Annotated in this window: 216 protein-coding genes, 2 tRNA genes and 4 pseudogenes (2 of these 222 running past the window's edge); 124 read left to right on the top strand and 98 right to left on the bottom strand. The window is 65.3% G+C overall.

Annotated elements, in window-relative coordinates:
* A protein-coding gene (upp, locus tag EH209_RS16455) for a uracil phosphoribosyltransferase (RefSeq protein WP_008893111.1) crosses the window boundary here: on the bottom strand, positions 1–98 show its 5' end (the start). Its footprint begins 580 nt before the window's first position; the window shows 98 of its 678 coding nt (coding positions 1–98); the start codon lies at positions 96–98; its stop codon lies off the left edge, out of view.
* 269 nt (positions 99–367) lie between these two features.
* On the opposite strand from upp, the gene EH209_RS25030 reads away from it, so the two are divergent.
* From EH209_RS25030 to EH209_RS24175, 9 genes are all read left to right on the top strand, one after another.
* On the top strand, positions 368–1,255 hold the full coding sequence (locus tag EH209_RS25030; RefSeq protein ID WP_343132692.1) for a hypothetical protein: 888 nt from the start codon (positions 368–370) through the stop codon (positions 1,253–1,255).
* Between the two features lie 71 nt (positions 1,256–1,326).
* Positions 1,327–2,049: a DUF5828 family protein gene (locus EH209_RS16445; RefSeq protein WP_126663943.1), complete on the top strand. Its 723-nt coding sequence runs from the start codon at positions 1,327–1,329 to the stop codon at positions 2,047–2,049.
* Positions 2,050–2,141: 92 nt separating this feature from the next.
* Positions 2,142–3,335: an inorganic phosphate transporter gene (locus tag EH209_RS16440; RefSeq protein WP_126663942.1), complete on the top strand. Its 1,194-nt coding sequence runs from the start codon at positions 2,142–2,144 to the stop codon at positions 3,333–3,335.
* A 48-nt stretch (positions 3,336–3,383) separates the two neighbouring features.
* Positions 3,384–4,115: a hypothetical protein gene (locus tag EH209_RS16435; protein WP_126663941.1), complete on the top strand. Its 732-nt coding sequence runs from the start codon at positions 3,384–3,386 to the stop codon at positions 4,113–4,115.
* Between the two features lie 48 nt (positions 4,116–4,163).
* Positions 4,164–4,319, top strand: a complete 156-nt coding sequence (locus tag EH209_RS24180; RefSeq protein WP_164722068.1) for a hypothetical protein — start codon at positions 4,164–4,166, stop codon at positions 4,317–4,319.
* 363 nt (positions 4,320–4,682) lie between these two features.
* Positions 4,683–6,842 (top strand): bacterio-opsin activator domain-containing protein, encoded by a 2,160-nt coding sequence (locus EH209_RS16430; RefSeq protein WP_126663940.1) that lies wholly within the window; start codon positions 4,683–4,685, stop codon positions 6,840–6,842.
* Positions 6,843–6,995: 153 nt separating this feature from the next.
* Positions 6,996–7,304, top strand: coding sequence for a HalOD1 output domain-containing protein (locus EH209_RS16425; RefSeq protein WP_126663939.1), 309 nt, complete (start codon positions 6,996–6,998; stop codon positions 7,302–7,304).
* A gap of 31 nt (positions 7,305–7,335) precedes the next feature.
* Positions 7,336–7,539, top strand: coding sequence for a DUF7576 family protein (locus EH209_RS16420; protein ID WP_126663938.1), 204 nt, complete (start codon positions 7,336–7,338; stop codon positions 7,537–7,539).
* Positions 7,540–7,578: 39 nt separating this feature from the next.
* A complete protein-coding gene (locus EH209_RS24175) occupies positions 7,579–7,725 on the top strand; it encodes a hypothetical protein (protein WP_164722067.1) in 147 nt (48 codons plus the stop codon).
* A 73-nt stretch (positions 7,726–7,798) separates the two neighbouring features.
* On the opposite strand, the gene EH209_RS16415 is transcribed toward EH209_RS24175, so the two are convergent.
* The gene (locus EH209_RS16415; protein ID WP_126663937.1) at positions 7,799–8,914 is read right to left on the bottom strand and encodes a methyltransferase domain-containing protein; all 1,116 of its coding nucleotides are present in this window, start codon (positions 8,912–8,914) and stop codon (positions 7,799–7,801) included.
* Positions 8,915–9,143: 229 nt separating this feature from the next.
* On the opposite strand from EH209_RS16415, the gene EH209_RS16410 reads away from it, so the two are divergent.
* Both EH209_RS16410 and EH209_RS16405 read left to right on the top strand, forming a co-directional pair.
* On the top strand, positions 9,144–9,704 hold the full coding sequence (locus EH209_RS16410; protein ID WP_005554970.1) for a TATA-box-binding protein: 561 nt from the start codon (positions 9,144–9,146) through the stop codon (positions 9,702–9,704).
* A gap of 427 nt (positions 9,705–10,131) precedes the next feature.
* Positions 10,132–10,587: a DUF7344 domain-containing protein gene (locus EH209_RS16405; protein ID WP_126663936.1), complete on the top strand. Its 456-nt coding sequence runs from the start codon at positions 10,132–10,134 to the stop codon at positions 10,585–10,587.
* 57 nt (positions 10,588–10,644) lie between these two features.
* Here the strand turns inward: EH209_RS16405 and hisG are convergent, their stop codons facing one another.
* On the bottom strand, positions 10,645–11,523 hold the full coding sequence (hisG, locus tag EH209_RS16400) for an ATP phosphoribosyltransferase (protein WP_126663935.1): 879 nt from the start codon (positions 11,521–11,523) through the stop codon (positions 10,645–10,647).
* Between the two features lie 134 nt (positions 11,524–11,657).
* On the opposite strand from hisG, the gene EH209_RS16395 reads away from it, so the two are divergent.
* Together EH209_RS16395 and merB are read left to right on the top strand one after the other, a co-directional pair.
* On the top strand, positions 11,658–13,925 hold the full coding sequence (locus tag EH209_RS16395) for a copper-translocating P-type ATPase (protein ID WP_211338375.1): 2,268 nt from the start codon (positions 11,658–11,660) through the stop codon (positions 13,923–13,925).
* 109 nt (positions 13,926–14,034) lie between these two features.
* Positions 14,035–14,670 carry an organomercurial lyase gene (gene merB / locus EH209_RS16390; RefSeq protein ID WP_126663934.1) on the top strand — a complete coding sequence of 212 codons (636 nt, stop codon included), beginning with the start codon at positions 14,035–14,037 and terminating at the stop codon, positions 14,668–14,670.
* A 40-nt stretch (positions 14,671–14,710) separates the two neighbouring features.
* Here merB and EH209_RS16385 read toward each other — a convergent pair whose 3' ends face one another.
* The gene (locus EH209_RS16385; protein WP_126663933.1) at positions 14,711–15,343 is read right to left on the bottom strand and encodes a helix-turn-helix domain-containing protein; all 633 of its coding nucleotides are present in this window, start codon (positions 15,341–15,343) and stop codon (positions 14,711–14,713) included.
* A gap of 170 nt (positions 15,344–15,513) precedes the next feature.
* On the opposite strand from EH209_RS16385, the gene EH209_RS16380 reads away from it, so the two are divergent.
* Positions 15,514–16,470, top strand: a complete 957-nt coding sequence (locus EH209_RS16380; RefSeq protein WP_126663932.1) for an ABC transporter ATP-binding protein — start codon at positions 15,514–15,516, stop codon at positions 16,468–16,470.
* Positions 16,467–17,363, top strand: a complete 897-nt coding sequence (locus EH209_RS16375; protein ID WP_126663931.1) for an ABC transporter permease subunit — start codon at positions 16,467–16,469, stop codon at positions 17,361–17,363. The genes EH209_RS16380 and EH209_RS16375 overlap by 4 nt, the downstream gene beginning before the upstream one ends.
* Before the next feature lie 46 nt (positions 17,364–17,409).
* On the opposite strand, the gene EH209_RS16370 is transcribed toward EH209_RS16375, so the two are convergent.
* Positions 17,410–17,607, bottom strand: coding sequence for a CopZ family metallochaperone (locus tag EH209_RS16370; RefSeq protein WP_126663930.1), 198 nt, complete (start codon positions 17,605–17,607; stop codon positions 17,410–17,412).
* A 126-nt stretch (positions 17,608–17,733) separates the two neighbouring features.
* On the opposite strand from EH209_RS16370, the gene EH209_RS16365 reads away from it, so the two are divergent.
* Both EH209_RS16365 and EH209_RS16360 read left to right on the top strand, forming a co-directional pair.
* Positions 17,734–18,324, top strand: coding sequence for an AsnC family transcriptional regulator (locus tag EH209_RS16365; protein WP_126663929.1), 591 nt, complete (start codon positions 17,734–17,736; stop codon positions 18,322–18,324).
* An 84-nt stretch (positions 18,325–18,408) separates the two neighbouring features.
* The gene (locus EH209_RS16360; RefSeq protein ID WP_126663928.1) at positions 18,409–21,006 is read left to right on the top strand and encodes a heavy metal translocating P-type ATPase; all 2,598 of its coding nucleotides are present in this window, start codon (positions 18,409–18,411) and stop codon (positions 21,004–21,006) included.
* Between the two features lie 329 nt (positions 21,007–21,335).
* Here the strand turns inward: EH209_RS16360 and EH209_RS16355 are convergent, their stop codons facing one another.
* Entirely contained in the window at positions 21,336–22,325 is a 990-nt protein-coding gene (locus tag EH209_RS16355; protein ID WP_126663927.1) for a stage II sporulation protein M, read from the bottom strand.
* A 128-nt stretch (positions 22,326–22,453) separates the two neighbouring features.
* Between EH209_RS16355 and EH209_RS16350 the strand changes: the two genes are divergently transcribed.
* The 3 genes from EH209_RS16350 (at position 22,454) to EH209_RS16340 (ending at position 26,468) form a co-directional block, all read left to right on the top strand.
* Positions 22,454–23,752: an amidohydrolase gene (locus EH209_RS16350; protein ID WP_126663926.1), complete on the top strand. Its 1,299-nt coding sequence runs from the start codon at positions 22,454–22,456 to the stop codon at positions 23,750–23,752.
* Positions 23,753–23,911: 159 nt separating this feature from the next.
* The gene (locus tag EH209_RS16345; protein ID WP_126663925.1) at positions 23,912–24,883 is read left to right on the top strand and encodes a hypothetical protein; all 972 of its coding nucleotides are present in this window, start codon (positions 23,912–23,914) and stop codon (positions 24,881–24,883) included.
* Positions 24,884–25,178: 295 nt separating this feature from the next.
* Positions 25,179–26,468: an adenosylhomocysteinase gene (locus EH209_RS16340; protein ID WP_126663924.1), complete on the top strand. Its 1,290-nt coding sequence runs from the start codon at positions 25,179–25,181 to the stop codon at positions 26,466–26,468.
* Positions 26,469–26,544: 76 nt separating this feature from the next.
* Here the strand turns inward: EH209_RS16340 and EH209_RS16335 are convergent, their stop codons facing one another.
* The 3 genes from EH209_RS16335 to EH209_RS16325 all read right to left on the bottom strand — a co-directional run bounded on the left by EH209_RS16335 (position 26,545) and on the right by EH209_RS16325 (position 28,745).
* Positions 26,545–27,357, bottom strand: coding sequence for a DUF7537 family lipoprotein (locus EH209_RS16335; protein ID WP_249038817.1), 813 nt, complete (start codon positions 27,355–27,357; stop codon positions 26,545–26,547).
* A 257-nt stretch (positions 27,358–27,614) separates the two neighbouring features.
* Positions 27,615–28,406, bottom strand: coding sequence for a PAS domain-containing protein (locus tag EH209_RS16330; protein ID WP_164722066.1), 792 nt, complete (start codon positions 28,404–28,406; stop codon positions 27,615–27,617).
* Positions 28,407–28,487: 81 nt separating this feature from the next.
* Positions 28,488–28,745 carry a HalOD1 output domain-containing protein gene (locus EH209_RS16325; protein WP_126663922.1) on the bottom strand — a complete coding sequence of 86 codons (258 nt, stop codon included), beginning with the start codon at positions 28,743–28,745 and terminating at the stop codon, positions 28,488–28,490.
* A 274-nt stretch (positions 28,746–29,019) separates the two neighbouring features.
* Here EH209_RS16325 and EH209_RS16320 point away from each other — a divergent pair, with 274 nt between their 5' ends.
* The 3 genes from EH209_RS16320 to hjc all read left to right on the top strand — a co-directional run bounded on the left by EH209_RS16320 (position 29,020) and on the right by hjc (position 35,687).
* Entirely contained in the window at positions 29,020–34,188 is a 5,169-nt protein-coding gene (locus tag EH209_RS16320) for a PAS domain S-box protein (RefSeq protein WP_126663921.1), read from the top strand.
* Between the two features lie 77 nt (positions 34,189–34,265).
* Positions 34,266–35,102: a CPBP family intramembrane glutamic endopeptidase gene (locus EH209_RS16315; RefSeq protein WP_126663920.1), complete on the top strand. Its 837-nt coding sequence runs from the start codon at positions 34,266–34,268 to the stop codon at positions 35,100–35,102.
* Between the two features lie 63 nt (positions 35,103–35,165).
* The gene (gene hjc / locus EH209_RS16310; protein ID WP_126663919.1) at positions 35,166–35,687 is read left to right on the top strand and encodes a Holliday junction resolvase Hjc; all 522 of its coding nucleotides are present in this window, start codon (positions 35,166–35,168) and stop codon (positions 35,685–35,687) included.
* A gap of 340 nt (positions 35,688–36,027) precedes the next feature.
* Here hjc and EH209_RS16305 read toward each other — a convergent pair whose 3' ends face one another.
* Complete coding sequence (locus EH209_RS16305; RefSeq protein WP_126663918.1) at positions 36,028–37,965, bottom strand: acyl-CoA dehydrogenase family protein; 1,938 nt, start codon at positions 37,963–37,965, stop codon at positions 36,028–36,030.
* A gap of 603 nt (positions 37,966–38,568) precedes the next feature.
* Between EH209_RS16305 and EH209_RS16300 the strand changes: the two genes are divergently transcribed.
* Positions 38,569–39,189 (top strand): hypothetical protein, encoded by a 621-nt coding sequence (locus EH209_RS16300; protein ID WP_211338374.1) that lies wholly within the window; start codon positions 38,569–38,571, stop codon positions 39,187–39,189.
* A gap of 1 nt (position 39,190) precedes the next feature.
* The gene (locus EH209_RS25130) at positions 39,191–39,514 is read left to right on the top strand and encodes a transcriptional regulator (protein WP_126663916.1); all 324 of its coding nucleotides are present in this window, start codon (positions 39,191–39,193) and stop codon (positions 39,512–39,514) included.
* Here the strand turns inward: EH209_RS25130 and EH209_RS16290 are convergent.
* From EH209_RS16290 to EH209_RS16280, 3 genes are all read right to left on the bottom strand, one after another.
* The gene (locus EH209_RS16290) at positions 39,494–39,853 is read right to left on the bottom strand and encodes a hypothetical protein (RefSeq protein ID WP_126663915.1); all 360 of its coding nucleotides are present in this window, start codon (positions 39,851–39,853) and stop codon (positions 39,494–39,496) included. The genes EH209_RS25130 and EH209_RS16290 overlap by 21 nt on opposite strands.
* A gap of 85 nt (positions 39,854–39,938) precedes the next feature.
* Positions 39,939–40,562: an SWIM zinc finger family protein gene (locus tag EH209_RS16285; RefSeq protein ID WP_126663914.1), complete on the bottom strand. Its 624-nt coding sequence runs from the start codon at positions 40,560–40,562 to the stop codon at positions 39,939–39,941.
* A gap of 154 nt (positions 40,563–40,716) precedes the next feature.
* On the bottom strand, positions 40,717–41,793 hold the full coding sequence (locus EH209_RS16280) for a right-handed parallel beta-helix repeat-containing protein (protein WP_126663913.1): 1,077 nt from the start codon (positions 41,791–41,793) through the stop codon (positions 40,717–40,719).
* A 359-nt stretch (positions 41,794–42,152) separates the two neighbouring features.
* On the opposite strand from EH209_RS16280, the gene EH209_RS16275 reads away from it, so the two are divergent.
* Both EH209_RS16275 and EH209_RS16270 read left to right on the top strand, forming a co-directional pair.
* Positions 42,153–42,422, top strand: coding sequence for a DUF7472 family protein (locus EH209_RS16275; RefSeq protein ID WP_126663912.1), 270 nt, complete (start codon positions 42,153–42,155; stop codon positions 42,420–42,422).
* Between the two features lie 43 nt (positions 42,423–42,465).
* Positions 42,466–42,849: a hypothetical protein gene (locus EH209_RS16270; protein WP_126663911.1), complete on the top strand. Its 384-nt coding sequence runs from the start codon at positions 42,466–42,468 to the stop codon at positions 42,847–42,849.
* Between the two features lie 7 nt (positions 42,850–42,856).
* Here EH209_RS16270 and priL read toward each other — a convergent pair whose 3' ends face one another.
* A complete protein-coding gene (priL, locus tag EH209_RS16265; protein WP_126663910.1) occupies positions 42,857–43,939 on the bottom strand; it encodes a DNA primase regulatory subunit PriL in 1,083 nt (360 codons plus the stop codon).
* A 171-nt stretch (positions 43,940–44,110) separates the two neighbouring features.
* Between priL and EH209_RS16260 the strand changes: the two genes are divergently transcribed.
* Positions 44,111–44,977 (top strand): alpha/beta fold hydrolase, encoded by an 867-nt coding sequence (locus tag EH209_RS16260; RefSeq protein WP_126663909.1) that lies wholly within the window; start codon positions 44,111–44,113, stop codon positions 44,975–44,977.
* 30 nt (positions 44,978–45,007) lie between these two features.
* On the opposite strand, the gene EH209_RS16255 is transcribed toward EH209_RS16260, so the two are convergent.
* The 5 genes from EH209_RS16255 to EH209_RS16235 all read right to left on the bottom strand — a co-directional run bounded on the left by EH209_RS16255 (position 45,008) and on the right by EH209_RS16235 (position 47,668).
* On the bottom strand, positions 45,008–45,325 hold the full coding sequence (locus tag EH209_RS16255) for a HalOD1 output domain-containing protein (RefSeq protein WP_126663908.1): 318 nt from the start codon (positions 45,323–45,325) through the stop codon (positions 45,008–45,010).
* A gap of 139 nt (positions 45,326–45,464) precedes the next feature.
* The gene (locus EH209_RS16250) at positions 45,465–46,208 is read right to left on the bottom strand and encodes a DNA polymerase sliding clamp (protein ID WP_008893069.1); all 744 of its coding nucleotides are present in this window, start codon (positions 46,206–46,208) and stop codon (positions 45,465–45,467) included.
* 86 nt (positions 46,209–46,294) lie between these two features.
* The gene (locus tag EH209_RS16245; protein ID WP_126663907.1) at positions 46,295–46,546 is read right to left on the bottom strand and encodes a PRC-barrel domain containing protein; all 252 of its coding nucleotides are present in this window, start codon (positions 46,544–46,546) and stop codon (positions 46,295–46,297) included.
* Between the two features lie 104 nt (positions 46,547–46,650).
* Positions 46,651–46,920, bottom strand: a complete 270-nt coding sequence (locus tag EH209_RS16240) for a hypothetical protein (RefSeq protein WP_126663906.1) — start codon at positions 46,918–46,920, stop codon at positions 46,651–46,653.
* Between the two features lie 103 nt (positions 46,921–47,023).
* Positions 47,024–47,668, bottom strand: coding sequence for a dienelactone hydrolase family protein (locus EH209_RS16235; RefSeq protein WP_126663905.1), 645 nt, complete (start codon positions 47,666–47,668; stop codon positions 47,024–47,026).
* Positions 47,669–47,873: 205 nt separating this feature from the next.
* Here EH209_RS16235 and EH209_RS16230 point away from each other — a divergent pair, with 205 nt between their 5' ends.
* Together EH209_RS16230 and EH209_RS16225 are read left to right on the top strand one after the other, a co-directional pair.
* Positions 47,874–48,512 (top strand): uracil-DNA glycosylase, encoded by a 639-nt coding sequence (locus EH209_RS16230; protein WP_126663904.1) that lies wholly within the window; start codon positions 47,874–47,876, stop codon positions 48,510–48,512.
* Between the two features lie 94 nt (positions 48,513–48,606).
* Entirely contained in the window at positions 48,607–49,296 is a 690-nt protein-coding gene (locus EH209_RS16225) for a hypothetical protein (RefSeq protein ID WP_126663903.1), read from the top strand.
* Here the strand turns inward: EH209_RS16225 and EH209_RS16220 are convergent, their stop codons facing one another.
* On the bottom strand, positions 49,297–49,542 hold the full coding sequence (locus tag EH209_RS16220; RefSeq protein WP_126663902.1) for a DUF7127 family protein: 246 nt from the start codon (positions 49,540–49,542) through the stop codon (positions 49,297–49,299).
* A 178-nt stretch (positions 49,543–49,720) separates the two neighbouring features.
* Here EH209_RS16220 and EH209_RS16215 point away from each other — a divergent pair, with 178 nt between their 5' ends.
* Positions 49,721–50,503: a 23S rRNA (uridine(2552)-2'-O)-methyltransferase gene (locus tag EH209_RS16215; RefSeq protein WP_126663901.1), complete on the top strand. Its 783-nt coding sequence runs from the start codon at positions 49,721–49,723 to the stop codon at positions 50,501–50,503.
* A 142-nt stretch (positions 50,504–50,645) separates the two neighbouring features.
* Here the strand turns inward: EH209_RS16215 and EH209_RS16210 are convergent, their stop codons facing one another.
* Positions 50,646–50,828: a ribbon-helix-helix domain-containing protein gene (locus EH209_RS16210; protein ID WP_126663900.1), complete on the bottom strand. Its 183-nt coding sequence runs from the start codon at positions 50,826–50,828 to the stop codon at positions 50,646–50,648.
* 59 nt (positions 50,829–50,887) lie between these two features.
* A complete protein-coding gene (locus tag EH209_RS16205; RefSeq protein ID WP_126663899.1) occupies positions 50,888–53,233 on the bottom strand; it encodes a twin-arginine translocase subunit TatC in 2,346 nt (781 codons plus the stop codon).
* A gap of 143 nt (positions 53,234–53,376) precedes the next feature.
* Between EH209_RS16205 and tatC the strand changes: the two genes are divergently transcribed.
* From tatC to EH209_RS16175, 6 genes are all read left to right on the top strand, one after another.
* A complete protein-coding gene (tatC, locus tag EH209_RS16200) occupies positions 53,377–54,351 on the top strand; it encodes a twin-arginine translocase subunit TatC (RefSeq protein ID WP_126663898.1) in 975 nt (324 codons plus the stop codon).
* Positions 54,352–54,766: 415 nt separating this feature from the next.
* Positions 54,767–56,890 (top strand): assimilatory nitrate reductase NasA, encoded by a 2,124-nt coding sequence (gene nasA / locus EH209_RS16195; protein ID WP_211338382.1) that lies wholly within the window; start codon positions 54,767–54,769, stop codon positions 56,888–56,890.
* A 30-nt stretch (positions 56,891–56,920) separates the two neighbouring features.
* Entirely contained in the window at positions 56,921–58,279 is a 1,359-nt protein-coding gene (locus EH209_RS16190; RefSeq protein WP_126663896.1) for an MFS transporter, read from the top strand.
* Between the two features lie 208 nt (positions 58,280–58,487).
* The gene (locus tag EH209_RS16185) at positions 58,488–58,943 is read left to right on the top strand and encodes a hypothetical protein (protein ID WP_126663895.1); all 456 of its coding nucleotides are present in this window, start codon (positions 58,488–58,490) and stop codon (positions 58,941–58,943) included.
* A 746-nt stretch (positions 58,944–59,689) separates the two neighbouring features.
* On the top strand, positions 59,690–61,459 hold the full coding sequence (locus EH209_RS16180; RefSeq protein ID WP_126663894.1) for a nitrite/sulfite reductase: 1,770 nt from the start codon (positions 59,690–59,692) through the stop codon (positions 61,457–61,459).
* A 129-nt stretch (positions 61,460–61,588) separates the two neighbouring features.
* Positions 61,589–62,254 (top strand): CPBP family intramembrane glutamic endopeptidase, encoded by a 666-nt coding sequence (locus tag EH209_RS16175; protein WP_126663893.1) that lies wholly within the window; start codon positions 61,589–61,591, stop codon positions 62,252–62,254.
* A gap of 37 nt (positions 62,255–62,291) precedes the next feature.
* On the opposite strand, the gene EH209_RS16170 is transcribed toward EH209_RS16175, so the two are convergent.
* The 4 genes from EH209_RS16170 to EH209_RS16155 form a co-directional block, all read right to left on the bottom strand.
* Positions 62,292–62,648: a hypothetical protein gene (locus EH209_RS16170; protein WP_126664252.1), complete on the bottom strand. Its 357-nt coding sequence runs from the start codon at positions 62,646–62,648 to the stop codon at positions 62,292–62,294.
* 249 nt (positions 62,649–62,897) lie between these two features.
* On the bottom strand, positions 62,898–63,800 hold the full coding sequence (gene larE, locus EH209_RS16165) for an ATP-dependent sacrificial sulfur transferase LarE (protein ID WP_126663892.1): 903 nt from the start codon (positions 63,798–63,800) through the stop codon (positions 62,898–62,900).
* Between the two features lie 75 nt (positions 63,801–63,875).
* Positions 63,876–64,850, bottom strand: a complete 975-nt coding sequence (locus EH209_RS16160; protein WP_126663891.1) for a Gfo/Idh/MocA family protein — start codon at positions 64,848–64,850, stop codon at positions 63,876–63,878.
* Between the two features lie 58 nt (positions 64,851–64,908).
* Complete coding sequence (locus EH209_RS16155; protein ID WP_126663890.1) at positions 64,909–65,691, bottom strand: hypothetical protein; 783 nt, start codon at positions 65,689–65,691, stop codon at positions 64,909–64,911.
* Positions 65,692–65,839: 148 nt separating this feature from the next.
* Here EH209_RS16155 and EH209_RS16150 point away from each other — a divergent pair, with 148 nt between their 5' ends.
* Positions 65,840–66,400 (top strand): DUF6789 family protein, encoded by a 561-nt coding sequence (locus EH209_RS16150; RefSeq protein ID WP_126663889.1) that lies wholly within the window; start codon positions 65,840–65,842, stop codon positions 66,398–66,400.
* A 52-nt stretch (positions 66,401–66,452) separates the two neighbouring features.
* Here EH209_RS16150 and EH209_RS16145 read toward each other — a convergent pair whose 3' ends face one another.
* Positions 66,453–67,550: a glutamate-cysteine ligase family protein gene (locus tag EH209_RS16145; protein WP_126663888.1), complete on the bottom strand. Its 1,098-nt coding sequence runs from the start codon at positions 67,548–67,550 to the stop codon at positions 66,453–66,455.
* Between the two features lie 29 nt (positions 67,551–67,579).
* The gene (locus EH209_RS24165; protein ID WP_164722064.1) at positions 67,580–67,720 is read right to left on the bottom strand and encodes a hypothetical protein; all 141 of its coding nucleotides are present in this window, start codon (positions 67,718–67,720) and stop codon (positions 67,580–67,582) included.
* 154 nt (positions 67,721–67,874) lie between these two features.
* Between EH209_RS24165 and EH209_RS16140 the strand changes: the two genes are divergently transcribed.
* Complete coding sequence (locus EH209_RS16140; protein WP_126663887.1) at positions 67,875–68,429, top strand: cupin domain-containing protein; 555 nt, start codon at positions 67,875–67,877, stop codon at positions 68,427–68,429.
* 11 nt (positions 68,430–68,440) lie between these two features.
* Here the strand turns inward: EH209_RS16140 and EH209_RS16135 are convergent, their stop codons facing one another.
* From EH209_RS16135 to EH209_RS16125, 3 genes are read right to left on the bottom strand one after another with little or no spacing between them, the layout of a single operon-like run.
* The gene (locus EH209_RS16135; RefSeq protein ID WP_126663886.1) at positions 68,441–68,944 is read right to left on the bottom strand and encodes a YciE/YciF ferroxidase family protein; all 504 of its coding nucleotides are present in this window, start codon (positions 68,942–68,944) and stop codon (positions 68,441–68,443) included.
* Positions 68,941–69,597: a YciE/YciF ferroxidase family protein gene (locus EH209_RS16130; RefSeq protein ID WP_126663885.1), complete on the bottom strand. Its 657-nt coding sequence runs from the start codon at positions 69,595–69,597 to the stop codon at positions 68,941–68,943. Before EH209_RS16130 ends, EH209_RS16135 begins: the two co-directional genes overlap by 4 nt.
* Positions 69,598–69,633: 36 nt before the next feature.
* The gene (locus EH209_RS16125) at positions 69,634–69,963 is read right to left on the bottom strand and encodes a DUF5789 family protein (protein ID WP_126663884.1); all 330 of its coding nucleotides are present in this window, start codon (positions 69,961–69,963) and stop codon (positions 69,634–69,636) included.
* A 261-nt stretch (positions 69,964–70,224) separates the two neighbouring features.
* Here EH209_RS16125 and EH209_RS16120 point away from each other — a divergent pair, with 261 nt between their 5' ends.
* Positions 70,225–72,552 (top strand): nitric-oxide reductase large subunit, encoded by a 2,328-nt coding sequence (locus tag EH209_RS16120; protein ID WP_126663883.1) that lies wholly within the window; start codon positions 70,225–70,227, stop codon positions 72,550–72,552.
* Positions 72,553–72,656: 104 nt separating this feature from the next.
* The gene (locus EH209_RS16115; protein WP_126663882.1) at positions 72,657–73,829 is read left to right on the top strand and encodes a sensor histidine kinase; all 1,173 of its coding nucleotides are present in this window, start codon (positions 72,657–72,659) and stop codon (positions 73,827–73,829) included.
* 71 nt (positions 73,830–73,900) lie between these two features.
* Here EH209_RS16115 and EH209_RS16110 read toward each other — a convergent pair whose 3' ends face one another.
* The 5 genes from EH209_RS16110 to hemB form a co-directional block, all read right to left on the bottom strand.
* Positions 73,901–74,575, bottom strand: coding sequence for a hypothetical protein (locus EH209_RS16110; RefSeq protein ID WP_126663881.1), 675 nt, complete (start codon positions 74,573–74,575; stop codon positions 73,901–73,903).
* A 141-nt stretch (positions 74,576–74,716) separates the two neighbouring features.
* Positions 74,717–76,063: a glutamate-1-semialdehyde 2,1-aminomutase gene (hemL, locus tag EH209_RS16105; protein ID WP_126663880.1), complete on the bottom strand. Its 1,347-nt coding sequence runs from the start codon at positions 76,061–76,063 to the stop codon at positions 74,717–74,719.
* 70 nt (positions 76,064–76,133) lie between these two features.
* Complete coding sequence (locus EH209_RS16100) at positions 76,134–76,709, bottom strand: PH domain-containing protein (protein ID WP_126663879.1); 576 nt, start codon at positions 76,707–76,709, stop codon at positions 76,134–76,136.
* Positions 76,710–77,066: 357 nt separating this feature from the next.
* Complete coding sequence (locus EH209_RS16095; protein ID WP_126663878.1) at positions 77,067–78,839, bottom strand: ammonium transporter; 1,773 nt, start codon at positions 78,837–78,839, stop codon at positions 77,067–77,069.
* A 500-nt stretch (positions 78,840–79,339) separates the two neighbouring features.
* The gene (gene hemB, locus EH209_RS16090) at positions 79,340–80,365 is read right to left on the bottom strand and encodes a porphobilinogen synthase (RefSeq protein ID WP_126663877.1); all 1,026 of its coding nucleotides are present in this window, start codon (positions 80,363–80,365) and stop codon (positions 79,340–79,342) included.
* A gap of 229 nt (positions 80,366–80,594) precedes the next feature.
* Here hemB and EH209_RS16085 point away from each other — a divergent pair, with 229 nt between their 5' ends.
* From EH209_RS16085 to EH209_RS16075, 4 genes are all read left to right on the top strand, one after another.
* Positions 80,595–81,767, top strand: a complete 1,173-nt coding sequence (locus EH209_RS16085; protein ID WP_126663876.1) for an MFS transporter — start codon at positions 80,595–80,597, stop codon at positions 81,765–81,767.
* Between the two features lie 124 nt (positions 81,768–81,891).
* On the top strand, positions 81,892–82,047 hold the full coding sequence (locus EH209_RS24160) for a hypothetical protein (protein WP_164722054.1): 156 nt from the start codon (positions 81,892–81,894) through the stop codon (positions 82,045–82,047).
* Positions 82,048–82,136: 89 nt separating this feature from the next.
* Positions 82,137–82,913, top strand: a complete 777-nt coding sequence (locus EH209_RS16080) for a TrmB family transcriptional regulator (RefSeq protein ID WP_126664251.1) — start codon at positions 82,137–82,139, stop codon at positions 82,911–82,913.
* A gap of 85 nt (positions 82,914–82,998) precedes the next feature.
* Positions 82,999–83,316, top strand: coding sequence for a 4Fe-4S dicluster domain-containing protein (locus EH209_RS16075; RefSeq protein WP_126663875.1), 318 nt, complete (start codon positions 82,999–83,001; stop codon positions 83,314–83,316).
* Between the two features lie 15 nt (positions 83,317–83,331).
* Here EH209_RS16075 and EH209_RS24155 read toward each other — a convergent pair whose 3' ends face one another.
* Together EH209_RS24155 and EH209_RS16070 are read right to left on the bottom strand one after the other, a co-directional pair.
* Entirely contained in the window at positions 83,332–83,496 is a 165-nt protein-coding gene (locus EH209_RS24155) for a DUF6757 family protein (protein ID WP_008893031.1), read from the bottom strand.
* A gap of 55 nt (positions 83,497–83,551) precedes the next feature.
* Positions 83,552–84,340 (bottom strand): PHP domain-containing protein, encoded by a 789-nt coding sequence (locus EH209_RS16070; RefSeq protein ID WP_126663874.1) that lies wholly within the window; start codon positions 84,338–84,340, stop codon positions 83,552–83,554.
* Between the two features lie 164 nt (positions 84,341–84,504).
* Between EH209_RS16070 and EH209_RS16065 the strand changes: the two genes are divergently transcribed.
* Complete coding sequence (locus EH209_RS16065) at positions 84,505–84,792, top strand: DUF5789 family protein (protein ID WP_008893029.1); 288 nt, start codon at positions 84,505–84,507, stop codon at positions 84,790–84,792.
* A gap of 330 nt (positions 84,793–85,122) precedes the next feature.
* Here the strand turns inward: EH209_RS16065 and EH209_RS16060 are convergent, their stop codons facing one another.
* Positions 85,123–86,187, bottom strand: a complete 1,065-nt coding sequence (locus EH209_RS16060) for a zinc-dependent alcohol dehydrogenase family protein (protein WP_126663873.1) — start codon at positions 86,185–86,187, stop codon at positions 85,123–85,125.
* A 126-nt stretch (positions 86,188–86,313) separates the two neighbouring features.
* On the bottom strand, positions 86,314–87,321 hold the full coding sequence (locus EH209_RS16055) for a DUF5784 family protein (RefSeq protein WP_126663872.1): 1,008 nt from the start codon (positions 87,319–87,321) through the stop codon (positions 86,314–86,316).
* Positions 87,322–87,422: 101 nt separating this feature from the next.
* Here EH209_RS16055 and EH209_RS24150 point away from each other — a divergent pair, with 101 nt between their 5' ends.
* A complete protein-coding gene (locus tag EH209_RS24150) occupies positions 87,423–87,596 on the top strand; it encodes a DUF5786 family protein (protein ID WP_164722063.1) in 174 nt (57 codons plus the stop codon).
* 108 nt (positions 87,597–87,704) lie between these two features.
* On the opposite strand, the gene EH209_RS16050 is transcribed toward EH209_RS24150, so the two are convergent.
* Positions 87,705–88,739 (bottom strand): YkgJ family cysteine cluster protein, encoded by a 1,035-nt coding sequence (locus EH209_RS16050; protein WP_126663871.1) that lies wholly within the window; start codon positions 88,737–88,739, stop codon positions 87,705–87,707.
* A gap of 80 nt (positions 88,740–88,819) precedes the next feature.
* On the opposite strand from EH209_RS16050, the gene EH209_RS16045 reads away from it, so the two are divergent.
* Both EH209_RS16045 and EH209_RS16040 read left to right on the top strand, forming a co-directional pair.
* Positions 88,820–89,065, top strand: coding sequence for a DUF7561 family protein (locus EH209_RS16045; RefSeq protein ID WP_126663870.1), 246 nt, complete (start codon positions 88,820–88,822; stop codon positions 89,063–89,065).
* A 417-nt stretch (positions 89,066–89,482) separates the two neighbouring features.
* On the top strand, positions 89,483–91,336 hold the full coding sequence (locus EH209_RS16040; RefSeq protein WP_126664250.1) for a helicase C-terminal domain-containing protein: 1,854 nt from the start codon (positions 89,483–89,485) through the stop codon (positions 91,334–91,336).
* Between the two features lie 259 nt (positions 91,337–91,595).
* Here EH209_RS16040 and EH209_RS16035 read toward each other — a convergent pair whose 3' ends face one another.
* The 4 genes from EH209_RS16035 to EH209_RS16020 form a co-directional block, all read right to left on the bottom strand.
* Positions 91,596–92,846, bottom strand: a complete 1,251-nt coding sequence (locus tag EH209_RS16035; protein WP_126663869.1) for a class I SAM-dependent methyltransferase — start codon at positions 92,844–92,846, stop codon at positions 91,596–91,598.
* Entirely contained in the window at positions 92,839–94,044 is a 1,206-nt protein-coding gene (locus EH209_RS16030) for a 60S ribosomal export protein NMD3 (protein ID WP_126663868.1), read from the bottom strand. Before EH209_RS16030 ends, EH209_RS16035 begins: the two co-directional genes overlap by 8 nt.
* A gap of 55 nt (positions 94,045–94,099) precedes the next feature.
* Positions 94,100–95,770: an outer membrane protein assembly factor BamB family protein gene (locus EH209_RS16025; RefSeq protein ID WP_126663867.1), complete on the bottom strand. Its 1,671-nt coding sequence runs from the start codon at positions 95,768–95,770 to the stop codon at positions 94,100–94,102.
* A 403-nt stretch (positions 95,771–96,173) separates the two neighbouring features.
* On the bottom strand, positions 96,174–96,935 hold the full coding sequence (locus tag EH209_RS16020) for a creatininase family protein (RefSeq protein WP_126663866.1): 762 nt from the start codon (positions 96,933–96,935) through the stop codon (positions 96,174–96,176).
* Between the two features lie 127 nt (positions 96,936–97,062).
* Between EH209_RS16020 and htpX the strand changes: the two genes are divergently transcribed.
* The 7 genes from htpX to radA all read left to right on the top strand — a co-directional run bounded on the left by htpX (position 97,063) and on the right by radA (position 104,976).
* Complete coding sequence (gene htpX / locus EH209_RS16015; protein ID WP_126663865.1) at positions 97,063–97,944, top strand: zinc metalloprotease HtpX; 882 nt, start codon at positions 97,063–97,065, stop codon at positions 97,942–97,944.
* Between the two features lie 139 nt (positions 97,945–98,083).
* The gene (locus EH209_RS16010) at positions 98,084–98,641 is read left to right on the top strand and encodes a metal-dependent hydrolase (protein WP_126663864.1); all 558 of its coding nucleotides are present in this window, start codon (positions 98,084–98,086) and stop codon (positions 98,639–98,641) included.
* 298 nt (positions 98,642–98,939) lie between these two features.
* Positions 98,940–99,725, top strand: coding sequence for a hypothetical protein (locus tag EH209_RS16005; protein WP_126663863.1), 786 nt, complete (start codon positions 98,940–98,942; stop codon positions 99,723–99,725).
* Between the two features lie 98 nt (positions 99,726–99,823).
* Positions 99,824–100,477: a PspA-associated protein PspAB gene (gene pspAB, locus EH209_RS16000; protein WP_126663862.1), complete on the top strand. Its 654-nt coding sequence runs from the start codon at positions 99,824–99,826 to the stop codon at positions 100,475–100,477.
* A 378-nt stretch (positions 100,478–100,855) separates the two neighbouring features.
* Positions 100,856–102,505, top strand: a complete 1,650-nt coding sequence (locus tag EH209_RS15995) for a GAF domain-containing sensor histidine kinase (protein WP_126663861.1) — start codon at positions 100,856–100,858, stop codon at positions 102,503–102,505.
* Positions 102,506–102,595: 90 nt separating this feature from the next.
* The gene (locus EH209_RS15990; protein WP_126663860.1) at positions 102,596–103,789 is read left to right on the top strand and encodes an outer membrane protein assembly factor BamB family protein; all 1,194 of its coding nucleotides are present in this window, start codon (positions 102,596–102,598) and stop codon (positions 103,787–103,789) included.
* Positions 103,790–103,944: 155 nt separating this feature from the next.
* Positions 103,945–104,976 carry a DNA repair and recombination protein RadA gene (gene radA, locus EH209_RS15985; RefSeq protein ID WP_126663859.1) on the top strand — a complete coding sequence of 344 codons (1,032 nt, stop codon included), beginning with the start codon at positions 103,945–103,947 and terminating at the stop codon, positions 104,974–104,976.
* A 37-nt stretch (positions 104,977–105,013) separates the two neighbouring features.
* Here the strand turns inward: radA and EH209_RS15980 are convergent, their stop codons facing one another.
* Positions 105,014–105,343 (bottom strand): HalOD1 output domain-containing protein, encoded by a 330-nt coding sequence (locus EH209_RS15980; RefSeq protein ID WP_126663858.1) that lies wholly within the window; start codon positions 105,341–105,343, stop codon positions 105,014–105,016.
* Positions 105,344–105,734: 391 nt separating this feature from the next.
* Here EH209_RS15980 and EH209_RS15975 point away from each other — a divergent pair, with 391 nt between their 5' ends.
* From EH209_RS15975 to EH209_RS15950, 6 genes are read left to right on the top strand one after another with little or no spacing between them, the layout of a single operon-like run.
* A complete protein-coding gene (locus EH209_RS15975) occupies positions 105,735–107,108 on the top strand; it encodes a diaminobutyrate--2-oxoglutarate transaminase (RefSeq protein ID WP_126663857.1) in 1,374 nt (457 codons plus the stop codon).
* Positions 107,105–108,688 carry a pyridoxal phosphate-dependent decarboxylase family protein gene (locus tag EH209_RS15970; RefSeq protein WP_126663856.1) on the top strand — a complete coding sequence of 528 codons (1,584 nt, stop codon included), beginning with the start codon at positions 107,105–107,107 and terminating at the stop codon, positions 108,686–108,688. Before EH209_RS15975 ends, EH209_RS15970 begins: the two co-directional genes overlap by 4 nt.
* On the top strand, positions 108,685–110,622 hold the full coding sequence (locus EH209_RS15965; RefSeq protein ID WP_126663855.1) for an IucA/IucC family protein: 1,938 nt from the start codon (positions 108,685–108,687) through the stop codon (positions 110,620–110,622). The genes EH209_RS15970 and EH209_RS15965 overlap by 4 nt, the downstream gene beginning before the upstream one ends.
* A complete protein-coding gene (locus EH209_RS15960; protein WP_126663854.1) occupies positions 110,619–111,296 on the top strand; it encodes a GNAT family N-acetyltransferase in 678 nt (225 codons plus the stop codon). The genes EH209_RS15965 and EH209_RS15960 overlap by 4 nt, the downstream gene beginning before the upstream one ends.
* A complete protein-coding gene (locus EH209_RS15955; protein WP_126663853.1) occupies positions 111,289–112,797 on the top strand; it encodes a lysine N(6)-hydroxylase/L-ornithine N(5)-oxygenase family protein in 1,509 nt (502 codons plus the stop codon). Before EH209_RS15960 ends, EH209_RS15955 begins: the two co-directional genes overlap by 8 nt.
* A 3-nt stretch (positions 112,798–112,800) precedes the next feature.
* The gene (locus EH209_RS15950) at positions 112,801–114,660 is read left to right on the top strand and encodes an IucA/IucC family protein (protein WP_126663852.1); all 1,860 of its coding nucleotides are present in this window, start codon (positions 112,801–112,803) and stop codon (positions 114,658–114,660) included.
* 42 nt (positions 114,661–114,702) lie between these two features.
* On the opposite strand, the gene EH209_RS15945 is transcribed toward EH209_RS15950, so the two are convergent.
* The 11 genes from EH209_RS15945 to EH209_RS15895 all read right to left on the bottom strand — a co-directional run bounded on the left by EH209_RS15945 (position 114,703) and on the right by EH209_RS15895 (position 124,510).
* Positions 114,703–115,539 carry a PHP domain-containing protein gene (locus EH209_RS15945; RefSeq protein WP_126663851.1) on the bottom strand — a complete coding sequence of 279 codons (837 nt, stop codon included), beginning with the start codon at positions 115,537–115,539 and terminating at the stop codon, positions 114,703–114,705.
* Positions 115,523–116,287, bottom strand: a complete 765-nt coding sequence (locus EH209_RS15940) for a 2-phosphosulfolactate phosphatase (RefSeq protein WP_126663850.1) — start codon at positions 116,285–116,287, stop codon at positions 115,523–115,525. Before EH209_RS15940 ends, EH209_RS15945 begins: the two co-directional genes overlap by 17 nt.
* A 98-nt stretch (positions 116,288–116,385) precedes the next feature.
* A complete protein-coding gene (locus EH209_RS15935) occupies positions 116,386–117,198 on the bottom strand; it encodes an energy-coupling factor transporter transmembrane component T family protein (RefSeq protein WP_126663849.1) in 813 nt (270 codons plus the stop codon).
* Positions 117,195–118,964 (bottom strand): ABC transporter ATP-binding protein, encoded by a 1,770-nt coding sequence (locus EH209_RS15930; RefSeq protein ID WP_126663848.1) that lies wholly within the window; start codon positions 118,962–118,964, stop codon positions 117,195–117,197. The genes EH209_RS15935 and EH209_RS15930 overlap by 4 nt, the downstream gene beginning before the upstream one ends.
* A 13-nt stretch (positions 118,965–118,977) precedes the next feature.
* Entirely contained in the window at positions 118,978–119,829 is an 852-nt protein-coding gene (locus EH209_RS15925) for a hypothetical protein (RefSeq protein WP_126663847.1), read from the bottom strand.
* A gap of 276 nt (positions 119,830–120,105) precedes the next feature.
* Positions 120,106–120,525 carry a Fe-S cluster assembly sulfur transfer protein SufU gene (gene sufU, locus EH209_RS15920; RefSeq protein WP_008893003.1) on the bottom strand — a complete coding sequence of 140 codons (420 nt, stop codon included), beginning with the start codon at positions 120,523–120,525 and terminating at the stop codon, positions 120,106–120,108.
* Between the two features lie 180 nt (positions 120,526–120,705).
* A complete protein-coding gene (locus EH209_RS15915) occupies positions 120,706–120,954 on the bottom strand; it encodes a hypothetical protein (RefSeq protein WP_126663846.1) in 249 nt (82 codons plus the stop codon).
* A gap of 127 nt (positions 120,955–121,081) precedes the next feature.
* Positions 121,082–121,717 (bottom strand): HD domain-containing protein, encoded by a 636-nt coding sequence (locus tag EH209_RS15910; RefSeq protein ID WP_126663845.1) that lies wholly within the window; start codon positions 121,715–121,717, stop codon positions 121,082–121,084.
* Positions 121,718–121,839: 122 nt separating this feature from the next.
* Entirely contained in the window at positions 121,840–122,295 is a 456-nt protein-coding gene (gene arsN2, locus EH209_RS15905) for an arsenic resistance N-acetyltransferase ArsN2 (protein ID WP_126663844.1), read from the bottom strand.
* A 57-nt stretch (positions 122,296–122,352) separates the two neighbouring features.
* Complete coding sequence (locus EH209_RS15900; protein WP_126663843.1) at positions 122,353–122,907, bottom strand: dihydrofolate reductase family protein; 555 nt, start codon at positions 122,905–122,907, stop codon at positions 122,353–122,355.
* Positions 122,908–123,265: 358 nt separating this feature from the next.
* Positions 123,266–124,510 carry an aminotransferase class V-fold PLP-dependent enzyme gene (locus tag EH209_RS15895; RefSeq protein WP_126663842.1) on the bottom strand — a complete coding sequence of 415 codons (1,245 nt, stop codon included), beginning with the start codon at positions 124,508–124,510 and terminating at the stop codon, positions 123,266–123,268.
* 429 nt (positions 124,511–124,939) lie between these two features.
* On the opposite strand from EH209_RS15895, the gene EH209_RS15890 reads away from it, so the two are divergent.
* Positions 124,940–125,917 (top strand): ABC transporter ATP-binding protein, encoded by a 978-nt coding sequence (locus EH209_RS15890; protein WP_126663841.1) that lies wholly within the window; start codon positions 124,940–124,942, stop codon positions 125,915–125,917.
* Complete coding sequence (locus tag EH209_RS15885; RefSeq protein ID WP_126663840.1) at positions 125,914–126,789, top strand: ABC transporter permease; 876 nt, start codon at positions 125,914–125,916, stop codon at positions 126,787–126,789. Before EH209_RS15890 ends, EH209_RS15885 begins: the two co-directional genes overlap by 4 nt.
* A gap of 504 nt (positions 126,790–127,293) precedes the next feature.
* On the opposite strand, the gene EH209_RS15880 is transcribed toward EH209_RS15885, so the two are convergent.
* Positions 127,294–127,593 (bottom strand): DUF424 domain-containing protein, encoded by a 300-nt coding sequence (locus tag EH209_RS15880; RefSeq protein WP_126663839.1) that lies wholly within the window; start codon positions 127,591–127,593, stop codon positions 127,294–127,296.
* A gap of 3 nt (positions 127,594–127,596) precedes the next feature.
* Entirely contained in the window at positions 127,597–128,493 is an 897-nt protein-coding gene (locus EH209_RS15875) for a tetratricopeptide repeat protein (RefSeq protein WP_126663838.1), read from the bottom strand.
* Between the two features lie 116 nt (positions 128,494–128,609).
* Between EH209_RS15875 and EH209_RS15870 the strand changes: the two genes are divergently transcribed.
* From EH209_RS15870 to EH209_RS15830, 9 genes are all read left to right on the top strand, one after another.
* Entirely contained in the window at positions 128,610–129,524 is a 915-nt protein-coding gene (locus tag EH209_RS15870; protein ID WP_126663837.1) for an ABC transporter ATP-binding protein, read from the top strand.
* The gene (locus EH209_RS15865; protein ID WP_126663836.1) at positions 129,524–130,348 is read left to right on the top strand and encodes an ABC transporter permease subunit; all 825 of its coding nucleotides are present in this window, start codon (positions 129,524–129,526) and stop codon (positions 130,346–130,348) included. The genes EH209_RS15870 and EH209_RS15865 overlap by 1 nt, the downstream gene beginning before the upstream one ends.
* 61 nt (positions 130,349–130,409) lie before the next feature.
* Positions 130,410–131,219 carry an ABC transporter permease subunit gene (locus tag EH209_RS15860; protein WP_126663835.1) on the top strand — a complete coding sequence of 270 codons (810 nt, stop codon included), beginning with the start codon at positions 130,410–130,412 and terminating at the stop codon, positions 131,217–131,219.
* A gap of 97 nt (positions 131,220–131,316) precedes the next feature.
* Positions 131,317–132,048, top strand: a complete 732-nt coding sequence (locus EH209_RS15855; protein ID WP_126663834.1) for a hypothetical protein — start codon at positions 131,317–131,319, stop codon at positions 132,046–132,048.
* Positions 132,049–132,169: 121 nt separating this feature from the next.
* Positions 132,170–132,727 (top strand): RNA 2',3'-cyclic phosphodiesterase, encoded by a 558-nt coding sequence (thpR, locus tag EH209_RS15850; protein ID WP_126663833.1) that lies wholly within the window; start codon positions 132,170–132,172, stop codon positions 132,725–132,727.
* Positions 132,728–132,894: 167 nt separating this feature from the next.
* Entirely contained in the window at positions 132,895–133,860 is a 966-nt protein-coding gene (locus EH209_RS15845; RefSeq protein ID WP_211338373.1) for a hypothetical protein, read from the top strand.
* Positions 133,861–133,938: 78 nt separating this feature from the next.
* Positions 133,939–134,091 (top strand): 50S ribosomal protein L39e, encoded by a 153-nt coding sequence (locus EH209_RS15840; RefSeq protein ID WP_004267621.1) that lies wholly within the window; start codon positions 133,939–133,941, stop codon positions 134,089–134,091.
* Between the two features lie 2 nt (positions 134,092–134,093).
* Positions 134,094–134,372 carry a 50S ribosomal protein L31e gene (locus tag EH209_RS15835; RefSeq protein ID WP_008892985.1) on the top strand — a complete coding sequence of 93 codons (279 nt, stop codon included), beginning with the start codon at positions 134,094–134,096 and terminating at the stop codon, positions 134,370–134,372.
* A gap of 2 nt (positions 134,373–134,374) precedes the next feature.
* Positions 134,375–135,040 (top strand): translation initiation factor IF-6, encoded by a 666-nt coding sequence (locus EH209_RS15830; RefSeq protein WP_126663832.1) that lies wholly within the window; start codon positions 134,375–134,377, stop codon positions 135,038–135,040.
* 334 nt (positions 135,041–135,374) lie between these two features.
* Here the strand turns inward: EH209_RS15830 and EH209_RS15825 are convergent, their stop codons facing one another.
* The gene (locus EH209_RS15825) at positions 135,375–135,686 is read right to left on the bottom strand and encodes an ASCH domain-containing protein (protein ID WP_126663831.1); all 312 of its coding nucleotides are present in this window, start codon (positions 135,684–135,686) and stop codon (positions 135,375–135,377) included.
* 134 nt (positions 135,687–135,820) lie between these two features.
* Between EH209_RS15825 and EH209_RS24145 the strand changes: the two genes are divergently transcribed.
* From EH209_RS24145 to EH209_RS15800, 6 genes are all read left to right on the top strand, one after another.
* The gene (locus EH209_RS24145; RefSeq protein ID WP_164722062.1) at positions 135,821–135,997 is read left to right on the top strand and encodes a hypothetical protein; all 177 of its coding nucleotides are present in this window, start codon (positions 135,821–135,823) and stop codon (positions 135,995–135,997) included.
* Positions 135,994–136,443: a prefoldin subunit alpha gene (pfdA, locus tag EH209_RS15820; RefSeq protein ID WP_126663830.1), complete on the top strand. Its 450-nt coding sequence runs from the start codon at positions 135,994–135,996 to the stop codon at positions 136,441–136,443. The genes EH209_RS24145 and pfdA overlap by 4 nt, the downstream gene beginning before the upstream one ends.
* Before the next feature lie 21 nt (positions 136,444–136,464).
* Entirely contained in the window at positions 136,465–138,045 is a 1,581-nt protein-coding gene (gene ftsY / locus EH209_RS15815; RefSeq protein WP_126663829.1) for a signal recognition particle-docking protein FtsY, read from the top strand.
* A 138-nt stretch (positions 138,046–138,183) separates the two neighbouring features.
* Positions 138,184–138,768, top strand: a complete 585-nt coding sequence (locus EH209_RS15810; RefSeq protein ID WP_229380225.1) for a hypothetical protein — start codon at positions 138,184–138,186, stop codon at positions 138,766–138,768.
* 283 nt (positions 138,769–139,051) lie between these two features.
* Positions 139,052–140,752 (top strand): nitrite/sulfite reductase, encoded by a 1,701-nt coding sequence (locus EH209_RS15805; RefSeq protein ID WP_126663828.1) that lies wholly within the window; start codon positions 139,052–139,054, stop codon positions 140,750–140,752.
* Positions 140,742–142,373 carry a Coenzyme F420 hydrogenase/dehydrogenase, beta subunit C-terminal domain gene (locus EH209_RS15800; RefSeq protein WP_126663827.1) on the top strand — a complete coding sequence of 544 codons (1,632 nt, stop codon included), beginning with the start codon at positions 140,742–140,744 and terminating at the stop codon, positions 142,371–142,373. The genes EH209_RS15805 and EH209_RS15800 overlap by 11 nt, the downstream gene beginning before the upstream one ends.
* 41 nt (positions 142,374–142,414) lie before the next feature.
* On the opposite strand, the gene EH209_RS15795 is transcribed toward EH209_RS15800, so the two are convergent.
* Positions 142,415–142,852, bottom strand: a complete 438-nt coding sequence (locus tag EH209_RS15795) for a hypothetical protein (protein WP_126663826.1) — start codon at positions 142,850–142,852, stop codon at positions 142,415–142,417.
* Positions 142,853–142,957: 105 nt separating this feature from the next.
* Between EH209_RS15795 and EH209_RS15790 the strand changes: the two genes are divergently transcribed.
* Complete coding sequence (locus EH209_RS15790; protein WP_126663825.1) at positions 142,958–143,677, top strand: phosphatase PAP2 family protein; 720 nt, start codon at positions 142,958–142,960, stop codon at positions 143,675–143,677.
* 19 nt (positions 143,678–143,696) lie between these two features.
* On the opposite strand, the gene EH209_RS15785 is transcribed toward EH209_RS15790, so the two are convergent.
* Positions 143,697–144,656 carry an AEC family transporter gene (locus tag EH209_RS15785; RefSeq protein WP_126663824.1) on the bottom strand — a complete coding sequence of 320 codons (960 nt, stop codon included), beginning with the start codon at positions 144,654–144,656 and terminating at the stop codon, positions 143,697–143,699.
* A gap of 411 nt (positions 144,657–145,067) precedes the next feature.
* Here EH209_RS15785 and EH209_RS15780 point away from each other — a divergent pair, with 411 nt between their 5' ends.
* The 4 genes from EH209_RS15780 (at position 145,068) to EH209_RS15765 (ending at position 147,673) form a co-directional block, all read left to right on the top strand.
* Positions 145,068–145,667 carry a GNAT family N-acetyltransferase gene (locus tag EH209_RS15780; RefSeq protein WP_126663823.1) on the top strand — a complete coding sequence of 200 codons (600 nt, stop codon included), beginning with the start codon at positions 145,068–145,070 and terminating at the stop codon, positions 145,665–145,667.
* Positions 145,668–145,825: 158 nt separating this feature from the next.
* Complete coding sequence (gene thiE / locus EH209_RS15775) at positions 145,826–146,494, top strand: thiamine phosphate synthase (RefSeq protein WP_126663822.1); 669 nt, start codon at positions 145,826–145,828, stop codon at positions 146,492–146,494.
* Positions 146,487–147,326, top strand: a complete 840-nt coding sequence (gene thiM / locus EH209_RS15770) for a hydroxyethylthiazole kinase (RefSeq protein WP_126663821.1) — start codon at positions 146,487–146,489, stop codon at positions 147,324–147,326. Before thiE ends, thiM begins: the two co-directional genes overlap by 8 nt.
* Positions 147,327–147,400: 74 nt before the next feature.
* A complete protein-coding gene (locus tag EH209_RS15765; protein WP_126663820.1) occupies positions 147,401–147,673 on the top strand; it encodes a DUF7553 family protein in 273 nt (90 codons plus the stop codon).
* A 71-nt stretch (positions 147,674–147,744) separates the two neighbouring features.
* Here EH209_RS15765 and EH209_RS15760 read toward each other — a convergent pair whose 3' ends face one another.
* Complete coding sequence (locus tag EH209_RS15760) at positions 147,745–148,380, bottom strand: rubrerythrin family protein (protein ID WP_126663819.1); 636 nt, start codon at positions 148,378–148,380, stop codon at positions 147,745–147,747.
* 186 nt (positions 148,381–148,566) lie between these two features.
* Between EH209_RS15760 and EH209_RS15755 the strand changes: the two genes are divergently transcribed.
* Entirely contained in the window at positions 148,567–149,763 is a 1,197-nt protein-coding gene (locus EH209_RS15755; protein ID WP_126663818.1) for a polysaccharide deacetylase family protein, read from the top strand.
* Between the two features lie 137 nt (positions 149,764–149,900).
* Positions 149,901–150,347: a DUF2391 family protein gene (locus tag EH209_RS15750; RefSeq protein WP_126663817.1), complete on the top strand. Its 447-nt coding sequence runs from the start codon at positions 149,901–149,903 to the stop codon at positions 150,345–150,347.
* A gap of 104 nt (positions 150,348–150,451) precedes the next feature.
* Here the strand turns inward: EH209_RS15750 and EH209_RS15745 are convergent, their stop codons facing one another.
* Positions 150,452–151,309, bottom strand: coding sequence for a sulfurtransferase (locus tag EH209_RS15745; RefSeq protein WP_126663816.1), 858 nt, complete (start codon positions 151,307–151,309; stop codon positions 150,452–150,454).
* A 281-nt stretch (positions 151,310–151,590) separates the two neighbouring features.
* On the opposite strand from EH209_RS15745, the gene EH209_RS15740 reads away from it, so the two are divergent.
* Positions 151,591–152,385, top strand: a complete 795-nt coding sequence (locus EH209_RS15740) for a sulfurtransferase (RefSeq protein ID WP_126663815.1) — start codon at positions 151,591–151,593, stop codon at positions 152,383–152,385.
* A 419-nt stretch (positions 152,386–152,804) separates the two neighbouring features.
* On the top strand, positions 152,805–154,673 hold the full coding sequence (gene asnB / locus EH209_RS15735; protein ID WP_126663814.1) for an asparagine synthase (glutamine-hydrolyzing): 1,869 nt from the start codon (positions 152,805–152,807) through the stop codon (positions 154,671–154,673).
* Positions 154,674–154,733: 60 nt separating this feature from the next.
* On the opposite strand, the gene EH209_RS15730 is transcribed toward asnB, so the two are convergent.
* From EH209_RS15730 to EH209_RS15720, 3 genes are all read right to left on the bottom strand, one after another.
* The gene (locus tag EH209_RS15730) at positions 154,734–156,299 is read right to left on the bottom strand and encodes a sensor histidine kinase (RefSeq protein WP_126663813.1); all 1,566 of its coding nucleotides are present in this window, start codon (positions 156,297–156,299) and stop codon (positions 154,734–154,736) included.
* A gap of 31 nt (positions 156,300–156,330) precedes the next feature.
* Positions 156,331–157,770, bottom strand: coding sequence for a dihydrolipoyl dehydrogenase (locus tag EH209_RS15725; protein WP_126663812.1), 1,440 nt, complete (start codon positions 157,768–157,770; stop codon positions 156,331–156,333).
* Between the two features lie 297 nt (positions 157,771–158,067).
* Complete coding sequence (locus tag EH209_RS15720) at positions 158,068–158,706, bottom strand: PaaI family thioesterase (RefSeq protein WP_211338372.1); 639 nt, start codon at positions 158,704–158,706, stop codon at positions 158,068–158,070.
* Positions 158,707–158,771: 65 nt separating this feature from the next.
* On the opposite strand from EH209_RS15720, the gene EH209_RS15715 reads away from it, so the two are divergent.
* Positions 158,772–159,530, top strand: coding sequence for a helix-turn-helix domain-containing protein (locus tag EH209_RS15715; protein WP_126663811.1), 759 nt, complete (start codon positions 158,772–158,774; stop codon positions 159,528–159,530).
* A 142-nt stretch (positions 159,531–159,672) separates the two neighbouring features.
* Here the strand turns inward: EH209_RS15715 and EH209_RS15710 are convergent, their stop codons facing one another.
* The gene (locus EH209_RS15710; RefSeq protein ID WP_126663810.1) at positions 159,673–160,227 is read right to left on the bottom strand and encodes a hypothetical protein; all 555 of its coding nucleotides are present in this window, start codon (positions 160,225–160,227) and stop codon (positions 159,673–159,675) included.
* A 164-nt stretch (positions 160,228–160,391) separates the two neighbouring features.
* Positions 160,392–160,613, bottom strand: coding sequence for a type II toxin-antitoxin system HicB family antitoxin (locus tag EH209_RS15705; protein ID WP_126663809.1), 222 nt, complete (start codon positions 160,611–160,613; stop codon positions 160,392–160,394).
* A 146-nt stretch (positions 160,614–160,759) separates the two neighbouring features.
* Here EH209_RS15705 and EH209_RS15700 point away from each other — a divergent pair, with 146 nt between their 5' ends.
* A complete protein-coding gene (locus EH209_RS15700; protein WP_126663808.1) occupies positions 160,760–162,151 on the top strand; it encodes a signal recognition particle protein Srp54 in 1,392 nt (463 codons plus the stop codon).
* Positions 162,152–162,278: 127 nt separating this feature from the next.
* Positions 162,279–163,292, top strand: a complete 1,014-nt coding sequence (locus EH209_RS15695) for a hypothetical protein (protein ID WP_126663807.1) — start codon at positions 162,279–162,281, stop codon at positions 163,290–163,292.
* Positions 163,293–163,432: 140 nt separating this feature from the next.
* On the opposite strand, the gene EH209_RS15690 is transcribed toward EH209_RS15695, so the two are convergent.
* Positions 163,433–164,365, bottom strand: a complete 933-nt coding sequence (locus tag EH209_RS15690) for a CBS domain-containing protein (protein ID WP_126663806.1) — start codon at positions 164,363–164,365, stop codon at positions 163,433–163,435.
* A gap of 114 nt (positions 164,366–164,479) precedes the next feature.
* Between EH209_RS15690 and EH209_RS15685 the strand changes: the two genes are divergently transcribed.
* Entirely contained in the window at positions 164,480–164,830 is a 351-nt protein-coding gene (locus tag EH209_RS15685) for a hypothetical protein (RefSeq protein ID WP_126663805.1), read from the top strand.
* 64 nt (positions 164,831–164,894) lie between these two features.
* Here the strand turns inward: EH209_RS15685 and EH209_RS15680 are convergent, their stop codons facing one another.
* Together EH209_RS15680 and EH209_RS15675 are read right to left on the bottom strand one after the other, a co-directional pair.
* Positions 164,895–165,308 (bottom strand): RNA-binding domain-containing protein, encoded by a 414-nt coding sequence (locus EH209_RS15680; RefSeq protein WP_126663804.1) that lies wholly within the window; start codon positions 165,306–165,308, stop codon positions 164,895–164,897.
* Entirely contained in the window at positions 165,305–165,901 is a 597-nt protein-coding gene (locus EH209_RS15675) for an AAA family ATPase (RefSeq protein WP_126663803.1), read from the bottom strand. Before EH209_RS15675 ends, EH209_RS15680 begins: the two co-directional genes overlap by 4 nt.
* Before the next feature lie 363 nt (positions 165,902–166,264).
* On the opposite strand from EH209_RS15675, the gene EH209_RS15670 reads away from it, so the two are divergent.
* The 3 genes from EH209_RS15670 (at position 166,265) to EH209_RS15650 (ending at position 169,302) form a co-directional block, all read left to right on the top strand.
* Positions 166,265–166,648: a hypothetical protein gene (locus EH209_RS15670; protein ID WP_126663802.1), complete on the top strand. Its 384-nt coding sequence runs from the start codon at positions 166,265–166,267 to the stop codon at positions 166,646–166,648.
* 339 nt (positions 166,649–166,987) lie between these two features.
* A tRNA-Arg gene (locus tag EH209_RS15660) sits at positions 166,988–167,062 on the top strand.
* 1,001 nt (positions 167,063–168,063) lie between these two features.
* Complete coding sequence (locus EH209_RS15650) at positions 168,064–169,302, top strand: C45 family autoproteolytic acyltransferase/hydolase (RefSeq protein WP_126663801.1); 1,239 nt, start codon at positions 168,064–168,066, stop codon at positions 169,300–169,302.
* 155 nt (positions 169,303–169,457) lie between these two features.
* Here the strand turns inward: EH209_RS15650 and EH209_RS15645 are convergent, their stop codons facing one another.
* Together EH209_RS15645 and EH209_RS15640 are read right to left on the bottom strand one after the other, a co-directional pair.
* On the bottom strand, positions 169,458–171,338 hold the full coding sequence (locus tag EH209_RS15645; RefSeq protein ID WP_126663800.1) for an MEDS domain-containing protein: 1,881 nt from the start codon (positions 171,336–171,338) through the stop codon (positions 169,458–169,460).
* Positions 171,339–171,604: 266 nt separating this feature from the next.
* Positions 171,605–172,696: a glutamate-cysteine ligase family protein gene (locus EH209_RS15640; protein ID WP_126663799.1), complete on the bottom strand. Its 1,092-nt coding sequence runs from the start codon at positions 172,694–172,696 to the stop codon at positions 171,605–171,607.
* A gap of 407 nt (positions 172,697–173,103) precedes the next feature.
* Between EH209_RS15640 and EH209_RS15635 the strand changes: the two genes are divergently transcribed.
* The 4 genes from EH209_RS15635 (at position 173,104) to EH209_RS15620 (ending at position 175,778) form a co-directional block, all read left to right on the top strand.
* On the top strand, positions 173,104–173,874 hold the full coding sequence (locus EH209_RS15635; RefSeq protein WP_126663798.1) for an FAD-dependent oxidoreductase: 771 nt from the start codon (positions 173,104–173,106) through the stop codon (positions 173,872–173,874).
* A 5-nt stretch (positions 173,875–173,879) separates the two neighbouring features.
* Positions 173,880–174,500 carry a VOC family protein gene (locus tag EH209_RS15630; protein WP_126663797.1) on the top strand — a complete coding sequence of 207 codons (621 nt, stop codon included), beginning with the start codon at positions 173,880–173,882 and terminating at the stop codon, positions 174,498–174,500.
* Positions 174,497–175,162: an alpha/beta hydrolase gene (locus EH209_RS15625; protein WP_126663796.1), complete on the top strand. Its 666-nt coding sequence runs from the start codon at positions 174,497–174,499 to the stop codon at positions 175,160–175,162. The genes EH209_RS15630 and EH209_RS15625 overlap by 4 nt, the downstream gene beginning before the upstream one ends.
* 106 nt (positions 175,163–175,268) lie before the next feature.
* Complete coding sequence (locus EH209_RS15620) at positions 175,269–175,778, top strand: hypothetical protein (RefSeq protein WP_126663795.1); 510 nt, start codon at positions 175,269–175,271, stop codon at positions 175,776–175,778.
* A gap of 16 nt (positions 175,779–175,794) precedes the next feature.
* On the opposite strand, the gene EH209_RS15615 is transcribed toward EH209_RS15620, so the two are convergent.
* The 5 genes from EH209_RS15615 to EH209_RS24980 all read right to left on the bottom strand — a co-directional run bounded on the left by EH209_RS15615 (position 175,795) and on the right by EH209_RS24980 (position 179,425).
* Positions 175,795–176,211: a universal stress protein gene (locus EH209_RS15615; RefSeq protein ID WP_126663794.1), complete on the bottom strand. Its 417-nt coding sequence runs from the start codon at positions 176,209–176,211 to the stop codon at positions 175,795–175,797.
* Between the two features lie 128 nt (positions 176,212–176,339).
* The gene (locus EH209_RS15610; RefSeq protein ID WP_126663793.1) at positions 176,340–177,518 is read right to left on the bottom strand and encodes an inorganic phosphate transporter; all 1,179 of its coding nucleotides are present in this window, start codon (positions 177,516–177,518) and stop codon (positions 176,340–176,342) included.
* Between the two features lie 224 nt (positions 177,519–177,742).
* Positions 177,743–178,837 (bottom strand): aminopeptidase, encoded by a 1,095-nt coding sequence (locus EH209_RS15605; RefSeq protein WP_126663792.1) that lies wholly within the window; start codon positions 178,835–178,837, stop codon positions 177,743–177,745.
* An 87-nt stretch (positions 178,838–178,924) separates the two neighbouring features.
* Positions 178,925–179,152 carry a hypothetical protein gene (locus EH209_RS15600; protein WP_126663791.1) on the bottom strand — a complete coding sequence of 76 codons (228 nt, stop codon included), beginning with the start codon at positions 179,150–179,152 and terminating at the stop codon, positions 178,925–178,927.
* A gap of 147 nt (positions 179,153–179,299) precedes the next feature.
* Complete coding sequence (locus EH209_RS24980; protein WP_267878314.1) at positions 179,300–179,425, bottom strand: DUF7859 family protein; 126 nt, start codon at positions 179,423–179,425, stop codon at positions 179,300–179,302.
* 144 nt (positions 179,426–179,569) lie between these two features.
* Between EH209_RS24980 and EH209_RS15595 the strand changes: the two genes are divergently transcribed.
* On the top strand, positions 179,570–179,770 hold the full coding sequence (locus EH209_RS15595; RefSeq protein ID WP_126663790.1) for a hypothetical protein: 201 nt from the start codon (positions 179,570–179,572) through the stop codon (positions 179,768–179,770).
* 285 nt (positions 179,771–180,055) lie between these two features.
* Here EH209_RS15595 and EH209_RS25260 read toward each other — a convergent pair.
* Positions 180,056–180,274 (bottom strand): annotated as a pseudogene (locus tag EH209_RS25260) (DUF7857 domain-containing protein); the annotation flags it as partial.
* A 131-nt stretch (positions 180,275–180,405) separates the two neighbouring features.
* On the opposite strand from EH209_RS25260, the gene EH209_RS15585 reads away from it, so the two are divergent.
* Together EH209_RS15585 and EH209_RS15580 are read left to right on the top strand one after the other, a co-directional pair.
* Complete coding sequence (locus tag EH209_RS15585) at positions 180,406–181,419, top strand: type II glyceraldehyde-3-phosphate dehydrogenase (RefSeq protein WP_126663789.1); 1,014 nt, start codon at positions 180,406–180,408, stop codon at positions 181,417–181,419.
* A gap of 109 nt (positions 181,420–181,528) precedes the next feature.
* Complete coding sequence (locus EH209_RS15580; RefSeq protein ID WP_012941512.1) at positions 181,529–181,930, top strand: Hsp20/alpha crystallin family protein; 402 nt, start codon at positions 181,529–181,531, stop codon at positions 181,928–181,930.
* 30 nt (positions 181,931–181,960) lie between these two features.
* Here EH209_RS15580 and EH209_RS15575 read toward each other — a convergent pair whose 3' ends face one another.
* The 3 genes from EH209_RS15575 to EH209_RS15565 form a co-directional block, all read right to left on the bottom strand.
* On the bottom strand, positions 181,961–182,833 hold the full coding sequence (locus EH209_RS15575) for an ATP-grasp domain-containing protein (protein WP_126663788.1): 873 nt from the start codon (positions 182,831–182,833) through the stop codon (positions 181,961–181,963).
* A 279-nt stretch (positions 182,834–183,112) separates the two neighbouring features.
* Complete coding sequence (locus tag EH209_RS15570; RefSeq protein ID WP_126663787.1) at positions 183,113–183,643, bottom strand: 50S ribosomal protein L16; 531 nt, start codon at positions 183,641–183,643, stop codon at positions 183,113–183,115.
* 245 nt (positions 183,644–183,888) lie between these two features.
* On the bottom strand, positions 183,889–184,119 hold the full coding sequence (locus EH209_RS15565) for a MarR family transcriptional regulator (RefSeq protein ID WP_126663786.1): 231 nt from the start codon (positions 184,117–184,119) through the stop codon (positions 183,889–183,891).
* Positions 184,120–184,678: 559 nt separating this feature from the next.
* Between EH209_RS15565 and EH209_RS15560 the strand changes: the two genes are divergently transcribed.
* The 3 genes from EH209_RS15560 (at position 184,679) to EH209_RS15550 (ending at position 187,842) form a co-directional block, all read left to right on the top strand.
* Positions 184,679–185,857, top strand: a complete 1,179-nt coding sequence (locus EH209_RS15560; RefSeq protein WP_126663785.1) for a CBS domain-containing protein — start codon at positions 184,679–184,681, stop codon at positions 185,855–185,857.
* Between the two features lie 156 nt (positions 185,858–186,013).
* Positions 186,014–187,039, top strand: a complete 1,026-nt coding sequence (locus tag EH209_RS15555; RefSeq protein ID WP_126663784.1) for an ABC transporter ATP-binding protein — start codon at positions 186,014–186,016, stop codon at positions 187,037–187,039.
* Entirely contained in the window at positions 187,039–187,842 is an 804-nt protein-coding gene (locus EH209_RS15550; RefSeq protein ID WP_126663783.1) for an ABC transporter permease, read from the top strand. The genes EH209_RS15555 and EH209_RS15550 overlap by 1 nt, the downstream gene beginning before the upstream one ends.
* Positions 187,843–188,141: 299 nt before the next feature.
* On the opposite strand, the gene EH209_RS15540 is transcribed toward EH209_RS15550, so the two are convergent.
* Together EH209_RS15540 and EH209_RS15535 are read right to left on the bottom strand one after the other, a co-directional pair.
* Positions 188,142–188,948 carry an alpha/beta hydrolase gene (locus EH209_RS15540; protein ID WP_126663782.1) on the bottom strand — a complete coding sequence of 269 codons (807 nt, stop codon included), beginning with the start codon at positions 188,946–188,948 and terminating at the stop codon, positions 188,142–188,144.
* 112 nt (positions 188,949–189,060) lie between these two features.
* A complete protein-coding gene (locus EH209_RS15535) occupies positions 189,061–190,077 on the bottom strand; it encodes an NADP-dependent oxidoreductase (RefSeq protein ID WP_126663781.1) in 1,017 nt (338 codons plus the stop codon).
* 143 nt (positions 190,078–190,220) lie between these two features.
* Between EH209_RS15535 and EH209_RS15530 the strand changes: the two genes are divergently transcribed.
* Positions 190,221–190,925 (top strand): carbonic anhydrase, encoded by a 705-nt coding sequence (locus EH209_RS15530; protein ID WP_126663780.1) that lies wholly within the window; start codon positions 190,221–190,223, stop codon positions 190,923–190,925.
* A gap of 279 nt (positions 190,926–191,204) precedes the next feature.
* Here the strand turns inward: EH209_RS15530 and EH209_RS15525 are convergent, their stop codons facing one another.
* From EH209_RS15525 to EH209_RS15505, 5 genes are all read right to left on the bottom strand, one after another.
* Positions 191,205–191,546 (bottom strand): hypothetical protein, encoded by a 342-nt coding sequence (locus tag EH209_RS15525; protein ID WP_126663779.1) that lies wholly within the window; start codon positions 191,544–191,546, stop codon positions 191,205–191,207.
* Between the two features lie 88 nt (positions 191,547–191,634).
* The gene (locus tag EH209_RS15520; protein ID WP_126663778.1) at positions 191,635–192,495 is read right to left on the bottom strand and encodes a hypothetical protein; all 861 of its coding nucleotides are present in this window, start codon (positions 192,493–192,495) and stop codon (positions 191,635–191,637) included.
* Positions 192,496–192,753: 258 nt separating this feature from the next.
* Positions 192,754–195,279 (bottom strand): DUF2309 domain-containing protein, encoded by a 2,526-nt coding sequence (locus tag EH209_RS15515; RefSeq protein WP_126663777.1) that lies wholly within the window; start codon positions 195,277–195,279, stop codon positions 192,754–192,756.
* A complete protein-coding gene (locus tag EH209_RS15510) occupies positions 195,269–196,768 on the bottom strand; it encodes a proton-conducting transporter transmembrane domain-containing protein (RefSeq protein WP_126663776.1) in 1,500 nt (499 codons plus the stop codon). The genes EH209_RS15515 and EH209_RS15510 overlap by 11 nt, the downstream gene beginning before the upstream one ends.
* A gap of 304 nt (positions 196,769–197,072) precedes the next feature.
* On the bottom strand, positions 197,073–197,537 hold the full coding sequence (locus tag EH209_RS15505) for an Lrp/AsnC family transcriptional regulator (RefSeq protein ID WP_008892919.1): 465 nt from the start codon (positions 197,535–197,537) through the stop codon (positions 197,073–197,075).
* 239 nt (positions 197,538–197,776) lie between these two features.
* Here EH209_RS15505 and EH209_RS15500 point away from each other — a divergent pair, with 239 nt between their 5' ends.
* The 7 genes from EH209_RS15500 to EH209_RS15470 all read left to right on the top strand — a co-directional run bounded on the left by EH209_RS15500 (position 197,777) and on the right by EH209_RS15470 (position 203,377).
* Positions 197,777–197,995, top strand: coding sequence for a hypothetical protein (locus tag EH209_RS15500; protein WP_126663775.1), 219 nt, complete (start codon positions 197,777–197,779; stop codon positions 197,993–197,995).
* Positions 197,996–198,106: 111 nt separating this feature from the next.
* The gene (locus EH209_RS15495; protein WP_007259363.1) at positions 198,107–198,301 is read left to right on the top strand and encodes a cold-shock protein; all 195 of its coding nucleotides are present in this window, start codon (positions 198,107–198,109) and stop codon (positions 198,299–198,301) included.
* 324 nt (positions 198,302–198,625) lie between these two features.
* Positions 198,626–198,991, top strand: a complete 366-nt coding sequence (locus EH209_RS15490) for a cupin domain-containing protein (RefSeq protein ID WP_126663774.1) — start codon at positions 198,626–198,628, stop codon at positions 198,989–198,991.
* A gap of 86 nt (positions 198,992–199,077) precedes the next feature.
* Positions 199,078–200,187, top strand: a complete 1,110-nt coding sequence (locus EH209_RS15485) for a FecCD family ABC transporter permease (RefSeq protein ID WP_126663773.1) — start codon at positions 199,078–199,080, stop codon at positions 200,185–200,187.
* Positions 200,187–201,038: an ABC transporter ATP-binding protein gene (locus tag EH209_RS15480; RefSeq protein WP_126663772.1), complete on the top strand. Its 852-nt coding sequence runs from the start codon at positions 200,187–200,189 to the stop codon at positions 201,036–201,038. Before EH209_RS15485 ends, EH209_RS15480 begins: the two co-directional genes overlap by 1 nt.
* Before the next feature lie 41 nt (positions 201,039–201,079).
* Positions 201,080–202,186, top strand: coding sequence for an ABC transporter substrate-binding protein (locus EH209_RS15475; protein WP_126663771.1), 1,107 nt, complete (start codon positions 201,080–201,082; stop codon positions 202,184–202,186).
* A gap of 87 nt (positions 202,187–202,273) precedes the next feature.
* Positions 202,274–203,377: an ABC transporter substrate-binding protein gene (locus tag EH209_RS15470; protein WP_126663770.1), complete on the top strand. Its 1,104-nt coding sequence runs from the start codon at positions 202,274–202,276 to the stop codon at positions 203,375–203,377.
* On the opposite strand, the pseudogene EH209_RS15465 reads toward EH209_RS15470, so the two are convergent.
* Positions 203,374–204,129, bottom strand: a pseudogene (locus tag EH209_RS15465) (hypothetical protein); the annotation flags it as partial. The gene EH209_RS15470 and the pseudogene EH209_RS15465 overlap by 4 nt on opposite strands.
* 370 nt (positions 204,130–204,499) lie before the next feature.
* Between EH209_RS15465 and EH209_RS15460 the strand changes: the two are divergent.
* Positions 204,500–206,566 (top strand): DEAD/DEAH box helicase, encoded by a 2,067-nt coding sequence (locus EH209_RS15460; protein ID WP_126663769.1) that lies wholly within the window; start codon positions 204,500–204,502, stop codon positions 206,564–206,566.
* 137 nt (positions 206,567–206,703) lie between these two features.
* Positions 206,704–207,408: a DUF7504 family protein gene (locus EH209_RS15455; RefSeq protein ID WP_126663768.1), complete on the top strand. Its 705-nt coding sequence runs from the start codon at positions 206,704–206,706 to the stop codon at positions 207,406–207,408.
* A 56-nt stretch (positions 207,409–207,464) separates the two neighbouring features.
* Here the strand turns inward: EH209_RS15455 and EH209_RS15450 are convergent, their stop codons facing one another.
* Complete coding sequence (locus EH209_RS15450; protein ID WP_008892908.1) at positions 207,465–207,719, bottom strand: hypothetical protein; 255 nt, start codon at positions 207,717–207,719, stop codon at positions 207,465–207,467.
* A gap of 85 nt (positions 207,720–207,804) precedes the next feature.
* Between EH209_RS15450 and EH209_RS15445 the strand changes: the two genes are divergently transcribed.
* The 4 genes from EH209_RS15445 to EH209_RS15430 all read left to right on the top strand — a co-directional run bounded on the left by EH209_RS15445 (position 207,805) and on the right by EH209_RS15430 (position 212,720).
* Positions 207,805–207,877, top strand: a tRNA-Pro gene (locus EH209_RS15445).
* Between the two features lie 418 nt (positions 207,878–208,295).
* Complete coding sequence (locus EH209_RS15440; protein ID WP_126663767.1) at positions 208,296–211,496, top strand: hypothetical protein; 3,201 nt, start codon at positions 208,296–208,298, stop codon at positions 211,494–211,496.
* The gene (locus EH209_RS15435; protein WP_126663766.1) at positions 211,493–211,711 is read left to right on the top strand and encodes a hypothetical protein; all 219 of its coding nucleotides are present in this window, start codon (positions 211,493–211,495) and stop codon (positions 211,709–211,711) included. The genes EH209_RS15440 and EH209_RS15435 overlap by 4 nt, the downstream gene beginning before the upstream one ends.
* A 466-nt stretch (positions 211,712–212,177) precedes the next feature.
* A complete protein-coding gene (locus EH209_RS15430; RefSeq protein WP_249038816.1) occupies positions 212,178–212,720 on the top strand; it encodes a hypothetical protein in 543 nt (180 codons plus the stop codon).
* 1,179 nt (positions 212,721–213,899) lie between these two features.
* Here EH209_RS15430 and EH209_RS24135 read toward each other — a convergent pair.
* A complete protein-coding gene (locus EH209_RS24135; protein ID WP_164722061.1) occupies positions 213,900–214,040 on the bottom strand; it encodes a hypothetical protein in 141 nt (46 codons plus the stop codon).
* Complete coding sequence (locus EH209_RS15425; RefSeq protein ID WP_126663765.1) at positions 214,037–214,282, bottom strand: hypothetical protein; 246 nt, start codon at positions 214,280–214,282, stop codon at positions 214,037–214,039. The genes EH209_RS24135 and EH209_RS15425 overlap by 4 nt, the downstream gene beginning before the upstream one ends.
* A gap of 724 nt (positions 214,283–215,006) precedes the next feature.
* Here EH209_RS15425 and EH209_RS15420 point away from each other — a divergent pair.
* Positions 215,007–215,141 (top strand): annotated as a pseudogene (locus tag EH209_RS15420) (transposase); the annotation flags it as partial.
* A gap of 33 nt (positions 215,142–215,174) precedes the next feature.
* On the opposite strand, the pseudogene EH209_RS25125 reads toward EH209_RS15420, so the two are convergent.
* Both EH209_RS25125 and EH209_RS15410 read right to left on the bottom strand, forming a co-directional pair.
* Positions 215,175–215,246 (bottom strand): annotated as a pseudogene (locus EH209_RS25125) (HNH endonuclease); the annotation flags it as partial.
* 988 nt (positions 215,247–216,234) lie between these two features.
* A complete protein-coding gene (locus EH209_RS15410) occupies positions 216,235–217,026 on the bottom strand; it encodes a hypothetical protein (RefSeq protein WP_229380222.1) in 792 nt (263 codons plus the stop codon).
* Positions 217,027–217,609: 583 nt separating this feature from the next.
* Between EH209_RS15410 and EH209_RS15405 the strand changes: the two genes are divergently transcribed.
* Positions 217,610–218,335 carry a succinylglutamate desuccinylase/aspartoacylase domain-containing protein gene (locus EH209_RS15405; protein ID WP_249038815.1) on the top strand — a complete coding sequence of 242 codons (726 nt, stop codon included), beginning with the start codon at positions 217,610–217,612 and terminating at the stop codon, positions 218,333–218,335.
* 255 nt (positions 218,336–218,590) lie between these two features.
* Complete coding sequence (locus EH209_RS15400; protein WP_126663763.1) at positions 218,591–219,034, top strand: hypothetical protein; 444 nt, start codon at positions 218,591–218,593, stop codon at positions 219,032–219,034.
* A 48-nt stretch (positions 219,035–219,082) separates the two neighbouring features.
* Here EH209_RS15400 and EH209_RS15395 read toward each other — a convergent pair whose 3' ends face one another.
* Complete coding sequence (locus EH209_RS15395; protein WP_126663762.1) at positions 219,083–219,526, bottom strand: hypothetical protein; 444 nt, start codon at positions 219,524–219,526, stop codon at positions 219,083–219,085.
* A 253-nt stretch (positions 219,527–219,779) separates the two neighbouring features.
* Here EH209_RS15395 and EH209_RS15390 point away from each other — a divergent pair, with 253 nt between their 5' ends.
* Together EH209_RS15390 and EH209_RS15385 are read left to right on the top strand one after the other, a co-directional pair.
* Positions 219,780–220,430, top strand: coding sequence for a DUF502 domain-containing protein (locus tag EH209_RS15390; protein ID WP_126663761.1), 651 nt, complete (start codon positions 219,780–219,782; stop codon positions 220,428–220,430).
* 342 nt (positions 220,431–220,772) lie between these two features.
* On the top strand, positions 220,773–224,291 hold the full coding sequence (locus EH209_RS15385) for an LAGLIDADG family homing endonuclease (RefSeq protein ID WP_126663760.1): 3,519 nt from the start codon (positions 220,773–220,775) through the stop codon (positions 224,289–224,291).
* Between the two features lie 63 nt (positions 224,292–224,354).
* Here the strand turns inward: EH209_RS15385 and EH209_RS15380 are convergent, their stop codons facing one another.
* Positions 224,355–225,036: the 3' portion of a transcription initiation factor IIB gene (locus tag EH209_RS15380; protein WP_126663759.1), read on the bottom strand. The gene runs 218 nt beyond the window's last position; the window shows 682 of its 900 coding nt (coding positions 219–900); its start codon lies beyond the right edge, outside the window; its stop codon occupies positions 224,355–224,357.

The following is a 225,036-nucleotide window of genomic DNA, read 5'->3' as shown; positions in this document are numbered from 1 at the left end:
CTGACCTGCTCGGTTTCGACGTCGCGGAGCCGCGAGAGCGTGTCCTTCGCCAGTGCGTGCGTGACGAGATAGGCGTTTTCCCGGTCTTCGATCGTCATACCCGTACAGCCTGTCGCCGGATAGTTCACGTTGTCGATCAGCCGCGGCCGAGGCGGAATCTCCCGTGGTTCCGGCTGCCATCCCGCAAATCGCCGTCCGACGGCAAGTTCCAATCCGCGATTACTCGAGCGCGCCCGACCGGTTTCGGTCGTTATCGGCCGCTGGGACCGCGAAAGCCAGTCGTTTTCTGACGTAAACGGACGAAACGGTAGAACCGGTTTAATCGAGGGATCGGCGTAGCCGCCGCCACACTCGAGGTACACTATTCGTGACTCATCACTCGGATCAGCAACAGCACGACCGAACCGGCGAACAGTACGGCCAACTGCCCGAGGCGAGGGGACCGGGGACGCACACGGGAACCGGAATGGACATCCAGCCGCAGTTCGGCGGCTCGTCCGAACGGTCCGAGACGGGCGGCCAGGAGCCGAGCATGACACGTGACCAGGGGCCGAGCACCAGTCGGTCAACGACCGGCCAGCAGGGGGCGTCCCGACAGCAGGCCGGTCGACCGATAGCCGACCGAGGGAACGAACCGATGCGCGGTCGTCAGCGAGGCGGGCAGCACATGAGCGGCCACCGGGACGGCCAGCGGACGGACTCCCACCAGATGGGGATGCAGCACCAGCAGGGCGGTGGACAGCCCGCCCAGGCCCCCTTCTTCGAGGACCACATGACCGACGAGCTGTGGATCGCCCTCGAGGACTTCAGCGAACTTGCCCACGTCGCCGCCTGGTGTGCCACGCGGTGTGCCAGCGGCGGACCGGAGCTCGGACGCTGCGCCCGAATCTGCCAGGATCTCGCCGAGATCGCGGCGCTCAACGAGCTGCTGATCGCCCGCGACTCGATGTTCGGCCCGGAGCTTGCGACCGCGTTCCTGCGGGTCGCCGACGAAGGGCTCCCGACGCTTCGACAGTTCCAGCAGCGCCACCCGCACGTCCTCGAGACGGTGGCGACGATCGAGCGAACGATGAACTCCTGCGAGAGCCTCCTCCGGCGGGTCGGCGGCGGCTCTCAGGGTCGTCAAGGGAGCGGAACCGGCGCCGGATCGACCGGGTCTCGAGGGATGCAAGGGATGGCCGAACAGGGACGGTACGGACAGGGAATGAGCGGCCAGCCGAGGGGCGGCTCCGAGGTGACCGGACAGCGATACTGATTGCGGCGGCGGCCAGTCTTGCGCAGTAACGAAGTTTATAGCGATCCGTCCCCTAGGACCGTGGCAACCGAATGGAAGAGAGTATCTCGGGCTTCAAGGTTCGCGGTGACTGGGGCGACGTCGTCGAACACGGCGAGCGCATCACCCGCGCGCTCCGGGACGCCGACGTCCACGATCCCGACGGCACCGATGACACCCGCTTGGCCGACGCCTTCGAGGAGTGGGAGGAATGGCGACCCAAGGCCCACGAAACCCTCGATACCGACGTCAGCGAGAAGACGGCTGACCAGGCCAGCGTCGAGGAAGGGAAGGGCGAGAAGGCCGGCAAGGAACCCGACGAGGACATCAAGACCGCCGGCGAGAAGCTCTCGGAGTCCTACGAGCGACTCGAAGACGACGACGCCGAGGGCGCAGTCGGGAACTGGCGGGAGTCGATCGATTATGTCGCGCGCGCGGCCGACTCGGCGAGCCGCAAGGCGCTCCGTCGCGTCGAGGACACGGTCTACCAGAACGTGATGACCCAGCTGGCGCCGTACTACTTCGACAACGAACTGATCAGCGCAAACATCCAGCAGTCGACCCGCAACGGCGACAACGGCGAGCAGTTCGTCTTCGAGGTCAACGTCAACGACGACGTCCTCAAGGAGGACGTCTCGGACCTGCTGGCCGAGTACGAGGACGAGGTCGACCGCTGGCACGTCGGCGTCGAGAAGGACACTGACGCGGCCGAGGCGATCGAAGGTGCCGAGCCGCCGCCGGAGCCCGAAGACGACTCGCGGTCGACGACGAACTGAGCGTCGATCCGGGACCGAGACGGCGTCGCTGCCCCTCGAACGGGGATCGAGGTCGGCACACACTTGTAGGGCTAGCTGGTATGCCGGGATAGATGGTCGAGCTCGTGACGATCGCGACGTTTCTGGTGGCCGCACTGGCCAGCCTCTTTATGGCCTGGGCAATCGGCGCCGGCTCGAGCGGCTCGACGCCCTTTGCCCCGGCGGTCGGCGCGAACGCGATCTCGGTGATGCGAGCGGGCTTTCTCGTCGGCATTCTCGGCTTCGCCGGCGCCGTGTTACAGGGCGCGAACGTCTCGGAGGCGGTCGGTTCCGATCTGATCCTCGGCCCGTCACTGACGCCTATGGCGGCGACGATCGCGCTGACGATCGCGGCCGGACTGGTCGCGCTCGGCGTCTTCGCGGGGTACCCCATCGCGACCGCCTTCACCGTGACGGGGGCGGTCATCGGCGTCGGGCTGGCGATGGGCGGCGATCCCGCGTGGGCGAAGTACACGGAGATCGCCACGCTGTGGATCCTGACGCCGTTCGTCGGCGGCGGGATCGCGTATACGATCGCCCGCCTGCTCAGGGCCGAACTGATCGCCGAGCGGTATCTTATCATGCTCCTGGCTGCCTTCGTCGGCGTCCTCGTCGCCAACATCGAGTTCGCCATCCTCGGCTCGGCGGAGGCCGGCGGGGCGTCGATCGCTCAGGCCTCGAGCGGGTGGGTTCCCGGCCCCGAAATCGCCGGCACCGTCGCGATGACGGTTGCCATCGCGATCCTCTGGGCGGTCGTCGTCGGCCTCGATCTGCGAAGCGAACTCGAGAGCGGCGAGCGTCACTTCCTGCTCGTGCTGGGCGGACTGGTCGCGTTCTCGGCGGGCGGCAGCCAGGTCGGGCTGGCTGTCGGCCCGCTGATCCCGCTGTCGGGCGACCTCGAGATTCCGCTGACCGCCCTGCTGGTCGGTGGCGGGTTCGGCCTCCTGCTGGGCTCGTGGACCGGCGCGCCGCGGATGATCAAGGCGATCTCGCAGGACTACTCCTCGCTGGGGCCGCGGCGCTCGATCGCCGCGCTCATCCCCTCGTTTATGATCGCCCAGAGCGCGGTGCTCTTCGGGATCCCCGTCTCGTTCAACGAGATCATCGTCAGCGCGATCATCGGGAGCGGCTACGCCGCCGCCGGCGCCGGCGGCGGTGTCAGCGCCCGGAAGATGGGGTACACCGTGCTCGCGTGGATCGGCTCGCTGGCCGGGTCGATCGTCATCTCTTACGTCGCCTTCACCGCGGTCGCCGCCGTCCTCGGCTGAGTCGGTCGACATCGAACAGGCTTTACACGACCGGTCGCGAGTGAGCGTATGGACGAGGACGTGTCCGCGAACTCGAGCGACGCCGAGACGATTCAGTGGCGACGCGACGCCTCGACGTCTCGCACCGTTCGGCTCCTGTGGTCGCTCGGCGTCGGAACGTTCTTCGCGACCGCTTCCATCATCGTTTTCTGGCGGCTATACGACCTCGCCCGGCAGGCTGACGCCGGTTCTCTCATCGTCGCGCTGTTCGCCGCGCTCGTCGTGACGGTGCTGGCCGTCGCCACCGTCGGCGACACCGAACGACACCTCGCGACCCTCACCGGACCGCTCCCTGTCGACGCGCCGTCCGGATCGGGCCTCGAGCGGCTGGTGGACGCCGCATTCGGGACAATCGCGATGCTGGCGGTCATGGGATCGCTGATGGCCGTCGGCCGAGTCGTCTCCCAGCGGGAACTGCTGGCCGTCGGCGCCGGCCCGTTTACCGGGCTGGCCGCGCTGCTGCTCCCGCTGGCCCTCGTCGCGCTCGTGCTCGCCTCGTTCCTGCGGTCGGTCGGCGCGCTCGACCCCGAGGAGGGGACGATCTACCTCTACGATCCCGACCAGGCGATCGACCTCGCGGTCATCCGGGACGCCTCGACTCGGCGATTCGGCGACGCGGCGGTCGTGTCCCTCGAGTACGCCCAGCCCGACGGCCAGTACGTTCCCGGCCCGCGCCGGATCGTCATGCCTCCCGAGGTCGCCCGAGAAGTGGAGTCGCTGGTCAAGACGACCGGTGTGTGAGTCCGCTCCCCCGCTTCCCGGACCCGCTCCGGCGGTTCGAACCGGTCGATGATCGACACCATGGAGCCGCTCGCGGTCCGCGTCGAGACGACCCGCGATCTGACGCTAACGCTGAAGAGCGGCGCCAACGAGCGGACGCTCGAGTTCTCCGCAGGCGAGTCGAACCGAACGGTCGCTCGCTGTGACCGAGGTTCAGACGCGTGACGTGCCGCGACTCGCTCACGGTGCTATAACGCGCGAAACGATCACGGGAGTGGGCGGCGCCGTAAGCGACTCGAACGGGAGGGCGAAGTCGAGCGAGCGAACCACACGTTTTGTTTGTTAGGATACACTAAGTTGCCAGTGACGGATTGAATAAAGTAACATCAATATGACAACCGCCTCCGGTGGAGCCATCGAAAGCTAACTAATCGGTTGTAATCCCCTGTGGATTTATTTATCTTCGCGCCATCATCCTGTATTCACCAGCGAGAAGATTAGAAGTAAAATAGTTAGAATAAAAATGTGTTTTGTGAAACAATTGGTGCATGTACATATCTATCTGATAAATAACGTTATGGCTACATGATGGCAGACGACGATTTCCGTATCCTCCTCGTCGAGGACAATCCGGGCGATGCCCGCCTGATCGAAGAGATGCTCCGGGAGACGACCGTTCCGCTATCGTCGGTCGGCGAGGCGGACGTCGGTCGGGAAACCCGGGAGGTGACTCTCCGCCGCGCCGATTGCCTCGAGGCGGGACTCGACCGGTTATCGTCGTCGATCGATATCGTGTTGCTCGATCTAGGGCTTCCGGACAGTTCGGGCCTGGATACGCTCACGAGCGTCCTCGAGCACTCGGCGACCGTCCCGATCGTGGTACTGACGGGCCTCTCCGACGAGCGGGTCGGCGTCCGCGCCGTCCAGCAGGGCGCGCAGGCGTATCTCGTCAAAGACGAGATCACCAGCGCACTGCTGACCCGATCGCTTCGCCACGCGCTCGAGCGGCACCAGCGCGAAACGCAGTTGACCGCGTTGTCGACGGTCTCGCGGGAGCTGATGTCGATGACCGCCTTCGACGATATCGCGGACCGAGCGGTCACCGCGGCGGCGGAGTCCCTCGAGTTCCCCGTCGCCGTGGTCTGTCTCTACGACGACCGCGGCGAGTTGCGGCCTCGAGCCGCCACCGATCGAGCGGAGGAAGTGCTGCTCGCCGCGGAATCGTCGGGTGCGACCGGCGTCTCATCCCACTTGTCGACGCCCTGTGCGGCGGTCGTCGAGCGCGTCTTCGCCACGAAACGGGCCGACGTCGCCGCGGCCGACGATCCCGACGCGTCCCTCCCGGACGCCGACTCCCCGCTGCGGAGCCGGCTCGCGTTCCCGCTCGGGACCCACGGCGTGTTCCTCGTCGGTTCGGCGACCGAATCGACGATCCCGTCTACCGCCGTCAACTACGCGTCGATCCTGGCGACGAACACGGAGGCGGCGCTCGAGCGGCTCAGTCGCGAGCAGCGGCTGCAGGAGCGGGAGGCCGAACTCGAGAGGCAGACCGAGTCCCTCGAGCAACTCAATCAGATCAACGCCATGATCCGCGACGTCGTCCAGAGCGTCGTCCACGCGACGACGCGGACCGAAATCGAGCAGGCCGTCTGCGATCGATTGGCGGCCGCCGACTCGTTTCGATTCGCCTGGATCGGCGTCCACGACGAACTCGAGCGGACGGTGACGCCGCACGCTCGATCGGGCGTCGAGGACGGGTACCTCGACAGCGTCCCGCTCACGACCGACGGGGAGTCGGACGAGGGCGGTCCGATCGGGGCCGCGGTGCGGACGCGTGAACTCCGGGTCGTCGGGGATGTGGTCCGGGAGCTGTCGTCCGCGTCGCGGCGCGAGGAGGCGATGAAACGCGGCTATCGGTCCATCGCCAGCATCCCCCTCGTGTACGCGGAGACGCTGTACGGCGTCCTCACGATCTACGCGGACCGCCCGGGGATCTTCACCGAGCAAGTGCAGGCCGTGCTGACCGAACTCGGTGAGACGATCGCTCACGCCATCAACGCGGCCGAAAGCAAGAAGGCGCTGATCAGCGACCGTGTCGTCGAACTCAAGTTCGAGATCCGCGACACGGATATCGTTTTTCTCGCCCTGACCGCGGAGATCGGTTGCGAGTGCTCCGTCGAGAGCGTCGTTCCGCGGATGGACGATCGGCTCCGCGTGTTCTTCTCGACCGACGGCGCGTCGGTCGACGAGGTGGCGGCGTTCGCCGAGCGAGCGCTCGCTATCGAGGAGTTCACGCTCGTCGCGGAGCGGGAGGACGAGTGCGTGTTTGAGTGCACGCTGCGAGAATCGAACGTCATCTCGTTCTGTCTCGAGCGGGGAGTGACGGTACAGACGCTGATCGCGAACGACGGAACGGGTCAGCTGACGGTCGAACTCTCCAGCGACGCGGACGTTAGGGGGTTCGCGGAGCGCTTTCGGTCGACGTACCCGGAGTCGTCGCTGGTGGCGAGTCGAGAGGACGAGCGATCGGTACAGACGCGACAGGCGTTCCAGACGACGCTGACGGATCGACTGACGGATCGGCAGGCGGAAGTCCTGCGCACGGCCTTCTTCAGCGGCTACTTCGAATCGCCGCGCGCGAGCAGCGGGCGGGACGTGGCGGCGACGCTCGACATCACGCAACCGACGTTCAACCACCACCTCCGCGCGGCCTTGCGCAAGCTGTTGATGCTGCTCTACACGGACTGACCGGCGACCCCGTCACCTGAGCGCGCCGATCGGGTCCCGGTCGCGGCGATCTGGCACGGCCATCTCAACTGATAGTACTCGTTCAAGCGCGCACCTCTCAGTTGAGCTAGTACGGCTTTCCCCGAACGTTCCGTTTTACCGAGTAGATAACAGATGAGCGCAACAGAGACGACCCGACAACTCTCTCGGGCCGACGAGGTGTGTACCACGGTCGCGCTGGCGGTCGCGGACGCGACGGAGACGCCGGTCGACGAACTGCCGCCGCTGTACTCGGTGATCGATCCCGACGCCCTCAACGATATCTTCCAGCCACGCAACGGTGATCGTCCGCCGGCGGGAACGCACGTCTCCTTCGTGATCGCGGGGTGCACCGTCAGCATCCGCGACGGCGCCGTCATCGTCAGTCCGGGCGCGGAGACGGCCGACGACCGAACCGCCTCGGCGCGTGCCAGCGCGAACTGAGCGATGCGTAACGCCAGCCACGGCGGGTTCGATGGATGACGACGATCCGTCGGCCGCCGCCGCATCCGACACTCCCGCCCGCTGTGAGAACTGCGGAACGAGCCTCGATCGGGGCAACTGGCACCCGACGGTCGGGTGGACGGATTCGGATGACACGTACCGTATCGCCCGGTTCTGTAGCGACACGTGTCGCGACGAGTGGCGTCCGCCTCGCGAGGGTACCGACGACTCGTGACCGAACACCGATGACCGCGGGTAACGCCGCCGCACTCCGATGACAGACACTGAAACCGAGGACGATCGAATTCGCGACGAGTACAGCGAACACACGGCCGACGGCGACGTCGTCGGCGTCATCACCGATCCGCGAAACGACCGCGCGTGGATCTCGTCGACGATCACCTGCGACGTCGAGCAGTAGTCCCCGTCCCTCCGGCGCTCGTCGCCGCGGTCCGAGACGATCGCGATCGCGTTCGCGTCCCGGAGACTCGCCGCTACGTCGACGGCTCCCGCCGCTCGAGGACGAGCACGTACCGCGTCAGCGAGCGGTGGACGCGGCGTTCGAACGCGGCCTCGAGTTCCCATCCCGCGGCCCGGGCCTCGCTCGTCCACGACCGGTCCGCGATCATCACGGCCCGCGGGGCGACCCGCCGCGCTTCAGCGAGCGCGCCCGCGACCAGGTCCTCGAGACGGTGGGTCTCGATCTTCGACTGGCGGCCGTAGGGCGCGTCGAAGACGACGCCGTCGACGCTGTCGTCGGCCAGCGGAAGTCGCGTCGCGTCCCCGCGGGCGACGGTCCACTCCCCGCGGTCGACACCGGTCGGCGATGGCTCGTCGGGCTCGAGGAAGTGCTCGAGGTTCTCCCGCGCGCCGCGGACCATCTTTTCCTGTGCGTCCGTCCCCACGATATCGGCGCCGACGAGGCCGGCCTCGACGAGGCCGCCGCCGGTGCCGCACATCGGATCGAGGATCGTCGCGCCGGGACCTGCGCCGGCGATGTTTGCCGCCGCCCGAGCCAGTAGCGGGTCCATGCTGCCGGGCTGGAAGAAGGGTTTGTCCGTCGGCGCGCGGTCTCCGAAGTCGCGGACGCTCTCGGCCGCGAGCCAGCCGAGCGCGCAGACCGAGACGCGTTCCTCTAGCGAGTCCGCCTCCGCGCCCGCGTCGGCGAACAGGTCGCCGGTCTCGGCGTCGGCCTCGAGTTCCCCGCCGCCCTCGAGCGGTCCCTCGGAAAACGCCGCGCGCAGCACGTGATCGGGGTCGTCGAGGTCCACGGTAAAGCCCCGATCTACCAGCACGCTCCCGAGTTCGCGCTCCGCGCGCGCCGTGCTGACGCCCGTCGAGCCGTGGACGTCAGTCGCGCGCACCGCGACGCTCCCCTCGCGGTCGATCGGCGCGGTCTCGAGGAGGGCGCGCGCGGTCTCGAGGTCGGCGTCGGTGCGCCCGAGCAGGTCGCTCGCACGGTGCGTGTAGGCCAGTCCGCGGACGCGCTCGGGGTTGACGGCGTTCGCGACGGCCAGACCGGGGGCGATCCGCCGGACGCCGGTCGCGGCGCTGGTCGCTTCGCGGGCCGCGAACGCGTCGTCCTCGCCGCCGAGCTCGAGCAGGTACACGCCCGTAGCTCACCGCGGCGGCAGCCATGAGCCTACCGCTTCGCGGTCGTCGCCGCGGCGTTCCGACCGCCGATCGACTGTACATTCATCCCGACTTAAACCCGCTTGCGAGCCATTGACACCGGGTAAATTGCCGTATAAGGATCTTCCGGTGCCGTCGAATATACCGGATATATCAGGTGGCGGTACTAAGCTTTATAAACCTTAAATACGTCTTTTTAAGCGACTTATGACGGATCCCAAGGACACCATCAATATCGAAAACGTGGTGGCGTCGACCGGTATCGGGCAGGAACTCGACCTTCAGAGCGTCGCGATGGACCTCGAGGGTGCCGACTACGATCCGGAGCAGTTCCCCGGCCTCGTCTACCGCACTCAGAACCCCAAGTCCGCCGCGCTGATCTTCCGTTCGGGCAAGATCGTCTGTACCGGTGCCAAGAGCACCGACGACGTCCACGAGAGCCTGCGCATCGTCTTCGACAAACTCCGCGAACTCCAGATTCAGGTCAACGAGGACCCCGAGATCGTCGTCCAGAACATCGTCACCAGCGCCGACCTCGGTCGGAACCTCAACCTGAACGCCATCGCGATCGGGCTTGGCCTCGAGAACATCGAGTACGAGCCCGAGCAGTTCCCCGGTCTCGTCTACCGCCTCGACGAGCCCGAAGTCGTCGCGCTGCTGTTCGGCTCCGGGAAGCTCGTCATCACCGGCGGCAAGAAGCCCAAGGACGCCGAACACGCGGTCGACAAGATCGTCTCCCGCCTCGAGGACCTCGGCCTGCTCGAGTAACGCCACCCGTTTTCGCCCGCTCGCCGGCTCGCGGGTAACGGCGTGCCGTTGTGGTTTTCGCGGCGTCCACAGCGGTGTGTCGCACCGCTGCTGGGCTCGAGAATCGACTCTGATTCTCGAACGCACTGCGCCGCGCTCGCGACACCGCCACCGACTGGGTTCGAATCGCCACGGACAGACGCCATCGCGGTCGCGAACCGTTCTCTTCGTTTATATTAGTGGTCGCTTTCGGTCGGTCGTTGAATCGATTTTGCGGCGTTCGTCGATCACCAGCCCGGAAACCGTTTCGGCGTCGATTCACTACTCTTCTGCCGGATTTCGATCGTTCGAACTCCGTTGAACGATCCATAGTAGGCTGAATTCGGTCTCAGGTACCCCAACGACCGACCCGGTTTATCCACTCGCCAGCGCTGAGTGTCCAGTATCGATGACGATCCATACAGACCAGCCGACGACCGGGTCACCTGCCAGCCGTCGACGCGCGGACGACGGCGACGACCGCGCGGACGGGACTGCGGTCGCGATCGACGACTCCATCCCGCAGGCTGCCGTCCGCCGCGTGCTGGACAGCGATCGCCGCCGCGAACTGCTGCGCTGCCTGCTCGACGCGGACGACTCCCTCGAGCTGCCGGCGCTGGTCGCTCGGATCGCCGACGCCGAACACGACTCGACGGCCGTCACTTCGCTGCTGGATCTGCGCCAGCGCGTCCACGTCTCGCTGTGCCGGACCCACCTGCCGCTGCTCGAGAACTACCGCGTGCTCGACTACGACGAGGGATGTGGCTGCGTCGCTCCCGGGGCGCGGCTCTCGGCGTTCGAATCGGTTCTCGACCTCGAGGCCCTCGGCGGCCCGGACACTGCGGGGCTGTCGTCGGGGCCGTAGCTCGGAGGATTCGGATCCGCGGTCGCTTCGCGTGAACCGGGCACCGTGCGGCCGCGATTACTCGACTAACCGCTCGATTTCGGTCACCAGAATGTCGCTCGCGCCGGCGTTCTTGACCTCGGTGATCGTCTCGAAGACCTGCTGTTCGTCGACGACCGCGTGGACGGCTACCATCTCGTCGTCAGCCGGCGCTTGCGCCTCCCCGCCTTCGCCGGCGATGTCCATCACCGTCGGCCCGCCCATCCCGGGGATGACGTCCCGGACCTCGTCCAGTCGGTCCCGCGGCGCGTTCATCATCAGGTAACGCTTGCCCTCTGCCTGCTTGACCGACGAGAGCGCCGTCCGTACCTCCTCGACCTTCGGGTCGTCGAGGACGTCCTCGCGACCGAACAGCCGGACGGAACTCGAGAGCACCTCCTCGACCACCGCGAGCCGGTTCATCTTCAGCGTCGTCCCCGTGCTCGTGATGTCGACGATGGCGTCGGCCATCTCGACGTGGGGAGTTAGCTCCGTCGCGCCGGAGACCTCGACGATGTCGGGCTCGACGCCGGTCTCGGCGAAGAAGTCTTCCGTGATGTTCGGGAACTCGGTGGCGACGATGCCGCCCTCGAGGTCGTCGACGCCGTCGATGTCCCCGTCCTCGGGCGCCGCGAGGACGAGTCGACAGCGCCCGAACTCCAGATTCAGGAGTTCGGAGACGTTGTCGACGCGCGCTTCCTGTACCTGATCGTACCCCGTAATGCCGAGGTCGGCCGCGCCGTCGGCGACGTACTCCGGGATGTCAGCCGCGCGGGCGAAGAGGACAGAGACGTCCGGGTCGACGGTGTCGGCGTACAGTTTTCGGTCGGCACCGTTCTCGAGGTGGAGCCCCGCCCGCTCTAGGAGATCGATCGTCGGCTCGTGCAGGCGGCCCTTGTTGGGAACGGCGATTCGCATATGCTCCCCGTTGGTCGCCGGCGGGGAATTGTCTTTTCATCCGGGCGAACGGTCGGTCTCTCGGCGCCGCGCCCGGGAGTCGCCAGCCCCACTTCCTTGGTGACCGACCGCATACCGTCCGACCGAACCGACCGATGGACGATCACGATCACCGAGCCGGGGACGGTCCGGAGCCGTCCGATACCGCTCGAGACGACGGCGAGCGGGCCGACCGGACCGAACGGTCGCTGCTCGAGGACGAGGCCGACGACGCCGAGCGGGGGCGAGCCGAGATCCGCGATCGGCAGGAACGCGGGGGTCACGTCGGCCACGAGCGCGGTGGCCACGGCGAGGATCACGGTGGCGGGATGCATTCCGGTGGCGACCACAGCGACCACGGCGGCGGGATGCACGCCGGCCACGAGACGATGTTCCGGCGCCGATTCTTCGTCTCGACGCTGCTCTCGATCCCCGTCCTGCTCTACAGCGAGATGCTCCAGGAGTGGCTCGCCTTCTCGGTGCCGGCGTTCCCCGGCAGCGAGTGGATCAGCCCCGTCTTCGCGGTGATCGTCTTCGCCTACGGCGGCGTCCCCTTCCTTCGGATGGCCGTCCCGGAACTGCGCGAGCGCGCGCCGGGGATGATGACGCTCATCTCGATGGCGATCACCGTCGCGTTCGTCTACAGCCTCGCGAGCGTCGTCGTCCCCACCGAGTCGGCCTTCTTCTGGGAGCTGGTGACGCTGATCGACATCATGCTACTGGGTCACTGGATCGAGATGCGCAGCGTCCGGCGGGCCTCGAGCGCGCTGGACGAACTGGCGAAGCTGATGCCCGACACGGCCGAGCGGATTACGGATGACGGTGATACCGAAGAGATTCCGGCGAACGAACTCGAGGAAGGCGACCCGGTACTCGTCCGGCCGGGCGCGAGCGTCCCCGCCGACGGCGTCGTCGAGACGGGCGAGTCGGACGTCAACGAGTCGATGATCACCGGCGAGTCGATGCCCGTCGAGAAGGAACCCGGTGACGAGGTTATCGGCGGGACGATCAACGGCGACGGCAGCCTCCGCGTGCGCATCAGCGCGACGGGCGAGGAGACGACGCTGGCCGGTATCATGCGGCTGGTCGAGGAGGCCCAGTCGAGCAAATCGAAAACGCAGGCGCTGGCCGACCGCGCCGCCGGCTGGCTGTTCTACGTCGCCCTCGGTGCGGCCCTCGTGACGGCCGTCGCGTGGACGGTCGCGACCGGCTTCGACTCGGCGGTGATCGAGCGGGTCGTCACCGTCCTCGTCATCGCCTGCCCGCACGCGCTCGGGCTGGCGATCCCGCTGGTGGTCGCGATCAACACCTCGCTGGCCGCGCGCAACGGGATGCTCGTCCGGGACCGCATCGCGATGGAACAGGCCCGAACCCTCGATACCGTCGTCTTCGACAAGACCGGAACGCTCACCGAGGGCGAACAGGGCGTGGTCGATATCGCGACCGTCGACGGCGTTTCCGAGGCGGAGGCGCTCGCGCTGGCGGCCACCGTGGAGGGCGACTCGGAACACATGATCGCCCAGGCGATCCGCGAGGCGGCCGACGACCGCAACGTCTCGAGGCGGACCGCCGCCGACTTCGAGGCGCTGAAAGGCAGGGGCGTCCGCGCGACGGTCGACGGGGAGCGGATCTACGTCGGCGGGCCGAACCTTCTCTCGGAACTCGAGGGCGACGTTCCGCCGGCGCTCGAGCGATTTGCCGACAGAGCCGGCGGGAATGCACAGACGGTCGTCTATTTAGTTCGTAAAGGGAAACCGGTCGCCGCCTTCGCGCTCGCCGACGTCGTCCGCGAGCAGAGCTACCGCGTCGTCGACGCGCTCCACGAGTTGGGACTCGAGGTGGCGATGATGACCGGGGACTCCGAAGACGTGGCTCGCGCCGTCGCGGACGACCTCGGCATCGACACGGTCTTCGCCGAGGTGTTGCCGGAGGACAAGGACGAGAAGATCACGGCGCTCCAGGAGCAGGGCAAATCCGTCGCGATGGTCGGCGACGGGGTCAACGACGCGCCGGCGCTCACCAGAGCCGACATCGGGATCGCGATCGGGAGTGGGACGGACGTCGCCGTCCAGTCGGCGGACATCATCCTCGTCCAGAACAACCCGATGGACGTGGTTCGGCTCGTCAAGCTGAGTCGGGCGAGCTACCGGAAGATGCAACAGAACCTCGTCTGGGCCGCGGGCTACAACGTCTTCGCGCTCCCGCTGGCGGCGGGGATCCTCGCGCCGATCGGAATTCTGCTCTCGCCGGCCGTCGGAGCGCTGCTCATGTCGCTGAGTACGGTGATCGTCGCGATCAACGCGCAGTTCCTCCGGCGGACTGATCTCTCGGTGCCGAATCTTCCCGGCGTTTCCGCGCCCCGGGAGCCCCGGCCGGCGGACTGACCGAGCGATCGGGCCGTTTCGATTTCGGCGGCGTCTCTCGCGGACGGTATAAACGGACCCAGCACGTTGGGAGTCACGCTGATAGCTTCGGACGGCTGTAGACGGCAGTATGACGGACGATCTCTGTACCTGCGCCAGTTCGTGTGAAGGGCGATCGGACGACCCCGAGTCGGCCTCCGGTCGGTGGCTCGGCGGTTCGCAGCGGCTCGAGACCCCGCTGCCGAGTGACGTTCAGGCGGGACTGGGACGGCTCCTCGGTGAGGAACCGATCGAGACCCTGGACGAGTGGGTCGCCGAAGTCCGCCGTCGAACCAATGGATCGATCGCGGTCGACGATCTGTGTCACGCCGACGAGGAGACGGCCCACTGGGGCGAGATCGGCAGCAAACGGTACTACTTCCGGTGTTTCTACGACGCGGTGGTACTGTCGGCGCTCGTGGATCGACCGGTCGCGATTCGGACCGAGAGTCCGGCCGGGACGGTAATCGAAGCGCGCGCCACGGGTGCCACCGATCTGACGGTCGTCCCCGAAACGACCGCGGTTTCGTTCGGCGTCGACGAAACCGTCTCGCCGCCGTCGGACGGCGACCCGTCGCACGCGGATGTCTACGCCGCGGTCTGTCCGTACGTCAGGGCGTTTCCGGAGCGCGAGTCATACGATCGGTGGGCTGACGCCGTCCCGGCCGCGACCGTCGCGATGCCCCTCGAGGGCGCCACCGAACTGGCGGCCGCGCTCCTGGCCTGACGGGGCACGGATCGACCGACGCCGGGTTCGCCGCCCGCCGTTACAGGTGCCGTCCCAACAGGTTCCGCTCGGCTCGCTGGAGCAGTTCGGCGACCGTCGACGAATCGACCTCGAGTTCGGCGGCGACGTCTTCGCTCGTGACCGTCCGGGGTACCTCGTAGTACCCCATCTCGTAGGCGGTCCGGACCGCTTCGCGCTGGCGGTCGGTCAGCTCGGCCAGCGGGTGGTCGCGACCGTCGTAGGTCCCGAACTTCCGCAGCTCCGGCGAAATCCCCGCGGTCTCGTACTCGTCGACGGTCGCGGCGATCGTCTCCTGCGAGCCGACCAGCGACAGGGTGGCCCCCCGATCGGTCACGTTCGGTTCGCAGGTCCCGATCAACTCGTCCGCCCGCTCGGCGAGCCCCTCGGGAAGTTCCGGCGCGGTAAACGCGATCAGATAGCGGTGATCGCCGCCCGAGTCGGCGATCCGTTCCCACCAGTCGACGCACTCCAGATCGGACAGTCGGTCCTCGTCGATCGGCGTCTCGACCGCGACCTGGACGACGGCGCCGGTCCCGTGGCACGCGAGTTCCTCGAATCCCAGAACCCCCGCCTCGCGACTGAGCGAGACGAGCTCCGCGATGCCCATCCGGTCGAATGCCGGATTGGACAATGACACGTGAGCTTCCCTCATGTTTGATGCTACCACGGTAATTGGGTAAAGCGTTGTCCACCGATCACTACTCCGACCCGGACCCGTTTCGGCGATTGTCGTCCGATTCGCAACGCTCGCTCGAGCCCGTATAAACCGTCCCAGTATACTCGGAGCACGGCCCATGCGGTCCGGGCCGGTACGACGGAGTGATGACCGCGATCCGAACCACCAACCTGACCAAACGCTTCGGCGACGTCGTCGCCGTCGACGGGCTCGACCTGCGTGTCGAAACGGGCGAGGTGTTCGGCTTCCTCGGGCCGAACGGCGCCGGGAAGTCGACGACCATCGACATGCTGTTGGACTACGTCCGCCCGACCGACGGAACCGCGACGGTGCTCGGAATGGACGTCCGCGAAGAGTCGGAGGCGCTCCGCGAGCGCGTCGGCGTGCTGCCGGACGGGATCGGCCTCTACGATCGCCTGACCGGTCGCCGTCACCTCGAGTTCGCGATCGAGTGGACGGACGCGGCCGACGATCCCGACACGATACTGGACCGCGTCGGACTGGACGGCCGCGCCGCGGCGCGGTCGGTCGGCGACTACTCCAAAGGCATGCAACAGCGGCTCGCACTGGGGATGGCGCTGGTCGGCGATCCCGACCTGCTCGTGCTGGACGAGCCCTCCTCGGGGCTCGACCCCCACGGGATTCGCCGGATGCGGGACCTGGTTCGCGAGGAGGCCGAGCGCGGGACGACGGTGTTCTTCTCGAGTCACATCCTTGGCCAGGTCGAGGCGGTCTGCGACCGCGTCGGCATCCTGGCGGACGGCGAGATAGTCGCCGTCGACACCGTCGAGGGGCTGCGGACGACCGTCGGCGCCGGCTCGGAGCTCCGCCTGCGCGTGACCGAGGATCCCGGCGTCGATATCGCCGCGATCGACGGCGTCGAGTCGGTTCGGTCGGAAGACGGTCTCCTCCGGGTCGCCTGCTCGGATCCGCGCGCGAAAGCGCGAGTCGTGACCCGGCTGACGATCGCCGGCGTCGAGATCCTCGACGTCGATTCCGACGACGCGTCGCTCGAGGACGTGTTTACGGCGTACACGACGGACGGCGACGTCGGTGACGCGGAGCCGGGGGATCCCGTTCTCGTCGAGGAGGTGGTCCCATGACGGTCTCCTGGCGGGACGTCGCCCGCAAGGACTTCGAGGACGCCGTCCGCTCGCGGCTGCTCTGGGGACTCACCGCCGTCTTCGTCGCCTTTCTGGGGATGTCGCTGCTCTCGGCCGAACAGCTCTTCCCGGAGCCCGTGACCGTCGACACCGCAATGGCGCTGTCGGGCGTCGCGATGCTCGCCCAGCTGTTCGTCCCGGGCATCGCGCTGGCGGTCGGCTACATGGCCGTGGTCGGCGAACGCCGCTCCGGCAGCCTGCGGGTGTTGCTGAGCTATCCGTTCTCGCGGGGCGAGGTGGTCGCCGGCAAACTCGCCGGCCGGCTGCTGGTCACCGGCACCGCGCTGACGATCGGGTTCGCCGCGGCCAGTGTCCTCGTCGTGGCCCTGTACGGCGTCCCCGACGCGGGGACGTTCGCCGGGTTCGTGGCGGCCGGCGTCCTGCTCGGGCTGACGTTCACGGCCCTCGCGGTCGGCGGCTCGGCCGCCGCGTCGACCCGGGGACGGGCGCGGACGCTCACCATCGGCTCGTTCGTGGGCATGGTGTTCTTCTGGAAACCGGTCGTCGTCGGGATCTACTACGCGGTCACCGGCTCGCTACCGGGGGTTCAGGCCGAGTCGTGGTACTTCCTCCTGAAGCGACTCAATCCACTCGAGGCTTACCGAGTCGTCGCCGGCGCGGTTCTCGACGAGCGGGTGGACGCGGTCCCCGAGTTCCCGCTGGAGGACGTTCCCGCGAACGCGCCCGCTGAGACGCTCGAGCTCTCGAACCGGCTCGCGGGCGAGGTGCCGTTCTATCTCGCGGACTGGTTTTCCGTAGTCGTGTTGCTCGCGTGGGGGCTCGTTCCCGTCCTCGCGGGCTACCGGCTGTTCGAAGACGCGGATCTCGGGTGAGCCGAACGGACCGCGCGGAAAATCGGGGCGCGGGCGCTGATCGGGACTACGCGCTCGCGTCGTAGCCGGCCTCGTCGACCGCGCGAACCAGTTCCTGCGGGTCCGCGTCCCCGTCGACGGTGGCTCGTTCCGCCTCGCGGTCTACATCTACCGATTCGACGCCCGAGACGCCCTCGAGCGCGTCTTCGACGGTCTGTTCGCAGTGTTCGCAGGACATCCCTTCGACGGTGATCGTTTGACTCATAGAAGAGTATAGGAACGCCCGCTCTTTGTGTGTTACTGCTTTCGATGCTAGCGCGTCAGCGAACCTGAGTTCGGATTCCTAAGTCACCGTCGCTACTCTCTTTGGCGGCCGGACTGAACGGAGCGTATGCGCGACCTCGACGAAACCGACATGGAAATCCTGCGGCTGCTGGGCGAGAACGCCCGGCGGCCGTTCAGCGAGATCGCCGACGAAGTCGACCTCTCCGGGCCCGCGGTTTCGGACCGCGTCCAGCGCCTTGAGGAAGCCGGGATCATCAACCGGTTCACCCTCGACGTGGACCAATCCCAGCTCCGGGCGGGCGTTCCGGTGTTCGTGCAAGTGACCACTCCACCGGGTGCGGTCGAGGACTGCCGGATGGCGGCCGCCGAGGCCGACGCCGTCGAGCACGTGTTCGTCACCGCCGACGGCGAGATCTGGTTCTACGCCCGTGCGCAGGTCAGGCGCGTCCGCGAGTGGCTCGAGGGACTGCTCCCCGACGCCGCGGACTGCGAGTACGACGTGACGCTGCTGGACGACGCCGAGTGGACGCCCTCGCTCGAGGGGACGCAGTTCGCGCTCACCTGCGCGGAGTGTGGGAACACCGTCGACAGCGAGGGGGAATCGACACGAATCGACGGGGAGGTGTACCACTTCTGTTGTCCGTCCTGTTCGAGCCGGTTCGAAGGCCGATATGATCGGCTCGAGGAAGGCGTCTGAGTTTCGACTCGAAAGAAACTGCGGTCCGAAACTTTGCGTTCGAACCAATAAAGGGGGTAAGTCACCACCGCGTAGTAGCTAGTAATGAGCACCCGGACCGCACACCTGGATATCCGGGGCATGAGCTGTGCGAACTGTTCGCAGACGATCAGCGATGCCCTGGAATCCCTCGACGGCGTAAGCGAGGCGAACATCAACTTCGCCACCGACGAGGGCACCGTCGAGTACGACCCCGACGCCGTATCGCTCGCCGAGATTTACACGTCGATCGACGAGGCCGGCTACGAGGCCGACCGCGCGAGTCGGTCGATCGGGATCACGGACATGTCCTGTGCGAACTGCGCCGAGACCAACGAGTCGGCGCTCGAGTCCGTCCCTGGCGTTATTGAGGCGGAGGTCAACTACGCGACCGACGAGGCGTCCGTCGCGTACAATCCCGCCGACGCCTCGCTCGGAGATCTCTACGCGGCGATCGAGGACGCCGGCTACACGCCCGTTCGCGACGATGCGGACGGGAGTGACGAGTCGGACCAGGACCGTCGCGACGCGGCGCGACAGGCCGAGATCCGCAAGCAGCGCCGGCTGACGATCTTCGGCGCCGTGCTGTCGGCCCCGTTCCTGCTTTTCCTCGCCGATAAGTTCCTGCTCGGGGGTGCGTATGTCCCTGAGACGGTCTTCGGCGTTTCCTTCGGGTGGGTCGAATTCCTGCTCGCGACGCCCGTTTACGTCCTGCTGGGCCGCGAGTTCCTCGAGAACTCCTACACCGCGCTCGCGAGGAATCGGACCGCCAACATGGACGTGCTGATCGCGCTGGGCTCCTCGACGGCGTACGTCTACAGCCTCGTCGTCCTGCTGGGCCTGCTGGCGGGCAATCTCTACTTCGACACCGCCGCGATGATCCTCGTGTTCATCACGCTGGGCAACTACCTCGAGGCCCGCTCGAAGGGCCAGGCCGGCGACGCCCTGCGGAAACTCCTCGAGATGGAGGCCGAGACGGCCACGCTGGTCGACGATGATGGATCCGAACGGGAGGTTCCCCTCGAGGACGTCGCGGTCGGCGACCGGATGAAGGTCCGCCCGGGCGAGAAGATTCCGACGGACGGCGTCGTCGTTGACGGCCAATCCGCGGTCGACGAGTCGATGGTGACCGGCGAGTCCGTCCCCGTCGAGAAGGGGTCGGGCGACGAGGTGATCGGCTCGACGATCAACGAGAACGGTGTACTGGTCGTCGAGGCGACCAAGGTCGGCGAGGACACGGCCCTACAGGGGATCGTCCAGACCGTCAAGGAGGCCCAGTCCCGTCAGCCCGAGATCCAGAACCTCGCGGACCGCATCTCGGCGTACTTCGTCCCCGCGGTCATCCTCAACGCGACCTTCTGGGGGCTGGTCTGGTTCCTCTTCCCCGAGGCGCTGGCCGGTCTCGTCGGCGCGGTGCCGGTGCTGGGGCTGGTCGGCGGCGGCCCGGCCGCGCTCTCGACGTTCGAGTTCGCCGTCGTCGTCTTCGCCTCCGCGGTGCTGATCGCCTGTCCCTGCGCACTCGGGCTGGCGACGCCCGCGGCGACGATGGTCGGCTCGACGCTGGGCGCGCAAAACGGCGTCCTGTTCAAGGGCGGCGACGTGCTCGAGCGCGCGAAGGACGTCGACACCGTCGTCTTCGACAAGACCGGGACCCTGACGACCGGCGAGATGACGCTGACCGACGTGGTTGCCCTCAAGGACGAGACGGCCGCGACGGACGGCGGTGAGACGGCAGCGGACGGCGGCGCGGTGGCCGCTCGAGCGCGGCTCGACGAGAGCGAGGTGCTCCGACTGGCCGCCAGCGCCGAGCGCAACAGCGAACACCCGCTCGCCCAGGCCATCGTCGAGGGCGCCGAGGAGCGCGGCCTCGAGCTCTCCGCCCCCGACGCCTTCGAAAACGTCCCCGGACAGGGCGTCCGGGCGACCGTCGAGGGCCGCGAGGTGCTGGTCGGCAACCGGCAGCTGCTCGAGAGCGAGGCCGTCGATCCCGCACCCGCCGCCGACGAGATGGAGCGCCTCGAGCGCGAGGGCAAGACCGCGATGCTGGTCGCGGTCGACGGCGCGGTCGCGGGCGTGGTGGCCGACGCCGACACGGTCAAGGAGAGCTCGGCCGACGCGGTCGCCGACCTGCGCGAGCGCGGGCTGGACGTCATGTTGATCACCGGCGACAACGAGCGGACGGCCCGCGCAGTCGCCGAGCGGGTCGGGATCGACCCCGACGACGTCCGCGCCGGCGTGTTGCCCGAGGACAAGGCCGACGCCCTCGAGGACATCCAGTCGGCGGGCCGCAAGGCGATGATGGTCGGCGACGGCGTCAACGACGCGCCCGCGCTGGCGGTCGCCCACGTTGGCACCGCCATCGGCTCGGGGACCGACGTGGCCATCGAGGCCGCGGACGTGACCCTGATGCGCGACGATCCGCTCGACGTGGTGAAGGCGATCCGCATCTCCGAGGCCACGCTGGCGAAGATCAAGCAGAACCTCGTCTGGGCGCTGGGCTACAACACCGCGATGATCCCGCTGGCCTCGCTCGGGCTGCTCCAGCCGGTGCTCGCGGCCGGCGCGATGGCGCTGTCGTCGGTGTCCGTGCTCTCGAACAGCCTGCTGTTCCGGCGGTACACGCCGGACCGCGACTACGAACTGCTCGGTCGGCTGCGACGCTAGTCGCGTGCGGTATCTGCGGATTCTACCTTCTGGCGGACTTCACCTGATTCGGTGACGAACCGTCGAGCAACGGTGAGCGTTCTGCATACCGTGGCAACGGGGAATTTCACACCCACCCCAGCCGATTTCTCCTCGCGGGCGCTTCGCGCCCGCTCGGATGGTTCGCGGAACCGGTGGTTCCGCGCTAACGCTCACGCTCTTCGAGCGTTCGCTCATCCCTCGCACGATAGTTTCGGCTGGTCTCGGTATCACTCGACCAGCCGACAGCGCGCGCCACCGCACAGCAAAGTTAGTTCGAAGCGTCGAACGCCGGGTGTCGAGTTCTGCTCTCACAGCGGGACGAGCACGTCGGCGAGGAGTAGCGTCACGTAGGCCTCGACGAACGCGGCGAGGACGAGCAGCAGCCAGCCGAAGACGACCAGCGCGGTCGTCCGCGCGAGGTAGGCTTTGGTGAACAGCGCGTCGCGGGAGCCAGCGATCCGCTGGCCGACCCGGTGGACGAACCGGAAGCCGACGCCGGCGGCGATGAACAGCGACGGGAGTTCGAAGAGCCCGTGCGGGCCGATCAGGGCGACGATCACCGCTGGACTGGTCTCGGCGCCGAGGACAACCGCGACGTTGCCGATGAGCACTCCGTTGAAGACCATGATGAGCAGCGTCGCGATCCCCAGCGTGAGTGCGCCACCGATCGCGAACAGGAACGGCGGCGTGTTGTTCGCGATAAAAAACGACGCCGTGGGATCGAAGGCGACCTCGCCGACGGGATCGACGCCGCCGCCGGGCAGTTCGCCCTCGCCGAGATCCTCCGTGAGCATCTCGAGCAGCAGCTCGGTCAGGTCGACGCCGGCGGCGTACAGCGCGACGCCGAGCGCGATCCCGACGGCGAACAGTGCCGCCGAGAACCAGACGTACGGCCGGTGTTCTTCCCACCCGGTCTCGAGGGCGGAGAGAAGCGACGGTGCGATCGTCCGGCCGACGAGACCGGCCGCGCCCAGTCCGACGCCGAGCACGGCGGCTCCGGCGGCCGCCGTCGGCGCGTCGTGGACGACGAGGATCGTCCCCGCAGTGCCGACGGCGACGACCGCGAGCGAGAGCAGGAGCGCGGCCCAGACCCGGTTTCGCCGGGTGCCGGGAGCGGCCGGCGGCTCCGAGCCGCCGCGGTCCGGCTCCGGACTCGAGACGCTTCGCTCCCGATCGTCCTGCAGGTCGACCGTCGGCCGGTCGGTCCGCGAGTCGTCGCGGCGGTCGGACGGCGGCCGCTCGTCGCGGCCGGCCGTCGCTTCGGACCTCCCCGTTCGGTCGTCGTCGCTCCCGCTCATGGTGGCGGTTCATCGAAATAACGGATAAATCTCCGGGCCGTCGGCGGGGTCGGCGGACCCGACCCGTCGCGGATGCGGCCCGGTTCCGGGTCGACAGTATAAGGCCCCTCCGCGCGAAACGCCGAGCCATGACGACGCTGGCCATCACCGGCGGGCAGGTCTTGCTGCCCGACATCACGGTGACCCGTGCGGACGTACTGATCGATCAGGAAGCGGGCGAGATTCTCGAGGTCGGCGACGACCTCGCCGCCGACGCTGACGAGACCCTCGACGCGGCGGACTCCCTGGTCACGCCGGGATTCGTCAACGGCCACTGTCACGTCGCGATGAGCCTGTTGCGCGGGTACGCCGACGACAAGCCGCTGGACGCCTGGCTGCGGGAGGACATCTGGCCCGTCGAGGCCGAACTGACCGCCGACACCGTCCGCGCGGGGACCGAACTCGGCGTCCTCGAGATGATCAAGTCGGGGACGACCGCGTTTGCGGACATGTACTTCTTCGTTCCGACGATCGCCGAGGCGGTCGCCGACGCGGGGCTGCGCGCACGCCTCGGCCACGGCGTGATCTCCGTTGCCAAGGACGCGGACGCGGCCCGCGAGGACGCCCGCGAGGGCCTCGAGGTCGCGGCGGAGATCGACGGGATGGCTGACGGGCGCATCGCGTCGGCGTTCATGCCTCACTCGCTGACGACCGTCGACGGGGAGTACTTGGAGGAGTTCGTCCCGCAGGCCCGCGATCTGGGCGTCCCGATCCACTACCACGCCAACGAGACCGAGGACGAGGTCGTCCCGATCGTCGAGGAGGAGGGCGTGCGGCCGCTGGCCTACGCCGCGGAAAAGGGAATGCTCGAGGACGGCGACTTCGTCGCCCACGGCGTCCATGTCGACGAGAGCGAGATCGGCCTGCTCGCCGAGGCGGGGACGAGCGTGATCCACTGCCCGGCCTCGAACATGAAACTCGCCAGCGGGATGGCCCCCGTCCAGCGCATGCATGAGGCCGGCGTCACCGTCGGCCTCGGCACCGACGGCGCGGCCTCGAACAACGACCTCTCGATGTTAGACGAGGCCCGCGACGCGGCCATGATCGGCAAACTCGCGGCCGACGACGCCAGCGCCGTCCCTGCGGAGGCGGTCGTCGAGATGATGACCCGGGGCAGCGCCGAGGCGATCGGCCTCGACACCGGTCGCCTCGAGGAAGGCGCCCCCGCCGACCTCGCGGTGATCGACCTCGAAGAGCCCCACCTGACGCCCCGCCACGACCTCGTGAGCCACCTCGCCTACGCCGCCGCGGCAGCAGACGTCCGCCACACCGTTTGTGACGGGCAGGTCCTCATGCGCGACCGCGAGGTGCTGACGCTCGAGGAGGACGCGGTTCGAGCGCGAGCGACCGAGGCCGCCGAGATGCTGGTCACCGCGGCCGAGGAGTGAGGGGGTTCGCGGTCGGCTAGCGGCGCCGTCCGCCCGAAATCTGAACGTTCAGAACTAGTTATAAACGTTAAAACCGTCTCTTGATACGTTTCGGTGCGAAAGAAACGTCCCGAACCGCCGCGGGGGTTTATTCATGAACTCCTGAATGTCTCGACCGGGATGAACGGATATCGACTGCTTGCGGCGGCACTGGCTGCCGTCATGGTCTGTACGGCCCTCGCACCGATGGGTGCGGCAGCCGCGACGACTGACCACGACGACCTCTCGGTGTCCGTCTCGCAGGCGGATGACGTGATCGTAACGGTAGACGCGAACGAATCGACCGCGAACGCGACCGTCGACGTAGCGACGGTCGACGAGAACGCGTCCTACGTGGGCGCGGACGAGTACGACGTGGCCGACGACGGCACGGTCGTCCTCCCGACGCCCGAGGAAAACGTGACGGTGACCGTCACCGCGACGCTCGGCAACGAGACGGCCGAAACGACGGCGACCCTCGAGGCCCCCGCAGAATCGGGTAGCACCGGGATCGACGTCGCGCAGGACGGCGCCGACGTCTCCGTCACGGTCACCGAGAACGGCGAGGGCGTCGCGACGGACGTCGCCGTCTCGACGGTCGACGAGAACGCCAGCTACGCGGACAGCGGCACGCACGCGACCGACGAGAACGGTACCCTGACGCTCTCGGCGCCGGAGGGCAACGAGAGCGTCGAAGTCGCGTTCTCGGCGACGGTCGGGAACGAAAGCCTCGAGACGACGGCGACGCTCTCGCCGGCCGAGGAGACCAACGACGGCCTCCCGGGCAACTTCGGCGCGCTCGTCGGACAGTTCATGGAGGAGAACGCCTCCGACAACGAGAGCGACGAACCGTTCGGCGTCAGGCTGGCCGGCTTCGTCGTCGAGCACAACCCGGGTAACGCGCCCGATCACGCGGGCCCGCCGGACCACGCCGGCCCGCCGAGCGATGACGACGGTAACGACGTCGACGACGACGACGAGAAGCGTCAGGGTCCGCCGGAACACGCCGGTTCGCCGGACAAGGACGATGAAGACGACGACGGTGACAAAGATGACGGTGAAGACGACGGGAACGGCGGCGGTCCGCCGGAACACGCCGGCCCGGGCAACTAACGACCGATCGACAGACGGCGGTCGACGGTGCGGCGTTCGGATCGTCAGAGGCACGAACCCCGTCGTCGCCGTCCGCTCCGATCGAGCGCGCTCGAGGCGGTTCGGGCGCTTTCGATCATCGACCGACACCCTGTAGTTGCCGTTCGAACGACTTTTTCGACCGAAATCGATACTGATCGAGCGACAGTTCCCGGCCGGAGAGTCGCTCGTCGACCGATCGTTTCGCTTCGGACAGCCGTTCCGCGCCCGACATCGCTTCGGTAGCGTTTTGGCGCCCCTTCCACTCAGTCGACGTATGACCGACACTGCGTATCCGCCGATCAGCGAGCAACTCGACGACCTCGAGTCTGCGCGCGAGGAGGGTCGTCGAAAGATGGACTGGGCCGCACAGCACATGCCCATCCTCGAGTCCGTTCGCGAGGAGTTCGTCGCCAACCAGCCCTTCGAGGGCGAGCGCATCGGGATGGCGATGCACGTCGAAGCGAAGACGGCGATGCTCGTCGAGACGCTCGCGGAGGGCGGCGCCGAGGTGGCCGTCACCGGCTGTAACCCCCTCTCGACCCACGACGACGTCTCCGCCGCGCTGGATACCCACGAGAACATCACCAGCTACGCGAAACGCGGCGTCGACGACGAGGAGTACTACGCCGCCATCGAGGCCGTCATCGCCCACGAGCCGACGATCACGGTCGACGACGGGATGGACCTCGTCGCCGCGATCCACGAGGACTACCCCGAGCTGATCGACGGCATCGTCGGCGGCGCCGAGGAGACGACCACGGGCGTCCACCGCCTGCGCGCGATGGACGCCGACGGCGCGCTCGAGTACCCCGTCTTCGCGGTCAACGACACGCCGATGAAGCGGCTGTTCGACAACGTCCACGGCACCGGCGAGTCCTCGCTGGCCTCCATCGCCATGACCACGAACCTCTCGTGGGCCGGCAAGAACGTCGTCGTCGCGGGCTACGGCTACTGCGGCAAGGGCGTCGCACAGAAGGCATCGGGTCAGAACGCGAACGTCATCGTCACCGAGGTCGAGCCCCGGCGCGCCCTCGAGGCCCACATGGAGGGCTACGAGGTCATGCCGATGGCCGAGGCCGCCGAGGTCGGCGACGTCTTCCTGACGACGACGGGCAACCGTGACGTCATCGTCGAGGAGCACTTCGAGAAGATGCAAGACGGCGTCCTGCTCGCGAACGCGGGCCACTTCGACATCGAGATCGACCTCGAGGCACTGGACGACCTCGCGGTCGACCGCTACGAGGCCCGCGACGGCGTCGAGGGCTACGAACTCGAGGACGGCCGCAAACTGAACGTCATCGCCGAGGGACGACTCGTCAACCTCGCCGCGCCCGTCTCGCTGGGCCACCCCGTCGAAGTGATGGACCAGAGCTTCGGCGTCCAGGCCGTCTGCGTGCGAGAGATGCTCGAGAACGGCGACCAGTACGACGCGGGCGTCCACGACGTGCCCGACGAACTCGACAAGGAGATCGCCGAGATCAAACTCGAGGCCGAGGGCGTCGACCACGACTCGCTGACCGACACCCAGCGCGAGTACATGGACTCCTGGGACCACGGGACGTAAGCCGGAGTCGATACCGCGGTCTCGGGAGCCGTTTTGGAGGGTCCGTTACAACGCTCGATTCGACCCGCTCGAGCCGTTACGACCCCGCCGTCGCGTCTTCCGCCCAGTCCGGTTTCTCGACGTCGGTGTTCCCCACGTCGGACAGCGTGTACGACTGCGTAATCCTCTGGGTCGTGGATTCGGCCCAGACGAATTCGTACTCGTAGTGGCGGATGACGCCGTCTTCGTCGAGCAGGAGTGTCGCTGAGAACTCCTCGTACCACGAACTCGCGTTCTCGCCTCCCGCCCACGAGTCGGACAGCGCGTCGACGCCCGTGGCCTCGTACCGCATCACCGGAACGCCCTGGAACGTCTCGACGCCTTCGCGCTCGTAGGTGGCGTCAATCGCAGCGTGATCGAGCTGGCGCATGCTGTCGTTGCTGAACAACCCTCGCCAGAGGTACCGGTCGCTCGATTCGTTGAACACCGATGCGGGGGAGAGTTTCCGCACCGTCGTGCGGTCGTCCTCGAACAGCACGTACTCCGCACTTCCGTTCGAGTAGGTGCTCCCGTTCCCCGAAAAGTAACCGGTGGTGTCTAGAAGGTACTGCGAATTGCTGGGCTCGGCGAGAAACCGGCTCGTGTCGTTCATGTGCCTGACGTCCTTCTCCGAAGGGTGGAGCACGCGATCCGTTCGGTTTTTCTCGGTCGAGAGCGTGAAACTCGTGTTCGCCATCACGGTTGCGTGGCTATCGAACACCGACTGGTCGATGGCCGACGCGTTCGGGAACTCGTCAGGGGACACGTCGGGGGACGCGTCAGGCGACGAGTTCTCGTCTGCACCTGGAAGCCCAGTACATCCCGCGAAGACCAGGAGGGCAACGACGGCGATCGCTGAGAGCGGAGACATACGCATAGGATACTATTCAATCATCCCACATTTAACACTGCCGGGGAATTCCACCTCTCGGCCACAGGGCGATGCCACCGAACCCGGTGTCGTGACTCTCGAGAGAACCAGTCCCGAACCGATTGCAAGATACGCGCTCTGTACTCGGCACGCCTTTTCTGACAGCTATCAGAGACGCGGATGGTCACACTGGTAACGCTCTCGCCGCTACTGAGACGGAGAAGGCAGCGTCGTAGATAGAACAGCGGGAAACCGACCTAGCTCGAGTCGCCCGCATCGGCGTCCCGTTCGGCGTCCGTATCGACGGGTTCGACGACGAATACCAGCCCACCGTCCTCGGGACCGCCCAGGCGAACCCGAACCGGAAACGTCACCCCCGAGTTTCGACGGCCGGTACAGCTTCCGGTCCAACGCCAGCCGTCCGCGACCGTCGGCACCGCGGCCGTCTCGAGGCGATCGACGCTGTCGTCGGTAAACAGCGTCCGCCACGAACGTCCGGCGAGGTCGTCCCGACTGTAGCCGAACTGCATCGCGAATCCACGGTTCGCGAACTGGACGGTGCCGTCGGGCGCGACGATGGCGATCGCGTCCCCGGCGAGTTCGATACCGGCCAGCGAGCGCCGAGTGAGTCCGGCGAGTCGCCGCCGCTCGACGAGCGACCGAATCCGACGGCGCAGCCGCTCGCCGTCCTCGATCGCCGCGGCGCGGTCCACCCAGTCGAGCCAGTCGTGAGAGCGCACCCCATCCTCGACCGTCGCTCCCTCGTCGACGAGCAGGACGATCGGGAGGTCGATCGCCCCTTCGGTGACCCGCTCGATGAGTCCGGTGCCGTTTTCCGGCGGGTAAGAGCCGACAAAACAGTCGACGTCGTCGAGTTCCGGGAGGGCGTCCGCGACCGACGGTGCGGTCCGAACCGTGATCTGATCGTCGTCGTCGACGGCGGCTTCGACTCGCTCGGTGTGCCGTCGATCGCCGACGGCGAGGGCCGTGAGCTCCCCGGCGATCGGCGACGGGCCGTCGAGGACGGGCGCGACCGTTGCCGGCGTCATCGGCGTCCTCCCGATCGATTCGCGCCGCTGGGCTCGGTGCCGGAGGGGTCGATTGGCCTCGTCGTTGTTCGACCGCACCGCTTACGGGCTCTCATGGACCGTTCCGTCGACCAGAATGGTTCCGTCGCCGCGAACTTCGACGGTGTGCTCGCCGTAGCTGAACTGGACGCGCGCGGTTGCCGGCGTGGTTCCCTGAAAGAGCTGATCGAGCGCCTCGGGGTCGACGACGTGGTACAGCGGCTCGAGTTCGACGGGGTCGGTGTCGGTCGCGTCGGCGAGGGCCTCGATCACTGAGAGACTGAGCGAATCGTTGTGGTAGTCGAGCGTCGTTCCGGACATGTTAGTCGTTCAAAGGCCAGCGGTGGCTATCCGGCTATTCATTATACACGTAAACCCGTCGCGATCGAGACACTACACATATAGAAGCCCGACCGAATCGGCCGAACTGAACCGCTCGAGGGGACATCTCGTCGGTCGGTCGATCCGATCGCGAGCGGTTGTCGTGCCCGAGTTGCCGGACGGCCACTACGGAGCGTAGTCTCGCGGTAAATTTCGCCAGCGATCGGGCGATACGATCCCTGCAGATCATGTACGGTCCTCGCATACGTCGCTTATGGTCAGTCGTTCGTCACGCAGCAGCATTCTCGACGGGTCTCTCGGCCGGCGGTCGCCGGTCCTCCTCGGGGTGATTCTCGCCGGTTCGCTATTCCTCGGTCTTGGACCGGAACTCTACGACCCGTCGATCGTCCCGCTCCCGTTCGTCCTCGGACTTGCCGCTCGCGACGGCGCCGATCGGGAGTCGACGCTCGAGCGCCTCGCGGGCGAACTCGAGACGTTCGTCTCGCAGGTTCGCAACGGCGAGGTCGACGAGGCGATCGCCGGTCCCGAAGCGGACGCCGAAGCCGTCGACTTCGAACTCGACCGCGAGGATGCCCTCGGTCGCCTCTCGACGGCGATCGACGAACTGACGACGGCGGTCCGGGAGCGCGAACGGGAGCGCCGGTTCGACGAGCGCGAACGGGAGCTCCGGGAGACGAACGAGCGCCTCAGTGCGATGATCGAGGCCTCCCCGTCGGCGCTGGTCGCGCTCGACACCGACGAGACGGTGACGCTGTGGAACCCCGCCGCCGAACGTATCTTCGGCTGGAGCGAGGACGAGGTGCTCGGCGAACCACTGCCGTTCATTCCGGACGACCGGGGGGAAGACCACCGCGAGATCTTCGACCGACTGTTCGATGGCGAGTCGATCGCCGGGCTCGAGACTCGGCGGGTGAGGAAAGACGGCGAGCGGATCGACGTGAGTATCTCCGCCGCCCCGATCCACGGCGCCGACGGCGAGATCGTCGGCACGATGGGCGCCCTCGAGGACATCACCGAGCGCAAGGACCGCGAACGCCGGTTGGAGTCGACGAGCGCGCGCCTCGAGGCGCTGTTCGAGAATTCCCCCGACATGATCGACGTGCTCGATACCGAGGGGACAATCGTCGAGGCGAACCACCGGTTCTGCGAGGTGTTGGGGTACGAGGAGTCGGAGCTGGTCGGCACGAAGATCTGGGAGCACGAAGAGCTGTTCGACGCCGCCGACGTCGAGGCGCTGCTCGCGGAGCTCTCGGTCGGCGAGCGGCGCAAGTTCAAGGACCGGTACCGCCGCCGTGACGGCTCGACGTTCCCCGTCGAGGTTCACCTGATCCGGATCGATTTCGCCGACGAGAACCGGTTTCTGGCGATCAGTCGCGACATGACCGACCGGAAGGCCGACGAGCGGCGGTTGCGCGAGCGCGAGCGGGAACTGCAGCGATACAAGGCCTACACCGACGACGTCCTCGACGCCATCGACGACGTGTTTTACGTGATCGACGAGGACGGGACCCTCCTACGGTGGAACGAGTCGCTCGCCACGGTCAGCGGCTACGACGCCGACGAGATCGGCTCGATGGACGCCATCGAGTTCTTCGCCGAGGCGGATCGTCCGGCCATCAACGAGACGATCGCCGAGGTTCTCGAGACCGGCACGGCCCGCGTGGAGGTGCCGATCCGGACCGCCGATGGGGAGTTAATTCCCTACGAGTTCGTCGCGACCCGACTCGAGGACCTCGAGGGCGAGACCGTCGTGACCGGCATCGGTCGCGACATCTCCGAACGAACCCGCTACGAGCGCGATCTCGAGCGGACGACCGAGCTGCTCGAGCAGGCCCAGCGGCTGGCGTCGGTCGGCGGCGTGGAAATCGACGTCCGCGAGGACCCCTACGAGGTGACCGCCTCCGACGAGTTCTACCGACAACTCGGCCTCGATCCGGGAACGACCCTGACACCCGACAAGATGCTCGCGCAGTTCCGTCCGGACGATCGGCCGGCGATTCGGTCGGCGCTTTCCGGCGCCGTCGAGGACGGCGAGACGTACGATCTCGAGGCGCGGCTCCGATCGACCGACGACGAGCCGCGCTGGGTCCGGATGATCGGCGATCCCGTCCGCGAAGGCGGGGAAACCGTCGCCGTTCGGGGGTCGATGCAGGACGTCACCGATCGCAAACGGCGCGAGCGCGAACTCGAGCGCTACGAGACGATCGTCCAGTCGATCGGCGACCCGGTCTACACGCTCGACGAGGACGGGACGGTTCGGTTCATCAACGACGCCATCGAGACGCTGGCGGGGTACGATCCCGAGGCGTTGATCGGCGACGACGTCTCGGCGCTCCTGCCGCCCCCGGATCTCGAGCGGGCCCGCGAACAGGTGCGCGAGCTGCTCCGTGAGGAGGAGGGACCGTACGCCACCGTCGAGACGGATTTCATGACGGCCAACGGCGACGTAATCGAGACCGAAACGCACATCGCCCTGTTGCCGTCCGAGGACGGCGAGTTCGCGGGCACGGCGGGGGTCGTCCGCGACATCACCGAGCGCAAGGAACGCGAGCGCGAACTCGAGCGCTACGAAACGATTATCCAGGCGATCGGCGACCCGGTCTACACGCTCGACGCGTCGGGAACGTTCCAGTTCGTCAACGACGCGATCGAGCCGCTGGCGGGGTACGAGCCCGAAACGCTGATCGGGTCGGACATCGAGGACGTGATCTCTCCGTCGAACCTCGAGACCGCCCGGGAGTTGGTCCGGGAGCTGCTCCGGGAGGACAAGCTCTACGAGACCTTCGAGATGGACCTCGAGACCGCCGACGGCAACGTGATCGAGGCGGAAAACCACATGGCGCTGTTGCCGTCCGAGGACGGCGAGTTCGCGGGCACGGCAGGGGTCGTCCGCGACATCACCGAGCGCAAGGAACGCGAGCGAGAACTCGAACGGACGACCGAATTACTCGAGCAGGCCCAGCGGATCGCCGGCGTCGGCGGCTGGGAGCTCGACGTGACGACCGATCCCTACGAGCTGACGCTGACGCCGCAACTCGAGCGACTGTTCGGTCGGGTGGGTCGGGCGGAAACGCTGGACGTGGCAGACGCGGTCGAACTCTACCACCCCGACGATCGGTCGCGGGTCCTGTCGGCCGTCGATGACGCGGTCGAACACGGCGAGAGCTACGATCTCGAGGTGCGGATGCACACGCCCGACGACGAGATACAGTGGGTTCGGACGATCGGAGAACCCATCGCTGACGACGGCGAGGTCGTCACCGTCCGCGGCTCGATTCAGGACATTACCGACCGCAAGCGACGCGAGCGCGAACTCGAGCGAACGACCGACCTACTCGAGCGGGTCCAGCGGATGGCATCGATCGGCGGCTGGGAAGTGGACGTCCGATCCGACCCGTCGACGACGACCTGGACCGACGAGATGTATCGGCTCCACGACCTCCCGTCCGGCGTCACGCCCGACCTCGAGCGGACGATCGAGTGCTACCATCCCGACGACCGAGCGTTCGTCCGCGAGCAAGTCCAGACGGCCATCGAGACGGAGACGGGGTACGATCTCGAGGCCCGGATTCGGACCAGCGAGGGCGAGATCAGGTGGGTTCGCGCGATCAGCGAACCGATCCGAGACGAGGCCGGCGAGCTCCACAAGTACCGGGGCACGGTCCAGGACGTCTCTAACCGAAAGCGCCGGGAACTGGCCCTCGAGTCGCTCCACGAGACCGCGCGCGGACTGCTCAACGCCGAGACGGAGTCGACCGTCGCCGATCTGGTCGTCGATACGGCCGCCGACCTGCTCGAGTCCGGCGACGCCGGCGCCGGCGTCTACCTGCTCGATTCCGAGACCAATCGGTTCGAACCGGTCTCGTCGACGGCCGGCTTCGCCGATCGATCCGGCGGCGCACCGTCCATCGCGGTCGGGGACAGCGATTCCGTGCTCTGGTCGACCTACGTGACGGGCACCCAGACCGTCGTCGACGACGCCGAGATCGGCGATCGATCGCCGCTGTTCGGCGGCGACGCTCCCGGCGGGCTACTCGTTCCGATCGGTGACTACGGCGTTTTCGTCCTGCTCGCTTCACCCGCGACGATCGACGACGAAACCCGCCGGCTGTTCGAGACGCTCGTCGCGACCACCGAAGCGGCGTTCGACCGCCTCGAGAGCGAGGCGAACCTCCGGGAGCGCGACGCGGAGCTGGCGGGCCAGAACCGTCGGCTTCGCCGCCAGATTCAGATCACGGAGATCATCCGCGGGATCGACCGGTCGCTCATCGGCGCCGACGGCCGCGACGAGATCGAGCGAACCGTCCCCGAGCGACTCGTCGCGGCCGACAATGTTTCCTTCGCCTGGATCGGCGACCTCGACGCGAGCGGCTCGACCCTCGAGCCGCGCACCTGGGCCGGCGACGACCCGGAGTACCTGGACGCGGTCGACTTCGGTCTCGACGGCGAGTCTCAGGAGCCCGCGGTTCGGGCCGCTCGGTCGGGGACGCCGACGGTCGTCGAGAACGTCGTCGAGGGCCTCCAGGGTGAGGCGTGGCGAACGAACGCGCTCGACGCGGGCTTCCAGTCGGCCGTCGCCGTCCCGCTCTCCTTCGAGGAGTACAGCTACGGCGTCCTGACGGTCTACGCCGACGAACCCGACGCGTTCACCAACCTCGAGCGCTCGGTGTTCGCCGAACTCGGCGAGGGTATCGCGAACGCGATCAACGCGGCCCAAACCCAGGAAGCCCTCCACGCCGAGACGCTCGTCGAACTGACCCTCGACCTCGAGACCGACGACGTCCTGTCACGGATCGCGACGGCGACCGGCGCCGCGGTCACCTACGAGGGGCTCGGCACCCGCGGCGAGTCGGAGACGTCCCTGTTCTTCGAGACTCGAGGGGCGTCGTCGGAGGCCGTCCGCGACGCGCTCGACGGCCTCGTCTCCGTGACGTCCGCGCGCCTCGTCACCGAATCCGACTCGCGCTGTCTGTTCGAGGCGACCGTCACCGGCGACGTCCTCGCCTCGCGGCTGGTCCGCCACGGCGGGAGCCCGCGGTCGATCACGGCCGACGAGGGCCGGACCGAGGTCACTGTCGACGTCCCCGTGACGACCGACGTTCGCGAGTTCGTCGAGATGCTCCGGGATCGGTACGAGCGCGTCGACCTCCGGTCGCGCCGGCACGTCCAGCGAACGATGCACACCCGCCAGGAGTTGGTGACGTCGCTGTTCGAGGACATGACCGACCGACAGCTCGAGGTGCTTCGGACTGCGTATCTGGCCGGTTTCTTCGAGTGGCCCCGCGAGAGCACCGGCGAGGAGATCGCCGAGATGCTCGAGGTGACCCAGCCGACGGTCAACCGCCACCTCCGGATCGGCCAGCAGCGGCTGCTGGCGCGCCTGTTCGACGACGAGACGCTCTCGCTCACCGACGGCTCCTGAGCCGCTGCCGGAGCCCCCGTCCAGCGACGGCGGTCCTACTCGGAACGCCCAAGGATCCGGTCCCCGTACGGGCGGGCATGGAGACATCACAACGGCACCGCGAGCGGACGGACGGTCCGTTTCGCTCGACGCTCGTGGCCATCGGACTGACGATCTTCGGCGTCCTCGTGGCCCCAAACTTCACGACGTTGCCGGCGTTTCTGCTTGATCCCGAACTTCTCCGTTCGCCGGTGGACGCGTCGATCACCGCCAAAACGGCGATGCTCTCGCTCAACTTCGTCGGGATCGCGCTGGCCGGTGCCATCTACCTCGCCGTCACTGATCGCGGCTGGGGGTACGTCGACCTCCGGATGCCGACGAAACAGGGCTGGATCTACGCCATCGCGGGCGTCGTCGGCATCCTCGTGTTTTACGTCCTCGTGGCCGTCGTCGTCTCGACGCTCTCCTTGCCCTCTTCGGAAAACAACGTGATGACCTACATCGGCGACGATCCGACGATGGTCCTGATCATGATCGGCGTCGTTTTCTTCTTCAACGCGCCGGCCGAAGAGTTCCTCTTCCGGAACGTGGTTCAGAAGCGCCTCTATGAGGCGTTCAGCCGCACCCACGCGATCGTCATCGCCAGCGCCATCTTCGCTCTCGTTCACTTCGTCTCCTACGCCGTCCAATCGAACTCGCTGCTCGCGACCATGGTCCCGATCGCGTCCGTCTTCGGCGGCGGGCTCATCTTCGGCTACCTCTACGCGAAAAGCGAGAACCTGCTCGTTCCGATCCTCTCTCACGCCGTCTACAACGGATTCCAGTTCGGACTGATCTACATCACCCTCGTCTACGACCTCGAGCAGTCGGGGCCGACCACCGAGGGCCTCCTCGATCTGGCGGTGACCGTCGCAACCCTGCCGCTCCCGCTGTAGCCGAGCGAACACTTTCACCGCGCCCTCCGTCCTTTTATTACCGCCCGCGGTCGAGAGGCCGGTATGTCTCAGGCGAAGGGCGACCGCCGCGAGCGGGAGCTCGTCAACGAACTCGACGCGGCCGGCTTCGCGGTGATGCGCGCGCCCGCCAGCGGCTCCGCGACCGAACGCGAACTCCCGGACGTCCTCGCGGGCGACAGCGAGGTATTCTACGCGATCGAAGCGAAATCGAGCGCCGGCGACCCGATCTATCTTACCGGCGAGGAGGTCGAGGCCTTGATCTTCTTCGCGCAGAACTTCGGCGCAAAACCCCGCATCGGCGTCCGTTTCGACCGCGAGGACTGGTACTTCTTCCACCCCGGCGACCTCCACGTCACCGACGGCGGTAACTACCGCGTCAAGAAGGAGACCGCCATCGCCGACGGCACCGACTTCGACGAGTTCGTCGGCCGTTCCGAGAAGGTCACCCTCGAGGAGGTCGGCGACGGCGGCGACGACGGCCCCGACGAGGAGATCCTCCGCGTGCTCAACGCCGTCAAACAGGACGTCATGGGCGTCGAGGAAGCCGCGGACCTGCTCGAATAGGGTCTCCAAGATCGAGCGCTATCGCCGGCCGCCGTCGTTCCCAACTAGTTGGGCTCAATCGACTTCCCCGTCGATCGCTCTACACCACGACGAATGACCGACTCGACGACAGTCGCACGCGGGACGGCGATCTGCGAGAACTGCGGCTCCGTGTTCGCGGCCCGCATCTGGCCGGATGGTCGGATCCGGCCGATCGGGTCGCCAGCGAGTTGCCCCTGCGGCGGAACCGAGTTCCGTCGGCTCTCGTAAGCGGAGCCGTTTCCCCTGCTGCGCTCGACCGTCGCTGCGGGTAGTTCCCGCCGGCGTCCGTTCGTACTCGCGTCCGCACGATCGTCTCCGCTCAGTCGTCCGCCGGAGCCGTCGCCGAGAGGATCTCCGGATCGACCGGCCCGCCGCGGACGATCGACTCGAAGGCCTCGAGGACGTCCCGATCGCCGATCGTGATTCCGCGGGCCGGCCGCTCCTCGAGTTCGATCGCGACGAACCGTCGTGCGATCAGCGCGATTCGGCCGTTTCGGGTGTTCTCGCCGCTCTCCTCACGTTTCGTCTCGTCATCGGCCTCGAGCGCCGTCTGCGCTTGTGCGAGCAGCAATGCGGCGGTAAAGACGTCGAAGACGTAGTGGGCGAGGCGCTTGGCCGAGAGCTGCGCGTACTCGCCGTCCTCGGTCGCCAGTGTCGCGAGGGCGGCCGCGAGGTCCTCGTACTCGGCTTCGACGGTCTCGACGGCGTCCGCAAGCGCCGGGTGGGTGACCGTTTCGAGCCGGTTCTCGATCGTCTCGAGCAGCGGTTCGTGGGCATCCTCGCGCTCGAGGGCCCGGAGGACGTCCAGCGAGAGGACGTTCTCGGTGCCCTCCCAGATCGGGAGCACCTGCGCGTCCCGGAGCAGGCGGTTGGTGACGAAGTCGTTCACGTAGCCGTTGCCGCCGTGGACCTCCATCGCGTAGGAGGCGGTATCCACGGCCATCCGACCCGTTCGGAGCTTGGCGATGGGGATCAGCAGTCGCATGAGGCGGTAGGCGCCATCGGCGCTCTCGTCCGCAGTCGCGCTTGGGGTATCCTCGTCTGCGCTCGCGGCGTCGTCGGAGCGGGCACGCCGTTCGGCCCGCTCGCGCTCGGAGAGCAACCGCGCCGCCTCGAAGGTGAACGCCGTCGCGGCCTCGTGGGCGACGGTCATGTCCACGAGGTCCGCGCGCATCAGGGGGAACTGATCGATCGTATCGCCGAACGCTTCCCGGTTGGCGGCGTAGATCGTGCTCTCGAGCACCGCCCGCCCCATCAGTCCGCAGGCCGCCGCGGCGTTCGAGAGCCGCTCGAGGTTGAGCATCTCGGTCATCTGTTTGAACCCCTGCTCCTCCTCGCCGACGAGGAAGGCTTTCGCGCCGGTGAACTCCACCTCGCCGGTGGGGACCGCCGTGGTACCGAGTTTGTCCTTCAGCCGTCGGTAGAGCTGGTCGTTGACGGACTCGGGCTCGAGCGGGCCGTCCTCGAGGCGGTCGCCCTTGGTGAGGGGGCCGTCGGCGGGACTCTCGTTGGAATCCGGATCGGCGTGGGGGACGAGAAACATCGAGAGTCCGGCGGTCCCCTCTGGGGCGCCGTCGGCTCGAGCGAGCGCGAGGGTGCCCTCGGCGTCGATATTCGAGCAGAACCACTTCTCGCCGTGGAGGCGCCAGTAGCCGGCCTGCTCGTCGTACTCGGCGCGGGTCTCGTTGGCCCCGACGTCGCTGCCACCCTGCTTCTCGGTGAGGAACATCGCGCCCTCGATCAGGTCGTCGTACTCGCGGCTCGTCAGGGCGTCGTAGTAGTCGGTGAGCGAGCCGTCGTCGAACTTTTCGAGGACGAGCGCAGCGCCGGCGGTCATTGCAACTGGACAGTCGAAGCCCACGTCGGCGTACGACAGCAGGTACTGCATCGCGAGGGTGTGGGCCAGCGGCATTGGCTCGTCGCGGCCGGGCGGCGCTTCGAAGGCGTCGGCGACGATCCCCCGCTCATAAGCTAACCGATCGTTCTCGAGCTGTTCGGCCGGGTATCGGACGTGGTTCTGTACCTCGCCGAGTTCGTCGTAGGACTCGAGCTCCGGCCCGTGGTCGTCGATGTAGTCGGCGTTGTCCGCGATCGTGTGGCCGACGACCTCGCCGAACTCGGCGAGGCGGGGCTCGGCCCACTCGAACTCGTCGTTCGTATACAGCCGGCGGAGTTCGCGCTCGAGGGGACGGTCGAGCTCCCAGTAGTTGATCGCCCGTCCCTCGTCGAATCGGCCGTGATCGAGCCCCGTGCTCATGCCGTGATTGTTGTTGACGATCCACAATAAAACGGCTGTGCATCAACGCGCCATCGGTTTTCGATCGTTTACGTAACTCGAATTCGCGACTCGTTGGCTAATTCTGTTTTGCTCGTTTCGACTCGATCAACTGCCGTGCGGTGGGGCGCGCTGTGCCGCGGTGGGTGGATTACGAACTGTGGCACGAAGTCGTGCGGGCTCTTTGCGAGTGGCACAAGCGAACGACTTGAAAGACGCGGCGCGTCTTCCGTTGGATGAGTGAGCGGACTCGAGAGCGAACGAATCGGCTGGGGAGAGCGTAGCCATCCCCAGTGGCCACGTAAGCAGGGGGATCACGTTTGGAGGCGCCGATAGAGCGTCGTCAACGAACCCTACCGCTGGGGAGCGACGGACTTCTCGATTGAGACAGCGAGCCAGCACTACGTTGACCTGACGACCATCCCGTACCAGCAGACAAGTCACCGACATCGTTGTGGACTTACGACTCGGTACAGGCGACGATACGATCGGTTTCGCGTCCGGTCCCGGAGACGTACTTTGCCTTACAAAGGTTCAGATTCAATATACGTTCGTAGCGATAAGGGAAAAGTGATGACGAAAGACATGACTGAAGACTTCCCTGCAAACGAAGCAGCGCAGGCGCTCTCAGAGATTGGGGGATACGACGAAACACTGACTGCACGCACATTTGGTCTGAATCTCATGGTGTTCGCGCTGGCGATCGCAGCAATCCCGATCTCCTACACAGCAGCCGACCCCTGGCTGACCAACTACGATAACGGCTCACTCGCACTCGCAGTCCTCTGGCTCCCGTGGATAGCTGGCGCGGTTATCATCACGGCAACACTCTGGTCCACACACTCGATCACACGAGGTCAGGAGCAACAGTCACTCAGCGAAAGAGCCTTGGGAATAGGATTTACCGTTCTGTTCTTCGTAATTGCAGCCGTCGTCTCAATCACACTCGGATCCGATGCGACCATCTACACCATCATGGGGATAACTGGCGGCATCCTCACAGCCATCATCGGCGTCGTCTTCTATTTCGTGTATAACTCGAGATGGGTTCTCACACCGATGATCGTGGCCGGCACCGCGATCGTCCTCGCAAGCATCGCAATTCGCTTGGGAGACCTTTCACTTACTGGGGAAGGATTTGCACTCGGACTCGTCCAGGGATGTGCGTATTTTGTCACAGGCTGGATAATCACATATCGAGGCTGAAATGAATCTCCCATCGGATCTCAAGCTCATCCATCAACCAACTAGACTCCGGATCATGGGGGTTCTATACAAACACAGAGACGTCTCGTACACCCACATTCGGAATCATCTGGATCTCACGGATGGGAATCTCGCCTCGCACACAGAAAAATTAGAGCAGGCAGGATACGTTGAGGATAGACGCGCGTGGGCTCAAAACGGGTTCGAAACGCGCTACCATCTTACAACGGCCGGCGTTACTGCGTTTCAGGCGTATCTACAGGAACTGAGCGGATTCGTAGACGAACACGAGACGGAGCATCAATCAAATAGTGGGAACTCTTGAAGCGGCGGCGTTCACGTCTTCCACACTGAACCGGAGCTGCTCATGGTGGTCGTCGACGGCCTCGAGACCGGGATTAGACCCGCCCCCTGTTGCGCTGCGTTCAGTCGTGGATTCCTGAACGGTCTCACCGACCGACCGCCTCGAGGCCAGCCGCGGCGTTGCCTCGCTCACACGGGTTTCGATCTCGCGGACCTGCGTCGGCCTCTCGGTCGGCAGCTGCTCAGGGTCGATCGCATCGATTACCGACCACTCAACCGAGTCGTGGGGGATCGTCACCTCGGCTTCGGTGAGATCGTTTCCCGTCTCCTCGACGAGGTACAGCGCGACCTGGTCGCACATCTGCTTCGAGGCCAGTCCCGGGATGTCCTCGATAATCGTCCCGGTGCAGTCTGGAATCGATCGGACCGAAAACGAAGCAGGGAGATTACGTGGCCTTCTCGAGTCGCGTTCGCGGGAAGACGTAGACCTTCAGCGAGCCGGGAACGACGCCGTTCTTTGCGACGGTTGCGTGGGGGTAGACGGCCCCGACGACGGGCACGTCGGGGTCGTAGTCCTCGTTGGTCGCGTAGTCGGCGACGGTGGTGTCGCGGCCGCCGATCGTGACGACGTCGGCCCGCAGGTCGGAGACGTCGACGACGGTGAGCCGGTCGTCGGTCTCGCGGTCGCGGACGGTATCGCCGGCGCGGATCTCGTGGGCCTCACAGTAGAACGGTTCGCTGGCGTCTTCGTCGACGAAGACCGCGTCGCCGCAGTCGTGACACGCGACGGCGATCTCGCCCGGCGGCGGCGTTCGGCCGTGGGTGATCTCGATCGCTACGCGGCGGATGTGCTTGCAGCGGGCCTCTCGGAAGACGTGATCCGGACAGGTGCAGCGACCCGACTCGAGGTCGACGAGGTAGGTGTGGTCGCTGGCCGACTCGACCTCGTAGAGGCCGTCGCCCAGCGCCAGCACGGACATCGGTTCGGTGCGAGCGCGGCGCGAGCGCTCCTCGAGGTGGTCGCTTGACGGTACTGGCAGAGCTGTTTTCGGTGACGCTGTTGTGTTCATGGATGCGTCAGACTGATCGCTGGACTGGTCGGATGGCTATTCGACGACTGTAGGGGATCGAGCGATATAACGGGCGCGCCGGCGGTTGCAGGCCGCCGGTTTATCAATCCCGACTGCGCTGTGGACTGCACAGCGGGCTCGAGTAGCCGCCGATCTACGGCCTGTTCGTGTCGGTGAACGCCAGAACCTCGTTTTTCGCCTCGGTCAGACCCTCTTCGACGGTGTCGTCGTCGGCCTCCGCCTCGACCGTTTCCGTCGCGGGATCGCCGGTGTACACCGTCCCGTTGACTTCGATTGCGTTCCCGGCGCCGCTGATGCTGATCGGTCCGAACGGATTCTCCTCGGCGGTGTTGCCGCGGCCGCTGTTCCGATCGGATCCCGATAGGTGGAAGCCCGAACCGCCTCCCACGGCGATGTTCTCGTTCGCGGCGTTCAGGTCGAGGCGATTGTCGTTCGAGCCCACGAGGGAGATCCCGATGGCGTTCAGCGTCGCGGTGTTCTGCAGGAGGTGGTTCCCGTCCGACCGCTGGAGGAGGATGCCGACTCCGTCGACGCTGGTTACGGTGTTCCCGACGAGCGTATTCCCGTCCGATTCGAGGAGATCGAGACCGGGGAAAAACGTATTGGCTGTGGAATTACCAACTACAACGTTCTCGTTCGCGTTGATGAGGTATATCCCCGATCCACCGCGCTCGAGGTCGTTGTCGACGAGCGTGTTCCGGTCGGCGTCGACCAGGACGAAGTTAGTGCCGGCGATCGTCGTCATCTCGCTCGTGACTGCTTTGATCACCCCATCCGTCACGTCGTCGAAAACGATCCCGGTACGAAGGCGCTCGAGAGTGAGGTCCGTGACCGTCACGTTCGAAATCGATTCTTCGCCCGGCGGCTGGACCGACACGCCGACGCCCTCGACCCCCTGTCCGTTCGGACCGGAGATCGTGTGGCCCCGTCCGTCGATCAGTACGTCGCTGGCCCGAACAGTGATACAGGCCGTCTCCGGCGCCGTCTCGAGGTCGTCCGCGAGCACGTAGGTGCCGGATTCGGTGATCGTCGTACACTCGGTGATCGTGCTCTCGGTTCGATCCCCGTCCGCGGGATCGTGGTTTCCGTTTTTCTTCCCGTCACCAGCGGCCGCGACCCCGGACCCCATCGAGAGGGCACTCAGTGCTACGGCGCTTCCGGCGAGGTACGATCGTCGGTCAACCGTCTCCTGATGATTACCATTTGACATTCCACTGCAACTCAGCGGCGGCTACGGCTTTGGTATGAGCGGCTTTGGTCTCTCGTCGGACGGTTCTCTCTCGCCGACGAACGGTGTTGATAGTTCGTACGCGATACGGGATTCGGGTGCTCTCGGAACTCATCGACGGACCCGGCCGGTGACCGAGCCACTCTCGTCCGCCTCCGCGGAGAGCAGTAACACGGCGAGGTGATTACGGGACCGAAGAGCCGTACGCATCGCTTATAGCGCGTTCAACAGGCCTACCGATCGTTCCCGACACCGTACAGCCGCGACGTTCGTTCCGAATTCGGTATCGGTAGCGCGCCCTTCGAAGCGCTTTTGCTTCGGCCGCCGAAAGCAACGAATCAATGCTCGACCGCGAACAGATCATCGAAATTGGCGTCTCCCTCTCGATGGTCGTGCTGATGCTCGGCACTATGATTGCTATCGGGACCCAGTACGGCGGGTCCAGCGGCACACTCTCTCCCCAAGGCGGTGAACTGCTCGTCGGCGCCATCACCGGCTTTATCATCCTGATGCTCGCGGTCGGCATTGGTCTCGCGTACCTCCTGAACGACCCCGAGGACGGCCTCGAGACCGACGACGAGACGGACGCCGACACCGGCAGCGCGATCTGACGGCGGCACAATACTTTTTGCAGTTATTGCGTTGATATACTGTATGCGCAGTCCCGACGCCGCTCTCGACGCCGAATCGACGCGATCTCGCTCGAGGTGGTCGGTGATCGCCGCCGTCGTCGGAACCTTCGTGTTCGGATCAGCGATTGTCGGTCTCTCGGCATCGGTCCTCGAGGCGCCCGCCGCCGTCGGCGCGGTCGCGGTGCTGACGCTGCTCGCGGCCGCCCTCGCGTGGCGTCGCGCCGCGACGGCCGGCGAGACCGCCGCCGACGACGAGGAGGTCCGGGACGTCTGGAACACGATCCCGTCTTGGCAGTACGACGGCCGGCACGCCGAATCCGGTGGCCTCACGCGCGGCGAACAGGAGAGCGCGCTCCGGGAGATTCAGCAACGGGCCGACGACCTCGAGGAGCGAGAGCGCAACTAATGCAGAATCAGTCGCCGCTGGCCGACTGCTCCTCGCGCTCGGCCTCCCGCCAGTCATCGATCTCGTCGTCGTCGGCGTCGTCGATCCGCTCCTCGTAGTAGGCCATCGGGTGAGGAATGCGTTCACAGAGGTCGTCCTTGTTCACGCAGTCGCCGTAGGACTGCATCGTCGCACAGGAGGGCGGCGAGTACTCCGTCGGCGAACTGTCGCCGCGGATGTGGTCGGTCTGGTAGCGGGTCATCTCCTCGCCGAACGACGAGTTGACCCGGTAGAGTTCGACGATTTCGTCGGTCGTCATCCCGATGCTCGTCAGGAAGGCGGTGATCGCAAACCGCGAGTGGTGGGGCAAGTGTTCGCCCTTCTGGATATCGTCGAGCAGGGCCTTCATACACGGCGGGAACAGGTCAGGAACGACAGTATCGATGTCCTGCGTGAGTTCGAGATCGGCGAGTACCTCGCGGATCTCGGCGGCCTCGTCCTCGAGGGCAGCGGCGATGACTGCGGGAACGTCGAAGGGGAGGCCGTCCTCGATGCGGCCCCGGATGGCCTCTCGGAGCAGGGTCAGGAGTTCGTCGTGGTCGACCGGCACCTCGCCGTCGGTCAGCGCGCGGTTGACCAGGTGCCACTCGTCGCCCCACAGGTCCTCGGCGAGGGGAAGGTAGGTGCCGACGTCGATCCGGTAGCCGTCGGCGGTCTCCCGGACCGCGCCGTCGAGGTCGAACTCCGCGAGAAGGGTCTCGAGGTCCAGCCCGGTCGACTCGACGCTTTTCAGTTCCGTGGTGTCCTCGAAGTCGGTCGTAAAGCGATCGTAGGCGGTCGCGGCCTCGGCGCGGGCGTACTTGCGAACGAGGACGCGCTCCTCGACCATCGAGACGAGGACGCGCGCGACGGGATAGGAGAGCAGTTCGACGCGCGTGTCTCGTCGCGGCTCGCCCGTCTCGCCGTCCTCGAGGGCCGCCACCACGCGCTCGCGGGCGCGGTTGACGACCGCCCGATCCTGGTCGACGACGGTGGCCAGATCGACGGCCTCCGTCGCCACGGCGTCGCGGGCGGTCTCGAGGAACGGGTACCGGGCGTGCAGTCGCTGCATCGGTAATGGGATGTTACTGCGTGGGGTTAAAGCCGCTGATTGTTCGACGGGGGACGATCGCGAGTAAGCCGCGATTGGACCGCCCCGCGACGGGCGATGGAGGCGATATCGACCGGTTTTCGGCCAGTCGTCGGGATCGATTTCAAGGGCGTCCGACACGTCTCTCCGAGTATGCCACGGGCCACTCGAGACGGCGTGTCGATCCACTACGAATACGACGAGAGCGAGGGCGGCGGAACGCCGGTCGTCTTCGTGCAGGGACTGGGCTACGGGCGCTGGATGTGGCGCTGGCAGCGCGAGGCCGTCGCGGACGACCGGGACGTGATCGCGCCCGACAACCGCGGGACGGGTCGATCCGACGTCGGCCTCCCCCCGCTGCTCCCGCGCCTGCCGCGGAAACTCCGCGCGCCCCTCATCTTCAAACTGGCCGGCTACTCGATCGGCGGCCTCGCCGCGGACCTCGAGGAAGTCCTCAAAGACGCCGGCGTCCGCCAGGCCCACGTCGTCGGCGCGAGCATGGGCGGAATGATCGCCCAGCGCTACGCGCTCGAGTACACGCGGGCGAAGACGCTGACGCTGTGCTGTACGAGCCACGGCGGCCCCGACGCGGTCCCGGTTCCCGACGAGACCCAGGAATTCATCTTCGACGTCCCCGACGGCGCGAGCGAGCGCGAGAAACTCCGCCACCGGATGCGCCCCGCCTTCACCGAGCGGTTTACGAATCGGAACCCGCACCTGATGGACCGGATCATCGAATGGCGACTCGAGCAGGACGCCGACGATCCGGCTCGCGAGGCTCAGGCTGCGGCCGTCCTCGACTTCGACGTCAGCGATCGGCTCGAGGGGCTCCGCGTGCCGACACTGGTGCTCCACGGGACCGACGACCGCGTGGTCCCCTTCGAGAATGGGCTGTTACTCGAGGAGGCGATTCCGAACGCGCGACTCGAGCGGTTCGAGGGCGGCTCGCACTGCTTTTTCATCGAGCACGCCGATCGGATGAACGAGGAACTGCGGGCGTTTCTTGCAGACCACGACTGATCGCCTGCGGCGGCCGCGTGAACCCCGGATCTACGCGGTCGGGGCGGCGCCGTCGTAGAACTGGATTCGACCGTCGCTTCGCACGCCGATCTCGTACCCCGCGTAGGGGAACCAGAGTTCGTGGGTGCTGGCGTCCGCTCGCCGGGCGTGGTCGACCAGCGAGTCTAGCGCGTCAGGATCGATAGCCTCGTAGAGGGGCTCGAGATCGACCGGGCGGCTGCCGGTCAGTGCCGCGACCGCCGTGATGACGGCCTCGCTGGCTCGCTCGCCGACGTCCGGATCGAACGTCGTCGTGAACGTCGGCTCGTCCGCGTCGCTGGTGTCCGCCGGACCGTCTGTGGAGGGCATGGCCCGGACTACTCGAGAGAGACTGGTAGCCTCCCACCTTCCCATATGATATTTTTAAGTAATAGCGTGCTCCCGCGGCCGCCGTCGCGACCGTCGAGTGGTGCCGTCGGCAGTCAACCGAGCCGAACGGCGGTTCGATTCAGTCGCTCTGGATGCGCGGCGCGAGCATGTAGGTGACCTGACCCTGCCCCTCCGCGAAGCCGAAGTAGATCTTGACCGGGAACTCCTCGCCGAGGTGGAGCGTGACTTCGGTATCCGAGGGGATTGCCTTGTTCATGTCCTTCAGGTAGTCCAGCGAGAACAGCGAGTGGGCCGGGCCGACCTGCAGGTCGATCAGATCCGCTTCGGTGAGTTCGAGGTGGACGTCGTCGGTGTCGCCCTCCGCGTCGACGTAGAAGTACTCCTCGCCCTCGTCGACGCCCAGCGCGATGTGGTCGGAGACCATGTCGGCGGCCTTGACCGATCGGTTGACGTCTTTCCCCTCAAGGACGACCTCCGCGGGTAGATCGAGGTCCGGAATGTCCGGCTCCTGGCGGATCGAGTCGGGGTCGATCAGCGCCAGGGTGTACTCGAGCCCTTCGATCTGGATCTGTAGCTTCCGCGTCTCTTCGTCGAGTTCGAGCTGGACGAGCTGGCCGGACTCGGCCATGCTCGCGATGTCCTCGAGCCGCGAGAGGTCGACGCCGATCAGCCCGCCGTCGGCCTCGTAGGATTCGAACGCCGAGGCATCGAGCGAGAGGTCGACCATGCCGACGTTAGCGGGATCGACGGCCCGGATTTCGAGGCCGTCCTCCTCGAGGTGGATCTTGCACTCGTCGACCAGCACGCTGATCGAATCGAGCGCGCTGGTGAGCGTTTCCGCGCTCACGATGGCCTTGAACATATACGCCGGGCTACGGACGGTTGCCATAAAAAGCCACCCTTTACGCGCGACTCCGCGGAGGCGATCGCTCGCGGCCGCGGATCCGGTCAGTACTCCTCGCGTAACCGGATCGCCTCGTCGGTGATGTCGTCGATCGCATCGTGGCGGAGCGGGTACTGGCTCTGGGCGTCCCGCCCCCAGCCCAGTCGGCTCTCGAGGTCGCCGCCGAGTTTCGCCTGCTCGGGTTCGACGGACACCGTCCCCTTGTTGGCGTCAATGTCGACTACGACGCCGATCTCGGTGCCGTTGCTGTCGAGGATCCGTTTTCCGGCTTCGTCCGCCGTGATCTCCTCGCTCATGCGTAGCCGTCCACTGTTCGACGGAATACCTGCTGGCCCGGTGTTCGCAACCGAGTCAATCGGAGGCTGGTCGCGGATCGCGGACCGCGGACCGCTCGACCCCGTCAGGATTCGATCTTTTCGACGATCTCTTTCGCCTCTTCCTCGGCTTTGTCCTCGCCAACGCTTTTCTTGATGAGTACGCTGGTTACCTCCCAGTCGTCCTCACCCTCGACCTTCCCGGTACGTACCTCGCTCCCCTCGGAGACGGACTCCGCCGGATCCTCCGCCCAGTCGGGCGTCCGGACCTCGTCGTACTCGTCCGGATCGCGGAACCGAACGTGGATGTAGTCGTCCTCGGTCTCCACCTTGTTGACGTCTGGTACGTCTGCCATACGCGGACGTCCGTCGGCCGCGCGCCTAACGGTACACCCTGAATACGCTCCCTCCCGAGTCGGGATCCGAAGCCGATCGAAGGGCGACGAGTCCGTTCGCAACTCACTCGAGGTGGGTCGCGAACCAGTCGGCGGCGCGGTCGGCGACGGCCTCGAGTTCGCCCTCGCCCTCGAAGAGGTGGCCGGCGCCCTCGACGATCCGGAGGTCCCGCTCGCAGGCCAGCGCGTCGTGGACCTCGCGGTTCACCTGCAGGACCGACTCATCCTCGCCGCCGACGATCAGCAGCGTCGGCGCGCGGACGTCGTCGACGACCTCGGCCGCCAGATCGACGCGGCCGCCCCGAGAGACGACCGCCCCGATCTCGGTCTCCGGGCGGACCGCTCCGCGGAGCGCCGCTGCGGCGCCCGTGCTCGCGCCGAAATAGCCGACCGTGCGGCCACCGCTCTCCGGACGCTCGCGGAGCCACTCGGTCGTCGCGACGAGCCGATCGGTCAACAGCGGGATGTCGAACCGGGTCTCCCGGTCCCGGTCTTCGCGTTCGGTGAGCAGATCGAACAGGAGCGTTCCCAGCCCCCGCTCGCGTAACCGCTCCGCCACGAAGTTGTTCCGCGGGCTGTGCCTGCTGCTGCCGCTTCCGTGGGCGAAGACGACCAGGCCGTTCGATCCCTCCGGGACGGCGAGTTCTCCCTCGAGGGTCGCGTCGGGCAACTCGATGTCGGTCACGGTGGGCGATCCGTCGGCCGGCATACGCGTCGCTCCACCGAGGACGGAGTTGAGTGTTGGGGGCGGCGTCGCCGCCGATCGCTCGAGGGGATCGTTCGGCGCGGCGGCCGCGCTCGTACCGAACGCGCTTGCGAACGACCCTCGGGCCGAAAGCGGTCGCGCTCGAGACCGCTCGCAGGGTGCGCACGCAAGGAAACGGTGTTTTCCGCGGCAGTCGTAGCTTGCCACCATGAGCGACCCGGACACAGACTGGACGTTCGAGGACGTCTTCGCCGACGCGCTCGAGGCGGTGCCAGACGAGCACCGCGATCCGGAACAGTTCGTCCCCGGCGTCGGGCCGCTGTCGGCCGACGTGATGCTCGTCGGCGAGGCGCCGGGCGGCCAGGAAGTCGAGCAGGGCGAACCGTTCGTCGGCCAGGCCGGCCAGCAACTGAACCGCGCCCTCGAGTCGATCGGCCACGACCGGCGGGAGTTGTACATCACCAACCTCGTCAAGGTGCGGCCGCCGGAGAACCGCGATCCTCACGTCGACGAGATCGAGGCCTGGTGGCCGGTGCTCGAGGCCGAACTCGAGCGCGTCGATCCCGCGGTCGTCGTCCCGATGGGCAGTTTCTCGACAGCCGAACTCCTCGAGACCGACGAGACGATCACGGACCTGCACGGCGAGGCATTCGAGCGCGAGGTGCCACCCGCTTCGCACGCCTCGGACGGGGAGGATACCGACTCCTCGAGCGAGGGAGGGTCCGACCCGGGAGAACGGACGGAGCGGATCGTCCGCCCGTCGTTTCACCCGGCCGCAGCGCTGTACGACCGGAGTAAGGTCGACGCGATCGAGTCGGATCTGCGGGCGGCCCTCGAGTCGGCGTGAGCGCTTGACCCCGATAACCGGCGGTGTCGGTCGGTGAGCGCCCGAGCACCTGCAGGCAGGAAGGGCTTTTTCTGGCCGGGCGAACCCCGAGGAGATGAGCCCGAGCTTCACCAGCGACGACGTCGGAAAGCCCGTTGAGACGGCCGACGGCGAACGGGTCGGTGTCGTCGCCGACGTCGATCCGGAGACCGCCTACGTGGAACCAGCGTCGGACGTCGGCGACTCGACGCGAGCCGCTCTCGACTGGGGGAGCGGCGAGGAGGCTGTCCCGCTTGCCGACAGCGCCGTCGGCGAATGGACCGGGGACGCGATCCGACTCGAAGCCGAGGTCGCGGCGGACGCCGTCACGTCGGGCGACGAGCCGAACGAGGAGGCGTCGTCCGACGACGGGGCTGCCGAGATCGGCTCCCAGGACGCCGACTACGACCCCGGCGAGCCGGTAGCCTCGAACCCCACCGAAGCGCCGCCCGACGAGCCCGGGACGACGCCGGATAACGAAATCGGCAACCGAGAGGGGACGGACCCGATGGTCGAGGACGACGAGTTCTACGACTCCCCGGAGGATGGGCCGCGGGTCGATCCCGACGACCAGATGGAGTCGCCGGCGGAGATCGAATCGTCACAGGATACGGCGGGCCGGGTCGAGGAGACGACCGCCGACGACCGCGACCGCGACGACGTCGACGTCGATCCCGACGAGGTGACCGACGGCGAGCCGGAGGCCGAGATCGATTCCGAGGAGGACGTCGCCCGCCGGGGCGACCCCGGCGACTCGAGCGACTGATCAGTTCGTAATCGTCAGGATTCCGTCGTTGACCGTCACGTCGCTCGCGCCGGCGGGGATGTCGAACTCGAACTGTTGGCCGTCGACGACGACGATTGCCGTCCCCTCGACGACGTCGAGCGACGGCTTGGCGCCGGTCGGGCCGAAATCGACGGCGATGACCTGCTCGGTGCCGTACTCGCGTTTCGTAATCGTGACGTCGTCGCGATCGTCGACCGCGGCTTCCAGTTCTGGTGGCGTGTCCATGTGCGAGCGGTCGCGGCCGCTCGCCGTAAGCAGCATGCACGAAACTGCTACCTTCCGGTTCCGCGAGCGCTCCGATTTTCGGGCCGTCGACTGGTCTCCACCGGTCTCGATGGCGTTTCCGGCCGTCATCTCGCCACACCTATCCGTACCGGGCCACTAGCGATGTCACAACTCGATCATGGCTCGCAAAGACGACTACTACAACAGGGCGAAACAGCAGGGCTACCGGAGTCGGGCGGCCTACAAACTCAAACAGCTCGACGACCTCGAGAACGTTATCTCCGGACGCGACGCGGTCGTCGACCTTGGTGCCGCCCCCGGCGGCTGGCTGCAGGTCGCCGCCGAGAAGGTCGGTCCGCAGGGAACCGTCATCGGCGTCGACCTCCAGCGGATCAAGGACTTAGAGGACGAGACGCTGAACGAGCGCGTCGAGACGATCCGCGGCGACATGACCGAGGAGAAGACCCGCGACCGCGTCACCGACGCCGCGGGCGGCTCCGTGGACGTGGTCGTCTCGGACATGGCACCTAACATGTCCGGGGAGTACTCGCTGGACCAGGCCCGCTCGCTGTACCTCGCGCGTCAGGCCTTCGAGACCGCGCTCGAACTCCTCGAGTCCGGCGGCAACTTCGTCGTGAAGGTCTTCGAGGGGCCGGACGTCGACGACCTCCGGGCCGACATCGACGACGAGTTCCAGTACGTCCGCGCGACCGCGCCGAAGGCCAGCCGCGAGGAGTCCTCCGAGATCTACCTGATCGGGAAGGGCCGTCTCACCGCCCCCGTCCGAGAGGGCGACGAACTCGAGGTCGAGATCGTCGACGTCGGTAGCGAGGGCGACGGGATCGCAAGCGTCGACGGCTACCGCCTGTTCGTTCCCGGCACCGAGTCGGGCGACGTCGTCGACGTCCGAATCGAGGATGTCAAGCCGAACTTCGGGTTCGCACAGCCCCTCGAGGAGTGAGGACGCCGGTTCGGGACGACTCGAGCTGACTCGGTTCGTCCCGCGCTCGAATCCTGCTGTTGGCGCCGTTTTTCGCGCCACTGGCGCCGCGTCGCACCGCTACTTGGTCCTCTGTACCCGCGGATCCGTCGCGGCGAACTGCTTACTCCCGCTCGTCGGCCTCGAGTCGGTCGTGTCGCTCGTCGATCTCGTCTAACAGGTCGAGGGTCTTGCGAACCGACGCGCGGATCGCGTCGCTGCGGTTGACGAACTTGCCTTCGTCGCCGACGTGATCGTCCAGATCGTCCAGCAGTTCCTGTGGAATTTCGACGCTGATCTTCGGCATTTGCGTGATCGTTTGCAGGCGGCCGTCTTAACAGTCGTTGTCACGACGGCGGCGACCGACTACTCGGGGGTCGCGCCCGATTCGGGTTCGGGCTCCGGGTCGGCCGGTTCGCCGCCCCCGCCGCCGCCGAACAGGCGGCCGCCGGCGGTGAGCACGTAGAGGAGGATGAGCCCGAGCAGGTACGTCAGCGCCAGCGGAATCGCCAGCATCAGCATCGTCAGGACGCCCTTCGGGCTAGCGAAGGCGGCCAGCGTGAAGATGCCGACGACGACGGGTCGCCAGCGCCCGAGCATCGTCCGGTAGCTGACGATGCCGCCGACGTGGAACAGCGCCATCGTGACGATGATGTTGAAGAGGAAGCCGACGCCGAGGGTCGTGTAGATCACCAGCCAGGAGAAGCTGTTGATCCGGAAGGAGACGACTATGCCGTTCTGGAGGGCGTCGGTGATGAGATACGAGATTATCGACGGGGCGATCCAGTAGAACCCGACGAACAGCCCGGCGCCGAAGCCGAGGAATATCGCGAGTCCCCAGACGAGGAACACCCGCGGGTCGCCCCGGACCAGCCCGCGCTCTCTGGCTGCCGGCCAGCCCCAGTACATGATCAGGGGGACGACGGCGATGAACCCGAGGATCGTACTCACCTTCACCATGAAGATCAGCACTTCGACGGGGTGTAAGGCGACGACCAGCCCGAGCTCCTCGATCACCGCCGGCGTCACCTGACTCGTCTCGCCCGCGTTCTCGGTGACTTCATTGAGGACTTCCGGCGGGACGCGATCGACGAACTGGGCGAGGATGAATCCGAATCCGCCCTGATACATCGCGAGGAACGAACTACCGAGAACGGCCATGAAGACGCCGACGATGTAGATCGCTTTCGACGTGAGGCTGTCGACGATGAAGGCTAGATCGTAGGCGTAGCCGCCGATGTCCTCCTCGGTGGTCTCGTCTTCGGTGAACGCGTCGAGCATTCCCGCGGCGGTGCTCGAGAAGACGCTCTCGTCGTCGTCGTCACCGCCGGCTCCGCCGGCCGCCCCGCCGGCCGCGTCGGCGGCTGCGGCGCCGCCCTCGCCGTCCGCGTCGTCGCCCGCCTGCTGTTCCTGCAGCGTGTCGAACCGGTCGAGGATCGTCTGGGCCTTCTCCCGGTTATCGTCGTACATCGCCTGTCGGGAGTGGTCGAGGGCCTCCTCTTCGTCCATCGAGAGGAAGACCGTCGCCGGAATCTCCCCGATGTCATCGACCGAGAGCGTCTCGAAGTCGACGTCCTCGGGGTCTTCCGCGTTCCGAAGGTCGTCCTCCCGAGGGTAGATCGGCGCCTGTAACACGCGGATCGTGTAGACGAGGAGGGCGAGGAACCCGACCGCGGCGGCGACCATGCCGCCGACGGCGGCGTCACCCAGCAGGCCGTGTTCGGCCGCGTACGTCTCGAGACCGAGCGTTCCCTCGGGACGAATCGGTGCCGGGAGCAGCGGAAAGACGGCTTCGTCGAGTCGATCGAACCCGTCGCGATTGACGAAGGCGGTCGTCCCGGCGGCGACGAGCACCAGTACGCCGACGAACTGGAGGAGGCGCCGTTTCATAAACGCGGTGCCTGTCTCGAGTTCGGCCGCGCCGCGCCGGCGGATGTTGGCGACGACCTTCGCGAGGCCGAGACTGAAGCCGTAGAGGGCCATCAGCGGCAGCGCCCACATGACCTGCGTGAACGGGTCCGGTGGAGAGAAGAACGCGCCGAAGACCGTGATCGCGACGATCGCGTGGCGCCACTTGTCCCGGAACGTCTCGTAGGAAACGATTTCGGTGTACGAGAGGACGCTCATCGCCAGCGGCAGTTGCGCCGCTAGACCGAACGAGATGGTCAACAGGGCGACGAACTCGGTGAACTCGGTGATGCCCCAGCTCGGCGTGACGCCGGTGTCGTAGGCGATCTTGCCGAGGAAGGAGAAGGTGAACGGGAAGAAGACGCCGTACGCGTACGCGACGCCGATCCAGAACAGCGCGAACGACATCAGCGCGAAGGCGGCGATGTATCCGCGCGAGACGGGAAATGCCGACTGGAAACCGCGCTCGCGAAGCGTGTGCCGCGAGAAGAACAGCAGTGCCGGGATCGCGACGATGACGCCGATCAGCATCCCGATCTTCGCCTGCAAGAGGATGACCTCGAACGGCGTACGGGTGATGATATTCGTCGCTTCGGCGATTTCTTCGTTCATCTGCGCTTTCGCCGTCGCCTCGAGGAAGTCCCAGACGAAAACGCGAAGGGCGTAGAAGGACCCGATGAAGCCGATGACGAAGACGATGAATACCTTCTGGAGATGCGTCTGCGCGGTCGAGAGCATCGTACCGATCGTCTCCCGACCGGCGTTGATGGCTTTGGCCGTATCTTCGTCGACGGCAGAACTCATTTATCGTCTGTGGCTAACTGACATCCAGTTATCAACCTTTCGTGTGCTGGGGCCGGCTACGGGCGCGTACTCGACCTTCATCGCTTTCGCAGGATGTCCGTAAGAAAAAGGCCTATAACCGGGGGCCCGTCATACCTCTATAGATGTCGGACGAGCCGGCGAACCGTAGGGACGTCGAGGGGTCCACGGAACCACGGGAGTCGCCCACCGTGGACCCGCCGATCGACGGCGGGAGTGACGACGCCCCGCCGGTCGTGACTGACGGCGGAGAGGAGCCCGATTCCGACGGCCGGCCGATCGAAACCGACGGCGAGGGCGTCGTCGGCGACCACGCCGATCACGGCGAGACCGACTACCCCGACCCCGACGACGATATCGGCGGCATCTCAACGCCCCCGGACGACGAGGAGATGCCGTTGGCCGATCACATCGAGGAGATGGTGCTCCGGTTCGCGATCGTCCTCCTGTTCGGGGCGACCGGGACCGCGATCGGCCTGCTGGGGGCGTCGGAGGCCCTCGAGTTCATCTGGCTCGACGTCTTCCCGACCCAGGCCGAGCAAGTGCCGCCGCCGCATATCTACCATCCGCTCGAGTTGTGGATGACGCGGATCAAGCTCTCGGCGCTGCTGGGCATCATGGTGGCCCTGCCGACGTTCGTCTACGAGTGTTACAAGTTCATGAAGCCAGGGCTGTACCCCCACGAACGCAAGTACTACCTGGCGTCCGTTCCGCTGAGCGTCGTTCTCGCCGCGCTCGGCATGCTGTTCTCGTACGTGCTCGTCTTGCCCGTCCTCTTCCAGTACTTCACGTACTACGCGGAGGGCAGCGCCGATATCGCGTACGCGCTCGGCGAAACGTTCGATCTGATCATCACGCTGACCGGCTTCCTCGCGATCGTCTTCCAGATTCCGCTGTTCATCATGCTCGCGATCATGATGGGCGTGACGACCCGCCGCTGGCTGGCCCAGAAGCGCCTCTACTTCTGGGCGGGCTTTGCGGGACTGTCCTTCATGTTCACGATGGACCCGACCGGGATGGCGCCAATCATCGTCGCCGTCACGATGATCATCCTGTTCGAGGGGACCCTCCTCGTCCTGAGGTGGGTCGGGCGGGACTGACCGCTCGGTCGGCGATTCTCGCGACGCGACCGGATTTTCCTGTGACCGTTTCGTTCGGGAGCGACCGCAGTCGCGAGGGCTCGAGCCGAGCTCCGCGTCCGTATGTCACGAGTCCCCATCATATGACCCGTCGATTCGTGGACGCCCGTCCGATCGCTCCCCTCGTCCGATGATTTCACATCCTTATATTCTCCCTATCCATCCGTAGATTGATGGATGGGACGCTTTATCGGGGAAATAGTTACAGTTTGTAAACGATTACCGTTTAGTAGCCCCATACGTTCCCTATTTCTGTGAAAGAGTCCATGAAGTTGGGTCAAATCCCCGATGCAGAGTGTGATTGTAAATCACACGCCGGTCGTCTCGTGTCGGGTCGGAGGTGGACGGCGTGACTGATCTGGTATCGACGACGTGTATGCGGTGTGCCGTCGGCTGCGGTCACGTCCACCGTCCCGTCGAACAGGGATACGGCCTCGACGTCGTCCGCGGCGACGCCGCCCACCCGGTCAACAACGGGCTGGCCTGTCAGCGCGGTATCACCGAGTCCGTCGACCCCGGCGCCGAGTGGCTCACCCGCCCGCTCGTCCGCCGGAACGGCGAACTGGTGCCGACGACCTGGGAGACCGCCCTCGAGCGCGCCGCCGAAGGGCTCGACGCGGCGCTCGAGCACGGCGCCGGCGGTGAAGGGGTCGCCGTCCTCGGTAGCGGCCAGCAGACCAACGAGGCCGCCTACGCGCTGGGCAAACTCGCCCGTGGGGGCCTCGGCACGCCGTACTACGACGCTAACACGACGCTGTGTATGGCCTCGGCCGTCACGGCCTACTACGACGCCTTCGGGAGCGACGCGCCGCCGCCGACCTACGACGACATCCCCGAGGCCGAGACCCACCTCGTCTGGGGTGCGAACCCGGCCGCGGCCCACCCGGTCATGTTCCGGTGGATCAGCCAATCGGCCGACGACGACGATTCGAAACTGATCGTCGTCGACCCCATCGAAAGTGAGACCGCCGAGGTCGCAGATCACCACGTGCCCCTCTCGCCCGGCGGGGACCTCGACCTCGCCCGCGCCGTCCTCGCGCGCGTCGTCGAGACCGACCGCGTCGACGAGGCGTTCGTCGCCGAAGCGACCGACGGTTTCGATGCCCTCCGCGAGGACCTCCCGGACGCCGCCGAGGCCGCCGCGGCCGCCGGCGTCTCCCTCGAGGACGTCGATCGAATCGCCGCGGCGCTCGAGGATCCCACGCTCGTCTACTGGGGGATGGGAATCAACCAGAGCGTCAACGGCACCGCGGCGTCGGGCGCGCTGATCGATTGCTGTCTGGCGACGGGGAACCTCCGGCCCGGGTCGGGCCCGTTCTCGCTGACCGGTCAGGCTAATTCGATGGGGACTCGCGTCTGCTCCTCGAAGGGGTCATGGCCCGGCCAGCGCCCGTTCACCGATCCCGACCACCGCCGCAAGGTCGCCGAGACGTGGGACGTTCCCGAATCCCGCCTGCCCGACGACCCCGGCCCCGGCCCGGTCGGCATCGTCGACGAGATCGGCGACGACGTCGCCGCCGTCTACGCCGTCGCGACCAACCCCGTCGCCGGCATGCCCGACGCCAACCGCGTCCGCGAACAGCTCAAGGACGCCTTCCTCGTCGTACAGGACGCCTTCCGCAGCGAGACGGTCGAACTCGCCGACGTCGTGTTCCCTGCCGCGACGTGGGGCGAGTCGGAGGGGACGACGACCAACATGGAACGCACGGTCTCGCGCGTGCGCGCCGCGACGGAGACACCGTCGGGCGTCAAGACCGACCTCGAACTGATCGGCGACCTCGCCGATCGGCTCGTCCCCGACCTCTTCGACGACCCGCTCGAGCCCGACGCGGCCTTCGACGAACTGGCGGCGCTGACCGAGGGCACCCCCGCCGACCTCTCGGGGATCAGCTACGACCGCCTCGAGGAGGAGGTGGCGGTTCGCTGGCCCGCGCCGGAACCGGACGTCTCGGGCGGCTACCGCTACTACGAGGGGCCGGCGACCGACGAGGAGGGCGAGGACGCCGACGCGACCATCCGCGAAGAGTCGTGGTCGTTCCCGACCCCTTCCGGCCGCGCGCGGTTCTCGACGGGCGAGGCCCGGCCGCTACCGGAGTCGACCGACGAGGAGTACCCCTTCACGCTGACGACGGCCCGGCGTCCCGACGCGTACAACTCCGGCGTCCGCGCGCGCGAAGACGACCCCGTCGCCCGGGTCAGCCCCGCGACGGCCGCCGCGCTGGCCGACGAACTCGAGTCCCGACCCGGTGAGTCCGACGACGACCCCGCCGAGTACGCTCACGTCGTCTCCCGCCGGGGCTCGATCACCGTCCGTGTCGAGCGCGACGAGTCGATCCCCGACGGCGTGGTCTGGCTCCCGATTCACCAGCCCGCGGTCAACGAACTCACGCTCTCGGACGTCGACCCGCGCTCGAAGGAGCCCAACTTCAAACAGTGCGCGGTCCGCCTCGAGGCGCCTCGCGAGCAGGAGGCGCGGGCGGTTGCGGAAGCGAGTGCCTAACGATGGCGGCCGTTTTCGGGTGTTCGATCGATGCGTGAGCGACCGTCGGAATCGCCCGACTCGAGCGACGCGTCCGCGCCGGCCGTCCAAGGAACGCCGCGACGGGGCGTCGCCTCCGCGACCCTCGGGTTTTTCGTCGGCTTCGCCGGCGTCGTCTGCTACGGGCCCGTCGCCTCGGAGTTTCAGGACGCAATGGGGCTCTCCGGGCTCTTGGTCGGGCTGCTCGTCGCCGCGCCCCAGCTGACCGGCTCCTTGCTCCGGATCCCCTTCGGGGCGTGGGTCGAGGACGTCGGCGCGAAGAAACCGTTTCTGGTCCTGCTCGGCCTGTCGATCGTCGGGATGGGCGGACTGTCGGTGCTCCTGCTGACGGCCTATCCGGACGGGCTCACGATGGCTCACTACCCGATCGTGTTCTTCTTCGGGGCGCTGTCGGGCTGTGGCATCGCGACGTTCTCCGTCGGGTCCACCCAGACGTCGTACTGGTACCCCTCGGAGAAACAGGGAACGGTACTCGCGGTCTTCGGCGGACTCGGCAACACGTCGCCGGGGCTGTTCACGCTCGTCCTCCCCGTCGCGCTGGCCGTGCTCGGCCTCACCGGCGCGTACCTCGCGTGGTTCGCGTTCCTGATCGTCGGGACCGTCGCCTACGCATCCTCCGCCGTCGACGCTCCTTACTTCCAGTTCGTCAAGCGGGGCGTCAGCGAGCGCGAGGCTCGGCGGCGCGCCGAGGCCTGCGGCCAGGAGCTCTTTCCCGGCGGCGACGCGATGGCCTCGATCCGGGGTGCGGCGAGGATTCCTCGGACGTGGGTCCTCGTCGCGCTGTTCTTCACCTCGTTCGGCGGCTTCCTCGCGCTGACGACCTGGCTCCCGTCGTACTGGCAGGCCGTCCACGGCGTCGACGTGCGAACCGCCGGCGCGCTCACGGCGGTCGCCTTCACGCTGCTCGCAGCGGTGATCCGGGTCCCGGGTGGCGTCGTCAGCGACCGGCTCGGCGGCGAGCCGACCGCGATCGTCAGCTTCGGCGCGATCGTACTCGCGACGGCGCTGCTCGTCGTCACCCGCGAGTTCGCCGTCGCCGTCGCCGCGACGATACTGCTCGGCGCGGGTATGGGGGTCGCCAGCGCGGCCGTCTTCCAGCTGGTGCCGACGTACGTCCCCGACGCCGTCGGCGGCGCCTCGGGACTGGTCGGCGGCATCGGCGCTTTCGGCGGCTTCGCCATCCCGCCGGTCCTCGGCCTCTTCGTCGACCTGCAGGGGACGCCGGGCTACGCGACCGGCTTCGTCGTCTTCCTCGTCTTCGGGGTCATCTCGATCGGTCTCTCGAGCGGGCTCTACCGAACTCGATCGGCGCTCGTTCCCGCCAATTCGTCGGCACCCACCGACGACTGACCGGGCGCGCCTCGATCGCGGGTCGATCGCTGACTGAGCCTTCGGATTCGATACAAATCGTTGGCAATGCGATTTCGGTACTCGGAGCAGCGCGTGGAAATCGCGTTCAGTAGAGATACGAGAGCGAACGGTACATCCTGTCCGCTTGGGTGAAACTACTGTTTAAGTCTACAGGTCATTTATTGGGATTTCCGACCGATCTCTCTCTATGGAACGACGGACGTTCGTCCGGTCGCTCGGTGCAGTCGGTAGCCTTGGAGCCGTTGCAGCCGGTGCGAACGCTACGCTCACAGCGTCATCAACAGTCACGGGAACGGTCGAAGCGAAGTCGATTACGGGTCGGGGTGGCGACGAGAGTCACACTGTGTTAGCACACGAAGGAACACTCACTATTGATGATGCCGAGTACCGCGACGAGTTCTCCGACTGGCAGGACGTAACAGTTGACGCCGCCCTTGCCCGCCAGTTTGAGGCCGACTACGAAGATATCTATTACAATCTTCATATTAACCACGAGACAGCGAATGAGGAACAGAACGTGGCGACCGATGAATCGCTGGCCTATCGGACTGACCGCATGATATTCAACAGCGTGCAGGTCAGCGACGCAGTGCAGTTCAAGACGACCGGTGCAGACGTACCGCGCATAAACGCTCTCAAATGAGTCGGTGAGCCCGGTCGAGACTACAGACTCGTACTCGCCACATCGACAGCAATCGTTCGGTCGTCCATCTGTACGATACGCTTCTACACGTACCGAGTTGCGTAGAGTCGAGGACTACGACCTGATCACGGCTCGTAGAGCGACAACCCAAAAATGAACGATACCGCCATCCTGAATTAGGATCGTCCGTCGAGTTCGACCTGCGAGTGGCTACTGGACTGGCTGAGCAGGTGATCAGAGCGCGATTTCGTTCTTTCGCCCTGAGGAAGGGGCCCGCAGGTTGGATACGAATCGCTCGCCTTCGACTCAGAGATACTTCTGAAGCGAGAACCGCGCTACTAACTACTGATACCGAACTGGACGACCGTTCGTCCGCTCGAGGCGGCATACTTCTCGCGAACATTCCATCGCCGGCCCCCAACGAATCGTAAACGACGTCTCGCGCGCGACGGGGGTACCGGTCGCGCACTGATCGGCGCTCCCCGCTGACTCCTCCCCGGTCTCGAGTCCGACTCGCCGTTTCGAATCGATCAATTGCCACGTCGCTCGAGTCGGATATACACCCTAATACACATCATATCCGATTGGAGATGCTACGTTCGATGCTGGGATTGGAAGAAAATTATTTATTTGTAAACGATTACCGTTATATGGTTTAGTGTCGTGACGTAGAAACGTGAATTACGTCATGTTTGGTGAGGAACTTCGCGTATTCGGCTCCGATCGTCCGGTCGAGGTGGTCGCCGATGGTGCATAAGAAAGAAGAACAGAAAGAAGACTGCTACGGCGACGAAGTGCGGGAACACATCGAGCGCTTCGCTGAGAACGGCGGCTTCGAGGCCATCCCGGACGACGAGGTCGACACGTGGACCACCCGGTTCAAGTTCTGGGGCGTGTTCCAGCAGCGCTCCGGCCAGGAGGAGTACTTTATGATGCGGCTGACCAACGCCAGCGGCATCCTGGAACCGGGGCAGCTGCGCCGCATCGGCGAAGTTGCGAAGGAGTACGCGAAGGGGCCAGTCGAAAACCCCGAGTTCGGGAACGGCTGGATCGACCTGACGACCCGCCAGTCCGTCCAACTCCACTGGCTCAAACTCGAGGATATCCCCGAGATCTGGGAGCTACTCGAGGAAGTCGGCGTCCACTCCCGCTCGGCGGGCGGCGACACGATGCGCAACATCTCAGGCTGCCCGCTCCACGGCAAGGCCGAGGAGTTCGTCGAGGTCGGACCGCTGCTCGAGCGCTTCGAGGAGGACCTGCGCAAGGACGACGCGCTGGCGAACATGCCCCGGAAGTTCAACATCAGCGCGTCGGGCTGTACGGTCGGCTGTGCCCAGGACTCGCTCAACGATATCGGGTTCGAGCCGGCGACCAAGGAGGTAGATGGCGAGGAAGTCCGCGGATTCAACGTCTGTATCGGCGGCGGACTCGGCGGTCGCCAGCCCCGCGCCGCGACGCCGCTCGACGTCTTCGTCCGGCCCGAAAACGGCTACGAGGTCGGCCGCGGCTTCGTCGAACTCTACCACGACTATGGCAACCGCCAGAACCGCTCGAAGAACCGCGCCCGGTTCTTCGCTGAGGACTGGGGGATGGAGAAGATCCGCGAGACACTTCAGGAGGAGTACGTCGACTTCGAGATGCTCCGCGCGGGCGAGGACTTCCGCGAGGAGTACACCTACAACGCCGGCCGCCCCGTCGAGGAGGGCCAACACGACCACGTCGGCGTCGGCGACCAGACGGACGGCCGGAACTACGTCGGCCTGAGCGTGCCCGTCGGCCGGCTCCCGGCCGAGGACGCCATCGAACTCGCTGATCTGGCCGACGAGTACGGCTCCGGCGAGGTCCGGCTGACCCGCCGCCAGAACCCCGTCATCGTCGACGTCGCCGACGAAGACCTCGAGGGGCTGCTCGCGGAACCGATCCTCGAGGAGTACCCCGCCGAGCCGAGCCCGTTCGAGCGCGGGACGATGGCCTGTACCGGCACCGAGTTCTGCTCGATCGCGCTGACCGAGACGAAGGGGCGGATGGCCCGCATGCTGCGCTGGTTCAACAAGAACGTCGACCTACCCGAGGACGTCGGCAAGATCAAGATGCACTACTCCGGCTGTACGGCCGACTGCGGGCAGGCGATGACCGCCGACATCGGTCTCCAGGGAATGCGTGCACGCAAGGACGGCGAGATGGTCGAGGCCTTCGACATCGGCGTCGGCGGCGGCGTCGGCGAGGACCCCTCCTTCATCGACTGGATCCAGCAGCGCGTCCCGGCCGACGAGGCCCCCGGCGCGATCCGGAACCTGCTCGAGGCCTACGCGGCCCACCGTTCGGACGGGCAGACGTTCCGCGAGTGGGTCGAGGCGACGGGCGAGGAACAGCTCATCGAGTTCTGCGAACCCGAGGAGACGGACTTCGAGGCCCCGTACATGGGCGATGCCAAGCAGTCCTGGTACCCCTTCGCCGAGAGCGAGTCCGCGGCGGCCGCCGCCGGCGACGGGGCCGCGGCCCCGTCCGACGACTGACTCGATTATCGTCCCGATTCCGGTCATACGCGCGTCGCTCGGCGGTATCCGTTTCTTCCCGTCCCGTGACTACGGCGCCGAGCGCTGCCGAGAGGTAATTTCACGTTCGTGTAGCCGAAACAACAGGATATGGTTGCAACGGATCTGACGACGCGTCGCGATTTCTCCCGGACGACGACCGTGGGACTCGCGATCGCGCTGTTCGGACTCCCGCTGCTTTCCGGTGCCATTCGAGCGCTCCGAATGACTCTCCATCCGCTGGTACCGATCGCGCTCCAGTGGTCACTGCTCGGACTCGTCGTCGGCCTCTCGATCGGTGTCGAAGGGCGATCGCTCCGGTCGTTCGGCGTCCGAGCACCGTCCCGGCGCGACGCGATCCCGCTGTTCGCCGCGGCGGTGCTCGGGTTCCTCGCGCTGGCGGCGACCGGACCGCTGATCGACGCGCTCGGACTTCCGGAGCGACGAGTGACGGGACTGGACATCGATCGAGTCGGCGTCGGGGTCGCCGTCGCGTCCGCGGTCACGATCGGCGTCGTCGAGGAGACGCTGTATCGCGGCTACGCGGTCGAGCGCCTCGCCGAACACACCGGGAGCGTGCGGCTGGCTGGCGGAATCTCGTGGGCGGTGTTCTCCCTCTCTCACGCCGTCGGCTGGCGCCTCGGTGATCTCCTACAGGTCTCGCTGGCCGCGCTCGTCTTCACGCTCGCCTATCTGTATCGGCGCTCGCTGGTGCCCGTCGTCGGGGCCCACGTCGCGATCTGGTTGTTCGGCGTTCTCGGCGCGGTCTACGGCTAACGATTCCAGACCGTGGTGGGGGCGAGGACGCCGATCGTCAACGGTGTTCTCGCGTTCGCTCGTAGGCGTAGTCGAGTGCGTCCTCGAGCGATCCGGGGCCGTCGTAGTTGGCCGAGAAGAGGTCCATGAAGTCGCGAGCGATGCTGTTGCAGCGTTCGAACGTGAGGACGGTCCGGACGCGGATCGTCTCGGAGAGGTCGAGTCCGGGATAGCTCGTCGCGGTCAGCGCGTATCCGGGGTGATCCTCCCCGTCGAGCGACGCCGGGGCGACCTTCAACCGCAGGTCGCCTGATTCGTGACGATACGTCCGATACTGCAGTTCCCGATCGGTGTCGACCGGGGAATAGGTCCGACTCTCTTCCGTGTTCCACGCAGACGGCACGTCGGCGTCCATCATCCAACGATACCGCCTCGAGTGCTACGTCCGTATCGAAGTAAGCAATATTCCCGGACGTTAGTTCACAGACCGAACTAATGATGGGTTCGATGCGCCAAACATATTTATATTCTGAAAGTGCGTGCAATAATGTCTCCGTAATACGGATAATATCGAAATCAACTCCGGAACCCGGGGAACTGCACTCGAGCGCGAGAGCGGACAGCATTTAATAACCGATAGCACGTCCCGAACCGCCGTCGGTCATCAGTCGTCGCTCCGGGAGCGCGAGTCCGCGGCGAAGACGTCCTCGACGAGCGGCTCGTCGCCGTCGCGAGTTCCGTCGGTCTCGGGCTCCGTCTCGCTCTCGGGACTGACACTGCCCGTCCGATAGCCGTGGAGGTCGAGTGTGACGTGGTCGAATCCCAGTTCCGACAGCTCTTCGCGGACCGTCTCCGCGAACTCCCGGGTCAGCGCCCGCTCGAGTTCGTCGGGCGCGACCTCGATGCGCGCCAGCCCGTCGTGGTCGCGGACGCGGAACTGGTCGAACCCCCACTGGCGCAGCAGGGCTTCGGCGTGCTCGACGCGAGTCAGCCGCTCCTCGGTGACCTCGAGGTCCGTCGGGATTCGCGAGGAGAGGCAGGCCATCGATGGCTTGTCGGCGACCGAGAGGTCGTAGCGGTCGGCGATCTCGCGCACCTCTCCCTTGGTGATGTCGTGGGCCAGCAGCGGCGAGTGGACCTCGAGTTCCTCGACGGCCTGCAGGCCGGGACGGTGGCCCGCGCCCGGATCGTCGGCGTTCGTGCCGTCACAGACCGTCTCGATCCCGAACTCGCGGGCCGTCTCGAGCATCTCGCCCAGCCGCATCGTCCGGCAGTGATAGCATCGGTCGTCGTCGTTCTCGACGAAGTCGTCGCTCTCGAGTTCGGAGAAGGCGACGACCTCGTGGCGGACCCCGATCTCGTCGGCGACTCGCTTGGCGTCCTCGAGTTCCGCCTCGGGGAGCGTCTCGCTTTTGGCGGTGCAGGCGACCGCGTCCTCCCCGAGCGCGTCGTGGGCGAGCGCGGCCACGACGCTCGAGTCGACCCCGCCAGAGAACGCGACCAGCACGCCGTCGCGGTCCGCGAGGTCCTCGCGCGCGGCCTCGAGCTTCGCCTCGAGCGTTGTCATGGCCCGTGGTTCGCACCCGAGGGGCAAAAGCGCGTTGTCGTCGGATCGGCCCCGACGCTCGGAGCGCGGCCGCGATCAGACGTCGACCGGGCGACCCAGTTCAGCGCTCTCGGCCAGCGCGTCGATGACGCGCATGTTCGCGATCGCCTCCTCGCCGTCGGTCCGCGGCGGCCGACCGTCGGCGACGATCGAGGCGAATTCCTCGATCTCGAGGCTGTACTGGTCGATCGCATCGAACGTCTCGACGGCGTGTCGGCCGTCGATCCGGTACTCGAGTTCCAGGGGCTCGTCAGTCGGCGCGTCGAAGGCGTCGCGGACCTCGAGCCACCCGTTTGCCGCCTCGATGCGGTAGCGTTGCACTTTCTGGGTGTCGAACCCGGACGCGACGCGCGCGGACGAACCATCGTCGAACTCCAAGATTCCGGCCAGTTCCGTGTCCACGCCGGCCCCGCGGGAGTCGTCCGTGTGCGCGTAGGCGCGCTCGGGTTCGCCGAGGAGCTGCCGGACCAGCGAGACCGGGTAACAGCCGACGTCCATCAGGCTCCCGCCGTCGAGCTCGGGCGAGAGCCGCACGTCGTCCGGGCGGTCGAACAGCGGGAACTTGAACGCGGCCGTCACGGAGCGGACATCCTCGAGCTCGTTTCGAGCCAGTTCGATCGCTCGCTCGGTCCGCGGGTGATACAGGTACATGAACCCCTCCATCAGGGTCACGCCGCGGTCCGCGCAGTGGTCGACGACCTCGCGGGCCTCCTCGGCGTCGACCGTCAGCGGTTTCTCGCAGAGGACGTCGAGGCCGGCGTCGGCCGCGCGCTTCGTCCACTGGCCGTGGAGACCGTTCGGGAGCGGGATGTAGACGGCGTCGATGTCCGCGTCCGCGATGAGGTCGTCGTAGCCCTCGTAGGACTCGTCGATCCCGTGGTCGTCCGCGAACGCCCGCGCACGGTCGCCGTCGCGGGAGGCGACGGCCGTAACCTCGTGCTCGGTGGCCTCGATGGCAGGGAGAAACGCTTTCCGGGCGATACCGGCCGTACTGAGTACGCCGAAATCCATACGCCACGTTGCCGGACCGGTCCCAAATATCCCCGCATTGGCAGCGATCGCGGTTTCCTTATCGGTTCCACGACGGACCGACGGCCGCCCGCATCGCCTCGCGAGCGTCCGGCGGTACCTCGTCGGCAGCCATCCGTACGTCGAGCCGCCAGCGACGCTCGAGGACGATCGCCTCGTCGGTCTCGCGCAGCTCGTTGAACCGCTCCCACGGAAGGTACTGGGTACCCAGCGTGTTGATATCGGCGTATTTGAGGCCGTTTTCGCAGGCCTCATACTCCCGCGGTCGACGGGCGTCGATCTGCATCGTAATGAACACCGCGAGCAGCCCACTCAGGAGAAACGAGGGGGCACCGTAGAGCGTGCCGACGAACGCAGCGGCGGTTCCGAGACCGAGCAGCAAGCCCCAGCGGCGGTATTGCCGTCGTCGGCCCGGATCCGGATTGGCGATCCAGTACGCGCGCAGTTCGCCCGCCGCCCGGTCGGCGTAGGCCCCGTTTCCGAGCAGCCAGATCACGAGGCCGAGGACCGCGAGTCCACAGAGACAGCGCAGGAGCGACAGCGATCCATCGAACACGCCGAACTCCGTTCCGAAGACGAGCACGAGCAACGGTCCCGTCGCGACGACCATCGGCACTGCGAGCAGTCGCCGACTGCCCAGCGAGACCCACAGCGCCGGCCGACTACCGACCGCCAGGGCGACGATCAGCCAGACGAGACCACAGCCGGCGAGCAACCCCGTATCTGCGCCGTCGATGCCGACGATCGTTCCGACGAGGTAGCCACACAGTCCGACGTAAGCGCCGACCGCGATCGACGGGCCATCGAGCGGAACCGTTCGCATTCCTATTAGAATTCTATCTCTTATCGGCAGAAAATACGGTCGATGAACCGAGCACTCCCGCGGTCGTCCACTCGTCGGTACCTCGAGCGCCCGTCCACTGCACGCCGGGCGGTTAAGGAGCTGTTCGTGGTAGACACGCAGACATACGATGTCCGTATCCGACCGCCTGCGATCGATCGCCGAGACCGAAGGGGACACGGAGGCCACCGACAGACACTCGCAACAGGAGCACCTCGCCGGTGCCGTCCTCCGCGGGATTCAGGCCGGGTTCGTCGCGACGATCATCATGACGGCGTTCCGGCTGCCGATCCTGCGGTCGCTGCCGCCGTCGGCGAACTTCTGGGCGCAGTACGTCACCGGCGACAATCCCGAGGAGCACACGTTCATGGGGCTCGTCCTCCACTTCGTCTACGGGATTCAGGCGGGGGCGATCTTCGGCGGCCTATTCGCCCTTCAGGACGCCGAGCGGTCGATCGAACCCGAGCAACGCGGTCTCGTCTGGGGCTCGATCTACGGGATGGTCCTCTCGGCGTTCGGCTCGCAGTTCATGCTAAAGGAACTGCTGGACATCCAACTCGAGGCCGACGAACTCGCGCTGTTCCACGCGGGTCACCTCGTCTACGGGCTCTCGCTCGGCGCCTGGGTCGGCTCTCGGACCGAGGGCGTCGAGGACCCCGAAGCCGAGTACGAGTACGACGACGGAAACTGAGACTCGAACCGACGAGCGTTCGCCTGCCTCCTATTTTGCTGCCGTGATTCGGTCAGACGCCGACCGTCTCGACCAGTTCGTCGACGTCCTCCTCGAGTCGGTTCGCGTACTCCAGTCGGAGGTCCCGCGCATCGCCTCGCGTCACGTACTGGCGGCCGTCGATCCGCGTCGAGATCGGGTGGTAGTCGTCGACGGAGAACCCCATCCGGTCGAGGTAGCCGACGACGTCGGCCGACTCGAGGCCGTCGTCGATCGCCAATTCGGCGAAGTTACAAACGGTCTCGAACGTGGGGAGCCTGATGCCGTCGTCGGTGACGTGGCCGGCGTGGCGACTGTCGCTTACGGACTCGATTGCGACGTTCGTGTGGTGGACGCGTTCCATTACGGTCTCGAGGTCGTCGGCCAGTCGGAGCAACTGGCTCGGCAGAGCCGCGTCGGGCGAGCGCCACTCGACGGTCGGCATCTCGTCGCGCAGCCTGATCGGCGTCCAGACGATATCATCGGTCGAGAACTGCGCCTCGACCGCGTCCTCGTCGATTCCCTTCTCGAGGGCGGCCCGTTTGAACTCCTCGTAGCAATCTTCGAGCCGGCGGTGCCACTCGCCGACGGTGTCGACGTAGTGCCAGAGCTGGCCGTGTTTCGGGAAGTCGCCGTAGCACTTCTTGCGATAGCAGTGGGCGCGGGCGCTGTTGGCCACCCGCTCGCCGTCGAGGTACGGCGAGGAGTTGACCAGCGCCAGCGCAGCGTCCAGGGCGATCAGCGTGTTGAGCTGATCGGTGACGTTGCGCTTCTCGACGTGGATGTGCGTTCCGGCGCAGTACTTCGCGTAGGCGAAGTCCTCGCCGATGACCTCCTTCTGGATGCGCCCGCGTTCGCCGGGCCGGCGGTCGATCGCGCCGCAGTTGATCGGCGTCCCGAGTGGGACGAGTCGCTTCTCCTCGGCCGCCGCCGTCGAGAGGACGTCCTCGAGTTGCTCGGCGAAGGTCGCCCGCAGTTCGTCGATCGTCTCGCAGGGGGGCGTCTTCAACTCGAACAGCGGTTCGACGAACTCCTGTTCGGTTCGCTCGGAGACCGCCGCGAGCGCGCCCGGTTCGGTGAGTTCGCCGTCCGTGTCGACGACCCAGTACTCGACTTCGATGCTCGTGTTCATACTCAGGAGGGAGTTCGGCCGTCGGTGCGTCACAGCGGTCGCTGTCGGCGCCCCGTCGGGTGGGCCGAGGAGGCGGTTCCCGCCGCTGTGTCGCCGGTCGGTTCGGCGACGGCGCGTTCGTCGGCGTCCGTACCAACGCCGCCGTCGCGGTTCGATACGGTCCCTATCACGCGATTCGTTGAAGTGACGGTGCCTGCAGCCGCCTGCCGCGCTTCTAGCTCGACGCCCGTGCCGCACAGCATCGGCACGCGCGTTCGTATCGGCGGCGCTGACACTCCGCCGTCCGTCGATAAGCGCTTTCCCTCGCACCGGCGAAGCCCGACCGTGACTTCGCTATCGACGCCGGCCGCCATCTTGAACCCGGTCACCGGCGAACGGATCGCGTTTCGAGAGCGAACGGAGGCGGGGCTGCGATTCGAGTACACGCTCGAGCCCGACGGGTTCGCCGTCGGCAAGGTCGATCACGTCCACCCCGGCCAGCGGGAACGGATCGCGGTCGAAGCCGGCCGACTCGGCGTTCGAATCGGGGGCGACGAGTGGACGGCGACGCCGGGGACTCGCTTCGCGGTGCCGCCCGGCTCCGACCACACGATCTGGAACGACGGCGACGAGCCGGTTCGCACGACCATCGAACTGCGGCCCGCACTCGAGTCTCACCGGCTCTTCGAGACGCTGTTCGGGCTCGCTCGAGAGGGGAAGACCAACGGCTGGGGACTGCCGGGGCCGCTGCAACTCGCCGTGATCGCCGCCGCCTACCGCGACGAGTTCGCCCTCGCGCGCGTTCCGCTCGCGCTCCAGCGGGCGCTCGCGACGGCGACCGCTCCCGTCGGTCGGCTGGCGGGCTATCAGGCCCGCTACGATCGGTTCAGTACCGAGTAGGCGACCGCTCCTTATCCCTCCTCGATCGCGAGGGTTTTCAGAATCGATTCCTCCGTTTCGACCTCCTCGAGCGCCTCGACCGCCGCCCGCTCCTCGGCCAGCGTCGTCTCGAGCGGCTCGACGACGTCGTCGACGTAGGCCAGCCGGCCGGCGAGGGTCAGCAGCGATTCGTAGGCGCGGATCTCGAGTCGTTCGCCCGTGAGCGCGATCTCGAGGGCGCTCGGGACCGCGGGATCGCCGTCCGTCCCCGATCGGTGCTCGTGCCACGACTCGACCAGCCCGTCGATCGACCGCGTTCGACTCGCTCGCGGATGTCGACCGAGCGCCGCGAAGACGTCCTCGAGCCGGTCGATCTGGGCGTCGGTCTCCGCGCGGTGGTCGGCGAGTACCTCGCGGAGGTCGTCGGTCGGCGCCGCATCGGCCATCTCCGAGAGCAGTTCGACGTGCGTGCGTTCGGCGTAGTAGGCGTGCTGGAGCTGCAGGCCGAACAGGTCCTCGAGCGTTTCGACGTTCATGGATCGGTCGCTCCGTGTCGGTCTCCGTGCGATCGCTCCCGCCGGGAGCGATCGAGCGATTCTCGGGGCGCGTCGTCGATCGGACTCGAGGCCAGCAGCGTCTCGACGGCCTCGCCGTCGGCGATCTCCTCTACGTCCGTCCGCATCCGCCGCTCGTCGTCGTAGTTGTGCTCGAGCGCGTCGACGACGGCATCGCCAGCACCGGCCGTCTCGGCGCCTTCCTCGCCGTCCTCGAGCGCGCTGGCCAGCGCCATCGTCGTCTCGTAGGCCGTACACTCGACGGCCTCGAGCTGGAGCGTTGTCTGGATGTAGAACAGCGGTCGGAGCCCGTCGTTCAGGACGACGTTGTTGAACGCCTCCTTGTCGGCCAGCAGCCCGTCGAGGACCGGCACGGGGCGCGTCTTCGGCTCGGCGCCGAGGGCGTCGAAGGCGCGCTCGATCCGGTCGATGTGCGTCTCGGTCTCCTCGCGATGCTGATCGATGACGTACTGGAGCTGTTCGCGACACTTCAGGGCGCGTATCTCGTCGAGCGTGTCGATCGAGACGTCGGTCGACAGCGTCTCGAGGGCCGATTGCAGCTCCCGTTCGATGGCGTACAGTCGTTCGAGCTGGGCCGTCAGTGCGTCGCGTGCTGTGGTCGCTGTGGTACTCATGGGTTCTCGGTGGCTCTCGCTCGCGTCGTCGGCCCGTCAGAACGACTGCTGCATCCGCATCTGTTCGTCGGTCTCGTGGGGGCTGTCCCCGCGGTCGCTGTAACGGGGCCGCCCAACCGCGTCGCGCCGGACGCCGTTCAAGATCGCCAGTTCGAGTTCGTCGGCGGTCTCGTAGGTCTCGTGACCCGAGGTCTCGAGGATCACCCGGAGCGGCTCCGACCGGCGCGGGTAGGCGATCTCGACGTCGGCGAACTCCGTCAGAACTTCTTCGGTCGTCATTGGGAACGTCGTCTCCTCGAACAGCCGGTTCACGGCCCCGATCTCGAGCGATCTGACCTCGTCGGCGCTATCGTCGATGTGGCTCATCGGGCACTCCTACCGGCATAGGCGGCAAAGAGCTACAGCCTGCAGTCGACGACCGCCTCGCGCGCGGCGCGCTCGACCCCCGCGGCGTCGGGCGGGTCGCGCAGACGCCCGCGTTCGGCGTCCGTTCAGCGCTCGATTTCGGCGCGCAAGCCGTTCCGATTGTTCCACCTTGACTCCCCGCCCGAACCGGTTCGCGCGTTTTTCCACTCCGTAGGAATTGCAGCGCTACTTGAGGGGGTGGCGGTTCGATCACCGCTTGTCATGCACGTCTCCAGAAAGCAACTGGCCACGTTCCTCGCGGTGATCTTCGTCGCGAACCTCGTCGTGATGGGCGGCGGGGCGTGGCTCTCCTACGAGAACGAACCCGAGATACCGGAGACGATCGTCGGTCCGGACGGCGAGACCGTCGCGACCAGCGACGACGTCCAGTCCGGGAAGATGGTCTTCCAGGAGAACGGGTTGATGAACCAGGGCTCGATGCTCGGTCGCGGTAGTTACTACGACGTCGACTACACCGCCGACGCCCTCGAGTTGAAGACCGAGCACATGCGCGAGTACTACGCACAAGAGGAGCACGATACGGCCTACGAGGACCTCGAGTCGTCCGAACGGGCCGCGATCGACGCGCAGGTCCGCGAGGAACTGCAGTCGAGCGAGTACTCCGACGGCGAGACAGTCGAGTACTCCGCCGCGGAAGCCTACGCCCACGAGCAGGTGCGTCAGGACTACGTCGAGACGTACCACGAGGGCGACCGCGAGCGCGGAATTCAGGACGGGCTGATCCCGACCGAGGAGGAGGCCGAGCAGTTCGCCGACTTCGCGCTGTGGACCGCCTGGATCTCCCACACCGATCGGCCCGGTTCGGACGTCTCCTTTACGAACGACTTCCCGTACTCGCCGGCCGCGGGTAACGACGCCGGCGGCGCGGTGATGACCTGGAGCGTCATCGCGATGGTGTTGCTGGTCGCCGGCGCCGGGATCGCCATCTGGCTCTACCAGGCCGTCGAACTCCCCGAACCGGAGGCCGCGGGCGTCTCGATCCCCCACCCGAAGGAGATCGATCTCACCCCGAGCCAGCTGCTGAGCACCAGATTCGTCCTTATCGGTGCGCTGCTGTTCGTCCTCCAGACGTTCATGGGCGGGCTGCTCGCCCACTACTACGTCGAGCGCGACGACTTCTTCGGCCTCCATGAGGTCCTCGGCGTCGACATCCTCGAGTACCTCCCGTGGACGATCGCCCGAACCTGGCACGTCGATCTGGGGATCCTCTGGATCGCCACGATGTGGCTCGGCGCCGGTCTCTTCCTCGCGCCGCTGCTGACGGGCCGCGAGCCGCGCAAGCAGGCGCTGTACATCAAGGGCTTGATCGGCGCGCTGCTGGTCGTCGCCGTCGGCGGCCTCGCGGGCATCTGGCTCGGCGTCAACAACGTCTTCGACGGACAGTTGTGGTGGCTACTGGGTAACGAGGGCCTGGAGTACTTGGAGATCGGTCGCGTCTGGCAGGCCGGCCTGTTGGTCGGCTTCCTCGGCTGGACCGCGCTCGTGGCGCGGGGCTTCAAGCCCTTGCTCGATCGCGAGCCCCGCTACGGGCTCGCCCACATGATCGTCTACGCGGGCGGCTCGATCGGCCTGCTGTTCGCGGCCGGCTTTCTCTACACGCCGAAGACGAACTTCGTCATCACGGAGTTCTGGCGCTGGTGGGTCGTCCACATGTGGGTCGAGGGCGTCTTCGAGTTCTTCATCATCGTCGTCATCGCCCTCACGCTGGTCTCGATGAACCTCCTGACGAAGAAATCGGCCGAGAAGGCCGTCATCTTCCAGGCCGCGCTGGTCATGGGCAGCGGCATCATCGGCGTCTCCCACCACTACTGGTGGGCCGGCCTCCCCGAGGTCTGGCTGCCGATCGGCAGCGTCTTCTCGACGCTCGAGTTCATCCCACTCCTCTTTATCCTCTACGAGGCGCTGGGTCAGTACCGCGCGATGGACGCCGCCGGAACGGACTTCCCCTACCGGATGGCGTTCTACTTCATCGTCGCCTCGTCCGTCTGGAACTTCTTCGGGGCCGGCGTCATCGGCTTCTTCATCAACCTGCCGGTGATCAGCTACTTCGAGAGCGGAACCTACCTCACGGTCGCCCACGCCCACGGCGCGATGTTCGGTGCCTTCGGCTTCCTCGCGATGGGGATGGCCGTCTACATCCTCCGGGTGACCACCCGCGACGCACACTGGTCCGACCGACGGCTGCGCTGGTCGTTCTGGCTGTGCAACGCCGGGCTGGCGCTGATGCTGTTCCTCTCGCTGCTCCCCGTCGGCTTCCTGCAGCTCGAGACCGCGTTCACGCAGGGGTACGCCGCCTCGCGCAGCCTCGAGTTCTACAACGGCGGGCTCATCCAGACGCTGTTCTGGCTGCGCATGCCTGGCGACACCCTCCTAATCGCCGGCGCGATCGTCTTCGCCTGGGACGTCGCCGTGAAGCTCCTCTTCCAGCGGAAGCCGACCGCCGAGGAGATCCGCAGCCACGTCATCGCCGACCGAGTCTTTGGCGACGACGCCGTCGATCCCGTCGACCCGGCCAGCGACGACGATTGACGCCGCGGTCGGCGCTCTTTTCGTCCCGACGGATACCGATACCCGGACCGGGTGCCGTCGAACGGGCCGACACTGCTAACAAAACCGAACCTGATTACCAGTATATGCGCTGGCCCGTGGACGTCGATATCGTCTCCCCCGATCGAATCCCGCAGTACGTAACGGGATTCGCAGTCGCGCTGCTGCTCGTCGTGATTGTCGAAATCGGCGTCTACGCCGCACTGGGGGTCGAATTCGTTGCCACCGGGCAATTCTTCGTCGGAGTCGTCACTACCGTTCCCGCCATCGCTGGGATCGCGTTCGGCGGGTACTGGCTCCGGAATGCGGACCTCTCGCCGAGTCGCTATCCGCGAGCCGTCGGCTGGTCAGTCGGCGGACTGGTGATTTTCTCGCTCGTCAACCTTGCGCTCATCGTCACGATGCCGACCGAGTCGTGGGTGAACGTCGTCTCGTGGATCAGATGGGCCATCGTACTCGGTGCCGGCGTCGGCTTGCTGATCGGCTGTCTCGAGGGGCGAGCCATCGAACGCACCCTGGCGGCCGAACGCGCCTCGCTCCGAGCGGAGCACTTAGCGGAGCAACGGGAGTACCTCGACTACCTCAACGGCATCCTCCGCCACGAGGTGTTGAACACCGCGACGATCATCAACGGGTACGCGTCGCTGCTCCGCGAGGAAGCGGCGACGACCGACCAACAACGACGGTGGGCCGAGATCGTGATCGACGAGTCCGAGGAGATGTCGACGGTGATCGACGACGTGCGAATCCTGTTGCAGTCGACCGACGGTGAGGTGCAACTCGAGGCGGTCGACCTCTCCCGACTGCTGACCGACGAAGTGCAGAAACTGGAACACAAGTGGGGCCCCGTCGAGGTGGAGACGTCGATCCCGTCGGAGGTCTCCGTTCGGGCCGACCACCTGGTCGCTCGCGTCTTCGGGAACCTCCTCTCGAACGCGGTCGAACACAACGACGCTGCGACGCCGCGTATCTCGGTCGCGGTCGATCCCGGTCCCGAAACCGTCCGGGTCGAGATCGCGGATAACGGCCCCGGAATCCCCGACTCGACGCTCGAGACGCTCTTCGAACGCACCCAGAGTCACGGAAGCTCCCACGGGATCGGGCTGTACCTGGTTCGCCAACTCATGACCAGATACGACGGCGCGGTCGACGTGGCCGAGACAGGGCCGGACGGAACGACGTTTGCGGTCGAACTTCCGGCGGCGGCCGAGTCGCAGTCGACCGCGTCCTCGAACGCCCGCTCGACGTCGCCGCCGTAACGGTGACGAGGTCGTCCTTGAGGAGACGCCTCGTTCGTGCACTCGACACGTCCGGTCGCTACCGCGGACGTTCACGGCCGGCCGACCGCGTTGCGCCGACGGACGAGGTAGTAGCCCGCTATGATCGGCTGGAGCGGCGGCACGAACAGGCTCAGAAAGGCGATCCCGAGGTAGAGTCCCGGGTTCGGTCGCCACGAGCGGGTTCGCGTGCAGACGTAGGCCGCGTCCTGGTGGATCGCGACCGGAAACGAGCCGACGGCGACGGTTCCCGCAAGCCCGATAGCGGCCGCCAGCAGCCCCGGAATCGTGAAGACGATCGCGACGGCCGCGGCGACGAACCCGAACAGCGTCGTCGCGAGCGACACCGCCACGACGAGCCACCAGTCCGACCGTCCCGCCGGCGTCCCGAACCGTCTGTGTCGGCGCACGAGATAGGCGACGCCCGCGACCGGGGGCGAGACGAGCGCGGCGGCGGCGTTGAGCCACGGGTTCGGCGTCCAGTTCCCGCTGGCCCGCGGTCGCCGTCGAATCCGGCGTGCATCGAAGAAAATTGCGACGAACAATCCAAGCGTCAGGGCGGTGTAGCCGAACCCGCTGAGGAGCAACAATACGAACTGGAGGCCGGGAACGCCCGGCCCGGCGTCCTGTAAGACCCCGACGAGTCCGACCCCGAGGATCGGCGGAAACAGGTAGAGCAACCGCTCGACGATCCGGGCCCAATCGATCTCGTCGACGTGTGTGCTCATTTCGAGCGCGAGTCCTGTGACGCCGTCGTCGGTCGGCCGTCCGGTGCCACCGGCGGCCGGTTCTCGTCCCGCGTCACTGCTGGTCGGTCTCCCCCGCACCCCGTCGGTCGCGAGGGGAGATGGCTCAGGCTTACGCCCCGATCACAGCGCGTGCTTGTACGCCTCGAGGGTCTCCTCGACGTCGTCTTCGGTGTGGCCGTAGCTGACGAACTGGCACTCGAACTGGTTCTGCGAGAGGAAGACGCCCTGCTCTTTCATCTGGCCCCAGAAGATCCGCCGCCAGCGCTCGGTCTCGGCGTTTTTCACGTCGCCGGCGTTCTTGGGGCTGTAGTCGTAGCGCGGACAGGTCGGATCCTGCCGGCAGCCGGCCGGACACTGCTCCTCGAGGGAGTCCGGTCCGGGACCTTCGCGCGTGAAGATCACCTTGAACATGCTGTCGGTGCCGGTGACCGTATAACTTGGAGCCTGATCGGCGACGATGTCGGTCAGCCCGCGACGGAGTCGGTCGCCGAGGCCGTTGACGTGCTCGTAGACGTCGTTCTCGGCGGCGAACTTGAGGGTCTCGAGCCCGGCGGCCATCGTGACGGGGTGGCCCGAAAAGGTGCCCGCCTGGAAGACGTCGCCCGACGGCGTGAACTGTTCGACGATCTCGGCGCGGCCACCGATGGCGCCGACCGGGAAGCCGCCGCCAATGATCTTTCCGAAGGTCGTCAGGTCGGGGGTGACGCCGAACTCGCTTTGAGCGCAGCCGAGGCCGCCGACACGGAAGCCCGTGATGACCTCGTCGAAGATCAGCAGGGAGCCGTGCTCGTCGGTGATCTCACGGAGGAACTCGTGGTAGCCCTCCTCGGGGTAGACGATGCCGTAGTTGCCCAGGATGGGTTCGGTAAGGACCGCCGCGATGTCGTCGCCGTGCTCCTCGAAGACCTCGCGGACGGCGTCCTCGTCGTTGAACGGAACGGGGAGGGTGTGCTCGGCGAACGACTGCGGGATCCCGGCCGACGAGGGACGGGGGTTCTCGTGGTCGCCTTCGACCAGCGTCGACTCCTGGGCGCCGTGGTACCCCCCCTGCATGACGACGATCTTGTTCCGGCCGGTGTAGCCTCGAGCGAGCCGGACCGCCGAGGTGGTCGCCTCGGTGCCAGAGTTGACGAAACGGATCTTCTCGACGCTGGGGACGTGGCGGACGACGAACTCAGCCAGGTCGACCTCGACCTCGGTCGGGGTGCCGTACATCGGCCCCTCGCTGGTCTTCTGCTGGATACCCGCCTGGACGGGTTCCGGGAGGTCGTGGCCGAGCAGCAGCGGGCCGAGCCCCAGCACCCAGTCGATGTAGCGGTTGCCGTCGGCGTCGATGACGTGGCCGCCGTCGCCCTTCTGCACGAAGAACGGATACGGTTCGATCGCCGCACGAACCGCCGAGTTGACTCCGCCGGGCATGACCGACAGCGCCCGGTCGTACAGGTCGCGAGAGTTGTCGTCGTTCATATCCGAGCCTTGACCACGGGACGGGAAAGTAGTACCGAGGTTTCCTCGAGGACGGGACCGAAGCGGCGGCTCAGTAGTCGCCGGCCTTCCGCTCGGACTGGCGCTGCCGGATCGTGTTCGCCACGTCGGCGTAGTTCGGTACGCCCGAGAGCGACAGCGCGCTCGTTCGGCTGAATCCCTGTGGGATCACCGCGTGCGAGACGGTGACCGTTCCGAACCCCCGTCCGCGACTGAAGGCGGTTGTACTCGTCTGTAGTCCGCGAATATCTTCCATCCACGTCTCGGAGGTCGTCCTGGCGGTGAATCCCGCGATCACGACGAGCCGTCGGTCGGTGACGAGATAGCGGACCCGGTTCCGTCGATACCAGATATAGCCCGCGATCACAAGTCCCGTGACGATTCCGAGCACTCCCGCCGCTGCGCTCCCGGCCGCGAGGCCGAGCACTCCGATCAATCCAGCCAGTCCGCCGCCGACGGCGTGGCCGATCCAGTTCCACCACGTCGGCTGCGCGTCGACGAGGACCTCCTCACCCTCGAGCAACGAGATCTCTCTCCTCGATTCGGTCCGGCTCGAACGGTCCGAACTGCGGTCGGCCGTCTCGGCTTCGTCGTACGCCAACGCCGACCCGTCGCGTTTCTGACTCATTCACTCCCCGTCTCGTAGCCGCATTCAATAAGCGTACTGGCAGGTTCTCCCATTGTACCCGCCGCGTCGGCGACCGAGACTCGCGGCGTCGTCGACTCGAGCGACGGTGCCGATCGAACGGGAAACCGATCGGTCGAAAACCAGAACTCGGTGGACCCGCTCCGTCGAGAACCGTGACACGATCAAACGGTAGGGGAGTCCCACCAACGAATGGCGGTCGTCGGTATATCAGCGACGACCGGTGGCGCCCGGTTCGGAACGGGCGCCGAACTACCGATTGTCAGAGGCACCGCGGAACGTGGGTCGCGCGAGCGCGTCTCGGCGAAACGCGCGTGTGACGACCGGCGCGTCCCGAGCTCAGACGGCGTCCTGTCCGGTTTTTCCGGTCCGGACCTGGTAGGCGTCCTCGACGGGCATGACGAAGATCTTGCCGTCGCCCGGCTCGCCGGTGTTGGCGGCTTCGCCGATGGCCTCGACGACGTCCTGGGCCGGGATGTCGGCAACGACGCACTCGATCTTGACCTTCTGGTGGAGATCGACCGTGTACTCCTCGCCGCGCCACTGGCCCTTCTTGGCGGGCTGGGAGCCGCGGCCGGAGACGTTGGTGACCGTCAGCGACGGCGCGCCGATCTCGGCGAGTCCCTTCTTGACGTCGCCGAGCTTGTCGGGGCGGATGATCGCGGTGATCATCTTGAGCTCGCCGTCGTTGGGTTTGCCACCGTCAGAGCGAAGCTCTGACGAGGATCGCGACTCGTCCTCGGAACGCTTCGCGTTCCGATGTGGATCGCGCTCGCTTTGCTCGCGCTCACCGTCGAGTCGCTCACCGCCGTCAGTGCGGATGATTTTCTCGTCCGTCCCACCGTCGGTCGCGACGTCCGGCTGGCCGAACTCGGGGTAGGTGTCGACGCCGTGTTCGGAGACGTCGAGCCCGTCGCGCTCGTGTTCGGGTGTGACTCGAGCCTGACCTGCCAGCTTGAAAACGAACCAGATGAGGGCGGTCATGCCGACTGTCCAGACGGTGATGGCGACGACGCCGGTAACTTGAGCGACGAACGCTTCGGGGCGGGTGGCTCCGAGTTCGTTCATGTACTCGGTCGTGGCGACGACCGGGAACAGCAGCGTCCCGAGGACGCCGGCCGAACCGTGCACGGGGAAGACCGCACAGACGTCGTCGATACCAATGCTCTCGGTGAGTCCGAAGACGATGGGGAGTTGTGCGCCGGCGAGCGTACCGACGAGGATCGCGCCCCACCAGGTCGAGGCATCGGGGATCGCGGTGATCCCGACGAGGCCGGCGAGCAGACCGTTTGCAACGTAGAGCGTGTCAACCTTGCCAGTCTTGAGCAGCGCGACGAGGCCGGCGCCCATCGCCCCGCAGGCCATCGACAGCGTGGTGGTCAGGGCGACGCGACCGAGGATGGCCCCGTCGAAGGAGCCCTCGGTGAAGATCGCTGAGGTCCCGACGTTGAAGCCGTACCAGCCGAACGCGAGGATGAGCGTTCCGAGCACGGCGAAGGTCAGCGAGTGACCGGGAATGACGTTGACGCTCCCGTCGTCGTTGTACCGGTCCATGCGCGGTCCGAGGATCCACGCGGCGGTGAGTCCGGCGATGCCGCCCATGCCGTGGACGATCATCCCGCCCGCGAAGTCGGAGAACGGCGTGCCGACTATCGACTCGATGTGGCCGCCGGCCCAAGTCATCCCGGTGACGACCGGGTAGATGACCGCGGCCAACAGGAAGGTGTACGTAACGTACGCGCGGAGTTTCGCACGGCCGGCGACGGCCCCGGAAACGATGGTTGCCGCCGTCATCGCGAAGACGGCGCCATACAACCAGTCCATCCAGCTGACGGCCTCGGCGTTGAACTGGAACGCGAAGCCGTTGCCGGCCACGAGTCCCTCAACGGTCGATCCGATCAGGAAGAACACCGTCACGCCGACCGACCAGGTCAGCAAGTTTTTCGTCAGCTGGTTGGCGACGTTCTTCGAGCGCACCTGCCCCGCCTCGAGCATGGCGAAGCCGGCGTGCATGAAGAAGATCAGGAAGGTGGCAACCAGGATCCACGTGTAGTTGATCGCCTCCATCAGCATCTCGACTTCTTCCCCGCTCTGCAGGAGCGTCGGCTCCATCAGGCGACCACCCCGGTTTCACTCGTTCCCCCATCGATGCGTTGTAGACGTTTGTCCATGTCTGAATCGTTCGACACCATGGTTGTCTGCTTAATCACGTACGATCACGACGTACCATCTCCATATAAGGATTAGCGTTTAAGAACGTCTGATAATGGGGGCGTAATAGGGCCATACGGCCAAATCTAGAGGAGATTTAATGTGTATAAGGCTATTCGATCTTGCGGATTTTTCGAATCATGGTTATCTATTCGATCTTTGTAACCCAGAAAAACCCAGTCAGCGTCGGGCGCCGCTCGCGAGCGGCCGATATCGCGGCTCGAGTGAGCGGGCGTCGCTCGCGCGCGGAAGATGTTGCCACCTGTGCGACGGAGAGAGCACTGACTGGACGTTCGTCCGAATGCTGAGCCCCAGCGGTCGGATCCGACGATCCTTACCTCGAATCAGTCGCGATCGGGTAATCGTCGGTTATCAAGTTGACACGAAATCGACGCGACCGCCTACCGGCCGGCGGGTAATCGTCGCGCCACGTCCTCCGCGAAGTAGGTCAGAATCAGATCCGCACCAGCGCGTTTGATCGACAGTAGCGACTCGAGGGCCACTTCCTCTAAGTCCAGCCAGCCCTTCTCGGCGGCGGCGTGGAGCATCGCGTACTCGCCGGAGACGTTGTAGGCGGCGACGGGATGGTCGAACTCCCGGCGCACCGCGCTGACGATGTCGAGGTAGGGCAACGCGGGCTTGACCATCATGACGTCGGCGCCCTGTTCGGCGTCCAGTCGAACCTCCCGCAGCGCCTCGCGGGTGTTCGCGGGATCCATCTGGTAGTGGCGCCGGTTGCCGAAGGAGGGCGCGCCGTCGGCGGCGTCCCGGAAGGGGCCGTAGAAGGCGCTCTCGTACTTGGCCGCGTAGCTCATGATCGGAACGTGTTCGTACCCCGCGCCGTCGAGGGCCTCGCGGATCGCTCCGACCATGCCGTCCATCATGCCGCTGGGTGCGACCATGTCCGCACCCGCACGGGCGTGTGAGGTAACGATCTTCTCGAGCGCCTCGAGGGTCGCGTCGTTGTCCACGGTCAGCGTCGGCTCGCAGCCGGGGCTGTCCTCGGCGACGCCGCCTTCGCTCCGGAGCTCCTCCTCGAGGGGGCCGCAGTGGCCGTGGTCGGTGTACTCGCAGAGACAGACGTCGGTGATGACGTAGGCGTCGGTCTCGCTCGTGATCCGGCGCAGCGCCTCCTGAATGACGCCGTCCTCGGCCCAGGCGCGCGTCCCTTCGGGATCCTTCAATTCCGGGATGCCGAACAGCATGACCGCTTCGACGCCCGTCTCGAGGACGTCCTCGACGCGGGCGACGGCCTCGTCGATCGGCACCCGCTCGTGGCCCGGCATCGACTCGATCGGCACCCGCTCGTCAGTCGTCGCGTCGACGAACACCGGCGCGATCAGATCAGTCGGCTCGAGGCTCGTCTCGCTGACGAGACCGCGCACCCGATCCTGTCGGAGTCGCCGCGGACGATGTGTGAGATCCATATCCGTCTCTTCGGCGGCAGTCGCAAAAGAATCACGCTCGCGGCCCGCCGCGGCTCGAGTTGGGGTCGTTTAGCCGCGAACTGAGGAGGCCCGACTCGAGGCGTCGACTGCCGGTAGCAACACCGACATGGGGCGGGACCGGTGATTCTCGAACGTCGCGTCGTTTTCGTCCCGGCTGCCGAGCGACGAGCCCCGACGACCGCGCCGAAACGCGACCCGACTTCGATTCATGCGCTGGCGATACAACGAAACCGTCCTGGCGGCGTGTACGCTCGCCTTTCTGGCGACGATGGCCGCCCGGCTGGTCATCAGTCCGGTCGTCCCCCAGATCACCGCCGCCTTCGGCGTCTCGAACGCCGTCATCGGGCTCGCGCTGACGGGAATGTGGATGGCCTACTTCCTCGCGCAGTTCCCAAGCGGCGTCCTCGCCGACAGGTACGGCGAACGGCGCATCATTCTGATCGCGGTCGGCGGGACGGCGATCGCGAGCGCGCTTCTCGCGTTCGCACCGCTGTTCCCGCTGTTCGTGCTCTGCGTTATCGCGCTCGGGTTCGTCGCCGGCCTCCACTACAGCGTCGCCACGTCGCTGCTGACTCGGACCTACGACGAGATCGGCGCCGCGATCGGCGTCCACAACAGCGGCGGCCCCGTCGCGGGACTCGTCGTGCCGCCGGTGGCCGCCTGGATCGGTGTCCGCTACGGCTGGCGGGCCGCGATCGCCGTCGGCGTCGTCGTGGCCGTCCCGATCTTCTTCTTGTTCATCCGCACGGTCCGACCGATCGACCCCCAGCGCCCCGACCAGCCGATGGCCGAACGGTTCGAACTCGAGCCGCTGGTGGAACTGCTCGGGCGGCCGAAGATCGCCTTCACCGTCGCGCTGGCCGTACTGGGGGATTTCGTCTGGCAGGCCGTCGCCTCGTTCCTGCCGACGTTCCTCGTCGCGTATCGCGGCCAGTCGGCGACGACGGCGAGCCTCGTGTTCGGCGGGTACTTCCTCGTCCAGGGGATTACTGGCGTCGGGGTGGGCGCGGCGTCGGATCGCTACGGTCGCGACGTCGCCACGGCGGGCTGTATGTTCCTCGCCGTCGCCGGCATCGCGGTGCTGTTGGCGGTTCCGGGGCTCCCCGCCGTCGCGGGCGCGGTCGTCCTCCTCGGGATCGGGCTCGGCTGGGGCGGAGCGTTGCTTCCTCGGTTTATGGACCACCTCTCGGCGGCGGAGCGAAGTGCGGGCTTCGGGCTCGTCCGCACCGTCTACGGCTTCGTCGGTGCGCTCGGGTCGGTCGTCACGGGTACGCTGGCCGATCTCTTCGGCTGGGGCGTCTCCTTCGGCTTCCTCGCCGCGTTGCTCGCGCTCGTCTTCGTCGCTCTGGCGGTCAATCGTACGTTCTCCCTGGGCTACTGAGATACCGGGTGTACGATTCGTGCTCCAGTTAAGGCCCAGGCTGTTGTTACGGCTGGAGTACCCGAGACCGTACTCTCCGTGAACTCACGCGTCGCTTATACACTTTCCCGGCGAAATAGCGCGTATGGGAGCACGGCCACGACGGAAGGGGGCGGCGCAGTGTACGAACTGTGGCAGGACGATGGCCGTCTGGTTTTCGGACGGCGACGACGAGGTCCGTCCCATCGGAAGCGCGAACGGCTGTCCCTGTGGCGAGAGTTCGTTTCGCGTGTTCGAGTGACCGTCACATGACGGGACGGCGTTGGCAAGCCACGTTTTTTCCCTGTTTCTCAGTGATAATCGTACGTGTCCAACGCTGAGGAAGCGGTTATGGCCCTCGAGGAACTGGGGCTGACCGAATACGAAGCGCGGTGTTTCGTCGCCCTCACGCGGGTTTCCAAGGGGACCGCCAAGGAGGTGAGCCAGGTCGCAGACATTCCCCGGTCGCGGGTGTACGACACCATCGAGCGCCTCGACCGGAAGGGGCTCGTCAACGTCCAGCAGACCGAGCCCCGCGAGTACAAGGCCGTCTCCGTCGAGACGGCCTGCCGGCGCATCCGCGAAGACTACGACTCCCGGATCAACGCCGCCGAGAACGCGCTCGGGAACCTCAAGATGCCGGAATCGGACGACGACGAGGGGATGTGGGCGATCACCCAGAACGAACACGTCACCGACCGCGTCGTCACGTTCCTCGAGGACGCCGACGGCACGGTTCACTACCTCGTGCCGGCGCCCGAGGTAGCCGAAACGCGGATCATCGAGGCGCTGGCGTCGGCCGCCGACCGCGGCGTCAACGTCCACATCGAAGTGCCGACCGAGGACGAGCACGAGGAGTTCGCCGATGCGGTCCCGGGTGCCGACGTCGCGGTCTCGCCCGATATCGCGACGACCCACGAAATCCACTCGGAGTGGCCCGGCCAGTTGCTCATGGTCGACCAGGAATCGATCGTCGCGACCGGGATCAAGGAGAGCGACCTCCCCGACGTGACCCAGCAGGTGGCGGTCTGGACCTACGGTCACGATCACGGCTTCGCCGTCTGGATGCGCGAACTGCTCGACGACCGCCTCGAGATCCGCCACGAGGATCGCTCGCTCAAGGAGTGAGCCGACGGTTCCCCGCTTTGAGGTGCCCGCTGTCGGTCAACGAGTATATATCTTTAAGGCTGTGCCGCCGCTAGCGATGTTAGCAATGGCCATAGATCCGCAGTTTCACGAGAACCGCGACCAAGTCGACGAACACGAGGGCCACTCTGTCTGGGGCCCCGTCGACGAACCCGAAGAACTCGGCATCCACGGGACGCACGTCGCGGTCGACTTCGACCTCTGTATTGCCGACGGCGCCTGCCTCGAAGACTGCCCCGTCGACGTCTTCGAGTGGGTCGAAACGCCCGGCCATCCGGAAAGCGAAGAGAAGGCCGACCCCGCAAACGAGGCCCAGTGTATCGATTGTATGCTCTGTGTCGACGTCTGTCCGGTCGACGCGATCGACGTCGACGCGGGACGCTAGGCTAGGTGTGACCTGCTACTCGGCGCGATCGACGTCCACTTTCTCCTTGAGCGTCTCGAGGCCGTCGGCTTCCGCGAGCTCTTGCAAGCGTTCGCGGAAGTGTTCCTCACAGAGACCGACTTTGAGACCGTCCGATTCGGCGGCGAACGCGGCCTCGCGGTCACAGTAGTGGCAGTTCATAGATGCCCTTTGGGACCACGATGCATTGAACCCTCCGCTATCGGCTAAGGTTGTCTCACGAATCGGCGATCGCCGTCGCCTCGTACTCGCGTCGCGACAGTCCCTCGACGCCGAGTTCGGTCTCATGGGCGTCGCTTCCACCCGTCACTAGCAGGTCGTTGCGTTCGACCGCCCGCTTCACGACGTCCAAATTGACGTCGTCGCGCCCGTACGGATAGTGGAGTTCGACGGCCTCGAGGTCGGGGTCGGCGGTCAGTCCGAGCGCCGCTTCGGGATCGCGATACCGGAGCGGGTGGGCCAGCGAGACGAGCCGACTGGCGCCGGATAGCGCCGCCAGCCCGCGCTCGAACGACGGGACGTCTCGAGCCACGTAGCAGGGGTCGCCGTAGCCGATGAGTTCGTCGAAGGCGTCCTGATAGCCGTACTCGACGTCGGGATGGGCCTCGATCGCCCGGGCGACGTGGGGCCGTCCGAACCCCTCGTCGACTGTCACGCCGAGATCGACCCCCAGCCGGGTCTCCACGCAGTCGACGATCGTCCGCCCTCGCTCGATGCGATTTCGCTGGATCTGCTCGACGATCCCTTCGAGTTCCGGGGTCTGCTCGACCCCGTACCCGAGCAGATCGACCCGCTCGCCGTGGGGCGTCTCGACTCGGAGTTCGATCCCGTTGACGAGCGTCACGCCGTCGCGCTCGACCACCGGCGCGTCGAACGGCTGGAGCCGATCGTGGTCGGTCACCGCGACCACTTCGACACCCCCGTAACGGGCGGCGTCGGGGATCGACTCGAGATCGAGACTCCCGTCTGAGCGCGTTGTGTGGACGTGCAGATCGGCGTAGGGCATCTACTCGAGGTGAGGTTTGCCGGTCGTAAAGACGTTTCTCCGCGCCTGCTTCCGGCATTTGTCCCGCTGCCACAGCCACATATTAGGTGTATAAGGAATCAAGTGCTACTAGGAAACATGGATGGACAATGTTTATAATTATCGTTCACGGAGGATAGGGTGTAATGTTGCTCAACGGCACCGGCGAGGTCATCGACGACCACGAGTATCCCGCCACCACCGAGGAACTGATCGAAAACTACGGCGATCGAACCCTCGAACTCCCGAACGGGTCCGAGACGGTCGGCGATGTACTCGCCCGCCTCGAGTCGGAGACCTTCGAATATCCCGAGGAGGCGCGCTTCGCCGTCTACTCCGCGGTCAGCGACAAGGCCGTCGGCCGTGTCGGCTACAGCGACCGCGACCCGACGCCAACCGGCAGCCCGTACTCGCCGGACGCGGTTTCCTTCTAAACCGAACTTTTTCCGCCTCGGGTTCGCCGCAGGCGAACCGCTCGCCGCAAAAACTTCGATGAAAAAGGCCGAGCCCTCGCCACGCTCGCGCTCGGTACGACTACTTGTGTTTACCGCAGGCGGAGTTGTCGCCGCTAGCAACCGGGAGCGAACGACGGGAGCGAGCGGGCCGACGACTGATGTGAGCGAGCAGCGCGAGCGAACGGAAGGAGGAGTGCTTTTGTACTAAATTTTGCCGAGGGCCGCCTTCGGCGGCCCGTGGTTCGAAAGGCGCTTCGCGCCTTTCGTCATCACGAGAGAGCTTCGCTCTCTCGAACGACAGAGCAAAATTTAGTTGAACGTGTCGATGACCGGGATGCCCTCAGTCTCGTAGTCGGTCATCGCCGCGAGTTTGTCGGTGACGTCCTCGAGGCCGATCGTCTCGGAGACGACGTCTGCGGGTCGGAGTTTGCCGGTCGCGACCATCCGGAAAATCTCGTCGTACCGGGTCGGCGGCATCCCGAGCGAGCCGATGAACTCGATCTCTTGCATGACCATCGCGTCGGACGGAACGGTGATCATACCCTGTTCGTCCTGCGTGGTCAGGCCGACTTGGAGGTGCTGGCCGCGGTTACCGAGGCTCTGGACGGAGTTCTGGGAGGTCGTCTCGATGCCCAGGGCGTCCATCGAGACGTTGGCGCCCCCGTCGGCGATCGCCTTGACTTCGGCCGGGACGTCGTCAACGTCGCCGGCGTTGACGGTTTCGACGGCGCCCAGTTCCTGCGCTTTCTCGAGTTTCTCGCCCTTGAGATCGACGGCGATCACGTTGGCGCCGAGGGCGTCGGCGATGTGGACCGCCGAGAGGCCGACGCCCCCGACGCCGTGGACCGACACCCAGTCGCCCGCGCTCACGTCGGCCCGGTGGGCCAGCGCGTGGAACGACGTCATGAACCGACAGCCCAGTCCGGCCATGTCGACCGACGAGACGCCGTCGGGGAGTTCGACGAGGTTGTGGTCGGCCGCGGGGACGTGTACCTGTTCGGCGAACGCACCCTGTACGGGTTCGACGAAGCCAAGCGGCATCACGTTCTCGCAGGTGTTCGAGTGGCCTCGGCGACACTCGTGGCAGGTTCCGTCGCCGAGGTTGAATGGAACAGCGACGTGGTCTCCTTCCGAGACATTCGTCACCTCGTCGCCGACGGCCACGACGCGGCCCGCGGGCTCGTGGCCCAGAATTTGTCCCGGTTTCGTCTCGAGGCCCAGCCACCCCCAGTCGCCCTGCCAACCGTGCCAGTCGCTCCGGCAGACGCCGCAGGCTTCGACGTCGACGACGGCGCCCTTCGGATCCGGATCCGGCGCGTCGACGTCTTCGATCGAGAGCGGTTCGCCGTGTTCCTCGAGGACTGCTGCGCGCATGAATCTGGGTGATGCTACCGCACCACATATGTGTGCGCATCGTTCGCACGTAGAGAAGGTCGGCACGCTTCCGTCTCGAGAGCAGTCCGCCGTTTCGTTTCCGTCACTCACCGCGAGCGGGAGCGATCAGTTCAGGAGATCGATCGCGCCCGCCAGATCGAGTGGGACCCGGCCCTTCGTGTACCCCTCGGCGCGGCCGTCGGGCCGGACGCGGTAGACGACGGCCGGCCGGTGGCGCACGTCGGGCTGTTCGGCGCGAACGGCGTTCCAGGCGTCGTCGCGGAAACTCGAGCAATCGACGAACAGCACGGCGCCGCCGCCGTGTTCGGCCAGTTGGCCGTTGGTCTTGGTCTCGGCGGTGTCGCGGACGGCGGCGACGGGACCAGCCGCTGCACGGTTGATCGGCGGCTGGGGTCGGGTCACCTCGATGAGGACGTTAGTCTGCTCGTCCTCGGCGCGGAAATCCAGCGAGTGTCCGGTCGTGACCTCGATCTCGGGTTCGACGGCGTAGCCGGCGTCCGTGAGGATCTTCGCGGCGATGAACTCGGCCATCGCGGCGCTCATGCGAACGCGATCGACGTGGTCGCTGGTCCCCAGTTTCCCCGACATGACGTGTCGGTACTCGTCTAAGACGCCGGTCCGGAGCAACTCTTCGAAGAATTCAGTCGTCTCGCGCCGCCCGGCGTCGGGGAAGCCGGCGGCGTGTTCGCGGAAGAACGCTCGTGTCGACTCGCGGCCGTCCTTGGACATGAAGACGGGGAGGAAAAACCACGAGAGATGGGGATAGTCGGCTAGCCACGGATCCTCCTCGTGGAGCGTCGAGAGCAGTTCCCGCTGGGTCCACCGCGAGACGTGATAGGGGACTTTCCGCCAGCCGAACTTGTCGGTCTTCCACAGCGACGAGGGCGTCTCGGTGTTACCCATCCAGTAGGCCTCCTCGCCGTTTCGCGCGAATAGCGCGACATCGCCGTTTTGCATCTCGAAACGGTGCGTCTCCCAGTCGGCGCCGATGTCGAACCGCGGCGCCACTGCGCGGGCCCCGATGTTCGACCGGAGCGGCTGGAGGATCTCGTGTCGGACCCTCTCCTCGTTCCAGGAGGCGGGCGAATACCGAAAGCGAAGCGGCCGTGCCACGTTCTCACTACGCCGTCGTGGTGCATACGTGTTACGTGTCGGATCGATATGAGGGACCGTTACATTAATGATCGAGACTCGCCTACATGTGTATACCTACCATGTCAATGGGTGCCTATGACGAAGACGAACACGAGCGACGCGAGCAGCAGGCGTCCAGAGTCGACGCCGATTTCGACGACGAGCGGACGATCTACCACGGCGAAGTCGAGTACGACTCCGGCGAGTCGGCCGAAGCGCTACTCGACCAGTTCGAGCAGATGAAATCGGAATAGTGCGGCCTGCACTCCGCCGCTTTCCTTCCGTCGGAATCTCGCCGTCACGTCGGTAGCGATGCGTCCGGATTCGGACTGATCCAGCAGTTCGATGGAATCACCGACCGCTCACTCGAGGGCGTCCCAGCCCGGCGTTCCGGGCGCGCCGCGGTCGTCCTCGATCTCAGTAGCGACGTCGGGGTCGGGAACTGTCCAGTCCGCCGCCGCTCGTCGCCGGTGCCACTCCCGGATCGCCGGCCCGACCCACGACTTGGCGCGGTCCCGCTCCGAGTCGGGGGCGTCGTCGCTCCGGTCGTCACCTGCGTCGCGGTCGTCGCTCGAGTCACGACGATCACCCGTCGCACCGTCCGCCGCGGCCTCGAGCGCTCGCTCCTTGCCCAACTCGTAGTGGTAGTCGGACGTCGCGAGTGTGCCGGGGCTCGAGGCCGCGGCGACGGCCAGACACTCCGCGCGGTCGGCGGCCGTCAGCGTTCCTGCGGCGGTCCGCTCGACGATTCCCTCGAGGTCCTCGGGTCGGGGATGGGCGAACAGTTTCGTGCCGAGCGCCTGCGATCCCAGCAACAGGCCGTCGAGATCCGCGTCGACGTCCGCCTCGAGTAGACGCTCGCCGCCGAACGCGGCTTCGACGCGCTCGCACTCGGTCTCCTGCTCGAGCGCAAGGTTGTGCGCCGGATAGGCGCCGCACTCGTCGGGAAAGCGGTCGCCGTCGTGGATGCGACACTGCAGCGTCTTCGGATCAAGGAAGACACAGGTCGGGAGCCACGTCGGTACCTCGCGGTCGAAGGGGGCGACCGGTTTGGGCGGCTTCCGGAGACCGACGAAGAAGACCGGCCGACCGGCGACGGCGGCGACGCTACGGCCGTCGATCTCGACGCCCTCGCCTTCGTCGCGAGCGCGCCAGAACCGCGGCGTTAGCGCTGCGGCCATCCCTGCCTCGAGGAACCCGCGGACCTCGTCGCGGGTGAGGGCGACGAAGTTGGCGTCGTCGTCGATGGGCGGCCGACCGTCGCCCTCGCTATCGTCGAACGGCCGGTGCCGTCGCCCGCTCGCTGCCCCGGCGGCGTCGGTCGCTCCCTCGCCGTCCTCGAGCAGCGGTCGCCAGTCCATGCAACAGCCCGCACAGCCCTCGCAGTGGACCTCCATACGCGGCGGTAGCACGGGGGCACGTAAAACCCATCTGGCGCGGGAGAACGACTTTCAGCGCACGGCGCACAGTTTCGGGTATGGCACGGAACACCTGCGACGGCTGCGGACGAGCGGTCTCGGTCGCCGGCGGCATCGTCAACCTCTGGACGTTCGGAGAGAACGACGGCAGCGACGGAACCGCGATGACCCTCGAGTTGGCCGACGGGTCGGAACACCTGCTGTGCTACCCCTGTATCGAGGCCCTGCCCGACGAACCGACGGCCGACGACGTGGAGCGGCTCGAGCAGGTCGACGCGGAGACCTCACAGCTCGGCGTCCAGTGACCAAAAAATCGGGTTAGCGCGATCGGCTGACGGGTGGACCGCCGTCGCGAGCGCGACGCGAGTCGCACCGATCGCGAAATTGTTCGCGTAATCGATCGCGGGTGCGCGTGAGCCACAGACCGCGACCGTGATCGCCGCAGCGTCGAGGGCCGCACGCGGAAGGAGGTAGCCGGCGTCGAGCCGCCGCCGTGGTGAACGCCCTTCCGTACGCGAATCAAAGAACGGAGTTCCTATTCGTAATCGCCCGCCTATCGTCCGGTAGCCGCCACATACCGCGGACGATTCTGCTGTCGGACGCCCCGTAGTGTCCGGTTTCGTGGTTCGGCCGCTCGTCTCCGGCCCGGTCTCGAGTTCGCCGACTGCATCGCGCGCGACGGTTCGTAGCCTTTAGGACGCGGCCGCGCGGTGCATCGAACGGTGAACCCCGAGCGGATCTTCGAGGAGTTTCCCGCGCCCAGCTACCGCGGGGCACAGGAGCAGGCCCTCCGCGACATTCAGGACGCCTTCGCGGCCGGCAACGACGTGGTGTTAGTCCGGGCGCCGACGGGCAGCGGCAAGTCCCTGCTCGCCCGCGCGATCGCGGGCTGTGCGCGAGAGATCGACGACGCCGACCCGAGCGACGCGACCGGCGCCTACTACACGACCCCGCAGGTCTCGCAGTTGGACGACGTCGCGGCCGACGACCTGCTGGCGGATCTGAACGTCATCCGTGGGAAGTCGAACTACAGCTGCATCCTTCCCGACGAGCGCGACACGCCGGTCAATCAGGCTCCGTGCGTCCGCGAACGGGGGTACGACTGTTCGGTTAAGCACCGCTGTCCCTACTTTTCGGACCGCGCGATCGCGTCGAACCGCAATATCGCCGCGATGACGTTGGCCTATTTCATGCAGACCGCGGGCAGCGAGGTCTTCCGCAAACGCGACGTCGTGGTCGTCGACGAGGCCCACGGGCTGGCCGAGTGGGCCGAAATGTACGCGACCATCCAGTTAGGGCCCCGAACCGTCCCCTTCTGGGACGACCTGCGCGTCCCCGAAATCGACGACCTCGACCGAGCCGTCCGGTACGCCGAGAACCTCGCCCAGAAGTGCGGGCGGCGCAAGGACGACCTGCTCTCACAGGATACCCTGTCGCCGGCCGAGGTCCGCGAACGCGACCGATTGCAGGAACTCATCGGCGAACTCGACTGGTTCGTCTCGGACTACCGCGATCCCCAGAGTCCAACGACGTGGCTGGTCGACCAGTCCGAACGGTCGCAGGCCCGGACGAGCGATGATGCCGACGGCGACGACGATCCTGCTGGCGGCCCTCTGACGATCAAGCCGATGAACCCCGAGAAGTACCTCCAGCACACCGTCTGGGACCGGGGCAACAAGTTCGCGCTGCTGTCGGCGACGATCCTCAACAAGGACGCGTTCTGCCGGCAGGTCGGGCTGACTCCTGAGAACGTCGCACTGGTCGACGTCGAACACACCTTCCCCGTCGAGAACCGGCCGCTGTACGACGTGACGCAGGGGAAGATGACCTACGAACAGCGCGACGACACGACGCCGAAGATCGCCCGCACGATCGTCCGACTGATGCAACGACACCCCGACGAGAAGGGGCTGGTCCACGCCCACTCCTACGACATTCAGGAGCGACTCGCCGATTTCCTCTCGGACTTCGGCGTCGGCGACCGGATCCGGACCCACGACCGCGACGGGCGCGACGCCGCCCTCGACGGCTGGAAGGCCAGCGACGACCCCGACGTCTTCCTCTCGGTCAAGATGGAGGAGGCGCTGGACCTGAAGGGCGACCTCTGTCGCTGGCAGGTCCTCTGTAAGGCCCCGTTCCTCAACACCGGCGACTCGAGAGTCGCCCACCGACTCGAGGAGGGACAGTGGGCGTGGTACTACCGCACCGCCCTGCGGACCGTCATCCAGGCCTGCGGCCGGGTCGTCCGGGCGCCCGACGATCACGGCGCGACGTACCTCGCGGACTCGAGTCTGCTGGACCTGTTCGATCGCGCTCGGACGGACATGCCCGACTGGTTCGAGGCACAGGTCGTCCGGATGGAGCGCCCTGACCTGCCCGCGTTCCGGCCGGAGGACGCCCTCGGCGACGGCGGCGGCGCGTCATCGGCTCGAGGCGGCGGAACCGACGACGCCGGCGGATCCGAACGAGGTACGAGAACTGAGCGATCGCGGACGCGCTCGCGCTCCCGTCGGTCCGGCCGGTCGTCGAACTCGAACTCGAGCCCGGTCGCCGACGTCTGGGACACAGACGGCTAGTCGTATCGTCGACGCTCGCGACGAGGAGTATCGCAAAAATACGGCTCCGAGACGATTCGTTGAACGCGTTCGCGTCGACGGCAGCGTGCGCCTAGAGTATGGTGACGCCCCACGCGACCATCGAGGAGACCATCAGGATTGCGAAGGTGAGGGCGATAATCTGATTCCGATCCATACCGGATGGCTCTCACTACTCCGGTATGAATGTCACGACCGTCCGGGTCGCTCGGCGATTCTGCGCCGCCATTTCAGTCCTTCGTCACTCGAACCGCACGTCCACGACGACGTGGGCGACGCCGGCGCTGTGGCTCTTGACGCGGCGCTTCTCGAGGACCTCGAACTCGCGACCGGCGGCCTCACCCGCGGCCGCGAGCCGCTCAAGGGGGCGATCCCAGAGCCGGGATTCGGGCGTCGCCTCGTGGTAGTGGACGACGCCGCCAGGAACCAGCGCCTCGAGGGCGTCGGGGAGGAACTCGTGGGCCTCGTCCGTGCGGGTGCTGTCGTCACCGTTCTCGTCCGACCCGTCGGACCCGCCGCTGCCGTAGTAGCCCATCACCACGCGGTCGGCCTCGAGTTCGGCCGCGAGCTCCCGACAGTCGGTCATGTAGGCGTCGACGCGGTCGCCGACGTCGTTGAGCACGGCGTTCTCGAGCAGGTAGCGGAAGGCGGTCGGATTGATCTCGGTCGCTGTCACCCGCGCGCCGGCCCGAGCCATCGGGAGGGTGAAGTAGCCGATTCCGGCGAACATGTCGAAGACGTGCTCGGCGGCGCTCCCCAGTTCGCCCATCCGGGCCCGTTCGGCCTGGTTTCCCGGCGAGAACATCACTTTCGCGGGATCGAGACCGTAGCGGGTTCCGTGTTCGGTGTGGATCGTGTCGGTGTCGCGCTCGCCGGCGATCAGCCGGGTCCTGGGTTCGCGGTAGGTGCCGGCCGCGCCGTCGTTCGCAATCCCCTCGTCGGCCAGCACGCTGTCGGCCTCGCCGTGGAGTTCGAGCAGGGCCTCGCCGAGTTCCGCCTCGTCGGGACAGCCCTCGGGGACCGTCACGAGGATCACCGAGCCGATCACGGCCCACGAGCCCGGCGCTGCATCGAGTTGCGTGTCGGTCCAGCCGCGGTCGGCCAGCAGATCCTCGAGGTCGGGGCTGCGAGGCTCGGGCTCGAGCTGGCGGACGACCTCGATGACGCGGGTCTCCGCGGGCGGCTCGGTGACGGGGAGGGCGACCTTGTCGGAACCGTCCTCGCGGGTCGCGTCGCTCCCCGTCTGCTCGCGGGTCTTCGACCCGTTCGCATGGTCCGAGGGGCTCTTCGAGTCCCTCGCTACTCGCGTCTCCGAGGGCGTCGCTCCGCCTCGTCCTCGCGCTTCGCGGACCTTCCGCGAATCGTCGTAGACGCCCTCGGCGCGCAGCGACTCGATGGCCGTCTCGGCGCGGGGCTTTTCGACGATCGCCGCGAGCGGCGCGTCTGCCTCCGCGCGCTCGAGGACGTCGACCGCGTCCGGCTCCTCAGACATCGTCCTCGTCGCGGGTCGCGTACGGATCGTAGTGGCCGGGATCGTCCGCCTCGTCGCCCGTCCCGGGGTCGGGATCGGGCAAGATGTGCAGCCCGGCGCGGCTCTTCAGGACGGGCACCGTTTCGGCCTCGGGATCGAAGTAGTCCGGTCGGGAGACGGTCGTCGCCTGGTAGGTCTCGGGATCGAGCACCTGCACGGCGTTCTCGTCCTCGACGGTGACGACCGTAGTATCGACGGCGTCCTCGAGGTCGCCGAGTTTCCGCGCGTCGGGCGCGTTCCCCTCCTCGTAGCCGGCCTCGTAGCGCTCGCCGGTCGTCGCGCGGATGCCCTTGAGGTTGCCGCGGGCGCTGCGGACGATCACGGGCCCGCCGTCGTCGTCGGCGAGTTCGATGACGTCGCCGGGGGTGTACGGCGGCAGGCGGACGGCGAAGGTGACTCGATAGACCTCGTTGCCGTCCTCGTCCTCCGTCACGAGCGTCTCGGCGTCGTTGACGGTGCCGCCGAACTCCTCGACCATCTTGTTCGAGATCTTCTTGCCGATCTTGTTGGTCGAGACCTTGATGTTCAGCCCCTCGTCGACCTCGCCCATCTCGGTGACGAAGGCGTTGCGGTCGCCGGTCGCCTCCATGTCGGCGACGACGGTGTTGGCGATCTCCTTGGCGCGATCCATCTCTTCGGCCGTCGGCGTCCGCTCTTCGGCGCGGATCTGGACGATGCTGGCGTAGTAGTCGCCGGCGATCCGCCCGCAGCGCAGGCAGGTCTGGCGGGCGATCTTGACGGGGACCATCACCTGTTCCTCGACGGGCGTTCCGCGGACGACGCCCGTGAAGTAACAGTGCATCCGGATGGTGTTTTCGTCGATCTGTTCGGGCTCGACCTGCCAGGCGACGTCCTCGACGTCGACGTGGACGGCCAGCGCCTCGCTGACCTCCTCGATGGCGATGTCGGTGTAATCTTGCGCGCCCACGTCGACCCACCGGTTCCCGCGGTAGACCGCCCCGCACTGGGCACAGACCCGGACGTCGATCCGATCCGGCGCGTCTATGAAGTCGAAGCTCTCGAAGTAACACGAATCGCAGAGTTCGACCTCCGCGCCCGGCCGGAGCGGATCCGCGGCGGTTTCGCCGTCCGCGTCGGCTGCCGATCGCTCCGGAACGGGATCCCCGCACCGGGGACAGAACGCACGCGACTCACTCATTAGTGTCCCCGTTTGGGGGCTCGCGGAGTTAAACGCCGCGCTCTCCGCGATGCGGTCACGTCTGCGATTTCTTCTCGTCGGAGGTACCCGAACCCTCGTTGGTTTCCCGTCGGCGGAGCCACTCGACCGAGAGCACGCCGCCGGCGATCCCCGCTCCCGCGGTGAACCCCGGCATGCCGTCGTTGGCGTCTTCCTCGCTAGCGTTCTCGTCACCGTCTCCCTTGCCGGCGTCGCTGTTCGATCCGTCGTTCGTGCTTTCGGTGCCGTTGGTAGCTCCCTCGGATGTGCCCCCCTCCTCGTCGGCGTCGTTCGTTCCGTTTCCGCCGTCTACGTCGTCCGAACCGGAGCCCTGCTCCGCACCGTTCGCCCCGGTTTCGTTCGTCGGTTCGTCATCGGGTTCCACGGCTCCGTCGTCACCGTCTGATTCGCCGCTGCCGTCTTCGGCGTCTCCGCCGTCGTCTTCCGGTGCATCGTCACCGGTGTCGTCCTCGCCGTCCGACTTGTCGCCGGCCTCATTCGCTTCGGGTCGGATCGCGAGCAGCGACTCACCGCTGGCGTAAATCGTCCCGTCGGCCAGCGCGAGGCTCGGTCGTTCGTCGGTAGCGATCGCCCACTCGACCTCGCCGTTCTCGTCGAAGGCGTAGACGCCGGTCTCCGGTTCGGGCATCTCGTCCGCTGTGTAGCCATCCCCGTTGACGGTGGCGCCCGCGTAGACGGTCCCGTCGGCGACAACCGCGGACGACACGTGGTACATGCCGTACTCCGTCTCCCAATCGTTCTCCCCCGTCTCCCGATCGAACCCGTCCAGGTCGTGGGGCGACCGAGCGAAGAACCGTCCGTCGGTGACCGGTCCCGGCGTGATTGCGGACTCGCTTTTCGTCCGCTTCACGCCCGTTTCCGCGTTGTAGAGCGTCACGTGGCCGTTCTCCCACACGGCTTCGGGCTCCGAGTCCACGCTGCCGACGGCGACGACGTCGTCGGTCGCGACGGGGTGGCTGACCTGTCTGTCGCTCGGCGACGTAAAGTGACTGTACTCGTCCGTTCCCGCCGGATCGTCGTTGGTCCAGCGCTCGGTACCGTCCGCGAGTTCGCGCGCGAACAGCCGCGACTCGCTCGCAGCGAACACCGCGCCGTCGCCGACGGCGACCGGCTGTTCGTACAGCGTTCCGTCGGCCGGGTCGAACTCCCACCGGACTTCGAGGTCGCGAGCGTCGACGGCGTAGAGAATCTCGCCAGCGACGACGAGGACGCGCCCGTCCGCGACGACGGGAGACGGAATCGCCTCGTCGTAGCCGAGGTCGGCCTGACAACAGAGCGTGCCGTCGCGTTCGATCCGCGTCAGCCGTTCCCCGCCGACGTACACCGCCTCGTCCGTCACCGCGGGTGTCCCGCTCGCGCCGATATCGTCGATTTTCCACTCGAGCGAGCCGTCGGTGGCGTCAAGCGCATGAACTTCGCCGCCGGTCGTCAGGTAGACGGTGCCGTCGACGACCGCGGCCGGACCGCTGTGATCGTACTCCCAGGCGACGGTGACCGGCGCTTTCGGCCCGCTCTCGGGGACAGCGGCGTTGTTCCCCGGGTTTCCACCCAGCGACGACCAGCCGGCGGCTTCCCCGATCGACGCCGATTCGTCCTCGTCGGCAGCCGCGATACTAGTCGTGAGCGATCCACCTGCGATCGCGAGTCCCGCGTACTGCAAGACTCGTCGTCTTTCGTGTTCGACCATGATCAACCGACGGTCACTCGAGCCAATAGCTATCGAGTGGGTAGAATCGTTGTCACCTCAGAATCAGCGATCGTAACGGTTCACCTAGTGACAACTGTCGCGCGTACGGCCGAAACAAGCGCCGAAGTCGGAGATTTGTCTTCGAACGGTTACCGTATCCGACTAGTTGGATACTCCACGCGAAACGAAGGGGTCGGCGACTGTCGGCGTCGGTCGACACCCCTCGAACCGGTCGGACGAGCGTCAGACGGCGGTGGGTCTCGATCCGTCGGACGTCCTCCCGTACCGGTGTCTCCATGCGAAATGAAGGGGTTCGACCGATCGCTGACCCTGTCTCGCAGAAGCTAGTTACGTTCCGATCTCCCGACGCGGATTTCAGGCCCGGGACGGATCGACGAAACCATTATCGAACCGCGTCGCGTTCGGCCTCGATCCGCTCGACGTAGGCGTCGGTGACGGCATCGAAAATCGCCTCGCCGGCCTTGGCAGTCGCTTCGTCGGGATCGCCCAACACGCCGTTTTCGGTGATCGATTCGAACCCCTCGCTAAGCAAGCGCGCGGTGGAGATCGATCCCTCCGGTCCCGCCTCGAGCCGATCCGTCCGGACCAATCCTTCGTCGATCGCGAGGATCATGGCTGTTTCGGCGGCCCCGGCGTGGATGACGTCCTCCTGGTAGTCGATCCCGGCATCGCGGAGCCCCTCGTTCAACAGGGCCATGTGGTCGTCGAGGTCCGCGAGCGCGATCACGTTCGCGTCGATCTCCCGAGCGATGTCGGGCGCGACGGTCGAGACCGGCGCGAAGTTCCCGCCGTGGGTCGGCACGAGGACGACGTGTTCGAACCCGTGGTCGTCCAGCGAGCGGCAGTAGGCGCGGATCAGGTCCATCAGCGTCTCCGGCGGGACCGTGATCGTACCCGGAAACTCCATGTGGTGGCCGGAGCACCCGGGACGAATCGTCGGCGCAGCCAGCGCGTCACCGAGTTCTTCGGCGATGCGCCGCGAGAGTTCGTCGCCGTCCAACGCGTCCATGTTCAAGGGCAGGTGGGGTCCGTGCTGCTCGATCGAACCGACCGCCACGATCGCCGTTCGCCGTCCGTTCTCGAGCGCCGTTTCGACTTCCGGCCAGGTACGCTCCTCGAGACGTACCGAACTGGGAGCAGACATCTATCGATTCGACAGTATTGGTCACTGAAAATACGTCTTTCGTGCGTGCCGTCGCTGTCGACCTGGAGGGTGTCCCCTCGCGCGTCTCGTCAGGGCACTTATTTCTCCGGAGCCCCTTCGTCTAGCTATGAACTGGCAGGCGGACTGGGGATTACGCTTCCGGATGTTCCTGACGATGTTTCTGCTGTTCGCGCTGTACATCGTCTTCGCGGGCGTAATCGCCGCGTACATGGGTAGTTTCGTCGTCTTCATTGTCCTGTTCGGCGGGATGTCGCTGGCCCAGTACTACTTCAGCGACACGCTCACGCTGAAGAGCATGGGCGCGAAGACGGTTTCGGCCGACGAGTATCCCGAACTGCACGCCTCGATCGAGCGGCTCTCACAGCAGGCCGACCTCCCGAAACCGAAGGTCGCGGTCGTCGACTCCAAGGTGCCGAACGCCTTCGCCACCGGTCGCAACCAGAAAAATGCGGCCGTCTGCGTGACGACGGGGATCATGCGCACGCTCGATCAGGACGAGCTCGACGGCGTACTCGCCCACGAACTTGCCCACGTCAAGAACCGGGACATGATGGTGATGACCATTGCCTCGTTCCTCTCGACCATCGCGTTCATGATCGTCCGCTGGGGCGCGTTCTTCGGCGGCGGTCACAACCGCGGTCGGCAGGGAGGGGGCGGCGGCATCATCGTCGCCATCCTCGTCTCGCTGGTCGTCTGGATCATCAGCTACCTGCTCATCCGAGCGCTCTCGCGGTACCGCGAGTACACCGCCGACCGCGGCGCGGTCGCCATCACCGGCAACCCCTCCGCGCTCGCCTCGGCGCTGCTGAAGATCTCCGGCGAGATGGACAAGGTGCCGAAGGAGGACATGCGCGAGGAGGCCGAGATGAACGCCTTCTTCATCATCCCGATCAAGTCCGGCGTCGTCGGTCGCCTCTTCAGCACTCACCCGCCGACCGAGAAGCGCGTCGAACAACTTCGAAACCTCGAGCGCGAACTCGCCGCGTGATCGAGAGCCCCGGACGTGCATCCTGATCGACGCGCGCCGATCGTTTCTCCCGAACATGTTCCGTTCGAGTGGTGCTCATCCCTCCCGGGTATCCGCATGGCGGCGATTACTTAAGCGTGAATCGACGGACTGTACCGGCATGGTCGAACCGATCGGTCACGTCGCGATGGCCCTCCTCTTCGCGGTCCCAGCGTGGCTCCTGTGGGGGCGCCGTCCCGCGGTCACCTTCGCTGTCCTGACGCAGGCGACGGCGCTGTTCCCCGACGTCGATCTCTTCCTCCGAGAGCACTTCGTGCACCCGTTGCTCCAGCACCACGGAATTACCCACACGGTGCCGTTCATGCTTATCGTGGGCGTCGTCTTCGGTGTCGGCGCCGCGTATGCATTGACCCCGGTCCTGAACGCCAATCGGCTGATCCACAGCGACTCGATCACTCCGGGGACGACGTTCGTGTTCACGACGGCGGCGTTCTGGGCCGGCGGGCTCAGCCATGTCGCGGTGGATCTGCTCTCGGCCAAACCGGACGCGGCGATCGAACCCCTCTGGCCGCTGTACCTCGACGAGGTCGTCCTCAATGTCGTCGCCTACGACTCGACGCCGGTGAACCTCGGATTGATCGTCACTGCGATCGTCATTCACGTCGCCCTCTACCGCGCCGAGCGGTATCCCTACGAGACGCGGTGGAGCGTCGGCTGATCGCGCCTCGAGCGTCGCCTCCGAGCGCGTAAACAGCGGAAACAGCAACTGGGCGAACGATATGTTCCTCATATAGGGTATTTATACTAACGTAAGAAGTAGAACATATAGTGGTCTGTTTGCAGTCGAACTCTCTGCCCTCCGAGCGAATCCCGCCGTCGGGCACCGTCCGGTCGACCCGCGTCGGGATTCGGGACACCAGCGCCGGATATGAGACGGTGCGGAACCCGATCCCCGTCCCGAACGGTCCGGCTCGCGTCGGCTCTCCGGCGACTAACCGCAACGAGGTTCAAATAGGATGATCCGTCCGAACCGCCGCTCGGTTGCGGCGGCGCTCCTCGCCGGCGGGGGACACGTCGGCGCACTCCTCGCACTGTTTGAGACTCTCGAGTACACGACGGTCGAAGCGACCTCGTTGCTCGGTGTCTTCGCGCTGCTCGCGTTCGTTCAGGGCGCCGTCCCGGTACTGGTGAGCGCACACACTCGATTGCTCGCGCCCGCGAGCGGACTGGTCGCCCTGTTCTCGGGCGTCGTCGCCGTCGAACTGTCGGGGGCGGGCGATTCGGCCCTGCTCGAGATGTACGTGATGTCGATCGTCACCGGTCTCACCGGGGGTTTCGTGGTGTTCGCCGGCGTCCTCGAGTTCGCGATCCGTCAGGGGTACCGGCTGGGAGCCGGACGACTCCGGAATCTGCCGCCGCTTCCGGGGGACGACTCCAGCCGTCGCGTCGCGGTCGGTTCGGCGGGACTCGTCGGCCTGCCGGCGGGAGTCCTCGGGTTCTTCTTCGGCGGACCGGTGGTCGCGCTGCTCGTCCTCGTCCTCGCGACCGCGGCCGCCGCGGTTCCCCTGCTCGCGCTGCTTCGCGACGGGTTCGTCTCGCCGCTGGTCCCGTTCGCGATCGTCGTCCCGTACGTCCTCTACGGGCACGCCTTCTACATGACCGAGGTCAGCGGAATGGGGTTGCTTCTGCTCGGCCCGGCCGCGGTCCTGTCCGCCCTGGCCTGGAAGATCGAGCGGGCGGTGCGGTCGCGGATCGGCGGTCGGGACGGGACCGCGTTCGCCGATCGGAGCGATTGTGGATGACGATAGCCGTGCCGTCGTCCCCTCGGGCGCGCTGGACCGCGACCGGCGCGGCCTCGTCGAACGATGCTTTCTATCCGGTCGCCTTCGAACGGTAACGTATGGGACTACTCGACGGACTCCGCTCCGTGCTCGGCTTGCGCGCCGAGACCGACGCCAGACGCGACGCCGACCCCGAGGACCTGTTCGGGATGAGCACCGCCTACCTCACGATGGAGGCCGATCTGGGCTACAAGTCGGCCGACGTCGGCGCGCTCTGTTTCTCCGGCGTCGACTCGGCGAGCTTTCGCGACGCCGTCGACGAGGTCGAGGCCATCCTCGAGGCTGGCCGCGAGGAGACCGGCACCGAGTTCTCGGTCACCAGCGACGACCACGGCTACCACTGGGTCGTCCTCCGAGACGACGACCCGGAGGACCTCATCACGAGCATGCACTTCGCCGCGGACACATTCATCGAACGCGACTACGGCTCGCGGCTACTCGCGGCGGTGTTCGCGTACGAGAAGGGCGATGCCGCTTTGCGGCATCGAGACGGAGGCGGCGAAGCCGCCGAAGTGACGGAACCCGCCTACTGGATCTACTCGTTCCGCCGGGGCCGGTTCTACCCGTTCGCCCCCCGTTCGGGCCGGGAGCGGGACTCGAGCGCGGAGTTCAAACTCGAGTCGACACTGGACGGGGAACTCGAGATCGAACGCGACAAGGACTACTGGTATCCGCTCTGGCCCAGCGAGCGCGGGACCCACCCCTGGGAGTGAGCCGGCCGGGCAGCCGTCGCTCTCGCGCCGTCGACTCGAGCGCGCTGTCCCTGCCGAACGGCCGTCCGGGCCGATACCAAATCGTGTTGGCATCACCGCTATGCCCGACCACGCCATACTTAGAGATACGGCAGGAATCACTCCAAGCCACATCATCACCAACTGCGCCATACACCAGTTGCCCCCCCTTTTCCTGCCGCTTCCCACCCGTTTCCGGTAGTCACGGACTCGAGCAGCGTCGCGTCCACCCGACCGCTCGCGTCCGTTTTCGTCGTCTGATTACCGAGCAGTCGTCTGTTCGGAACGACGGGTAGACGGCTGATCTGCTCGGCCGGAGTACCTATAATTGCGGCCCCGTATTACCGAATGACCGATGCAATGAGAGATGTTTCCAACCCGCTCGCAGGCCGGCTATTCGCCGCTGCGGGGCTCGTTCTCTCGTTGTTCCACCTGACCAACCTCGTCGGCCTACGAGGGACGTCGGTGCGGACGCTCGTCGCGGTAACCCCCCTCCTGCTGTCTCTCGGACTAGTCGCCGTCGGCGTTCTGCTTGCTCGAGGGCAGTTGCTCTCCGCGTGGTTCGCGGGGCGGATACTGGCGTGGACCTGTGCGGGCGTGCTGGCGCTCTCGGCGCTGGGCGCGTGGCTGTTCGCCGCGACCGTGGTCGGCGGCGTCTCGCTTTTGAACCCGCTCGCGGCGATGGTCAACGTCGCGACCTTCGGCGCGCTCGTCGGCTTGCTAGTCGGTATCTACGATGTCCGGGGGCTGGAGCACCAGCAGTCGATCGAACAGTTAAATCGGATCAACGACACGCTTCGCATCGCGACGCGAGAGCTAGTGGACAAGACGGAGCGAGCGGAACTCGAGCAGGCCGTCTGCAACCGATTGAGCGAGTCCGATCCCTACGAGGCCGTCTGGATCGGCCGCTACGACGAGGGCGACGCCCACGTTCGCCCCGCGGCGTGGTCGGGATTCGACGACGAGTATTTCAAGTCGCTCGAGGTTTCGGTCGACGACAGTCCGACTGGAACCGGCCCCGGCGGGCGCGCGATCAAGACTCGTGAACTCCAGTGCGTGCCGAACGTGTTCGAGGATCCGACGATGGAGCCGTGGTGGGACCAGATGGAGAGCCACGGCGTCGAGTCGCTCGCGGTCGTCCCGATCGATCACGGCGACACCGTCTACGGATTCTTCAGCATCTACGCAGACCGCCAGAACGTGTTCGACGACCACGAGCGGGAAGTTCTCGCGGAACTCGGGGAGACGATCGGTCATGCCATCGCCTCGATCGACGCGCGCGAGCGCCTCGGGGAACGCGAGCACGAACTGGCTCGGCAGAACGAGCGGCTGGATGCGTTCGCCGGCGTCGTCTCCCACGACCTCCGGAACCCGCTGAACGTCGCGACGGGCAATCTCGAGCTCGCGCTCGAGGAGCACGACGACGACTCCCTCCATCAGGCCGCGGACGCGTTGGCCCGGATGGATGCCCTCATCGGCGATCTGTTGACGCTTGCGCGACAGGGCAAGCTGGTCGACGACTGCACGCACGTCCCGTTTCGTCCCGTCGTCGAAGCGGCGTGGTCGACGGTCGGGACGTCCGGGGCGGTGCTCCGGATCGACGGCGATCTCGGCGTCATCTCCTGTGACCGAGATCGACTGCAGCAGCTTCTCGAGAACCTGTTTCGAAACTCCCTGGAGCACGGCACGACGAACGGCCGGCCCGCGGCCGGCGAGGGCGCGGAACGCACGGATAGCGCCGACCCGGCGGTGACCGTGACCGTCCGCCGGACGGACGAGGGGTTCGTCGTCGAAGACGACGGCCCCGGAATCCCGGCCGCCAGTCGTCAGTCGGTGTTCGAAATGGGGTACACGACGAGCGATTCGGGTACCGGGTTCGGTCTCAATATCGTCCAAAGCATCGCCGAGGCCCACGGCTGGGACGTCTCGGTCGGCGAGAGCCCCGCGGGGGGCGTCCGCTTCGAGTTCACCGGTCTCGAGTCGGCCGAGTTAGAGTCCGCCTCCTCCTGACCAGCGGGTTCGATCCAGCGAGTTCGAGCGATGGCATCGATTCGCCGCGGTCGCATCGATTAATACCCGTCCGCTCGGTAACACCATCCAGTGAGCGACTGGAACCAGTTCAAGGGCGACCCGCACCGTTCGGGCGTCCGCCGCGACACAGCGGGACCGAACCGCGTTACGGAAGTCTGGACGGCCGACCTCGTCGGCCCGCCGGGGTCGCCGGTTCTCGACCGCGACACCGTCTTCGTCGGCACGCGGCGGGGCGACTGCTACGCCCTCGAGCGCGAGACCGGCCGCCGTCGCTGGACGGTCGAGACGGCGGGTGAAGTCGAGACGGCACCGGTCGTCGGGCGCGACGGTCTCTACCTCGCCGTCGGTGACGGAACCGTTCGCGCACTCGACCCCAGGACCGGCGAGCAGCGCTGGGAAACCGAACTCGCGGGCGCGCTCGAGTCGCCGCTCGCGCTGTCCGACGGCCTGCTCTACGCCGGCCACGCGGCCGGCCTCTCGGCGCTCGAGGCCGAGACGGGAACCCCCGTCTGGACCCACGAGACTGAGACCGCGGTCGCCGGCGCGCCGGCGGTCGACCGCGCCGAGGACCGGGAGCGACGGGGGTGGGGAGCGGACCCCGACGAAACGGAGATCGACCTGCTGTCGCTCGACGACGCCGAGATGGACGAAGGAGTGAGCGACCGGGATCGGGTCTACGTCGGCACCGCCGCCGGGACGGTGATCGCGCTCGAGGCGGGCACCGGCGAGAAACTGTGGAACGCACCGACCAGCGGCGCGGTCGTCGACGGGCCGACGGTCGCCGATGGACGCGTGTACGTCGCCGACGAGGACGGCACGCTGGTCGCGTTCCACGCCGACACCGGGCAGTCGTGGTTCACCTACGAGATCCAGGACGGGTTTACGTCCTCCCCGACCGTCCTCCCCGGAGCCGACGCGACGTTCGTCGGCGCCGCCGACGGCTACCTCCACGTCACCGACACCACCTTCGGCCGGCGCAAACTGCGGGGGTGGCTGTTCTCGAAGAAGGGCGTCGCCCTCGACGGCCCGGTTCGCTCGAGTCCCGTCGTCGCCGGCGACGTGCTCTGTATCGGCGACGCCACCGGCTCGCTGTACGGCGTCGACGTCTCCGGCGACGCCGAGGACTGCGATCTGGACTGGTTCGTCGACCTCGAACGCGGGATTGCAGGAACGCCCGCGCTCGCCGCCGACGCGCTGTTCGTCGGAACCGACGACGGTCGACTCCACTGCCTCGAGTGGGAGTCCGATCGGTCGACGCCGTGACCGGCCGAGAAACGCTCGTTTCGTCCGCGGTTCGGTCTCGGTATTTCTGATAAACCTACTGATGGGTCCGCGAACGACCCCCGTTCCCGCCCACAGTTTCACTTTCACTTCCCTGTTAACGAGGGTTTATGAGGGGTCCGGCACAAGGAGTGGATATGCCTGAAGCAGACCTCGAGACGCTCCCTGGCGTCGGACCGGCAACCGCAGACAAGCTCCACGACGCTGGCTTCGATTCCTTCCAGAGCCTCGCCGTCGCCTCGCCCTCGGAACTGTCGAACACGGCGGACGTCGGCGAGTCCACCGCGTCCGACATCGTCCGCGCCGCCCGCGACGCGGCCGACATCGGCGGCTTCGAGACCGGGTCGACCGTCCTCGAGCGACGAAACGAGATCGGCAAACTGAGCTGGCACAACGACGAGGTCGACGACCTGCTCGGCGGCGGCATCGAAACGCAGTCGATCACCGAAGTCTACGGCGAGTTCGGCGCCGGTAAGTCCCAGGTCACCCACCAGATGGCGGTCAACGTCCAGCTTCCCAAGGAGGTCGGCGGCCTCCACGGCTGTGCGATCTTCGTGGACAGCGAGGACACGTTCCGCCCCGAGCGAATCGACGACATGGTCCGCGGCCTGCCCGACGAGGCCATCAACGCGACGCTCGAGGACCGCGAGATCGAGGGCTCGGCCGACGACGAGGCCGCCGTCGACGAACTCATCGAGGACGTCCTCGACAAGATCCACGTCGCGAAGGCGTTCAACTCCAACCACCAGATGCTGCTGGCCGAGAAGGCCAAGGAACTCGCGGGTGAACACGAGGACTCGGAGTACCCCGTCCGCCTGCTCTGCGTCGACTCGCTGACCGCCCACTTCCGCGCCGAGTACGTCGGCCGCGGCGAACTCGCGGACCGACAGCAGAAACTCAACAAGCACCTCCACGACCTCGACAAGGTCGGCAACCTCTACAACACCGCCGTCATCGTCACGAATCAGGTTGCCTCGAACCCCGACTCGTTCTTCGGCGACCCGACCCAGCCGATCGGCGGCAACATCCTCGGCCACAAGTCTACGTTCCGCATCTACCTCCGCAAGTCCAAGGGCGACAAGCGGATCGTCCGCCTGGTTGACGCGCCGAACCTCGCCGACGGCGAGGCCGTCATGCGCGTCCAGGACGAAGGCCTGAAGCCGGAATAACGCGCCGTTCCGCGGTTCGATTTTTGTTTTTGGTCGGTTACGCGAGTGACTCGAGCGAGACGCTGATCGTCTCGTCGCCGTCATCAGAAGCAGTCGCTTCTGATTGGCTCGCGGGAACTTCGCTCCCGAGAACGTCGACCGTAATGCAGACCTCGTACCCTGCATAGTCGAACGCGACGCGACCGGCGCGAGGATGACCACGTCTGGCCGGCGCGAACAATCCGTCCAGCGCTTCGGAGTCGATCACGTCCCACAGCGGCGGCAGCGTCAGCGGATCGCAGCGTTCGACGTCGATCACCGCGTCGACGACGGCTTCGGTTATCGAGTCGGATGGCGGGGTATCCGTCGACAGCGAGTGGATAATCATCGAAATCGGTACTCTCCCTGCTATTATATAGCTGTCTGCGGCTGTAATCGGTTTCGAAATTCGAACTCCAGCCATTCTGTGACCGTCCCCCGAGTGACATCCTCAGCCGACCGATCGAATCTCTCGGTCTGCTGTCAACTTGATTCTGTGCCATCCACCCCACTATTCTTACAGGATGATGGACACATTCGGCGTCCGGTGTTCAACCGATCTCCTCTCAGGCCTTCTACAGCCGGATACCGGGAGCGTCAGCGCATCCGACATATATTTTAGGTTGGCCTAAAAACCGATGTACTTTTATCGGTTTAGGTTGGCCTAAAGGTCGTATGCCGGAACTGAAATATCAACCGGATCGTCTCGATGACCGATCGGCGACGCGAGGTGTGCAGCCGTGATCGGTGACGAGTCCGACGCGGACGACCTCCTCGCCCAACAAGCCCGCCGCGAGTCGAACGCGCGGACCTATCCGCGGTCGCTGCCGCTGGCCATCGACCGCGCCGAAGGCGCCGTCATCGAGGATGTCGACGGAAATGAGTACGTCGACTGCCTCGCGGGCGCCGGGACGCTCGCGCTCGGACACAACCACCCCGCGGTCGTCGAGCGGATGGAGCGCCTGCTCGAGCGCGACCGGGCGGTCCACACGCTCGATCTGACGACGCCGGTGAAAGAGCGGTTCGTCGATCGACTGCTCGAGAGCCTCCCCGACGAGTTCGCCGCGAACGCGAAGGTCCAGTTCTGTAGCCCCGCCGGCACGGACGCCGTCGAAGCCGCGCTGAAACTCGCCAAGACGGCGACGGGGAACCGGTCGATGCTGGCCTTCCAGGGCGGCTACCACGGGATGACCAACGGCGCCCTCAGCCTGATGGGTGACACGGCGGCGAAGGAGCCGATTCCGGGGCTAATGCCAGACGTCCACCACCTGCCCTACCCCCACACCTACCGCTGCCCGTTCGGGCTCGGCGGTGACGAGTGTTGGCGGACGAGCGCCGAGTACGTCGAGCGGACGCTCTCGAACCCCGACAGCGGGATCGTCGATCCCGCCGGAATGATCCTCGAGCCGGTCCAGGGCGAGGGCGGCGCAGTGCCGGCGCCCGCGGAGTGGCTTCAGGAGATGCGCCGAATCACCCGCGAACGGGACATTCCGCTGATCGTCGACGAGATCCAGACCGGACTCGGCCGCACAGGCGAACTGTACGCGATCGAGCACGCGGACGTCGTTCCCGACGTGATGACTCTCTCGAAGGCCGTCGGCGGCGGACTCCCGCTCTCGGTCGTCGTCTACGACGAGTCGCTTGACGTCTGGGAGCCCGGCGCCCACGCCGGCACGTTCCGGGGCAACCAGCTCGGGATGGCCGCCGGCGTCGCTACCATCGAACACGTCCTCGAGAACGACCTCGACGACCGCGCCGCCGAGATGGGCGACCGGCTTCGGGACCACCTCGAGGAGACAGCTGCGACCTTCGATGTCGTCGGCGACGTCCGCGGGCGCGGGCTCATGCTCGGAATGGAACTCGTCGATCCTGACGGGGAGCCCGACTCGCTCGGACACTACCCTGCCGACGGCGACCTCGCGGCGGCGGTCCAGTCGGAAGCGTTCGACCGCGGACTGATCGTCGAGACCGGCGGCCGCCACAGCAGCGTCGTCCGGTTCCTGCCGCCGCTGACGATCTCGAAATCGGAGATCGACGAGGTCGGTGAGATCGTCCGCGAGAGCGTTCGCGCGGTCGTCGCCGACGATCGGTCGCCGACGGAGGTGCCGACGTGACGGGACAGCGCAGTGCGGTCGACCGGGACCGATCTCCCGCCGCGGACGCCGACCCGACGCCGCCGCCGACGGCCGCGACCGCGTTCCTCGGCGGCCCGGACGGCAACGCCGCCTACGCGGACGCGATCGACCGGGCGCGGGACGTCCTCCTCGAGTCGTTCGCGACGTCTGCGGGGCCCTACGCGGGAACCGACCACGAGACGCTCCGCGAGCGGATCGCCGACTTGCAGGTCGTCCCCGACGACGGGTCGTCGATCGAGGACACCCTCGAGACGGTCGCCGACGACGTGCTCGCGGACTCCGTTCGCGTCCACGATCCCGGCTGCGTCGCCCACCTCCACTGTCCGCCGACGGTCCCGGCGCTGGCCGCGGAGCTGTTGCTGTCGGGAACGAACCAGTCGATGGACTCGTTCGATCAGGCGCCCGCGGCCTCCGTCCTCGAGGAGCGGGTCGTCGACGCCTGCTGTGACCTGTTCGACTACCCGACCGGCGCTGACGGCGTCTTCACGGGCGGCGGCACGGAGTCGAACTTCCTCGGCCTCCTGCTCGCCCGCGACTGGTACTGCGAGCGCCGGTTCGATCGCGACGTCCAGACGGAGGGGCTCGGACCCGAAGCGGCGTCCGACCTCCGCCTCCTCTGCTCGGACGCTGCCCACTTCACCGCCGAGCAGGCCGCCCACCACCTCGGGCTGGGTGAGGACGCGGTCGTCTCCGTCCCGACCGACGGCGACCGACGGATCGACCTCGAGGCGCTGGATTCGACCCTCGAGCGCCTCGATGCCGACGGTCGCCACCCGTTCGCGATCGTCGCCACGGCCGGGACGACCGACTTCGGCAGCATCGACCCGCTCGCGGCGCTGGCGGACCGAGCCGCCGACCGCGACCTGTGGCTCCACGTCGACGCCGCCTACGGCGGGGCGTGCGCCATCAGCGACCGGCTCCGGCCGAAGCTCGAGGGGATCAATCGCGCCGACTCCATCGCCGTCGACTTCCACAAACTGTTCTACCAGCCGATCAGCTGCGGGGCCTTCCTGCTCCGCGACGGCGACCGCTATCGGCACCTCGAGCGCAACGCGGCCTACCTCAACCCCGAGCGCGACGACGCGGCCGGGGTGCCGAACCTCGTCTCGAAATCGACCCGGACGACCCGCCGGTTCGACGCGCTGAAGCCGTTCGTGACGTTCAACGCTCTCGGCCGGACGGGCGTGGCCGACTGCGTCGAGTACGTCTGCGAGCTGGCCGACGCGGTCGCCGACGAGATCCGGGCCGACCCGGCGCTGGAACTGTGCTGTGACCCCGAACTGAGCGCGGTGGTCTTCCGCTACCGGCCGGACAACGAATCCGGTCCCGATTCTTCCTCCACCGCCGCCGTCGACCGCGTGAACCGGGCGATTCGCGACGAGCTGTTAGCCGACGGCGAGGCCATCCTCGCCCGCACCGAGGTCGACGGCACCGCCGCGCTGAAGCTCACGCTCCTGAACCCGCGAACGACGCTCTCCGACCTTCGAGGCGTCCTCGAGGCGGTCGTCGACCGCGGCGAGGCGCTCGAAACCGACCGAGAGGTAATTGATTCCGCATGACTCCACGACAGACGACACCCGAGACCGACGAACAGGGCGTCGACGCGACGCGAGTCGCGCGCGAGGCCACGTTGCACAGCTTCCTGAACTGCTACCGCCACGAGACCGGGGGCGGCGAGTTCGTCCCGGCGTCGGACGCGCCGATCGACCGCGAACCGGCCAGCGGCCAGGTGTTGCGGATCCCGCTGGCGAACCAGGGGATCGAGTGTTTCGTCCCTGTCGATTACCGGTCGCCGACGGGCCGCCACCTGTTCGACCTGCCAGCGTACTACCGCGCCGGAGCCGGAGCGAGCGAGCCCGATCCGAACGACACCGCCCTCGAGGCAGACCCCGAACCCGTCGAACTGGACTACACCACGCTGGCGACGCTCGCGACGAAGGAACTCGAACTCGCGCGCGGTGCCGACCCGAACCGAGACGACCTCATCGAGCGGGTCGTCCGCTCCTGTCGGAACGTCGAGAAGTACGTCGACGCCCGCGCAGGCGACGCGGAGACGCTGTACGGAACTGACTTTACCTTCCGCGAAGCCGAACAGTCGCTGGTCTTCGGGCACCTCCGTCACCCGACGCCGAAGAGCCGCCGGGGGATGGAACGCGACGCCGAGCGCTACGCCCCCGAACTCGAGGGCTCGTTCCCGCTACACTACGTTCGGGCCGACCCCTCGATCGTCGAGAGCGAGTCCGCCCGCGACGAGTCCGCCGCGGCGTGGGTTCGCGAGACGCTGCGCGAGGACCCGACCGTCGACGAGGCGGTCCTCAACGGCCTCGCGGACGACGACGTGCTCCTGCCGGTCCACCCGTGGCAGGCCGAACGACTGTTCGAGCGGCCCGAGGTGCAGGAGCTGGTCTCTGCGGGCAAACTCGAGTCACTGGGTGAACTGGGCCGAGAGTTCTACCCGACGACCTCCGTGCGGACGCTGTACGCGCCCGACTCGCCGTTCATGCTCAAGGGATCGCTCGCCGTCGAGATCACCAACTCGCTGCGGACGAACAAGCGGCCGGAACTCGAGCGCGGGGTCGCGATCTCGGACCTGCTGGCGACCGAACTCGGCGACGACCTGCGCGACCGATTCCCTGGCTTCGACGTGATTCGGGACCCGGCGTATCTGACGATCGACCCGGACGCGCTGGGAGTCGAGGACGACGAATCCGGCTTCGAGGTCGTCCTCCGGGCGAATCCCTTCCGGGGCGAGGACGCCCGGCGGGCGACGCCCGTCGTCGCCCTCTGTCAGGACGCGATCGGAGACGAGACTTCCCGACTCGGTCGCATCATCGCCTCGATCGCCGAGCGCGAGGGTCGCGACACCGCCGCGGTCAGCGAGGAGTGGTTCCGCCGCTATCTCGAAATCTCGGTGCGGCCGCTGCTGTGGCTCTACCTCGAGCGGGGGATCGGACTCGAGTCCCACCAGCAAAACAGCGTCCTCACGCTGGACGAGGCGGGCTATCCCGACGAGTTCCGCTACCGGGACAATCAGGGTTACTACTTCCCGGAGGGCGCCTACGACCGAGTCGAGGCCGTCTGCCCCGGTGTCGGCGAGCGCGCCGGCACCGTCTGTCCCGACGCGGTCGCCGACGAGCGGATCCGCTACTACGTCCTGCTCAACAACGCCCTCGGCGTGGTCAACGCCTTCGGGACCGCGGGCTTGGTCGACGAAGAGCGGCTGCTCGCCGTCCTCCGCGAGGAACTCGAGTCCCTGCGGGCGTTCGACCGGCCGAGCACGGCGATCCTCGACCCGCTGCTCGAGTCCGACACGGTGCCGCGCAAGGCGAATCTGCTGACCCGATTCCGCGGACTGGACGAACTCGAGGCGTCCTCGCTCGACGAGCAGTCGGTCTACGCCGACGTACGGAACCCGCTCGTTGACCCGCCGGAAGACGAGTCCACTGACGCGGCCGACTCGCCGGACGCGCCGGAGCCGGAGGTGGGCCGATGACGGCGCGAGAGACCGCTCGCGGCCCCCACGCCACCGTCGTCTCGGACTACGACTTCGAGTACTATGACGAGACGATCGACCGTCACATCGGGTTCCGTCCGGTCGACCTTGAGCGGGATCTGGGTCGCCTGCACGCCTGGCTCGGCTCGGATCACGTCAAGCCCTACTGGCAACTCGACGAGTCGCTGCCCGAGTTCCGCGAGACGCTCCGGGAGAAGCTCGCGGACGACCATCAGACACTGTACGTCGGCTGTCTCGATCACGTCCCGATGAGCTACTGGGAGCGCTACTGGGCCGCCGAGGACGATCTGTCGGCGTACTACGACGCCGAGCCGGCCGATCAGGGAATTCACCTCCTTATCGGGCCGCCGGAGTACCTCGGCGAGGGGTACGCGACGCCGCTGTTCCGGGCGATGATGGCCCTCGAGTTCAGTCATCCCGAGACCGATCGGGTCGTCGCCGAACCCGACGCGCGCAACGACGCGGTACTGGCGGTCCTCGAACAGTGCGGCTGCGAGCTCAGGCGTCAGTTCGAGTTCGCGGAGGAGGAAAAGACGGCGACCCTCGTCGTCTGTACGCGCGAGCGGTTCGAACGCGAGATTTGGCCGCCGACCGCGACCGCGGACGGGGACGAGGCGGCCGCACGACCGGCCGAGGTGAGCGACGATGACTGAGGAGGACCGCACCGTCTCCGTCGTCGACGGCGACGACGACGCCTCCGAACCCGTCGTCGATCGCGGTCACTACGACGTCCTCGGCGTCGGTCTCGGGCCGTTCAACCTCGGGCTCGCGGCACTGCTCGACGGCGCGGACTCCGACCCCGACCTCGAGGCCGTCTTCCTCGAGCGCGAACCCGAGTTCGCCTGGCACGAGGGGATGCTGATCGAGGGGGCCACGCTCGAGGTGCCGTTCCTCGCGGATCTGGTGACGATGGCCGATCCGACGAACCCGTACAGCTTCCTCAACTACGTCCGCGAGCGGGACCGCATCTACGAGTTCTACTTCTACGAGACGTTCCAGATCCCCCGCCGCGAGTATGACGACTACCTTCGCTGGGTCGCCGAGACGGTGCCGACGACGCAGTTCGAGCGGGAGGTGACGAGCGTCGAGTACGAGGCTGCGGACGCAGGCGGCGGACGTGACGATTCCGATGGGACAGACGATGACGGAACGGCCGACGACGGGACGTTCGTCATCGAGGCCGTCGCCCCCGAGACGGGCCAGCGCTACCGCTACCGGGCCGACGACCTCGTCATGGGCGTCGGCTCCCGGCCCGCGCTGCCAGAGTTCGCCCGCGACCACGCCGACGGGGACGCCCCCCTGTTCCACACCGCCGACTACCTCGAGCGTCGCCCGGACATCCTCGATACCGACTCGATCACCGTCGTCGGCTCCGGGCAGAGCGCCGCCGAGGTCGTCCTCGACCTGCTCGAGCGCCAGTCCGCGAACGGGTTCCGACTCGACTGGCTCACCCGCTCGGACGGCTTCTTCCCGATGGAGTACTCGAAGCTCGGGCTCCAGCACTTCACGCCCGAGTACACGGAGTACTTCTACGACCTGCCCCAGTCCCGCAAGGACGAGTTGCTGCCCGACCAGGACCTGCTGTACAAGGGGATCGATCCCGAGACCAGCGAGCGGATCTACGACACCCTCTACGAGCGCTCGATCGGCGATCGCGACCCCGACTTCGGCATGCTCGCGACGACCGCGGTCCGCGATATCGAGCACCTCGAGGGCAGCTACTGGCTCGAGTGCGAACACCGCCAGCAGGACCATCGGTTCGCCCTCGAGACCGACGCCGTGATCTTCGGGACGGGCTACCAGCGGCCGACGCCGACCTTCCTCGAGCCGATCGCCGACCGGATCGCGTTCGACGACCGGGGTCGGTTCCGCGTGAACGAGGACTACCGCCTCGAGGGGGACCTCGGCGGGGCGGACGACGCCGGCGGCCGCGTGTTCGTCCAGAACGCCGAGATGCACACTCACGGCGTCGGCACGCCGGACCTCGGACTTGGCTGTTACCGGAACGCGGTCATCATCGAGCGACTCGCCGGCCGCGAGGTGTATCCTGTCGATCGGAACACTGTCTTCCAGGACTTCGACGTCGACCAGTTCGCTGACCACGCGCCGGTTCGCACCGACGTGCCACGATCGCTTGCACCCGATACGGAGTAATTCATGCAGAATCCACGACACGACACCGAGACGGAGTACGGACTCGACGGTATCGACACGCTAGACGACGTGCTGACCGAGGACCGCTGGGCCGACGTCGGGCAGGAGCTGCTCGCGAAGATCCTGCGGGAGTTCACCTACGAGAATATCATAGAGCCCGAACCGGTCGACGAATCCGGAGCGGGGTCGGACGGCGAGTGGAGCACCTACGAGATCGATCTCGAGGGGATCCGCTACCGCTTCGACGCCGTCGAGCGGTTCTGGGACACCCTCGGCGTTCGCGCCGATTCGATCGAGCGCGACGCCGGTGACGGGTTTGAATCCGCCGACGATCCCCTCGAGTTCGTCGTCGACATCGAGCCGACGATCGACATGGACTCGATCACGGCCAGCCACCTCGTCCGCGAGTACACGAACACGCTGCTCGCGGACGCCCACATCGACGCCGAGGACGGCGACGAGACCGACGCCGAGAAATCGGTCCTTGACATGTCCTACGCCGAGATCGAGGGCGAGATGACCGGTCACCCGTGGCTCACGTTCAACAAGGGCCGGGTCGGCTGGGGGTACGACGACTACCGCGACTACGCGCCCGAGAGCGCCGAGTCGATCCGGCTCTCGTGGTGTGCCGTCTCGCGCGAGGCGGCCGAGTTCGTGAGCGTCGAGGGACTCTCCCACGAGTCGCTGCTCGAGTCGGAACTCGACGGCCACTACGGGCAGTTCCGCGCGGAACTCGAGGACCGCGGCCTCGATCCCGACGAGTACCTCTTCCTGCCGGTTCACGATTGGCAGTGGGAGAACACCATCGTGCCGCTGTTCGGCAAACAGCTCGCGACGAACGAGATCGTGCCGCTGGGGCAGGGTCCCGATGAGTACCTGCCGATGCAGTCGATCCGGACGTTCGTCAACGCCGACGAGCCGGACAAGCACAACGTCAAGCTCCCGATGATGATCAGCAACACGCTCGTCTGGCGCGGGCTCCCCGGCGAGCGCACCGAAGCCGCCCCGCTGGTCACGGAGTACGTCAAGGACGTTCGGGACTCGGACCCGTTCCTGCGCGACGAGTGCGAGGTCGTCCTCCCCGGCGAGATCGCCGGCGTGAACTTCGATCACCCGACGTTCGACGCGCTCGAGGCCCCGGCCTACCAGTACAAGGAACTGCTGGGCACCGTCTGGCGCGAGAGCGTCACGGGCCTGATCGACGACGATGAGCGGGCGATGACCCTCTCGTCGCTGCTCCACGTCGAGGACGACGAGCCGGTCGTCTCGAAGCTGGTCGAGCGCTCCGACCTCGAGCTCTCCGAGTGGCTCGATGAGCTGTTCGCCACGATGCTCCCGCCGCTGCTGCACTACCTCTACCGGTACGGGACCGCCTTCTCGCCCCACGGCGAGAACACGATCCTCGTCCTCGAGGATGACCGCCCGTCCCGCCTTGCCGTCAAGGACTTCGTCGACGACGTCAACGTCGCCGAGGCCCCGCTCGAAGAACTGCAGGACCTGCCCGACGACCTCGAGGACGTTCTGCTGTCCGTGCCGCCGGAGGAACTGCGCCTGTTCGTCGTCTACGGGCTGTTCGTGGGCGTCTATCGATATCTCTCGGACCTGCTGGTCCGTCATCACGACTACCCGGAGGAACGGTTCTGGGGGCAGGTCCGGGCCGCGATCGAGGACTACCAGGAGCGGTTCCCCGAGCTCGAGGACCGGTTCGAGCTGTTCGACCTGCTCGAGCCGGCGCTCCCGAAACTGACGCTGAACCGCAACCGAATCGTCGATTTCGGCTACGGCGACCGCCCCGAGCGGCCCCACGCCATCGAGCACGGCACCGTGCCGAACCCGCTGTCCGAAGTCGACCCCGAGCGGTGACCTGAGCGGTCCGCGGCTCGGAGACGGATACGCCTCCCGTCGTTACGGGCGCGACCGCAACGGCGGCGAAGCGAGCCGGAGGGGCGGCCGATCGCGGACGAAGTCCGTCAGGATCTCGCTTCGCGCCCGAATCTCCCGGGGCGCATGGGCGTCCGAGCCCAGCACGAACGCGATATCTCGCTCGACAAACAGCTCGAGGGCCTCGGGATTCGGGTGGAGCCGTCCGAGCCCGCGCCGCGCGCGACCGGCGTTGAGTTCGGGGACGGTCGAGGACGTCGTGAGCGCGTCCGCGACGGCGCGGTAGTGCGCGTCGGTCGTGAGCCCGCGGAGCGGTTCGATGCGCTCGGGCAGATCGACGTGGCCGACGACGTCGAACAGCTCCGACTCGATCGATCGGACGAGCGCCTCGTAGTAGGCGTCGACGACGGCCCGACGCTCCGCGCGGGGCCGATCCGCGACGGTGGCGGCGGCCGTCACGTCGCAGCCCTCGACGAGGTGGACGCTGCCGATCGCGTACTCGAAGTCGGCGTCCTCGAGGAACGCCTCGAGTCGCGCCTCGGTTCCGGGAACGTAGTTGCACTCGACGGCGTCGAAGACGTCGATCGGATACCGCTCGCGCAGTTCGTCGATCTGACGGCGGCGCCGTTCGTACGTCTCGACCAGGTCGAACCGATCGCGACGGCCGTGGTCGTCGTCGACGAGGATGCAGTGGTCCGTGAGGCCGATTCCGTCGTAGCCGGCCGCGACGGCGGCCTCGATCATCGACGCCATCTCGGAGCCGTCCGAAAACCGCGTGTGCGTGTGGAGATCGTACCGCGGGGCCGGGTCGTCGCCGCGCTCGCGGTCCGACCCGCCGGCGCCGTCAGGCCGACGGCTCATTCCGCTCCTCCCCGTCGCCGGCCACGTCGACGAGGCGCTGTCCTTCCAACTTCGGCACCGCGGTGTGGACGTCGATCCGCTTGCTGTACTCGAGCAGGTCGCGAACGCGGATGTCGGCCTTGTCGACGTACTTCGCCAGCTTTCCGGCCTCGATGATCTCCTGGTAGGCGGCGAGCTCCGCCTCGCTCGGCGGATTTCCGTCGAGGTAGCGCCGGATGAGCACGGCCCCGACGGTGTCCTCTGGCGACGGCTTCAGCTTCGATCCCGCGGCGACCGGGATGGTCGGTTTGTCGTCACCGCGCAGGTGGTCGGCGACGGCGGCCGCGTTCGCCGTCGCGCCGACGTAGATATCGATGTCGTCGCCGCCGCGCTTGCGCAGGTCGGTGACCGCGGCGCCGCCGTTCGTCGACGTGATGGCGGTCGGTCGGCCGTCGACGTCGACCTCGTGGACGTAGCTGGGCGAGTTGAAGAAGTCGTACCCCTCCGTCGGCGTGTAGTCGTCGCTGCTGCCGCCGCCGATCTTCGCGTCCGGATGGTCCTCCTGGAACGCGAACTCGTCGCCGCGTTCCTCGGGCACGTGGACGTACTCGGCGCCGGCGTCGAACAGTTCCAGCACGGTCGTCGAGTAGTGGGTCACGTCGATGACGACGTAGTTGGCCGGTTCGGGCTCCTGGGGAAGCTGTCCTCGGGACGGAATCAGCCCGTCGGCGTACTGTGCGTCGATCTCGAGCGGTGGCTGGGAGGCCATACTCCGCCATTCTACGATCCGACCATGAACTCGTATATGTGGTGTACGGACCAAATCCGTGTTAAAAAATAACGTACGTTGAAGGGTAGATAGTCCGCTCAGCTGCCCAAGACGGCGATCGCGACGACGACGGCCAGCGACCCGACGAGGAACGCGACGTCGAACGGACGCACGCGCAGTTCCTCGAGTTGGAGTTCGCGGCTCGCAGAGCCCTGCAGCGACTGCGAGAACCCGCGGGACTCCATCGCTTCGACGGTGACTCGGCTCCGCTTTGCGACGTTGAAGATCATCGGGTAGAACGCGCGTACGGAGAGGCGAAGCAGGTACAGGTAGTGTCGACACCGCCAGAACCCAGGCGACTCGGGGGCGCAACTCCGGAGCCGGAGGGAGTTGACCACGTCGTGGTACTCTTGGAGCAACACCGGCAGCATCCGGTAGCCGTAGGCGATGACGAACGTGAACTGCCGCGGGACGCCGAGGCTGAGCAGCCCGCGGCTGATATCTTTCGGACTCATGCTCGAGAAGACCGCCAGGCTCGCGACCGAAATGATGGTCAGCTTGAACGTGTAGGGAAGCAGCGCCACGACGGCCCCGGCCCCGTCGCCGAGCAGTCCGGCAATGACGGCGTACAGCGCGAGATTCGTGACCGTCCCAAACGCGAGCGTCGCGATCAGGAACTTGCTGACCCGCGAGACGGCCGCGATGATCGAGACGAACGCGAGGAGCCCCGAGAGGATCATCAGATCGAAGAACAGCCACGGAACGACGAGGAACACGGCGTACCACGCGAACAGGACGCGCGGATCGATCCGATTGAGAAACGCCGCGTCGTTGTCGTAGGCCGTCCGGAGCAGATCCGTCTTGATGGAGTCGATCGACGTTCCCTCGCGCAGCGAGTCGAGATACGTCATCGATCCTCCCTCCGCCCGGTCGCGACGGTGGCATCGGCGATCGGGGCGAGTCGGTCCGCCAGTTCGCCAACGCTGAGCGCGGGCGATTGGAAGCCGAGTTCGTCGCTCAGTCGGGCGACCTGTGGCGGGCGCAGGCTCGCTCGCGCGAGCAGTTCGCCGTCGGCGAGGATCGACCGCGGCGAGCCGTCGGCGACGACCGCCCCGTCTTCGAGGACGAGAACTCGATTGGCCCACTCGGCGATCAACTCGAGGTCGTGGGTCGCGATGACGACGGTTTCGATGTGATCCCCCGCGCGATCGATCGTCCGTTTCACTTCCGAACGACTGCCGAGATCGAGGCTCCCGGTCGGCTCGTCCAGCAGAACGATCGACGGCTCCGTCGCCAGCCCGATCGCCAGCGAGACGCGCCGTTGCTGGCCGACGCTGAGCAGCCGGCCGTCCCGGTCTTGCAGCGCGGTCAGGTCCAGAAACGAGAGGACCTCGTCGACCCGTTCCTCGACGCCCTCACGGTCTCGTTCGCGGAGGTAGTAAGCGATGTCGTCCCGAACCGTATCAGCGACGAACATCTCCTCGGGGTTCTGGCGGACGTACACCACGTCTTCGGCCAGCGTCTCCGGAAGAGTACCGTTCGTCTTGACACCGTCGACGGTTACCGTTCCGGACCGTGGCTTCTCAAGGCCAGCGAACAGGCTCATGAGCGTCGATTTCCCCGCTCCATTGGGACCGACGAGCGCGACGCGGTCACCCCGCTCGATCCGGAGCGAGAGCCCGTCGAGGACGTCCGTTCGGCCGGACCGGAGCGACTCGTAGGAGTGTGTGACGTCGTCGACGACGATGCTGGCGCGATCGGCGACGTCGGGATCGTCGTCCGCTGTCGGTCGCTCCTCCGTCTCATCGACGCCGTCGGCGTCGATGTCGACATCGCCCACGAGGGATTCGAACGCCGCGACGCCGTCGCGCAGCGAAACGGGATACCGCTCGCGGTCGCCGAACACGTCCGCGGCCACCTGCGTGACCTGCGGCGGATGGACGCCCCGTTCGCGCAGTTCTTCGAGGTTCGAGAGCGCGTCCACGACCGGCTCCTTCCACTGCACGCGGCCGTCCGCGACCAGCGCCATCGAGTCGCAGTACTCGGCGACGAACTCGGTGTGGTGTTCGATGACGACGACGGTTCTGCCGTCCTCCTCGTTGAGCCGCGCTAACTGTTCGTACGCCTCCCTGGCGTTCGCCGGGTCGAGCTGTGCGGCCGGCTCGTCGACGACGAGCACGTCCGGATCGAGCACCAGCGCGGCCGCGAGCGCGACAAGGTGTTTCTGCCCGCCGCTGAGTTCCCAGATGAACCGGTCTGCAACGTCCTCGAGGTCGAACCGCGAGAGGATTCGATAGGTTCGCTCCCGGTAGTCCTCGAGGCCGTGATTGAGCGGCGCGAACGCCACTTCCTCGAAGACGGTCGGACAGACGAGTTGGTTATCGAAGTCCTGAAAGACGTAGCCGACTCGTTTCGAGAGTTCGGCCACCGACGCCTCGCGGGTGTCGACATCGCCGACCGTCACCGTCCCCTCGAACTCGCCCTCGAAGAAGTGCGGTACGATCCCGTTGAACGTCTTGCACAGCGTCGTCTTGCCGCTGCCGTTGCCGCCGACGACGGCGACGAACTCGCCCGAATCGATCCGGAGGTCGGCGCCGTCTACCACCCGTTCATCCCCGCCGGGGTAGCGGAACGCCAGGTCTTCGACTGTAATCGCCGTCGATGAGTGTCGAGTCATTCGAATTGATCTCTCAGGCTTTCGACTGCGTTCCGAGCATCCAGACGCCGGCCACGACGAGGACGGCGACGGCGACCGGAAGCAGGATGAACAATTGCCCGTAGGTTTCCATAAACTCGGGTTCCCAGACGATGTTGATCGCGCCGCCGGCCTCGCTGAGTGCCGCGAAGGCGAACGCGAGCGGGAATGCGATCAGCACGGCGACGGCCGCTTTCGGGGAGAACCCGCGCCACATCGACGCACCAGCGGTTCCCTCGTAGGGTTCCATCCCTAGCAGCGGCTCGATCTTGCCGTGCAGCCGCGGATAGAGGTACAACGCGGGAATGACGCCGAAGACGACCCCCGTGATCACCATCTGGACGACGAAGTCGACCCCTTCGAGCACGATGATGCTCTCGGGAAGCCCCGGGGTGGCCTCGAGCTCCGCGACGCCGACGTAGAACTTTCCGATATCGACGAACATCGCGAGGAACTCGTTGAGCCCCTCCGCAACGAGGACGACGATCGCGAGCTGGAGCCGGTTCTCCGTATCCTGAAGCAAGAGCGCGGCGAAGTAGAAACAGACCGAGACGAGCAGGAGATCCTCCATCACGCCGAGCCCGTCGAAGTCCCCGAGGAGGATGTCCTCGAAGACGATCTCCCCCATCGGCACCGCGAGCGCCGCCCAGTATGTTCTGAACAGCAACACTAGTACGATCGGAATGAAGATAAAATCGCCAACGCCGAGCTCGAGCGGCCCGACGTCGAACTCCGGAATGATTTCGGTGATTGCGTACTGCAATCCGCTGAGAGACATGACGAGAATGAACACCGTCATATCCTGATGATCGAACGATGGCCAGCCGTTGTCGGTTGTCGTGGACATAATACCGACTGGGTGACTGTGTCCCTTTTAAAAGGATATTTATAATTCTCGTATTTTCACCGAGTGAGACCGATAGAGCGCCACATACCAGTACATATCTGGTTTGACAGTTTGTCGGGGACGACGAATTCCCGATCCGTCCGGCGAATGGGGATCCGTTTCGGGTCGATCGGACTCGAGTACGAACGAGAAAATACACGCCGGAGTCGATTCTCGCGGGCTCGACGCCGTCGATCGGTCAGCCGGTACCGCGCGATGCTGCCGTCGAAATTCCGCTCAGTCCTCGGTCGTCGTCTTCTCGACGTCGAGTTCGCCCTGATAGATCTCCGCGCCGTCCTGGGCGACCTTTTCGGCCAGCACGGCGCACTTTACCCGCATCGGCGAGATGTCGACACCGAGCATGTCGATGACGTCGTCGCGGTTCATCTCCTGGAGTTCCTCGAGGGTCTTCCCGCGGAGCTCCTTCGAGAGCATGCTCGCGGAGGCCTGGCTGATGGCACAGCCGTCGCCCTTGAACGCGACGTGCTCGATCGTCTCCTCGTCGTCGCCGAGCTTGACGTCCATGCGAATCTCGTCGCCACACATCGGGTTCTCGCCGATATGGGTGAACGTCGGATCCTCGAGCTCCCCGTAGTTACGGGGGTTCTTGTAGTGGTCGAGGATCTGCTGTCGGTACATATCCGAGCCCAGTCCCATTGGTAGTCCCGAATAGACGCGAGAGTTGTAAAAGGGTTCCGGGGCCGACGCTACTCGGTATCACGAGCGGGGCGATTACGGTCACAGATGGTCGCTACTCGGCGGACGCGTCGCTGACGTCGATACAGTCCGCCCTCGATGCAGCCATCGACCCCGGGAAACGGTTGGTGGTCGATACCGCTACGGCGATCCCTGGTCAACGGGGGGATTGAGGTAGCAGGCATCGATGACCACGAGCGCGCCGATAGTCACCGCGACGAACATCGCGTGCACTACCGGTAGGCTCAGAACGTGTGCCGCGACCAGTGCAACCGTAAATACGACCGGGACGACCCCCAGCAGGAGGTCGTACCGGCTGGCCTTGGCGAGAACGTCGACCAGGGTCTCGAACGGATCCCGTCGGGGACGGCCGATCGTGTTCTCCTGCATCGTTCTCACCTCGGCACCGCCTAGTACCGTGGCGATTCTCAAAAACCCTACGCGAGTTTGTTGTTGTTTCTGAACTGATGGCTCGAGGACCGATCGGAACGCGACGGCCACGCTCGAGGCGCCCGGATCAGCGCTCGCCGGTCAGTTCGGCGTCGAACTGCGCGACGTACTCGCGGACGAACGCCGCGCGTCGCTCGGCGAGTTCCCGGCCGACGTCGGTGTAGAGTCGCTCGGGCAACGCGAGGATCTTCTCGTGGAGGTGGTTGTACTGCGTGGCCCCGGCGGCCGTCTCGTCGTCGGCAACCGGCACTGCGGGATCGTAAATCGGCTCGCCCAGCGCGCCCCCGTGGGCGAAGGTGCGCGCGATCCCGACCGCGCCGAGCGCGTCGAGGTTGTCCGCATCGCTGACCAGTTTCGCCTCGAGACGCTCGGGTTCGACGGCGTTCGAATAGCGGTGGGCGCGCACGCAGTGGGCGACGGCGTCAATCGTCGCCGGATCGGCGCCGATATCCTCGAGGATGCGACGCGATTCGCGGGCGCCCCACGCCGCGTGATCGTCTATTTCGCCGCTATCTTCCTTCTCGCGGCCGATATCGTGGAGGTACACGGCGAGGGTCACCACCCGCTCGTCGATGCTCCCGCTCTGGTGGCGGTCGATCAGCGTCTCGGCGAGCGTCTCGACGCGCCGGACGTGGTGCCAGTCGTGGGCCGGCGGGGCCGCCTCGAAATAGCTGCGCGCGCGGGTTCGGACTGCCTCGAGCATAGCCGTCGATTTTTCCGAGGGGAAATAAACGCGCCGTCCTCGAGCGGGCGAGGTCACCCACTCCGCGGTCGAGTTCACGGCGCCGACCGGAGCGGCCGACGTCGCGTCGCACCTGTGTCCGGTCACGCCCCCTCGAGCACGGACTTCCGTAGACACGCGGCCGACGCGGGACAGAGTTCGTCGAACTCGGCAGTCTCCCGAATCACGGGCGGTGCGTCGGTCCGTTCGACGTACTCGTAGCCTCGCTCCGCGAAGAACTCGGCCGCGGTCGTCGTCAGCAGGTACAGCGTCTCGACGCCGTCGGCTCGAGCCCGCCGCTCCAGCGCTGCACAGAGGGCCTTGCCGTACCCGTTGCCTCGCGCCGATCGCTCGACGACGACGGACCGGAGCAGCCCGTCGGTGCTGTACCGCTCGAGGCCGCCGATGCCGATTCGCTCGTCTCCGTCATAGCCGACGTAGAACCGCGCGGGTGACGACCGGACGTCCGCCGACGGCAACCCCTCGTCCGACAGCAGGCGCTCGACGTACGGGAGATCGCTCTCGTCGGCCCGCCGAAGCGCGACCGTCACGCTGCTCACGCTCGTGGCACCCACGCGAGTCGACTAATACCTTCGCCGGAGCGCGGCCCAGCCCGGTCAAGCCGACGTGTTACTCCCGGACACGTCGTATCGGAGTTCGACGAGTCCGCTCTCGAACGACGTACACTCGACCGTCTCGAGGGCGCGTTCCGCACCGTCGTCGGTGAAGAGACGGACGCCCTCGCCGAGCAACACCGGAACGACCGTCAGCCGGATCTCGTCGACGAGTCCCTCCCGGAGAAACGACTGCGCGAGCGCCGCGCCGCCGACGAGCCAGCTGCGGTCGTACCGCTCCTCGAGTCTGTCGACCAACTCGTGAAGGTCGCCGGCGACCAGTTCGACGCGGTCGGTCGCGAGCGGGAGGTCTCGGCCCGTGACGACGAACGTTGGTCTCTCGCCGTAGGGCCACTCGTCGAACGACAGAATCTGTTCGTACGTCCGCGAGCCCATGACGAGGCAGTCGACGCCGGCAAAGAACGCCTTAAAACTCCCGTCGGCTCCGTTTTCGCCGTCGCTCGCGTACTCTTCGAGCCACTCGACGCCGCCGTCTTCGGTCGCGATGAAGCCGTCCAGACTGGCGGCGATGTACAGTGTGACGGTCCCTCGAGTCATCGCCGCGTCTAGGTCGTCGACGGCGATAGCTCGCGCGGTCGATCGAGGGCCACAGTTCCTCGAGCAGGCGGTAGAAGACGTGAAACCGAAATCACGGACGATGTTGCGGGGACTGAGAACCGATTACGCGAACAGCTGTCGCGCCTGGCGAGAACTTCGTTCTCGCTGGCCTTCGCTCACTCCGTTCGCGGTAGAATTATGCGAACAGCTGACGCGCGTCGTCGAGCGTCGCGACCAGCTTGTCGACCTCCTCCCGCGTGTTGTGAGACCACCTTTTTACTCTCGGGTCAGCCAGCGGCTGACCGCTCGAGCAAAAAATCTGGACCAAAAAAGACCGCTCACTCCGTTCGCGGTAGAATTATGCGAACAGCTGACGCGCGTCGTCGAGCGCCGCGACCAGCTTGTCGACTTCCTCTCGCGTGTTATAGACGTAGAACGACGCTCGAGTCGAGGCCGGTACGCCGAGCTTGTCGTGAAGCGGCTGGGTACAGTGGTCGCCGGCCCGAACCGCGATCGTGTGGTCGTTCATGATCGAGGCCAGGTCGTGGGCGTGGACGCCCTCGATGTTGAAGCTGACGAGACCGCCGCGGTCGGGCCCCGGCTCGGGACCGTAGATCTCAACGTCGTCCTCGCTCTCGAGTTGCTCGTAGGCGTAGCGGGCGATCTCCTCCTCGTGGGCCTGGATGCGCTCCATGCCGATGTCCTCGAGCCAGTTGATGGCGGCCTCGAGGCCTACGGCTTCGGCGATCTGTGGCGTTCCGGGTTCGAACTTCCAGGGGAGGTCGCCCCACGTGGAGTCCTCGTAGGTGACCTTCCGGATCATGCCGCCGCCGTAGAGGTAGGGCTCCATCTCCTCGAGGAGGTGCTGTTTGCCGTAGAGGACGCCGATCCCGGTGGGACCGGCCATCTTGTGACCGGAGAAGGCGTAGAAGTCGGCGTCGATGGCCTCGACGTCGACAGGGCGGTTAGGGACTGCCTGCGCGCCGTCGATGAAGGAGAGCGCCCCGTGTTCGTGGGCGAGATCCGTGAGTTCGGAGACGGGGTTAACCGTGCCCAGCGTGTTGGAGACGTGGACCGCCGAGACGATGGCGGTGTCGTCGGTGATCAGTTCGCGGGCGTGGTCCATGTCGAGGCGCTGGTCCTCGTCGATCCGGATGTACTTCACGTCGGCGCCGGTTCGCTTGCCGATCTGTTGCCACGTGACCAGCGAGGCGTGGTGTTCCATCTCCGTGAGGACGATCTCGTCGCCGGGGCCGAGTTCGTTCAGGCCCCACGCGTAGGCGATGAGGTTCTCGCCTTCGGTCGTGTTCTTGGTGAAGATGACCTCCTCGCGGCCATCGGCGTTGATGAACTCGGCGACTCGGTCGTGGGCCTCCTCGTACATGATGGAGGCCTCCTGGCTGAGGTGGTGGATCCCCCGGTGGATGTTCGCGTTGGACTCGCGGTAGTAATCGCTCATCGCGTCGACGACCGGATCGGGGGTCTGGGTCGTCGCCGCGTTGTCGAGATAGACGACCTGCTGGCCGTCGAACTCGCGCTCGAGGATGGGGAACTCGTCGCGAATCGCTCCGACGTCGAGCGACTCGAGGTTCTGTTGACTCATTGTCTAACCGGAGGATCCCCAGACAAAACACTCCTTCGGTCGAGGCACTCGAAGCCGTCGTCTGCGACGGACGATGCGCGAAAAACGGGATGCGGGAAGCGGTGGATAGTGGACGGAGTGGTGGGAGTGGTGGGGAGTGGTTTGGGAATGGTGGGTCGGTGGGTGGGTGCCTCGGCAGGGATGTTGTCGAATCGTCCAGTATCCCGCCCTGCCATCTTCGTGTTCTCTTTCGATCGACATATCGATGTTCCCAAACTATGTTGGCTGTCTGTTGGTACGCCGACTCGAGTCCCCGATTGCGGGTGTAGTCGGTCTCGAACGGCCGTTCTGCGGAATGCGTTCAGCGGAGGGCGTTCGATTCCGTCTGAGTTTCCGATCGTGAAGCCGCGGCCCAGCGATTATGTGAACCGTGTGTCTCGAATGCGATGTATGACCGCGATAGAGACGTCCGGCCTGACGAAAACGTACGGCGACCTCGTCGCCGTTGACGACCTCGACCTCTCGGTCGAGGAAGGAGAGGTGTTCGGCTTTCTGGGGCCCAACGGCGCCGGGAAGTCGACGACGATCAACATGCTGCTCGATTTCACCCGTCCGTCCGCGGGCTCGGCGACGGTGCTCGGCTACGACGCGCAGACCGAGGCCGACGCGATCAGTCCCCGGGTCGGTGTCCTCCCCGAGGGGTTCGACATCTACCCGCGCCTCTCGGGGCGCCGGCACGTCGAGTTCGCGATCGAGACCAAGGACGCCGACAACGATCCCGACGCGATCATCGAGCGCGTGGGCCTCTCCGCCGAGGACGCCGATCGGCCCGCAGGCGACTACTCCAAGGGGATGCGCCAGCGCCTCGCGACCGGAATGGCCCTCGTCGGCGACCCCGACCTGTTGATCATGGACGAGCCCTCGAGCGGCCTCGATCCCCACGGCATCCGGGAGATGCAGGACCTGGTTCGCGCCGAGGCCGAGCGCGGAACGACCGTCTTCTTCTCGAGTCACATCCTCCAGCACGTCGAGGCGGTCTGTGACCGCGTCGGGGTGTTGAACAACGGCGAACTCGTCGCCGTCGACACCATCGAGGGGCTCCGCGAGGAGATCGGCGGCGGCGCGACGATGGAACTGACCCTCGTCGAGGCGGCCGCGGGCCTGCGCGAGACCGCCGCATCGGTCGCCGGCATCACCGACGTCGTCGCGTCTGACCACGCCCTCGAGTGTACGGTCACCGATCCGGCCGCGAAAGCGGACCTCGTGATCGCGCTCGACGGTGCGGGGGCGACGATCCAGGACGTGCGGATCGATGACGTCTCGCTCGAGACGCTGTTCACGGCGCTGACGAACGGCGACGAACGCGAGGCGGCGACCGAGACCGAGGCTGCTCCGGCGACCGCGTCGGAGTCGGAGGTGGCCCGATGAGCGGGCACATCGGCACCGTGGCTCGCAAGGAGTTCGAGGACGCCGGGCGCTCGAAACTGCTCTGGTCGCTGATCGGACTGCTCGTCGGGCTGGTCACCATCGGCTACGTCGCCATCTGGTACACGGCCGACGACGTCACCGCGGCGGAGGTGCTCAGCTTCGTCGGCACGCCCCTGCAGGTGATCCTCCCCATCGCGGCGCTGATCGCCGGCTACATGGCCGTCGTCGGGGAGCGACGCTCGGGGAGCATCAAGCTCCTCTTGGGCCTGCCGCCGAACCGGACCGACGTCGTCTTCGGGAAGTTGCTCGGCCGGACGGCCGTCGTCACCGCCGCCGTCGCGCTCGCCTGCCTCGTCTCGCTGGTCCTCGGCGCGGTCCTGTTCGGCTCAGTTCCGTTCGTCGATTGGCTCGGCTTCGCCGCCGTCTCCACGCTGTTCGGGGCGGCCTTCGCCGGACTGGCCGTCGGCACCTCCGCCGCCGTCTCCACGCGGGGTAAGTCGATGGCGATCGTCGTCGGGATCTACATGATTCTCATCGCGCTGTGGGAGCTCATCACGGCCGGTCCCTACTACCTCATCTACGGCGAGGGGCCGCCGGTCGAGGCCGAAACCTGGTACCTCGTCGTCGAGCAGTTCAACCCGATCTTCGCGTACACCAACCTGATCAGCCAGATCGTCGAGGGATCGGTGTTTCCGTTCCAGTTCCAGTACGGCCTCCAGTCGGTCGAGGCCTACGGGATGACGCCCGCCCAGCGCTACCCCGGCGACGCGCCCTTTTACCTCCAAGACGAGTTCGGCGTCGTCGTCCTGCTATGTTGGCTGGTCGTCCCCGTCGCGATCGGCTACCACCGATTCAATCGGGCGGATCTGTAGCGCTCGAGCGCGGCACGGTTCGATCGTGAATCCAGTCAGTATAGCACAGAAAGCGTGCAGTCTCCGCGAGCGAACGAAGTGAGCGAGCGGGCCGACGACTGACCCGGAGCGCGGCGCGAAGCGCCGCCTCAAGGCGAGCGGCCGACCCGCGAGCCAGGGGCGGGAGGAGTGTCCTCGTGAGCGAAAGCGAACGAGGGCTCGGAAGACGCTTCGCGTCTTCCGGTGCTTTTCATCGAATCTGAGCGGGATCGAAGATCCCGCGAGGTCGTCGGCGCTTCGCGCCGACTGCTCGAGGGACCGACGGTCCCTCGCTGTCCAAAAGAACGCGTAGCGTTCTTTGAAGATTTTGCCGAGGGCGCGGCGAAGCCGCGCCCGTGGTTCAAAAGGCGTGAAGCACCTTTCGTCATCAAGCGAGACCGGAGGTCTCGCGGACCTCGCGAATCGAAGATTCGCTCAGTCACGAGAGAGCGTGGCTCTCTCGAACGACAGCACAAAACTTCGCTCTCAGAACTGCTGCATCCGCAGTAACTGCGCGTGCAGCGTCGATCCGACCTCGAGGACGTTCGCCTCGTCGATAAAGCCCTCTTCGATGGCGAGTTCGACGGCGCGCGTGCCGACGAGGTTGGCGACGGCCGCCCGCGAGAGGCTGTCGACGACGGCGCTCTCGTCGGCGCTCTCGCCGCCGTAGAACTCCTCGGTGACGGTCAGCGAGATGTCGTCGCCCTCGAAGGTTTCGCCGAGGACGTCCTCGTCGCAGACCGCCACGAGCAACCCCTCCTGGGTCTGTCGTTCGTTGACGAGCATTCGTTACTCGAGCCGCCAGTCTTCCTCGTCGCGGTCGGACGCCTGACCGGGATCGGCGATGTCGAACCCGCCCTGTGGGTCCTGTCCGCGCTGGGGCTGGGACTGCGGACCGCCGAGGGAGCCGCCCTGGCCCCGTCCCTGGGACTGGCCGTCCGTGCGTTCCTCCATGACGTGCTGTTCGGCGCGCTCGCGCATCTCGTTTGCCTCCTCGGCGATCTCTTCGGCCTCGTCGTACTCGCCAAGTTCCTCCAGAATCTCGGCCTTCTCCTCGAGGACCTTAGTATTGCGAAGCCCCAGCCGAATGGCGTTGTCGATGCAGTGTAAGGCCTCCTCGGCCAGCCCGCGCTCCGAGAGGAAGAAGGCGCGGTTGAACCAGCCCTCGGCGAACCGCTCGTCGATCTCGACGGCGCGCTCGGCGTGGTCTAGGGCCTGGGAGGTCTCGCCGAACTCCCAGAGCGCGTACGCGAGGTTGGTCTCGGCAGTTGCCGCGTGCTCGCTCGAGTCGTCGATGTTAATGGCCTCGCGATGGGCGCCGATCGCCGCGTCGTACTCCTCGAGTTCAGCGTGGGCGACGCCCTTGTTCACCCACGCCTCCTGCTCTAAGCGCTCGTCCTCGGCGAACTGGGCGGTCCGCTCGAAGGCGTCGGTAGCCTGCTCGTAGCGGTTGATCTGCATGTAGTTCAGGCCGACGTCGAGCAGTTCCTCGGCGTCGACATCGTCCTTGGCGAGGTTCTGGTCGTCGAGCGTGTCGGTGACGACCCGCGAGTCGACGGGGTCAACCTTCCCCGGATCGACGGCCAACTCCGGCGGGTCCAGATCGAACTCCTCGTAGGCGTCGTCGAATCCCTCGCCGTCGGAGAACCGGTGATCGCCCTCGCGATCGCCTTCTCGGTCAGTCATTATCAGAAACTAGCGGCGACGACTGTTAAGGGCTGCGACCTCGGGAGTCTCCGACCGACCGCCGTCGGACGTGTCGAGTGAAAAGAACTATAAAACAATTATTCTTCTAACAATACATGGCTGCAATAACGGTCGAGAACGTCTCGAAGCAGTACGGGACCGTGACGGCGCTCGATCGCGTCGATCTGACGGTCGACGAGGGGGAGGTCTTCGGCTTCCTCGGACCGAACGGCGCGGGCAAGTCGACGCTGATCAACGTGTTCCTCGACTTCGCTCAGCCGGACAACGGGCGGGCGGCGATCTTCGGCCACGACTGTCAGTCGGAGTCCGTCGCGGCCAAGTCCCGCATGGGCGTCCTCCCGGACGGCTACACCGTCTACGACCGACTGACCGGGCGCCAGCACATCGAGTACGCGATCGAGGCCAAGGAGACCGACGTCGAACCGATGGCCGTTCTCGATCGCGTTGGTATCCGCGACGCGGCCGATCAGCGGGCCGGCGGCTACTCGAAGGGGATGGCCCAGCGGCTCGTCCTCGGCATGGCGCTGGTCGGCGAGCCCGACCTGCTCGTCCTCGACGAGCCCACCAGCGGGCTCGATCCCCACGGGATCAAGCAGATCCGAACGGTCATCCGCGAGGAACGCGAGCGCGGCGCGACCGTCTTCTTCTCGAGTCACATCTTAGAGCAGGTCGAGGCGGTCTGCGACCGCGTCGGTATCCTCTACGACGGCGAACTCGTCGCGACGGACACGATCGAGGGGCTGCGCCAGTCGGTCGGCGGCACGACGAAGCTGTTGATCACGGTCGACCGCGCCGAAGCGGGCGTCCTCGAGCGGGTCGAATCGCTCGCGGGCGTCGAGCGCGCCTGGCCGAACCCCGAGGCCGACCGGGTTGAGGTGACCTGCTCGAACGACGCCAAGATGGACGTGCTGATCACGCTCAACGAGGCCGGCGTCGACATCGAGAACTTCCGGACGGAAGAGGCGTCGCTCGAGGAGATGTTCGTCGAGTACACGAGCGGAGCGAGCTGATGTCGTGGACGACGATCGCGCGCCGGGAGTACGCGACGACCGGCGACTCCCGAGCGATCCGATGGTTGCTGTGGGCGCTCGCCGGCGCCTGCGTCCTGAGCGGCTACCTGTTTCCGGTTCTCGGCAGCGAGCCCTACACCACGAAAGCGTTCGCCAGCTTCGGCTTCCTGACCGGGAGCATCGATTACCTCTTGCCGCTGATCGGCGTCTTCCTCGGCTACGGCGCGATCGTCACCGAGCGGACGTCCGGCCAGTTGACGCTGCTGCTGTCGCTGCCGTACAGCCGCCGCGATCTCGTCGTCGGCAAACTCGTCGGGCGCTCGCTCGCGTTCGCGACGACGCTCGTCGCCGCGCTAGCCGTCGCCGGCGCGCTCGTGGTCTATCCCCTCGGCTCGCTCTCGCCAGGTTGGTATCTGGCCTTCGTCGCGCTGACCGTCCTCTACGGCGTGATCTTCGTCGGGATCGCGACCGCGATTTCGATGCTCACACAGTCGAAACACCTCGCGACCGCCGGCGCGTTCGGCGCGTACGGGCTGTTCGTCCTCGTCTGGCGGACCGCTCGCGCGGCCCTGGCGTTCGGCCTCGAGACGGTCGGAGTGATCGACGGCGCGTTGCCCGACCCCGCGTTGTTCCTGTTCGGACTGAACCCGGTAACGCTGTACGATCGGCTGGTGACTGGGTTCTTCGTCGACGGCGGCGCCGGCCCCTACGCGGGATCGAGCGCCTGGTACCTCAGCGAGTGGCTCGCGCTCCCGCTGTTTCTCGCCTGGGTCGTCGTCCCCGTCGCGTTCGGCTACCTGCGATTTCGCAACACAGACCTATGATCGATCGCACACCCTCCGACGGTACGGTTCTCCGAACGCCCTTCGACGGCGGTGATCGCGGATGAACTGGCGGCCGACCGCACGAAAGGATTTCCGGGATTCGATCCGCTCGCGGACGATCTGGATCCTGCTCGTGGTGCTCGTCGGCCTGTTCGTCCTCGGAAGCGCCGTCTTCGGTCCGGACTCCGGAGCGTTCCCGGCGTTCGTCGAGACGGCGTTCGGGAACGTCTACGGGCTGGTACCCCTGATCGGCATCGCGTTGGGCTACAAGGCCGTGCTCTACGAGCGCGAATCGGGAAGTCTCGTCCTCGCGCTGTCGCTGCCCCAGTCGCGCCGAGACTTCGTCGCCGGCAAACTCGTCGGGCGCTCGCTCGTGCTCGGGTTCCCGCTGGTCGCCGGACTGGTCGTCGCCGGCGCGGTCGCAGCCGCGCAGTACGACTCCGCGGCGCCGCTGTCGTATCTGGCCTTCGTCGGCGCAACCGTGCTGTACAGCGTCGCGTTCGTTTCGATCGCGATCGCCTGCTCGATGAGTTTCGAGGCCGATCGCCAGGTTCTCGTCAGGGCGATCGGCCTCTACGTCGCGCTCGATCGGGCCTGGATCTGGCTTGTGGACACGATCGTCTCGGTTCTGTTCCGTTTCAACGCCCCGTCGCCGATCCCCGACTGGGCGGTGGCCCTCCAGTTGGCGTCGCCGAGCGAGGCGTACCGTCACCTCGTCGCCGTCCGCTTCGGGTTCGATTCCACGCAAGCCCACCTCGCTGCGGCGGCACCGTCGGTCGTCAATTCCTGGACTGCGCTGGTCGTTCTATTGGGCTGGATCCTCGGTCCCGTCGCGATCGGCTACCTCCGCTTCAGGGACGCCGACCTCTGACCGCCGGACGATTCGGGTCGCCTGCTGCGACTTCGCTTTCTCCCGGAAGATGTCAGCATAAAAATTTTTATAGGGCGGCCGATTAGTATCGGGTGGCATGTCCCCGCCAAACCGCCCCCGATCGACAGCGACGCCCTCCGCGTCGACGGACCGCTCCCGAACCGATCGCCTCTGCTCCCGGCGCACGTTCATCGCCGCCGGGAGCGCGACCGCGCTGGCCTCGCTCGCCGGCTGTTCGGCGGTCGCCGACTTCCTCGCCGACATGGCGCTCAAGGAAGTGAACGTCTTCAACGGCGCCGACGAGTCGGTCAGCGGAACGATCGAGGTTGTCGACCCCAACGACGAGAGCGTCCTCGAGGAGACGTTCGATCTCAAGGCTACCTCCGAAAACGAGGACTCCGACGAGAGCACCGAGGCGACGGCCCAGTACGACGACGTCTGGACCGATACCGGCGACTACGAGGTCACGGTCGCGCTCGACGATCCCCTCGAGGAGGGAACTACCGACGACTCGAGCGACGACTCCGGAAACGAGACGAACGAGACGAACGAATCCGACTCGACGGCCAACGAGGAGTTGGCAAATGAGTCCGTCGAGGACGGCGGCGTCGAGCCTGACGGCGCCAACGAAACCGACGGGAACGACACCGCCAACGAGACGGACTCTGACGACCCGTCACAGAGCGGCCCGAGCAAGACCGACACCGTGTCGATCGACGATACCGACGAGCAGAGCCTCGTGATCGGCATCGCGCAGGACGGGCCGGACGATCTGATCAGCTACCACGTAATCAAGGACTTCAGCGACCTCGAGGGCGAGTTCGAGTGATCGGTCCCGGACCGTCGACTGAATAGCCCAACTCGTTTTTCTCCGCGTCGACGGCGACGAGCGCCGCGCCGACGGCGTCGCTCGGCACACGATTCAATAGCCTGCCGACCGGACGCCCGATATGCGACTGTTCGTCAGCGTCGACCTCCCCGACGACCTCGCGGCGTCGGTCGCCGACCTGCAAGCCGAGTTCGAGGACGCCAGCGGGCTAAACTTCACGGATCCCGAGCAGGCCCATGTCACGCTGAAGTTCCTCGGCGATGTGGACGAGGACCGACTGCCCGCCCTCGAGCGAGAGTTCGAGGCTGCGGTCGCGGACGCCGACGTCGATCCCTTCACGGTCCGCTACGGCGGCCTCGGCGTCTTCCCGAGCCTCGACTACATTAACGTGGTCTGGTTCGGTACCGAAACGGGTGGCGAGGAACTCACGCGGCTCCACGAGGCGATCGAGGAGCGAACGACGGCGATGGGATTCGAAGCGGAGTCCCACGACTTCACGCCCCACGTCACGCTCGCGCGGATGGAACACGCCGGCGGCAAGGACCTGGTTCAAGAACTCGTCCGCGAGCGCGATCCAACGATCGGTGAGACGACGGTCGAGGAGGTGCGCCTGACCGAGAGCACCCTCACCGATTCGGGGCCAGTGTACTCGACGGTCGAGTCGTTCCCCCTCGAGTAGCCGGCCGTCGATAGCGGCCGCGTCGGTCCGGCGAGATAGTGTGTTGCCCCGCTACGAGAGTCGCTATGCGGGCCGGAACCGGCCGCTCGGCGAATGCAAGGTCGACATCGATACCGACGCCCGGCGTAGCGAGCGGACACGATGGTCGAGATCGCCGTCGATTGCTCGTGACTCCGTCGCTTCCGACCGGACTCGACGACGTGGCCGCAAGCGGGCGCGTCGCCTCGCGCCGAGAAGTGCTGGCCGCCGTTGGCGGCGCGGCCGGCGTCTCGTGGTCTCGAGCCGACGCTCGAGCGGTCGCCGACGCCGCCGAGACGCCGTTTCGGATCCGCGTTTACTCCGGTCCGCTCCCGTTGCGGCTCCGACTGCCAAACGCCGTCGCCGGATCGGGCGGCTGGCCGCCGGCGCTGCGGGACGCGACGGCGGCCGTCGAGGACGCCGTCGCGCAGGTTCTCGACTACGCCCGCGAGCGATCGCGGCTCGAGTCCCTCGAGATCACCGTCGAGCGCGCCGGATCGATTCGACCCTCCCGTTCGGCGGTACAGCGCCCGTCCGACGTCGTCCTTCCCTCGCTCGAGACGGTCCTCGACGGGTTCCACCGTCGGCTTCGGGAACGCGACGCGCTGACGGGCTCGACCTGCCACCTGCTGCTGCGGTGGGAGCCGCTGAACTACCGGGTCGGATACGGCGGGACGCTGTCGCCGAACGCGCACGTCGGCGACGACGCCGAGGGGAGCCCCGGCGACGCGCTGACGGTGGCGAACGTCGGCGCCAGCGAGATCTGGGATTCTCGGGCCGTCACGCGAAACATGGCGATCCACGAGACGCTGCACACGTTCCTCTCGAGCGACGTCGCCGAGGCGGTCGGCGGCTCGCTGTGCGATCACAACCTCGGGGAAGCGATCCGGACCGACGACGAGACGCTGCGCGTGTCCCCGATGGCGTCCGCCTACGCCGGTCGGGAGGAAATCGGCGCCGGCACCCGGTTCCACGGTACCGGCTGCTACGATCACGAGGCGTTCCACCGGCACGACGGCACCGACGGCGTCGAGAACTGGTCGTACACGACCGACCTGAGCGAGGCGACGCTCGAGGGCATAACGCGCTATCTCGAGCGGGCTGTGGGGCCATAACCGCCGGCGACGGCGCCGTCGGCCCGCGTCGCGAAGATGGACAAGATTTTAAGCCACCGCGGGCTACGTTCGGCTACTATGGGTAAGAAATCGAAGGGCAAGAAGAAGCGTCTTGCCAAACTCGAGAACCAGAACAGCCGCGTGCCGGCCTGGGTCATGATGAAGACTGACATGGAAGTCCAGCGCAACCCCAAGCGACGCAACTGGCGGCGCAACGACACTGACGAGTAACGATGAGTGCAAGTGATTTCGAGGAACGCGTCGTTACCGTTCCGCTGCGTGACGTCAAGAAGGGGGCCAACCACGAGGCTGCCGACTACGCGATGCGGCTGATCCGCGAACACCTCGCGAAACACTTCGCGGTCGACGAGGACGCCATCCGTCTGGACCCCTCGATCAACGAGGAAGTCTGGTCGAACGGTCGCTCCAACCCGCCGCGAAAGCTGCGCGTCCGCGCAGCCCGCTTCGACGAAGAGGGTGAGGCCGTCGTCGAGGCCGAGGTCGCCGACTAAACTTGCAACGCCTCGCCTTCGCCGGGTCGGCGTACGTCGGCGTCTTCGCCCGCGCGACCGACTCGTGCGTACTCGTTCGCCCGGACGTCGACGACGACGTCGTCGCCGACCTGACCGACGAACTCGAGGTGCCCGCGGTGCAGACGACCGTCGGCGGTTCCTCGACGGTCGGCGCCCTAGCCACGGGTAACGAGAACGGGCTGCTCGTCAGCGCCCGCGTCCTCGAGTACGAGCGCGAGGCGCTCGAGGAGGCGGTCGACGTGCCCGTCGCGGAGCTGCCAGGGAACATCAACGCCGCCGGAAACGTCGTGCTCGCCAACGACTACGGCGCGTACGTCCACCCCGACCTCCCGCGAGAGACGGTCCAGATCGTCGAAGATACCCTCGAGGTCCCCGTCGAACGCGGCGACCTCGCGGGCGTTCGAACGGTCGGGACCGCCGCGGTCGCGACGAACTCCGGGGTGCTCTGTCACCCCAAGGCGACCGATGAGGAACTGGACGTCTTAGAGGAGACGCTCGATGTCCGGGCCGACGTCGGCACCGTCAACTACGGCGCGCCGCTGGTCGGCTCAGGGCTGATCGCCAACGAATCCGGCTACATCGTCGGCGAGGACACAACCGGACCGGAACTGGGCCGGATCGAGGACGCGCTCGGCTATCTGGACTAACTGGCCGTTCGGCCGACGGTTCTCGACGCGACGGTTCATTCTCGTTTCGACACGATAGGGTGCGAATAATTTTATCGCGAGCGATGTTTCTTCCGAGTAGGGAATGTCGATTCGGAATCGGTATCGTCGGTTCGAGGCGGTTTTAGAACGGAATCGATTCCTATACTACGGTCTCCAGTTTTCGGTTCTGGTCGCCGTCCGCGTCTGCTACGCCGCGCTCGGAGCGGAACCGATCGGTGAGGGCCTCCGACAGGGCGTCGTGTTCGCGACGGCGTTCGTACTCACGACTGCCGTACTGAGAAGCGTTCTCGACTGAGAACCCGGCGCGTCGCGGCTACCGCCGTTCGAATCGGTGGCGAACGACCTCGCTGTCGTCGTCCCACTCGAAGTTCTCGTGGGTGTGCTCGAGCATTCGTCGATACCCCTCGAGGTCGTCCATCCCCTCGGCTCGGGCGTCTTCGTCGGTCAGTTCCCCCAGCCGGCGCTCGGTCACGTCGGTTACCTCGAAGGTCGTGCCGTCGATGGTGAACGTGTCGCCTTCGTCAGCGTACTGGTGGCCGCGGTGGATCTGTGTGACATCGCCCTCGAGGGCCTGATTTCGCATTCGCTCGCTTGGCAGCAGGTCGTCGGGCTCGAGTTCGCTCATGGGAACCCGTACGACGTCGTCCGCAAAACCGTTTGGCACCGGCCGACTGGCCGCTCGCTGCGACGGCCGCCGCGAACGGCGATCGACTCCGATGGAAAGGAACATTCTTCCGACTGCCTGCCGGAGTCATACCCATGAGTCGGTTTACGGTTACCGGCCGGGTCGTCGATTACGACGGTTTCGCGGCGTGCGAAACCGCGGCCGTGACCGAAAACGAGAGCGTCGGTTGCGAACGCGTTCTCTCTCGACTCGAGAGTCGATGCGGTCCGAAGCAGATGCAGATCGAACTCGAGGATATTACCCAACAATGAGTCAGCAACAACTACAGCAGCTGTCCCAGGAGATTCAGGAGATCGAAGAACAGATCGAGGCACTCGAACAGAGCGTCGAGGGCGTCCAGCAACAGAAAACCGAGTCCGACGAGGCCATCGAGGCCCTCGAGACGCTGGACACGGACTCGACGGTGCAGGTGCCCATCGGCGGCGGCGCCTACCTTCGAGCCACCATCGAGGACATCGACGAAGTGATCGTCGAACTCGGCGCCGACTACGCCGCGGAATTCGAGGAGGACGACGCCGTCGACGCCCTCGAGAGCAAGAAGGAGAACCTCGACGACCGGATCGACGAGATCAACAGCGAGATCGCCGAACTCGAGACCGAGAGCGAGGAGCTCGAGCAGCAGGCCCAGCAGCTTCAGCAGCAGGCGATGCAACAGCAGATGCAGCAGATGGGCCAGGGTCAACAGCCCGACGAGTAACGACGGGACCCCTTTCCCACCATGTTTGACAACCTGAAGGAGAAACTCGGGAGCTTCCGGAAAGACGCCGAAGAAGCCGCCGAAGAGAACGTCGAGGAAGTCGACGAGGACGAACTCGAGGAGGCGCAAGCCGAGGAGATCGAAGCCGAGTCCGAGCCGGCGGCCGACGCGGCCGAGGCCCGCGAAGACGACGCGACGACTCCGGACGCTCCTGATACCACCGGTGAACCGGTCGACGAGCCCGAGAGCGAACTCGAGGCCGAGACGGCGGCGCCGAACGAGACGGCGGCGGCCAGCGCCGAACCGGAGGCCGACGAGCCGGAACCCGCGTCGACCCCTGACGCGGCTGAGGCGGCCGACGCGGCCGAGACAGCCGGCGCGGCTGAGACGGACGATCCGTCGGCTGCGGAGCCGGAACCTGAGGTCGACTCCGAACCCGAACCCGAGACTGAGGCGGAGTCGGTGCCCGAAGCCGACGAAGAGGAGAGCTCCGGATTCGACCTCAAGGGAATCATCAAACGGGGCAGCGAGGCCGACGAGGAGACGGACGAGGCCGAGGACGAACCGGCTGCCGACGTCAAGCCGGACGACGGCGCCGAGACCGAACTCGAGGCTGAGACGGCCGACGCAGCCGAGGCCGACGCGCTCGAGGACGAGGAGGAAGACGCGGACGCAGACGCGGAAGCCGACGCCGACGAGGAGTCGTCCTCGACCGGATTCGGTACCAAGGCCCGCTCGCTCGTCAAGGGGAAGTTCGTCATCGAGGAGGAAGACCTCGAGGCCCCCCTGCACGAACTCGAGATGGCGTTGCTCTCGAGCGACGTGGAGATGGGCGTCACCGAGGAGATCCTCGACAACCTGCGCGACGAACTGGTCGGGGAAACCCGGTCGTTCACAACCTCGACGGGCGACGTGATCGAGGAGGCGCTGCGCGATGCGATCTACGACGTGATCAGCGTCGGCCAGTTCGATTTCGACGAGCGCATCGCCGCCGCGGAGAAGCCGGTCACCATCGTCTTCACTGGCGTCAACGGCGTCGGGAAGACGACGTCGATCGCGAAGCTGAGCCGCTACTTCGAGGAGCGGGGCTACTCGACGGTGACGGCCAACGGCGACACCTACCGCGCCGGAGCCAACGAGCAGATCGAGCAACACGCCGAGGCGCTCGGTACGAAGCTCATCACTCACGAACAGGGCGGCGACCCCGCCGCCGTGCTCTACGACGGCGTCGAGTACGCCGAGGCCAACGACATCGACATCGTGCTCGGCGACACCGCGGGTCGGCTCCACACCAACGAGGGGCTGATGGATCAACTCGAGAAGATCGATCGCGTCGTCGGCCCGGACATGACGCTGTTCGTCGACGAGGCCGTCGCCGGACAGGACGCCGTCAACCGCGCCCGCGAGTTCAACGAGGCCGCCGAGATCGACGGAGCGATCCTGACGAAAGCCGACGCCGACTCCAACGGCGGCGCGGCGATCTCGATCGCACACGTCACCGGGAAGCCGATCCTGTTCCTCGGTGTCGGTCAGGGGTACGACGACATCGACCCGTTCGACCCCGACGAGATGGTCGATCGCTTGCTCGAGGACGACGAATAGCGATCGAACGGCGTCCCGGCGTCGATTCCGGCTACGTCGCGGTCGCAACTCGTCGATTCTCTCTCGAGTCGCGGACCTACGAACCGTCATTCGACGGGAATACGAAACTTACATATAATATCTGCCTGACACCAATGTATGCGCAAACCCCGTTCCCGCCGCGCCCTTCTCACATCGATGGTGGGGCTGTCTCTGGGGGCTGCAGGCTGTTTCGAAGGCGATCTCACGAACTCGGAGTCCGAGGAGTCGCTCGATTCCGGCGTCGTCCCGGCCGACGAGTTCGACTGCGACGACGTCGATCGGCCTGACCCGTCCCCGCCCATCCGCGACGGAGCTCTCGAACCCGCGACGTATCCGACCCCGCCGGACCCGCTGCTCGAGTCGGCCGGCGAGTACGTCCGCGATTTCGAAGCGGCGTACCAGCACAACGCCTTTGTCGAGAAGTATGGATCAGAGACCGCTGGGTTCGAGTTCGACCTCGAGGCGAGGGACGTGAAACCGGTCGATGCGGAGTCCGACCGCGAGGCGAAACTGGTCTCGCTCGTCTACGATCTGGCGACCAAAATACGACGGACGCCCGAGGAATCCGAGCGGTCCATCCGCGTCACCTACTACGTCGACGACCAGATTGTCCTCCGGGCTCGCTACGCTGGCCTCGCCGACGAGCCGACGTTCGAGCCCGACCCGCGGAGCGCGGGCGACCCCGTCGCCTGTTTCCACTGAGACGGCCGCTCAATTACCGGAAAATACTGCATGCATCGGTGACGACCTTCGCTCGAGCCGACTGATCTGACAGCGTTACCGTCCGCTCGGAGGGGGTCTCTCGACTGCGGAGAGAACCGCGGCTTCCGAAGCAGGCAATATTTTCTTGTTCGGACGACCCTCGTCATGATTCGCCCCTTTGCAGGGTGGTATAGGGCTAGGGTGTTACTACCCGCTAAACGATGGTCCTTCACGATAGTGTGACCGCGCTGGCTACTGGCAGCGCTCGCCAGCGGTGGTCTCTATGAATACGACGGAGCAATACAAACAGAACAAGCACCCGCTCGACGTTATCGACGACGTCTACGACTACGCCGACGAGGAACTCTCCTTCGAGGAGATCGAGGAGCGCGCCGGCGGCGGCGAGTGGGAGCGCCTGAAGTGGGCCGGCATGTACGCCCAGAAGCAGGAGGGCTACTTCATGATCCGGACCAAGGTTCCGGGCGGCAAGCTCACGCCCGAACAGGCCGAGGTCATCGGCGAGGTTACCGACGACTACGCCGTCGCTCCCGAGGAGTACGGCGGCGAAGAGCAGAACGAACTCTGGGGCGACGCCTACCTCGACATCACGACCCGCCAGGATATCCAGAAACACTGGATCCGCGTCGAGGACGTGCCCGAGATGTGGGAGCGCTACGACGAGGTCGGCCTAACGACTGTTCAGGGCTGCGGTGACTCCGCCCGGAACGTCCTCGGCTGCCCCGCGGCTGGACTCGACGACCACGAGTGTTTCAATGCACAACCGGTTATCGAGGCTGTCTCGGATTTCTTTACCGAGAACCGCGAGTACGCCAACCTCCCGCGGAAGTTCAAGATCACGATCACCGGCTGCGCACACGACTGCGCGCAGTCCCAGATCAACGACGTCGGTCTCGTCCCCGCGAAAAAGGAGATCGACGGCGAGTACCTCTACGGTTTCCACGCTCGCGTCGGCGGCGGCCTCTCCGACGGCCCACGGATGGGCTCGGAGCTCGACGTCTTCATTCGACCCGAGGAAGCCGTCGAGTTCTGCCGCGCCGTCGCCCAGACGTTCAAGGAACTCGGCGACCGCAACAACCGCGGCGTCTGCCGCATGCGCTACCTCGTCGAGCAGATGGGCCCCGAGAAGTTCGAGGAGGCCGTCCGCGACCGCTGTACGATCGACCTGCCCACTGGCGGCGAGAACCTGACCGTCGGCTACCAGGGCGACCACGTTGGCGTCCACGAACAGAAGCAGGATGGACTCAACTACGTCGGCTTCAACGTGATCGCCGGCCGCATGGGCGGCGACGAGTTCGCCGAGGCCGCCCGCGCCGCCGAGAAGTACGGGACCGAAGACGCCTCCGTGCGTCTGGCGACCGATCAGAACTTCCTGATCACCCACATCCCCGACGAGAACGTCGAGGACCTGCTGGCGGAGCCGTTCGCCCAGGAGTACAGCCCCGATCCGGGGCCGTTCTCCCGCGGCGCGGTCGGCTGTACGGGCAACGAGTTCTGTAACTACGCTATCATCGAGACCAAGAAGCGCACCAAGCGCTGGGCCCGCGAACTCGACGAGCGCATCGACGTCCCCGACGACATCGAGGCCATCCGGATGCACATGTCCGGCTGCTCGGCCTCCTGTGCTCAGCCCCAGATCGCCGACATCGGCTTCCGCGGCGAGACGGTCAAACTCGAGGATGAGAACAGCACCAACGCCGAGGGCGACAACATCGTCGAAGGCATGGACTTCGGACTCGGCGGATCGCTCGGCGCCGACAACGAGTTCCTCGACTGGGTCGAGAACGCCGTCCCCGCCCAGTCCGTGATTCCGGCGCTCGAGCAGCTGTTCGAGGCCTATAGTGAGGGCCGCGACGACGGCGAGAAGTTCTACGAGTGGACTCGCCGCATCGACAACGAGCGCCTCCGACAGATCATGCAAGGGGCCGACGCGCCGGTTGCACGAGGTGTTGCCCATGGGGACTAATGGCTCCGACGACACCGAGGAACGCGTCTTCCCGACCGTTCCCGAGTCGAATACGGACGACGACGAAGCGGTCATGTTCCCCGAGACGGGCGGCGCCGCGCCGCGCTCTCGAGAGGGAACCGAGCACGCTCGAGACGGCGCCATCGCCACGGACGGTGGCGAGAGTGCCGAGGGTGAGAGTTGCTCGCCCGACACCTGCACCTGCGGCGAGAAGACGGCCGAACCGGCCGCGTCCGCAGACTCGGCCGACGACAAGCGCGTCGCCACCGACGGGGCCGGCGCCGCCAACGTCGACGAGATGGGCGAACTCGGCGAGCTCGAGTTCACCGAGCCGGCCGAGAACGTCAGCCAGGACGTCTACGACGACGCTCCCGACACCCGCGTCGGGATTCCGGACGGCGTCGACCTCGAGACGCCGGAGTACTCGATCCGGTCGCAGATGAACGACATCGAGACGCCCGACGAGAAGACCTGGTTCATGGAGCTGGACGAGGCCGTCATCGACGAAGGCCGCTGTATCCAGTGTGGGACCTGCGTCGCCGCCTGCCCGTCCGATTCGATCGGCGTCGGCGACGACGACCTGCCGGAACTGGTCAAGATGTGTACCGGCTGTTCGCTCTGTTGGGACTTCTGTCCCCGCGGCGGGATGCGCTACGAGCGCCAGTGGAAGATCACCGGCGGCGAGGACAACGTCAAGGGCGCCGGTGATCCGATCACGGAGTTCTCCGCGAAGGTCGAGGACGACTGGACCGACGGCGCCCAGGACGGCGGCGTCGTCACCGGCGTCCTCTCGACGCTCCTCGAGGAGGGCGAGATCGATGGCGCCCTCGTCGCGACCGAGAGCGAAGAGGAAGAGTGGAAGGCCGAGAGCTTCCTCGCGACGACCACCGAGGAGCTCATCGAGAACGCCGGCACCGTCTACAACCAGACGCTCGCGCTCGGCAACCTCGACCTGAAACAGTGGGAGCACAAGCTCCCCGACAAGGACTGGGACGACCTCTCGCTGGCCATCGTCGGTACGCCGTGTGAGATCGAGGGCATCCGCGCCCTGCAGGACTTCGAGTGGGACTACCAGGCCCAGAACGAGGGCATCCGCGCGGTCGACTACACGATCGCGCTGATGTGTACGAAGAACTTCAACTACCACAGCCTCATGGGCGAACAGCTCGAGGAAAAGCGCGGCATCTCCCCGTCGGAGATCGGCAAGATGGACGTCCTCAACGGGAAGATGATGGTCTACGACCACGACGGCGAGATGATCGTCGAGGAGGACATCGAGAACTTCCACGACGCCGCGCTCAAGGGCTGCGACGAGTGTGCCGACTTCACCGGCTTCTGTTCGGACATCACTGTCGGCTCCGTCGGCTCTTCCGACGAGTACTCGAGTGTCATCATCCGGACCGATCAGGGAATGAAGGCCTGGGAAATGACCGAGCCGAAACTCGACTACCACGATCTCGAGGACCGCTCGGCGGTCGGCAAGCTCCAGGGCTGGGACAAGAAGAAGGCCTTCGAGAGCCTCGAGCGTCCCTTCGACCCCGACGCGCCCCGGTTTATCGATTACACCGACCACGCCGAGAACTACGGCACCGCGCTGAACCCGCACGACCAGGGTCACTGAGCTGAGTCGGTTCGCGTCGGTTTCTTTTCCGTTCGTTCGGTTCACACCTCGATCGCGTACGCCGTCACGTCGCCCGATTCGTCGACGGTCACCGAGACGGACTGACCCCTCGGCTCGAAGAGGTTTCTCACCACCTCGGCCGGGTCGGGAGCGATCTCGGCCGGGAACAGGAGCTCTACCGTCCCGTCGACGTCCGAGCCGCGCCGTTCGGCGGTCGTCTGCACGACCGCCCCGTCGTCGACGTGGACCGTCACCGCGAGGGCCGGCCTGTCCGCGACCGTCGTTTCGGTCTCGAAGCTGACGGCCCGGACGCCGTCGCCACGCTTGAACGCGCGCGGGTTCTCGGTCGGCACCGCCTCGTCGTGTTCGGCGTCGAGATACCGCTCGAGTCGGGCGACGTACTCGGCCTCGAGTACAGTTTCTACGAGCCGTCCCGCGTTCTCGTCGTCCAGTTTCGTCAGCCGCGCCTGCTCGTCCATGTTCGCTACGAGACGAGCTCCGCGGAACAGAAACGACCTCGTAACCCGTGACTCGAGCCGAAGCAAGCCGATACCAATTAGTGTACCCTCGGCGTAGCGGCGGTCATGTCACGGGGAATCGGTGTCCTCCCGCAGATCCAAGAACTCGTCCCCGAGTGGGCGGCGTTGCTGGTCGCCCTCCTGACCCAGCTGGGGGACGTCTGGTTTCTGGTCCTCCTCGTCGGGGTCGTCTACTGGCTTCGGCCGGACGACCGCGAGGACGCCGCCGTCCTCGTCGGGCTGATGCTGGCCGGCTTCTCGCTGGTGACCGCCCTGAAATACGCCTTCGCTCTTCCCCGACCCGGCCAACCGCTCGCCGAACTCGAGGCGCTGGGACCGCTGGCCCGGTCGCTGTACGAGGCGACGGGGACCGCCGACGGCTACGGGTTCCCGAGCGGACACGCCGTCCTGACGACGGTCGTCTACGGCGGCCTCGCCCGGCGGCTCTCGATCGGCACGGCCCGCCAGCGGGCCGCCGCGGCGGCGACGGTCGTCTCGCTCGTTTCCGCCTCGCGGATCGCGCTGGGCGTCCACTATCTCGTCGACGTCGTCGCCGGGGTCGCCGTCGGCGTGACGTTCTTGGTGGTCGCGAACCGGCTGACGGCCCGCTACCCGACCGACCAGCAGACGGTCGCGTTCGCGATCGCCGTCGCGGTCGGCGTCGTCGCGCTCGCGACGAGCGGCGCCGCGATCGACGCCGTCCTGATCTTCGTCGCCACGCTTGTCGTGTTCGGCGGGTTGCAGTTCGTACGCGGCGGTCGCGACCGGTCGTCCGCTCGAGGGTGACTGACGGCCCGAATTTTTGTCACAGCACGACGCCGGACTGCAGTACCGCGATTAACACGGTGAGTACCGGGATCGCCAGCAGCGTCGTCAGGAACACGCACGTCGAGACGTACTCTGAGACGAGCACCCCGTCGGAGCGGACGCCGCCGGCGAACTCGATGACGAGGATCAGCGGCGTCACCGCGGCCGGCATCGCGGTCTCGAGGACGAACACGCGCGCGACGGTCTGATTCTCGAAGCCGACCAGGAGCGCGATGCCGAGACCGATCAGCGGTGCGATGACCATCTTGAGCGCCGTCGCGGACCAGGCGCGGGAGACCGTCGAGGCGGTGTCGGTGCGCGCGAGCTGGATGCCGAGGATGAGCAGCATGAGCGGGATCGAGGCGTCGCCGACGAGTTGCAGCGTCTCCATCGCCGCCGTGTCGGCGGACGGTACCAGATCCAGCGCCCGGGCGACCAGCGCGGCGACGACCGCGTAGGCCAGCGGGATGTAGAACACCCGGCGAACCCCCTCGAGTCCGGCGGAGCCGCTGCTCCGGGAGGCGATGTAGACGCCGAGGGTGTACATCAGCACCGACTGGATCGAGAGGTAGAGGACAGCCGTCTCCCGCCCGACGTCGCCGAACGCGAAGTCGGAGACGGGGATCCCGAAGTTCCCCGAGTTGGTGAAGATTGCGACGAGGACCAGGGCGCTCAATGCCGGCTCGCGCTCGCCGGTGGCGCGGCCGATCAGTTCGGCGAGGCCCCACATCGCCGCGGTAAAGAGGAGGACGCCGACCGTCACTCGCGCGAGCGTTGCTGCGGCGAGTTTCGTGACGGCGAGACTGTGAAACACCAGCGCGGGCGCAAGCACGTAGACGACGGCCGTGTTCAACGGCTCCGGATCGATCTGCTTGATGGTCGCCAGAACGTAGCCGACCCCCGCGATCGCGACGATCGGTCCGATCGCCGAGGCGAAGATGCCGAGCAGGTCGGCCATCGGTCAGCGCTCACCTTCCCCGCGAGACGGTCGGCTCGAGGGACGCGTTGTCCTCACAGTCGTGTCCTGCATCACGGCTATGATACTCTCAGTGCTTGGTATGGACGTTACGGTCGGAGCACTGACTGCTCCTTCCGGCGTTGCGACCCCTTCGTCCTTTAAGTGGTTCTGGTCACAAGGTAGAGCTATGACGGGAGAACGCGGTTCTTCGAAGTTCACTTTCGCGTAGTCGCTACTATCGTTTGCTCGGCAGCCAGCCCGGTGAACGCGGACTGGATTTAAGTACTTCTCGTCACAAGGTGAAGATACGACGGGAAGCTGTCGTTCTCGAGGCACTCAACTGACCAGCCCCGGGTCTCGGCGCCGCCGGTTTCAGGGGACTTATCTCTCGAGTCGGTAAGAGACGACCGTATGACTGCCGACGCGCGGATTCGAGTCGCAACGCCGGACGACGCCGCCGCGGTCCGCGATATCTACGCTCCCTTCTGCGAGTCGACGGCGGTCACGTTCGAGGAGTCGCCACCCACCGAGGCCGAGGTGGCCGACCGAATCGCGTCGACTCTCGAGACGTATCCGTGGCTCGTCTGCGAGGTCGACGGCGCGGTCGTCGGCTACGCCTACGCGAGCCGGCTACGAAAGCGGCGGGCCTACCAGTGGACGGTCGAACTCTCCGTTTACGTCGCCGACGACACCCGTCGGTCGGGCGTCGGCCGCTCGCTCTACGAATCGCTGTTCGCGGTTCTCGAGCGCCAGGGCGTCCGCGACGCCTACGCCGTGACGACGGTCCCCAACCCCGAGACCGAGCGGTTCCACGAGCGGCTGGGATTCGAGCGCTGCGTCGACTTCCCGGCGATCGGGTACACCGAAGGCGAGTGGCGCGACGTCGCCTGGTGGCGACGCGGGATCGCCGAGAAGACGGCCGATCCGGAGCCGATCACGCCGCTGCCCGCGCTCCGGGATCGACTCGACGAGACCGATTGGAACACGCTGGTTCGGACCGGCGAAATCTGAACGCAGTGAAGGTCTCGGTACGGCGAGCGGGGAACGGATGTGACCCGAGAGGGCGTCCTCGAGTCCTGAGCGCCGCTCCCGGATCGGAGTCGCGCGGTCCGAGCGCCCGTGCGCGGGAACCACAGTCGCTTAGTGGATCTGTCACGCCAGTTCCTCCCATGGATCCATCGGAGTACGGCATCTACCTCGTCACCCAGCAGTCGATCTCGGGCGACCGTTCGACGGTCGACGTCGTCCGAGACGCCATCGCGGGCGGCGTCGACGTCGTCCAACTGCGCGAGAAGGACACCGACGCCCGCTGGCGGTACGAACTGGGCCTCGAGTTGCGTGAACTGACCGCCGAGGCGGACGTAGACCTGATCGTCAACGATCGCGTCGACGTCGCCGAGGCGATCGACGCCGACGGCGTCCACGTCGGCCAGTCGGACCTCCCAGTGGGCGTCGCGCGGGACCTGCTCGGTCCTGAGGCGATCGTCGGCTGCTCGACGGCGACGGTCGAGGAGGCCCTCGAGGCCGAGGCCGCAGGGGCGGACTACCTCGGCGTCGGAACCGTCTACGGGACGACCTCGAAGGACGTCGACCGGTACAAGAACGGTGTCGGCCCGGAGCGGATCGCGGAGATCGTCGACGCGGTCTCGATTCCGGTCGTCGGCATCGGCGGCGTCACGGCCGACAACGCGGGCCCGGTCGTCGAGGCCGGCGCGACCGGCGTGGCCGTCATCTCCGAGATCGCCGCGGCCGACGATCCGCGGGCCGCGACCGCGGCGCTCGCGGACGCCGTCGAAACTGCGAAGGGAGTCGGGGACGCATCGGTAGCCGATGAGTGATTTACTACCCGATGGTATTACCGGCGACGAGCTCGCGGACTCGCTGCGCGCGATCGACCGGGGGTCGCCGCTCGTCCAACACCTGACCAACGAAGTGACGATGAACGACGTGGCCAACCTCACCCTCCACTGGGATGCGCTCCCGGTGATGGCCGACTCGCCGGGCGACGCCGGCGAGATGGCCGCCGGCGCCGCCGCGATCCTGCTCAACACCGGACAGGTGCCCGAGGGGAAAGTCGAGGCCATGCACGGTGCCGGGGCGACCGCCGCCGAGCGCGACATCCCGGTCGTGCTCGACCCCGTCGGCGTCGGGGCCACGCCTACGCGGGAGGCGGTCGCCGAGGCACTGCTCGAGGACCTGGACTTTTCGATCATCAAGGGCAACTACGGCGAGATCAGCGCGCTCGCGGGCGTCGAAGCCGAGGTGAAGGGCGTCGAGTCAGTCGGTGAGTACGACGAGATCGAGGACGCGGCCCGGTCGCTGGCGGACTCGACGGACGCGACGGTCGTCGCCTCGGGCGTCGAGGACGTCGTCGCGACCGGCGACAGCGCGGTCCGGCTCGCGGCCGGCCACGAACGGCTCTCCGAGGTCGTCGGCACGGGCTGCATGCTCGGGGCCACGCTCGCGGCCTTCCGCGGCGCCGTCGATGACGCGCCGACGGCCGCCGTCCACGGCGCGCTCGCCTTCGGCATCGCCGGCGAACGCGCGGCCGAGATGCCTCATGAGGGGCCAGCCAGCTTCCGGACGAACTTCCACGACGCCGTCGCTGGCTTCGATCCGGAGACGGCGGCCGAACTGGACCTCGCAGGGCGACTCGAGCGCGTCGACTGACGACGGTTTTCGAGAGGGGCCACCTCGCGGGAGCGATTGAAACCGTTTTAACCGCCCCGGGTGAACGTCATCGTATGGCACGAGAAAACCTCGAAGACGCAGCAGCGACGCTCCGAGACGCCGCGGACGCCACCTCCGACGACGAGACCCGTGAGCGCCTCGAGAATCAGGCCGACGAGTTCGCCACCCTCGCCGAGGCCGATCGCGGCCCCGACCACGGCAAACTGGCCCGTCACGAGCACATCCTCTCCGATATCGCCGACGAAGAAGGCGGCGAGGTCGCCGACCAGGTCGCCGACGCCCTCGAGTCGGTCCGGGCGTTCCGGGAGACGGTCGAAGGCGTCTGAACGCGCTCGAAACAGCGCGGAACTACTTGTTTTGCGGCCAGTACCCGGTCACGATCAGCGTCCGGTCGCGATCAGCAGACGGGCTTGGGATTCGCGCCCATCGCCTCGAGGCTCTCGACGTACTCGTCGTAGGCGGCCTCGATCGCCCCGTCGGCGGCCTCGTGGGCGCGCTCGCGGTCGTCTTCGTCCTCGCAGACGTCCTCGAGGAGGTCCGTCGCGCGCTCGAGCTGGGCGTCCAGATCGTCGCCGAACTCGCGGAAGACGCTCGCGGTCTGGGGGTCGGCGTCGCCGACGAAGTAGCCGACGACCTGGTCCTTCGAGCGCTGGCTCGCGAGGATCCGGCCGACGAAGGCGCCGACGCGCTCGACGGTCGACTCGAGGCCGCGCAGGTACTCGTGGAGCGCGGGCACTTCCTGCGGTTCGTACGCTTCGTCACCGAGGTGGTCGAGGACGGTCTCGTAGTGACCTTGCTCCTCCTCGGCGGTGGTCTCGAAGGCCTCGCGGGCCGCCTCGTGGCTCTCGTCGTCGGCCCACTCGAGGAACGTCTGCCAGGCGGCGTGTTCGGCGTTGGCGGTCGCCCGGAGGACGGGTTCGGTGTCGATGTCGCCGTCGGTGTCGGCGTACAGCGACTTCGAGGACCCGAGTCGGGAGAGCGCGGTCTGGTTGTCCTCCTCAACGGCTTCGACGAACGCCTCGGCAGCTGTCATACCGGCCCCTTCGACGGGCCTCGAGTTAGGTCTGTCGCGATAGCGCTTGCGGCTCGTCGGGGCGCGGTCGAGAGCCGATCGGGGGAGTAGCCGGCCCATTCCGACTATCAGCCGCCGGTTAATACTGCCGTTCCTGACGATAGCCGAGCTATAACAATCACCCTATATCGAATTTCCTCGATCGGAATGAAACGACGAGTGTATCTCGCGACGGCCGGTGCGACGCTGTTCGCCGGTTGTTCCGCCCTGAGCGGCTCGGAGACCGACGAAGAAAACGGCGACGAGAACGGGAACGAAACCGGCGACGAGAACGGATCGTCGGACCCGATCAACGAGGATCCGGGCTCATTCGACGAGTTCGAGGACCTCTCGAAGTGGACGGTGATGGAGGGCTCGATGAGCGCCGACAAGGAGCGCACGCACGTCGGCTCCCAGTCCGCCCGAATGGACGCCGGCGAGTCCGACACGCGCGTCATGATCAAACGCGAGTTCGACTCGCCGCGCGACCTCTCCGACGAACTCCCCGCGCTGGCGTTCGCGAGCGATCGCGAGGTCAATCCAGTCATCCAGCTCTCGGACACCGACGGCAACCGACTACTGCTCCAGTGTGCGGTCGAGGCCGACGGCTCGTTCGCCCGTCACGACCTCGGTTACAAGAAGACCGTCGGCGACCCGGACCTGAGTTCGATCGCTCACACCAAGGTCTCGTTCTGGGCCGGCGACCGAGAGATGTCCCTGTGGGTCGACGACTACCACTTCGTCAAGCGACCCGACACCGGGAAAGTGCTGCTCGAGTTCCCCGACGGGTCGGCCGCCGTCGAGGCCGCCTCGGCGCTCGCGGAGCACGACCTCCCCGCGACCGCGTTCGTCCGCACCGACTACGTGGGCGGGTCCGGCTACCCCTCGGTGGACGAGCTCGAGTCGCTCCAGGAGGACGGCTGGACGATCGCCAGCGAGGGCGCGACCGGCACCGATCTCACCGCGCTCGACGCGGAGAGTCAGAAAGCCGAGATCACCAGCGCCGCCTCGTGGCTCGAGGACCACGGGTTCGACGCCGAGTACTTCTCGTACCCGCTCAACCGGTACGACGACACCACCCTCGAACTGGTCGCGGAGCACCACGACCTCGGGTTCGTCGGCGGCTTCCCCGGCCATGGCTACGTGACCAACCCCGCCATGGTGCCCCGCGCGACCAACCCCGACGCCGAGGAGGCCGAGACGCTCCTCGAGTGGACCGCCGACCAGCGGACGATCACGACGATCTCGTTCCGCGAACTCGAGAACCTCGACGCGACGCTCGAACTGGTCGCCGACCTCAAATCGAACGGCGATCTCGAGGTCATCACGCCTGCGGACCTCGCGTCGGACTACCTGCACGAATAACGTCGTATTCCGGCAGTAGACCGGTCGTTTTTTCTCGCAGTTATCGTCCGCGAGCGACGGCGATTGCGATTGCAGCGGCCGGGTCGTTTGACGTGCCGATCGGTCGGTATTTCACGGATGAGCGGAAAAGGAGGCCCATGAAAATCCGACGGCCGCGACGCCCACGCCAGTTCCGCTGGGCCGACTCGGCACAGCAGACCGTCGGCGGCTTCCTGCTCGCCGGTCCGTTCGTCGTGACCGAGGAGGTCTGGACCCTCGCGGGTAGCATGAGCGCGGTCCAGGCGGTGCTGACGATCGTCGTCGTCTCGGCGATCGGCTACGGTGCGCTGTACACGGCCGATACGACTCGCGATCCGGACGTCGAACAGGAGGTCGCCGGCGTGCCGATCCGCTTTATCTCGCTGTTGCTCGTCTCGTTCGGGTCGGTACTGATCCTCGCGCTCCTATTTAATGCGCCCGCCACGTTGATTCAGGAGCCCGGAACGACGGTCGACGTAGCGTGGACGACGCTCAAGGCCGTCAGCATCGGCTCCGTGTTCAGCATCGTCGGCGCCGCGACGGCGGACAGCGTTTTCTCGAAGTAGTCGGTCCGCGTAGCCGGTTTTTCGGTTCGTCGCCGACTGGGACGATAGCGCGGTCGCTACTCGAGTCGGAGAAAAACGGAAAATCGGAGTTCGTTACGCGTCGCTCAGTTGCCCTTTTCGATGGGCGCGTTGACCAGGTTGCCCCACTCGGTCCAGGAGCCGTCGTAGTTGACGGCGTCGTCGTAGCCGAGCAGTTCGTGCAGGGCGAACCAGGCGACGGAGGATCGCTCGCCGATGCGGCAGTAGGCGACGGTCGTCTCGTCGCCGGTGATACCTTCCTCGCCGTAGAGCTCCTCGAGCTCGTCGCGGTCCTTGAAGGTACCGTCGTCGTTGGTGACGGCTGCCCACGAGATGTTGCTGGCGCCGGGGATGTGGCCGCCGCGCTGGGCGGTCTCCTGGAGTCCCGGGGGCGCGAGGACCTCGCCGGAGTACTCCTCGGGCGAGCGAACGTCGACGAGCGGAACGCCGCGCTCGATCGCGTTCTCGACGTCCTCTCGGTAGGCGCGGATGCTCTCGCGCGGGCCGGCCGCGTCGTACTCGGTCTCAGAGAAGTCGGGCTCCTCGTCGGTGGTCGTGTAGTCGTTCTCGAGCCAGTACTCGCGGCCGCCGTCGAGAAGCTTGACGTCGTCGTGGCCGTAGTACTTGAACTGCCAGTAGGCGTAGGCGGCGAACCAGTTGGAGTTGTCGCCGTAGAGGACGACCGTGTCGTCCTCGCTGATGCCGTGACTGCCGAGCAGTTCCTCGAAGTCCTCCTTCTCGAGGATGTCTCGCTGGGTCTGATCCTGGAGCTGGGTCTCCCAGTTGAACCCGATCGCACCGGGGGCGTGCTCTTCCTCGTAGGCTTCCGTGTCGACGTCGACTTCGACCAGTCGGAGGTCGGAGTCGTCGTCCTGGAAGTCGTCGAGGCGCTCCTCGACCCAGTCGGCGGACACGAGTACGTCGTTGGCGTAGTCGGTTGCCATACACGCCCGTTCAACGGCGACACACAAAGGGACTACTTAACCGGTTAATTCGGACACCGATCGACTGTGGCGGAAATACTTGCCACCACTTTGCGCGCCCGCGCCGTTCGTCTCCGTCCACAGCCGTTGAAAGAAGCTGAAGGGCGGTAATTTCGGCGAACGCGCCAAGTTAGCGATACGTTTCCTCGGCTGACACCAGCAATAGTTGCCACTGTCCCGGTATCCTATCGTTCACGTCCAAACCGGTGCGTTCTCGGAGCTTCGCTTCTAGTGACCGCGTAATGAACGACTCCGTCGTCACGCCGGACTGGCTCGCAGCGCACCGGGAGGATCCGCAGGTACGAATCGTCGACGTCAGGGACGCCTGGGAGTACGACGGCATCGGTCACGTTCCCGGTGCCGTCAGCATCCCGTTCGACAGCTACCGCGACGAGAGCGACGTCGACCGCGGGACCCTCCCCGGCGCCGAGGCCTTTGCCGACCTTCTTTCCGAGGCCGGCATCACACCCGAGAACACGATCGTCGCCTACGACGACACTCACGGCGTCTTCGCCGCCCGATTCGTGCTCACGGCCCTCGAGTACGGACACGATGACGTGCGCCTGCTCGACGGGGATTACAGCGCCTGGAACCAGGAGTACGAGACCTCGAGCGAGGTCCCCGACGTCGAGTCGACCGAGTACGACCCCGATCCGCTGGCGCCCGAGGAGAGCCCGCTGGTCGACTACGACGCCGTCGAGGCGGCCCTCGAGCGCGGCGCGCTGTTCGTCGACACGCGCGAGGCCCACGAGTTCGAGGAGACCCGCCTGCCCGGCGCGGTCCGGTTCGACTGGCGCGAGGTCGTCGACGACGAGACGCGCCGACTGAAACCCGCGGACGAACTCGAGGAACTGCTGGCCGAGTACGGGATCACGCCCGACCGCGAGATCGTGCTCTACTGCAACACCGCCCGGCGGATCAGCCACACCTACGTCGTGCTTCGGGCGCTTGGCTACGAGAACGTCTCCTTCTACGAGGGGAGTCTGACGGAGTGGGTGGCGAACGACGGGGAGGTAGAGAGCGGCGAGGCCGAGTGAAACGAGGCCTCGAGAAAGCGAGCGGGGAACGAACGTGACCCGCGAGCAGGCGAGGTCGAGTGAGCGAAGCGAACTCGACCTCGAGACGGAGCGGGGAGGCGTAGCCGACCCGCGGAGCGCGGCGAAGCCGAGACCGATGCGCTCCTCGAGAAACGCTCGAGTCGAATCGATCAGCAGATTCCGTTCGCGTTGGGCCGGCTGCTGCCACCTGGTTGACGGCCCGTTCTAGGAGCGGCATACGGTACCGTTCGCTCTGACTATTACTCATTGATTCGTCCGGTTAGCGCTACGGACGAAACCGGTCGACTATCGCGATACTCGCATCGAATGCGGTTATTGTAGATCATCCAACAGTAACTGGCCGCTTACCGGGCTGCAAGGCCTCTATTACAAGGGCCGATATTCTCGGTTGATCGGGTATGTGCGGCATCGTTGGTGCGTACGGGTGGACCCACGACGAGACGCTCTCGTCGATGCTCGACTGGATCGAACATCGCGGCCCCGACGAAGAGGGGTCGTATCTCGACCGCGACGCGGGACTCATGATGGGGGCGCGCCGCCTCTCGATCGTCGACCTCGAGGGCGGCTCCCAACCGAAGTGGAACGAGGACGAGACGGTCGGCGTGGTCTTCAACGGCGAGATCTACAACCACGGCGAGTTGCGCGACCGACTCTCCCGCGAGGGCCACCAGTTCGAGAGCGAGTGCGACACCGAAGTCCTGGTCCACCTCTGGGAGGAGTACGGCGAGGAGATGGTCTCCCGTCTCGAGGGCATGTTCGCGTTCTCCATCTGGGACCGCGAGGCGGAGACCGTCTTCCTCGCTCGCGACCGGTTCGGTATCAAGCCGCTGTACTTCGGGACGAACGACCGGGGGTACGTCTGGGGGAGCGAACTCCCGGCGCTGCTGATCGGCGGCGTCAACCGGACGATCGATCCCGCGGCCGTCTACAACCACTTCTCGCTCGAGTACACGCCGGCGCCCCAGACCCTGCTGGAGGACGTCTGGAAGGTTGAACCGGGGCAGTCGGTGACGATCACCGACGACGGCGTCGAGACACGGAAGTACTGGGACCTGCTTGACCTCGAGACCGGGACGCGAACGACGTCGATGGCGGCGGCGGCCGACCGACTGCGGACCCTGCTCGAACGCTCCGTCGAGAAGCGCCTGATGGCGGACGTGCCGGTCGGGGCGTTCCTCTCGGGCGGGCTGGACTCCTCCGCCGTCACCGGGATCGCCTCGCAACTGAAGGACGAGCCCTTGAAGACCTATTCCGTCTCGTTCACCGACGACCGCCTCGACGAGAGCGACGAGGCACGACTCGTCGCGGACCACTTCGGCACCGACCACACCGAAGTCCCTATCGACCTCTCGTCGATGGACCTGTTCGGCGAGATGATGCAGTACCTCGGCGAGCCGACGGGCCACCTGCAGATGCTACCGATGTACGCCCTCTCCGAGCGGGCCAGCCAGGACGTCAAGGTCGCGCTGGCCGGTGAGGGCGCCGACGAACTGTTCGCGGGCTATCCCTGGTACCAGCACGTCCCCGAACACAAGCGTAAGGTCGACTTCATGCCGGAGTTCACCCACGACGTCGCCGGTGCCGTCGCGCAGGTGGCGCCGGTCGGGAACAAACACCTCCGGTACTTCTCCGGGCTGAAGAACAACGAGGAAATGCTGCTCAACCACGTCTGTGGCTTCACGACCTTCCGGCCCGAACCGGACGAGTTCCTCCGGACGGGGGAGTCCGCCGCGACCTCCGGCCTGCGGGCGAACGTCGGCGAGGTCACCGCGGAGGTCGCGGATCCGTCCTTAGAGCAGCACATGTCGACCTACGAGACGGGCTACACGCTGCCCGACTACCACCTCTACAAGGCCGACCACATGAGCATGGCCCAGTCGCTCGAGCTTCGCGTCCCCTTCCTCTCGACGGAGATGGTCGAGTTCGCCCACTCGCTGCCGGCCGAACTCAAGGTCAACGACGACGACGTCAAACGAGTACTCAAGACCGCCGTTAGCGACCTCCTCCCCGATCAGATCCTCGAGCGCGAGAAGATGGGAATGCGCCCGCCCGTCGAGGACTGGTTCGAGGAGGAACACGACTCGATCGAGACCTGGTTCACGCGGGAGAAACTCCGACAGACGCCGTACGTCGACGCGAACCGAGCCACGGCGCTCCGGGACGCCCACCGCCGCGGCGAGGAGTCGGTCGGTCGAACGCTCTGGATGATCCTCACCTACGTCGCCTGGTACCACTCCTTCATCGACGAGCAGAACGCGGTCGTCTAACACCGTCGTTGCGTCGCTCGTCGTCCCCGTCGCTGCGCCGTTCGGCTCGAGCCGCGGCGGTCACGAGTCTCGAGCCGCCGGAAGCGTGAACCGGAACGTCGCCCCTTCGTCGGGTTCGGTGTCGACCCGGATCTCGCCGCCGTGGCGCTCGACGATGCGTCGGCAGAGTGCCAGACCGATCCCCGTCCCGTCGTGTTCTTCGTGGCTGTGCAGGCGTTCGAACACCTCGAAGATCCGCTCCTGATCGTCGGGATCGATGCCGATGCCCTCGTCGCTGACCGAAATCTCCCACTCGTCGCCGCGACGCTCGGCACTTATTTGGACCCGCGGCGGGCCGTCGCTGTACTCGACGGCGTTCGAGAGGAGATTCTGGAACACCTGCCGCAACTGGCCGGGATCTCCCTCGACGCGGGGCAGCGACTCGCTCGAGATAACCGCGTCGGTCTCCTCGAACCTGAGTTCCAGATCGCTCCGTACGTCCTCGAGGACGGCGTCGAGGTCGACCGATTGGAAGGGATTCCCTCGCGTTTCGACGCGGGAGTACGCGAGCAACCCGTCGATCATGTCTCGCATGCGCTCGGCGCCGTCGACGGCGAACTCGATGAACTCCTCGGCGTCGTCGTCGAGTTCGTCACCGTACCGTCGATCGATCAGCGACAGGTAGTTCGTGACCATCCGGAGCGGTTCCTGAAGGTCGTGGCTGGCGGTGTAGGCGAACTGTTCGAGCCGCTCGTTCGATTCCTCGAGTTCCCGCTCGTACCGGCGGCGCTCGAGTTCGGCGCTCACCCAGTTGCCGAGCAGCTCGACGAAGGTGACCTCCCAGTCGGAGAACTCCTCGGTTCTGGCGTCCAGATCGTAGAAGCAGAACGTCCCGTAGACCTCGTCATCGACGGAGACCGGCGTCCCGAGATAACAGGAGATCCCCCACTCGGCGTTGCCCGCGCGATCGGCCAGCTCCGGCGCGTCTTCGTCGACGTCCTCGAGGACGAGCGTTCGCTCGGTACTGACGACTCGTTCGCAGTTGGTCGCATCGAGCGGAGCGGTGTCTCCCGCCTCGAGATCGGCGTCCGGCGGCGCGTCGATGGCCTCGAAGATGTATTCGTTGGCGTCTTCGTGGACGCACGACAGCGCCGCGTACTCCGTGCCGATCGTCCGTCGAACGACGCCCAGCAGCGCCTCGAGCTGGTCGTCGAACGGTCGCTCCGGGTCCGCGATGACCTCGTAGGCGTCCCTGAGCGCACGTTCGCGCTCCCGGGTCCCTCTTTCTCGACCGTTGCGGTCGCTCACCTCGCGCACGCAGACCGTGATCCCCGTCTCCGAGGGGTGTATGCGGCCCTCGAGTCTCGCGCCGAAGGGCGGGGAGAACGCGTCGAAGGAGACCGGTTCCTGCGTCTCGAACGAGCGCTCGAACGCTCGTCGGGACGACTCGAACGCGTCGGCGTAGTCGTCCCAGACGACCGTCCCGAGCAGTTCGCTCTCGGACCGCTCGAGCAGTCGCTCGGCTCGGTCGTTCAGAAAGGAGAACCGCCACTCTTCGTCGAGTGCGAACACGGCGTCGGCGATCCGCTCGTAGGCAGCGGACGCGTCGCCGTCGTGCGGTTCCGTCGGTTCTGATCGGTCGCCCATCTGTGGCTAGAACGCGATGATCCCGTATAAGCTACCCGTCACTGACGTCCCGCCAGTCCGGCGCCGTCGAGAATTCGCTCGAGGAGAGGTCGTCGAACGCGGCGTAGACGACCTCGGTGAGCGCCGGGTGGACGTGAACGGGCTCGGCGATGTCGTCGACGGTTCCCCCGCCGTCCATCGCGGTGACGACCTCCTGGATCAGCGTCGAGGCCTGCGGGCCGACGATGTGACTGCCCAGAATCTCGCCGTCGGGCGCTGCGAGCACCTTTACGAACCCGTCGTCGGCGTTCATAATCATCCCAAGCGGCGCGGCGTCGAAGGGGACCGTCGTCGACTCGTACTCCCGACCGTTGTCCTTGAGTTCGCCCTCCGTTCGACCCACGCTGGCGACCTGCGGCTCGGTGAAGACGGCGTGGGGCATCGCGCCGTAATCGACCGCCCGGTCGGCGTCTTCGAGGAGGTTCGCCGAAACGGTCTTCGCCTCGTAGTCCGCCGCGTGTTTGAACGGTTGCTCGCCGACGATATCGCCCAGCGCCCAGACGCCGTCGCAGGTCGTCTCGAGCCGGTCGTCGACGACGACGTACTCGCCGTCGTCGGTCTCGACGCCGGTCGCCTCGAGGTTCAGCGTGTCCGTGTTCGGTCGTCGTCCCGTCGCGAGCAGCAGGTCGTCGGCCTCAAGGTCGACGCTGTCGCCGTCACCGTCACCACCGTCCTCGCTCGGTTCGGCGGTTACGACGACGCCCGAATCGTTCTCCCTGATTTGGGCCGCCTCGTAGCCGGTGTAGACATCGCAGTAGCGCTCGAGCGACTCCGTCACGACCTCGCCGACCGCCTCGTCCTCCCGCGGAACGAGGCCCTCGCTGCGCCCGACGATAGAAACGTCCGTTCCTACCGCGGCGAAGAAGTAGCCCAGTTCGGCGCCGATGTAGCCACCGCCGACGACAACCAGCGAATCGGGCTGTTTGTCCAGGAAGAGCGCGTCATCGCTCGTGAGGAAATCCACGTCCTCGAGACCGTCGATCGGCGGGATCATCGGTCGACTCCCGACTGCGAGGACGACGCTGTCACCCCGGACCTCGGCGTCGCCGCCGTCGTTCAGATCGACCTCGAGCGTCCGCTCGTCGACGAACCGGCCCTCGCCGCGGTAGAGCGCGACGTTCTCGGCCTCCTCGAGGCTCGCTTTCTGGTGGTCGGCCTTCTCGTAGACCGTGTCGTGGATCGCCGCCGTCATCTCGTCGTAGTCGACGCCCTCGAGCACGGCCTCGACCCCGAATGACTCGGCGCGGCGGGCCGACTCCGCGATATCTGCGCGGTGGATCAGCGCCTTCGAGGGGACACAGCCCCGCGTGATACAGGCGCCGCCGAGCGGGCCGCGCTCGATCACGGCCGCCTCGAGGCCCCGTTCAGCGGCCGCCGTCGCGACCTGACTGCCCGAACCGCCGCCGATCACGACCAGATCGTACTCGTCCATACGTGTGTCGACCACGGATGCAGGCGTAAAACCGAGCCCTGCGACTCGAGGGCATCCGTCCCTCGGAGCCGTTGTGCGCGATTGAACCGGCCGCGAACGTCACGCCCTCGACCGTGAGTTCGCGGACGATCGCCCGCAGCACGGGCACGAGCCGGTTTCGGTGAGCGTTCGTGCTTCCCGGAGAAGTCCTGGAGCGTATCAGTAGATATAATGCGGTTTCTTTATCCAGAACATCGTCTGAACTGAATCAGATAATTCACTACGTACGGATGCGAATGTATCAGTGAACCGGAGCGGTTAGCGACCACTGGCCTGATCGCCACGCAGCGTGAGACAGGTACTGGAAAGGCGGGCCACCAGCCGATCCTCCTCGTCATGGATGTCGCATTCAACGAGTCCAACGGTCCGACCTCCCGAAACAACGCGTCCTGTCGCCGTTAGCGTCGCGTCCCATACTGGACGGAGGTAATTCACCTTCAGTTCCAGCGTTGTGAACGACTCGTCTGATTCGAGCGTGCTTGCGTACGCGTACCCCATTGCCGCATCTCCCACGTCACAGAGGACTCCACCGTGGAGCGTCCCCATCGGATTGGCGTGCTGCGGGCCAGCCTCGAACGTCATCACCGCCTCACCGTCGCCGACGTCGGCCACGTCGAACCCGATTAGTTCCGCGATGGGCGGGTTGGTCTCCGTCGGCTTTGTCATCGGTGAGCGCATCTCACTATCTCGGTTCGTGTACATCTCGATAGAGTCTCGCTGTCGGGCGTACTCTTCGGCGAGGGATGCGAGTGATTCGGATGCTGTCGTGCCGTTCTCGTCATCCAGTCGTTCGTATACGTCGGCAGGCAATTCGACCGTCACCGAGTGGGTGTCAGCGTTGTGCACACCGATGGGATTGTTCAGATGGGAGGTAACTCTATGGTTGCGTATGCGCAACTCTCTGCGCTCTCCATCTGGAATAGCGCGAAAGCTGTTTGAATACTCGGCGTTTGATATTGCGTATGCGCGAATATATCTTCGCCGCCGAGTACAAGCGCGGGGCCGACCCGTTAATGGATGTGTTCATCGACAATCAGGACCTCGTCGGTCGGGCACTGCGCGTCTCAGTATCCGACGCGGGGTTGTGGCGCGTCGACCGATTCACCGGTCCGAGCGAAGCGTTGGAGCGCTTGGAAGCGGTCGTGACCGACCCCACAGTGTGCAACGAATGTCTCGGAGTGCATCCGAACTGTAGCTACGAGAGCGAGTACGAGGTGGTTGAGGACGGCTCCGAGAGTCGCCTCGTCTACGCGTACACCACCGGCGGACGCTACTGTCACTCCGTCCCGCACCTCGTTGCTCGGACGCTCGGCGAAGGGCCACTATTCGATGCTCGGCGACGTGGGAACGTCTACGAGTGGCGCGTTCTCCTCCCCGGGGAGGCTGCTGGCGGGGAAGTATTCGACCGTCTCCAAGATGGACTGCCTGATGGCGTCAACCTGTCGCTGAAACAGGTCGGGACACCGTCGTCATGGTCGACAGTCGATGTCCCGACGTCGACGCTCTCGCACGACCAGCGCCGTGCAATCGAGATGGCCATCGATCTCGGCTACTACGAGATGCCACGAGCCGCCTCGCTCGGCGAGGTAGCGGATGCCCTCGATATTCCGAAGTCGACGCTCCGGTACCGGCTCCGTCGCGCAGAGCAATGGATGACTGAACAGGTCTTCAATGAGAGTCAGTTGCCTGCGGCCAGTACCAACCGAGTCAGTCCCGAGTGATACACACACCACCTATACTGAACACGATTTTCACGAACCACACTGAATAAAGAAACCGTATTACCATCCACTGGTATAGGAAATATGATGATTATGCCCGCGTGCGGGACGCGTCGTCACCGCGGGCTTCCGGCGGTCGTCGTTACTGCGAGCTACTGGCGTGCCCTCGACCCTGTTTTCGGCCGCGTCGTCCGACGATCCTGATCGGCGCCGTTCCCGCGAGTCCGTGCGCGCCGTCCTCGCTTCGCTCCCACTCGAGGCGGGCGGTCGATTCGTCGCCGTCGAACCCGGCGTCGGGGGCTGGGAACAGCAACAGGAGATCGTCCCGTCCGTCGCCGTTCATGTCGACCGCGTGGCCGCCGTGCATCGGTCGCGCGCCGTCGCCGCCTTCCACGACGTCGGGGGCACCGAACCGGTACCGGACGTCCTCGCTCGTCGGATCGAACTCGTCGGTCCGCAGGACGGCGACCGGGATCACGCCGCAACTGTTCGGGTTGATCGGCGCTCGCTCGGTGCCCGGCTTGACGTCGATCTCGAGATCGGTCGGGAAGTGCGCGGCGGCCTGGCCGCCGAGCGTCGCGATACCGAGGGCCGTCGCCGCCAGCCCCGTTCCGCCTCGAAGCACGCGCCGGCGCGCCATCGCCGAGTCGGTCGTCGAGTCGCTTCCGCGCGGTGAATCGGATCGTGTCTGGTCCATGCGACAATAGACTCGTTCACCGCAGGGGGGGATAGTTACTCTGGTGCGTCTATCGAAAGAATTGCTGTGCGCGGAGAACGGTTCTTATTGTCGACGCTATGTGTGTTGGTGCTGGTTGGCAACACGATTCCACTGACGACCCTATCCGGCTATCACTGCCACACTTACAGCCAATCGTCGCCTGTATCGTCGTCCGTCGCCTCCCGATAGGATCGCACCGCTTCCGCGAGGTTCCGGACGGCTTCCTCCGGCGTCTGGCCCTGGCTCGAGACGCCGGTGACCTCGTCGTCGGCGATGTGGAGGCCGTGTTCGGTTTCGCGCATCGTGACGTCGGCGTCCTCGAGCGCCTCGTACTCGCTGGGATCGGCGTCCGCGTCGGAACTCATACGCGGACGTTGTTCCGGTCGGGTGAAATACTCACCGACGCCGCCTCGGGTTCGTCTCGTATCGACCGTGATCTCGTCTCGGGATTCCGTTCGCGCCGTGTAGAGTAGAAAAAGCCTTTAACGCCATCGCCCCGTAGACTGAGCAAATGGTACTCGACGATCTCGGGAGTTCTCTGCGGGGCACCTTAGATAAACTCCGCGGGAAGTCACGCATCAGCGAGGAGGACATCGAGGAGATCGTCAAGGAGATTCAGCGCTCCTTGCTCTCCGCCGACGTCGACGTCTCGCTCGTGATGGAGCTGTCGGACAACATCAAGGAGCGAGCGCTCGAGGAAGAACCGCCGGCCGGGACGCCGGCGCGGGACTTCGTCCTCCGCATCGTCTACGAGGAACTGGTCGATCTCATCGGCGACTCCACCGAGTTGCCCCTCGAGGAACAGACCATCCTGCTCGCGGGGCTGCAGGGGTCCGGTAAGACTACCTCCGCCGCGAAGATGGCGTGGTGGTTCTCGACGAAGGGACTCCGGCCCGCCGTGATCCAGACCGACACCTTCCGCCCCGGCGCCTACGAGCAGGCAAAGGAGATGACCCAGCGCGCGGAGGTCGACTTCTACGGCAACCCGGACAACGACGATCCCGTCGAAATCGCCCGCAAGGGCCTCGAGGAGACCAGCGAGGCCGACGTCCACATCGTGGACACGGCGGGTCGCCACGCGCTCGAGGACGAACTGATCGACGAGATCGAAGAGATCGAGGACGTCGCCGACCCCGACACGTCGCTGCTCGTCCTCGACGCGGCGATCGGGCAGGGTGCGAAGGATCAGGCCCAGCAGTTCGACGAGTCGATCGGGATCGACGGCGTCGTCATCACGAAGATCGACGGGACCGCGAAGGGTGGCGGCGCCCTGACCGCAGTCGACCAGACCGATTCGTCGATCGCGTTCCTCGGGACCGGCGAGGAAGTCCAGGACATCGAGCGCTTCGAGCCCGACGGCTTCATCTCGCGGCTGCTCGGTATGGGCGATCTCGGCCAGCTCGCCGAGCGCGTCGAGCGCGCCATGGAGCAGACCGAGATGGAAGAAGAGGACTGGGACCCCGAAGACATGCTCCAGGGCTCGTTCACCCTCCACGACATGCAAAAACAGATGGAGGCGATGAACAACATGGGGCCGCTGGACCAGGTGATGGACATGATCCCCGGCTTCGGCGGCGGGATCAAGGACCAGCTTCCCGACGACGCGATGGACGTCACCCAGGACCGGATGCGCACGTTCTCGGTAATCATGGACTCGATGACCGAGGCCGAAAAGGAGTACCCGAAGGCCATCGGCGCCAGCCAGATCGAGCGCATCGCCCGCGGCTCGGGTACGACCGAGGAGGAAGTTCGGGAACTGCTCCAGCAGTACAAGATGATGGAGAAGACCATCAAGCAGTTCCAGGGCATGGGCTCCGAACAGGAGATGCAGCGCATGATGAAACAGATGCAGCAGGGCGGCGGTGGCGGCGGCGGAATGGGCGGAATGGGGCCGTTCGGCTGATCGCGACGCGATCCTCACTCAACTCACCGCCGATCAATTCTCCCCTCTAGCGTGTTCGTTTCGGACTCGAGACACGTATTGTCGGCTGCCACTACGTTCATGTTCCTCTAGACGTATCCTCGAGTCGATGAACCGTCGGCAGTATCTCACGCGCACTGGTATCCCCCTCGCCACGCTGGTCGCAACGGCCGGTTGTCTCGACGATCTCCCCGGTAGCGCTTCGAGTGGCAACTCCGTCGCGGTCGCCGATCGGACCGGCGACCGCGAACTCGACCGCGCCGTCGGCGAGTTGAACGAGGCCGCCCTCGCCCTGTTCGCCGCGGACGACTTCGAGGCGCCCACCGACGTCGAGTTCGATCCGGACGAACCGACCGAACGGATCGAGAGCGCCCGCACGCACCTCGAGACGGCGGCGGACGAACTGGGCGACGACCGCGAGTCCGAGATCGAACTCCTCCGGACGTACGCCGCCGTCCTCGAGCGACTGGTCGACGTGACCGAGACGGTCACCGACGAGACGCTCGAGGAGGACCTCGAGGCCGTCTTCGAAGCGATCGGGGGCGATGACGACGAGAGCGGCGGTGACGATACCGCGGCCGACGATAACGACGACCTCGAGGCGGCGTCCGAGACGATCGACGAGCGAACGGGCGAGTTCGCGGTCGCCGAGACGAAGCACGCGGAGGCGGCCGCCGACGTCGAGTCGTTCGACGAGGCGTTCGAGCGCCTGGTTCGGATCGATCCCGCGGAACTCGCGGACGGCGTCGCGGCGCTCGGCGACGCGGTCGCGTCGCTCGTGACCCTCGGCGACGGACTCGAGTCGCTGCTCGGCGGCTACGAGGGCCTGCAGACGGGCCGCGAGCACATGGAGAATCGGGAGTACGGGAAGGCGGAAACCGCCTTCGGGAACGCCGAGTCGACCCTCGAGACGGCGACGACGACCTTCGAGGAAGACGAGGAGCCGCCGAGCGGGATCGCCGAGCACGTCGAAACGGCGACCTGCCAGAGCGAACACCTGGCTGACGCCGCGGGGTCCTTCGAGGAGTGGGCGATCGCCGCGTCCGACGGCGATCGTTTCGCGGCTCAAAATCACAAGGAAGCGGGCGAACAGGCGCTCGAAGACGCTCGTAACTGTACATAACCGCGCAATCGATCGGATCGGCGATTCGCAACGGCTTGGACCGACGGTCCGCAATCGACTCGAATTGCCGATCCGCAATCGCCTCGAGTTAGTGGACCCGGTTCAGCGTTGCCGCTACTGAGAGCGTTCCCGTTGCGTCGTCAATCGTGGGCCACCGGTTCGTCTTCGGCCGCCGCTTCCGGCGGGAGGTCGTCGACGAGGACGACCGCGTCGCCGTCGAGCACGGTCGTTCCGTCGCCGTCGGTGACGGTCGTCTCGATCCGGTACTTCGAGCCGCCCAGATCGTCAACGACCTCGCAGACGGCCATCACGCGGTCGTCGATCGGCACCGGCGCGAGGAAACTGCTCTCTTGTGACAGATAGATCGTCAGCCCCGGCAGGCGGGCGAGCGCGGCGCTGATCAGTCCGGTGGCGAGGACGCCGTGGACGATCCGCTCGCCGAATCTGGTTTCGGCCGCGTAGGCCGCGTCCAGATGCAGCCGGTTCGTGTCGCCGCTGATCTCGGCGAACGCCTCGACGTCGCTCTCCGAGATCACCTTCGAGAACCGGGCGACGTCGCCGACGTCGACGGTCGACTCGTTGTCGGCGCGGTACTCGAACGTCCAGTTGTCGCGCTCGTACTGGGTGTCGGTTCGCACCCGTTGTCGCGGGCGATCGGCCCCGAGTCCCCCCGTCCGACGGGCGAGGTGCGGGACGTAGTAGCTGAGTTCCGTCGTGGTGAGGATACCGACGAGGTCGCCGCCCCCGTCGCCGTCGACGACCGGGAGGTGTTCGAAGCCGGACTCGCGCAGGACGGCCACGGCGTCGACGATTGACGTGTCGGGCGCGATCGTCTCGAGGGGCGCCGACAGCACGTCGGTCAGTTCGACGCTGCCGAGGTCGGTGCGTTCACAGAGGTGTTCGAGGAAGTCGCCTTCGGTTACGATGCCGATCGGCGCGCCGTCGCGGACGACGACGACCGAACTGACGCCCTCGTCGCGCAACAGCGTCGCGGCGCGAGAGGCGGTGGCGTCCGGCGGGGCGGTGACGACGTCGGTGACCATGATCTCCGAGACGGTGATCGTGTCGTGCATCCTCTCGACGTACGTGTCGGTGGCTTTTCACTCCCCGCCCGTCGTTCGCTCGTTGGCGATTGGATTCCAGTTGGAATACATGCAATTATATTGCAGGCGAGCTTCGTTCGGAATATGTCTCGATCCACGACCGCAACCTGGCTCGACTGGCGCGATCCGGCAGTCGGGGGACTCGGCGTGCTCCTTCTCGTCAATCTCGTGATGCTCTCGAGTGCGGTTCGAGACGGATCGCTCGCGGACGTGAGCATCAGTCTCGGAGTCTGTTACGCGATCGTCGTCGCGATGATCGCCGTCAGTCGCGGGCTTACCGACCGCGACGGGCAGAAATTCGCCTTCGCCGGTGGTGTCGCGCTCTTCGTCGGGATCGCGTTCGCCGTCTCCGGAACGGCCGAATACGCGGCCGTCTCCGCTGGACTCGGGACCTGCTCGGTGTACTATTGCTTCCGGTTCGTCAGAACTGGGTGAGTCGCAGTCGACCACCGTCGACTCGACATCGATGGGTTGGCGACTCGAGACCGCCGCACGTGACTTAGGCGTCGACCGGGCGGCCGTCCTCGGTCGGCGGCGCGATGTGATCGATGTACTCCTCGACGGTAGGATCCTCGACGCGGACGCGGACGCTGATTTCGCCGAGTTCGTCCGGTTCGCCGACCGAGAAATTGATCCGATCCTCGAAGGCCGCCTGCTTCTTCAGCGCGAAGCTGAACGTATCGCCCTCGCGGTTCGCGAAGAACTCGCCGCGGGCGGTATCGAGGATCTCCTGTCGGTGGAGCAGATCGGAGAAGTGGTCCATCGCGTGCGCTTCGGCCCTGACCTCGCCGAACTCCTCCTCGAGGTCGGCATTGGGGAAGACGTTGGCCACGGCGTCGACGACCCGACTCGTGACTTCGGTGTCGTAGATCGGCGCCGTGATCTCGACGTCGACGCGGTAGATGTCGGTCATGGGTCGGTCTTCGAGACGGAGTCGGGTGTCGGTTCCGATTCGGAGCCGGGGCCCTCGCGGATGATCGCCTCGACGCGCTCGTGGAAGGTCTCGAGCGAGTCCGTGTTTTCGATGACGACGTCGGCCCGGTCCATCGCGTTGTCCATCCCGAAGCCGCGCTCGCGCTCGTCGCGGGCGGCCAACCCCTCGCCGCCGTCGCTCTCGCCGGCGTCCCGGCCGCGGGCGTCGATGCGCTCGGCCCGCAGTTCGAACGGCGCCTCGATGCTGACCAGCGTGAACGCCTCGCCGAACCGCTCCTCGAAGACGTCGACCTCGGTGTCCGACCGAATACCGTCGACGAGGACGGTGTCGTGGTCCTCGAGACGGTCCTCGATCATCGGGAGCGATCGCTCGGCGATCGCGGTCGGTCCGTTCTCGTCGCGCAGCGCCTGCGCGACCTTCCCGTGGTCCTTCGTCGGGTCGAGTCCCCGGTCGGTCGTCTCCTGGCGGACGACGTCGCCCATCGTCACCACCGGGATGCCGTGTTCGCGCGCGACGGTCGCGGCCTCGCCCTTCCCGCTGCCGGGCAGTCCCACCGTTCCGATGACGTGCATCGGAGAAACGTATCGGCGAGACGTGCATAAGCGCTGTTGTTCGTCGCTCGAGCCCACCGAGATTGCGGCGGACGAAACGGTTGGATTGCGATCAGCAAACGTCCGTCGGTCACGGGTATCCGACTCGCTCACGGTGCGCGACGCGCCCCGCTCGAAGCAGGTCGTCGCCGTGCTCACGTCTGCACCCGCGACCGGACGCGTGGCGGTCGTACCCTCCACCTTGTCCGGTGTGCAACGGCGGCGACGAGTGCAACCGTTCACTCGGCTCGCGTTACGACGGATAATTCGATACAAGCCGGACTAACAATTCGAACCGACTGTCGCCGTTATTTAGCAGTCGATCATCGCCGTCGACTGCACGCTATGACAGCTCCGAAACTCGACCGACGACGGTTCGCCGCGACAGTTGGTGCCGGCGCGATCGCTGCCCTCGCCGGCTGCAGTGACCTCGGGTCCGAGGAGAACGAATCCAACGGCGAGGACGGCGGGTCCTCCGACGGGAGCGACCCCGCCGCGAACGAGACGGGCGACGAGTCCGGCACCGGCGAAAACGGCGACGCCGCACCGGGTACGGGCGCGAACGACTCCGAAGACGGCGGCATGTCCGGTCCGAGCGCGGACGAGAACGACTCCGCGGGCGTCGAAAACGAGTCCGGCGCCGGCGAAACCGAATCGGACAATCCGTTCAGCGACAACGCCAGTACCGAGGACAACGAGTCGGACGCGGAAAGCAACATCTCCGGCTAGAATCACTATTAGAACGGAAGACGGTCGCCATCTCTCGGCTTTTTTCGCGGTTGTCTCGGACCGTACCGACAGCGTGCGGTCCGTCTCCGCTCAGCGGTCCCGTCCGGAGTTGGCTCGCGGCCAGTACTCCTGCTGACTCGAGCGCAGTGCTTCTTGTCGGCTGGTGGCTGAGTTTCTTCCGGCCACCCTCGCGGCCCTCTTCGCGGCGACGACCGTCGGCCATTCGGTGGCGATCTGGCTGGTCGACCGGTTGCCTTCGTCACCTCGCTGTACCGGTTTCGCGGGAAGCTACGGAGAATCCACACCGCTTATACCGATCCGACATGGATTCCTACTCGAGGGCGCGTAGCTCAGTCCGGAAAGAGCGTCGGACTTCTAATCCGACGGTCGTGGGTTCAAATCCCATCGCGCCCGTGCAGCGAGGAACGCAGTGACGAGCGAACCGGCACGTGGGATTTGAAGTAGACGGCGGCGAGCGGTAGCGAGCCGACGGCGTCGTTCAAATCCCATCGCGCCCGCTTCTGTCGCGACTAATCCGTGAGCGACAGTAGTTTTCTTCGAGGAATTTCACTCCGTCAGGGGTCGGCGACGGTCAAGTCTGTCTCCCCGATGCTGACGTATTCGTCGCGCTCGTCGCGTTCGACGTCGATACGGAGCCGCTTTTCGGGGAGCGCGTTACCGGTCGTCAACTCGAGGACATCGTCCGAGTCGATCCCGTCGTCCCACTCGTTGACGTACTCGCGGCTGGCGGTGTACGCCTCGCCATATCGGCGTCAGTGTAGGCGACCGTATCGCCGATCCGAACCCTGGGACCCGATAGATTACCGCTGACGTTCGTCGTCGTGATTCGGACTAGTTCGGCACCGTCGACCGTTCGGACGTCAAACCCGAAACTCCTCTGCGGACGGGACGGTGGCGATCCGGTCACCGGCGGTTCGAGACAGCCGGCGGTACCGACGATAGCGGACGTCGTCAGCAGGTTGCGCCGGGCTCGCATTAGCGGGGTACTCGCTTTCTCAACAAGGATAGTTGAATGTTTCCGATACACTAATGCCGGCCACTAACGTTAAATAGAATGTCGGCAGTGCCGGACACCGGCATCACAGTGGGGATCGGGGGGAAAGACATCGATCATCGCCACGCGCGACGATCACCAATCCCCGCTGCCGACGCGCGTACACCCTTTAGTTTAGTACCTATTTGTGCCTCGAGTCCGCTCGCGTAGTGATCAGTGCACTCGAGGAGGAGAGTGATGAGAGGAAGCGATCCGTTACCGCGGCAACAGGGAATCGCCACATCCTCCCCAGCCGATTCGCTCCCGTCACTCACCTGCACTGATCGCCGAACGACTGCCGTACTTGGCTCGAGGCTAATTCAGGCCGGCGATACAACCCCCTCGAGCCCTAGCTTCCGATATGGACGACACGGCCGTCGACACCACCGCGTACGACGATTCGATCGCCGGCGTCGACTCGTTCGCCGAGCACGCACAACGGCGCGCCGAAACCGAGCGCGAGGCCGTCGAGTGGGCGATCGACGAACTCGAGTCGATCATCGACGAGCAGGGCATCGACCTCGAGCCGCTGCTCGAGTACGGCCGTCGCAGCCAGGAGAGCTTGCCGGATCGCCACCGGCGAGCCTACGAGGCGATGGCCGACGTGTTCGACGTCGATCCGGCAGTCTACGAGGTATACGTCTTCGCCTATTCCGAGCTGTGCGAGGAACTGGCCGAGGGAGAGGGTCGCTCGGAGAAGCATCCGAAAGGGGTCGGTAGCGAAATCGGAGAGGGGTGTACGAACGCGCTCGTCGCGCCGCCGCGAGTCGAGTCAGACGGCGGGATCGATACGGGCGCCGACACCGGTACCACCGGCCCGCTGGTGCTCAAGAACCGCGACATCGCCGGCCGAGGCACGCGCCCGAAGTCGATCGTCGAGCAGCCGCCGGTCGACGACTACTACGGGCTCCTCACGATCGACACCTGCGGGACGGTCTCGATGTTCAAGGGCGTCAACGATCAGGGGCTGGTCGCGGCGAACACGTACATCGACTGCGAAGGCGAGGGCGAGGACGTCACCCCCGAAACCCGACTACGAAACGGCACCGTCATCCGCATGCTGCTCGAGGAGTGTGCGACCATCGAGGGCGCCCGCGAGTTCCTCGAGTCCCGGCCCACGCGTCGCTTGATGGGCCAGACGCTGTTTCTGGCCGACGACACCGACGCGGTCCTGCTCGAGGTCAACCCCGCGGCCGAGCGGATCACCGCCGACGACGACTCCGTCGTCACCCGGACGAACCACTTCGTGTGCTCGGCGTCGGCCGAAGCCGAGAGTTCGACGAAACGTCGCCAGCGCGCGCTCGAGTTGCTCGAGGGCGACGAACAGTTGGACCGCGAGGACCTCTGGCGGTTCGCGCGGGACCACGCGAACGGCCCAGGGGACGACTCGATCTGTCGCCATCCCGAGCCCGAGACAGACGAACCCCACGCCTTCGGACAGTTGACGACCGCGAGCAGCGCCATCTTCGAGGGTGGGTCGCCGGCGATCGAAGCCGCGATGGGCAATCCCTGCGAGGCCGAGCGCATCCGCTGTACGTTCGGCGACGAGATTCCGACCGACCTCCGGACCGGCCAGCGGTGGCTCGACCGCTTGCACTGAGTCGCACTGCGTCGCGGCGTGATTGCGGGTTTCCGTTGCTATTCGCTCGTTCGAGCGACGAGTCCGATGTGTTCCCGTCATCGACCGCCAGTGGTGTTGAACAGGAGGCGCAAACTGATCGAACGGAGCGAGCACTATCCGCTGTGGACACTCCCTTACGCTTCCGGGCCGGGTAACGTAACAGAGAACGTCGATCCCTCGCCCGGTGTTGATTCGACCCAGATGTCTCCCTCGTGGCGCTCGACGATGCGTTCACAGAGCGCGAGCCCGATTCCGGTTCCAGCGTGTTCGTCGTTCGTGTGGAGGCTCTCGAAGACCTCGAAGATGCGGTCGGCATCGTCGGGACCGATCCCGATCCCATCGTCGCGTACCGAGAGTATCCATTCCGCTCCATCGCGTTCGGCGGAGACGTGAATTCGCGGTGGTTCCTGGCCGCTGTATTCGATAGCGTTGGACAGTAAGTTCTGGAATACCTGTCGAAGCTGGTTGGCATCGCCCTCTACGGTGGGTAACCGTTCGCTGGTGATTTCGCCACCGCTGTCGTCGATCCGGAGCTGGAGGTCCTCGCAGACGTCTTCCAGCACGACGTCGAGATCGACCGCCTGAAAGGGTTTACCCTCGGCCTCGACTCGAGAGTACTCGAGCAGCCCCTGAATCATCTCCCGCATCCTGTCGGCACCGTCGACCGCGAACTCGAGAAACTCCTCGCCGTCTTCGTCGAACGCGTCGCCGTATCGGTTCTCGATGAGCCGTAGGTAGCTCGACACCATCCGCAGCGGCTCCTGTAAGTCGTGCGAGGCCGCATAGGCGAACTGCTCGAGGCGTTCGTTCGACTCCTCCAGTCGCCCGACTAACTCCCTGAGCTGTCGCTCGCGTTCTTTGCGATCCGTGACGTCTCGGACGACCCCGACCGCACGCACTGGGTCCCCTTCGTCGTCGGAGTGGAACGCTCCTTGAGCCGAGATTTCGCGCTCCTCACCGTCGGCTCTGATAATCCGACACTCGAACGCCCATTTACTCGCCTCGAAGGCCTCCTCGAAGGACCGTTCCACGTTCTCACGGTCGTCCGGGTGAACGTGATCGAGAAACGTCTCGAAGGTCCACTCCTCGATCGGTTCCTCGTAGCCGAAGATGAGATCGTGCTGACGTGATCGGATGGGCGAGTCCTTCGTCTGCAGGTCGAGTTCCCACATGCCCATTTCTCCGGCCTCGAGCGCGAGTTGCAGTCGTTCTTCGTTTTCTTGGAGGTCTTCCGCCAGCTCCCGGAGGCGTTGCTCGCGCTGGGAAAGTCTGTCTTTCACGTCGGTTTGCTCTCGGAGCATGCCCAGTTGGCGGTCGACCTCGCGGTCCGCCTTCTCGGGGCCGAAGAATTCCGTCGGTGGCGTGTAGTAGACGTTGCTACTGATCCGGTTATCGTGGATGAGGAGCGGATGAGTACTGATGACGTCGCGGATTATGTCCGCGGGAAACCGCTCGCGATTGTACTGACAGAGCGCGATGCCGTCCGCATCGTCGAAGAGATAGTTCGCCTTCGCCTCACATTTGACGAGTTCCTCGCCGTCGGGATCCTCTTCTAAGACGCTGCTCATCTCGCCGGTCATGCGGAGCGCCTCGTACTCTTCGGTGGCGTCTTCGATAGCAGCGTCGATGAACTCGATCGTCTCGTCCGCGTCGAACGTCTCGTTGCGGAGGTAGGTCTCCTCTTCGTCGTGAATGGAAAGCTGTCCCGAGTCGAGGGCCGTATCGACATCGATATCGTAGGCCCGCATCGCTTCGATGACCTCCGCTCTGGTATTCTCGTACGTGATGTACAGGCACCGCTCGTCCCGTTTGAGTCCTTTGCGGATGAACGGGATAGCGGCCGCGAACTGCTCCTCTTGGGACTCGTAAATAAGCGCAAAGTGATCGTTAGCGTGTTCGTGGGCATCGAGAGAAGGGGCTGAGCCACGCAACTCCGGGCTATACGTCAACGTCTCAGACCCGGTTTCGGGATACCCCACTTCCGACTGAGAATCGGACTCGATCCGTTCACTCATTGGAAATCGATAGTGGGCTGAAGCAGTTAAAATTGCGTATTTTCAGTCAGATAGACATCACTACGTCTCGTTCGGTGGGTCTCGACTGACTTCGCATTCGCGACAGACGCGTACTGAACGGTCGAGGTCGTTCTCGCGAGCGCATCAGAAACCGTCCGATTTCTGCGGGTGTTTTCGCGCCAGCGCGGGACCGCCGGTCCCCTCTCCCGCCCGAATGGAAATAGCTGGACGAGGTGCCCGGACTCGGTCTTGGCACCGTGTACGTTTTAGGCCCGCACGCGGCGTCGCTCGAGGTCGGCCTCGAGTCCCCGGGCGGCCTCGAGTCGCAGGTCCTTCGCGCGGCGTTTCGAGAGCCGCGAGTCGGGGAGGCGGCTCGCGAGCGGATCGTACGCCGACGGTTCGAAGCCGAGATTCTGCAGGTAGTTCCGGACGCCCGCGTTCTCGAGGCCGTCGTTGATCGCGGCGTCGGTGACCGTCTCGACGGTGTCGAACGACGGGAGGGTCACCGAACCCTCGTTGTTACCGTGGGTGTCGGTCGGATCGCCGTCACCGATCGTGGTCCCGCGGGCGTCGGCGCGGCTGACGAGCGAGCGGACCGTCTCGGCGAGGCGCAGTACCTGACTCGGCAGGGCCGTGTCGGGCGAGCGCCACTCGACGGTCGGCATCGCTTTCCGCAGTCGGACTGGCGTCCAGACCGCGTCGTAAGAGGCGAACTCGTCGTCGAACGCCGCCGAATCGACGCCGCGCTCGAGCGCGCGCTCGCGGAAGCAGTCGTAGGCGGTCTCGAGTTCTTCCTCCCACTCGGCAGCGCTGTCGACGTAGGGCCAGAGCTGGCCCTGGTCGGGACAGGGCTCGTAACACGAGCGCCGATAGAGGAACGGCCGGGCGCACTCGAGAATGTGCTCGCCGCGGTAGTGCGAGGAACTGTTCACGAGCGCGAAGGCGGGATCGAGCGCCGTCAGCATATTCAACTGGTCGGCGACATTCGATTGCTCGAAGTGCATGTGCGTGCCCGCACAGACTCGCGCGTCGTCGAACGCCGGGCCGACGATCCGTCGCTGGAGGTCGGTCCCCCGCTTGTCGCGGTAGGGGATCTCCGACGGGGCGGCGTGCAGCGGCGTCGCCAGCGGGACGAGTCGCTTGTCCCGTTCGCGGGCCGCGTCGACTATCTCCTCGATCAGGCCGAGGAACTCCTCGCGGAGCTCGGCCATCGACGAGCAGGGCGTCGTCTTGATCTCGAGCATCGGTTCGACGAACTCTGGATCGATCTGTTCGGAGTAGTCGAGCAGTGATCCGGGTGAAACCAGGTCGCCGTCGTTGTCGATGACCCAGTACTCCACCTCGAGGCTTGTGTTCATGGATGTCTCCGTTGGGCTGCGGTATCGAGTGGCCCTCGAGCAAGCCGTCACCGGGCCACGGTTGATGGAAGGCGCCGACGGCCGCGGGGGGACGGGATCACGGGCCGGCGCCAGGTGGTTCTGTTCCGTACTGTCAGGATTGGCCGGTTTTGCTTGAACCGGTTGAGCCTGCGCACGCCAGGGCGATATTAGTGAGCACAGGCCTTTTATCGCAAAAATACGGACGGTGTGGTGAGAGTGTTTGTCCGCTCGAGAGATACGTCGATCGCGGATCGGCGGGTGCGGGTCGACCTTCGGGGCGACCGTCCGCTCGCCGTTCGATCGCCGCGCCCGGTAACACGCGTGTTACGTAGTTGATCCGGCGTCTCTGCGGGGTTCATACGGCTGCGGTAACATTCTGTAACTACATGAGCGACGAGACGACTGCGGACGAACCCGAACGGAACGCATCTGTGATCGTCGTCGGCGGCGGTGTCGCCGGCCTGAGCGCCGCGCTCTTCACCGCGAAGAACGGCCTCGAGACGACGGTGTTCGACACGGACGAGACCTGGATGCACAAGGCGCACCTGTTCAACTACCTGGGGATCGGGTCGGTCGGCGGCAGCGAATTCATGGCGACGGCCCGCCAGCAGGTCGACGACTTCGGCGCGGACCGCCGGCAGGGCGAGAAAGTGACCGCGGTCGCCGAGTCTGGCGACGGCTTCGCGGTCGAGACCAGCGTTGCGTCGGAGACGCAACGAGCAGACGGCGATAGCGCGGAGCAAAGTCGAGGGAAATCGGAGAGTTCCCGACCTTCGGGAGACGACGTCTCCCGAGACTCCGCGGACCGTTCGAGCGGGCAACGCCCGCGAGAAGAAGCCGTCGACGAGGCGGACGCCTACGAGGCCGACTACGTCGTGCTCGCGACGGGCGCGAACCGCGACCTCGCCGAGGACCTCGGGTGTGCGTTCACGGAAGATGACGTCGTCGACGTCGGCGTCGAGATGGAGACCAGCGTACCGGGCGCCTACGCGACGGGCGCAATGGTCCGCCCCGAGGAGTGGCAGGCCGCCATCGCCGTCGGCGACGGCGCCGCCGCAGCACTCAACATCCTCTCGAGCGAACGGGGAGAACACTACCACGACTTCGACGTTCCCGCGGACGCCGAGCGCGTCTTCGGCGAACTGGTCGCGGAGTAACACTCATGTCACAGGATCACCCCAACCCAGTCACGCCCGAACTGCCCGACAGCCCCGTCCACACGACCGGAACCGACCACATCACCATCTGGGGGAGCAACGAGGCCGATACGATCGAGTTCTATCGCGATCTCCTCGGCATGCCCCTCGTGCTCCGCCAGCCGAACCTCGACGACCCCTCGCAGACCCACCTGTTCTTCGACACCGGAGACGGGCGCATCCTCACCTTCTTCGTCAGCGACGATCGGCCCTCCGCCCGCGGTCAGCGGGCCGGCGTCGGCGCCGTCCACCACCTCTGTTTCAGCGTCGACCCCGACGAGTACGAGGACACGATGCAGGCCTTAGAGGACGCGGGCCACGGCTACAACGTCTTCGATCGGGGCATCTTCCACTCGATCTACACCCGCGACAACAACGGCCTCGTGATCGAACTCTCGACGGACAAGTACGAGATCCCCGACGACCGCCGCGGTGAGGTCCTGGCGAAAGCGCAGGAACTCCGCGAGGAGGACGGCGCCGACTACGCGAAGGACGAGCACCTCCGCGGCGCGATCGAGGCCCTGGGCCTCGAGGTCGTCGAACACGACCTGCCCGACGCCGACGCCGGCGTCGGTGGTGTCGAATGAGCGCCGACGACGTCGACGGCCCTCATCAGGGCCAGCCCCTCGTGACGGGCGGCACCGCCCTCGAGGACGCCGAGGCCGCGCTGGTACTCACCCACGGCCGCGGCGCGACAGCGCGCGGGATGATCCAGATGGCCAACAAGGTCCATCGGGAGGGCGTCGCCTTCCTCGCGCCGCAGGCGGCCCGGAAGACGTGGTACCCAAACTCCTTCCTCGAGCCCGTCGAGCGCAACGAGCCCGGCCGAACGTCGGGACTGCGGGCGATCGGCGACGCGATTTCGGAGGCCAACGACGCCGGCATCCCGACCGAGCGCGTCATGCTGATGGGCTTCTCGCAGGGGGCCTGCCTCGCCAGCGAGTTCGTTGCGCGCGACCCGCGACGGTACGGTGGCCTCGCCGCCCTGAGCGGCGGCCTCATCGGCGAGGACGTCGATCCCGACGACTACCTCGATGCGGCGGGCGACTTCGAGGAGACGCCGGTCTTCCTCGGTTGCAGCGACGTCGACCCCCATATCCCCGAGGAGCGCGTCCACGAGACGGCCGACGTCCTCGAGTCCATGAACGCCGACGTCACCGAACGGCTCTACGAGGGGATGGGTCACGGCGTCAACGAGGACGAACTCGAGTTCGTCTCCGGAATGGTCGCGGACCTCGTCGACGACTGACCCTCAAACCCCCGTTCGCCGAACCGTTCTTCCGACGTTCCGCCGCGAATGACACTCACTGACACCGTGACTGGCGCTTATCCACCTCAACGGCGTAGGTCCGCGTATGGAACCGAACGGCGCGGACCGGCGCGGCACGGACAGGCGAGCGGTCCTGTCGACGGTAGCCGGCGCGGTCGCGGCCGTCTCCGTCGCCGGCTGTCTGGGCGGCGCGGACTCGGAGGACGACGAACCCGAACCCGGGCTCGATCAGGCGACGGCGGTCGAGGGCAACACCGACCCCGAGGCGTGGCGCGACGTCGAGTCGCTCCGGTTCGACGGCTACGTCGGGGGGTGGCTCGGCCTCGAGCCGAGCGCGATCGAGGGCGTCGAGAACCCGACGCTTGTCCTCGTCGAGGGCCGCGAGTACGAGGTCACGTGGGAGAACAAGGACGGCATCCACCACAACTTCGCGTTCTGGGACGAGAACCGCGACGTTGTCGAGGACTACTCGACCGACGGCACCGACGTCGAGGGAGAACGCGAGACGCTCGTCTTCGAGGCGACCGCCGAGATGGACACCTACCGTTGCGAGTACCAGCCGGCGGGACAGAAGGGACCCGTCGAACTCATCTGACCCCTCGAGGGGACGCTCACCGGACGAGGGTGACCGAGACCGGGGCGCGCCGGACGATCCGTTCGGCGACGCTGCCCAGCAGGATTCGCGAGACCCCTTGTCGACCGTGGCTGCCGACGAGGATGTGGTCGACGTCGTTCTCCTCGGCGTACTCGACGACCTCTCGAGCAGGATCGCCGGAGGCGACGTCCATCTGGAAGTCGACGCCGCTCGTATCGACGAGCTCCATCAGGTCCTCGCGCAGTCTCGCGGCGGCTTCCTCCTCGCGGTCGTCGAGCAAGTCCTGAATAGCCCTGATGCTCGCTTCCGTGTAGCCGTCCGCGAGCTCGACGACGCGCAACAGGATGATCTCCTCGTCGGCGTACTCGTCGAACGCGTATTCTACTGCCTTCTGTGCGGGCGCGGAGCCGTCGTATGCGACGAGGACTTTCATGGTTGCAAATAGCGCGTCCGCTGATATAAACCGTCCGCTGGGCCCGGGATCGAACGCGGCGTCTCGGCGCCCGCTCGAGCAACCGTCGGCCGTCGCCGTCGAACGGGCCGATCGATCGAAGGGAGCGCTCAGTACCTGAAGAGCGGAACGAACTCGAATAGCACGAACGCCCCGACCGTCGCGATGAGCGGGACGACGTTCTGCATCACGACGACCCGGGCCGTCGTCGAGGGATTGAACAGCGATGCCGCTTCCGGCGCGTCGGCGGTCTCCTGCGTGTTGGACGTCGGCGAATCGTGCTCCCCGTCGGCGGTCAGCGCACCGACGACGGTCGGCGCGTCTTCGCCGCGGGAGACGTCGGAGAGCGTCGGCGTCCGGGACGCCCGTCCCCAACCCAGTCCGACGATGCTCATCGTCGCCACGATGACGAAACTCGCGGGGATGCCGACCGCCGAGAGGCTCACGACGATCGCCGAACTGATAACGGCGACGACGATCGCCGCCGGCAGCGGCAGCGCCGTGATATCGTTGCCCAGCGTCTCGAGGGTCCGCCGGGCGATCGTGAACGCGCCGACGGCGACGGCGGCCGAGCCGAGCAGGAGCAGCGGGTCGAGTTCCAGTTCGCCGGTCGCGTACAACGGCGCGACGGCGTTGGCGATGTTGCTCGTTCCTGAGGCGTAGGCCATCAGACAGCCGACGGCGACGACGGCGATCGCACCCGATAGCTCGCGTCGTCCGTCGATCGATTCGACGACGGGCCGCGGCGTGATTCCCGACGAAACCACTCGTACGAGCGGTCGCTCTCGCCGACTTTCTTCGAGCGCGAGCCACGCCCGCAGCCGCGGATACCAGTACCGGCCGACGACGGCTGCGACCCAGAAGCCGACGACCGGCGCGACGAGCCACCACGTGACGATCTCGCTCAGCACCGAGCGATCGAGTTCGCCGGCCGCGAATCCCAGCGCAGCGACCGCGCCGACCGCGGTCATCGAGGTCGAGGTGGGAATGCCCACGTAATTGCCGAGGAAGAGCGATCCGCCGATCACTAGCAGGACGGCGGCGCTCGAGCGAAGCGTGAAGACCGACTGATCCCGAAGAAGATCGCCCGCGAGCGTATGGACGACTTCCGGACCGACGGTCAGGGCCCCGAGCGCGAAACAAACGGACATGAGCGCCGCCGCGACGCCCTTCCCGATCACGTCGGCGCCGACGGCGGGCCCGAACGCCGGCCCGGTCGTCGAACCGCCGATGTTGTAGCCGACGAAGAGCGCGACGAGAACGCCGACGCCGAGCAACAGCGCGGACATCAGTGTATTGTCCGTCGATACGTTATGCGAAATATTTGTGGATTATGGAAGTGACAGGGTCTCCCCGGCGCTGTCACACCGCTCTCTGTTCACAGGTTCGAAACGTCCGTCGCAGGCGCAAAACCGTCGATAAAATCTACCGAAGGCGCACACAGTGCTTTCGAACCCCCGCTTGCGCCGCCGGGTGCGAGAAGGCTACTTACTCACTGCGTTTGCTCGCGGTCCTACTGTTCGAAGCCGTCCTCGAATCGGAACGTGCCGTCCCGCTGAACGACCTCACCGTCCACTTCGATGACCGAATCCTCACTCATGTCGACGATCATGTCGACGTGGACCGCCGAATCGTTGGCCTCGTTGCCCTCGCCGACGGTGTCGTCGTAGGCCCGGCCGACGGCCATGTGGACCGTATCGCCCATCTTCTCGTCGAACAGCATGTTGTAGGTGAACTGATCGATGTCGCGGTTCATGCCGATGCCCAGTTCGCCGAGTCGGCGCGCGCCGTCGTCCGTATTGAGGACTTCCGTCAGGACGTCCTCGTTCTTCGCCGCCGAGTGATCGACGACCTCGCCGCCCTCGAACTCGAGGTAGACGTCCGTGATCTCTCGGCCCTGATGATAGAGGGGCATGTCGAACAGCACCTCACCCTCGACGCTGTCGGGCTGGGGCGCGGTGAAGACCTCGCCGCCGGGCAGATTGTGCTCGCCGTGGTCGTTGAGTGTTGGGTTGCCGGCGATCGACATCGTGACGTCGGTCGTGTCGCCGCTTTTGATCCGGATCTCCTCGGCGGGATCCATAATCTCGACCATGTTCTCCTGGTGTTCGCGCTGTTCCTCCCAGTCCTTGTTGACGGCGTCCCAGACGAAGTTCTCGTAGCCCTCCGTGCTCATCTCGGCCAGTTGGGCGTTGGCCGGCGCGGGATACTGCGTGAGACACCAGCGCTTCGAGAGGCGTTCTTCCAGGATCGGGCGGTGGGCCTGCTGGTAGGCCGCCTGTGTCTCGGGATCGACGTCGCTGGTCTGGGTGACGTTGTCGCTGGCGCGGATGGCGATGTAGACGTCCGTGTTCTGGATGAGCGCGAGTTCGTGCTCGGGCGTTTCGTACTCATTATCACCGGCCCGAAGGAAGGCCCGCTGCTGGCGCTCGCCAGTGCGCTGGTTGACCGTCATCGGGTTCGCACCCTGATCGCCGATGACCTCGTGGAGGGCGACGACCAGATCCTCGGCGACGGGGTGGGCGTCGACGACGACGTTGTCGCCTTCCTGCAGGTCGACCGAGTGGTTCGCGATGACCTCGGCGTGCTCGCGGATACGTGGGTCCATGTGACAGACGACTGCGACCGACGGGATACCGTTTTCGCATCGAAACCCGGTTCCGGCGGCCGACGCCGGGTCGAACGAGCCGTCGACTCAGTCCCTGTTCGACAGAAAGATCCCGAGGTAGATCGACGCGAGTGCACAACCCACGCCGGCACCGAACGCGAGCACGAACGGCGACTCGAGGCTGACCTCGCTACCCTCGTCGATCACCCAGCCGCTGAAGCCGAGAACGAGCAGCGCGAACGCCGCGGTGCGCAACGCGAGAACGAGTTTGCGGGCCGGTGACCGCGGAGGGCGGGCGGAGTCGGCGTCGCTCACGGTCTCGGACGCTCCTGACCGTCTCGAGGCCGCAACGGTTGTCGGCAGTCGCTATTCGATCGAAACAGCAGATCGGACTCGATCAAACAATGGCAGTCGCGGCGTACCGGACGGCGTTCAGCATCGCCTCCGACGACAGGCGTTCGATTACTGCATTCCATCCCGGAACTCGAGGATGGTCCGTCGGACGAGCAGGTACGAGAAGAAGATCAATGCGAGGAGAATCACCACGATGGCGATGATGACGGGGTCGTCGGGGATGAAGTCGAACATACCGGGGGTACCGTGCCAGCGCGCAAAATCGTTTCGACCTCAGTCACGTGTTAGCGACGCAACTCGATTCGAGCGTAATCGTTGCGTTTGGCGACCGAAATAAACTCAAACCGACGTTTCACCTTGCGCTGACTATATTCTTCGGTGGAACGTAGTCGAGCGTGCGTCTCGGTCGCGGCCCGCGACGGCGCGATCGAGACGGATCGCCCGCGGCCCCGCTATCACCCTCCCATCCCCGACCGCTTCGATCCGACGCGGGCGATCGACGGCCGCGCCGTTGATGCCGCACTCTCTCCAGTCGCGGTTCCGACGGGACGGTGGGACGCGACGGTCCCGCTGACGTGACGGTTTCTGTGGATCGCCTCCGGAGTCGGTTTCGTCCCGTACGACGCGTCGATAGCCGCCTCTCGATCGGTCCGCGACGGCTCTCGAGCAGCGGGACTAGTATACGGCGGCTTCGTATGCACGTTCAAACAGGAAGCGGAAACCTAACCGAGGCATGATCGCAATCGCCGGTGCGAAAGGTGGCTGTGGCAAGACGACGACGCTGGGCCTCGCCGAAGCGTTCGGTCGTGTCGGAACGCCCGCGCTCGCGGTCGACCCCTCCCTTGCCGCCGGTTACCGCGATGATCACAGCCCCCACGAGAGGACGTCGGTCGTCGGCGCCCACTCCTCGAGGTCGGCGAGGACGGTCTTCGACGAGGGTGTCTCCTCACTGTCCGCTCGGCAAACCTCGGCGATTTCGACCGGCGACTCGATCGGAGGCGTCAGACTGGCGAATCCGAGGCCGCGCGTCCGGCCCGGTTTGACCGTCCCCGTCCACTCGTCGTCGTCCCATTCGGGGGCCGCGACCGACCCCGCCCGCGACCGTTCCGGCTCGCTGAATCGCTACGGAAATCCGCGTAAAACTCTCTTTCGAGTTAAAATCGCTCGAGAAGCCTCGAAACGGTTATCCCCCTCGGTAGTGGACTCCCGGGTACATGATCCAGGTCGCGATCAATGGCTACGGCACGATCGGCAAACGCGTCGCGGACGCCGTCCGCGAACAGCCCGATATGGAGGTTCGCGGCGTCGCCAAAACGCGTCCCAACTTCGAGGCCGAGACGGCCGTCGACAAGGGATTCCCGCTCTACGCCGCCATCGAGGAACGGGCCGATCAGTTCGAGGAAGCCGGCCTCGAGATCGCCGGTCCCGTCGAAGACCTCGTCGACGCGGCCGACGTCGTCGTGGACGCCACGCCCTCCGGCATCGGCGCCGAGAACAAGTCGATGTACGAGGCGTACGACACGCCCGCGCTCTATCAGGGCGGCGAGGACGCCGACCTCGTCGACACCAGCTTCAACGCCCGTTCGAACTTCGAGGACGCAACCGGGGCCGACCACGTCCGCGTCGTCTCCTGTAACACGACTGGTCTCTCCCGCGTGATCGCGCCCCTTCGTGAGGCCTACGGCGTCGAGAAGGTCCGCGCGACGCTCGTCCGACGGGGCGGTGACCCCGGCCAGACCTCCCGCGGCCCGATCAACGACATCCTGCCGAACCCGGTCACGATCCCCTCCCACCACGGTCCCGACGTCGAGACCATCTTCGACGATCTGGACATCGACACGCTGGGCATGAAGGTGCCCGCAACGCTGATGCACATGCACAGCCTGAACGTTACCCTCGAGGAGGAAGTCGACGCGAGCGAGGTTCGCGACTTGTTCGCCGAGGAGTCCCGGCTCTTCCTGATCCCCGAGCGAATGGACATCGACGGCAGCGGCACGCTCAAGGAATACGCGCTGGACGCGGGCCGCCCGCGCGGTGACGTCTGGGAGAACTCCATCTGGGAGGAGTCGGTTTCGACGGTCGGCAACGACCTCTACCTCTTCCAGGGAATCCACCAGGAGAGCGACGTCGTCCCCGAGAACGTCGACGCGATCCGAGCGGTGCTGGGCGAAGCCGACGCGGAGGAAAGCATCCAGACGACAAACGAGACGATGGGTATCGGGCTGTAGCAGCGCCGTCGCTTCCCCGCGGCCCGTCCTCGCCGTTCGTCGGTTTCGTTCTCCCCAAACAACTAGTGACGACAGAAAGTTTTTGGCCCGCGGTCCACTATCGTTTCGCATGCGCCGAGACGACCGCGACGAACCCTTCGACGACCTGTTCCGCGAAATTGAACGAATGATGAACGAAATGATGAACGGCGCGGACGCGAACGTCGACTTCTCCTCCTCGAGCGACGTCGGTAACGGCTTCGGCATGGACACCCACGTCGACATCCACGAGACCGACGACGAGGTTCGGGTCGTCGCCGATCTCCCGGGCGTCGAGAAGGATAACATCGAACTCGAGTGCGACGGGAAGACCCTGACCATCTCCGCCGAGAGCGAGCACCGCCAGTACGACGAGCGCGTCTCCCTGCCGACCCGCGTCAACGAACACACCGCTTCGGCGACCTACAACAACGGCGTTCTCGAAGTCGTCTTCGATCCCGCGGAGCAGTCTTCGGGTATCAGCCTCGAGTAATCCGGGCCGTCGCGGTCGGTTTCCTCGTTTTCACTGCCGGTCGGCAGCCGTTCGAATTGCGTCCGCGAGCCGATCGTAGAAGTCCGGTTCGTACTTCGTTTCGTCGTCGATCGTCGGCCGCGCGTTCGTTTCGTTGACCACCAGTCGGTCGTCGGTCTCGAGTAAGTCGACGCCGAGGAACGGGATTTCGAGTTCCGCTGCAACCCGCTCGGCCAGCTCGCGGTACTCCTCGGGCAACTCGACGCCGGTCGCCTCCGCGCCGCGGTGGACGTTGTGTTTCCACTGACCCTCGACGACGGCCGCGTCGGGCAGTCGTCGCTCGACGGCGCCGACGTACTCGCCCTCGAGGACCATCACGCGGTAGTCGGTCGCGTCGGAGAGGTACTCCTGGACGAGAAACGACTGGTCGCCCGTCGCCTTGTAATCGTGGACTAGCGAGAGGTAGTCACAGATCCCGAGGAAGGAATCGAGGTCGTGAGCCTTCGCGACGCCGACGCCGCGGGTCGTCGAGTTCGGTTTGACGACCACCGGCGGATCGAACCGCTCGAAGACGGCGGTCAGCTCCGCTTCGCCGACGTCGTTCGAGACGTAGACAGACTCCGGAACCGGCAGGTCGGCCCGCTCGAGTCGCGCGATCACTTCGGCCTTGTTCCGCGAGGTCAGCACCGTCTCGTGGTCGTTGAGCCACGGGATCTCGAGCAGGGCGTCGGCGACGCCACCCTCCATGAGTCGGCCGGGGTAGACGAACCCCACGTCGAAGTCGTCGGGGTCCCACGGCGGATCACCGAGCGCGATCGTGCGCTCGCGCACAGGCACGTGATGAACCCGTATTCCCCGCTCGGACAGCGGCTCTTGCATCCGCCGGAACGTCTGTTTCGCGTTCGCTACCGCGAGATCGATCATAGTCGGCACTCGGGAGTAGAGGGACAAAAAGGTGCTCGAGACACGCGAACCGACCGAAGCAACTGGCCGGGAGTGCGTCTCGAGCAAACGCGAGAGACGTACGACTCGGGGGAGGGCAGGCTATTACCCGGAAAACAACCGCGAGCGAGGCCGGAGGCCGAGCGAGCGGGCCGACGACTAACGTGGAGAACGCTATGCGTTCGGAACGGAAGGAGGAGTGTTTTTCATCGAAGTTTTCCCGAGGGTGCGCCGTAGGCGCACCCGCAGCGGAAAAGTTCGTTATGCGATAAGCTGCTCTTCGCCCTTCTCGACGACGATACGGCACGGCGGCGAGATCTTGTTGTAGGCGCGGCGCATCGCCTCCTTGGCGAACTCGGCGTCGTCGACGTCACACCAGATCGTGAAGATGCGCTCGCCGGCGTCCATGCGAGCGGCGGTACCGACGATCTTCCCGAAGGCCTGGCGCATTCCGTCGGAAACACGGTCCGCACCCGCACCCGTCGCCTGCTTGTTCTCGCGGATGACGTGGTGGGGGAACTTCCGAAGGATCATCTTGTAGTTGTTCTCACCGGCGTTTTTCAGCATGTGGCGATTGGCCGAGAGACGCGAGGCCTCGAGGCTTCCGTGACGAAGCTGAACCTCTTCCTCGGTGATGAGGCTAATCTGGACCGGGTAGTCCTCGGGATCGGCGCTGATGTCGCCCATCTTGTGCTGTGCAATCTTGGAGCCCGGGATGCCGGTGATGTACTCGCGTCGCGTGTAGGCCGGCTTGCTAATCTCCCGGTACATTGAGGCAGGTTTGTCGGACATGGTTGTGATTACTTACGAAAACGGAGGCCTACCGTGCGGATAAAGGCTTCGAAGCACGCGCTGGATGCGGGTCCGCGGCCATGAACGCGGATGAACGGGTCGGCAGTATTTGAATCCGACCAGCAGTTCGGAATCCGACGCGAGCAAGTCCGTCCTCGAGGCCGGGTCGGACGACACCCGACGAGCCGACGGCTCGGTGACGAGCGATCGGTGCACGCCCAACGCGGCACAGTCGGTGCGGAAAATCAGCGAGTCGGCACGTACGTTCCGTCGCACTTCTCGATCAGCTGCTGGCTCGAGAGGGAGTTGCAGACGCTCAGGATATCGATCTTCCGCATGGAAAGCACCTGCCCCAGTTCGTCGACCGTTGCCCCGTCAGTCGCCTCGAGGTAGAGGTAGACGAGCTTCCCCTGTGCGGAGTTGAGTTCGGTCGGCAGTTCGGTGAGTTCGGGATCGGTGTGGGTCTGTTCCATCATCGTATTTACACAATCGACGAACATCTGTATAAAGTTATTGCACACCGAGTCCATATTCGGAAAAGAGTACTAGTGACATTATATGCCTTAGAATACGGATGTCACAGTAGCTACTGAGACAAAAAATCCACTCGTCGCGTGTGAGCGGTTCTCTCTAGCCGAGTCAGATATTCATGAGAGAAATCACCGTACTGGAACTGGAAAATGACTTTGGGCGAACGTTTCCGGGAACAGCTAGAAACAGAATAACTGTGTATCACTTTATCACAGTATTGGTAGCGGGAAATCAGGCACCGACAGAGCGTATAAGGTATATTAATATCAGAGGCCAATACTGCGACAATGGCAGCCCCGAGCCGCCTATCGGCCGATTCCGGTATATTTTGGATCGAGCTCTGATCTCGGCGATATTCGAGCGAGCCGAGCGAACAGCGATTTAGTGGCAGTCCGATCCCGCTAGGCGCCCGGCGAGTACGCGATGGGGTCGAGAACCGGCGACAAACGGCGACCCACCCCCTCCGTCGGCGTTTTTAAGTCCTTTCCACGGGTAACATGAGGCATGCCTCGGAGTTTTCGAATCGGATCCCTGTTCGGGATTCCGATCAAGCTGGATCTCACGTTTCTGTTGGTGCTCCCGCTGTTCGCCTATCTCATCGGCGAACAGATCGAACCCGTCGCGGGGCTGCTCAACGACGGGCTCGCGGCGGGCATCGACGTCGGCGCTATCACCGCCGGGACGATGCCGTGGCTACTCGGCCTGGCCGCGGCGATCGGGCTGTTCGTCGGCGTCGTGCTCCACGAACTCGGCCACTCGTTGACGGCCCAGCGCTATGGGTTTTCGATCGACTCGATTACGCTCTGGCTGTTCGGCGGCATCGCCGCGCTCTCGGAGATGCCCGAGGACTGGCGACAGGAGCTCACCATCGCCATCGCCGGTCCGATCGTCTCCGTGCTCGTCGGCGTCGGTTCGTACGCGCTCTTTCTGGCGGTTCCCGAAAGCCTCGACGGCGCCCGGTTCGTTCTCGGCTACCTCGCTATTCTGAACGTCGTGCTCGCGGTCTTCAACATGATCCCCGCGTTCCCGATGGACGGCGGGCGGGTTCTCCGCGCGTTTCTCGCCCGCAGCCGCCCCTACGCGACGGCTACCCAGCAGGCTGCCAGCATCGGCAAGCTGCTGGCGGTCTTCATGGGCCTGATCGGACTCATGGAGTCCAGCATCATCTTCATCGGCGTCGCCTTCTTCGTCTACATCGCCGCCTCGAGTGAGGCCCAGCAGGTGACAATGAAGGCCGCGTTCCAGGACGTCACTGTCGGCGACATCATGACGCCCGCCAGCGATCTTCACACGGTCGAACCCGAGACCACGGTGGCGGCGCTGGTCCAGCGGATGTTCACCGAGCGCCACACCGGCTACCCGGTCATCGACACCAGCGCGTTCGAGGGCGAACGCCTCGTCGGACTCGTGACGCTGACCGACGCTCGCGAGATCGATCCGGTCGAACGCGACGCGTTCACGGTCGACGAGGTGATGACGACCGACCTGCGGACGATCGCCCCGGACTCGGACGCGATGACGGCGATCGAGGAAATGCGCGAGAACGATATCGGTCGGCTACTCGTCGTCGAAGACGGCGACCTCGTCGGCCTGATCTCGCGGTCGGACGTGATGACCGCCTTCGACATCGTCCAGAAAAGCGGCGCGGTCAACCCTAGCAGCCAACTGCGGACCGCGGACTGATCGGTGCGACGGCGGCCGATCCATCCGCCGCGACGGCCGACTCATTCGCCTCGACGACGGCACAGTCGATCGACGAACCGGCAAAAACGTCCGTAACGGTCGCCTCGAGCGCCGCAATCAACATTCTTAACCGCAGTCGGGGCTGACTCACCGCCGATGCCACCGGCCATCGAGACCGTCGATCTCGTGAAGGAATACGGCGACTTGCGCGCGCTGCAGGAGCTGTCGCTGACCGTCGAGGAGGGCGAGTTCTTCGGCCTGCTCGGTCCCAACGGTGCGGGCAAGACGACCTTTATCAACACGCTGGTCGGCCTGGTCCGCAAGTCCGGCGGCGAGGCGCGAGTCTTCGGATACGACGTCGAGGACGACTACCGACAGGCCCGCGACGCCATCGGCCTCGCGCCCCAGGAATTCAACGTCGACCGATTCTTCTCTATTCACGAAGTTCTGAAGAACAAGGCGGGATACCACGGGGTTCCCGAGGACGAGGCCGCCGAGCGCGCCGACGAGGTGCTCAAGCGCGTCGGGATCTACGACAAGCGCGACGAGCGCTTCGACTGGCTCTCCGGCGGGATGAAGCGCCGGCTGCTGCTCGCGCGGGCACTGGTAACCGATCCCGACCTGCTCATCTTAGACGAGCCCACGGCCGGCGTCGACGTCCAGTTGCGCCACGACCTCTGGGAGCTCGTGACCGAACTCAACGAGGAGGGGACGACGATCCTCCTGACGACCCACTACATCGAGGAGGCCGAGCGCCTCTGCGATCGGGTCGCGATCATGAACGAGGGCCGGAAGGTGACCGTCGCGACGCCGGACGAACTGAAGGAGCGCGGTACCGACACCATCTCTGTCCGCCTCGAGTCCGGCGTCTCCGCGATCGCGGCGGCCGATCTCGAGACCGACCTCGGCGCGTACGCCCACGAGGTGACGACGAGCGGCGACAGCCTCGAGGTCCGCGTCGACGACGGCGGCTCGACCGCGCCGCAACTGTTGAACGACCTCGAGGCGCGGGGCCACGAGATCGCCGACCTCGAGATCACCAGAACCTCCCTCGAGGAGATCTTCGTCGACCTGACCCGAAGCGACGACCGGACGGTGACCCGGTCGTCGGCCTCGAGCGCGGACGAGACTGAGGAGAGTCAGCGACACGAACGCGAGCGCGAACAGGAGGGGGTCGCCTGATGCTGTCCGTCGGCTTCCGCGCGCTGTTCCGGCGCGAGGTGCTGCGGTTCGTTCGCCGTCCGAAGAACACGTTCATGCCGCCGGCGATCACGAACGTCCTCTACTTCGCCGTCTTCGGGTTGATCCTCGGCGGCCGGATCGATCAGATCGCCGGCTTCGATTACATCCTCTTTATCGTCCCCGGGCTGGTCGTCCTCGGCGCGATCTCGAACGCCTTCGAGAACGCGTCGTTCTCGATCTTCCACGGCAGGTGGAACGAGTACATCCACGAGACGCTGACCTCGCCGCTTTCCTACGCCGAGATGGTCGTCGCCTACGTCGCGGCCAGCGCGGTGCGGGGGCTCATCGTCGGCGTCATCATCGCCGTCGTGGGCCGGCTGTTCGTGCCGATCAGCATCGAACACGGCCTCTTCCTCGTGGCCACGATGGTCGTCATCACGGCGCTGTTCGCCGGCTTGGGGATCATCGGCGGCCTCGTCGCCCGCGACTTCGACGATCTGACCGTGATGAACCAGTTCATCCTCAGGCCGCTGGTCTTCTTCGGCGCCGTCTTCTACTCCCTCGAGACGTTCGAGCAGGCCTGGCAGGTACAGATCTCGCTGGTGAACCCGATGGTCTACATGGTCGACAGCGTCCGGTACGGCCTGCTGGGCTACTCGGACCTGGTCGCGGTCAGTATCCTCCCCGCGCCGTACGCCGAGTTCGCGCCGCTGTTCGCACTCGGTGTGCTCATGGCGGCCACCGTCCTCGTGCTGGCGATCGACGTCTACCTGTTCAAGATCGGCTACGGACTGACCGACTGACGGACCACTCTCCTCGCGAGCGATACCCTTCGGTTTCGTACGAATGAGGACGTGAGACGATTCGACTATGCAGGCCGCGTAGCGTCGCCCGCGTCGTCATCGCCGAACTCGAGTGGGCGCCGTCGACGGCGAGCGAACACCTGCGAAAGGCGAAGGCAAAACTCGTCCACGCGACGATGGACGGATTCGGTGCGGGACCGTGAGACGCCGACGCGGTCAGCTCGGAGCGTCGACGCCGAATTCGGCCGTGCCCCGTCCGTGAATCGACCTCGAGCGCGTCGGTGGTCGCCCCGACGCGATCACTCGGCCAGACTGACGACCTCGTTGCGGACCGAACACAGCGTTCCCAGGTGGTCGTCGTCGACCTCGCAGCGGGTGACGGACGGGCGGTCCTCGTAGGTGGTTCGGACCGGACCGATCGGGGCGTTTTCGTCGTCGATTCCATGCCAGACCGTCACGTCGCCGTCGGGCATCGGCAGCGACCAGTCGGCCGCGAGCGTGCGACTCTCGCGTACCGCACCCGACGGACCGGACGACAGTCCCGCGCGGAAGTCGCGACCGACGATGCGGGCGGTCTCGTCGTCGACGGATCGGTCGGTCAACTGGCCGACAACGGCTTGGTCACTCCGGAGCCGCGCGACGACGGCGCCGAATCGGAACGCGACGCCCAGGAGATGCGGGAACCGAACGAGCGGGCCGAACGGCCCGCCGTCGTGTGCCGGAACCGGAGCGCCGACTACGCCGACGCCGGTGACTCGTTCGACGTGACGTGCGGCGACGGCCAGCGCATAGGGACCGCCGCCGGAGAACCCGGCGACCGCGACCGACTCGAGTCCCAGCGCGTCGACGAGCGCTCGACAGTCTTCGGCCCACGTTTCGAACGTTCCGTCCGGATGCGGATCGGAACGGCCGTATCCGGGGCGACTCGGCGCGATCACGCGAACGCCTCGACTGCAAGCGGACGCCGAAAGCACCGCCCCGAGGTGTGACGATCCGGGCGTTCCGTGGTGGAAGACCAGGGGCGCGCCGTCCGGATCGCCGTACGTCGCGAACGCCAGGGTCCGTCCGTCGGAGAGCGAGATTGACTCCAGCTCGGAAACGACCATGCGAAACGCTCCCCGTCGCAGACATATTCACGTTACGACAGCCACGGCAGCGACCCGATGCGCCGGCGGCTACTCGCGGCTATCGGCGACCTCGAGCCGGTGGTCGAGGCGCCTACTCGTCTCGTTCGGCGACCCTGACCAACTGCTTCCCGATGTTCTCGCCCTCGAACAGCCCGAGGAACGCGTCGGGCGCGTTCTCGAAGCCTTCGACGACGTTCTCGCGGTAGCGGATCTGGTCGTTCTGTACGAACTGCGAGAGCCGCTCGAGCGCCTCGCCCCAGCGGGGCTGGTAGTCGCTGACGAGCAGGCCCTCGACCGTCGCGCGGGTCTCGATGAGCTTGGCGAGCTTTCGCGGGCCGGTCGGGACGTCGGTCTCGTTGTAGAGGGCGATCTGGCCGCAGACCGCGACCCGGGCGTCGACGTTCAGCCGGGGCCAGACGGCGTCCGTGATCGGGCCGCCGACGTTGTCGAAGTAGACGTCGACGCCGTCGGGACAGGCCTCGTCGACCGCAGTCGAGAGGTCGTCGGTCTCCTTGTAGTTGATCGCGGCGTCAAAGCCCAGTTCCTCGGTAAGCCACTCGATCTTGGCCTCGCTGCCGGCGGTACCGACCACGCGGGCGCCCGAGAGACGAGCGAGCTGGCCGACGACGGAGCCGACCGCGCCCGCGGCCGCGGAGACGACGACGGTGTCGCCCGGCTTCGGGTCGCCGACGTCGTTGAGGCCCCAGTAGGCCGTCACACCGGGCATGCCGAGCACGCCCAGCGCCGTCGAGATCGGCCCGTGGTCCGGATCGACCGGCTGAAGTTCGTTCGCGTCCGCGACAGCGTGTTCCGCCCAGAGGAGGTCGCCGGTGACGATATCGCCCGCCGAGAACTGGCCGGCGTTGGACTCGAGGACTTCGCCGACGACGCTCGCTTTCATCGGATCGCCGACGTCCCACGGTTCGGCGTACGATTCCGCGTCGCGCATACGACCGCGCATGTACGGATCGACGGACTGGTAGAGCGTCTTGACGAGCACCTCGCCGTTCTCGGGTTCGGGACGGTCGACGGTGACGAGGTCGAAGTCGTCGCGGGTCGGTTCGCCGACGGGACGGTTCGCGAGTCGCCACTGTCTGGTCTCTGCCATACGCGTACGAGGGCGCCCCGACGGGTGAACGTTGGGCTCGCGGAAGATGACGAACGGTCGACCGTCGATCCAGACGCGAGGTCGGCGCGGCCGCGGCCAGCAGCGGTCGAACCTTTTTGGTCGCCGTTCGTGTACGTCTCGTTATGGGATCCGATCGGGACACGCTCGAGAACCTGCTCGCCGGCAACGAGCGCCACGTCGAGGCGTTGCCCGAGGACTACTTCGCGGCGGTGCAGACGGGCCAGCACCCGACCGTCGTCGCGATCTGCTGTTCGGACTCGCGAGTCTCTCACGAGGGTATGTGGGGCATCGAACGCCCGGGAGCGGTCTTCACGCCGAGCAACATCGGCAACCAGATCTGGGACGAGGACGCCGGCAAGCGGATCGTCGACGGCGGCGTCCTCTACCCAATCCATCACACCGGCACCGACGTCGTCGCCGTCGTCGGCCACACCGGCTGCGGCGCCGTCACCGCGGCCTACCACGTCGCGACCGGCGAGGAACCGCCGGGCCCGCAGGGCGTCGACAAGTGGGTCGACCAGCTCGTGCCCGTCGTCGAGGAGGCCCTCGAGAGCGGACTGATCGACACCGACGCGGACGAGGCGCGGGTGATCAATCAGCTCGTCGAGTACAACGTCGACTATCAGGTGCGCTCGCTTTGCGACGCCACGGATGTCCCCGACGACATCGACGTCTACGGCTTCGTCTACGACTTTCAGGGCGTCTACGGCGACGAACCCGGCCGCACGTACCTGGTCGCCGCCAACGGCGAGACAGGCCCCGACGCGCTCGCCGATATCGTGCCCGAGGGCTACGAGACGACGGCCCGCAGCCTGCTCTCTCGGTAGCTGGTGCGACGTTTTGCGTCCATGAACTCCCGTTTCGATACCGCTGTCGGGACGAGAAGCACTCGTACCCGCTGAGATCGTCGTTGAACAGTCGCTAGTGACAGTACTGACGAGTTCGATTGTGAAGTTATCGAGTAGGGGATACTACCGAGCGCCGCTATTTCGAGGGTGCTTTCGTGCGAACGACCATCTGCGGAGAGCGGCCGCCGAGAGACCACCATCCTCGAGAGTACCGATCGAAACCGGGACCGAGTGCTACTGGTTCGAGCGCCTCGCGACTCACGGATTACGTCGGGTCCAAATCCCGCATTGAATCCCCTGCTTAGCGTAGACCAGCAGACCAGCTAAACTAGCGATGACAAGTGCAAGTGCCGGAAGTGTGCTCTCAGTAGCGAGCAGGGTGACGATACCCAAAACGAAGAAGCCCGCTGCTTGTAAGATAAGATAGGCAATAGTATCGCCGAATGGCTTTAAGCCATAGCTCGCGGTAATCACTGTAAGAATCGAAACAGTCGCTATGAGAAGTGCAGACAACTGCCAGTAAGTAATAAGTGAAATAACGACTATCCCAAGAAATAAATTACCGGTTATGTATTTTACTTCGATTGATTTAATCTCCATGGGGCCTCCATTCATAATCTATTGTAGTAATTCTATAGTTCTATCCCCATACCATAATATGGTACTGAGCTCCTATTTAATGTTGATATTAGAACGAGCAGTCATCGTTATTACACCCGGCAAGGACTGTGAGCGCAATACCACCTAAGAAAATCAACGAGGAAGCAGCATTACACAACGTACCATCTGGATCAGAACAGGCACCTACACAGCAGGCCCCTTCTCCAATACCGAGAAGACAATCGAAACAAGCTAACGGATTTACGGAACCAGCACAAGCTCCGCATCCGATTAAAGCCGAAGCTTCTCCGAGTGGACCTGCGCAGTCTAATATACAGGCCTCATAACTGCTTTGTACCGATGCGACAGTGTTTATGACTGAGTTATGTTGTTGATCAACTACAACCGGTTCTGACGCTGAATATCCTTCTCTTTTCGCTTCACTCTCGGATAAAAATGCTATATCCGAGTTAGCGGATATCATTCGCATTGATTCCATTTCTTCCCAGTCTTCTGTAGTTGCATTAATTAACCCTGGGAGTGATGAGAGGGTGCTCCCCTTAAAAACAGCTCCGGTTGGGTCGCTATTTTCTCTCCACTGTAGGTATCCCGCGTCATACTCATCCGCCGAAAGTGAGAATAATACTCCCTGAGCTAAAACCTTTATTTCTGAAGCAGACCGTTTTCTTGCTTGAAAGACTCGTGGCTTCCCTTTAATCTGATATCCACGAGAGACCATGTCTCTTTCAAGTGATTTGAACTCCGCGTCCGATTTCGCTTTACCAATAAGCCGGTTTTGTTGCTTTCCGGTGAGTTCTAATCGCTCGTATTCATAATCATCCGTCTCACTAGGTTTCGCATTCCCCTGTCCTGCAAGTCCTATAGTACCGACTCCGATCCCAAGAGACTGGACTATCTTTCGTCGACTAATGTCTTTTTCTCCAGACATATATGAAATATACATATGGGATGGATTAATTTTTTCTATGTGTCTTAGTATAAATAACTATACTTTATATTAAATTGACTTATATGGTGTTGCCGTAGAATCACCCTTTCTCCAAAGAATAGGAAAGTCCGTTTCTCGATTCGGGCCGAACGGTCGGCGTGGCTATGCCGAGCGAAACCCGACCGAAAATCGGCTGCCACACTTGGCAATCGTCTCGAGTCAGTAAAGACGGCGACCGGATCAGCCCTCAAGGCGCCCTCAGTCGTCGTCGGCCGTCTGCGGGGTCGGCGTCTCGCTCTCGACCTCGGACTCGGTCTCGTACTCGACCTCCGGCGTCGCCTCGGCCTCGAGTTCGACGTCGGCCGCCCACTCGAGGTCGCCGGCGTACTGGAAGGCGGTGTTGTCCTGCTCGGGATCGACGACCGTCAGGTCCCCGATCCAGCCGTTGTCGAGCAGCGTGCGCACGTCCTCGTGCTCGCGGAGGATCTCGGTCACGCGATCGACCGGCGCGTGGATCACGGCCGTCAACCGCAGCGGCTGGTGGTACGGTCGGTCGTCGTCGACCTTCAGCGACTGGAGCGGCAGGCCGGTCATCAGGTCCCCGCCGTTGCCCTGTAAGACGCCGACGTTGCCGATGGGGTTCTGGGTGATCTTCGAGCCGCTGCCGTAGACCGCGTTGTCGACGGTCGCGAAGTAGTACTGGTTGTTGATCCACTGAGTGACGACTAGCGGCCCGGTGAAGATCGCCTCGAGGGCCTCGCCCTCGGGGTCGGTCGTCCAGTCGTAGGAGTGGAGGAACGCGCGCCCGTCGAGGTTCCGGTCGGCGGTCAGCTCGCGGGGGCCGATGACGAACGAGGCGTTGCCGGCCAGCCCCCACTCAGGACGGGCCTCGGCCCAGTCGGCCGCTTTGCGTTCGACCGCCGCGACGCCGGCGTCCGGATCGCCGCCCGTCGCGTCGTCAGTGCGCTCTGCTGTGGCCCCGGCGCGGGCGCGCTCGAGGTCCTCGCGCAGGGACGCGAGATCCTCGTGGTGGCTCTCCGGCACCGGGTCGTCGAACAGTTCGATCTCGTCGGTCGTCGTGTTGTGCTCGCCCGCGAGGAAGACGGTGTCCTCGGGGACGTCGATCCCGCGCTCGCGCAGTTCGGCCCGCACGTCCTCGTCGTTGCAGATCTCGGCGAGTACGCGGGCGTTCGGGCCGCCCGGGTTCCCCGCGCAGGCCCCGCAGTCGAGACTCGAGTCGAAGGGGTTGTTCGTCGTCTCGCTGGCGTGGCCCGCGAAGACGACCAGGCGAGCGAATGCCGTCCATCCCATGAGTTCGAAGGCCGTCGCGGCGTACTCGACCTTCTCCTCGAGGGTCATCCCCTGCGGGAGGTCATGGTCGGCGTGGCCGTGGTCGTCGTACGCGTCGTAGTCGACCGCCGGGGAGGCGGCTTCGTGGTAGTTCGGCACGCGCTCCTCGACGGCGCGCTCGAGTTTCGCGATCGCCGAGGGCGACAGCGTCCGCGCGGCCATCGCCGAACCGTAGGCGCTGCCGGCGCCCTCGACGAACGTGAACGCGGCGACGACGTTGTTCTTGAGCGTCGTGAAGTGTTTGCGTGCCGCGTTCGCCACACCGGTCCAGCGGTCGCGGGCCGTCGCCGCCTCGGCTTCCTCCCCGGGACGGTCGACGACGCGGTGTTGCGGATCGACGATCGGCGGGCAGGCGTCGCTCTCGGCGTGCGAGTCGTACTCTCGATGGCGCATCGGAACCCCGAAGAAGCCCGCGTAGCCGTGGGTATCGTAGGGGCCCTGGGCCTCGATGTGGCGGCGGATCACCTCTGAGCGGGTGTCGATGCAGAACACGAGCTGCGCGGCCGGTCGCTCTCCGTTGTCGTCCGACGGGTCCGTCACCGAGTCGTCGATCCCCTCGAGGAGGCGCTCGCGGTAGCTGCGCTCCCACGCGGTCAGCCAGATCTCGGGCAGGGGGATCCCGTCGTCCGCGTCGCTCACGTCGTCCGCACTGGCGGTGGTCCTCGCCTCGTCGCCGTCGTCGACCGCTCCGGGGTCGATCGGCGCGTCCAGCAGGTCGGCCAGCGTCAGCCGCACCGCCAGATACTCCGGCAGCGTGATCGGGTACTGCTCCTGCCACGCGTTGGCGTCGGCATCGGTCCGCTGCTTGATGAACCCGCTCCAGCCCGGGAGCGCGGCGAGGTGGTGCTCGACGACGTCCTCCCAGCGTCCTTCGGGGAAGTCGCCCAACACCGCCTCGAGGGCCTCGGTCGCCGTCTCGGGAAGATCGTCGGAGTCGTCACAGCCGGACACGTCCCCGTCGTGGGGTGCCATCTCGCGCCACGCAGCGTAGAATCCCGCCTTGCGGTTGGGCATCGGCCACTTCGACTGCCCCTGATCGAGGAAGGCCGCGAGCCACTTCGTCAGCACGCGGTCGACGGCCGCCGTCGTGTCGTCGGTCTCGGAGCCGCGTTCCGCCTCGGTTTCGGCCATCTCGTCCAGGAGCGTCTCGGGCTCCCGGTCGATACCGCGAGCCTCGAGTTCCGCCTGAAGCGCGTCGGGATCGATCCGGCCGGTCTCCCACGCCCGGCGGAAGACCGACGGGTGCGGGTAGCCGCGGCCGCCGAACAGGCGTTCGCCCTCGGCGACGGCTTGATGGAACGGCTCGTCCTCGAACCCCGAGAGGGGGTTGGCCGTGACGAACGAGTGCAGCGGCCAGACGGAGCCGATGCGCTCGGCGGCGCGGTCGATACGCTCCTCGATGCGACGACGGTCGTCGGTTCCGTTACGCGTCATTGTAGTCCTCCTTGTCGGTGAGCACGGTGTTCGGATCGGGTTGGGAGAGGTTCAGCAGCGTCACGTAGAGGCGCTTGCTCGAGCGGAACCAGCCGAGTTCGGCCACGAGGTAGGCGCCGACGAACAGAGCGACGGCGAGGTAGTGAGCGATCGTCATCTCCGTCGAGACGTGGGTCATCGGCACGCCCGAGAGCATCGTCGAGACGGCGTTGAACGCGATGGCGTAGCCGCCGATCGCGGTCAGGACGACCAGCGGGGCGCTGACGAACCTGACCGACGCCGGCAGGGTCGACCGCCGGAGGATGTCGCGGGCCGCGGTCAGCGTCGTCAGGACCACGACCAGCGTCAGGATGGTCCCGCTGTTCAACTCGAGGCTCGTCGCCTTTCCGGTGAGGACGCCGAACAGGACGCCGCCGCCGACGGCGGTCAGCAGACTGACGGCGACCCCGGAGAAGCCGAGATGAGTTTGCTTCTTGTCTTTCGGCACCGCTTGCTCGACGGCGGCGCCCGACGAGAGGAAGAGATACGCCTTGTAGAAGCCGTGGAGGACGAGATGGGCGATCGCCGCGGCGAAGAAGCCGAGACCGCACTGTAGTATCATAAAGCCCATCTGCGCGATTGTCGAGCAGCCGAGCTTGCGTTTGACGTCCGTCTGGACGAGGATCATCGCCTGTCCGAGGAGGGCGCTGACGGCGCCGAGCAGGACGACGAACGACATGACGGCGAGGTGGTCGGCGACCACCGGAGCGAACCTGGTCAACAGGAGCCCACCCGCGTTGACGAACCCGGCGTGCATCAGGGCCGACGCCGGCGTCGGCGCTGTCATCGACGACAGCAGCCAGTTGTGGAAGGGAAACAGGGCAGACTGGATGACCGCCGCGAGGACGATCCCGCCGGCGGCGACGAGGCCGACCGTCCGCGAGACGCCCTCGAGGGCACCGAAAATACCGGTGAGGGTGGTCGCACCCGTCGCCCAGGCGAGGAGGGCCAGCGAGGCGGCCAGCAGGCCGCTGCTGGCGAGGAAGTACCGACGAGCGACGGCGGCGGCGGCTCGGGCCTGCTCCCACTCGCGAACGTGACCGATGAGCGACGCCATGAGCAGCCCCATCGCCAGCCACGCCGCCGCGAACAGCGCGACGTGGTCGGCCGCGGTCAGCGTCATGACGACGAGCGTGAACCCGAGAACGCGGTAGTAGAACCGATCGATGTGGCGGTCTCCAGCCATGTAGCGCCGGGAGTAGCTGTGGACGATCCCGCTGAAGAAGGTGACCACGACCCACATCACCGCGGTCAGCCCGTCGACGCGCAGCGCGTCCGCAAACTCCCAGCCGGCTCCGTTCCGGGCCGCCAGCGCGAGTACCCCGACGCTGAGGGCGAACAGCGCCCAGACCGTCCGCGTCGACGCTCGCGGAACGAGCGAGGTCGATGGCGTCGGTTCGGAGAGTTGTGCGACGGCGTCGTCGGATGTGGGTGCACTTTCGTCGGTCATGCTTCGATTTCGCGCTCGACCAGCGCGGGATCGCAGCCGGGTCGCGCCGAACCAGTCCCGGCAACACTTGCACGGTCGGTCGTCTTCACCCAATATACGAACAGACTGGTTATTATAGTCTTTGGTTCGAACAAAATGTTCGCCCCTCCCTCTATAGTGGACGATCGTGATAAACACGGTGCTCATCACGAATGTCTCAGTCAGAGAACGTCTCAGTCGACGCTCGTGAGAATCGCACCGAACAGGACGCGAGAACGGGCGGAACAGCGCGGTGTCCGTCCGGAAACGGAGCCAGTTCGTCGCGTTACTGGGAGGAGAATTCGTCGAACGACGTCGACTGGTGGCTCCGCACGAGCACTTCGTCGGTGATCGTCAGCCCCATGTCCGAGATCTCCTGTGCGATCGGCGTGATCTCTCGGTCGTTCTTGACGACGGCCGTCACGAGAAGGTTCTGCTCGCCCGTGACCAACTCCTGTACCGAGACGACGCCGGAAATGTCCAGTAGATCGTCGATGTAGTCGCCTCGCTCCGGAATCGACGCCGTGCAGTAGAGGAGCATCCGGATCGGATACCCCGACTTCGTGTAGTCGATGTTGGCGCTGTAGCCCTTGATGACGCCCTCCGACTCCAACCGCTGGATGCGTTTGCGAACGGTGCTCGAGGACGCGTCGGTCCGCTCGGCGATCTCACTCGACGAGAGGTTCCGGGCTTCCTCCTGGAGCGCGTAGAGAATCTCCCGATCGACCGCGTCGAGATCGTAGTCCGTCATACGGTCCGTTTGTCCGCGACGGCTATAAGGAACTTCTGTTGACAAAATGCAAGGATCGCCGTTCGCACGCCGACTCGCCGCGCCGTGCGCTCGAGGAGGCTTGCTATCGTCGTTGTCGGCGCTCGTGACCGCTGTCATCGCATTCCCGCTATCGCTGTGGAACTCGCCGCTACCGTTCTCGGGAGGCGAGGTCGTCGCCGTCGGTACCGTTTTGCTATTCGCACGCGCATTCCTCTCGCATGCGACGGTTCCTCGAGTCCGATACGGGGTTTTACTACGCTGTCGGGCTGTTCACGGTTCTCGTCTTCCTCGGCGGGCTGGTCGTTCTGGCGGTCATCAGCCCCGGCGATATCGGCGCGATCGAACTCGGCGGACTCGTCGTCGGCTTCTTCCTGTTCATCCTGATTTTCTTCGTCTCGGTGACGGTCCATCGACTCGAGGACCGCGACGAACGGTGACCGAACGCCGATTTTCGACGAAACGGGGGCGATAGCCTGCCATACCTTCGATATCGAGATCTGAGTCGAGCCGCAGGCTTTATCAGTGTCGCGGCGTTCTCTTCAGAAGCAATGGCGAAAGGAACCGTTGATTTCTTCAACGACACAGGCGGCTACGGATTCATCGAAACTGAGGACGCGGACGAGGACGTCTTCTTCCACATGGAAGACATCGGCGGCCCGGACCTCGAGGAAGGACAGGAGCTCGAGTTCGACATCGAGCAGGCCCCCAAGGGCCCGCGCGCGACGAACGTCGAGCGCCTGTAAGGCGAATTCGCGGAGGTATCGGCACTTCAGAACTGTATTTTACACCGACTAGCCGCGGCGTTGTCGTCGGCTGCGTCGCCGATCGCAATTGCGGAGGAGTGGTATCGGCGCATACGTGTTGGGATATCTATAAGTTTGCCCAAGATGGTAGTCGACACTCACGTTCGCCCCTGCAATCGGCGCTCCCGAACTCTCGATCATCCTCTTCAACCTCGCGCTCATCCTCGGTGCCCTCGGCGGCGTCTGGTATCTCCTCGCACGACTGCGCGGCGCGCTGTAGCGATTGACCCGGACCATTTTGTGGGTTCGGCGCCGACTCGAGGTATGTCCGACCCGCTGATCCGCCGTCGCGACGAGATCGAGTACGAGACGGTCGACGCGGCCGACGGCCTCGAGAAGGGCGTCCTCGTCAGCGACGACCACGGTGCGCCCCACTTCGCGATCCGTCGGTTCGTCCTCGAGCCCGGCGCCGAGGTGCCGAAACACACCAACGACGTCGAACACGAACAGTACGTCCTCGAGGGCGAGTACACCGTGGGCATCGGAGACGAGGAGTACGCGGTCGAAGCCGGCGATTCGCTGCTCATCCCTGCGGGAACGGTCCACTGGTACCGCAACGAAGGCGACGATCCCGGCGCGTTCATCTGCGCCGTCCCGAACGGCGACGACGAGATCGAATTGCTCGAGTGACCGTCACGGAGAGCGGACGGAAGTGCCGTCCCGACTCGGTCGGCAACCACAAGTACTAAACGTCTTTTAGGATAACCTAAACCTCGATGGTAGAAGCGCAGTCGGTCGGCGAGCACGCGGCGACTCGGGACCGGGAGGGTTGGGTTACCGGGACGCTCGTGCTCTTCTGTTTGGCGAGTACGATCATCACGGTCGTCGCCGGACTCGTACAGGTGACGTTCGGAGAGTACTCGATGACGCTCGTGGAGGCGTGGTCAGCCGTGTTCGAGCCCACGGTGCTTTTCAACCTCGAGGCCTGGTCCTCGTTTCTCTTCGGTACCGAGCTCCCCGAGATGAGCACGGACAGCGTCGTGGTGTGGAACCTCCGGCTCCCTCGCGTCTTCGTCGCGATTATCGCCGGCGCGACGCTGGCGATCTCCGGGGCGATCTTCCAGGCAGTAACGCGAAACGAGCTAGCCAGCCCCTTCGTGCTCGGGGTTAGCTCCGGCGCCGGGTTCGCGGTGCTGGCGACGCTCGTCGTCTTCACCGGGCTCGCGCCGTACCTTCCGCTGATCGCCGCGTTCGGCGGGACCGTCGCCTTCCTGGTTGTCTACGGGATCGCCTGGAAGGGCGGGACCAGCCCCGTTCGCCTCGTGCTCGCGGGCGTGATCGTCAACATGGTCTTCCAGTCGCTCCAGCAGGGGTTGTTCTTCTTCGTGGACGACCTCGGCGTCGCCCAGACGGCGATCGCCTGGCTCACGGGCTCGTTTACTGGCACGGGTTGGGGAGAGGTCCGGATCGCCCTCATTCCGGGCATCGCCGCGATCGCCATCGCGCTCGCCAGCTCGCGACAGTTGAACGTCCTGTTGCTCGGCGAGACCACCGCCAAGTCGCTGGGGATGCGCGTCGAGCGCGTCCGCTTTTTCCTCTCGGCGGTCGCCATTCTCGCGGCGAGCGTCGCGATCGCCGTCGCGGGCATCGTCAGCTTCTTCGGCCTCGTCGTCCCGCACATCGTCCGGAACGTCGTCGGCGGCGACTACCGACAGCTGATGGTCGGCTGCCTGTTCGCCGGTCCGGCACTGATGGTCACCGCCGACGTCGGCGCCCGCCTCGCGCTGGGCGGGATGCAGATGCCCGTCGGCGTCGTGACCGGGCTGGTTGGCGGTCCCTATTTCCTCTATTTGATGCGCAAGCAGCAGTCCATGGGTGAGCTATAATGGCACAGAACAAGACGCAGATGACGCAAGAACGGATCACCGACAGTGACGGCGTCGCGGTCGAGAGCGCGCTGGTCGGCGAGGACCTCTCGTTGAGCTACCCGACGACCGAGGAGACGATCGTCGAGTGCGCCCGGCTGGACATTCCCCAAAACGCCGTAACCGCACTCGTCGGGCCAAACGGCAGCGGGAAGAGTACGCTGCTGAAGTCGCTCTCAAACCACCTCGAGCCCGAACGAGGGACGGTCCGAATCCACGGCAAGGAACTCGACACGTTCGACCGGAAGGAACTGGCCCGCGAACTGGGCGTCCTCTCCCAGGAGAACGACTCGCTGGGTTCGATCACCGTCGAGGATCTGATCTACCACGGCCGCTACCCGCACCGCGGTTTCTTCGACAGCGTCAGCGAGGAGGACCACGCGGCCGTCGAACGCGCCCTCGAGTTGGCGGGAATCGGGGACCTACGGGACGCCGAACTCGGCCAACTGAGCGGCGGTCAAAAGCAACTGGCCTGGATCGCGATGGTGTTGGCCCAGGATACGGACGTCCTCCTGCTCGACGAACCGACGACGTTCCTCGACGTCCACCACCAGTTCCGCGTCCTCGAGACGATCCGCCAGTTGAACGAGGAGAAGGGGGTCACCGTGGCCGTCATCCTCCACGACATCGCCCAAGCGGCCCGCTTTGCGGACTACCTGGTAGCGATGCACGACGGGGAACTGTACGACTGGGGGCCGCCGGAGGAGGTCGTGACCGAGCAGTTGCTGGCCGACGTCTTCGGCGTCGAGGCGACCGTTCAGCACGAGCCCGAACTGCAGGTGTTGCCCCGTCGAGCGCTACCCGAGCGCTAAAAGTCGGAAAAACTATACTGTTTTAGGCCAGCCTAAACCTAATGGCAACCGACGACGGAACGACGAGACGGACCGTGGTGAAGACGACCGGGGCGCTCGCCGGTCTCGGCATCGGCGCCGGCTGCCTCGGCGAGTCCGGGTCGTCGAACGAGGGGAGCACCAACTCGGTGACGATGGAACCGGTCGGCGAGGTCGAGTTCGACGGCGTCCCCGAGACGTGGCTCCCGTACACGGCCGATTACGCCGACATGGGCGTCGCGCTCGGTCAGGGGGACGGGCTGGTCGGCATCGGCCAAGCACACCTGTACGGCACCCACTACTACGACGAACTCCCGGGCGTCTCGGTCGACGCGAGCGACCTCACGGAACTCTGGGACGGCGGCACCGGACAGGAGGTCTTCTACGAACTCGACGCCGACGTCCACCTCATCGACCCCAACTTCATGATCAACCGACTCGGCTGGAGTCGGGACGAGGTCGACGAGATCGCCGACACCGTCGCACCCTTCATCGGGAACACGATCTTCTCGGCCAGCTACGACTGGCACGACTACGACCGCTACACGCTGTACGAGGCCTTCGAGAAAGTGGCCGAACTGTTCCAGGAGCGCGAGCGCTACGAGGCTTTCGCGACGCTGCACGACGAGGTGATTGCCGACCTCGAGTCGCGGCGGCCGGACGAGAGTCCGTCGGTCGCGGTGCTGGTTCCCGCCTCGGCCGAACCCGAGGAGTTCTACCCGTACCTCATCGACGAGGCGACGCAGTCGAAACACTGGACGGATCTCGGCGTCCGCGACGCGCTGGGTGCCAACGACATCGAGGACGCACAGGCCGGCGGCGGCACGGTCGACTACGAGACGCTGCTCGAGATCGATCCCGACGTGATCGCCGTCCGGCAACAGGGTCAGGCCACCGAGGAGGACTTCGAGAACGGGATCGTCTCCTCCCTCCGCGATCACGACGTCGCGAGCGAACTCGAGGCCGTACAAAACGACCGCGTCGTCTACGCGGGCATGACTTACCAAGGGCCGATCATCCACCTGTTTCAGCTCGAGCGAGTCGCGCAGGGACTCTTTCCGGACACGTTCGGTGGCGAGGACCTGTTCGACCGACAAGCCGTAGCCGATATTGTCGACGGTAACACATAACTCGACAGCCCTGTACCGTGTGACGAGCGCAGTTCTGGCCGTATTAGTTCGGAACACTTTTGATGGTTTAGGCTAACCTAAAGATCGATGACCGACGAGTCCACGTGGACGAGACGCAACGTCCTTCGAACGAGCGGAGCGATCGCCGGCGTGAGCGCGATGGCCGGCTGCATCGACTCCCTTGGGTCCGACGGCGACGACGAAGCCGAATACACGGTTTCGATGCCGCCGGTCGGCGAGGTCGAATTCGACGGCGTCCCCGAGGCGTGGGCCGCCGGAACCGGGGATTGGGCCGACATGGGGATCGCACTTGGCCAGGAGCCGCCAGCGGCCCTCTATCTCGCCCGGCGCCTCCATACGGGCTATTACGACGACATTCCCGACGTGAGCGTCGGCGAGATCGACTCGCTCTGGGACGACAGCGAGTTGACCCGCGAAGAGGTCATAGAGCTCGCCGAGGACGTGGATCTCTTCGTCATGGACCCGAACTTCCTCGAGGGGCGGGCTGACTGGAGCCCCGACGACATCGACCAGGTCGAATCGACGGGGACGCCGTTCTTCGGGAACTCGATCACCTCCCGGGACTACCCGTGGCACCAGGACTACGACTACCTCACGATGTATGAGGCCTTCGAGAAACTCGCCGAAGTCTTCCAGGAACAGGAACGCTACGACGAGTTCGAGACGCTACACGAGGACTTCCAGTCGGAACTCGAGACTGTCGTCTCCGCGGACGACCAACCAGAGGTTGCAGTCCTGTACCCGCAGTTGGAGGATGACTCGTTCCTCCCCTACCTCATCGACGAGTCGACGACTTACAAACACCTGCAGGACCTCCAGGTCGAGGACGCACTCGCGACCTCCGACGTCGAGGACTTCCACAGCGGCCGCGGATCGGTTGACTACGAGACGCTCCTCGAGGTCGATCCGGAATACATCCTAGTTCGCACCGAGCAATACCTCTCCGAGGAGGAATTCCAGCAGAGCATCGTCGAACCGATCCAAAGCCACAACGTCGGGCGGGAACTGACAGCCGCTCAGAACGGCAACATCTACAATACCGTCCCGTTCTATCAGGGCCCGATCATCAACCTCGTCGCCACTCAGCGGTTGGCCGAGCAGCTCTACGGCGTCGAGGACGACCTGTTCGACCCGCAGCAAGTCAGCGACATCGTCAACGGCGACTTCTAAACGGCCCGAGGAACTTCTCGAGTATCGAACCCGAGGCCCGCCGCGAACTCTTCGGATCCGACTTTCGGTTCTCCCGACGGCAAACGGTGTCGATCGCGGCCACTTACTGGGGTCCAGTCTACGGAAGTTTTTTGCGAGCCGTCCGTCGACGCCTCGTCGGTCCCGTCGGCCGTCGATTCGGCCGCGTCGGCGGCCACTGCATCGTCTCCCTCGCCGTTTGCCGGCTCGAGCTCTGCGTCCGGCTCGGCCGTCACCTCGAAGGTCGACAGCGCGTCGGAGAGGTCCTGTGCGCGCTCGGACAGCGACGTCGCGGTGTGTGACACCGTGATGAGCGACGAGGTCTGTTCCTCCGCGGCCGCGGCAACGGTCTCCGCCTCCGCGCTGGTCTCCTCGCTGATCGCCGTCACGTCGTCGGTCATCGAGACGACCTCCTACGTCGCAGCGGCCTGTTGCTGGGTCGCCGCCTCGATCGAGGCGTTGAGCGCGAGCATGTTCGTCTCCCGGGTCACGTCGCCGATGAACGCCAGCAGATCGTCGATCGTCTCGAGTTCGTCCTCGAGTCGGCCGACCTCCGCGACGGCCTCGTTGGCCTCCGCTTCGATGGCGTTCATCCCGTCGATCGCCCGGCGAGCCGATTCGCGGGCGTCCGTGCTCGTGGCGGCGGTCCGTTCCGCGAGCGTGGCCACCTGCGAGGAGGTCGCGGCAATCTCCTCGGTCGTCGAGAGTTCGTTAACTTCGTCGGCGATCGCCGCTCGAAACAGCGACTCGACGTCGTCCTCGAGTTCGGAGCCTGTGTGTGCGTAGATGACGCCGCCGAACACTCCCACGACGAGCAACACCACGAAGAGCGCGGCACCGAACCGGAGTGCGTAGCTGCTTCGAGCGCCCGGAACTCCCCGTAACGGATTCAAATCCATCGAATTGGGAATTCAATCTCTCCTATGTGTAATTCACTATTATTGATATGTACGGCTATAGTCCGCTCGTCGGCGGTACGAACGAATACGTCGTCGCCGTCCGCTGGGGCGCACTGAAACCGACAGCAGTGATCGCTTCCGCGGCTCGCGCTCGAGTTCGGTGCAGTCCGAACCGCTGAAATACCGTCCCGCCATACGGCTACTCGTGTCGAAGCAGGTTCAGGAGGTCGAAACGATCTTTTGTCACGCGACCGGTGACGATTACCTCGTCGTCGTCGAGCGCGACGGACAGCGGCTGTTCCGAGCGAAGCTCGGACTCTCCGAGACGTCTGCGGGCCCCCGACCCGCGAAGTTCCGGCTGAAGCAGGGCTCGAGCGAGGAGCCCCGCCAGCCCGACGAGTTCGTCGAACTCGCCCGCCGCGCCGGGCGGATCCGCATCTCCGAGCAGACCGCCCCCGAGAAGCGCCGCGAACTGCGGGAGATGCTCGAGGGCTACCAGCTCGAGGACAAGACCAAGGCCGTCCGGACCTGCCGCTACTGCGCCTCCGCGGGGCGCTACTCGCCGATCACGACGGAGACCGCGGTCAAGGATGACAACGATTGGATCTGTCGCGACTGCGCCCGCCAGGAACTCGAGCGCCAGCTCACCTACTCGGGCAGCGGCGAGGTGACGGGCGCCGCGAAGGAGCGCCTCGAGGACCTCATGCTCGAGGTCCAGGATCTAGAGCGGATCGTCAACCTGCTGCAGGGACAGCTAGATCCTGATCTGACGAAGTTCGATACCATCTCGGCGACGACCGACGAGGTCGACCCCGTCCGGGTGGACTCGCTGAACCTGCATCCGGGGCTGCAGAACCTGCTCGAGGACCGGTTCGAGACGCTGTTGCCGGTCCAGAGCCTCGCCGTCGACCACGGCCTGTTCGACGGCGACGACCAGATGGTCGTCTCGGCGACAGCGACCGGGAAGACGCTGGTCGGCGAGATGACCGGGATCGACCGCGTTCTGAACGGCAAGGGGAAGATGCTCTTTCTCGTGCCCCTCGTCGCGCTCGCGAACCAGAAGTACGAGGACTTCCAGGACGAGTACGGCCACCTCGTCGACGTCTCCATCCGGGTCGGCGCGAGCCGCATTTCGGACAACGGCAACCAGTTCGACCCGAACGCCGACGTCATCGTCGGCACCTACGAGGGGATCGACCACGCCCTGCGGACGGGCAAGGACATGGGCGACATCGGGACCGTCGTCATCGACGAGGTTCACACCTTAAAGGAGGAGGAACGGGGCCACCGTCTGGACGGTCTGATCTCGCGGCTCAAGTACACCTGTGAGCAGCGCGCGAAGCGGCGGGACGACTACGGCGGTGCCCAGTGGGTCTACCTCTCGGCGACCGTCGGCAACCCCGAACAGCTCGCGACGGCCCTCGAGTCGAAGCTCATCGAGTTCGAGGAGCGCCCGGTGCCCATCGAGCGCCACGTCACCTTCGCCGACGGCCAAGAGAAAGTCCGCATCGAGAACAAGCTGGTCAAACGGGAGTTCGACACGGAGTCCTCGAAGGGGTATCGGGGGCAGACGATCATCTTCACGAACTCCCGCCGGCGGTGTCACGAGATCAGCCGGAAACTGGACTACTCGGCCGCCCCCTACCACGCCGGGCTGGACTACAAGCGACGGAAGAAGGTCGAACGCCAGTTCGGCGAGCAGGAGCTATCGGCGGTTGTGACAACTGCCGCGCTCGCAGCGGGGGTCGACTTCCCGGCCTCGCAGGTGGTCTTCGACTCGCTGGCGATGGGGATCGAGTGGCTCTCCGTCCAAGAGTTCCACCAGATGCTCGGCCGTGCCGGTCGACCCGACTACCACGACAAGGGGACGGTGTACGTGCTGGTCGAACCCGACTGCTCCTATCACAACTCGATGGAGATGACCGAGGACGAGGTCGCGTTCAAGCTCCTCAAGGGCGATATGGAGTCGGTGATGACCCACTACGACGAGGCCGCGGCCGTCGAGGAGACGTTGGCGAACGTTACCGTCGGCGGCAAGGCCGCCAAGTCGCTCAACGACCGCATGCTCGGCGACGTCCCTACCAAACACGCCATCGGCAAACTCCTCGAGTACGACTTCATCGACGGCTTCGAACCCACGCCGCTGGGGCAGGTGGTCACCCAGCACTTCCTCGATCCCGGCGAGGCCTTCGCCCTGCTGGACGGCATCCGGAAGGACGCCCACCCCTACGAACTGATCGCCGACCTCGAGTTGCGCGAGGACGACCTGTAGTCGCCCTCGAGTCAGTCCGTACTTCAACTCCACACGTATCGGCCGGAACGCTTTTGCCGAACCTATCAGCGGCCGGAACGGTAAAGAGTGCGTCGTCCGAGATACGAATAGCGCCGGGGACCAGCCCGGAGAGACCAATGGAGCCAGCAACCCCTTCCGCGATCGATCCGCCGGCGAACGTCTTGCTCGTTCACGAGAAACAGTGCGAGCCAGCCGTCTGTCCGGATCTCTGCCACGACACCGGCGCGACGGCAGATCTCAGGGTTTCGTTCGCGGATAACCGGCCGGATCGACCGGATCCGGACGCGGTGACCGGGAAGGTTGGCCTCCTGACGGTCGGAGACGTCCTGATCGAGGACACCGCCGAGTCGGCCCGCGACTTCGAGGAGCGCGTCGTCGTCGACACGGTTCGCGATCCGACCGACCTCTCCACCATCGGTGTCGCCGTCAGTCGCTTCTGTAAATACTGGTCCGACGAACAACTCACGGTCTGTTTCGATTCGCTGGACGCCTTGCTCCGCTCGACGCCGCCGAAGGACGTCTTCCAGTTCGCGCACGTGTTGACCAATCGGCTCTCGAGCGTCGACGCGTACGCGCACTTTCACTTCGATCCGACGCGCCACGAGGATCGCGTCGTCTCGACGTTCGGGGAGATTTTCGACGCGGTCGTCGCCGAGGAGGGCAGCGAGGAATCGCTGCCGGAAGCGACCGACGAGGAGGTCGCTGATCTGCTGGCGGCGTGGACCGACGGGGCCGACGAACCCGACGGCGAGTTCGAGTTCGCCGTCGAGCCGTCGACCGAAGCGACCGACGAGGATATCGCGCGGCTGCTGGGGAAGTGACGGTCGGTCGGGACCAGGGTTGGCGACCGGGGGGCCGCCAGGGGTGGTGATAGCGACTACGGAACGAAGGCGACACCGAACAGCGCGAACAGGAGTACGACGGCCGCGCCGAGGATCCCGCCGAGGCCGACGATCACGAGCACTACGGGCGTGACGGCGATCGAGAGGCCGAAGACGACGTGGCTGAGGAACAATACGAGGAGCCCCGCGACCGCGTTAACGATGAAGGGAGCGAGCGCGCGGACGAGAACTGCGGCGACCAGCACGCCCACGAGGACTGCAATCAGGACGAGGATCTCGAGACCTGTCATGTACGCGGCGATATCACGTCGACCGCCAAAACCGTTCGGCCGGTAACGAAACCCTTTATGATGTGCACCTTTTAGGGGGGAGTACGGGATCGTGGGTTAGCTTGGTATACTTCGGGCCTTGGGTGCCCGTGACCCCGGTTCAAATCCGGGCGATCCCATCCTCTTATATGGGTTTTCGGCAAATTAGCCGCGTATCCAATAGGGTATAGTCCAACCAACTGGGGGTGGTCGCGGTGAGCCGCACCGTCGAACTCGAGCCTCCAGTCTGCGAGTTCTGTGGGTGCTATATTCTCGGTGACGACCAGCCTTGCCCCGCACTTAATGAAGGGAGGTGTCAGCCGTGACAGTGCCGCGTGGTCGGCAGTGTACGATGTGCACTGCCGAAGCGGTCGAACCGACTGCTACGATCCCGCTCTGCGAGGACCACCTAGCCGCTGCAACCGGCGAAGACACCGACGGGGGCGAGTCAGAACCACAAACGGCTACTCGAGTGGAGTTCAGTGGTCCGCTTGCCGAGGTGGACTTCCAGAACCCGAAGACCGGCGTCTACTGCACAACGACCTACGATGAAGAGCAGTGGATGGGGAGCGCCGGCAAAACCGGAAAGCAGCCTTTCGTGCCTTGGGGGACCGCGACCACCCCGACGCCAATGCTCACGAAGACGCCCGTTGGAAGTGGGGGATTGAAGACAACTACATCACGGGCAAGCAGTTGGATATGTTCGTCGAGGATCCGAAGTACCGCGACGAGATTACCGGCCGGACGTTCATCCAGCAAGAGGACGACCGATATGCGTTCGTAGACGGCGACGACGTTGTTTGCCCCGAAACAGGCGCGGTTCATCCAGCGTTCAAGGCCTTTCTTGCCCATCTTGGACTCACCTACACCGACATTTCAACGTCGGACAGTGGTTCTCACGCACAGTATATCGGAGAGATACCGATTGAAGGTAAGGGGCAAGTCAGCTTCGAGATCGGCACCGAGCCGTGGGGGGCAAACGACGACGTGCCTGTTATCGAGATTTATGCGAACAAGCACGTTTGTCTCGCCACGGGCAAACACGTTCCTGGCTCGCCGCTCGAAGCCAACGAGTGGGACGACGATGTGCTGGAAACCATCCTCAAGGCCAATGGCTACGAGGATGAACCCGAAATCGAGCACGACACAGACCGAGATACCCCCGAACTCGAGAACTACAACCCAGAGGCGACACACGCCGATGATGAAGCCTCTGACGTTCGGGATGTCCTAACCGCCGTTGAACGATTAGAACCCCGTGACGTGCCGCTCTCGACCACACAGACGGGCGCGGATTCGACCGGGTGGACGACGTGGGACCCGAGTTACCGACGCTCTGACAGTGGCAAGAGCCTCCACTACAACGGCGAAGGTGCCTTCCATGACTTCCGAGAGGGGGAAGCCTTCGGCGTATTGAGTCTCTATGCTGCCGAGCAAGGCATCATCAGCAATCCGTGGGACCGACTGTCCGGTTCGGATTGGTGGGAAGCCGTAGAAGCCGCTCGAGAAGCCGGTGCGCCAATTCCTGAGTTCGACACGGGAGAGAGTGCAGAACCCGCCTCAACGCTCCCACTCGCCCGCCTCGATGCCTTAGATGCGGAGGAATGGAAACGCTACGCCCGTTCGCATGGCTTCGATTGGCCGAGTACGTCGAAGGTGCGCGATCGGCTCAAGGATGAAATCCTGACCACAGTCCGATCCCGCTCGAGCACGGTGATCGACGCCCCAACCTCGGTCGGAAAGTCATACACGACGGCCACAACGCCGTGGCTGAACCACGCTGGTACGACGGGCGAGCAGCCTGTTGTCCACCTCCATAAGACACGGGAAGCGCGAGACTCTGCAGCGGCCGACTCGAGCGAGGCGAACGTCTCATATCGGGTGTTGAAGGGTCAAAAAGAGCGTTGTCCGGCCGCAGCGGGGGATCATGACCCGAACCCGGACGGCGAGGACCCGGAGATCGTTATCACGATGGACGGAACGCCCGCCCGTGAATGGTTGGACGCGGTGTGTGAAGGGAAGGGGATCCCGTTCTCGGTCGCGCACCAGTACCTCGCAGAGAACAACGACCAAGGCGCTACGCTGCCGTGCGAGCACGACGATACCGAGTGCCAGGCTATGACCCAGTGGGACGGGATCCCGCGTAATGACGACGGCTATGCATCGGTTGATGTTATCCACGCGACGCATGCCTTCGCCCGCGTTCCGTCGCTGATTGAGGGGTGCAACGTCATCCTTGACGAACAACCGGACTTCGGTGCCGACCTTACCCAAGACGAAATCCGACGGTCGATAACGGCATATCTGAAGGCTGTGAACGTCCCCAAGACGACGTTCGAGGAGTTCGTTGATTTGGCTACCCCGTTTGAAGAAGGCTTCTACGACCTCGAAGCAGTCGGCGAGAAACGGCGAGAAATGGACGAAGCGCTCGAGGAGGAACCGGGAATGATGTGGTATCTCAAAAACTCCGATGCCCATGCGCTTGCCCCAGCATTGGCTCAGGCAGTATGGGAGGCACTTCGAGAGAGTGAGCCGGACTGTAACGGTCGCCGAAGTGCAACGGCGCTGCATGAACCGCCGCGGTTTGACGACTACGGCGAGGACTATCTGGCCGATCGAGTGACGGTCGTTATTGACGACGACTATACCATTCAGACTGTCCGTGTGAGGCCGTGGTTCGACGCTGCGCGGTCCGTCGTTGGCTTAGACGCCCATCCGAGTATGAACCTCTGGCAACGGAACACGGTGCCGGAGATTGGCAGAGAACCACTGCTCGAGCCAACGGAGCGCCAATTGTGGCGACGCTTCGAGCGCGGTCTTACTGTCGTCCAAGTCGGCGACGCAACCCGCCCGTTCACGTCCGGCGAATACTTCGACGAGGACGGCACGCGGACCGTCTTAGAACACTTGAACGCCCATTACGGGCCGGATTTCAGCACTTGCATTACCGCCTCGAGTGTCGAAGGTCGGACAAAACGGCTCATGGAGAAAGCCGGTATCTCCGATCCAGAGACGATGCACTACGGCGAGGAAAAGAGCCGCAACGACTTCGGTGATGAATCAGTTGGCCTTGTCAACGGGTGCATTGACCCGGGAGACGACTACGTACTGAACCTGCTTGCTGAGTGTGGCCTTGAAGCCGAACCCGCAACAGTCGAAACCGAGGACGGAGAGATCAAACGCGAGAAAGGTCGGACGTTTTCCGGGCCGGATGCCGATGCCGCTTCGGAGCTGCTCGCGAGCGTTCGGGAGAACCACGTTGCACAGGCTGCCGGTCGATACGCCCGAGACGCCGATAACCCCGATAACAGCGCAGTTGTGCTTGTCCGAACCGATGCTATCCCGCCCGAACTCGTGGACATCGAAGCGCCGGGCGTTGAGTGGGTCTACACCGAGACCCAGCGAGAGATAGTTGAAGAACTTCGCTCGAGCACCGACGGCGCGCCCGCGAAGAAGATCGCCGACGAACTCGACTGCTCGAAGCGTCACGTTTTGAAAACGCTCCGGTCCCTCGAAGGGGCCACCCGCGACGAAGGTGCGGGCAAGTACGGCGCGGACCTCTACCACGCCGGAGACATGCCTGAGAACGGCGAGGCTGACCTTCGGCTTGAGGACTTCGAGGATGCCACCAGTACGTGGGAGATCGCCCTACACGACACGCTAGTGAGTACAATAGAGCCTGCTACAACGGCAGAGCCAATGAAAGAGGGTCCAACCTCAGATGGGTTGGCGGGACCACCCGGAGGTGGAGAGACATGAGCACACAGAGCCGCCCGCTCGAGCAAGAGGTACGCGACTACGTCCGCGAGCACTACGAGCGGGGGAATAGCCATATCAAGACACCCCACGTCGCCAAGGCGCTAGACCAAAACTCGCAACGAATCACGCCGATCATGCAGGACATGGTTCGTGGAGGCACGCTGGCCGTCTGGAACGAATCAACGAACGCAACAGTCTATCGTATCCAGCTATGAGCACACAAACCGGATTAGACGAGTTCGACCGCCAGGAACGCCCCGCTCGAGGCGGCATTAGCGACAGTGACCCGCGGTGTGGGGTGTCGGACACGTTCGACGGTAGTGAGTGTAAGAACCCTGCCATACCCGCATTGGGCGTTTGTCACAAGCACAACAGTGGGACGGGGCTGCGTGTGACGTATTCGAGCGGGGGTGGGGCGTTGAACGTGAGAAAGAGATCGACGGCCAGACCGTCACATTTCTAGCACCGAACCCGGCACTCGAGGCCGACCTACGGATCAGTAAGAAACAGCGGAAGTTAATGCGGAAACTCCGAGCCTACGGTACTCCCGATGGACTCCCGCGGTCTGAACAATAGGGAGTTATAGCGAAATTCAGCTCGCTATAACAAGTGTCTCAAGTGTCTGCAATATGTAGGCGGATGTGGGATTCAGAAATGACTGACATGAATCGGAGAGCGATGATGGGGAGTATCGCCGTAGCAGCAACGGCAGCACTCGCAGGATGCTCAGATACTGTGGATAAGGCAACTGGTGGGCCGAAATTTGAAGAGGGGGATGAGCAGGATGTGATGCTTGAAGCCTCTTTCTTCGGAGATGATTGGAGTGAGGACCCTGAAGAAGAGTCAGATGATGAGAATAGCTCAGAGAGTGAGTATGAATGGGGGTTTGACCCTGAAGAAGTTCCATCGAAAGAGGCTACCTTCTCGTCAAGCGATGACTCTGAGATAGTAGTCTGCTCAGTCACTATCTTAGAAGATGGAGACAAGGCGGAAGAGGAAGCAAAGAACTTCGGCGAGGCAAATATGGTTGGCGCCGAAGAGCCTGATATCGGTAACTATGCTGTTCGAGGCGAGTTCCAGAAGACGGGTCTAATCTGTTACAGTCTCTCAAATGCACTTGTGCTTACGATGGCAGCTACAATCCAAGGTTTCAGTCTCAGCCCAAACCACAATAACAGTATGAAGGCAGCTGAAGAGATCGAGTCCCGGCTTGAGGATCTATAGGGGAGATTCTAACCCGGACCCTCGAGGACCAGGTTGTGACTATCAGGTTTGAGAATTGGGGCAGAACGACTCCCTGCTATATCTCCACCTTGTGGCCAGAACCACTTAAACGCCGAGCGGATTCTCTATTCCTTTTCACCACCCTTCCGGAGTTCGATCAAAAAGTGGGTTGCGAGTAGTACGACAGAAATCAACTGAAGTGTTAATATCATTGGGCAAAAACCCAAATCACCCGATTTCGGGCGGCTTAGACATTTTCATCGTAATCGCCACCATTGTCAGCGGCAGCGGTGTAGGTGTTGCTGATGACGCAACCTGCGGAATCTCGGTCTAGAGCCCCTAATGTGGACCCGAAGATTGTTTTGTCCAATGAGATTTAGGGCACTAAAGATATATTACACACATGATACCCACCACAGGGATCATGGCGGCGATGGTACAGAACGTCATTTACGACGCACTCAAGAGCGGCGCTAGTCTTGCTTGGACCTATCTTGGTCGACCGCTTTCGAATCCCCCTCGGCGGCTTGAGAACAGCGCATGTACATATACTCACCAATTCCTCGAGCCAGATTGCACCACGTCGACGCTCGGTACTCTTGAACGCTGGGCGAAAGTCAAGTGTTCAGATAGAGTCCTTAGTTGGTCGGATGATCACCTTACTCTCACCGTTCTAATCGACGAACCGGAGCAGGTTGATCCAAACGGCATTGAGAAGTATTTCGAGCAGAGGCAGATTTCAGTCAATGTCTAGCGATTACGATACCTGTCTGTGGAAAGTCCTTGTGAAGGGTGATATTGATGATGTCCGGTCAGTCAATGGGCACATCAGTCACGCTGTCGAACGGAACCGTCTCCGATCGGGACAGACAGGAGTTGCCCAACGAAATCTCTCGATGGACCTCTCATAGGCGTTGCTCGAGGACCGTCTAAACCTCTCTGGCGATATGGTAGGTTCTCTAAAACCATCCCTGTATAGTCTGTATTTTACTTCGGGTATATAAAGAGAGGCGCGTCTCGAGTAGGAACACTCCGAATTAGTGGAGAAATCAAGTGTGCTCAGTTGAGATTAAGAATCTACTCCCGAACCGTAGGACATCTCGATCGCGGAAGCCGGGTCTCCGGGCTCAAGCCCAAGGGAAAAGCAACGGAAAAGAGGTCTAACAAACCGCTCTTCGGCTACTCAGCGAGTCTCGTCTCGCCGTCCGAAATCTTCTCAAGGACGGCCCCCCTCGAGATCGAGACGTCGACATCGTTCGGCGTTTCGACCGGCCGCCCGGTATAGTAGCACACGGCGCTGTTGGTGGTTTCGCTGCTCATTGGCTTCCCTCGAGTTCGATGTGTGTATTTTCAGTAAGCCACTCACCAATCGGTTGCTCGACACCTTCCACTTGGAACACGGGGCGTAACTCAAAGTGCTCGGTAACGTGTTGGTCGACGTCGGCGACCGTGAGTTCGCCGCAGTCGCGGTATTCTTCGCCAGCTCTCGCAGCGATTGCGACGAGCGCCTCGGGCTCGACTTGGACCGTGACAGGGACAGTTTCGCCTTCGGTCCCGCTCATCGCCCACTCACCTCGTTATCGCCGGTGGTCTCGAGTTGCGCGGTCGGATCGATTGGGCGCCCGTCAACAGTGACGTAAACATCAGTCGTTCGAATGTAGTTCATCGCAAAGGTGCATGTGCTACGCAAGAGCGCCGCTGAACGCTCTTGTGTAGCACATTGTTGATGGAGTGAAGTTTTGAAATTTTCCGCTGAGTGCTCCGAGCTGAGTTATGGGTTACGAACCACTCTATCCCTCTATCTTGGTTCAGCAAGTGAGGAACCGAACCGTATCAACAATCACCTACGGAAGAGCGTTAGTGCTATCTATGTGCTATCCCCCTTATTGTGAAACTGTGTAATAGTCGATATGATACATAACACCCCGGATATTGATAATAGAGCGATGGTCAGGAAATACTCGCTTCCAGCTTCGCTCACTAACACATATATTGACAAGAATATTACAATACTCGCAAGAAGCGGGACTATCTTTATCCAGTCCATATCATGGTTCCCATTTTGAACACTATTAAAGATTTTATTTTTAGATTACCAGTTGATAGTTTTAAAATAACCTCCGGTATCTCACGAGCCGATCACTCTCGACTAAAACTTGAAGAGTGTGAGCAGCGGTTATCGTGATTATCCTACAACGCTCTTCCGTAGGTGATTGTTGATACTGCTGAGCTGTCGCTGCAAAGTTGAAGAGGACAAGGGCACCGCGTTAGCGGTGCCCGACACGGATGATTCCGCTAGATGTGTTTGGGTCGGAATCGGTCGCAGCGGACCTGCTCCAACAGGTTCGCTGGCGTGACGGTGTTACCTGTCCTCGCTGCCGTTCTGACCTCACGGTCAGAAACGGCAGCTATGAGCACTTTGTCTCCGAGGGCGAAAACAGGCACGTATAACCGCTATACTTTCGGGATTACACTATGACATTCCTTGCATAGAGTAACGAGGTTTGTGAGCCGGTGAGTCCCACGCGGAACGGCTTTAGGAAATGACTCACGAGTACGTGCTTATCCTGCCGCAGAGATCTCTTTAATCCAAGACCACATAGAAAATACCGACAGATCCGATTACTACAAATGAAACAGTAATATATAATCTTCCTCCACCAATATATTGTAATACGCCTACTATAATGAACGAAAAATAGGAAAATAAACGAAATTTCGGATGGCTCCGGATATCGTCAATTGTTGCCAAGAGTAGCAACGGAACCACGATTATCCAAACTACTACCATATATATATATATATCCGTTGGTGAGTAGTGGACAAATTCAAAGTAAGTAGCAATTCCAATTAATGACAGGATGATTAGAATTGAAAGAGGATGGATTTGTTCGCGTAGATTATAAGAGGAACTCATACACTACTCGATTCTTATTTAAGATAAATGCCCTTCATATTTAAATGCTTATGAAGTAGTATTTGTACTCCTATGTCTAGGCGTCGCAGTATGGAGAGTCGACACCACGAGGGAATTGACTACAGGGTCTGACCCACCATTAGTGGGGCAAAATCCGATAATTTTGCAGACCGCACGATTGAGTCCTTCTTCACAGGAGTTGTTATCAACAAACTCGCACAGATCACCAGCCAATCCTCCACAGAAAGCACCAGATACTCCCACAGATAGGTAGCATATCACGCTGACTCTGACTGCGACAGTCCCGTACAGGTCGAGCAGGAGGTCGTCGAGTCGTGCTGCCGGTCGTATGACGTGATCGCCTCGGCCAGCCGCTACTCCGCTCGAGGACGGACGTGTCAGCCGTGGCCATGATAGTGAACAGTCGGAACTGAGAGTCGAGACTCGAGTGAAGTTTTCCGGGTCGATCGACGGCGCAGCCGTTCAAAGCCCCGGTATCAACTACTCGACGACTTTCGTGAGGGTCAGCAACCTACCAGTCACGCCGCGAAGAAATCACGCGTCGACAAAAAGTGCCGAATTCCGGTCGCTGGGTGCTTAGCTACGCCGACGGGCTAACAGCACCGTTCCTGCGACCACGGCGGAGAGCGCACCGCCGACGCCGAAGCCGGGAACTGATTCCTCATCCTCGGTTTCGCTGTCGTTGTCAGCGGTATCGTTAGTACCAGTCTCGTTCTCCGAAACGGTAGTGTCGTTGTCAGCGGCTTCGCTGTCGTTGTCAGCAGTAGTATCGTTAACAGCAGTGCCGTTCTCCGAAACGGCAGTGTCGTTCTCAGCGACCTCGCCGTCGTCAGTAGTAGTGTTGTTAGCAGTCTCGTCAGCGGCAGCCTCGTTCTCCGAAACGGTAGTGTCGTTGTCGGCGGTCTCGGTGTCGCCGTCAGCGGTGGTACCGTCGGTAGCACCGTCGTCTGCGGTATCGGTAACAGTGAGTGTTCCCGAACGTTCCTCGTCACCGGCGGTGACCGTCCACTCGTAGTCACCTTCGGGGAGGGCAATCCCTGCAGCGGTGAAGGTGACAGACCCCGTGTCGTCGGTGCTGGCAGTCACTTCCTCCTGGATCTCCTCTCCGTTGATCTCGAAGACGACGTCAGTCGTCGTTGGCTCGCCATCGGATGTGGTTACGGTCACGTCGAACGTGCTCGATTCGGTCGTTGCGACCGAGTCCGGTGCATTGACCGTCACCTCGAGGTTTGTATCAGCACTTTCGTCGGCGTCTGCAGCGGCCGCGGTTGCTGCGCCCGCAGCGACTGTCGACAGAGCGACCATCGACGCGATCATCACTGCGGCGAGTACGGTCCATCGGGTTTCTCGAGTTGTTTCGAATGTCATGTGTTTTGGGTGGTGTCTGAGCAGATCTTCCATCAATCGCCGGCGCCGTCTACAGTACCAGCGGTGACCAGTCTCGTTCCGCGGCTACTTTGCCTGAGTCGACGCCGTCTCCGTTTCGCTACTGCGGTCGGTTCGAATCTGCGAGGGGATTCTCCCTCCTGTTCTGGATCCGTTGGCTATCGCCTCCCTTGGACTCACACGGTTATACTTACAATCGAGTTAGCGATGATTGCAGGACAGTTTCACTCTCTCCATATACGCCGGTGACATTTCGAGCAGCGAAACGCCGATTCGAAATCCCGTATCTTCCGACCTGTCGGGTGTACGTTCACTTAGCCGGGAGAGAAGGTCGCTACCACCGACCGAACGGCGTGCAACGCGCTATCAGAACTATAATAATGGTCTGTTTCTCCGAGGTAACGATTACATGGGGTCATTACAGACATCTCGACGAACGTTGTTGACAGCCGCAGCCAGTTGTGCACTCGCCGGCATCGCTGGTGCTAATTCGAGCGCCGAATCCAGCAGCGACCTCTCGAGAGACTCACAACAAATTCTCGAAGGTACTGATCACGAAACGACGGTGTACCAGACGGTTGCAGACGCCGACGGACCGACCGTACTGGTCGTTGGCGGAATGCACGGCAACGAGGTTGCAGGGTACGAGGCGGCGAGCGCCATTGCCGAGTGGGAAATCGATGCCGGTACGCTCGTAACGATCCCCCACGCGAACGCCGATGCTGTCGAGCAGCGGACGCGCACGGGCGACGACGGCGTCGATCTCAACCGTCAGTTCCCCGAAGGCGAGGAGCCAACGACGGACCTCGCTCGAGCGCTCTGGACCGTCGTTGACCGCTCCGATCCCGACGTGGTTATCGACCTCCACGAGTCGATCGGCATCTACGCCGGCGGTCCCGTCGACGGCGTCGGCCAGGCGATCTTCCACTCGGACGGTACCGAGACCGCCACCGATGCCGAGCGGGCTGCCGACGCCGTGAACCGAAACCATGTCGACGAGCAGGGACTCGAGTTTGAGACTGATACCTTTTCCAGGCCGGAAAACGAACCGAGCGGATTGCTCGTCCACAAGGCCGCTCGAGACCTGAACGCGCAGTCGTTTCTCATCGAAACCTTCTCGCGCGGTCCCGACCTCGAGACGCGCATTGACTGGCACACACGGTTAGTGACGAACCTGACCGAAGCGGGACTGTTCGAACCTGAGACAACGACCGATGACTCGGCCGGTGACACATCGGACGATTCCGATGACGAGCAAGTCATCGAAGAGTGCCCCGAAGACGCTTCCTGAGAAGACCGAAGGACCGTCGTCTTCGACGCTTAGATCCGTTGAGCGAAACGCGACGCTAAACGGACGAACGATCTATTTCTGGGTGAAGAGAACCATCTCAACAATACCATCCATCCAACGTTCGTCTCGATCGGTTGCACGACGGACACCCATGGTGTCCGAGCGGACTACTCTTCGGCCCTCCACTAGCTGCCGACGGGCGCGAATCGACAGCTGGGCAGTGAGTATTTGGTGCCGTTTGTTGGCAATACTCACATGAAGTCCGAATCGATTCGCGAATCCGAATCCGACGACGAGCAAATTGTCCGACTACTCTCGGACACCGAATCGTTCGTTACGCTGCCGCCGGCGCCTGACGACGCGACCGTAGCGGTCGTTCGTACCGATCCGGACGTTCGACTGTTGACCGTCATCACCACCGACGAGGAGAGCGCGTGGCCGGAGGTGAGTCAAATGCCCGGTCGGACCGTCGAGACCGACGACGGTCGGCGAAGCGAGTTCCGAGTAGACGTCGACGCGTTCGTGGACGCGGATATCCTGGACGTCACCGACGAGACGGGAACGCGCAGCGTCCGGTCGATGTCCGTCAGCTACCGTCGCGAATCGCGCCTCGAGCGCCTGCGGCGGCGGCTTCGACAGTGGTGGGCGACGCGTCCCGACTCCGACCCGCGCGGCCCGCACATCGTTGATCCGCGATGAAGACCGGGATGAGCAGCGCCGTCTCAGTTTGACTCGCGGACGGCCCGTTCAGGCGTCGTCAGAACCGTCTCGGTCGGACTCGACGTTGCCCGCTTCGCAGCCCCACACGTCGGGAACGGACGCCTCGGCGAGCGCGGTGAAGTCGATGTCCTCGACCGTAATGTCCGTGAGCACTGCGCCCTGCTCGCGCGCCCAGTCGAACTCCCGGAGGTCGAGTTCGTACGGGAACTCGGCCCGCGTCTGGTGGAAGTCGTAGCGATCGGTTTCGCGGAAGTACAGCCCGGCGGTTACTACCTCGGCGTCCGGATTCTGCGTCCGAACCGTCGCAGTGTAACAGTCGCGAATCCGGATGCGAATCCGATCCGAGTCTAACTCGTAGCCGCCGTCGGTCACCCGCGGCGCGCCGTCGCCCCCGACGACGCCGGTCGTCGCGGCGCCCGTTCCGACGACCGCGAGCACCGCCCGTCGCGTCGGTTGTTCGGTTCCGGACATACGACACCACGCACGTCTACCCGACGGATAACGGTTGCTCGAGGCCGCACCGCTCGAGTCGCCTCGAAACGTTTATCTCTGGTTTCGCGTCCGTCGCCGACGGACTTCGTACCGGCGAGTGATCGCCGTACGGCATGTCTGGCGTCTCTTCCCGTCGCGTTCGATCGCGTTCTCGACGCATCGACCCGTCAGTTACCGCGACTGTCCATGCAAGCCGAACGGCTTCCCCGGCAGGTCGCATCACTCGAGATCAATGTCGAAATCGGGTAATAGCGTTACGGCCCGTTTCAAACGCTGGCTCATCAACGGGGTCGCACTGACGATTCCGCTGGTGATCACGATACTGGCGTTAATCCTCGTCGTGGATTTCGTTCTGGGCGTGCTCTCGCCGGTCGTCCGCGGCGTGATGTTCGTCTGGCCCAACGAGCCGCCGGAGGCGGTCGTCCAGTTCGTCACGATGGGGTCGCTGTTGACCTTCTTTCTGCTGGTCGGGATCACAGCCGAGTACACGCCCGGCAAGGCGATCTCCCAGCGCGTCCACGCGACCATGGAGACCATCCCGGGCGTGAGTACGATCTACGAGAGCGTCCGGCGGGCCAGCAAACTGCTGGTCGACGACGACACGGATCAGTTTCAGGACGTCAAACTCGTCGAGTTCCCCCATCGAGACGCCTACATGCTCGGCTTTCTGACGGCCCAGACGCCCCCGGAAATCGAGGCCCAGGTCGGGAACGGACCGATGGTGACGATCATGGTCCCGCTGGGTCCGAATCCGACAACGAACGGGTTCGTCATGCACATGCCCGCCGAACACATCTACGACGTCGACGTCACCGTCGAGGAGGCGTTCCGCGTGATCGCGACGCTGGGCGTCGCCTCTGACGAGCTCGGTGACGACACCTGAGCGTCGCCGAGGGTCTCGCGTTCCGAACGGTCCCCGATACTGACCAAAACAGATTGGCCGCATACACATACTCGAGTGGACCCCATACCCCGTGTGGCCACGTGACCTGACTGGGTATCAGGATACGGCGTGTGCGTTGCCGGCGGTCGCCGGCGACGAGAGCGGCGAACGGACGGTTTGTCGTGGCCCGGCATCGATCCGTCCGGTTTTGACGACTGTAATCTCGAGTCGAGCGCTGGCACCGTTCTGTGACCGGCGACCCGACTGTCACGGAACGGCCGCGGTTCAGTTTCGCCCCGCTTTGCCACCATTTATACCGGATGGCGCCCCTACGAGAGTGCAATGGCGCAAGCGGGCAATTCTGAACTCGTCGACTCGTTCGAGCAGTTCTTCCGCAACTACTACGACAACGAGATCAAGCAGCTTGCGCAGCAGTACCCCAACGAGCAGCGCTCGCTTCACGTCGACTGGCAGGATCTCTATCGCTACGATCCCGACCTCGCGGACGACTTCCTCGCCCAGCCCGAACAGCTCCAGCGTTACGCCGAGGAGGCGCTGCGACTGTACGACCTCCCGATCGACGTCAGCCTCGGCCAGGCTCACGTCCGGATTCGGAACCTCCAGGAGACCGAATCCCCCGAAATCCGGGAGATCCGCGCCCGGGACATGAACTCGCTCGTGCAGGTTCGAGGCATCGTCCGGAAAGCCACCGACGTCCGCCCGAAGATCGAGGAGGCCGCCTTCGAGTGCCAGCTCTGTGGCACCCTCACCCGCGTCCCGCAATCGAGCGGCGACTTCCAGGAACCCCACGAGTGTCAGGGCTGTGAGCGACAGGGCCCCTTCCGCGTGAACTTCGACCAGTCGGAGTTCGTCGACTCCCAGAAGCTCCGCATTCAGGAGAGCCCCGAGGGCCTGCGCGGCGGCGAGACGCCCCAGTCGCTGGACGTCCACGTCGAGGACGACATCACCGGCGAAGTGACCCCCGGCGACCACGTCTCCGCGACCGGCGTCCTCCGCCTCGAGCAGCAGGGCGACCAGCAGGAGAAGTCGCCGGTCTTCGACTTCTATATGGAGGGGATGTCCGTCGACATCGACGAGGAGCAGTTCGAGGACATGGACATCACCGACGAGGACAAGAAGGAGATCTACGAGATCTCCAATCAGGACGACGTCTACGACGAGATGATCGCCTCCATCGCGCCCTCCATCTACGGCTACGAACAGGAGAAGCTCGCGATGATCCTCCAGTTGTTCTCCGGTGTTACGAAACAGTTGCCCGACGGCTCGCGGATTCGCGGCGACCTGCACATGCTGCTTATCGGGGACCCCGGTACCGGTAAGTGTGTCCGCGGAGATACGAAGGTCACACTCGCGGACGGACAGGACGTTCCGATCCGTGATCTCGTCGAATCGAATCTCGATGATCCGAAGCCGATCGACGACGGCTGGTACGACAAGATCGATCTCGAGGTTCCCTCCTTACAGGACGACGGATCGGTCGCCCTACAGCGGGCGACAACGGTCTGGAAACGCGAAGCGCCCGAACAGATGTATCGGATTCAGACCTCGAGCGGACGAGAACTCGAGGTGACGCCGTCGCATCCGCTGTTCGTACAGCGTGACGGTCAGTTCAAGCCGGTCGTCGCCGAGGAACTCACTGACGGACAGTTTATTGCTGCGCCGCGATCCCTACCAACGAAGGGAGACAACTCCATCGATATTGATTTCCGCCGATCTCAGTCGCGTAATGCGGTACAACTCGAGCTCCCGTCCGAATGGACTCCATCGTTAGCCCGACTCGTCGGGTATATCGTTGCGGAAGGATACGTCGAACAGCGGGACGATAATACCGGATTTGTCTCGATTACGAACAACGATAGAGCAGTATTGGACGACGCAGCGGAGGCGCTTGAGAAGTTGGACCTCAACACGACGGAACGAGGTCCACACGAATCGAAGGATGCTCGCGAACTGCTGTGTTCGGCAGGAGAGTTCGCGAGCTTCCTCGAAGCACTCGAACCATGTATTCTTCAGTCGTCCGACGAACAATGCGTCCCAGATGCAATCTTCAAGGCCTCTGAATCGACGAAGTCAGAATTCCTCAAGGCCTTTATCGAAGGGGAAGGGCATGTTTCGGAGTCTCAGCGAGAGATTTCGGTCGCTTCGATGAGCCGCGAGTTACTCGAAAACGTCCGAACGTTGCTCCTCTCGATCGGAATCCGCTCGCAGACTCACGAGCGACAGAATGGCAGCTATCGACTCAGGATAAGCGGAGGCGACTTCGAGAAGTACGTCTCTCGAATCGGATTCGTAACTGAGCGAAAACAGGAGGCGGCATTAGCGTACGCGGACACAACCGGAAATACGAATCTCGATATCGTCCCGGGACTGGGTTCAGACCTGCGGCAGATTCGCGAATCCTTATCGCTAACACAGGCAGAGTGTGGGCTACCTCGATCGACGTATCAGCACTACGAACGCGGATCGAGAAATCCGAGTCGACAGAGTCTCCGAGAGATCGTCTCAGCGTTTAAAGATGCGCTACCAGCAAAGGCTAACCAAGGCGAGGATAGCGCCATAGCTGACGGTGGATCCGTAGAAGCGAGTATCGCTGCTCTCGAGCAGTTCGTAGACGGTGACGTCTATTGGGAACGGATTGAATCTATCGACAGAGTCAAACCCGACTACGATTGGGTCTACGACCTCGAGATCGAGGGAACGCACAACTACGTCTCGGAGGGCGTCATCTCACACAACTCCCAGATGCTAGGGTACATCCAGAACATCGCGCCCCGATCCGTCTACACCTCTGGGAAGGGGTCATCATCGGCCGGTCTCACGGCCGCCGCCGTTCGCGACGACTTCGGCGACGGTCAGCAGTGGACCCTCGAGGCCGGCGCGCTCGTCCTCGCCGACCAGGGGATCGCCGCGGTCGACGAGCTCGACAAGATGCGAAGCGAAGACCGCAGTGCCATGCACGAGGCCCTCGAGCAGCAGAAGATCTCGGTCTCCAAGGCCGGTATCAACGCGACGCTGAAGTCCCGCTGCTCGCTGCTCGGTGCGGCCAACCCCAAGTACGGCCGGTTCGACCAGTACGAGCCGATCGGCGAGCAGATCGACCTCGAGCCGGCGCTCATCTCCCGGTTCGACCTGATCTTTACGGTCACCGACCAACCCGACGAGGAGAAGGACCGTAACCTCGCGGAGCACATCATCACCACGAACTACGCCGGCGAGCTAACCACCCAGCGCGAGGAGATGAACTCGCTCGACATCTCGAGCGAGGAGATCGACGAGATGACCGAACAGGTCGATCCGGCGATCGACGCCGAACTCCTGCGCAAGTACATCGCGTTCGCCAAGCAGAACTGCCACCCGCGGATGACCGAGGAAGCCCAGGAGACGATTCGGGATTTCTACGTCGACCTCCGCTCGCGGGGGACCGACGAGGACGCCGCCGTACCCGTTACGGCGCGGAAACTCGAGGCGCTGGTCCGACTGGCGGAGGCGAGCGCCCGCGTTCGGTTGTCGGACACGGTCGAGCAGCGCGACGCCGAGCGCTCCGTCGAGATCGTCCGCTCGTGCCTACAGGACATCGGCGTCGATCCGGAAACCGGCGAGTTCGACGCAGACATCGTCGAAGCAGGGACCTCGAAGTCCCAGCGCGACCGGATCAAGAACTTGAAACAGCTGATCAGCGACATTGAGGAGGAGTATGACGACGGCGCGCCCGTCGACATCGTCATGGAACGGGCCGAGGAGGTCGGCATGGACCAGTCCAAGGCCGAACACGAGATCGAGAAACTCAAGCAGAAAGGCGAGGTCTACGAGCCGAGCACGGATACCCTCCGAACGACGTAGCTGCGCCGATCGACGTCTGCAATCCGCCGTCGAATCGAGTTCGAGACGCCAACAATCGCCACTTCAGAGTTCTCTGAGATTCATCACCGTCGTGCGGATCGTCACCGGTGCGACGTCGGCGACGGCGGCCGCGTCGGCCTGCGTGATCGTCGGCCACGCCTCGCGTTCGCCGGCGGCCTTGTAGAGACACGCCGCGGCGACCCCGCTCGGGTTGCGGCCGCCGATCAGTCCCTCTTCGAGGAGCGCGGCGATGCACTCGCGGGCCCGGTTCTCGATCGCCGTCTCGAGGTCGAGTTGCGAGGCGTATCGCGGCAGGTACTGGGTCGGATCGATCGGCCCCGTCGGAAGCCCGAGTTCGCGATTGAGCGCGTCGTAGGCGACGGTGAGTTCGTCCTCGTCGGCGCGGGCGACGTCGGTAATCTCGTCAATCGTCCGGGCGTTCGAGCGCGTTCGGCAGGTCGCGTACACTGCGGCAGCGGCAAACCCCTCGAGCGATCGTCCCTGAAGAAGTCCCGCGGATTGGGCCGACTCGAAGAGCGCGCACGACTGTTCTCTGGCCGATTCCGAGAGCGAGAGATGGGTGTTGATCCGCCGAATCTCGGTGAAGCCGTAGACCTGATTCCGGTCGGCTTTCGAGGAGATCCGCGCTCGATTGTGCTCGCGCCGAAGGCGGGCGATTTGCCGGCGCTTTCGCCCGGTCAACCGCGAGTTGTACTCGCCGCTCGAGCCGGAGCCGTAGCCGATT

Source organism: Haloterrigena salifodinae (assembly GCF_003977755.1).
Classification (GTDB): Archaea; Halobacteriota; Halobacteria; order Halobacteriales; family Natrialbaceae; genus Haloterrigena; species Haloterrigena salifodinae.
Note: the sequence above shows the minus strand (reverse complement) of the source record. Positions and strands in the feature narration are given on the sequence as shown.

Bases quoted from the DNA above. Each gene is read 5' to 3' on its own strand.
- EH209_RS15625 (WP_126663796.1), top strand. From the start codon at position 174,497: ATGAGCGCCGACGACGTCGACGGCCCTCATCAGGGCCAGCCCCTCGTG.
- EH209_RS15705 (WP_126663809.1), bottom strand. From the start codon at position 160,613: ATGAGTTCCGACGCGGACGCCGATCCCAGCGAGTACGAGGCGCTCGAG.
- EH209_RS15615 (WP_126663794.1), bottom strand. From the start codon at position 176,211: ATGAAAGTCCTCGTCGCATACGACGGCTCCGCGCCCGCACAGAAGGCA.
- EH209_RS16355 (WP_126663927.1), bottom strand. From the start codon at position 22,325: ATGAGCGGGAGCGACGACGACCGAACGGGGAGGTCCGAAGCGACGGCC.
- ftsY (WP_126663829.1), top strand. From the start codon at position 136,465: ATGTTTGACAACCTGAAGGAGAAACTCGGGAGCTTCCGGAAAGACGCC.
- hisG (WP_126663935.1), bottom strand. From the start codon at position 11,523: ATGCGAATCGCCGTTCCCAACAAGGGCCGCCTGCACGAGCCGACGATC.
- EH209_RS16255 (WP_126663908.1), bottom strand. From the start codon at position 45,325: ATGCCCTCCACAGACGGTCCGGCGGACACCAGCGACGCGGACGAGCCG.
- EH209_RS15730 (WP_126663813.1), bottom strand. From the start codon at position 156,299: ATGGGCGACCGATCAGAACCGACGGAACCGCACGACGGCGACGCGTCC.
- EH209_RS15490 (WP_126663774.1), top strand. From the start codon at position 198,626: ATGTCCGACCCGCTGATCCGCCGTCGCGACGAGATCGAGTACGAGACG.
- EH209_RS16330 (WP_164722066.1), bottom strand. From the start codon at position 28,406: ATGACGCCGGCAACGGTCGCGCCCGTCCTCGACGGCCCGTCGCCGATC.
- EH209_RS15695 (WP_126663807.1), top strand. From the start codon at position 162,279: ATGAACCGTCGGCAGTATCTCACGCGCACTGGTATCCCCCTCGCCACG.
- nasA (WP_211338382.1), top strand. From the start codon at position 54,767: ATGCGGTGTGCCGTCGGCTGCGGTCACGTCCACCGTCCCGTCGAACAG.
- EH209_RS15710 (WP_126663810.1), bottom strand. From the start codon at position 160,227: ATGGACCAGACACGATCCGATTCACCGCGCGGAAGCGACTCGACGACC.
- EH209_RS15840 (WP_004267621.1), top strand. From the start codon at position 133,939: ATGGGTAAGAAATCGAAGGGCAAGAAGAAGCGTCTTGCCAAACTCGAG.
- EH209_RS15515 (WP_126663777.1), bottom strand. From the start codon at position 195,279: ATGACGCGTAACGGAACCGACGACCGTCGTCGCATCGAGGAGCGTATC.
- EH209_RS16115 (WP_126663882.1), top strand. From the start codon at position 72,657: ATGCGCTGGCCCGTGGACGTCGATATCGTCTCCCCCGATCGAATCCCG.
- EH209_RS24150 (WP_164722063.1), top strand. From the start codon at position 87,423: ATGTCAATGGGTGCCTATGACGAAGACGAACACGAGCGACGCGAGCAG.
- EH209_RS24160 (WP_164722054.1), top strand. From the start codon at position 81,892: ATGGGAGCACGGCCACGACGGAAGGGGGCGGCGCAGTGTACGAACTGT.
- EH209_RS15435 (WP_126663766.1), top strand. From the start codon at position 211,493: ATGAGCACACAGAGCCGCCCGCTCGAGCAAGAGGTACGCGACTACGTC.
- EH209_RS15750 (WP_126663817.1), top strand. From the start codon at position 149,901: ATGAAAATCCGACGGCCGCGACGCCCACGCCAGTTCCGCTGGGCCGAC.
- EH209_RS16290 (WP_126663915.1), bottom strand. From the start codon at position 39,853: ATGTGCGACCAGGTCGCGCTGTACCTCGTCGAGGAGACGGGAAACGAT.
- EH209_RS16020 (WP_126663866.1), bottom strand. From the start codon at position 96,935: ATGTCTGCTCCCAGTTCGGTACGTCTCGAGGAGCGTACCTGGCCGGAA.
- EH209_RS15605 (WP_126663792.1), bottom strand. From the start codon at position 178,837: ATGGACCCACGTATCCGCGAGCACGCCGAGGTCATCGCGAACCACTCG.
- EH209_RS16340 (WP_126663924.1), top strand. From the start codon at position 25,179: ATGACCGACACTGCGTATCCGCCGATCAGCGAGCAACTCGACGACCTC.
- hemB (WP_126663877.1), bottom strand. From the start codon at position 80,365: ATGGATCTCACACATCGTCCGCGGCGACTCCGACAGGATCGGGTGCGC.
- EH209_RS16145 (WP_126663888.1), bottom strand. From the start codon at position 67,550: ATGAACACGAGCATCGAAGTCGAGTACTGGGTCGTCGACACGGACGGC.
- EH209_RS15870 (WP_126663837.1), top strand. From the start codon at position 128,610: ATGGCTGCAATAACGGTCGAGAACGTCTCGAAGCAGTACGGGACCGTG.
- thpR (WP_126663833.1), top strand. From the start codon at position 132,170: ATGCGACTGTTCGTCAGCGTCGACCTCCCCGACGACCTCGCGGCGTCG.
- EH209_RS16365 (WP_126663929.1), top strand. From the start codon at position 17,734: ATGCGCGACCTCGACGAAACCGACATGGAAATCCTGCGGCTGCTGGGC.
- EH209_RS16370 (WP_126663930.1), bottom strand. From the start codon at position 17,607: ATGAGTCAAACGATCACCGTCGAAGGGATGTCCTGCGAACACTGCGAA.
- EH209_RS15500 (WP_126663775.1), top strand. From the start codon at position 197,777: ATGCGACGGTTCCTCGAGTCCGATACGGGGTTTTACTACGCTGTCGGG.
- EH209_RS15390 (WP_126663761.1), top strand. From the start codon at position 219,780: ATGTCGAAATCGGGTAATAGCGTTACGGCCCGTTTCAAACGCTGGCTC.
- EH209_RS16045 (WP_126663870.1), top strand. From the start codon at position 88,820: ATGGCACGGAACACCTGCGACGGCTGCGGACGAGCGGTCTCGGTCGCC.
- EH209_RS15570 (WP_126663787.1), bottom strand. From the start codon at position 183,643: ATGTCCGACAAACCTGCCTCAATGTACCGGGAGATTAGCAAGCCGGCC.
- EH209_RS15915 (WP_126663846.1), bottom strand. From the start codon at position 120,954: ATGCAGGAGAACACGATCGGCCGTCCCCGACGGGATCCGTTCGAGACC.
- EH209_RS16420 (WP_126663938.1), top strand. From the start codon at position 7,336: ATGGATGACGACGATCCGTCGGCCGCCGCCGCATCCGACACTCCCGCC.
- EH209_RS15450 (WP_008892908.1), bottom strand. From the start codon at position 207,719: ATGACAGGTCTCGAGATCCTCGTCCTGATTGCAGTCCTCGTGGGCGTG.
- EH209_RS16215 (WP_126663901.1), top strand. From the start codon at position 49,721: ATGGCTCGCAAAGACGACTACTACAACAGGGCGAAACAGCAGGGCTAC.
- EH209_RS15485 (WP_126663773.1), top strand. From the start codon at position 199,078: ATGGTAGAAGCGCAGTCGGTCGGCGAGCACGCGGCGACTCGGGACCGG.
- EH209_RS15475 (WP_126663771.1), top strand. From the start codon at position 201,080: ATGGCAACCGACGACGGAACGACGAGACGGACCGTGGTGAAGACGACC.
- EH209_RS15425 (WP_126663765.1), bottom strand. From the start codon at position 214,282: ATGAGCGGGACCGAAGGCGAAACTGTCCCTGTCACGGTCCAAGTCGAG.
- hjc (WP_126663919.1), top strand. From the start codon at position 35,166: ATGTCTCAGGCGAAGGGCGACCGCCGCGAGCGGGAGCTCGTCAACGAA.
- EH209_RS16030 (WP_126663868.1), bottom strand. From the start codon at position 94,044: ATGAGTGAGTCGCGTGCGTTCTGTCCCCGGTGCGGGGATCCCGTTCCG.
- EH209_RS15805 (WP_126663828.1), top strand. From the start codon at position 139,052: ATGAATACGACGGAGCAATACAAACAGAACAAGCACCCGCTCGACGTT.
- EH209_RS16220 (WP_126663902.1), bottom strand. From the start codon at position 49,542: ATGGACACGCCACCAGAACTGGAAGCCGCGGTCGACGATCGCGACGAC.
- EH209_RS15945 (WP_126663851.1), bottom strand. From the start codon at position 115,539: ATGAGCCGTCGGCCTGACGGCGCCGGCGGGTCGGACCGCGAGCGCGGC.
- EH209_RS15910 (WP_126663845.1), bottom strand. From the start codon at position 121,717: ATGCTCGAGGCAGTCCGAACCCGCGCGCGCAGCTATTTCGAGGCGGCC.
- EH209_RS15645 (WP_126663800.1), bottom strand. From the start codon at position 171,338: ATGAGTGAACGGATCGAGTCCGATTCTCAGTCGGAAGTGGGGTATCCC.
- EH209_RS16445 (WP_126663943.1), top strand. From the start codon at position 1,327: ATGGAAGAGAGTATCTCGGGCTTCAAGGTTCGCGGTGACTGGGGCGAC.
- EH209_RS15555 (WP_126663784.1), top strand. From the start codon at position 186,014: ATGCCACCGGCCATCGAGACCGTCGATCTCGTGAAGGAATACGGCGAC.
- EH209_RS15470 (WP_126663770.1), top strand. From the start codon at position 202,274: ATGACCGACGAGTCCACGTGGACGAGACGCAACGTCCTTCGAACGAGC.
- EH209_RS16280 (WP_126663913.1), bottom strand. From the start codon at position 41,793: ATGTCAAATGGTAATCATCAGGAGACGGTTGACCGACGATCGTACCTC.
- EH209_RS15980 (WP_126663858.1), bottom strand. From the start codon at position 105,343: ATGATTATCCACTCGCTGTCGACGGATACCCCGCCATCCGACTCGATA.
- EH209_RS16035 (WP_126663869.1), bottom strand. From the start codon at position 92,846: ATGTCTGAGGAGCCGGACGCGGTCGACGTCCTCGAGCGCGCGGAGGCA.
- EH209_RS15890 (WP_126663841.1), top strand. From the start codon at position 124,940: ATGACCGCGATAGAGACGTCCGGCCTGACGAAAACGTACGGCGACCTC.
- EH209_RS16275 (WP_126663912.1), top strand. From the start codon at position 42,153: ATGCTCGACCGCGAACAGATCATCGAAATTGGCGTCTCCCTCTCGATG.
- EH209_RS16250 (WP_008893069.1), bottom strand. From the start codon at position 46,208: ATGTTCAAGGCCATCGTGAGCGCGGAAACGCTCACCAGCGCGCTCGAT.
- EH209_RS15575 (WP_126663788.1), bottom strand. From the start codon at position 182,833: ATGATCGATCTCGCGGTAGCGAACGCGAAACAGACGTTCCGGCGGATG.
- EH209_RS16065 (WP_008893029.1), top strand. From the start codon at position 84,505: ATGTTGCTCAACGGCACCGGCGAGGTCATCGACGACCACGAGTATCCC.
- EH209_RS15880 (WP_126663839.1), bottom strand. From the start codon at position 127,593: ATGCTCGTCAACGAACGACAGACCCAGGAGGGGTTGCTCGTGGCGGTC.
- thiE (WP_126663822.1), top strand. From the start codon at position 145,826: ATGGATCCATCGGAGTACGGCATCTACCTCGTCACCCAGCAGTCGATC.
- EH209_RS24155 (WP_008893031.1), bottom strand. From the start codon at position 83,496: ATGAACTGCCACTACTGTGACCGCGAGGCCGCGTTCGCCGCCGAATCG.
- EH209_RS24135 (WP_164722061.1), bottom strand. From the start codon at position 214,040: ATGAGCAGCGAAACCACCAACAGCGCCGTGTGCTACTATACCGGGCGG.
- EH209_RS16385 (WP_126663933.1), bottom strand. From the start codon at position 15,343: ATGAGGGAAGCTCACGTGTCATTGTCCAATCCGGCATTCGACCGGATG.
- EH209_RS15835 (WP_008892985.1), top strand. From the start codon at position 134,094: ATGAGTGCAAGTGATTTCGAGGAACGCGTCGTTACCGTTCCGCTGCGT.
- EH209_RS16135 (WP_126663886.1), bottom strand. From the start codon at position 68,944: ATGAACGTCGAAACGCTCGAGGACCTGTTCGGCCTGCAGCTCCAGCAC.
- EH209_RS15685 (WP_126663805.1), top strand. From the start codon at position 164,480: ATGTCTCGATCCACGACCGCAACCTGGCTCGACTGGCGCGATCCGGCA.
- EH209_RS15580 (WP_012941512.1), top strand. From the start codon at position 181,529: ATGCGCCGAGACGACCGCGACGAACCCTTCGACGACCTGTTCCGCGAA.
- EH209_RS16175 (WP_126663893.1), top strand. From the start codon at position 61,589: ATGGTTGCAACGGATCTGACGACGCGTCGCGATTTCTCCCGGACGACG.
- thiM (WP_126663821.1), top strand. From the start codon at position 146,487: ATGAGTGATTTACTACCCGATGGTATTACCGGCGACGAGCTCGCGGAC.
- EH209_RS15530 (WP_126663780.1), top strand. From the start codon at position 190,221: ATGGGATCCGATCGGGACACGCTCGAGAACCTGCTCGCCGGCAACGAG.
- EH209_RS15650 (WP_126663801.1), top strand. From the start codon at position 168,064: ATGGACGACACGGCCGTCGACACCACCGCGTACGACGATTCGATCGCC.
- EH209_RS15755 (WP_126663818.1), top strand. From the start codon at position 148,567: ATGAAACGACGAGTGTATCTCGCGACGGCCGGTGCGACGCTGTTCGCC.
- EH209_RS15865 (WP_126663836.1), top strand. From the start codon at position 129,524: ATGTCGTGGACGACGATCGCGCGCCGGGAGTACGCGACGACCGGCGAC.
- EH209_RS24145 (WP_164722062.1), top strand. From the start codon at position 135,821: ATGAGTCGGTTTACGGTTACCGGCCGGGTCGTCGATTACGACGGTTTC.
- EH209_RS15740 (WP_126663815.1), top strand. From the start codon at position 151,591: ATGAACGACTCCGTCGTCACGCCGGACTGGCTCGCAGCGCACCGGGAG.
- EH209_RS15585 (WP_126663789.1), top strand. From the start codon at position 180,406: ATGATCCAGGTCGCGATCAATGGCTACGGCACGATCGGCAAACGCGTC.
- EH209_RS16100 (WP_126663879.1), bottom strand. From the start codon at position 76,709: ATGAGTCAGAAACGCGACGGGTCGGCGTTGGCGTACGACGAAGCCGAG.
- EH209_RS15395 (WP_126663762.1), bottom strand. From the start codon at position 219,526: ATGTCCGGAACCGAACAACCGACGCGACGGGCGGTGCTCGCGGTCGTC.
- EH209_RS16005 (WP_126663863.1), top strand. From the start codon at position 98,940: ATGATCCGTCCGAACCGCCGCTCGGTTGCGGCGGCGCTCCTCGCCGGC.
- EH209_RS15885 (WP_126663840.1), top strand. From the start codon at position 125,914: ATGAGCGGGCACATCGGCACCGTGGCTCGCAAGGAGTTCGAGGACGCC.
- EH209_RS15810 (WP_229380225.1), top strand. From the start codon at position 138,184: ATGCGCAAACCCCGTTCCCGCCGCGCCCTTCTCACATCGATGGTGGGG.
- EH209_RS15525 (WP_126663779.1), bottom strand. From the start codon at position 191,546: ATGGAGATTAAATCAATCGAAGTAAAATACATAACCGGTAATTTATTT.
- EH209_RS16160 (WP_126663891.1), bottom strand. From the start codon at position 64,850: ATGGATTTCGGCGTACTCAGTACGGCCGGTATCGCCCGGAAAGCGTTT.
- EH209_RS16375 (WP_126663931.1), top strand. From the start codon at position 16,467: ATGACGGTCTCCTGGCGGGACGTCGCCCGCAAGGACTTCGAGGACGCC.
- EH209_RS15765 (WP_126663820.1), top strand. From the start codon at position 147,401: ATGGCACGAGAAAACCTCGAAGACGCAGCAGCGACGCTCCGAGACGCC.
- EH209_RS15385 (WP_126663760.1), top strand. From the start codon at position 220,773: ATGGCGCAAGCGGGCAATTCTGAACTCGTCGACTCGTTCGAGCAGTTC.
- EH209_RS15790 (WP_126663825.1), top strand. From the start codon at position 142,958: ATGTCACGGGGAATCGGTGTCCTCCCGCAGATCCAAGAACTCGTCCCC.
- EH209_RS15640 (WP_126663799.1), bottom strand. From the start codon at position 172,696: ATGAACACAAGCCTCGAGGTGGAGTACTGGGTCATCGACAACGACGGC.
- EH209_RS16430 (WP_126663940.1), top strand. From the start codon at position 4,683: ATGGCAGACGACGATTTCCGTATCCTCCTCGTCGAGGACAATCCGGGC.
- EH209_RS15670 (WP_126663802.1), top strand. From the start codon at position 166,265: ATGACAGCTCCGAAACTCGACCGACGACGGTTCGCCGCGACAGTTGGT.
- EH209_RS15965 (WP_126663855.1), top strand. From the start codon at position 108,685: ATGACTCCACGACAGACGACACCCGAGACCGACGAACAGGGCGTCGAC.
- EH209_RS16270 (WP_126663911.1), top strand. From the start codon at position 42,466: ATGCGCAGTCCCGACGCCGCTCTCGACGCCGAATCGACGCGATCTCGC.
- EH209_RS16315 (WP_126663920.1), top strand. From the start codon at position 34,266: ATGGAGACATCACAACGGCACCGCGAGCGGACGGACGGTCCGTTTCGC.
- EH209_RS15400 (WP_126663763.1), top strand. From the start codon at position 218,591: ATGAAGTCCGAATCGATTCGCGAATCCGAATCCGACGACGAGCAAATT.
- EH209_RS15410 (WP_229380222.1), bottom strand. From the start codon at position 217,026: ATGACATTCGAAACAACTCGAGAAACCCGATGGACCGTACTCGCCGCA.
- merB (WP_126663934.1), top strand. From the start codon at position 14,035: ATGACGGACGATCTCTGTACCTGCGCCAGTTCGTGTGAAGGGCGATCG.
- EH209_RS16210 (WP_126663900.1), bottom strand. From the start codon at position 50,828: ATGCCGAAGATCAGCGTCGAAATTCCACAGGAACTGCTGGACGATCTG.
- EH209_RS16120 (WP_126663883.1), top strand. From the start codon at position 70,225: ATGCACGTCTCCAGAAAGCAACTGGCCACGTTCCTCGCGGTGATCTTC.
- EH209_RS15620 (WP_126663795.1), top strand. From the start codon at position 175,269: ATGGAACCGAACGGCGCGGACCGGCGCGGCACGGACAGGCGAGCGGTC.
- EH209_RS15495 (WP_007259363.1), top strand. From the start codon at position 198,107: ATGGCGAAAGGAACCGTTGATTTCTTCAACGACACAGGCGGCTACGGA.
- tatC (WP_126663898.1), top strand. From the start codon at position 53,377: ATGTCGGACGAGCCGGCGAACCGTAGGGACGTCGAGGGGTCCACGGAA.
- EH209_RS16325 (WP_126663922.1), bottom strand. From the start codon at position 28,745: ATGTCCGGAACGACGCTCGACTACCACAACGATTCGCTCAGTCTCTCA.
- EH209_RS16190 (WP_126663896.1), top strand. From the start codon at position 56,921: ATGCGTGAGCGACCGTCGGAATCGCCCGACTCGAGCGACGCGTCCGCG.
- EH209_RS16260 (WP_126663909.1), top strand. From the start codon at position 44,111: ATGCCACGGGCCACTCGAGACGGCGTGTCGATCCACTACGAATACGAC.
- EH209_RS15725 (WP_126663812.1), bottom strand. From the start codon at position 157,770: ATGGACGAGTACGATCTGGTCGTGATCGGCGGCGGTTCGGGCAGTCAG.
- EH209_RS16010 (WP_126663864.1), top strand. From the start codon at position 98,084: ATGGTCGAACCGATCGGTCACGTCGCGATGGCCCTCCTCTTCGCGGTC.
- EH209_RS15690 (WP_126663806.1), bottom strand. From the start codon at position 164,365: ATGCACGACACGATCACCGTCTCGGAGATCATGGTCACCGACGTCGTC.
- EH209_RS15950 (WP_126663852.1), top strand. From the start codon at position 112,801: ATGCAGAATCCACGACACGACACCGAGACGGAGTACGGACTCGACGGT.
- EH209_RS15630 (WP_126663797.1), top strand. From the start codon at position 173,880: ATGTCACAGGATCACCCCAACCCAGTCACGCCCGAACTGCCCGACAGC.
- EH209_RS15520 (WP_126663778.1), bottom strand. From the start codon at position 192,495: ATGTCTGGAGAAAAAGACATTAGTCGACGAAAGATAGTCCAGTCTCTT.
- EH209_RS15700 (WP_126663808.1), top strand. From the start codon at position 160,760: ATGGTACTCGACGATCTCGGGAGTTCTCTGCGGGGCACCTTAGATAAA.
- EH209_RS15940 (WP_126663850.1), bottom strand. From the start codon at position 116,287: ATGGCCTCCCAGCCACCGCTCGAGATCGACGCACAGTACGCCGACGGG.
- EH209_RS15935 (WP_126663849.1), bottom strand. From the start codon at position 117,198: ATGACGTATCTCGACTCGCTGCGCGAGGGAACGTCGATCGACTCCATC.
- EH209_RS15760 (WP_126663819.1), bottom strand. From the start codon at position 148,380: ATGACAGCTGCCGAGGCGTTCGTCGAAGCCGTTGAGGAGGACAACCAG.
- EH209_RS15745 (WP_126663816.1), bottom strand. From the start codon at position 151,309: ATGGCAACCGACTACGCCAACGACGTACTCGTGTCCGCCGACTGGGTC.
- EH209_RS15635 (WP_126663798.1), top strand. From the start codon at position 173,104: ATGAGCGACGAGACGACTGCGGACGAACCCGAACGGAACGCATCTGTG.
- EH209_RS16305 (WP_126663918.1), bottom strand. From the start codon at position 37,965: ATGAGCACGGGGCTCGATCACGGCCGATTCGACGAGGGACGGGCGATC.
- EH209_RS16300 (WP_211338374.1), top strand. From the start codon at position 38,569: ATGACTGAAGACTTCCCTGCAAACGAAGCAGCGCAGGCGCTCTCAGAG.
- EH209_RS16025 (WP_126663867.1), bottom strand. From the start codon at position 95,770: ATGGTCGAACACGAAAGACGACGAGTCTTGCAGTACGCGGGACTCGCG.
- EH209_RS16240 (WP_126663906.1), bottom strand. From the start codon at position 46,920: ATGGCAGACGTACCAGACGTCAACAAGGTGGAGACCGAGGACGACTAC.
- EH209_RS16345 (WP_126663925.1), top strand. From the start codon at position 23,912: ATGAACGGATATCGACTGCTTGCGGCGGCACTGGCTGCCGTCATGGTC.
- EH209_RS16360 (WP_126663928.1), top strand. From the start codon at position 18,409: ATGAGCACCCGGACCGCACACCTGGATATCCGGGGCATGAGCTGTGCG.
- EH209_RS15510 (WP_126663776.1), bottom strand. From the start codon at position 196,768: ATGACCGACGAAAGTGCACCCACATCCGACGACGCCGTCGCACAACTC.
- EH209_RS15455 (WP_126663768.1), top strand. From the start codon at position 206,704: ATGGAGCCAGCAACCCCTTCCGCGATCGATCCGCCGGCGAACGTCTTG.
- EH209_RS16170 (WP_126664252.1), bottom strand. From the start codon at position 62,648: ATGGACGCCGACGTGCCGTCTGCGTGGAACACGGAAGAGAGTCGGACC.
- EH209_RS16085 (WP_126663876.1), top strand. From the start codon at position 80,595: ATGCGCTGGCGATACAACGAAACCGTCCTGGCGGCGTGTACGCTCGCC.
- EH209_RS15540 (WP_126663782.1), bottom strand. From the start codon at position 188,948: ATGGTCGTTTCCGAGCTGGAGTCAATCTCGCTCTCCGACGGACGGACC.
- EH209_RS15895 (WP_126663842.1), bottom strand. From the start codon at position 124,510: ATGAGTCAACAGAACCTCGAGTCGCTCGACGTCGGAGCGATTCGCGAC.
- EH209_RS15875 (WP_126663838.1), bottom strand. From the start codon at position 128,493: ATGACTGACCGAGAAGGCGATCGCGAGGGCGATCACCGGTTCTCCGAC.
- EH209_RS15960 (WP_126663854.1), top strand. From the start codon at position 110,619: ATGACGGCGCGAGAGACCGCTCGCGGCCCCCACGCCACCGTCGTCTCG.
- EH209_RS15550 (WP_126663783.1), top strand. From the start codon at position 187,039: ATGCTGTCCGTCGGCTTCCGCGCGCTGTTCCGGCGCGAGGTGCTGCGG.
- EH209_RS15560 (WP_126663785.1), top strand. From the start codon at position 184,679: ATGCCTCGGAGTTTTCGAATCGGATCCCTGTTCGGGATTCCGATCAAG.
- EH209_RS15715 (WP_126663811.1), top strand. From the start codon at position 158,772: ATGCGCGAATATATCTTCGCCGCCGAGTACAAGCGCGGGGCCGACCCG.
- sufU (WP_008893003.1), bottom strand. From the start codon at position 120,525: ATGGGACTGGGCTCGGATATGTACCGACAGCAGATCCTCGACCACTAC.
- EH209_RS16350 (WP_126663926.1), top strand. From the start codon at position 22,454: ATGACGACGCTGGCCATCACCGGCGGGCAGGTCTTGCTGCCCGACATC.
- EH209_RS16155 (WP_126663890.1), bottom strand. From the start codon at position 65,691: ATGCGAACGGTTCCGCTCGATGGCCCGTCGATCGCGGTCGGCGCTTAC.
- EH209_RS24980 (WP_267878314.1), bottom strand. From the start codon at position 179,425: ATGTTCGACTTCATCCCCGACGACCCCGTCATCATCGCCATCGTGGTG.
- EH209_RS15480 (WP_126663772.1), top strand. From the start codon at position 200,187: ATGGCACAGAACAAGACGCAGATGACGCAAGAACGGATCACCGACAGT.
- EH209_RS16235 (WP_126663905.1), bottom strand. From the start codon at position 47,668: ATGCCGGCCGACGGATCGCCCACCGTGACCGACATCGAGTTGCCCGAC.
- EH209_RS15675 (WP_126663803.1), bottom strand. From the start codon at position 165,901: ATGCACGTCATCGGAACGGTGGGACTGCCCGGCAGCGGGAAGGGCGAG.
- EH209_RS16230 (WP_126663904.1), top strand. From the start codon at position 47,874: ATGAGCGACCCGGACACAGACTGGACGTTCGAGGACGTCTTCGCCGAC.
- EH209_RS15610 (WP_126663793.1), bottom strand. From the start codon at position 177,518: ATGTCCGCGCTGTTGCTCGGCGTCGGCGTTCTCGTCGCGCTCTTCGTC.
- EH209_RS16180 (WP_126663894.1), top strand. From the start codon at position 59,690: ATGGTGCATAAGAAAGAAGAACAGAAAGAAGACTGCTACGGCGACGAA.
- EH209_RS16110 (WP_126663881.1), bottom strand. From the start codon at position 74,575: ATGAGCACACACGTCGACGAGATCGATTGGGCCCGGATCGTCGAGCGG.
- EH209_RS15930 (WP_126663848.1), bottom strand. From the start codon at position 118,964: ATGACTCGACACTCATCGACGGCGATTACAGTCGAAGACCTGGCGTTC.
- EH209_RS16425 (WP_126663939.1), top strand. From the start codon at position 6,996: ATGAGCGCAACAGAGACGACCCGACAACTCTCTCGGGCCGACGAGGTG.
- EH209_RS15535 (WP_126663781.1), bottom strand. From the start codon at position 190,077: ATGGCAGAGACCAGACAGTGGCGACTCGCGAACCGTCCCGTCGGCGAA.
- EH209_RS16050 (WP_126663871.1), bottom strand. From the start codon at position 88,739: ATGGAGGTCCACTGCGAGGGCTGTGCGGGCTGTTGCATGGACTGGCGA.
- EH209_RS15855 (WP_126663834.1), top strand. From the start codon at position 131,317: ATGTCCCCGCCAAACCGCCCCCGATCGACAGCGACGCCCTCCGCGTCG.
- EH209_RS16405 (WP_126663936.1), top strand. From the start codon at position 10,132: ATGACGATCCATACAGACCAGCCGACGACCGGGTCACCTGCCAGCCGT.
- EH209_RS16435 (WP_126663941.1), top strand. From the start codon at position 3,384: ATGGACGAGGACGTGTCCGCGAACTCGAGCGACGCCGAGACGATTCAG.
- EH209_RS15860 (WP_126663835.1), top strand. From the start codon at position 130,410: ATGAACTGGCGGCCGACCGCACGAAAGGATTTCCGGGATTCGATCCGC.
- htpX (WP_126663865.1), top strand. From the start codon at position 97,063: ATGAACTGGCAGGCGGACTGGGGATTACGCTTCCGGATGTTCCTGACG.
- EH209_RS15995 (WP_126663861.1), top strand. From the start codon at position 100,856: ATGAGAGATGTTTCCAACCCGCTCGCAGGCCGGCTATTCGCCGCTGCG.
- hemL (WP_126663880.1), bottom strand. From the start codon at position 76,063: ATGAACGACGACAACTCTCGCGACCTGTACGACCGGGCGCTGTCGGTC.
- EH209_RS15505 (WP_008892919.1), bottom strand. From the start codon at position 197,537: ATGACGGACTACGATCTCGACGCGGTCGATCGGGAGATTCTCTACGCG.
- EH209_RS16245 (WP_126663907.1), bottom strand. From the start codon at position 46,546: ATGAGCGAGGAGATCACGGCGGACGAAGCCGGAAAACGGATCCTCGAC.
- EH209_RS16205 (WP_126663899.1), bottom strand. From the start codon at position 53,233: ATGAGTTCTGCCGTCGACGAAGATACGGCCAAAGCCATCAACGCCGGT.
- EH209_RS24180 (WP_164722068.1), top strand. From the start codon at position 4,164: ATGATCGACACCATGGAGCCGCTCGCGGTCCGCGTCGAGACGACCCGC.
- radA (WP_126663859.1), top strand. From the start codon at position 103,945: ATGCCTGAAGCAGACCTCGAGACGCTCCCTGGCGTCGGACCGGCAACC.
- pfdA (WP_126663830.1), top strand. From the start codon at position 135,994: ATGAGTCAGCAACAACTACAGCAGCTGTCCCAGGAGATTCAGGAGATC.
- larE (WP_126663892.1), bottom strand. From the start codon at position 63,800: ATGACAACGCTCGAGGCGAAGCTCGAGGCCGCGCGCGAGGACCTCGCG.
- EH209_RS15800 (WP_126663827.1), top strand. From the start codon at position 140,742: ATGGGGACTAATGGCTCCGACGACACCGAGGAACGCGTCTTCCCGACC.
- EH209_RS16225 (WP_126663903.1), top strand. From the start codon at position 48,607: ATGAGCCCGAGCTTCACCAGCGACGACGTCGGAAAGCCCGTTGAGACG.
- EH209_RS15955 (WP_126663853.1), top strand. From the start codon at position 111,289: ATGACTGAGGAGGACCGCACCGTCTCCGTCGTCGACGGCGACGACGAC.
- EH209_RS16380 (WP_126663932.1), top strand. From the start codon at position 15,514: ATGACCGCGATCCGAACCACCAACCTGACCAAACGCTTCGGCGACGTC.
- EH209_RS16410 (WP_005554970.1), top strand. From the start codon at position 9,144: ATGACGGATCCCAAGGACACCATCAATATCGAAAACGTGGTGGCGTCG.
- pspAB (WP_126663862.1), top strand. From the start codon at position 99,824: ATGGGACTACTCGACGGACTCCGCTCCGTGCTCGGCTTGCGCGCCGAG.
- EH209_RS24175 (WP_164722067.1), top strand. From the start codon at position 7,579: ATGACAGACACTGAAACCGAGGACGATCGAATTCGCGACGAGTACAGC.
- EH209_RS16125 (WP_126663884.1), bottom strand. From the start codon at position 69,963: ATGAGCCACATCGACGATAGCGCCGACGAGGTCAGATCGCTCGAGATC.
- EH209_RS16285 (WP_126663914.1), bottom strand. From the start codon at position 40,562: ATGAACACAACAGCGTCACCGAAAACAGCTCTGCCAGTACCGTCAAGC.
- EH209_RS15825 (WP_126663831.1), bottom strand. From the start codon at position 135,686: ATGAGCGAACTCGAGCCCGACGACCTGCTGCCAAGCGAGCGAATGCGA.
- EH209_RS25130 (WP_126663916.1), top strand. From the start codon at position 39,191: ATGAATCTCCCATCGGATCTCAAGCTCATCCATCAACCAACTAGACTC.
- EH209_RS16395 (WP_211338375.1), top strand. From the start codon at position 11,658: ATGGACGATCACGATCACCGAGCCGGGGACGGTCCGGAGCCGTCCGAT.
- EH209_RS15780 (WP_126663823.1), top strand. From the start codon at position 145,068: ATGACTGCCGACGCGCGGATTCGAGTCGCAACGCCGGACGACGCCGCC.
- asnB (WP_126663814.1), top strand. From the start codon at position 152,805: ATGTGCGGCATCGTTGGTGCGTACGGGTGGACCCACGACGAGACGCTC.
- priL (WP_126663910.1), bottom strand. From the start codon at position 43,939: ATGCAGCGACTGCACGCCCGGTACCCGTTCCTCGAGACCGCCCGCGAC.
- EH209_RS16060 (WP_126663873.1), bottom strand. From the start codon at position 86,187: ATGCGCGCAGCAGTCCTCGAGGAACACGGCGAACCGCTCTCGATCGAA.
- EH209_RS15925 (WP_126663847.1), bottom strand. From the start codon at position 119,829: ATGTCCACGACAACCGACAACGGCTGGCCATCGTTCGATCATCAGGAT.
- EH209_RS15430 (WP_249038816.1), top strand. From the start codon at position 212,178: ATGGGGAGTATCGCCGTAGCAGCAACGGCAGCACTCGCAGGATGCTCA.
- EH209_RS15900 (WP_126663843.1), bottom strand. From the start codon at position 122,907: ATGACTCGAGGGACCGTCACACTGTACATCGCCGCCAGTCTGGACGGC.
- EH209_RS15680 (WP_126663804.1), bottom strand. From the start codon at position 165,308: ATGACCGACATCTACCGCGTCGACGTCGAGATCACGGCGCCGATCTAC.
- EH209_RS15795 (WP_126663826.1), bottom strand. From the start codon at position 142,852: ATGGACGAGCAGGCGCGGCTGACGAAACTGGACGACGAGAACGCGGGA.
- EH209_RS16320 (WP_126663921.1), top strand. From the start codon at position 29,020: ATGGTCAGTCGTTCGTCACGCAGCAGCATTCTCGACGGGTCTCTCGGC.
- EH209_RS15785 (WP_126663824.1), bottom strand. From the start codon at position 144,656: ATGGCCGACCTGCTCGGCATCTTCGCCTCGGCGATCGGACCGATCGTC.
- EH209_RS16150 (WP_126663889.1), top strand. From the start codon at position 65,840: ATGTCCGTATCCGACCGCCTGCGATCGATCGCCGAGACCGAAGGGGAC.
- EH209_RS16070 (WP_126663874.1), bottom strand. From the start codon at position 84,340: ATGCCCTACGCCGATCTGCACGTCCACACAACGCGCTCAGACGGGAGT.
- EH209_RS16130 (WP_126663885.1), bottom strand. From the start codon at position 69,597: ATGAGTACCACAGCGACCACAGCACGCGACGCACTGACGGCCCAGCTC.
- EH209_RS16080 (WP_126664251.1), top strand. From the start codon at position 82,137: ATGGCCCTCGAGGAACTGGGGCTGACCGAATACGAAGCGCGGTGTTTC.
- EH209_RS16185 (WP_126663895.1), top strand. From the start codon at position 58,488: ATGGAACGACGGACGTTCGTCCGGTCGCTCGGTGCAGTCGGTAGCCTT.
- EH209_RS16075 (WP_126663875.1), top strand. From the start codon at position 82,999: ATGGCCATAGATCCGCAGTTTCACGAGAACCGCGACCAAGTCGACGAA.
- EH209_RS16335 (WP_249038817.1), bottom strand. From the start codon at position 27,357: ATGTCTCCGCTCTCAGCGATCGCCGTCGTTGCCCTCCTGGTCTTCGCG.
- EH209_RS16440 (WP_126663942.1), top strand. From the start codon at position 2,142: ATGGTCGAGCTCGTGACGATCGCGACGTTTCTGGTGGCCGCACTGGCC.
- EH209_RS15565 (WP_126663786.1), bottom strand. From the start codon at position 184,119: ATGATGGAACAGACCCACACCGATCCCGAACTCACCGAACTGCCGACC.
- EH209_RS16095 (WP_126663878.1), bottom strand. From the start codon at position 78,839: ATGGAGCCGACGCTCCTGCAGAGCGGGGAAGAAGTCGAGATGCTGATG.